The following is a 225,961-nucleotide window of genomic DNA, read 5'->3' as shown; positions in this document are numbered from 1 at the left end:
TCTCGTCGACGCCGGTGCAGGCGAGCGCGATCGGCACCGCGTCGACACCGCCGAACTGCTTGAACAGGATGGCCTTGCCCTCCATGACGGGGAGCGAGGCCTCCGGGCCGATGTCACCGAGCCCGAGCACTGCCGTGCCGTCGGTCACCACAGCGACCACGGACGACTTCCACGTGTAGTCGTGGACGAGTTCCGGCTGCTCGGCGATCGCGCTGCACACCTTCGCGACGCCGGGCGTGTAAGCCAGGGACAGGTCGTCCTTGTTGCGGACGGGCACAGTGGCTTGCACAGCCATTTTGCCGCCGCGGTGCAGCGCGAAAGCCGGGTCGAAGGAATCGAGGGGCTCGGCCCCGCCTTCGTGATCCGTACTGCTGTCGCTGCGAGGATTGACGATCTCCGCTGCCACTTTAATTTACCCCTTAAGTCTTCATTGTTTGAGGGTGACCACTCCTGGTTGAGGGGTGGGCGGGCACCGCGCAGGCCCTGCCGCCGTGGTTGCGTACGGGCCGCTGCGCGACGGGCGCGCCGCACACGCGCCCTGAGCCCCGGATGAGGGGTGTAAAGAACCTTCTTACCGGACGGACCGTGCCGAGGACGAGTCCATAGAGCCAAGATCACACGTCGGTGAGATGACTCATGCCCTGATCCATTGACACTTCCGGACATGTCCTCGTTCGGCAGCGAGTGCCGCGTAGCGGTCGTCCGCATCGCGCGAAGCACCGAAGATCTTCCCGCCGGAAGGAGAGATTCCCGCACAAGATCCGGCCGCGAGCTACCGGCCCGTAACGGTTCGGGGGTCACCCGTTATCCGATTTTGACATGGCGGCCACCCTGAATCGCGCAATCCGAATGGCAAGATGCCGTCATTACACGAGGTCGCGACACTCGAAGGTGTGTGTTCTCGTCGACCTATCGGCTACTCCCTGATCCGCCGGAGGAACCCTCATGACCGCACGCACCACCCGTCGTACCACGGCCGCGTCGTCCCGTATAGCAGCGGTCGGTGCGATCGCGGTCGCCGGCGCCCTGATCCTCACCGGCTGCGGTGACCAGACGGACAAGAGCAGCGACACCAGCAGCTCCGGCACGTCCACGTCCTCGGCGCCGCTCGCCGACAAGCTCCCTGCCGACATCAAGAGCGCGGGCGTCGTCAAGGTGGGCTCCGACATCGCCTACCCGCCGGTCGAGTACATGGAGAACGGCAAGGCCGTCGGTATCGACCCGGACATCGCCGACGCCCTCAGCAAGCAGCTCGGCGTCAAGTTCGAGTTCCAGAACGGCAAGTTCGACCAGCTCATCGTGGGTCTGCAGTCCAAGCGCTTCAACGCGATCATGTCGGCGATGAACGACACGAAGGACCGCCAGAACGGCATCGACTCGGACACCGGCAAGAAGGCCGGCAACGGCATCGACTTCGTCGACTACTTCACCGCCGGCACCTCGATCCTCGTCCAGAAGGGCAACCCCAAGGGCATCAAGTCCCTGGACGACCTCTGCGGCAAGGTGGTCGCGCTGCAGAAGGGCACCACGTCCGAGGGCATCGCCAAGGCCCAGAGCACGAAGTGCACGAAGGACGGCAAGAAGGCCATCACGCTCCAGACCTTCGACACCGACCCCGAGGCGCTGCTCCGCCTGAAGCAGGGCGCGTCCGTCGCCGACCTGAACGACTTCCCGGTCGCGGCCTACAACGCCAAGACCTCGGGCGGCGGCAAGGACTTCGAGGTCGTCGGAGACCAGATCGAGGCCGGCCCGTACGGCATCGGCCTCAGCAAGGAGAGCACCCAGCTGCGGGACGCGATCCAGGCCGCCATGAACGCGATCATCAAGAACGGCGAGTACGCCAAGATCCTGGAGAAGTGGAACGTCACGGACGGCGCGCTGACCGAGGCCAAGATCAACGGCGGCTCCTGACCCTGCCTGACGCAACACTGAAGGGCAGTCACTGTGACTGACACTGTCGACAAGACTCCGGCGCCGTCCGTGCCGCCGGAGCAGATCAAGGCCATCCCGGTGCGCCATTACGGCCGCTGGGTGGCCGGCGTCCTGGTCATCGCGGTGCTGGTGCTGATCGGGCTCGCGTTCTCCAACGCGAACATCAACTACAGCATCATCCCGGACTACGTCACGGACGCAACCATCCTGTCCGGCGTCTGGCACACGCTGTACATCTCCGTGCTCGCCATGGTGCTGGGACTTGTGCTGGGCGTGATCCTCGCGGTCATGCGGATGTCCTCGAACCCGGTGACCAGCACCGTGTCGTGGCTGTACATCTGGTTCTTCCGCGGCACTCCGGTGCTGGTGCAGCTGCTCCTCTGGTACAACCTCGCCCTGGTGTTCCCCGTGCTCAACCTGGGGTTCTACAAGGACGAGATGAACCAGGTGATGACGCCGTTCCTGGCGGCTCTCCTCGGGCTCGGCCTGAACGAGGCCGCATACATGTCCGAGATCGTCCGGGCCGGCATCCAGTCCGTCGACGAGGGACAGATGGAGGCGTCGCACGCGCTGGGCATGACCCAGGGCAAGACACTGCGACGGGTGATCCTCCCGCAGGCCATGCGGGTGATCGTGCCGCCGACCGGCAACGAGTTCATCAACATGCTGAAGACCTCGTCGCTCGCCTACGCGGTCCAGTTCAACGAACTCATCAAGCGGTCCCAGGACATCTCCAGCACCTCGCTCGCGGTCGTCGAGCTCTACTTCGTGGCGTCGATCTGGTACCTGATCCTGACCAGCATCTTCAGCGTCTTCCAGTACTACCTGGAGCGCCGCTACGCCCGCGGATCGTCGCGCAACCTGCCGCCGACCCCGTTGCAGCGCCTGAAGAAGAACCTCCGTCTGTTCGGTTCCTTCCGCCGCCCGGAGGTGGCCCGATGAGCAGTCTCAGCAAGGATGTCGCCGCGAGCACGAGCGGCCGTCCGATGGTCAAGGCCGAGGGGGTGCACAAGTCCTTCGGGCTCGCGCACATCCTCAAGGGCATCGACCTGGAGGTGAATCCGCGTGAGGTGTTCTGTCTGATCGGTCCCTCGGGTTCCGGCAAGTCGACCTTCCTGCGGTGCATCAACCACCTGGAGAAGATCAGCGCCGGGCGCCTGTACGTCGACGGCGACCTGGTCGGATATCGCCAGAAGGGCGACAAGCTCTACGAGCTGAAGGAGCGCGAAGTAGCCGCCCAGCGGCGGGACATCGGCATGGTGTTCCAGCGCTTCAACCTCTTCCCGCACATGACGGCGCTGGAGAACGTCATGGAGGCGCCGGTACAGGTCAAGGGCGACACCAAGGCCGTCGCGCGCGAGCGGGCGGAGCGTCTGCTGGACCGGGTGGGCCTCGGTGACCGCAAGGGTCACTACCCCGCCCAGCTGTCCGGCGGCCAGCAGCAGCGCGTCGCCATCGCCCGTGCGCTGGCGATGGAGCCCAAGCTGATGCTCTTCGACGAGCCGACCTCGGCTCTCGACCCCGAGCTCGTCGGCGAGGTCCTCGACGTCATGCGGGACCTCGCGGAGGACGGCATGACGATGATCGTCGTCACGCACGAGATGGGCTTCGCCCGCGAGGTCGGCGACTCGCTCGTCTTCATGGACGACGGTGTCGTGGTCGAGTCCGGTAACCCGCGCGACGTCCTGACGAACCCGCAGCACGAGCGGACGCAGGCGTTCCTGTCGAAGGTCCTCTGACCGGGACGTCGACACTCCTGAGCGCAGGGAACAAGGGGCGGTACGGGTCTCCCGTACCGCCCCTTCCTCATGCCCCCCGGCTCCCTCAGGCGCGGATGCCTCGCGCCCTTCCCGCTACTTCACCAGGCTCGGGATCTGGATCAGCTTGGTCAGCTGGGCCCGGGTCAGCGGCGGGGTCTTGAGCAGCCGGCCCAGTTGGCCCTTGCCCTGGTAACCGGTGCTGTCCACCACGTAGAGAGCCCTGCCGTCCTTGAGTTGCAGGACGGCGGAGAGCCCCCGGCCCCAGGTGGGGATCGGGTTCAGAGCGGGATCGGACGCGGGCGTCTCCCAGACACCCAGAAGCCTGCCGCCGGACAGCTTCTGGGTGGTGCAGCCGACGCGCCCGTCCTTGGGAGCATCCTTGCAGGGGTTCCGCAGGCCCTTGTTGCCCGTCTTCGCCGCGATCTCGGACCGGGTGGCCGTGTGCACCATGATGTAGCCGACGCCGTCGGGCCGGGCGACGGCGTAGTCACCGTCGTACGGGCCGAGGGGCTTGGGCAGCGGGGCCTTCGGCGCCTGCTTGACCAGGCGCACCAGCGCGACCTCGCTGATCTTCCCGGTCCCGGGGGGCAGCAGCTTGGCGAACCGGCCCGCCTTGGTGGTGTACTCGCCGGCGGTGGGCGCGCTCGCCACACTCGCACCGTGTCCGTTGTCGTTCAGTACACCGGGTCCGAAGGCCAGGCCGGCCGCGACGGCGGCCGCGACGACACCGGTCGCCGCCGTGCGCCGCCGCCACCGCACCCGCGAGGCCTTCGCGAAGACCGCCTCGCTGCCCCGGCTCCCGGGCACCTGGACCTCGTCCACGGCCCGCCCGAGCAGTTCCCTCACGTACTCCGTCTCTGCTTCCTGATTCATGCGTATTCCTCCCGCACCGCGGCCTTCAACGCCGCGAGTCCCCTGGCCGTGTGGCTCTTGACCGTGCTCTCGCGCATCCCGAGCACCTGAGCCGTGGCAGCCACGCTCAGGTCCTCCCAGTAGCGCAGGACGAGCACGGCCCGTTGTTTCGGCGCGAGTTCCGCGAGCGCGGCCCGCACCATGAGTCCGGTGTCGCTGTCGACCGACCGCCCCACCACGTCCGGCACCTCGCCGTACGCGTGCTCGCGCCGCCAGAAACGGCGGCGGGCGGAGATGAAGGTGTTGACCAGCGTCTTGCGCGCGTAGGCCTCGAGGTTTTCGAGGCGTCCGTGCCGACGCGCGCCGAGGACGACCTTCACCAGGGTCGTCTGAACGAGGTCTTCCGCCTCGTCGCGATTGCCGCACAGCAGATAGGCGCTCCGGAACAGCGCCGATCGTCTGCCCTCCACGAAAGCGTGCAGAGCGGCTTCCTCGCCGCGCGTCATCCCGCCCCCTTCCCCGGCCCGCGCTCGCGGACCGTCTCACCCTTCCAGTGCGGCGGGAGGTGCCGCAGGACGCAGCGGAGGCGGTACGGATTTTCCGTACCGCCTCGACAGAGCCTGCCGGTGGCCTACTTGACGGCGAGCACCAGCGCGTCGGAGGGGGAGCGCCACACCGGCCGGGCCTCCCCGAAACCCTTCTCGCGCAGCACGCGCGCGTGCCAGTCGGCGGAGGGGGTGTCCCCGTCGGCGTGCTCGCCGTAGATCTCGAAGCGGCGGGCGGTGGGTCCGGCGAGGGCGGGGTCCTGGGCGGCCGCCTCCCACCATTCGGCCCAGTCGAGGGCGCCGCCCTTCTTGGCCCGGTCCATACGGGCGTGCCGCTGGGCGCGCTCGGCCGCGTTGATCCGGGGTGTCGTCTCGTCGGTCATGTGGTCGGCGTTCATGAACACCCCGCCGCCGCGCACGAGTTCGGCGATCTGGCCGTAGAGGGCGGCGAGGGGTTCGCTGTGCAGCCAGTGCAGGGCCGTGGCGGTCAGCACGGCGTCGTACGTGTCGTACGGCAGCCGTGCGCGCCACCGCGGGTCCTTCAGGTCGGCCGTGACGAAGGAGACCCGGTCGTCACCGGCGAAGGTGCCCTCGGCGATGGCGAGGAGGGCGAGCAGCCGGGCGGTGATGGTGCCGGTGCCGCAGGCGAGGTCGAGGACGCGGGGCGCGGGGCCGACGAGGGCCTCGACCATGTCGAGCATCACCCGGAAGCGGTCCTCGCGGTCCGGCAGGTACCACTCCTGCTGGCGGTCCCAGCTCCGCTGCCAGGCGTTCCAGTCGGTTCCGGTGCCGATGGCCATGAAAGCCCCTCCTCCCGTCGACCACGTAATACCCTGTAAGCGCGATCGTCTGTTACCTGACCGCCGTCCCGACGATAGAGCGCCTCCGTAAGGACTACAAGTGGAACTGGCCTATTACTCGGACTATGCCGTCCGCCTCGTCAACACCGAGGAACCGGCCCGGGGCAAGGACTCGTTGACCTCGGTCGAGGCCGTCCGTGACCTGTTCGGGGGCAACTCCTCGGCGGCCCGCCGCGCCGCGGAGGCGGACGTCACCCGCTTCCGTTCGGTACGGGGGCGACTGCGCGCGGTCTTCGAGGCGGCGGACGGCGGCGAGGAGACCCTCGCGGTGGACCTGCTGAACTCGCTGCTCCTCGAATTCCCGGTGAGCCCGCAGATCTCGGGGCACGACCACCGCGACGACGACGGCCGCCCGCTGTGGCACATGCATCTGGCGGACCACCCATCGAACGCGACCGCGGGCTACGCGGCGATCGCGGCGATGGGCCTCGCCTTCCATCTGACCGAGTACGGCGTGGACCGCCTCGGCCTGTGCGAGGCCGCCCCCTGCCGCAACGCCTACCTGGACACCTCGACCAACCGCTCCCGGCGCTACTGCTCGGACCGCTGCGCGACCCGCGCCAACGTCGCGGCCTACCGCGCCCGCAAGCGCCTGGAGGCGGACCGGACGGGAAGCACCGGCCTGGCGGCGACCAGCACCCAGCGGACGACGGCGAACGGCGAACGCTGACCCGCCTTCGGCGGCCGGAACCGGAACCGCACCTTCCCGAGGACGAGTTCCTCGGGAACGGTTCCGTAGTCGGTGCTGTCCCCGCCGGCGAACGCGTTGTCCCCGAGCACCCACCAGCCGCCCTCACGCCGCTCCGCGATGCGCTTCACGACGAGCAGGTCCTGCTGGAACGGATGCCGCAGGACGACGACGTCGCCCGGCCCCACCCGCGCCCCCCACTGAACGACGAGCCGATCCCCGTGCTGGAGGGTGGGCACCATGGAAGGGCCCGTCACCTCCGCCGCCCCGAACGGCAGCAGGGCCTTCCCCCGCTCGGTCTCCTGCGACAGCTCCGGCATCACCGGCACCTCCCCGGTCCTATCCTCCACCAGTCCCAGTTTCACCCTGGACTTTTGTCCTAAGCCCATGGGGGCACTCGCGAAATCGCCTCTCCCACGGAGTAATGTCCCACCTGAGAAGACGATCACGAGGAAGGACAGCTCAATGCTCTCCCGCCTGTTTGCCCCCAAGGTCAAGGTCAGCGCGCACTGCGACCTGCCCTGCGGCGTGTACGACCCGGCCCAGGCCCGCATCGAGGCGGAGTCGGTGAAGGCCGTCCAGGACAAGATGGCCGGCAACGACGACCCGCACTTCCAGGCTCGCGCCACCGTCATCAAGGAGCAGCGCGCCGAGCTCGCCAAGCACCACGTTTCGGTGCTCTGGAGCGACTACTTCAAGCCCCCGCACTTCGAGAAGTACCCGGAGCTGCACCAGCTGGTCAACGACGCGCTCAAGGCCCTCTCGGCCGCGAAGGCGTCCACCGACCCGGCGACGGGCCAGAAGGCGCTGGACTACATCGCCCAGATCGACAAGATCTTCTGGGAGACCAAGAAGGCCTGACCTTCGTCCGGGCCGTCCGACCCGCGTTGTCGCGGGTCGCATCGCCTGCTTGTCCGCACCCGGTCCGCGGGCCGCCGCTCTCGGCGTCCCGACGGTCCGGGTGCGTACTGCTTTCCTGGGGCAGTCGGTGTATCTCGGTCACACGGGCAGTTGGCGCATCTCGATCACACGCAGGCCCAGTGCCTGGAACCGGGTGAGCAGTCCGTACAGATGGGCGTCGTCGATCACGGTGCCGAAGAACAGGGTCTGTTCCTTCGTACGTACCCTGTCGAGTTCGGCGAAGGCCGAGGCGAGCGTGTCCGAAACAAGGCCGGCGATGCGGAATTCGTAGCGCATACGAGCACTTCCCTCGGGGCCGGGGCGCGGGGTCCGCTGCGATCCCCTGCCATCGTCGGTCCCGCGCACCGATGTGGCATCCCCCGGTGCGGGCGACATCCGCCCAGCTCGGAACTCTCCCGCTCACACCCTCGCCCCTCCACCTTCCACCCATGCCCCGGCGCTCCGCCCTCCGGGCGCGGAAAAAGGCCGAAAAAAGGGTGAGCGGGCGGTGCCCCCAGCGAGGGGCCCTCACCTTCGGCGGGTGATGCGGGTGATCGCGTGGGCGGCGAATCTTGAGGGGCGGGTCCGCGTTCCGCCGGCCCCGGGACCGCCTCGGAGGATGCCCGATGAATGCTCTCGCGGCGTCCGGCCGGGGCATCTCCTTCCGCGCCGAGTTCCGCCGTCGGCGGCGGTTGCGCGCGGGCCTCCTCCAACTGGTGTTCATCGCCGTCGGCCTGGGCCTCGGCCTCCTCGTCCCGGAGGTCACCCGGGGACCCGTGCTGCCCTCCCGCCCGGTGTCCGAGATGCTGCTCGCGACCGGGTTCGGGGTACTCGGCGCGGCCACCGTCATCTTCTCCGTGCTGTTCCTGGTGGTGCAGTGGGCGGCCACCACCTTCACACCACGGCTCACCCTGTTCCGGGACGCGCCGATCGTGTGGCGGACGTTCGCCTTCGCCGTCGGGATGACCGTCTTCTGTGCCACCGCGGCCCTGACCATCGCCAACCGGGACGAGGTCTCGGTGGTCGTGCCGATCAGCGCGGGCGTCCTGCTGCTCCTGCTGCTGACGCTGCTGCGCAACCTGCTGCTGCAGGCCGTCGCCGCGATCCAGCTGGCCCCGGTACTCGGCTCCATCTCCGAACGGGGCCGGCACAACCTCGACGTCCTCTATCCGAACGACCCGGGAGATCCGAGAGATTCGAGAGGTCTGGGAGGTCTGGGAGGTCTGGGAGGTCTGGGAGGTCTGGGAGGACCGGGAGGACCGGGAGGACCGGGAGGACCGGGAGGACCGGGAGATCCGTTCGGTCCGGACGGGCCGCGGTCGACGGTCAGCTGGCCCGGGGCCGGCGCCGTGCTGCAGCGCGTGGACGTGGGCCTGCTGGCGGGCGCGGCACGGGCGGCGAACGCGGTCGTCGTACTGCGGGTGGCCCCCGGCACCACCTTGCAGTACGGCACCACCGTCGCCGAGGTGTACGACGGCGAACTGCCCGCCTCCGCCGTCCTGCGCGGCCTGGAGACCGGCACCGAGCGGGTCTTCGACCAGGACCCCGGCCTCGCCTTCCGGCTGCTCGCCGACATCGCGCTCAGGGCGCTGTCCCCGGCGGTCAACGACCCCGCCACGGCGGTGCAGGCGCTGGACGCCATGGAGGATCTGCTGCGCCGGCCGGTCCCGGCGCGGGCCCGGCCGCGTGAGGTCGCCGACCGTGCGGGCACGTTGCGTGTCGTCGTCCCGCTTCCCGGGTGGGAGGACTTCCTGCGGACCGCGCTCGACGACGTGATCCCGGCAGCCCGGAACTCCCCGATGGCCCTCATCCGCCTCCGGACGCTCCTGGAGGACCTGCGCGGGACGGGCCACGGCCGCGCCGACGCGCCGCTCACCAGGCGCCTGGCCTGGGTGGACGAAGAGCTCGGCGCCCGTTTCTCCCGGCTGCGGGACGCCCTCGCGGAGGAACGCGGGGAGCACGAAGAGCACCCGGACGGCCGATGAGCGGGTCACCGAGGAGCCCGGGGACCCGACCGGCCCTCGCCCACAAGCCCGTGGCGGCGGATCCGCGAGCTCACCCGCGGAGGGTGATCCGGCGGGGCGGGGGTGACCGCACTCTGGAGCCGAAGCATGACGTCACGCGTCAGAGAGGGCACCGCTCATGGCCTGCATCCTGCGGCAGATCCGGCCCGTGCCGGGCGTGCCGCGCCCCGGGCCCGTCCGCCACGGTCCGAAGGACCCCGAACGGTCCTTCGCGTCGCCGTGGCCCTCGGGACCCCCGCGGCCCGCGCCGTCGATGCAGCCACTGCCGCCCCCGGACGACGCCGCGAACGTCGCACCGATCACACCGGACGACGTCGTCACGACGCGCCCCGTGTGCCCGGGGGGCCCTGCTCGCCCCCCGCCTTCGAGCGTCTGTCCGCCGGCGGACCCCGAACCCCCGTCCGGCACACCACCGCGCTCTGCGCACCGACCCGCCAGGCCCTGCTGACCGGCCGCGACCCCCCGCCGGCCGGGCCCGGGCGGAATCCCCGAGATCGCGACCCGGCGCCCGGCGACAGTTCGATCCGCCCGACACCAAGGCAACGCTCGCGGAGATGTCGCACAACCGACAGGAGTTCGACATGAACGGCTCGACGCTCAATCTGGCAGCGGACTACCCCCTGCTGCAGGTCTTCTGGACCATGCTGTGGTTCTTCATCTGGATCCTCTGGTTCATGCTGCTCTTCCGCGTCATCGGGGACCTCTTCCGCGACGACGAGCTGAGCGGCTGGAGCAAGGCGGGCTGGTGCGTCTTCGTCGTCATCGTGCCCTTCCTGGGCGTCTTCGTGTACCTGATCGCACGGGGCCGCGGAATGGGTGAGCGCGAGATGAAGCGCATCCAGCAGAACCAGGAAGACATGAATTCGTACATCCGTGAGACCGCCGGGACCACCGGCAAGGCCGACGAACTGGCGAAGCTCGCGGACCTCAAGAACCACGGCCACATCACGGCCGAGGAGTTCGAACAGGCCAAGGCCAAGGTCCTCGCCGCCTGACGGCACGGACAGACCCGCGCACGCAAGACCGGCGCCGTCCTCCGGGCAGTGATTCCCCGGAGGACGGCGAGCCGCGCGGCCGGTGAGTTCGGGGCCCTGTTGTCGGCGGCATTGTCGGTGGCGCGTGCCATTCTGGGGAGGTGGGAAATCCCAGACCGCTCGAAGACCTGGTCCGGCTGCGGCAGGCACGCGACCGAATGAACCGCGAGTACGCGGAGCCGTGGGACATGGCCACCCTCGCGCGCACCGCGCTGATGTCGCCCGGTCACTTCCAGCGGAGCTTCAGGGAGGCGTTCGGCGAGACGCCGTACGCCTATCTGATGACCCGCCGGATCGAGCGTGCGAAGGCTCTGCTGCGGCGTGGCGACCTGACGGTGACCGAGGTGTGCTTCGCGGTGGGCTGTACGTCGCTCGGTTCGTTCAGCTCGCGGTTCACCGAGCTGGTGGGCGAGACCCCGAGCGCGTACCGGGCCCGTCCGCACGACCACGGGGCCGCCATTCCGTCCTGCGTGGCCCGCCGCCTGACCCGGCCGGCCCGCCACCGCAACCCGGAGGCGGAACCGGGCACGCGTCTTTAGGGGCTGCCGTTCCCCAGGGGCTGCCGTCCGGTGCACGCGGCGGACGCCTGAGCCGGCGGACAAGCCCTAGGTTGGACGCATGGATCTGAAACTCTTCCAGTGCTTCATCTCCGTCGACGACCACGACAAGGCGCTCGCCTTCTACTGTGGCGTGCTGGGCCTGGAGGTCCGGGGTGACGTCGGGTTCGAGGGCATGCGGTGGGTCACCGTCGGCTCGCCGCTCCAGCCGGACGTGGAGATCGTCCTGGAACCCCCGGCGGCGGACCCGGACGCGTCTCCCGCGGACAAGCAGGCCATGGCCGAGCTGCTGGCCAAGGGGATGCTGCGCGGTGTGATCTTCTCGACGACCGACTGCGACGAGCTCTTCGAGCGCGTACGTGCCTCGGGCGCCGAGGTCCTCCAGGAGCCCTCGGACCAGCCCTACGGCCTGCGGGACTGCGCCTTCCGCGACCCGGCAGGCAACCTCCTGCGCTTCGCGGAGAAACGCGCCGCCGCCTGACCGGACCGACGCCCGCCGGCTCGGCGCGGTACGGGCCGACCGGGCCGATGCCCACCGGCTGGGCGCCGCGTCGGCCGATCCGGGCGACGCCCGGCCGGCTCGGCGTTCTGCCGGACGTGCGGGGTCGGCCGTCGTTCTCGGGTGACCGGGGGCGACGGGAGGCCGGAATCTCGTGGGAGAGACACTACGTCCGTGTGCTCCGCGGGCATGGTCCGCCCGCGGAGTGAACCGTCCGAACGCCTTCGAGGGAGTCACCCGTGCCGTCCGCGCGCCCCCGCGTCCTGTTCGTCAGCGACCTGGCCTATCCGGCCAAGGGGCGGCGGTACTGCGACGAGGACATCGCCCTGACCTCGCGGCTGCGCGAGGAGTTCGACATCGCCGTGTGCCACCCGCTGGACGCGGTCGCGCTGATGACCGGCTTCGACGCCGTGGTCGTACGCAACAGCGGTCCGGTCCTGCACTACCAGGCCGCCTACGACGCGTTCCGGGAGCGGGCGCTGGCGGAGGGAGTCCGGGTCTACAACCAGCTGTCGGGCAAGGGGGACATGGCCGGCAAGGGGTATCTGCTGGAGCTGACCACCGCCGGGTTCCCGGTCATCCCGACCGTCGACCGTGCGGCTGACCTGGACCTGCTGCCCGAGGTCGACATGTACGCGGTGAAGCCGAAGCAGGGCGCGGACTCCATCGGCCTGGAGTTCGTGCCGCGTGAGGACCTCGCCGGGCTGCCGTTCGGCGACATCCTCGTCCAGCCGCGCATCGACTTCCGCTACGAGGTGTCGTTCTACTTCGTCGACGACACCCTCCAGTACGCCCTGTACGCGCCCGACCCGGAGCGGCGGTGGGCCCTGGAGCCGTACGAACCGACCGACGAGGACCGGGAGTTCGCGCAGCGGTTCGTCGAGTGGAACGACATCGCGTACGGCATCCAGCGCGTCGACGCCTGCCGGGCCCCGGGCGGTGAGCTGCTCCTCGTCGAGCTGGAGGACCTTAACCCGTATCTCTCCCTGGACGTCCTCTCCCCCGAGGTCCGGGACGGCTTCGTCGCGCGGATGAAGACGTCGTTGCGCGCCCTGATCGGACAGGAGACGGTACGAGCCGTACCGACCGTGCGGCCGGGAGCGTCCCGGTGACCGCGCGACCGGTCGTCCGGTGGACCCACGTCTTCGTCGACCGGCCCGCGGCGGATCTCGGAGCTGCTCTCGACTTCTGGGCTGCGGTCACCGGGACCACGGTGTCCGAACCGCGCGGCGACCAGGGCGAGTTCGTGACGCTGCTGCCCGGTGCGGGGGACGCGTGCGTGAAGGCGCAGGGCGTCGGGGACGACGCCGGCGGCGCGCATCTCGATCTGTCCGTGGAGGACGTACCGGCGCTGGTGGAGTGGGCGCTGCGGCTGGGTGCCGAGGTCGTCGCGGAGCACGAGGGGTGGGCCGTACTACGGTCCCCCGGCGGGCAGTTGTTCTGCGCGGTGCCCTGGCAAGGGGAGTCCGCGCGGCCTCCGGTGGTCGCGGGACCGGACGGTACGACGAGCCGGCTCGACCAGGTGAGCATCGACCTGGCACCGGGCGCGTACGACGCCGAGATCGCCTTCTGGAGCGAGCTCACCGGGTGGGAGTCCCGCCCCGGCGCGCTCGCGGAGTTCCATCTGGTCAGGCCGCCCGCCGGGCTGCCGCTGCGCATCCTGCTGCAACACCTCGGCACCGACCGCCCCACCTCCGCCCATCTGGACCTCGCCTGCTCGGACGTCGAGGGGGTCCGGGCCCACCACGAAGCCCTCGGAGCGACGCCGGTCGGCCGGGGCGCGCGCTGGACGGTGATGCGGGACCCCGTCGGCGGCACCTATTGCCTGACCGGCCGCGATCCCGCGACGGGCAGCCTGCCCTAGGGCCTGTCCGACACTTGGCGGTCGGATCAGGCCGCGGCGTCCGGTGCCGTGCGTCGCGAGGCGGAGTCTCGCCCTCGTACCGGGCGTACTCGGGCGTGCCCCCGACAACGCGGCGTGGGGGTCCCCCCTGCTCGAAGAGCTTGGGGGAGTGCGGTGCCAGGCGTCGCGGGCCGGGCGGGAATGGTCAGACGGGCCCTAGGGGCCGGTCCCGACCACGCAGAGAACCGGCACCCCGCCCTTCGCCTCGGGGCAGGGCAACGCCGAGGCGCGGGCGGATATCAGCGGTGCCGGCGCCTCGCGGCCGTCACGGCCGTCCTGGTCGGAGGTGTACCAGCCGGTGGGTGGCGGCTCCGCCGAGGCCTGGAGCCACAGGGTGAGGACGCCGCCGCCGACCACGGCGACCGCCCACACCACCAGAACCCGGCGCCACACCCGGCGCCGTCCCCCCGCCGCCCTCACGCCGAAGCCGGCCCGCCCTGGTCCCAGACCTCCACGTCCACGACGGCCTCCACCGGGATCGGCCCGTAGATGTGCGGGAACTCCTCGCCGCCGGGTGCCATCGCCTCGAACCGGACCGGCACGGCGAGCCGTTCGGCGTCGACGACGAGGACCACGAGTTCGTCGGGGCCGGCGTAGGAGCCGTACACCATGGCCGCCACGGCGGGGAGTTGGTGGCGCAGCGAGCAGTGGATGAAGCCCTCCTCCTGGAGGGTCCGGCCGCGGGTGGACGTCTCGAAGACGCCGGACGTGCGGGCGGCGTCCCACACGGAGCGCTCGGTCAGATGCAACAGGGGTTCGGACATGCGGACAACGCTACGACCTCAGCCGGGCCGCCCGCGCCTCCAAATAGCGCCGTTCGGGGAGGCTGAGTGTCTTGGCCGCCGCCGACTCGTAGGCGCCGCGGGCTCCGGCCGGGTCACCCGCGCGCTCCAGCAGATGACCGCGGACCGCGTCCAGCCGGTGTCCGGCGGCCGACGCGCCCTCCAGCCGGTCGAGTTCGGCGAGGGCGGCGCGCGGCCCGTGCACCATGGCCACGGCGACCGCGCGGTTGAGGCGTTCGACGGGGCCCGGGACCCGGCGGACGAGGACGTCGTACAGGCCGAGGATCTCGGTCCAGTCAGTCCCCTGGGGCGAGGGCGCCTCGTCGTGGACGGCGGCGATCGCGGCCCGGAGCCCGTAGGGGCCCGCCGGCCCCCGCGCCAGCGCCCTGGTCACCAGGGCCACGCCCTCCTCGATCGCCGCCTTGTCCCAGCGCGTGCGGTCCTGCTCGTCGAGGGGAACGAGCTCCCCGTGCGGCCCGGTCCGCGCGGCGCGCCGGGCGTCGGTCAGCAGCATCAGCGCGAGCAGGCCGGTCACTTCGCCGTCCTCGGGCAGCAGTTGCTGGACCGTGCGCGTCAACCGGATTGCCTCATGGGCGAGTTCGGCCCGCTGGAGTGCCGTGCCGGAGGTCGCCGTATAGCCCTCGTTGAAGATCAGGTAGAGGGTGTGCAGGACGGCCGGTAGCCGCTCCTCCCAGTGGTCGGGGCGGCCGAAACCGACGCCCCGCACCCGCTGCTTGGCCCGGCTGATGCGCTGCGCCATGGTCGCCTCGGGCACCAGATACGCCCGCGCGATCTCCGCCGTGGTCAGACCGCCCACCGCGCGCAGGGTGAGCGCGATCTGCGCGGCCGGGCTCAGATCGGGATGGCAGCACAGGAAGAGGAGGGAGAGCGTGTCGTCCTCCGACGGGCCACGGTCCGTGCCCGGCGGCGGCGCCGTGAACGCGTCCCGCGGCGTCAGCGCCGCCGCCTTCTCCTCCCGCAGCCGCCGCGACTCCTCCGCGCGCAGGGCGTCGACGAGCCGCCGCGAGGCGACCTTGATCAGCCATCCGCGCGGGTTGTCCGGCACACCCTTCGCGGGCCACTGCGCGGCGGCCGCGAGCAGCGCCTCCTGCGTGGCGTCCTCGGCCGCGTCGAAATGCCCGTAGCGGCGCACGAGCGCGCCGAGGACTTGCGGCGCGTGGCGGCGCAGCAGGTCCTCGACCTCGGTCGTGCCTCTCATCCCGTTCAGAGGTCCCCGGCACCGTCCTGGATGCGCCGGATGACCACCGGGTGCTCGGTGAGACCCTCGGGACCCGGGCAGCGGGTGACCCGCTCGGCGATCTCGGTGACCCTCTCCAGGCTCGCGCAGTCGACCACCCAGTAACCGGCCATCAGTTCCTTGGTCTCGCTGTACGGGCCGTCGGTGATCACGGCCTTGCCGTCCGGGTCCCGGGTCACCAGGCGGGTCTGCGCGGGATCGGTCAGCCCTTGTGCGTCGACCAGCTCACCGGATTCGGAGAGGTCGTCGCTGATCGCGCCCATGTAGGCGTACATGGCCTGCAGTTCCTGCTCGTTCCAGGCCGGCGCCTGTGCGGACGCCTTGCCCCGCATGCCCTCGTAGTCGGCCTGCGTGCCCTGCACCATCACCAGATACTTCATGAGTCCGCTCCTTCGGCTTCCTCGGCTCGGACCACCCGTGGTGGGCGGCTCTCACAGGGGACGTCGGAGCCGGCCCGCGTTTCTCTACACGTCTCCACCCGGCGGCGTCCGGTGCGTCAGGATTTCTCCGCGGCGGGCTCCTCCGGCAGACCGTGTCCCTGCCCCTGACCCTGCCCCTCTACGTGCCCGTGTACGTGTCCGCGTCCGGGCTCTTGGGCGAACGCCGCGCACTTCGGGTTCCGGCAGGGTCCGGGACCCCATTTGGGTACCCAGGCGCCCAGGGTCTTGTACCGGTGCACCATTGTGGCGACCGGTTGCTCGCATTCGGGACATACATGCTCATCGGTGCCCATGCCTTCAGGGTAGGGCGGCGGACCCACCGCTTCCTGTTGTACGTCCCGGACCAGACCTGGGTCGGCGCCCGAGTCGGGCCCGGGTCCCGGTCTAGTCCTCGGCCCGGACCTGGGCCTGTCGCCCCGGTCGCGGCTCGCGCCACATCGGCCACATCCGCGGGCCGTCCGGCAGGTCGAGGGGACGGCCCGTGAGCACGAAGCCGAGCCGTTCATACAGTGCGCGGCTGCGGGCGTTGCTCGCCTCCAGATAGGCGGCCAGGCCCTCGCGGTCGCAGCGGTCGAGGACCGACTCGATCAGCGCGCCGCCGAGCCCTTCGCCCTGGCGTTCGGGCGCCACCCCGATCATCCACAGATACGCGTGGGCGCGTCCCTCGGGGTGGATGTCCGCCGTCAGCCGGCCGATCAGCTCGACCCGCTCGTTGTCCGGATCGACAGCGGCGCGCAGTTGTGCGGGAGCGTCCTCGTCCTCACCACCGCTCTCGCCGTCGTGGTTCCCGGCGGGAACGGACAGCCACAGAGCACACGCCGAACCGTCCTCGGCGAGGTCGATACGTCCCTCGGCGAGCACCGCATCGGCGAACGCCTCCATCAGTTTGGGGTGCGTCGCGCGGCGGTGCGCCGGGTCCGGGAAGACCCAGTTGCTCACCGGATCGTCCTGGAACGCCTCGTCCAGCAGCCGGACGACCAGTTCCCGGTCCGCCTCGCCCGCCACTCGGATCGCCACACCCATGACCAGCCCCGCCCTTCGCCCCAACCAGCCTCGACCGTACGGCGGTTGAGCCTATTACGCCGGGGAGCCGACACACCGCCCCCAGGGCGTCCAAGGGACGTGCGCAAAGGCGCGGGCCCCCGCACACCGTGGGGATGCGCGGGGCCCGCCCGCCGGAGCCGGGCACCGTACGGATGTCAGGTGCCGTACGGTGCCCGGGGTTCCGGGGTTCCGGGGTCGTCGACCGGCCGACGGGGCCGGTCAGTTGCTGCGCCGGGTGACGAACTCGGCCAGTGCGAGAAGGCCGCCCGCCGCCTCGGGATCGGGTACCGCGCGGGACAGTTCGTGCATCGCCCGGGACATCCGGTCGGCCGCCTGGGCCTGAGCCCAGTCGCGCCCGCCCGCCCGCTCGACGGCCAGCACCGTACGCTCCAACTCCCCTTCCCGGTACGGCGCCGCGTACAACTCGGCCAGCTCCACGGCCGCCGGGGTGTCCGAGGTGAGGGCGGCCACCACGGGCAGCGACTTCTTGCGGGCGGCGAGGTCCGCCCCGGCCGGTTTGCCGGTGCGGCCCGGGTCCCCCCAGATCCCGATCACATCGTCGATCAGCTGGAAGGCGAGCCCCGCCTCCCGGCCGAAGGCGTCGAGCGCCTCGACGTCCTCGGCGGCCGCCCCCGCGTACAGCCCCCCGATGGCGCAGGCGCTGCCGAGCAGGGCGCCCGTCTTCGCCTCGGCCATGGCGAGGCACTCGTCGAGGGTGACCTCGTCCGGGCCGAGCTTCTCCATGGCCGTGTCCGTGTGCTGTCCGGCGCACAGTTCGACGACGCAGCCCGAGAGCCGCGCGGCGGCCGCCGAGGACGCGCGGTGCGGGTCCTCGGCCAGCAGCCGCATGGCCAGCGCCTGCAGGGCGTCCCCGGCGAGGATCGCGTCGGCGTCGCCGAACACGGTCCACGCGGTGGGTCGGTGTCTGCGGGTGGTGTCCCGGTCCATCACGTCGTCGTGCAGCAGGGTGAAGTTGTGGATCAGCTCCACCGCGGCGGCCGCCCGTACGGCCGTCGCGTGCTGCCCGCCGAGCGCCCGGACCGCGGTCAGCACCAGCGCGGGCCGGATGGCCTTCCCGGCGTTCCCCGCCGCCGGGGTGCCGTCCGCCTGCTCCCAGCCGAAGTGGTACAGCGCGATCCGGCGCATAGAGCCCGGCAGCGAGTCGACGGCCCGGCGCAGCTCGGGGTCGACGGACGCCCTGGCCCGCTCCAGGATGACCGCGGCCTCCTGCGCGTCGAGCGGATTCGGCGCGCCCCGTCGTTCCATGGGCCTTTCGCCGGGACTTCGCCGGTCCGGAGTCCCGGCCGGGCGCCGACTGCCGGGAATTCCGGCCGAACCCTGCTGCGTCTCCGTCGTCATGCGGTCACCTGCGCGATCCCAGCGGAGAGCCGGCTGACATGGGCGCGTGAACGGCCGCCGGGCGCGCGCCCCCGTCGTGGTCCCGCCCCGAGGGGCGGGACCACGACGGGCTCCGCTTCGCGGATCGTCACCGCCAGCGGCCGATCTCGACGTTCTCCAGGATGCCGAGGGCGTCCGGCACGAGCACCGCGGCCGAGTAGTACGCCGTCACCAGGTAGGAGATGATCGCCTGTTCGTTGATGCCCATGAAGCGCACCGACAGGCTCGGCTCGATCTCGTCCGGGATGCCCGCCTGCTGGAGCCCGACCACTCCCTGCTCGGCCTCGCCGGTGCGCATCGCGATGATCGAGGTCGTACGGGCGTCGCTGACCGGGATCTTGTTGCACGGGAAGATCGGCACCCCGCGCCAGGTCGGGATGCGGTTGCCGGCCATCTCGATGCTCTCGGGGACGAGTCCGCGTTTGTTCAGCTCGCGGCCGAACGCGGAGATCGCGCGCGGGTGGGCGAGGAACAGCTTGGTTCCGCGCCGGCGGCTGAGCAGCTCGTCCATGTCGTCCGGGCTCGGTACGCCGTCGTGCGGCTGGAGCCGCTGGTCGTACTCGCAGTTGTTGAGCATGCCGAACTCGCGGTTGTTGATGAGCTCGTGCTCCTGGCGCTCCTTCAACGCCTCCACGGTGAGCCGCAACTGCTGCTCGGTCTGGTTCATCGGCTGGTTGTAGAGGTCGGCCACGCGCGTGTGCAGGCGCAGGACCGTCTGGGCGATGCTCAGTTCGTACTCGCGCGGGGTGGCCTCGTAGTCCACGAAGGTGCCCGGGATGTCCTGCTCCCCGGTGTGACCGGCCGCGAGGTCGATCTCCTTCTCGCCGTACTTGTTGGTGCGCTGCGACGGAATCGCGCGCAGCTCCTGGAGATGGGCACTCAGGGACTCGGCGCGCTCCGCGACCTGTTCGAGGTCCTGGCGGGGCAGGGCGAGCACGGTCACCGCCGTCACCGCTCGGGCCGTGTACTCCCAGATGGCCTCCGGGTCGATGAGCGCCTGCTCCCCGAAGTACGCGCCGTCGGCGAGGACACCGAGCACCGCGTCGCCGCCGTAGGGACCGGTGCCGATCTTCTCGACCTTGCCGTGCGCCAGCAGGAAGACCTCTTCGGCCCGGCTGCCGAACGAGGCCAGCACCTCCCCCGGGGCGAACTCCCGCTGCTGGCACCGCTGGGCGAGCTCGCCCAGCACCTCATGATCCTCGTACGACCGCAGTACGGACAGTTCGCCGAGCTCCGCGGGGATGACCTCGACACGGTCCCCTGTCTTGACGAACGTCACGCGGCCGTCGCCCACGGAGTAGCTGAGCCGCCGGTTCACGCGGTACGTGCCACCCTGCACGTTCACCCACGGAAGCATGCGCAGCAGCCACCGTGAGCTGATCTCCTGCATCTGTGGCGCGGACTTGGTGGTGGTGGCCAGGTTCCGCGCGGCGGATGTGCCGAGACTCTGCTGCGGACGGTTCTGCTCCGCGCGGACCTCTTCGCCTACCGACATGAAAATTGCCCTCCCGGTCGTGCACTGATCTTCGGGAGCAAGCCTTCCATCACGGAACGTGCTGGTGCTATTACACGAATGAGGGGGAATGGATCACTCCGGACCTGGGCAGAGGGGGTGATTCCGCAGGGCCGACGCGCCCGCCGGCCAGGGAACTCCAAGATCCGGCCGTCCGTTCGCCCCTCGACGGACAACGACGGGAGACAGCAGTGGCAGGCTTCCTGGACCGCGCGAAAGAGCAGGCGCAGCGCGGACTCACGCAGGGCAAGCAGAAGCTGGACGACGTGCAGGCGCAGCGCGCGGGCGGCGACCTCCTGAAGAGACTCGGCTCCGCCTACTACGCGGAGCGGCGGGGCAGCGGTTCCCCCGAGGCGACCCGGCAGGCCCTTCAGTCGCTGGAGACCCACATCGCCGCCCACGGGGACGCATTCCTCCGGTCCTCCTGACCGATCCCTCTTCCTCCGGTCCTGACCGGTTCCTCCTGAGCTGACCGGATCGGCTCGCACGCTGTGCGAACGGGTGGGTCCGGCAGCCCGGCCGGCTATAGAAGCTGCGGTACCAGACGGCCACGACAGGTGACCGACGTACAGCGCGAAGGAGTCGGCCATGGCATCGCCCATGTCCGCGGGCAGTTTCCTGGACCGGATCAGGGAGGAAGGCGTCCATGTCGTCGAGGTCGGCGACTGGAAGCATCACAACCGCAACCACAAGGGCCCCTGGGGCCCGGTGCACGGGGTGATGATCCACCACACGGTGACCTCGGGCACCGAGCTCACCGTCGGACTCTGCCGGGAGGGCCGCGAAGACCTGCCCGGACCGCTGTGCCACGGTGTCATCACCAAGGACGGCGTCCTCCACATGGTCGGCTGCGGCCGGGCCAACCACGCGGGCCTCGGCGACGACGACGTGCTGCGCGCGGTGATCGCCGAGAAGGCGCTGCCGCACGACAACGAGGCGAACACCGACGGCAACCGCCACTTCTACGGCTTCGAGTGCGAGAACCTCGGCGACGGCAAGGACCCGTGGCCCGAGGCGCAGCTGGACGCCATCGCCAAGGTCTCCGCCGCGATCTGCCGGTTCCACGGCTGGACGGAGCGTTCGGTCATCGGCCACCTGGAGTGGCAGCCGGGAAAGGTGGACCCGCGAGGATTCACGATGAGCTTCCTGCGGGGGCGCGTCCGCGAGCTGCTGAAGTGAGCTGATCATCGAGGGCCGACGGGGACGGCCGGCATCGCGGGCCCCCGCGTCCGGCCGTCCCCGGACAGGTGTCCGACAATGAAGGGGTGACCAGCCCCGCCGCCCCGGACAGCGCCGCTCCCGACGCCCGGGACAGCGCCGCCGCAACCACCCCCGCCCCACCCGAAGCCCTCGCCCCGGCCGGCCCACTCACCGCGGCCGACCAGGCCGGTCCCGTCGCCCCGCTCGGCCTCCGGCCGCGCATCCCGTCGCCGCTCCGGGAGGTCGTGGACGGGCGGTTCGCGCGTCACGGCGTACGGCTGCTGCTGAAGCGGGACGATCTGATCCACCCGGAGCTGATCGGCAACAAGTGGCGCAAGCTGACGCCGAACCTCGAAGCGGCGGCGGGCCGCACCCTGGTCACCTTCGGCGGGGCGTACTCGAACCATCTGCGCGCCACCGCCGCCGCCGGCCGCCTCCTGGACCTGCCCACCCTCGGTGTGGTCCGCGGCCAGGAGCTGGCCGACCGTCCCCTCAACCCCTCACTCGCCCGCTGCGCGGCCGACGGCATGCGCCTTCACTTCGTCGACAGATCGACGTACCGCCACAAGACGGAGGCGCAGACGCTGGCCGGGATCCTGCGCGAGACGGGCACCGAGGACGCGTACGTGGTGCCCGAGGGCGGCAGCAACGCCCTCGCCGTACGCGGCTGCCGGGCGCTCGGCGAGGAACTGCGCGACCACGGCGGCATCGACGTGGCCGCCCTCGCCTGCGGCACCGGCGGCACCCTCGCCGGGATGGCCGCGGGCCTCGCCCCCGGTCAGCGCGCCCTGGGCATCCCGGTCCTGCGGGGCGGCTTCCTCGACGCCGGGACGGCGGCCCTCCAGACGGCCGCGTTCGGCGCCCGGCGCGGCACCTGGTCCCTCGACGACCGCTTCCACTTCGGCGGCTACGCCCGCACCACCCCCGAACTCGACGCCTTCGCCGAGGACTTCGAGCAGCGCCACGGGCTGCCCGTCGAACGTCTCTATGTCGCCAAGATGCTCTACGGACTTGTCGCCCTCGCCGAGGAAGGCGCGTTCCCGCGCGGCACGACGGTGGCGGCGGTGATCACCGGAGCGCCGTTCCCCGCCGCGGGGACCGGGCCTCAGGCCGCCTCCCGGTAGGCCGCCGCCTCCTCCAGGTCCAGCCGGCGCAGCAGCGTGCGCAGCATCTCGTCGTCGATGTAGCGGTGGTCGCGCAGCTTGACGAACACATCGCGCTCGGTGCCGATCATCTCGCGGGAGAGACGGCGGTAGGTGTCGTCCGCGGTCTCGCCGGTGACCGGGTTGACGGCGCCGAGCCGCTCCCAGACGGCGTTGCGGCGCCGCTCCATGACCGTGCGCAGACGCTCGGCGAGCGGCGGGGGCAGGGCGTTGCGCTCGTCGGCGAGGAGTTCGCCGAGGCGCTCCTCCGCGGCACGGGAGGCCTGTGCCTGGGCGTTGGCCTCGGCGAGCGTCTCGGCCTGTGTGTCGCGTCCCGGCAGTTTCAGCAGCCGGATCAGCGGGGGCAGTGTCAGGCCTTGCACGACCAGGGTGCCGATGACGGTGGTGAAGGTCAGGAAGAGGATCAGGTTGCGGTCGGGGAAGGCGCCGCCGCCGTGCACGGTGAGCGGGATGGAGAAGGCGACGGCGAGCGAGACGACTCCGCGCATGCCGGCCCAGCCGATGACGAACGGCCCCTTCCAGGTGGGGTTGTCCTCGCGTTCGCGGATCCGCGCCGACAGGATGCGGGGCAGGAAGGTGGCGGGGTACACCCACACGAAGCGGGTCGCGACGACGACGAGGAAGAGGACGAGGGCATACCAGGCGGCGCTCGCGCCCTCGTTGGCACCGAGGCCCTTCAGGACGACGGGCAGTTGGAGTCCGATCAGCGCGAACACCGCAGACTCCAGGATGAACGCGACCATCTTCCACACCGCCTCCTCCTGGAGCCGGGTCGCGAAGTCCACCTCCCAGGAGCGGTGTCCGAGGTAGAGCGCGACGACGACCACCGCGAGCACCCCGGAGGCGTTCAGCTGCTCGGCGATGCCGTAGGCGACGAAGGGGATCAGCAGGGAGAGGGTGTTCTGCAGGAGCGCTTCGTTCATGTGGGTGCGCAGCCAGTGGATGGGGATCATCAGAACGAGCCCGACGACCACCCCGCCGACCGCCGCGAGCAGGAACTCGCCGATGCCGCCCGCCCACGTCGCGCCCTCGCCGACCGCCGCGGCGAGCGCCACCTTGTAGGCGGTGATCGCGGTCGCGTCGTTCACCAGGGATTCGCCCTGCAGGATCGTGGTGATCCGTGAGGGCAGTCCCACCCGGCGCGCCACGGCCGTCGCGGCCACCGCGTCCGGCGGCGCGACCACGGCGCCGAGCACCAGCGCCGCGGGCAGCGGCAGGCCCGGTACGAGCAGATAGGCGGCCCAGCCGACCACAAGGGTCGCGAAGAGGACGTACCCGACCGACAACATTGCGACGGGCCTCAAATGGGCCCTCAGGTCGAGGTAGGAGCTGTCGGTGGCCGCCGTGTACAGCAGCGGGGGCAGCACCAGCGGGAGCACGATGTCGGGGTCCAGTTCGTACGCCGGCACCCCGGGGACGTACGAGATCAGCAGGGCCACGGCGACGATCAGCAGGGGCGCCGGGACCGGGGTGCGGCGGGCGGCCCCGGCGACCGTCGCACTCCCCGCGACCAGCAACAGCAGTGGCAGCACATCCATCGTCTTTGCCCGCCCTCTTTTTTCGCGCGGCATCCCGCACGCCCGACGTAACCTGGCAATCATGAAACAGTGCACGCACGCCGAAGCGCTGCCGCAGCCCGAACCCGAACCCGGGAGCGAGACCTGCCTGGAGTGCGTGGCGGCCGGCACCCACCCGGTGCAGCTTCGGCTGTGTCTGGAGTGCGGGCATCTCGCCTGTTGTGACTCCTCGCCGCTGCGGCACGCGACGGAGCACCACAAGGACACCGGACATCCGATCATGCGCACGTTCGAGCAGGGGGAGAACTGGCGTTGGTGTTTCGTGGACCACGTACTCGTCTGAACCGTCGATCACGTACACGCGTGACTCACGATCCGGACGGTTCGACCGTCTGACGCCTGGGTACGTCAACCCGGCGCGCGCTCTTCCTATTTGGGGCCGCAGACCCCTAGCCACTGTCCGTACTCATGGGCTTACTATGAGTGACAGCAAGGGACGGGGTCCCCAGGACAGGAAAGTCGGGAGCGCGGTAGCGTCACCGCTGAACGACGTAGCGCGTTACCCCGGGGGGCGACCCTCGGCCCCGAAAGAGCTCGAATGAGCTTGTACCACCATGGAGGTGAGGGTGTCCCAGATCGCAGGCGAGCCCGCGACGAAGGACTTCGTGGAAGTCCGGCTGCCGGCCGCGGGTGCCTACCTGTCGGTACTGCGCACGGCCACGGCCGGGCTGGCAGCCCGTTTGGACTTCACCCTCGACGAGATCGAGGATCTGCGCATCGCGGTGGACGAGGCCTGCGCGATCCTGCTGCAGCAGGCCGTCCCCGGCTCGGTGCTCAGCTGTGTCTTCCGGCTGATCGACGACTCACTGGAGGTCACGGTCTCGGCTCCGACCACCGACGGTCACGCTCCGTCACGTGACACCTTCGCGTGGACCGTCCTGTCGGCGCTCGCGGGCAAGGTCGACTCCACCGTCGCCGAGGACAAGACCGTTTCGATCAGCCTCTACAAACAGCGCGGCGCGGGACCCGGGCCGGCGTGAGGAACGGGGACGGGCCGGTGCGGGACGAAGAGCGCGGCACACGGGAGCCTCCCGCGGAGCGCGCCGACGGCCCGGGCGGGCCGCGGCACACGGCGGACGGCGTCGACGGCATCCCCGAACAGGCCCGGCCGCATCCGGAGATCGGCGTCTCCTCGGCAGCAGCGGCGCAGCCGGGGGTCTTCCCCCGACGGGGAGGTCCCCCCGGTTCGAGCGCGGCCGAGGACACGGGGGAAGAGCCGCGAGCTCGGAGAATGGTGACGGGCGGGACTATGAGCGAGCACGAGCGAAACGCGGAGCAGAGCGTGCAGGGCGCGCAGCACGGGCCGAGCGCCCAGCACATCCAGCACGGGCCGAGCGCCCAGCACATCCGGCACGACCCGCAGGACCGCAGCGGGGCGCGGGCGATGTTCATCGAGCTGCGCAAGCTGCAGGACGGCAGCACCGAGTACGCGGAGCTGCGCAACCAGCTGGTCCGCATGCATCTGCCGCTCGTCGAGCACCTCGCGCGCCGCTTCCGCAACCGCGGTGAGCCGCTGGACGACCTCACCCAGGTCGCGACGATCGGGCTGATCAAGTCGGTCGACCGCTTCGACCCGGAGCGCGGCGTCGAGTTCTCGACGTACGCGACCCCGACGGTGGTCGGCGAGATCAAGCGGCACTTCCGCGACAAGGGCTGGGCGGTTCGCGTCCCGCGCCGCCTCCAGGAGCTGCGGCTGGCGCTGACCACGGCGACCGCCGAGCTCTCCCAGCTGCACGGCCGCTCCCCGACGGTCCACGAGCTGGCCGAGAAGCTGGCCATCTCGGAGGAGGAGGTCCTGGAGGGCCTGGAGTCCGCCAACGCGTACTCCACGCTGTCCCTGGACGTCCCCGACACGGACGACGAGTCCCCGGCGGTCGCGGACACCCTGGGCGCCGAGGACGAGGCGCTGGAGGGCGTCGAGTACCGGGAGTCGCTCAAGCCGCTGCTCGAGGACCTGCCGCCGCGGGAGAAGCGGATCCTCCTCCTTCGCTTCTTCGGCAACATGACGCAGTCGCAGATCGCGCAGGAGGTCGGCATCTCACAGATGCACGTCTCGCGGCTGCTGGCCCGCACGCTCGCCCAGCTGCGAGAGAAGCTCCTCGTCGAGGAGTGAGGTCGAGTCTGAGGTCGGGGTGCGAGGTCGGGGTGTGAGCTCAAAGGGTGAGCTCGAGGAGTGAGCCCCGCCTACTTCTCGTCCTGTATGTCGCCGCCGGGCCCTCGGATTCCGAGGGCCCGTGTCGTTGCCGGGTTCACCAGCAGGACCAGGGCCGCCACCGCGACGACCGCGAGGGCGATGCCGGCGGGGATCGCGACGCTGTCGGCCTGGAGCAGGGTGTAGGCGAGGGGCAGCGCCAGGATCTGGGTGATGAGGGCCGGGCCCCGGCTCCAGCTGCGGCGCAGCAGCAGTCCGCGCGCGGCCAGCAGCGGCAGCAGGGCGAGCACGATCAGCGTGACACCGCCGGTGACGGCCTGCTGCCGGCTGTCGGGGTCGCCCGTGAGGCCGAGCACGAGGATGCACACGCCGCCCGCCACCAGGGCGGCCCCCTCCAGCGCGGCCAGCGCCGCCGCGGCGGTCAGCCGCCCGGGACGGGGTTCGGAGAGGGGGGCGTCGGGGGTGGGATTCTGCTCACGGCTCACCCCCGAAGAGTAGCCGTCGGCCCCGGACCGCCGAGCGCCCCGGGGCCGGACACCGCTCCGTTTCAGGGCTCGCCCCGGTCCGTCGCCGCACCCCCGGCGCACCCCGGGACTCTTACTGGATCCCTACCTCGGTCTGGGACGAGTACCACCCAGTAGGTACGCTGCATCGCATGCGTGCACTTCTCGTGGTCAATCCGGCAGCAACCACCACAAGTGCGCGTACGCGTGATGTCTTGATCCACGCATTGGCCAGTGAGATGAAGCTCGAAGTGGTCACCACCGAGTACCGCGGGCACGCCCGGGACCTCGGCAGGCAGGCCGCGGACAGCGACGACATAGACATGGTCGTGGCCCTCGGCGGGGACGGCACGGTCAACGAGGTCGTGAACGGTCTTCTGCACCGGGGCCCCGACCCGCAACGTCTTCCCCGCCTCGCTGTGGTCCCCGGCGGCTCCACCAATGTCTTCGCCCGCGCCCTCGGCCTGCCGAACGACGCCGTGGAGGCGACCGGCGCCCTGCTGGACGCGTTGCGCGAGGAGCGCGAGCGCACGGTCGGCCTCGGCCTCGCCGCGGGGACCCCCGGCACCGAGGACGAGTCCGTACCGTCCCGCTGGTTCACCTTCTGCGCCGGTCTCGGCTTCGACGCGGGGGTGGTGGGCCGGGTCGAGCAGCAGCGCGAGCTCGGCCGGCGCTCCACTCACGCGCTGTATCTCCGCCAAGTGGCACGACAGTTTTTGGACGAACCTCACCGCCGGCACGGAATGATCACCCTGGAGCGCCCCGGCGCGGACCCGGTCACCGATCTGGTCCTGTCCATCATCTGCAACACCTCGCCGTGGACGTTTCTCGGCAATCGTCCGGTGTACGCGACGCCTAAGGCCTCGTTCGATACCGGACTCGACGTACTCGCCCTCAGCCGCATGTCGACGGCCTCGGTTGCCCGGTATGCCACTCAGTTGCTCACTTCGTCCCCCGAGCGTGGACCCCAGGGCAAGCACGCCGTCACTCTGCATGACCTGACGGACTTCACCTTGCATTCGAAGGTTCCACTCCCCCTTCAGATGGACGGCGACCATCTGGGACTGCGTACAAGCGTGACGTTCACAGGCGTACGCCGTGCACTGCGTGTGATTGTGTGAGCGGAAGGGGCCAAACTCCTTTCACTCGAACGTTTAGACCAGGGTCCACCCCATGGAAGTACGGCTGTGACTCAGCCGACACCGAGGAATCAAAAAAAACTTTTCAGAAGGGGTTGTATCCGCCGCTGAGGTTTGCGAGTCTCTACGTGGCGCTCGGGACGGCCCGCAACATCGGCCCCACAGAGCACCGGAACCCCTCCTCAAATCACAGGACCACACCAGTCCGTCTGGTTGTCGGCCCTTCACTTGTTGAGGGATTCGTGAAAGCGTTCACATTCACAAGCAACGTGCATGTAATACCAAGGAGAGGTAGCAGCCATGGACTGGCGTCACAACGCCGTTTGCCGCGAGGAAGACCCCGAGCTCTTCTTCCCCATCGGCAACACCGGTCCTGCGCTGCTGCAGATCGAGGAAGCCAAGGCCGTCTGCCGTCGCTGCCCCGTCATGGAGCAGTGTCTGCAGTGGGCGCTCGAGTCCGGCCAGGACTCCGGCGTCTGGGGTGGCCTCAGCGAGGACGAGCGCCGCGCAATGAAGCGCCGTGCCGCCCGCAACCGAGCTCGTCAGGCCACCGCCTGACGTTCCACCCCGCACGAGCCTGAGCTTGGCGGCGCGTACAGCGAGTACGCAACTCCCGCCCCCGAGCCGCAGCGCGCAGTACCCCGATGCGCTTGATGCAACGAGCTTTCAGCCCCGGACCACCTGGTGGTCCGGGGCTCATTGCTGTTCACGCCCGGGACCGGTCACAGTGAGTGACGAGCCCCCGTGCGCCTCAAACGCATCAACCACCCCTGCCCGTCGGCCACTTGCACGCGGTCGCCCGCACGCACGCGAAGGCCGCCGACACGCGGCGCGAGCAGACGGGAATCCCCGGTTCTTGAGCCGGGAAGGAAGTCACTTGGGCACGATCACCGGAATGTCCAGAAGCACCTGGGTGCCACGCTCCGGAGCGGCCACCATGTCGAAGGTGCCGCCCAATTCGCCCTCCACCAGCGTCCGTACGATCTGCAGGCCGAGGTTGCCCGAGCGGTGCGGGTCGAAGCCCTCGGGCAGTCCGACCCCGTCGTCCGTCACGGTGACCAGCAGTCGGGCGTCCTTGGATGTGCCGCCGCGCACCGCGGAGACCTCGACGGTGCCCCGGTCGCCCTCGCGGAAGCCGTGCTCCAGCGCGTTCTGCAGGATCTCGGTGAGAACCATCGAGAGCGGGGTCGCGACCTCGGCGTCCAGGATGCCGAAACGCCCGGTGCGCCGGCCGGTGACCTTGCCCGGTGAGATCTCCGCGACCATGGCGAGGACCCGGTCGGCGATTTCGTCGAACTCGACCCGCTCGTCCAGGTTCTGGGAGAGCGTCTCGTGCACGATCGCGATGGAACCGACCCGGCGCACGGCCTCCTCCAGGGCTTCCCGCCCGCGGTCGGACTCGATACGGCGGGCCTGCAGCCGCAGGAGGGCCGCCACGGTCTGGAGGTTGTTCTTCACCCGGTGGTGAATCTCCCGGATCGTGGCGTCCTTGGTGATCAATTCACGCTCGCGGCGGCGCAGTTCGGTGACATCGCGGAGCAGGACCAGGGAACCCACCCGGGTGCCCTTGGGCTTGAGCGGGATCGCCCGCAGCTGGATCACGCCCTCGGCGCTCTCGATCTCGAACTCGCGGGGCGCCCAACCGCTGGCGACCTTGGACAGTGCCTCGTCCACCGGGCCCCGGGACGGGGCGAGCTCGGCGGTCGTGGAGCCGAGGTTGCAGCCCACCAGGTCGGCCGCCAGGCCCAGGCGGTGGTACGCGGAGAGCGCGTTCGGTGAGGCGTACTGGACGATGCCGTCCGCGTCGAGGCGGATCAGTCCGTCGCCGACCCTCGGCGAGGCATCCATGTCGACCTGCTGGTCGGGGAACGGGAAGGTGCCCGCCGCGATCATCTGGGCGAGGTCGGAGGCGCTCTGCAGATACGTCAGTTCGAGGCGGCTCGGGGTGCGCACGGTGAGCAGATTGGTGTTGCGGGCGATGACGCCGAGGACCCGGCCCTCACGTCGTACGGGAATGGACTCGACCCTGACCGGCACCTCCTCGCGCCATTCGGGATCGCCCTCGCGCACGATCCGGCCCTCGTCGAGCGCCGCGTCCAGCAGGGGCCGGCGGCCGCGCGGGACCAGATGGCCGACCATGTCGTCCTGGTACGAGGTGGGCCCCGTGTTGGGGCGCATCTGGGCGACCGAGACATAGCGGGTGCCGTCGCGCGTGGGAACCCACAGGACGAGGTCGGCGAAGGAGAGGTCGGAGAGCAACTGCCACTCCGAGACCAGCAGATGCAGCCACTCGAGATCGGAGTCACCGAGAGCGGTGTGCTGGCGTACGAGGTCGTTCATGGAGGGCACGAGTGCGAGCGTACCCGGCGGATCCGACAGGTCCCGAAATCGGCCACCCGCGCGGGGCCCCACGGGCGTCGTACGGCCCCGGAAACACCCGCGGGCCGCGGCGCCTGGGAGGGACCCTCGACCCTCCCGGCACCGCAGCCCGGAGCAACAACGGCCGTGGGGTGTGCGGTCCCGGTCGGCCGAAGAGAGGAGCCGGAGCAGTCAGGGCAGAGAGCGCCGGTTCCTCGGTCCGTCTTCCTGTGCGGGGAAGACGGAGGCTCGTTCAGTTTCTCAAAGCAATTGTGGACTAGACCATGGCGCTGCGTCCATGTGTCCGCAGCCCATACGTCCTGCCGATGTTCTTTGTTGTCCGCTTATCCAACACCAGGAGCGCCCATCAGACTATCCCGCTTCGGTTCGTGAACGGGCGGAGTTGCCGGATGAGCGGAGCCCGGTGGGTTCGTCCGCTCGGGCCCGAGCGGGTCGGAGCGGGTCCGAGCGGGTCCGACGATTCGCCCCGGGACGCGCCTCGTTCCGGGGCGACGGAAGGGTGACGCTCTGCTAGATTGGTCTATACCACATGTGTCCCCCTTCGGATTCGGTTGAGTTCCTGAGTCCCCTCTCCAGATCGGCAGGCCCAGCGTGGAAGTTGTCATCGTCCCGGACGCCAAGGCGGGCGGCGAGCTGATCGCCGAGGCCATGGCGGAACTGCTCCGGCGCAAGCCCGACGCGCTGCTCGGCGTGGCCACCGGCTCGACGCCGCTGCCCATCTACGAGGCGCTGGCGGCCCGAGTGGGTTCGGGTGCCGTGGACGCCTCGGGTGCGCGCATCGCGCAGCTCGACGAGTACGTGGGGCTGCCGGCCGAGCACCCCGAGTCCTACCGTTCCGTGCTGCGGCGCGAGGTGCTGGAACCGCTGGGCCTCGGCATGGACGCGTTCATGGGTCCCGACGGCACCGCGGCGGACGTCCAGGCCGCGTGCGAGGCGTACGACAAGGCGCTGGCGGCGGCCGGCGGGGTCGACCTCCAACTGCTGGGGATCGGGACGGACGGCCATATCGGGTTCAACGAGCCGTGCTCCTCGCTCGCCTCGCGGACCCGGATCAAGACACTGACCGAGCAGACCCGGGTGGACAACGCGCGGTTCTTCGACGGCGACATCGAGCAGGTGCCGCACCACGTCATCACGCAGGGCATCGGCACGATCCTGGAGGCGCGGCACCTGGTGCTGCTCGCGACCGGCGAGGGCAAGGCGGACGCCGTGGCGGCGACGGTCGAGGGGCCGGTCGCGGCGGTCTGCCCGGCGTCGGCGCTGCAGCTGCACCCGCACGCCACCGTGGTCGTCGACGAAGCCGCCGCGTCCAAGCTGAAGCTGGCGGACTACTTCCGGCAGACGTTCGCAGCCAAGCCGGACTGGCAGGGCATCTAGCAGCGGCCGGGGCCGGGTCCGCGAGGCGAACGCGCGGACCCGGCCCAGCGGCAGACACGCAGGTGCCGGGCCTCCCGAGGGAGCGCCCGGCACCGGTGCGTCGTGGCCCGGGGGCCGGTCCGCTACTGCCCCGCGATGACCTCCGCCGCCGCCTGACCGCACACCCGCGCCGCCCCGTGGGTGGCGATGTGCAGGGCACCCCGGGGCGCCGCCTGGGGGACACCCATCTCGACCACGACGGTGTCGGGGCGGGAGGCGAGCAGGGTGTCGAGGGCGGCCGCCATCCAGGGGTGACGGTGTTCGTCGCGGACGACCGCCACGAGGGGTCGCGCGCCCGCGGCCGCGAGGGCCGCGGAGCCCGCGTCCTCGCCGGTGAAGCTGCCGGTCTCGGTGCCGGGAAGCAGCCGGGCCAGTTCCGCGGCCACGCCCCAGGGGGTCTCGTCACCGACGGCGATGTTCGCGACCGGGGTGAGCGCGGCGACGTAGGGGGCCCCGGTGAGCGGGGTGTGCGACGCGGAGCGGGTCACGGTCAGCGCGCGCCGGGCGGCGATGAGGCCTACGTCGGAGGCCTCGCCCGTACCGCCCGATCCGCCCGAGCTGTTCGAATCGTTCGAGCTGTTCGAGCCACTTGAACCGTCCGAGCTGTCCGTACCGTCCGTACCGCCCGCACCGCTCACACCGCCCGTACCAGCGGTACCGCCCGTACCGTTCGCCGCACCCGTACCGCTCGTACCGTCTGTACCGCCCGAGCTGTTCGAAGCGTTCGAGCTGTTCAAGCCATTCGTGCGGAGGGTGACCGCCGAGGCGGAGGCGGCTGGGGAAGCCTTCGGGGTCGCGGAGGCCGCGGCCGTCCACTCGGCCAGCGCCCGCACCCGGTTCGCCGCGTCCGCGAGGCGTTCCTCGGGGAGTTCTCCGGCGCGGACGGCGGAGACCAGGGCGTCGCGGAGGCGGCGCACGGTGTCGTCGTCCGCCAGTCCGCCGCCGACGCAGATGGCGTCCGCGCCCGCCGCGATGGCCAGCACGCTGCCCCGCTCGATGCCGTACGTCGCCGCGATGGCCTGCATCTCCATGCCGTCGGTGACGATCAGGCCGTCGTAGCCGAGTTCCTCGCGCAGCAGACCGGTGAGGATGCGGCGGGAGAGGGTGGCCGGGCGGTCCGGGTCCAGGGCCGGGACGAGGATGTGCGCGCTCATCACGGCACGGCTGCCCGCGGCGATCGCGGCCCGGAAGGGGACGAGTTCGCGGGACTGGAGGACCGACAGGTCCGCGTCGATACGGGGCAGGGCGTGGTGGGAGTCCACCGCGGTGTCCCCGTGGCCCGGGAAGTGCTTGGTGCAGGCGGCGACGCCGGCGGCCTGGAGGCCGGTGACATAGGCGGCCGTGTGCCGGGCCACCAGGTCGGTGTCGGCGCCGAAGGACCGTACGCCGATGACCGGGTTGTCCGGGTTGGAGTTCACGTCGGCGGACGGCGCCCAGTTGAGGTTCACTCCGCACGCGGCCAGCCGGCGGCCGAGCTCGAAGGCGACGTCCTCGGTGAGCGTCACGTCGTCGACGGCGCCCAGCGCGTGGTTGCCCGGGAAGGACGACCCGGTGCGCACTTCCAGACGGGTGACGTCGCCGCCCTCTTCGTCGATGGCGACCAGGACGTCGTCACGTTCGACGCGCAACTGGGCGGTCAGGGCCGCGAGTTGATCGGGCGAGGCGATGTTGCGGCCGAACAGGCCGACGGAGGCGAGGCCTTCACCGAGGCGGCGCAGCAGCCAGTCCGGAGCCGTGGTCCCGGTGAAACCGGGCTGGAGCACGGTGAGGGCGTCGCGCGTCAGGCCATCCTTTGAATTGGACGCAGTGGTACCACTGGCGAATGTCGTCATCGGGAGGCGTTATCCCTTCACGGCGCCCGCGGTCAGACCCGCGGCCATCTTGCGCTGGACGAGGAGGAACAGGACGACGATCGGCACGGCCATCATGGTGGATCCGGCCATCATCGGGGCGTACTCGGTGCCGTGCTTGGTGGTGAAGTTGCCGAGCCAGACGGTGGCGGTCTGATTCTGCTGGCTCAGCAGCATGAGGGCGTAGAGGTATTCGTTCCAGGCCTGGATGAAGGCGTAGACGGACGTCGCGACCATGCCCGGGGCCAGCAGCGGGAAGACCACGCGGATGAAGGCGCCCGTGCGGCTGCACCCGTCGACCATCGCCGCCTCCTCCAGCTCCTTCGGAATGTTGACGATGAATCCGCGCAGCGTCCACACCGTGAAGGGAAGGATGAAGGTCAGATACGTGATGATCAGACCGGAGAGCTTGTCGTACTGTCCGAGGTCGTTCAGCAGCAGGAAGATCGGGATGATCATGGCGACCAGCGGGACCATCTGGACCGCGAGGATGCCGACGATCACGACCTTGCGGCCACGGAAGGCGAAGCGGGAGATGGCCAGTGCGGCCAGCATCCCCACCACGATGCCGATCACGACCACCGAGAGCGACACGATCAAGCTGCGGCCGACCGGGCCCCAGAAGTCGGCGATGTCCAGCGCGCGGCGGAAGTTGTCGAGCGTGAACCCCGTGGGGAACAGGCTCGGATCGGGGTCGATGGCGTCCTTGGCCGGCTTGATGGCCGTGTTGAGCATCCAGTAGACGGGGAAGCCCGCGACGACGAAGACGAGCAGGCCGAGGACGTTCCAGCCGAGCTTGGACTTGCGGGGCCCGGAGGACTTCCGCCCCGCGGCGGACGTACGCCCGGACCTGGCGACGGCACTCATTCGACCTCTCCGATCTGCAGCATCTGACGCATGTAAACGGCCACCACGCCCAGGAGCAGCAGCACGGTCAGCACGGCGATCGCCGACCCTTGCGCGTAGTCGTTCACGACGAAGGCGCGGTCGTACGAGTACGTGGTGAGCAGCTGGAACTCCGCCTCGGGGTGGCCGCCCCGCATGACGAAGACCTGCGGGAAGACGCCCATGTCCCAGATGACGGAGAGGGTCGTGAGCATCACGATGATCGGCTTGAGGATCGGCAAGGTGACATGGCGGAAGACGCCCCAGGCGCCCGCGCCGTCGAGCCGTGCGGCCTCCTCCAGCTCGGCGGGTACCTGGGTGAGTCCCGCGCTGAGCGTGATGACGACGAACGGCACCGCGCCCCAGACGACCAGGAGCATGATCACGCTCAGGCCCTGCGTTCCGCTCGCGAACCAGTTGTGGCCGATCATGTCGACGCCGGGGAGCTTGCTGAGCAGCGCGTTGAAGACGCCGTAGTCGGAGTCGAAGAGCCACTTGAAGACCGTGGTGGCCACGATGATGGGCATGCCCCAACTGGCCACCAGCACGATGTTGATGAGTGTCTTCACCCAGCCGGAGACCCGCTGGAGGAGCAGCGCGATCAGCATGCCGACGACCATCGTGAAGACGACGGCCCCGCCGGCGAACAGGACGGTCCGGACGACCACCGCCCAGAACTCGCTGTCCGAGAGCACGTTGGCGAAGTTGTCGAAGCCGACCGACTCGGCCGGCTGGAAGCCCCAGAGCTGGGACTGCCCGAACTTCTGGAAGGAGAGCGTGACCAGGCGCACCAGCGGATAGCCGAGGACCAGCGCGAGGATCAGCAGGCACGGGGCGAGCAGGGCCCAGGGGGTCGCCGCCGCGCCCGAGGTCCGCTTGGTGCGTGGCGCCTCGGCGACGGCCGGTGGCGGTGCCTGCCGCGGTGGCGGCACCTTGGCGGGGGTGGTCGTGTCTGCGGCACTCATCGCGCGCTCCTCAGCGGTCCCTCAGGTCGTACGAAAGCGAAGGCCCGCACGGCCGGGCGCTGCGGGGCGAGCCCCTGGCCGGGCCGTACGGGAGGCAGGGCCCCGCCCCTCCGTGAAGGAGGACCGACGGGGCCCTGCGCTCAGGTCACTTGGTGTTGATGACCTTGTCGATCGCGGCGTCCGCTTCCTTCGCGGCGTCCGCGACGGACTTCTTGCCGGTGCCGATGTTCTGCAGCATGGTCTGCAGGACCTGGGCCTTCTCGACCTGGCCCCAGCCCGGCGCCATCGGGACGAACCAGCTGGACTCGGCCGCGGTGGCCGGGACGACCGTCGCCGGGTCGTTCTTCAGGGTGGCGAGGTCGGTCTTGTTGTTGGGCAGGTTGCCCTTGGCCATCAGGCCCTTCTGGCCCTTGGCGCCGGTGAACGCGTTGATCCACTCGGCGGCGACGGCCTGCGCCTTCGACTTCACCGGGACGGCGAGGTCGGAGCCGCCCAGGAAGACCGGGAGGTTCTTGCCGGACGGGCCGGGCATCACGAAGTTCTCGAGGTTGCCCTTGAGCTTGCCGGTCTTGTCGCTCTTCGGGTCCTCGGCGGTCGCACCCTCCCAGGCGGCACCGAAGATCATGCCGGACTTGCCCTGGCCGTAGACGATGTAACGGTCGGACTCGTCCTTCGTCTTGTCGCCGTGCATGTACTTGTCGACGACGTTCTTGAACTCGGTGAGGCCCTTGACCGACTCGGGCGAGGAGAGGTTGGCCTTCCACTGGCCGCCCTCCTCCTTCGCGATGGAGCCGCCCGCGTCGTAGACGAAGGACATGGCCGCGTACCAGTCGCGAGTGGGCTGGTACCAGGCGCTGAACTTGCTGCCCTCCTTCTTCTGGATCTTGTCCAGATCGGAGGTGAGCTCCTGGTACGTCTTCGGCGGGGTCTTCACGCCGGCCGAGGCGGCGACGTCCTTGCGCCAGTTGCCGACGCGGCCACCGGCGTAGTACGGCACGCCGTAGGTCTTGCCGTCGTAGGTGACGGAGGTCTTGAGGCCGTCCAGCCAGCCGTCCGAGTTCTCGAACTTCGAGGCGTCGAGGGGAGCGAAGGCACCCTTGACCATGTAGCCGAGCATCTCGCTGTTGCCCATCTCGACCACGTCCGGCACCTTGTCGGTGGCGAGGACCGCGTCGAGCTTGGTGTTCTTGTCCGGCCAGCCGTAGTACTCGTGCTTGATCTTGATGCCGGGGTGCTTCGCCTTGATCGCCGTGTCGGCCGCCGTGACCAGCTCGGGCCAGTTGTTCTGCGCGTCGACCGTGAGCCAGACCGTCAGCTCCTTGGCGTCCGCACCCTTGTCCGACCCCCCGGACTTGCTGTCGTTCCCGCACGCCGCGACGGAGAAGATCATGCCCGCGATACCGATCGCGGCTACCAGCTTGCGCTTCACGCCACCCTCCTCAGGGATGCCACAAACCCCCCTGCTCCCCGCGGTGACATAACTCCGTGTACCGCCCGTGGGGCCGGGACTGGACCAATGGTGTAGACCAGTACGGGGAGCTTGGCCTAGACCTAGAGGGGTGTCAAGGGTGTGTAAGCCCGTCCAGTCGTCCGTTATGGGACCTACATATGCAAGGACCTTTAAGTAGGTAAGCGGCATAAATAGCGGGCCTGTTCAGGACCTGCGAGAGAACCGCCCCCGGGCCGTCCGCACGGCCGTCCCCGCCGCCGCCCGTACCACCGTCTGCGCGTGATGGACTAGACCAACGGGTACGCCGACGGTATATAGAGGGGATCACGGAGCGTGCGGGGAACACTCGCGCAGCAAGCCGTGCCACGATGTGAGCCGTGGCCGTCGATATGTCGGTCGCTTCGGCATCCGGAGCCGGGAAGGCAGAGCATGAGCACCGACGTCAGCAGTGCGGAGAACGAGGGTGGGGCGCCCATCCGTACCGCGCGCGTGCCCAAGTACTACCGCCTCAAGAAGCACCTGCTCGACATGACGGAGACACTGCCGCCCGGTACACCGGTACCGCCCGAGCGGACCCTCGCCGCCGAGTTCGACACCTCGCGCACCACGGTGCGGCAGGCCCTTCAGGAGCTGGTCGTCGAGGGCCGTCTCGAACGCATCCAGGGCAAGGGCACCTTCGTCGCCAAGCCGAAGGTCTCCCAGGCGCTCCAACTGACCTCGTACACCGAGGACATGCGCGCCCAGGGCCTCGAACCCACCTCACAGCTGCTGGACATCGGCTACATCACGGCGGACGAGACCCTCGCCGGCCTGCTCGACATCTCGGCCGGCGGCCGGGTGCTGCGCATCGAGCGGCTTCGCCTCGCGAGCGGCGAGCCGATGGCCATCGAGACGACCCATCTCTCCGCCAAGCGCTTCCCCGCCCTGCGCAGGTCGCTCGTCAAGTACACCTCTCTCTACACCGCGCTCGCCGAGGTGTACGACGTCCACCTCGCCGAGGCCGAGGAGACCATCGAGACCTCGCTGGCGACCCCGCGCGAGGCCGGGCTGCTCGGCACCGACGTGGGCCTGCCCATGCTGATGCTCTCCCGCCACTCGCTCGACCGGCAGGGCGAGCCGGTGGAATGGGTGCGGTCGGTCTACCGGGGCGACCGGTACAAGTTCGTCGCCCGCCTCAAGCGCCCGCAGGACTGAGTCGTACGGCGTAACGCGCGGGTACGGGGCACACGCTCCCGTACCCGCGCGTCGCGCCGCACGGGCGGGGCGGTCCCGGACGGACCGTCAGGCGCCGTACCGGCCCGAGGGGTTCCCCGCCTGCTGAGGGCGCCCTGCGCACCGACACGAACCCTCCACACCCGCCGTCCGAGCAGGGGTTCCCTAGAGCGGAACCATCCCCTAGATTGCCTGCGCGTTACCCAGGTGATCGATGAGGGGACGGAGTCGCCCTATGTCAGACCTGCCCGAAGTGAAACCACCGGTGGTGACACCGGTACGTGTGGTGATCGCCCTCTGCCTGCTCGCGCCCTTCGTGGCGATGCTGTGGGTCGGCTCCTACACGAAGACCGACCCGGCGTTCATCGGCATCCCGTTCTTCTACTGGTACCAGATCCTGTGGGTGCCCCTCTCCACGGCGCTGACAGTGATCGCGTACCAGCTGTGGCGGCGTGACGTGCGGGCCCGCGCGTCCGCCTCCGCGAAGGGAGGTGCCGGAGCATGAAGAACGGTGTGAACGGCGTCGCCCTCGGCGTCTTCGTCTTCTTCTTCCTGGCCGTCACGGTCATGGGCTTCCTCGCCGCGCGCTGGCGCAGAGCCGCCGACGAGCACAGCCTCGACGAATGGGGCCTGGGCGGACGGTCCTTCGGTACCTGGGTGACCTGGTTCCTGCTCGGCGGCGACCTCTACACGGCGTACACCTTCGTCGCCGTACCCGCGGCGGTCTACGCGGCGGGCGCGGCCGGCTTCTTCGCCGTCCCGTACACGATCCTGGTCTACCCGCTGATCTTCACGTTCCTGCCCCGTCTGTGGTCGGTCTCCCACCGGCACGGCTATGTGACGACCTCGGACTTCGTGCGCGGCCGCTTCGGCTCCAAGAGCCTGTCCCTCGCCGTGGCCGTCACCGGCATCCTGGCCACCATGCCGTACATCGCGCTCCAACTGGTCGGCATCCAGGCCGTCCTCGACGTGATGGGCGTGGGCGGCGGCGACAGCACCAACTGGTTCGTCAAGGACCTGCCGCTCCTCATCGCCTTCGGCGTGCTGGCCGCGTACACCTACTCCTCGGGTCTGCGAGCCCCCGCCCTGATCGCGTTCGTGAAGGACACCCTGATCTACATCGTGATCGCGGTGGCCATCATCTACATCCCGATCAAGCTGGGCGGCTTCGACGAGATCTTCAAGGCGGCGAGCGCCAAGTACACGGCCGCGGGCGCCGGCGGGCTCGTCCCCGCCGAGGCGGGCCAGTGGACGTACGCCACCCTCGCGCTCGGCTCGGCGCTGGCGCTGTTCATGTATCCGCACTCGGTCACCGCGACGCTGTCCGGCCGCAGCCGGGAGGTGATCCGCCGCAACACCACGATCCTGCCGCTGTACTCGCTGATGCTGGGCCTGCTCGCCCTGCTCGGGTTCATGGCGATCGCGGCCGGCGTGAAGGTCGCCAACGGCCAGCTCGCCATTCCCCAGCTCTTCGAGAACATGTTCCCCGACTGGTTCGCGGGCGTGGCCTTCGCCGCCATCGGCATCGGCGCGCTCGTCCCGGCGGCCATCATGTCCATCGCGGCCGCGAACCTCTTCACCCGCAACATCTACAAGGACTTCATCAACCCGGCCGCGACCCCTCGGCAGGAGACCAGGGTCTCCAAGCTGGTCTCGCTCCTGGTGAAGGTGGGCGCGCTGGTCTTCGTCCTGACCATGGACAAGACCGTGGCGATCAACTTCCAGTTGCTGGGCGGCATCTGGATCCTGCAGACCTTCCCGTCGCTGGTCGGCGGACTCTTCACGCGCTGGTTCCACCGCTGGGCGCTGCTGGGCGGCTGGGCGGTCGGCATGCTCTACGGCACGATCGCCGCCTACGGAGTGGCCTCGCCGACCCAGAAGCACTTCGGCGGCAGCTCGAAGGAGATTCCCGGCATCGGGGAGATCGGCTACATCGGGCTGACGGCGTTCGTCCTGAACGTGGCCGTGGCCGTCGTCCTCACCTTCGCCCTCAGGGCGTTCAAGGCCCCGGACGGCATCGACGAGACCTCGCCCGAGGACTACACGGCCGACGCGGGAGACCCGGGGGTCGAGACGGAGCTTCCGCCGGCCACGGCGGACGCGAGCCACTAGCGACAGCTCACGACACAGCTCTCCACGACGGGCCGCCGGACGAAAACCGGCGGCCTGTCGCCGTGCCGGTCGGGCACACTCGCCGGCATGGACATCGTCATCAGACGGGCGCGGCCCGAGGAGTACCCCACCATCGGTGAGATCGCGGCGCGCGCCTATCTCGGAGACGGGCTGCTCGACTTCGGGGAGAGCGACGCGTACCTGGAGAGACTGCGGGACGTCGCGGGGCGGGCGGACGTCGCCGATGTGCTGGTCGCCGTCGAGGGGGACCGGGTGCTCGGCAGTGTGACCTTCGTGGCGGACGGGAGCCCCATGGCGGACTTCGCCCGCGCCGGGGAGGCCGAGCTCCGGATGCTCGCGGTCGCGCGCGAGGCACGGCGCCGGGGCGCCGGGGAGGCTCTCGTGCGCGCCTGCGTCGAGCGGGCACGGGCCGCGGAGGGCTGCGCGCGCGTCGTGCTGTCCACCCAGGGCACCATGCACAGCGCCCACCGCCTGTACGAGCGCGTGGGCTTCACCCGCACCCCCGACCGCGACTGGAACCCGCTTCCGGAGCTCGACGACATCCGGCTGCTCACCTACGAGTTGACGATCCAGCACACTCCGTAGCGCTCCCCGACACCGTCCGGACACAAGATGTGGGGGCACTCCAGAAGCCCGGCACAAGATGTATGCTCATGGTCGCTGTCGCCGCAGGGGAATCCGGTGCGAATCCGGAACTGTCCCGCAACGGTGTACCTGTGCGTGTTCGCTTTCCGCGTGCCCGCACTCGCGTCAGTCCGAGGACCTGCCGACAGCGCGCCCCGGCCGTCCGGCCCGGGTGCCGACGACGTCCGGGCCTCGCGGAATGGGCCGGTGGACGCGGTGCGTGCTGCCCAGAAGCACTCCCGTGTGCCCCTTCCTCCCCGCCGGGCCCCGTGCCGAGCGAGGGAGATTCCCACGTGACCATCGCGCCAGCCGATCCGGCTTCAGTGACCGTGCAGCAGGCCCGGGTGGAGACCGACGGTCCCGGAGCCGCGCTGCTGCGGACCCTGACCGATCTCACCGCCGACCTCACCGCCGCCGACCCCGGCCGGGTCGCCGCGGCGGCGCTGCGCGGCAGGTCCGCCCGCGCCGACGAGGCCGAGCTGCGCGAACTGGCCACCGAGGCGGCCGCAGGTCTCATCTCCGAGGATCCCGCCTACTCCCGGCTGGCCGCCCGCCTGCTCACGATCAGCATCGCCGCGGAGGCCGCCTCCCAGGGCGTCACGACCTTCTCCGAGTCGGTCGCCGTCGGCCACCGCGAGGGTCTGATCGCCGACCGCACGGCCGCGTTCGTCCGGCTGCACACGGCCCGCCTCGACGCGCTCATCGACTCCGAAGGCGACGACCGCTTCGGCTACTTCGGGCTGCGCACGCTGCACAGCCGCTATCTGCTCCGGCACCCGATCACCCGCAGGGTCGTCGAGACGCCGCAGCACTTCATGCTCCGGGTGGCGTCCGGCCTCGCCGAGGACGACACCGTCCGCTCCGTGGACGAAGTCGCCGCGCTCTACCGGCTCATGAGCCGCCTCGACTACCTCCCCTCCTCCCCCACGCTCTTCAACTCCGGTACGCGGCACCCGCAGATGTCGTCCTGCTACCTCCTCGACTCCCCGCTGGACGAGCTGGACTCCATCTACGACCGCTACCACCAGGTGGCACGCCTGTCGAAGCACGCGGGCGGCATCGGCCTGTCCTACTCCCGCATCCGGTCGCGCGGTTCACTGATCCGCGGCACCAACGGGCACTCCAACGGCATCGTCCCGTTCCTCAAGACCCTCGACGCCTCGGTCGCCGCGGTGAACCAGGGCGGCCGGCGCAAGGGCGCGGCCGCGGTCTACCTGGAGACCTGGCATTCGGACATCGAGGAGTTCCTGGAGCTGCGCGACAACACCGGTGAGGACGCCCGGCGTACGCACAACCTGAACCTCGCGCACTGGATCCCGGACGAGTTCATGCGCCGGGTGAACGAGGACGGCGTCTGGTCGCTCTTCTCGCCCTCCGACGTGCCGGAGCTGGTCGACCTGTGGGGCGACGCGTTCGACGCCGCGTACCGCAAGGCCGAGGAGGCGGGTCTCGCCAAGAAGACGATCCCGGCCCGCGACCTGTACGGCCGCATGATGCGCACCCTCGCGCAGACCGGCAACGGCTGGATGACCTTCAAGGACGCCGCCAACCGCACCGCCAACCAGACGGCGGAGCCCGGCCACACCGTCCACTCCTCGAACCTGTGCACCGAGATCCTGGAGGTCACGGACGACGGGGAGACGGCGGTCTGCAACCTGGGCTCGGTCAACCTGGGCGCGTTCGTGGTCGGTCAGGACATCGACTGGGAGCGGCTCGACGAGACCGTGCGCACCGCGGTGACCTTCCTCGACCGCGTCGTGGACATCAACTTCTACCCGACCGAGCAGGCGGGCCGCTCCAACGCCAAGTGGCGTCCGGTGGGCCTCGGCGCGATGGGCCTCCAGGACGTCTTCTTCAAGCTGCGGCTGCCGTTCGACTCGCCCGAGGCCCGCGCCCTGTCCACCCGGATCGCCGAGCGCATCATGCTCGCCTCCTACGAGGCCTCCGCGGACCTCGCCGAGCGCAACGGCCCGCTCCCGGCCTGGGAGAAGACCCGTACCGCCCGTGGCGTGCTGCACCCGGACCACTTCGACGTCGAGCTGAACTGGCCGGAGCGCTGGGCCGCCCTGCGGCAGCGGATCGCCGAGGTCGGCATGCGCAACTCGCTGCTCCTCGCCATCGCCCCGACCGCCACCATCGCGTCCATCGCGGGCGTCTACGAGTGCATCGAGCCGCAGGTGTCGAACCTGTTCAAGCGCGAGACGCTCTCAGGCGAGTTCCTCCAGGTCAACTCCTACCTGGTGGCCGAGCTGAAGAAGCTCGGCGTGTGGGACGCGCAGACCCGTGAGGCGCTGCGCGAGTCCAGCGGCTCGGTGCAGGGCTTCACCTGGGTCCCGCAGGACGTCCGCGACCTGTACCGCACGGCGTGGGAGATCCCACAGCGCGGTCTGATCGACATGGCCGCCGCCCGGACCCCGTTCCTGGACCAGGCCCAGTCCCTGAATCTGTTCCTGGAGACGCCGACCATCGGCAAGCTCTCCTCGATGTACTCCTACGCCTGGACGTCGGGCCTGAAGACGACGTACTACCTGCGCTCCCGCCCGGCGACGCGCATCGCCCGCGCGGCGCAGGCCCAGGCGCAGCCCGAGAAGCCCATCCCCGTGCAGCAGGTGGCCGACCCCGACGCCGTCGCCTGCTCCCTGGAGAACCCCGAGTCCTGCGAGGCCTGCCAGTAATGAGCGACACCACCACCGAGAAGGCCGCGTCCGAGAAGAACCTCCTCGCCCCGGGCTTCGAACTGACCCTGCGTCCCATGCGCTACCCGGACTTCTACGAGCGCTACCGGGACGCCATCAAGAACACCTGGACCGTCGAGGAGGTCGACCTCCACTCGGACGTCGCCGACCTCGCGAAGCTGACGCCGGGTGAGCAGCACATGATCGGCCGGCTGGTCGCGTTCTTCGCGACGGGCGACTCGATCGTGGCGAACAACCTGGTGCTGACGCTGTACAAGCACATCAACTCCCCCGAGGCGCGGCTCTACCTGAGCCGTCAGCTCTTCGAGGAGGCCGTGCACGTCCAGTTCTATCTGACGCTGCTCGACACCTATCTGCCCGACCCTGACGACCGCACGGCGGCCTTCGCGGCCGTCGAGAGCATCCCCTCCATCCGCGAGAAGGCGCAGTTCTGCTTCAAGTGGATGGACTCGGTGGAGAAGCTGGACCGGCTGGAGACCCAGGCCGACCGGCGCCGCTTCCTGCTGAACCTCATCTGCTTCGCGGCGTGCATCGAGGGGCTCTTCTTCTACGGGGCCTTCGCGTACGTCTACTGGTTCCGCAGCCGGGGTCTGCTGCACGGCCTGGCGACCGGCACCAACTGGGTGTTCCGCGACGAGACGATGCACATGAGCTTCGCCTTCGAGGTCGTCGACACCGTCCGCAAGGAGGAGCCGGAACTCTTCGACGACCGGCTCCAGGAGCAGGTGACCGACATGCTGCGCGAGGCGGTCGAGGCCGAGCTGCAGTTCGGCCGCGATCTGTGCGGTGAGGGTCTGCCGGGCATGAACACCGACTCGATGCGGCAGTACCTGGAGTGCGTCGCCGATCAGCGCCTTCAGCGGCTGGGCTTCGCGCCGGTGTACGGCTCCGAGAACCCCTTCTCCTTCATGGAGCTCCAGGGTGTCCAGGAGCTGACCAACTTCTTCGAGCGCCGGCCGTCCGCGTACCAGGTCGCGGTGGAGGGCACCGTCGACCTCGACGAGGACTTCTGACCGGTCCGAGCGTTCCGCCGAGTGTTCTGAGTATTCGTCAGCGATGAGAGCCGGGCCGCCCTGTGCGGCCCGGCTTTCGTCACGTACTGCCCCCGCGCCTCCAATCGCCGTGCCAATCCCCGTCCATGGAGCGGCAAAGTTCTTCCGGCACGGCTGTTCGCACGTCGTTCGCCCCGGCTAGGTTCTGGCCGTCCCGTCATGTCGCGCACCACGGCACGCCAGGACGACTGAATTGGCATGCCCATGACGCGTCTCTCCACGGTTCACGCTACGCGCGTCACGGGCCCGTCCCTTCAGAGCGCCGAGAACCCCCACTTCCGGCCATGGCGTCGCGCACGGCCCTACCCCGGCCCGAGCGGCACCGGCCTCGAACCGATGGAGGCGACACCCCCATGCGTTCCCAGCCCCCGATACCCTCCGGCAGACCCGCCCGGAGCCTGCGAAGACTTCTCACCGCCGCCCTCCCCGCCCTGGCCCTCGGCTTCGCCGGGTTCGCCGCGGCCCCTCCCGCGGACGCACAGCCCGCGCCGACCCCGCACGTCTCCCGGGCCACCCAGAACGCCGGGGCCCTCACCGATCCCGCCCGGCAGGCGGTCCACTCGACGGGCAGGGCCGGCCAGAAGGTCGCGACCAAGCACCTGTGCGCCGAGGCGACGAAGCCCGGCCGGATGTCCTGCTTCGCGCAGCGCCGCACCGACATCGCGCAGAAGCTCGCGGCCCAGGTCTCCCCCGACGCGGCCGCCGCGGTGTCCGGTCTCAGCCCGGCCAACCTGCACAGCGCCTACAACCTGCCCTCGACCGGCGGCTCCGGTCTGACGGTCGCCGTGGTCGACGCCTACAACGACCCCAACGCCGCCGCCGACCTGGCCACGTACCGCACGCAGTTCGGCCTGTCCGCCTGCACCAAGGCCAACGGCTGCTTCAAGCAGGTCAGCCAGACCGGTTCGACCACCTCACTGCCGACCAACGACACCGGCTGGGCGGGTGAGGAGGCGCTCGACATCGACATGGTCAGCGCCGTCTGCCCCAACTGCAACATCATCCTCGTCGAGGCGAACTCCGCGAACGACTCCGACCTCGGCATCGCCGAGAACGAAGCGGTCACGCTGGGCGCGAAGTTCGTCTCCAACAGCTGGGGCGGCTCCGAGTCCTCCTCGCAGACCGGCGAGGACACCTCGTACTTCAAGCACCCGGGTGTCGCCATCACCGTCTCCTCCGGCGACTCCGCCTACGGCGCCGAGTACCCGGCGACCTCCCAGTACGTGACCGCCGTCGGCGGCACCGCGCTGAGCACGTCCTCCAGCACCCGCGGCTGGACCGAGTCGGTCTGGAAGACCAGCAGCACCGAGGGCACCGGCTCCGGCTGCTCCGCCTACGACGCCAAGCCCACCTGGCAGACCGACACCGGCTGCACCAAGCGCATGGAGGCCGACGTCTCCGCGGTCGCCGACCCCGCGACCGGCGTGGCGGTCTACGACACCTACGGCGGCTCCGGCTGGGCGGTCTACGGCGGCACCAGCGCCTCGTCGCCCATCATCGCGGGCGTGTACGCGCTGGCCGGCACCCCGGGTTCCGCCGACTACCCGGCGAAGTACCCCTACTCCCACACCTCGAACCTGTACGACGTCACGAGCGGCAACAACGGCTCCTGCTCCCCGTCGTACTTCTGCACGGCGGCCACCGGCTACGACGGCCCGACCGGCTGGGGCACCCCCAACGGCACGGCCGCCTTCACCTCGGGCACCAGCACCGGCAACACCGTGACCGTCACCAACCCGGGCAGCCAGTCCACGGCCACCGGCGGCTCGGCGAGCCTCCAGATCTCGGCGAGCGACAGCGCGGGCGCGACCCTCACGTACAGCGCGACCGGGCTGCCGACCGGTCTGTCGATCAGCAGCTCGACCGGGCTGATCTCCGGCACCGCGAGCACCGCGGGCACCTACTCGGTCACCGTCACGGCGAAGGACAGCACGGGCGCCTCCGGTTCGGCCTCGTTCACCTGGACCGTCAGCTCCGGCGGCGGCACCTGCACCCCGGCGCAGCTGCTCGGCAACCAGGGCTTCGAGTCGGGCGCCACGGTGTGGAGCGAGACGAGCGGTGTCATCACCAATGGCACCGGCGAGGCCACGCACGGCGGCTCGTACGACGCCTGGCTCGACGGCTACGGCTCGACCCACACCGACACACTGTCCCAGTCGGTGACCGTCCCGTCCGGCTGCAAGGCCACCCTCACCTTCTACCTCCACATCGACACGGCCGAGACCACCACCACCTCGGCCTACGACAAGCTCACCGTCACCGCGGGCTCCACCACGCTCGCGACCTACTCCAACCTCAACAAGGCTTCCGGGTACGCCCAGAAGACCTTCGACCTGTCCTCCTTCGCCGGTTCGACCGTCACGCTGAAGTTCAGCGGCGTCGAGGACTCCTCCCTCCAGACCAGCTTCGTCGTGGACGACACCGCCCTCACGACCAGCTGACCCGCGGCAGGGGCCCGGCCGCCACGGCGGCCCGACCCGGAGCAGGGCCCCGGCCGCTTCGGCGGCCGGGGCCCTGTCACGCGCGGGAATGGATCCTGATCCACGGGTGGCACGTCCAACCCGCAAGGAGGCCACCCCATGCGTCGAACGACCCACACCCGGACCATCGCCCTCGCCGCTCTGACCCTGCTCCTCGCGGGCTGCGGTACGCAGAGCGGAGGCGACGCGGGCGGCAGCGGCACCGTGTCGCCGTCCCCCACCCCGTCCCACCCGAGCTGCGCCACGGCGAAGGGGGAGCTGGGCGCCGCAGACACCGGCCACACGTACTGTCTGGCGCCCGGCGAGACGATCCGTGTCTCCCTGGACGGCACCACCCGCCGGCCCTGGGCGCCCGTGAAGACCGCCGGAACCGGGCTGGAGGCCACCAACAGCGGGATCGTCCTCCAGCCGGGCGACGCGTCCGCCGCCTACCGGGCGGTCTCGGCGGGAACGGTCCGGCTGACATCGTCCCGGCCGCTGTGTCCGAGCGATCCGGCCCGGGTCTCCTGCGACGGCCTTCAGGAGTGGACGGTCACCGTGGTCGTGCCGAAGGCGTGAGACCGCGGCGCACGTTCAGGGGCCCGAGGGCGACCTGAACGTGCGCCTGTGGACGTGCGGGCCGGACACCGGCCGAGCGGATGCCCGGCCGCCCTACCGGGGACGGGCCTTCAGCCGCAGGTCGTGGGGCCGCAGCGTGATGCCGACGCGGGTCGCGTCGTTGGATCCGGACACCTGATCGAAGCGCCACCGGGACGCCACGGTCGCGGTGATCAGGGAGAGCAGCGCCATCGAGAAGTGGTCACTCGGGCATTTGCGGTTGCCCACGCTGAAGGGGCGCATCGCGTACTTCGGGATGTCCTTGGAGCGTTCCGGAAGCCAGCGGTCGGGATCGAAATCCAGGTGCTCCTGGTACGACCGGGGGTCGCGCTGGATCGCGTACGGGCTGTAGACGATGTCGGCTCCGGCCGGAATGCGATAGCCGCCCAGCTCGGTTTCGGCCACCACACGCCGCGTCAATATCCATACGGCGGGGCGTAAACGCATCGCCTCGACGACGACATTGTTCGTGTGCGACAGCTTCCGGACATCGTCGAATCCGACGGGTCGGTCTCCCGCGACGGATCGGACCTCTGCGGCCACTTTGTCCGCCTGTTCCGGATGTTCCGTCAGCACTTGGAGCAACCACATGATCGTGGATGCAATGGTTTCGCTGCCGGGGGTCAGTATCGCGACGACTTGGTCGTGGATCTCCTGTTCGTCTATGGGGTCGCCGTCGTCGTTCTTCGCTTCCAGCAATGCCGTCAGCAAATCGTCCGGCTTTTGACCAGATGCCCGTCGCTCGTCGATGATCTCGTCGACCAGCGCGTGCAAATCGGCCAATGCGCGGTCGAATGCGCGCGTCGAGGGAAGCGGCAGTCTGTAGAGGGCCCCCGCGGGTATGACCATGCGCCGGTACATGCCGCGGAACACGGTGGTGAGAGCGAGGCTCAGCCGCTCGGCGCGCTCGTCCATGAACCGGCCGCGCAGCAGACAGCGGGCGGCGACGCGGACGGCGACGCGGAACGACTCGGAGGTGCAGTCGACGACCGCGCCCCGCTCCCAGCGCGCCGTGAACGCCCGCGACTCCTCCTCCATGATCGGGCCGTACTCGGGGATGATGTCGGCCCGGAACGCGGGCTGGATCGTCCGCCGCTGGCGCCGGTGCTGCGGACCGTTGGCGGTGGCGACACCCTGCTTGCCCAGCAGCCCTTCGAGCGACTCCCACAGGGGGCCGCCGATCTCGTAGTCGGGGCTGAGCGCCAGCGCCCCGGTGAGCGCGGGGCTGGTGACGGCGTACACCGTCTTGGGGCCCATCCTGAGCCGGACGACATCGCCGTGGTCGCGCAGCCGGGCGAGGAAGCCCAGCGGGTCGCGGACCAGTTTCCAGCCGTGCCCGAGAACGGGCACGCCTCCTCCGGCGAGGGGCGGGACGGACAGCTCCCGCGCCTCGGACACCTCGGGTCGTACCGACTCGACGGTCATTTCTCACCTGCCGCTTCATTGTTGACGTACGGGGGTGTGGAGCGGTCGTCCCAGCTGTCGACCATGTACCGGCCCGACTCGTGGTGGAACCAGTACACGGAGCTGAACCAGTTCCGCATGTTGCCGAGGCACGCCCTTACGGCGGCGCTCGTCTCTTTTCCCCGGACCGTGCCGCCGTCGGCGAGTAATTCGGCGAGCCGCAATACGTCCTTCTCGGCGATGAGGAATTGCTCGATGCATTCCTCGACCCGCCGCCTCACTTCGGTGACGGCTTCTTCGAGTGTCAGCCCATCATGATGAATGAGACTGATTCCGAGATTGTGGACCTCGTCGCCCGCTATTTCCTTGGGCAGCGAACAGAGGTCGTTGTACCAGGCGGCGAATTCCTGACTGAGCAGTGCCGCCCGGTGAAATACGGGATGCAGTCGCACCGCGGCGGGCAGTTCGCGGCCCGCACTCGATTCCAGAAGGTCGGTCCAGATCCAGTGAGCGAAAGTGAGCCGACGGAGTTCGAGGTATTCCGCGACCGTGGGGACGGTGCCGGAGGTGCGGTTCCTGAACTCCCGGTCGTACGCCTCGATCACCGCGTGGAAGTGGAGTGCGAACCGCTTGTTCCAGTTCTCGCCGAGGAACGAGTACAACCGCACCATGCTGTCCGCGAACCCCGCGACCAGGGGATCCTGGTGGTGCAGATGATCCCTGGGGGCATCGAGGGCCGCATGCAGCCGGAACCTGAGCCTCCGCCAGGCGTCCGCCCGGCCGTGGATGACATCGCGGTCGTGACGGTCGTCCCAGACGAAGAACCACGCGCTGAAGTCCGCTATCGCCTGCATGACCTCGTCCGGGGCACCTATGTAGTAGCCCGCCATGAGGTCCGTGTAGCACAAGCCGTCGGCATATTCCTCGACCTTGTCCGCGGGCATCAGCCGTTTTTCGAGGAGCCAGGTCCTGGTGTTCTCCTGGAGCTTGGGCCAATACGGGTGCAGTTGACGGGGAAACTCGGATTCGATCACCGGGAGAGAGAGCGCCGGTGGCACCGCGAACGCTGTCGATGAAGAGCCGTGTGAGAAAGCATGCACGAACAAACCCCTCTCAGCCGCCTGTTGACGTCACACCCCTCCATCTGTGCCGGGCGCGCGCCGTTGCGTATCCCCGCACTTCCCATTCAGCACCACAACTGACCGTTCTGGGAACGGATTTGGCCCACTCACTACCTGACCATGCCGAGAATATCCCCTTGTGTGACTGAATCTGGATCACTGAAGGAGTACAAGGGATCGAACATACGACGTACATGCGAACGGTGCCTGGTCAGGAGGATCACCTGCCCAGGCACCGTTCGAGTGGACCCACGAGGGACCGCGCGTCACGCCGGTCAATTTATGTCACAGGCGTGCGGGGCGCCCGGCGAAGCGGTGACTCAGTCGTTCGCCACGATCGCGTAGCGGGGCTCGTTCTCGGCCATCTGCCGCAGCGCGTCCTTGCGGTCGCGCTTGGAGAGCCGGTCGATGTACAGGTAGCCGTACAGATGGTCCGTCTCGTGCTGGAGGCAGCGCGCGAAGTAGCCCGTGCCGCGCACCCTGACCGGGTTGCCCTTCTCGTCCTGCCCGGTGACCTCGGCGTAGTCGGGGCGGGCGAGCGGCGCGTAGGCGGTCGGCACGGAGAGGCAGCCCTCGTTGCTCTCGTCCAGCTGGCGCCGGTCGGCGGGCAGGTCGACCAGCTTCGGGTTGCAGACGACACCGACGTGCCGGTCACCCTGGTCGTCCTGGCAGTCGTAGACGAAGACCTTCAGGTCGACGCCGATCTGGTTGGCGGCCAGGCCCACGCCCTCGGCGGTGCGCTGGCTCGCGAACATGTCGGCGATCAGCTGGTCCAGCTCGTCCCCGAAGTCGGTGACGTCCTTGCACTCCTTGTGCAGCACCGGGTTCCCGACCACCGTGATCGGCCGCGAGGTGCCGCGCTCGCGGTAGGCCGCCTCGCGCTCCTCGGTTTCCTCGGTGTCGATGACGAAGCCGTCGTCGTCCACGGGGAGCACGCCCACGTGCTGCTGATCGGTGTCCTGCTGCGCCATGACGACGTACGCCTTCCTCAGACCTTGGAAATTTCTGCGAGTACAGCCTAAAGGGGCGCTCAGCAGACCTCTTCCAGATCCCGCCAGTCACGGGAGTCCGGACTGTCCGCGACCCAGCCGTCGAGCAGTCCGCGCACCAGGGAGGCGGGCGCCGCGAGCCCGCATTCCCGCTCGGGCACCCACAGCTGTCCGTCGGTGCGATGGCCGAGCGGACCCGGGTGCCCCGGCTCGCTGTGGTCATGCGGGTCGAGGTGTTCCTCGTCGCCCTCGTCGGACGGCATCCGTGACTCGGAGCACATCCGGCACAGCAGGCGGACGGACGACGACCAGTCCTCCGCGGCGAAGCCGGCGTCGGCGGCGAGCTGCTCCAGTGCGTTCCGGTCGTCCTCGGTGGCCGCTTCCAGGAGGACGACCCAGGTGGGCACCGGCGAGGGGGCCCACAGCTCGATCTCGTCGAAGACCGGGTAGGCGTGCCCGGCGGCGGTGGTCCGCTCACCGTGCGGAACACCGTCGTGCAGGACGACCTCGCCCCAGCGGCGTCCGGAGGAGGGCAGCGGGATCGACAGCACCTCGACGCGGGCGGGGTCCAGCCTGCGCCCCCACACCACCTCGGCCTCGCCCTCCGGCGACAGCCGGACGGCCGCGCTGCCGAGGTCCATGCCCACCGGCTCGCCGGAGACGGCGGCGCCGCCGGGCACCCGCAGCCCGTACGCCTGCCAGGAACGGCGGGCCAGCGGCCAGTCCTGCAGGGCGGTGGCGGCGATCCCCACGTTCCACCAGTCGGGTGCGCCGGCCTCCCGGTCGAGCAGGGCGACGGCCCGCAGTCCCGCCGCGCGCGCCTGCTCCCAGTCGTGCCGGAACTTGTGCAGCAGGGCCAGGTTGAACCAGGACTCGGACAGCCAGGGCTCCAGGTCCGCGGCACGCGTCAGCAGCGCTCCCGCGTCCTCGTACCGGCCGTCGCCGATCAGCGTGAACGCACGGTCGGTGGCCTGCCGCCATGAGGCGGAGGGCCGGTGTCGTCCCTTGCCGAAGATCCTCACGATTCCCGCCTGCCAGTTCCTTGCGTTTCCCGCCTGCCGGTCCTTTGAAGAGTCCCTTGAAGGCAGTGCAGCCCCGGGCAGGCCCGTGCCCCCTGACACCCTCTTCCTCGCATCCAACCACGTACCTTCGGACGGCCGCTCATTACCCATGGGTTACCCAGCCCAGGGCAAGGTCAGACCGGGTCGTGACAGGACCCGGGCCAGTGACTCCACGACCTCCGGCTGATAGTCGCGGGCGGTGGCCAGCCGCAGTTTCTCCAGGGCGGTCAGCGGCCCTGTGGGCCCTGCTTCCCTAGCCATCTCGTCGTATGCGTTCACGGTCCGGACGATGCGCGCGGTCACCGGCTGGTCCCGGTAGGGGTCCGCCTGCCGCTCCACCACCACGGCGACCTCGGCGTCCACCCCGGTCTGCCGGACGACGGCGCCGCCGAGCAGCGCGATCCGCCGCTGCTCGTCCGCCGGGAGCGCGGCGGTGGCGCCGGCCGGTACGGGGTCGACCAGGCTGAGCTGTCCGATGTCGTGCATCAGCGCCGCGTACTCCAGGACGGTGAGGTCGGGCTCGGAGAGGCCCAGCTCACGGCCGACGGCCCGGCTGAGGGCGGCCACCCGCCGGGCGTGGCCGGCCGGTGTGTACCCGGCGATCTCGGTCGCGCGCGCGAGTGAGGCGATCGTCTGCCGGTAGGTGACCCGCACGGCCGCGTACCGCCCGAAGGACAGCTGGGTGAGCAGCAGCGGCAGCGAGAAGACGGGCAGCGCCCACAGTCCGACCACCGCGACCGCGAGCGACATGACGGCCCCGGTCGCGCACACGGCCGAACCGATCCCGAGAGTGGCCCGCAGTTCGTCGCGCAGCAGCGGCCCGAACGGCCATCGGGTCCGCGCGTGGGCCGTCGCCGCCGCGAGCACGGCGTCGCACAGGGTGGTGAGGACCAGCAGCGCGACAAGCAGCAGGGCCTGGGCGGGGCCGCCCCACTTCAGCAACCTGCCCTGGTTGTACAGGGGTTGGAAGCAGACGGCGGCGAAGGCGACGGTGAGGACCCGGCGGGCGAGGTGGTCGAGCGTCGGCCCGTGTCCCTGTGCCACATGCGGAATGCAGCCGATCAACGCCGCCGCCACGACAACGGCGACGACCTGGAGGACGCCGTGGTCCGTGCGATGCCCGGCGTTCTCGCCGAGCAGCGCGTACGCGAGGGCTCCGGCGGCCCCGAGGGGAGCGGACTCCCGCTCCTCGGCCCCGCTCCATCGGGCGAGCTCCCCGACGGCGATGAGAACGCCGAAGGCCAGCGCGGTACCGCGTTCGTCGATTCCGTCCCAGAGAGTGACGCCGAGGGCGAGGACCGCGAGGAGAAGAGCGACGGCGCGCACCGCGGTGAGCGTGGTCGGGGCTCTCCCGGCCGACGGGGGGCGGGCGGAACGGGCGGAGAGTCCGCGCCGTGGGGCGGCGGTGCTCACGGCGCGCTCCGCCCGACGGTGTCGGACGGGTACGCCGGCGGCATGCCGGGTACGGCGGCCGGGGCCATGTCCGCGGTCACCGCCGGATGCCAGCCGTGCCGGTCGAGCGCCCGCATCAGCGCCCCGACCATCCGGGGGTCGAACTGCGCCCCTGCGCATCGCGCCAACTCCTCCAGGGCCGCCGGCACCGGGCGGGCCCTGCGGTAGGACCGGGTCGACGTCATCGCGTCGAACGCGTCGGCGACGGCCACCACCCGGGCGAACTCCGGGATCTGCGCCCCGCTCAGGCCATACGGGTATCCGCTCCCGTCCAGCCGCTCGTGGTGGTGCAGGATCGCCGAGCGGGCCTCGCCGAGGAACCCGATTCCGCGGACCATCTCGTGCCCGTACTCGGGATGCAGTTCGATGATCCGCCGCTCCTCGGGGGTCAGCGGTCCGTCCTTGCGCAGCAGCCGGGTGGGAACACCGAGTTTGCCGACGTCGTGCAGGATTCCGGCGAACCGGAGCACCTCGACGCGTTCGTCGTGCATGCCCAGCTCACGGGCGATCATCACGGACGCCTGGCCGACCCGCTCGCTGTGCCCGCGGGTGTAGCCGTCCTTGATGTCGACGGCCTGGACGAGGGCGCGGATGGTGGCCTGGTGGGCGGCCCGTTCGCGGTGGTACTGGGCGAAGACCCAGCAGGACACGTACATCGGCAGCAGGACGAGCAGCGCGGCGACGGGCCCGTACGGGCTGCGCCACAGCACCGCCATCATCAGCCCGGCGAGGCCGTGCACGGCGACGGGCGCCAGCGAGCGCGCGAAGAGGCCGCGCCAGGCACCGCGCAGCGGCGCGCGCTCGGCCAGCACCAGGATCCCGCCGTCGAGGACGGTGAGCACGGCGCAGAAGGTGAGCACCGCGGCTCCGGCGGGCACCAGCGCGTAGGGGAAGTCGGGGGTGACCAGCGCGTCCCGGCCGCCGAGTGCTCCGTACACCCGGGAGGCGGCCCAGACGGCGACGGCGAGCTGGGCCGCGCGCCAGACCCGGCGCGGGCCGCGCGGGCGCTGTTCGACCCGGGCGAGCAGTGCCCCGGGCAGCGCGACGAGGGCGGCGGCGGGCGGCGGCAGCAGAAAGGCCCCGGCCAGCAGTACGGGGAGGAAGGTACCCATCCCTTGGGTGGTCTCGCCGCCGGGCGCACCCGCGCCGCGCGGCCGGGGCGGCAGCGTGACGCGTTCGCAGCCCGCGTACAGCACGGCGAGCAGGGCGACGATTCCCCAGGAGACGCGGAGGTGCGGCAGGGGGGCGAGGCAGGCGACAGCCAGGAGAACGACACAGGCCACATACGCACGGGCCCACGCCGGAACCGAACCCATCCTCGTACCTCCCCCGTACCTCCCCTGATCTCAGGCTCGGAGCCTAGGACGGGAGGATGGGGGCAGGGACGGGTATGAACGAATCCGCGGGCTCAGGGCCCGCGGATTAGCACGTTCGGGTGATAAACGGAGGGTCTTCGCCGGGCGTCGGCGGTCGCGCCGGAGATGCCGGGGTCGCGCCGGAGGTGCCGGGGTCAGGACTCCTGGGCCGTCGCGGTCACGTCGTGCTCGGGCACGGCCTGACCGGAGCGGATCAGGTCGATGCGGCCCATGACCTTGGCCCGGAGATCGGTGGGCACGTCGTCATGGCCGCAGCACCGCTTGACCAGCTTCTTGACGGCCTGTTCGAGGCCGTACTTCTCCAGACACGGGGAGCACTCTTCGAAGTGGACCTCGAACTTGGTGCAGTCCGCGTCCGGCATCTCATGATCGAGGAACTCGTAGAGATGATCGAGTACCTCACTGCAATCCGTCTCGTGCGGCTCTCCGCAGCTCATGAGCCCGAGCCTTTCGCTTCGTTCGACTCTCCGGCGCCGGCGGGAACCAGCCCGCGGTCACGGGCGTAGTCCTCCAGCATGCCGCGCAGTTGGCGACGGCCCCGGTGCAGCCGGGACATCACCGTACCGATGGGTGTCCCCATGATGTCCGCGATCTCCTTGTACGCAAAGCCCTCTACGTCCGCGAGATAGACGGCGATGCGGAATTCCTCGGGGATCGCCTGCAGCGCTTCCTTGACGTCCGAGTCGGGCAGGTGGTCGAGCGCCTGCGACTCGGCGGAACGCAGCCCTGTCGACATGTGCGACTCGGCACGCGCCAGCTGCCAGTCCTCGATCTCCTCGGCCGCGCTGCGCTGGGGTTCGCGCTGCTTCTTGCGGTACGAGTTGATGAAGGTGTTGGTGAGAATGCGGTACAGCCACGCCTTGAGGTTGGTGCCCTCGCGGAACTGGTGGAAGGACGCGTACGCCTTGGCGTACGTCTCCTGCACCAGGTCCTCGGCGTCGGCCGGGTTACGCGTCATGCGCAGGGCGGCCGAGTACATCTGGTCGAGGAATTCGAGCGCGTCCCGCTCGAAGCGCGCGGTGCGCTCGGCGGACGACTCCGTGCTCGTGCCCTGGCCCTCGGGCTGCTCCGCCTGGCCGTTTTCGGTCCCTGCGTCGGTCCCAGTGACCGGACCCACCTCCTCCAGCGACGTAGCGAGACCGAGACCGGTCCCACTGGAATCGGAGGATAGACGACCTTCGGCCGGGGAGGGATGTACTTCTTGTCCGCCCGCCGCCCGAATCGGGGCGTTCTTGCCCGCGTGCAGCACCGTCCAGTCCAGGTCAGCGCGGCTGCTGCGGCTCGGGCAGAAGATCGAACCCATGCGGCGGACTTCCTCTCGTACGAACGGTGCAGCACTCTCCGTGCTGTCTGCTCGGCACAACAGAAGTCCGTCACTCTGCATTCCCGCGTGTCACCCGAGTGACGCGGCCCACCGTACGACGCCGTCCGTGACGACCTTCAGCGCCTCCTCCTGGCCGATCGGGGCCCGCTTCGGGACGGCGAAGCCGTGATCTCCGTAGGGCACCTCGATCAGCTCGTACGAGCCCGGCGGGAACTCCTCCGGCTTCCCGAAGGAGTCGTTGCCGCCCTGGACGACGAGCGTGGGCACCCCCGCGCCGAGCAGCTCGGCGGCGCGGGACTTCTCCGGCTTGCCCGGCGGGTGCAGCGGGAAGCTCAGCGCGAGGACGGCGGCGGCCCCGAGTTCGGTCGCGGTCCGGCACGCGACACGGGCGCCGGCGCTGCGGCCCCCGGAGACGACGGGCAGTCCGGGCTTCACCAGCGCCGGCCACACCCCCCGCCAGCCGACGTCCAGTGTCTTCGGTGCCGGGGCCACCTTCTTCCCGGCGACCCGCCAGGGCTGTTCGACGAGCGCGACGCTCACCCCGTGGGCGGGCAGCACCTCGGCGAGCGCCCGGAGGTCACGGGCCCCGATACCGCCGCCCGCGCCATGGCTCACGGCGAGGACGAGCCGCGCCTTCGCCGCCCGGTGCCAGGTGACGCGGGCCGTACCGGCGTCCGTCTCGATGGTCTCGCTCGCGTTGCTGATCTCGGTCACGTCAGAAGAGTGTGCCCTCCTCCGGCCCCTCCAGCTCCTTCAGCAGCTCCGCGCCGTTGTTGCGGACATTGCTGACCGCGGTGGAGACGGGGTACGCGCGCATCAGCCCGGTGGGCGGCGGCGCGAGCAGGTCGCGGAGTTCGCCCGGGTCCGTGCGGGACGGGTCGAGCCAGCTGTCCCAGCGGTCGGGGGTGAGCATCAGGGGCATCCGGGGGTGGATGTCGGCCAGCGCTTGCGGGCCCTCGGCGGGGGCCACCGCGAGCGGCGCCGTCTCCGCCTCGGTCGTGATGACCGAGCAGGTCGCCCACCAGGCCAGCGGATGCTCGTCCGGCAGCGTCCGGTCCCGCCAGAACTCGTACAGCCCCGCCATCGCGAAGACCGAGCCGTCCGCGGGCGTCACGAAATACGGCTGCTTGCGCGGCCGCTTCTTCTTGCCCTCGACCTCCAGATCGCGTTCGGCGCCGCCGGTGACCCACTCGTAGTAGCCGTCGGCGGGGACGATGCAGCGCCGGGCGGCGAAGGCGCGGCGGTACGAGGGCTTCTCGTGCACCGTCTCCGCGCGCGCGTTGATCATCCGGGCGGCGCCCTCGGGTGTCTTGGCCCAGGACGGGACGAGTCCCCATTTGAGTCTGCGGAGCTGGCGAACCGGCCTCGGGCTGTCCGCGTCCTTCACAGGGCGGTCGAGGACGACGTAGACCTCCTTGGTCGGGGCCACGTTGTAGTCCGGGGCCAGGGTCTCCTCGGGATCCCGGTCCCACTTCTCGACCTCAAAGACTCCTGCGAGATCCTCGGGTCCACGACTGGCTGCATACCGTCCGCACATACGTGCAACACTGCCAGATTCCGCGTCACAAAAGGGAGCCACCGCCGACAATGGACAGCACCGCATCCTCCTCGCTGGCCTCGCTCACCTCCCTCTGGGACCAGGTCTTCGGCAGTCAGCCGGACCCCGACCTGTGGGTGGTGATCGCCACCATGGTCGCGGCGCTCGCGGCGATCGTCCCGCACGGCGTCTGGCGCCTCTCCCGCAACGCCATCACCATCGCGCACGAGGGCGGCCACGGCCTGGTCGCCCTGCTCACCGGGCGCAGCCTCAGCGGCATCCGGCTGCACTCCGACACCAGCGGTCTCACGGTCAGCCGCGGCAAGCCGACCGGCCTCGGCATGATCCTGACGGCGGCGGCGGGCTACACCGCTCCCCCGCTGCTCGGCCTCGGCGGCGCCGCGCTGCTCGGCGCGGGCCACATCACCCTGCTGCTGTGGGTGGCCACGGCCCTGCTGATAGCCATGCTGGTGATGATCCGCAACGCGTACGGCGCGCTCACCGTGATCCTCACCGGCGGCACGTTCCTCCTGGTGTCCTGGCTCGCCGGACCCCAGGTACAGGCCGCGTTCGCGTACGCGGTCGTGTGGTTCCTGCTCCTCGGCGGCGTCCGCCCGGCGTTCGAACTCCAGGCAAAGCGAATGCGGGGCGGCGCGGGCGACTCGGACGCGGACCAGTTGTCGCGGCTGACGCACGTACCGGCCGGGCTGTGGCTGTTCCTCTTCCATGCCGTGTCGCTGTGCTCGCTGATGGGCGGCGGGCGTTGGCTGCTCGGGCTGTGAGCCGCGGGCGCTGCCCGAGAGGCCCTGAGCTGCGCCGCGACCGTCCGGCGGGCCCCCGGGGCAGGCGGTGCCCGGCTCCCCCGCGCGGGTGCCACCGGCGGTGACGGACCCGCGGCTGTCCGGCGCCCTGCCACTAAAGTGGGGCGCATGACCGTGAACCCCGCCCACACCGCCCTCTGGCCAGCCCCGCACGCAAGCGGAGCCGTCGACGCGACGGTTCACGTGCCGGGGTCCAAGTCGGTCACCAACCGCGCTCTCGTGCTGGCCGCGCTGGCCTCCGAGCCGGGCTGGCTGCGCCGCCCGCTGCGTTCCCGCGACACCCTGCTGATGGCCGGCGCGCTCCGCGCGATGGGCGTCGGCATCGAGGAGACGGTCGCCTCCAGTTCCACGGTCGCGGGGGGCCCGGAAGCCTCCGGCGAGGCGTGGCGGGTCATCCCCTCGGGACTGCGCGGCCCGGCCACGGTGGACGTCGGCAACGCGGGCACCGTGATGCGCTTCCTGCCCCCGGTCGCCGCGCTCGCGGACGGCCCCATCCGATTCGACGGCGACCCTCGGTCGTACGAGCGCCCGCTGAACGGCGTGATCGACGCGCTGCGCCTGCTCGGCGCCCGGATCGACGACGACGCCCGCGGCGCGCTGCCGCTGACCGTGCACGGCGGCGGCGCCCTGGACGGCGGCCCGGTGGAGATCGACGCGTCGTCGTCCTCCCAGTTCGTGTCCGCCCTGCTCCTCTCCGCCCCGCGCTTCAACCAGGGCGTCGAGGTCCGGCACACCGGCTCGACGCTCCCGTCCATGCCACACATCCGGATGACCGTGGACATGCTTCGCGCGGTCGGTGCCCAGGTGGACACCCCGGAGTCGGGCGGCGAGCCGAACGTCTGGCGAGTGACACCGGGCGCGCTGCTCGGCCGCGATCTGATCATCGAGCCGGACCTGTCGAACGCCCAGCCGTTCCTGGCGGCGGCGCTGGTGACCGGCGGCACGGTCGTCGTCCCCGACTGGCCGTCGCACACCACCCAGCCCGGCGACCGGCTGCGGGAGATCTTCACCGAGATGGGTGGCTCCTGCGAACTGACCGAGAGCGGACTGGAGTTCACCGGTTCGGGTGCCATTCACGGTATCGATGTGGACCTCGGCGAGGTCGGTGAGCTGACCCCCGGCATCGCGGCGGTCGCGGCGCTCGCCGACTCCCCCTCCACACTCCGGGGCGTGGCCCATCTGCGGCTGCACGAGACGGACCGGCTGGCCGCGCTCACCAAGGAGATCAACGAACTCGGCGGCGATGTCACCGAGACCGCCGACGGCCTCCACATCCGGCCGCGCCGACTGCACGGCGGCATCTTCCACACGTACGACGACCACCGCATGGCGACGGCCGGCGCGATCCTCGGGCTGGCGGTGGAAGGCGTCCAGATCGAGAACGTGGCGACGACCGCGAAGACCCTGCCGGACTTCCCCGACCTGTGGACCGGAATGCTCGGGAACTGACGGGCGGACCTGGATCATGCGCCGTTACAACAAGAACACCGACGAGGACGACATCCGCCAGCGCCCGAACCGCAAGGGCAACCGTCCCCGTACGAACATCCGCCCCAAGCACGAGGAGGCCGTCGAGGGCATGGTCCTCACGGTCGACCGCGGCCGGCTGACCTGCCTGGTCGAGGGCCGCGTCGTGATGGCGATGAAGGCCCGCGAACTGGGCCGCAAGGCCGCCGTCGTCGGCGACCGGGTCGCCATCGTCGGCGACCTGTCCGGAGAGAAGGACACCCTCGCCCGCATCGTCCGCATCGAGCCGCGCGGTTCGGTGCTGCGCCGCACGGCCGACGACGACGATCCGTACGAGCGCGTGGTCGTCGCCAACGCCGACCAGCTCGCCATCGTCACCGCCCTCGCCGACCCCGAGCCGCGCCCCCGCCTGATCGACCGCTGTCTCGTGGCGGCCTTCGACGGCGGTCTGACCCCGCTCCTCGTGCTCACGAAGTCGGACCTTGCCCCGCCGGACAAGTTCCTGGAGCTGTACGGCGCGTTGGACATCCCGTACGTGGTGACCAGCCGCGAGGAGTTGAAGAGCGAGGCCGCCGCCGACCTGGTGCGCGAACAACTGGACGGCAGGATCACGGCGTTCGTCGGTCACTCGGGCGTCGGCAAGACGACCCTGGTGAACGCGCTGGTGCCGCCCGAGCAGCGCCGGACGACCGGCCACGTCAACGCGGTCACGGGCCGCGGCCGGCACACGACCACCTCGGCGCTGGCCCTGCCGCTGGCGGGCGTCAACGGAGGCTGGGTCGTCGACACCCCGGGCGTCCGTTCCTTCGGCCTGAACCACGTCGATCCGTCCCGGGTCATCAACGCCTTCCCCGATCTCCAGCCCGGCACCGAGGGCTGCCCCCGCGCGTGCAGCCACGACGAACCGGACTGCGCGCTCGACCAGTGGGTGGCCGACGGCCACGCGGACCCGCAGCGGCTGTACTCGCTGCGCCGGCTGCTGGCCACGCGCGAGCGCCGCGAGGGCGACTGACGTCCCCGTGTTTGCGTGCGCCCGCCGTCGGTAAGGGCTTCTCCGGGTCGGTGAATGCATAATCGCACCGAGTCGGATCCGGGCCGGCCGAAGCAGTCGACGTGCGGATGTGGGAGGACAAGACATGGCGTGGCTGCTGGTCGTTGTGGCGGGACTGCTCGAAACCGGCTTCGCCGTCTGTCTGAAGCTCTCGCACGGCTTCACCAGACTCTGGCCCACCGTGGCCTTCTGCGTCTTCGCCCTCGGCAGCTTCGGTCTGCTGACGCTTTCCCTGAGGAAGCTCGACGTCGGTCCGGCCTACGCGGTGTGGACCGGCATCGGCGCGGCGGGCACCGCCATCTACGGCATGATCTTCCTCGACGACCTGGTCTCCGTCCTGAAGATCGTCTCGATCAGCCTGGTCATCATCGGCGTCATCGGACTCCAGCTCTCGGGGTCGGCGCAGTAGGGAGCTCTCGGGGTCGGCGCAATAGGGACGCGCCCGGAGCCGTCCTGCGTGCTCGGCCCGCAGGCCTGCTGAGTACGCACCCCGAAACCGGTCTGCATGCGCGCCCCCAGGCCTGCTGGGTACGCGCCGCGGAGCCGTTCTGCATCCTCGGCCCCCAGGCCTACTGAACACGCGCCCCGGGCCTTTCAGACCGGGAGCCGGTGGGACGGTGCCAGCGCGGTTCTGACCAACTCCGTGACTCCGCCCCGGGGGGGCGGCGCCACGACCCACGACAGCGCGAGCCGGACCACCAGTTCGCACGCCCGCGTGACCTCGGGGGTGTCCGCCCTGGACAGGGCGAGCGCGGCGACAGCGCGGTCGCGGACCAGCGCCACGAAGTCGGCGGGCGAGGGCAACGGCCCGTCGGCCCGCCGCTGCGCGGGCACCGCGGACGACGAGGGCACTGCGGACAGCGCGGGCGAGGGCAGCCGCTCGCTCCAGCATCCGGTCAGCATCGCCCGCACCAGCGCGTTGCTGCGCGCCGCAGAGGCGGTCCACTCGGCGGCCGCGACCAACCGCTCCCGCGCGTCCGTGTGAGCGGCCAGGGCCCGGTCGACCCCGGCGAGATAGGCATCGGCCTCCCGCCGTACGAGGGCACGCGCGAGCCCTTCCTTGCTCCCGAACTCGTTGTAGAGGGTCTGGCGTGACACCCCGGCCACGGCCGCCACATCGACCATCCGCACCGCGGACCACGCCCGGCGTGCGAGCGCCGTATAGGCAGCGTCCAAGAGGGATTCTCGCGCTGCGGGCATCATCGCCTCCCTGGGGCGAGCGGCTCTGCAGCCAGATTTGACGCGTGCGGAAGCACTGTCAAGGGGTCGCGGCGGCCCCGAAGGGCGCACGTCCGAAGCCGCACGCATCCACGACCGGACACGAGCCCCCTCGACCGTCCCCGCCGAACGCACCCGGCGCTGCGCGGGTCCTCCCCGCCGGACGGGTCCGGCGGGGAGGGGAGGGGACAGTGGGACACCTACCGGGCACCGAGGGGGCCGGGAACGACACCGACCGGGCGCCGCACGTCGGCCAGGACGGTCGGACACACCCCACCGCGCGGCCGGTACGCCACCTGCTTACCGGGGCCGGTGCGGCGCCGGGGAGCCGGGCCGATGGGCCGCCGGGCCGCCGGGCCGCCGGGGCCGGTACGGGTCCGGCTGGACCGGGGCCGGTACCCCACCTGCCCGCCGGGACGGATGCGCCGCCTGCCCACAGGGACCGGCGCGGTGCCGACCGGACGGGGCCCGTGCGAACCCGGGGCGCTGCCTGCCTGTCGAGGCCGATGCGGGGCCAGCCGGATGGGGCCGGTACGCCACCTGCCTGCCGGGGCCGGTACATGGCCGGCCCACCGTGGCCGATGCGCCGCCTGCCCGCCAGGGCCGATGCCGGGCGGCTGGACGGGGGCCGACGCCGTGCCGGCCGGGCGGCGCGATGATCCCCTGTCCTGTGTAGCCCCGTCCCGACACGGGCAGATACGGTTCACCCATGCCCGACTATCGCGATGACCTGCGCCTCGCCCATGTCCTGGCGGACGCCGCCGACGCCGCGACGATGGACCGGTTCAAGGCGCTCGACCTGAAGGTCGAGACCAAGCCGGACATGACGCCGGTGAGCGAGGCGGACAAGGCCGCCGAAGAACTCATCCGCGGCCACCTCCAGCGGGCCAGGCCGCGCGACGCGATCCTCGGCGAGGAGTACGGCATCGAGGGCACGGGCCCGCGCCGCTGGGTCGTCGACCCGATCGACGGCACCAAGAACTACGTCCGCGGTGTGCCCGTCTGGGCAACGCTGATCTCCCTGATGGAGGTGGGCGAGGGCGGCTACCAGCCGGTCGTCGGCGTCGTCTCCGCCCCCGCGCTCGGCCGTCGTTGGTGGGCGGCGAAGGGCCACGGCGCCTTCAGCGGCCGCAGCCTGTCCTCCGCGACCCGCCTGCGGGTCTCCAACGTCTCGCGGATGGCCGACGCGTCCTTCGCCTACTCGTCGCTGTCCGGCTGGGAGGACCAGGGCCGCCTCGACGGGTTCCTCGACCTCACGAAGGCGGTCTGGCGCACCCGCGGTTACGGCGACTTCTGGCCGTACATGATGGTCGCCGAGGGCTCGGTGGACATCTGCGCCGAACCGGAGCTGTCGCTCTGGGACATGGCGGCGAACGCGATCGTGGTGACCGAGGCGGGCGGCTCCTTCACCGGCCTGGACGGGCGCCCCGGCCCGCACAGCGGCAACGCGGCCGCGTCGAACGGCCTCCTCCACGACGAGATGCTGGGCTACCTCAACCAGCGTTACTGAGCACGCTTCCTGAGCAGCCCCGGTCCACCCGGGGCTGCTGAGCAACCCTCGGGCGCCCCCAACTCACGGCACGCGCCCTCTTGTTGACCCTCCCTTTAACTGCGACTCTGAGAGCTCCCCCACTTGTGAACTTGTGAACCGTTTCTCTTTGCGCTCCGTCGAGGAGCCGAGGAGCCCGCGGCTCACCAAGGAGGTGGCTCCAGCCCATGCTCGTCCGCGACGCCATGAGCACGGTGGTCCTGACCATCGGCCCGGCACACACCCTCCGGCAGGCGGCCCGCCTGATGTCCGCGCGCCACGTCGGCGCGGCGGTGGTCCTCGACGAGGACTCCTCCGGTCTCGGGATCCTCACCGAGCGCGACATCCTCAACTCCCTCGCCCTCGGCCAGAATCCGGACTCAGAGACCGCCGGAACCCACACCACCACCGACGTCGTCTTCGCGGCGCCCACCTGGACCTTGGAGGAGGCCGCGTCCGCGATGTCGCACGGCGGCTTCCGGCATCTGATCGTGCTCGACGGCAGCGGCCCGGTCGGCATCGTCTCGGTCCGCGACATCATCCGCCGCTGGGCACCCGCCCGGCAGCACGTACCCGCCTGAGCACACGAGCGGGCCGGATGCCCCGGGGGCGACCCCGGGGCATCCGGCCCGGCCCGCCGGCCCGCCGGCCACCCTGCGCCGTGTGCGCCCCCTGCGTCGTCCGGGCCGATTTCCGTGGCGTCCGGGCCGATCCAGCCACTAGCCAATATCGGACTCGATCCATGATGGATATTGTCTAAGTCAAGCCAGCTTCTAAAGTCACACCCATTCGGGATCTGGTTCACCTGCTGTTACGCTGACCTGTATGAGTGACCTGTTGGAACGACTGCGCGGACGTGGATGGCGCATGACCGCGCAGCGACGTGTCGTGGCCGAGGTCCTCGACGGCGACCACGTCCATCTGACGGCCGACGAGGTGCACGCCCGGGCCGTGGCCAAGCTGCCCGAGATCTCCCGGGCGACCGTCTACAACACGCTGGGTGAGCTGGTCTCGCTCGGCGAGGTGCTGGAAGTCGCCACGGACAAGCGTGCCAAGCGCTACGACCCGAACGCGCACCGTCCGCACCACCATCTGGTCTGCGCCCGGTGCGGTGCGATCCGCGACGTCCACCCGCTCGGCAACCCGCTCACCGACCTGCCCGACTCGGAGCGCTTCGGCTTCACGGTCTCGGACGTCGAGGTGACGTACCGAGGCGTCTGCCCGAACTGCGCGGCCGTACAGGCGTAGAAGCACGCACAGGAAAGCCCCGGCACGCGACGCGCGCCGGGGCTTTCCGCAATCCATGGGCGACCGGTCCGCAGCCAACCACTCCCTGCCAGCCGCTCACCGCTGTTCGCTGTTCGCAGCAGCGTTTCCGCGCCAGGTTCGGAAACGAACCGAGGGCCGGAACCCTTTCGGATTCCGGCCCTCGGCCTTCAGTAGCGGGGACAGGATTTGAACCTGCGACCTCTGGGTTATGAGCCCAGCGAGCTACCGAGCTGCTCCACCCCGCGTCGATGAACTGAACAGTACGTCAACTCCGTGGCCAGCGCAAATCCCTTGTTCGAGCGCTCCGACGGCAGCCCTCCGACCCCGTCGACCAGCGCTGCACCGGGCCGAGCGGGACCCGGCGCCCCTGCCGGAGACAGGTAGGGGCCAGGCCGCGTCCCCTGCCCGGGGCCGCCCCTCACGCGGACAGCTCCTCCCGCAAAGCGTCCCGCAGTCGCGCCGCCCGTTCGGAAACCTCCGCCGGCCCCAGCGACACGGCCCGGTCGGCCCACCGCTGCCCCTCCGCCAGTTCCCCGCGTCGCGCGTAGACGAGCGCCAGCCGAAGCGCCGCCCGCCCGTGCCCCGCGTCCGCCGCGCGGGTCCACCACAGCGCCGCCTCCGGCTCGCTCCCCTCGCGGGCCAGCAGCAGCCCGAGATTGAACGCGCCGTTGCGCGACCCGGCCTCGGCGGCCTCGCGGTACCAGCGGGCCGCCTCCACGACATCGCCCCGCGCAGCCGCCAGCATTCCGACCCGCACCTGCGCACGCCGGTGCCCCTGGGACGCCGCCCGCTCGTACCACTCCTCGCACTCGCTCTTCTCCTGCGCGGGCTCCCCGAGTTCGTGCGCGGGCGCCGGTGGCCGCCGGGCGTCGAGCACAGCGGCGAGCCGGTAGGAGGCCTCGGCGCTGCCCCCTCCCGCGGCGCACCGCAGATGCCGCTCGGCGGCGGGCTCGTCACCCTCCCGCAGCCGCGCGATGCCCACCTGGAGCGCCGCCTCCGTGTGTCCGGCGGCGGCCGCACGCTCGTACCACCGCAGCGCGGCGGCGTCATCGCTGTCGGTGGCGCGTCCGGCGTGCAGGATGCCGAGGTTGAACGCGGCGTCCACACTCCCGGCCTCCGCGGCCTTGGAGAACCACGGCTCGGCTCCGGCCGCGTCGCCGACCTGGAGCAGCAGGATCGCCAGGGCGTTGGCGGCCTCGCGATGACCGGCGTACGCGGCCCTGCGGTACCACTGCTCGGCCTGCGCGGTCCGCCCCTGCTCGGCACAGAGCAGTCCGAGGTTGTAGGCGCCGTTCACATCGCCCGCGTCCATCGCGGCCCGGTACCAGCGCTCGGCGGTCTGCGTCTCACCGCGCTCGGCGTGCAGTGCGCCCAGCGCGTTGGCGGCGTTCCCGTCCCCGTCCTGGGCGGCCCGCAGCCACCAGACGGCGGCGCTCTCGGGGTCGCCGGCGTCGCGCAGCAGGAACCCGAGGGCGCACGCGGCACGTGCCTCCCCGTCCTTGGCGGACGTCAGATACCAGCGCCCGGCCTCCTTGAGATCGCCCCGCTTCTCCAGGATCGCCCCGAGGTGCAGCGCGGCCCGGCGGTGCCCGCGCGCGGCGGCCTGCCGGTACCACTGCTCGGCGGCCTGTCCGGCGGCACCGATGACACCGTTGTCACCCACGGCCTCGCCCGAGTCCAGGGCCTTGCGGTCAAGCGTTCGAGCCAGTCGGTACGCGGCCTCGCGGTGCCCTCGCTCCGCGGCGGCCCGCATCCACTGTTCGGCACCCACGTCGCTGCGATGCTCCAGCAGATCGGCGAGGGCGTACGCACCCAGGGCGTGGCCCTGCTCGGCGGACTGGCGCAGCCAGTACTCGGCGGCGGGCTCGTCGCCGCGCTCGCGGTGGTGCCGGCCGAGCGCGTGCGCGGCGGCCGCGCTGCCGGCGACGGCGGCGATCCGCCACCATCCGGCGGCCTCGTCGGCGTATCCGCGCTGGTACATGAGGACACCCAGATTGTTGGCGGCCGCACGGTCACCGGCGGCGGTGGCCGCGCGCAACTGGGGCTCGGCCGCGTCGAGATCACCGCGGCGCAGCAGCATGGCTCCGAGGACGCTCATCGCCTCGACGTCGCCGGCTTCGGCGGCCGACCACTGGCGCGCCTCCTCGGCAGCCTCGCCGGTTTCGTCCCGGTCGGAAGGCTGCGTGAGATCCGCAGGCTGCTCAAAATCGGCATACTGCGCAAACCGCCCTGTATCCAACAGAGTTGCCTTGTCCCCCATAACGTCCATCGTCGCACCACCTGCAAACTGGGTACACCTGGTATACCGCAGCCAGTTAGGTCACTTCAGCGTTTTGTCGACATGCCCACAGAGAGACAAGTCAAACACAGATCGCCCAACTGCCCTCGCATGTCGCGGCACTTCACACGAGTCGCCAGGTCACCGGGGCGCTCCGGCGTGGCGCCACACACGTCGAAGGCCCGGATCCATGAACTGGATCCGGGCCTTCGACTTCAGTAGCGGGGACAGGATTTGAACCTGCGACCTCTGGGTTATGAGCCCAGCGAGCTACCGAGCTGCTCCACCCCGCGCCGTTGTGTTGCAACCGTACCACGGCGCGGGGTGGGCTCCTGATCAGCCGCTTCCGCTGCTCTTTTCGCTGCTCGGAGTACTACTCGGACTACTGCTGGGACTGCTGCTCGGACCACCGCTCTTGTCGGCGCCGGAGCTGCCGCCGGCCTTGTCCGCCTTGGCCTGTGCGTCCTCGGCCCGCTTCAGCGCGTCCTCAAGATTCTTCTGGGCCTCGCCGTACGCCTTCCAGTCGCCCTTCTTGAGTGCTTCCTGCCCCTGGTCGAAGGCCTTCTGGGCGTCGTCGAGCGCGGCCTGGACCGTCGGGTTGCTCGACGTGGGCGGCTTCGTGGTGCTCTGGTCCGGCGGCGCGGTCGAACTCTCCGCCCCGAAGACCTTGTTGAGCGCCTGGCCCAACGTGTCCTCGAAGGCGGCGCTGCCTCCGTACGTCACCAACACCTTGCGCAGCAGCGGGTACTTGAGGTCACCGCCGCGGACGTAGACCGGTTCCACATAGAGCAGTCCGCCGTCGAGCGGGACGGTCAGCAGGTTGCCGTACTCGACCTCCGAGTCGCCGCCTCTGAGGAGCCTGATGGACTCGGCGATGGACGGCTCGGAGTTGAACTGGCTCTGCACCCGCTTGGGTCCGTCGACCGTTCTTCCGGTCGGCAGTTTCAGAATGCTGATCTTGCCGTAACCGGGCGTCCCCGCCTCGGCGTTGACCGACACGAACGCGCTCAGGTTGTCACGGCCGTTCGGTGTCATCGTCGTCGTCAGCGAGAACGCCTGTGACGAATCCCCCGGCAGCTTCATGCTCAGGTAGTACGGCGGCACGGCGCTGTGCGAGTTGTTGCTCGGGTCGTCCGGGACCTGCCACACCTCGCTGCCGCTCAGGAACGTCTGGGCGTCCTTCACGTGGTAGCGGGTGAGCAGTTCGCGCTGGACCTTGAACAGGTCCTGCGGATACCGCAGATGAGCCATCAGCTCCGGCGAGATCGACTTCTTCGACTGCACCGTGTTCGGGAACGCCTTCATCCAGGTCTTCAGGACCGGGTCCTGGGTGTCCCACTGGTAGAGCTTGACGGCGCCGGTGTACGCGTCGACGGTCGCCTTCACCGAGTTGCGGATGTAGTTGACCTGGTTCTGCTGGGCCACCACCGCGCGCTGGTTGTTGGCCGCCGTCAGCGAGTCCGCCGTGGTGTCGCCGAGCGTCGTGCGGGAGGCGTACGGATAGCCGTTGGTGGTGGTGTACGCGTCGACGATCCACTGGATCTTCCCGTCGACGACCGCCGGGTAGGCGTCACCGTCGATGGTCAGCCAGGGGGCCACCGCCTCGACCCGCTCCTTGGGCGTGCGGTTGTAGAGAATCCGCGAACCCTCGCCGATCGCGCCCGAGTACAGGATCTGCGGCTCGCCGAACGCCACCGCGTACGCGGCCCGGTTGACCGGACTGGCGAGGCTGACCCCGCTCTTGCCCTTGTAACTGGTGGTCTTCTCACCACTGTCGTCGGAGTAGTCGATCTCCTTCTGGGGACCGCCGACGATCGAGTACTGGGTGGTCTTCTCGCCGTAGTAGATCTGCTGCTGGTACGAGCCCAGGTCGCCCGTGGACGGCAGGTTGTACTCGGTGAAGACCGGGCGGCCCTCGCTGTCGGCCGTGGTGCCCTTGGCCGCGACGACGCCGTATCCGTGCGTGTACCGGAAGTGGTCGTTGATCCAGTTGTTCTTCGGAATGCCCGCGAGGTTCAGCTCGCGCAGACCGAGAACCGTGTCCTGTTCCTTGCCGTTCTTGCTGTACCGGTCGACGTCCAGGTTCGACGGGAAGCCGTAGTAGTTCCGCACCTGTTGGAGCTGCTGGAAGGTCGGCGACACGACGTTCGGGTCCATCAGACGGATGCTCGCGACGGTGTCGGCGTCGTCACGGAGCTTGGCCTTGTCCTTGGTGTCGCTCGTCCCCGGGTAGTCCTGCACGTCGGTGCCGGCGATCCCGTACGCCTCGCGGGTCGCCTTGAGGTTCTTCTCGACGTACGGCGCTTCCTTGGCCTGCTCGTTCGGTTCGACCTGGAACTTCTGGACGATCGCCGGGTACAGACCGCCGATGAGGATCGCCGAGAGCACCATCAGGCCGAAGCCGATGACGGGCATCTGCCAGGTGCGCCGCCACAGCGTGGCGAAGAAGAGCAGCGCGCAGATGACGGCGATGCAGAACAGGATCGTCTTGGCGGGCAGATAGGCGTTCGCGTCGACGTACCTGAGGCCCGTCCAGTTGCCGGTCGCCTTGAAGTCACTGGACTTCACCGCGAGCCCGTACCGGTCGAGCCAGTAGGCGACCGCCTTCAGGGCGACGAAGAGGCCGAGGAGCACCGAGAGGTGCCCGGTGGCCGCGGCCGTCGCACGCGCTCCCGGGCTGGTGATCCGCAGGCCGCCGTACAGGTAGTGCGTGAGCGCGGCGGCGATCAGCGAGAGCACGGCGGCGGCGAAACCGAAGCCGAGCAGGAAGCGGTACCAGGGCAGGTCGAAGGCGTAGAACGAGATGTCGAGATGGAACTGAGGGTCCTTCTGGTGGAAGGGCACCCCGTTCACCCACATCAGCCACGTGCGCCACTGGCCCGAGGCGGAGGCGCCGGCGATCAGCCCCACCAGGGAGGTGATCGCGACCAGCAGCCATCGCTTGTAGGGCGCGATACCCATGCGGTACCGGTCGAGGCTCTGCTGCTCCATCGACATGGCGCTCAGCGGCGGGCGCAACCGGTGCGCCAGCCAGATGTTGAAGCCCACCGCGGCCGCCATCAGCAGACCGAAGACGAAGAAGAGCCCGATCTTGGTCCACAGGGTGGTGGTGAAGACCGACGAGTAGTGGACCGAGCGGTACCAGAGCCAGTCCGTCCAGAACCCCGCGAACATGACGAAGGCCATGGCCAGCACGGCCAGCACGCCCAGTGTCATGAGCAGGGTCCGGACACGCCGGGACGGCCGGCCCACTCTGATCCGTGACCCCGTCGGGCCTCCGCCGCGGTCCGGCATCTGGAAAGCCAAGGTGCGCACCTCGAAGTCGCTGTTGATCCGTCAGGCCCCCGTGTTGGTGGACCGTCCGTAAGGCTCCGTGATCGAGGAGCCTCATCTATGCAACTTACTCACGCTTTACTCGGTTCCCGATTCCGGTCACGAACGAGGCAGGATTGTGACCATGTCCAACACTCCCATGGCAGCGAGCCCACTCACCCGGGCCGTACTCGAGATCGACGAGTACGCCTCCGGCCTCGGCTGGGACCAGCCCGCCCGCCTCTTCGCCCTCGTAGACACCGCACGGCTGCGGGCTCAGGAACCCGGCCTCGCCGCTCAGCTCGGCCTGGAGAACGAGCAGGAGACCATCGGTCTCACCCCCATCGAGCAGGACGAGATCCCTGCCGGCAAGCCGCTGGACGAGTTCCTCGGCACCATCGCCTGGCCCGACGCCGTCGTCGGCTGCGCGCTCACCGTGGAGCGGCTGATGCTGCCGCCGTCCGCGGAGGCGTCGGTTCCGGAGGGTCTCAGCGGCAAGAAGCTCACGACGTGGGTCGCCGCACACCCGGACCGTCAGGAAGTGCGCATGACGGTCGGCGTCCTGCGCGACGGCACCCGCGACTCGGCGCTGCGGCTGCGCGAGAAGGACGCGGCGACGGAGGTGCTCACGGGGGCGGGCCTGGTGCCGGGCCTCGCGGAGGCGCTGTCGGCGACGTTCGCGGACTGATCCGCGCACGGACGTGGCCGGGGCGCCCCGCGAACTGCGCGGGGCGCCCCGGCCACGGACGGGCGGTGTCCGTCAGCCCTTGGTGGTGCACTTCGGCAGGTCGGAGGTGCGGCCCGCGCTGATGTCCTTGAGGGCCTTCATCGCGTCGTCGATGGTGTTGACCTTGACGAGCGTGAGCCCGTCGGGGGTGTCCTTGGCGGCGTCGGCGCAGTTGTCCTTGGGCGTCAGGAAGTACTGGGCGCCCTTGTTGCGCGCGCCGACGGTCTTCATGTCGATGCCGCCGATCGGGCCGACATTGCCGTCGTCGTCGATGGTGCCGGTACCGGCGACGAACTTGCCTCCGGTGAGGTTCCCCGGAGTGAGCTTGTCCACGATGCCGAGCGAGAACATCAGACCCGCGCTCGGGCCACCGACGTCGGCGAGCTTGATGTCGATGGTGAACGGGAACGTATGGTCGGTCCCGGCCGAGATCCCGACGATGGCACGATCGCTGCCGCTGTCGTCGGACTTGACCGTGGTGATCGTCACATCCTTGGTCGCGGTCGCCGTCGTGTGCTCCTTCGTGGCGGCGGCCTGCTCCTTGGCGGGCACGATCCTGAACACGACCTTGTCGCCGGGCTTGTGCTTGGTGACCAGCTTCGCGACGTCGTCGGGCGCCTTCACGGCCGTACCGTCGACGGCCTTGATCACGTCACCGGCGTGCAGCCGACCCTCGGCCGGGGATCCCTTGACGACGGTGGAGACGATCACCCAGGACTTCACCGGGATGCCCAGCTCCTTCAGAGCGGACACCTTGGCGCTCTCCTGGGACTGGCTGAACTCCTCGGCGTTCTCCTGCGTCGACTGCTGCTCGGTCTTGCCGTCCGGGTAGAGCGTGTCGTGCGGCACGATCTTGCTGTCGTGCGCCAGCCACCCGTACACGGCCTCGACGAGGTTCATGTTGTAGTCCGCGCTGGTGACCCGGACCGTGGTCATGTTCAGGTTCCCGGTCGTCGGATACGTCTTGCGACCGGAGATCTGCAGCACCGGCTCACCGTCGTGGTCACCCAGCGTGTTCACCGTGGGACCCGGTGACATCTCCGAGTACGGCACTTTGATGAACACTCCCGCGCACAGGAGCGCGATCAGGATCAGAGTGGAGGCGAGCATCGTCGCGGTGCGGCGTGGCATGGAACGACAGTACGGGACGGTGCTGTAAGCGCACCGTCGGGGCCGTCCGTACGTGGTGGGGCCGGAGCCCGCCCGAACGGCGTGAACGCCCGCTTCCCGGCGGTCGTCCAGAGCGTTCCGCACGGCGTCGGAGCCGACCTGGGCACCGGACGCCGTCCGCCGCGCACCCGGGCGCATCGCGCGGGCGCGTGGGACGGAGCGGGAATCTCACGCCGCGTCGGAGTGGGACTTCTCCCGGACGTCGGTCCGCTCCATGGCCTCACGGAAGCGCGTGTATCCAGCGAGCTCGACACCGTCTCCCGCGGCCTTGCGATTCCGGCCGGCCCAACTTCCCCACAGACCGGCACCGATCGCGGCCATCAACGGAATCAGCAACCAGGCAAGCGCCGCCATGTCGACCTCCCAACCCCATGAGCGACCGCAACTGACTGATCAGCAGATTAACCATCCGCACGGTTAACGCTCACGGCAGGGCCCCGGTTACGCAACCGGACGGCGGGTGAGAGTTCGGTCAGTCCTCGGCACCGGAGAATTCGCCGGTCTCAGCAGGCCCCGACCCATTCCTGCGAACCGTCGGAGAACCTCTGGTGCTTCCAGATCGGCACCTCGTGCTTGAGATCGTCGATGAGTCTGCGGCAGGCCTCGAAGGCCTCGCTCCGGTGGGGGCACGACACGGCGACGATGACGGCCAGGTCCCCGACGCGCAGGTCGCCCACCCGGTGAACGGCGGCCAGCGCCCGCACCGGATAGGCGGCGGCCACCTTCTCCGCGACCCGGCGCATCTCCTCCTCGGCACTGGGGTGACACGAGTACCCGAGCTCGTCGACGTCGGCGCCCCCGTCGTGATTCCGCACGGTCCCCACGAACAACGCGGTCCCCCCGGCGGCGTCGTCCCCCACGGCCTTGAAGACCTCGTCCAGGGAGAGCGGTTCGTCGCGGATCGCGAGCAGCCGGATCGGATCCTGCGCGGCCTGCTCACCGGGGTGGTCATAGGTAGGTGCCATGGCTCCATCGTGCCGCACCCCGCCGACACCGCGGAATATGTCTTTCACCCGGTACGCGCGCGTACCGCTCGGAGCCTCCTCCAGAACCGGCCTCGGCCCCACGAACCCGATCCCAGACAGGCGCCGAGGCCACACCTTCACGGCTCGGCCGCCGACACCAGCCGACGGGAACGGTCTCCCACCCCGACCGCACTTCTCGGCACGGGCACGGCGCGGGCCCGGGGTCAGATCCTGCGCCGGGCCTTCCGCGCCCGCCGTACCACCGCTGCCGCACCCAGCAGGGCCACCGTCGCGCCCGCCGCGCCCGCCGCGGTCGCGTCCTTGCGGCCCAGCCGACGGCCGGCCACCGTGTGCCGCCCGGCGACCTCCTCGAGCAGCTCAGCCAGGACCTCTTCGTTGGTCCAGCGCGGCCGCCATCCGGCGTCGTGCAGGCGGCTCCCGCTCACCACCCAGGGGTACATCGTGTAGGCGAGGTCCCCCGCGGGCGAAGGAGTGAGCCCGATCCGGTGAAGTCGGGCGGCGGCGCCCAGCGCGACCGCGGACGGCAGTTCCATCCGCCGGATCCCGCTCAGCTCCTCCACCTCCTCCTGCTCCAGCCACCCGTCGCACCCGACGGCCAGCTCGCCCTCGACCTTCTCGACGACCGCGTACTCCAGCGCGCTGCACAGATCCTCGACGTGGCAGAACTGCCAGGCGGGCCTCGACCCCGCCACGACCAGCAGCCGGGGAGACTCGAAGTACCTGGTCAGCGCGGTGTCCGTACCACCGCCGACGAGCACCCCGGGCCGCACGACCGTCACGTTCAGCCCTGGGTGCGCCCGCGGGGCGCGGCGCGCGAGCCGCTCGATCTCCAGGAGGTCACCGACGCCCGTCGCCTCAGCGGTCGCCCGCAGTTCCGCGTCTTCGGAGAGGGGCAGTTCGTTGTCGGGCAGCGCCCCGTAGACCATCGCCGACGTGCACAGCACGACCCGGTGGACGCCGGCCGCCGCGGCGGCTGTGAGGACGGTCTGCGTCCCCCGGACGTTGTAAGCGGTCCGGGCCGCCGCGTCCGTCTCCAGATCGAGGTCGAGCGCCAGATGGACCACGACGTCCGCTCCGCGCAGCTTTTCGGCGATCGCCGGGTCCCGGACGTCCAGGATGTGCCACTGGGCGGCGGCGCACTCGCCGCGCCGCTCGTCGATGGCGACGACCTGCTTGATCTCCTCGCTGGCGGCCAGCCGCTCGGTGAGCAGCGCGCCCACACCGGCCGCGGCGCCGGTGACCGCGACGACGGGGCCGCGCGAGGCTGGGCTGGTTGAGTGGTTTCGCGCTGCGCGAACCTGCGGATCTGGGGAACTCACCGGGCGTCTCCAGCGGTTGTCTTCAGTAATGGACGCGCGTGACGCGCCCCTACCAGGTGGCATCCATCCTGCCGCAGGCGACGAGTCGGCGAAGCACCGAGGCCCGATCGGGTTCAGGTGTCTACGCTGGGTGGTGTTGTGGGCAGCCGCCGTCGGAACGAACCGGCGGCCTTACCAGCCGAGGAATCCCGTGAGTGACACCCCATTCGGATTCGGCCTTCCGCCGGAGGAGCCGGACAACGGCGACGAGGGCGAGAAGAAGGACCAGCAGGGCGGTGGTGGTCAGGGACCGTTCGGTTTCGGGCTGCCCGGAGCCGGTGGCCCCGGAGCCGACAATCCGCTCGCAGCCATGTTCGGGTCGATGAACCCCAACGATCTGGGCGCCGCGTTCCAGCAACTGGGCCAGATGCTCTCGTACGAGGGTGGTCCGGTGAATTGGGACATGGCCAAGCAGATCGCCCGGCAGACGGTCGCACAGGGCACCTCTGACGGCACCAAGGACGCGAGCGTCGGCCCCGCCGAGCGGCTCGCGGTCGAGGAGGCCGTCCGTCTGGCCGAACACTGGCTGGACGACGCGACGTCCCTGCCGTCCGGCGCCGCCTCCGCGCTGGCGTGGAGCCGCGCGGAGTGGGTCGAGGCGACCCTGCCCGTATGGAAGGAACTCGTCGACCCGGTCGCCGAGCGGGTCGGCGCGGCCATGGGCGACGTGCTGCCCGAAGAGATGCAGGCCATGGCGGGCCCGCTGATCGGCATGATGCGTTCCATGGGCGGTGCCATGTTCGGCACGCAGATCGGGCAGGCGGTCGGAGTGCTGGCGGGCGAGGTCGTCGGCTCGACCGACATCGGCCTGCCGCTCGGCCCGGTCGGCAAGGCCGCGCTGCTGCCGCTGAACATCGAGTCCTTCGGCAAGGACCTGAGCGTCCCCCAGGAAGAGGTGCGGCTCTACCTCGCCCTGCGCGAGGCCGCCCACCAGCGTCTCTTCGCGCACGTGCCGTGGCTGCGCTCGCACCTGTTCGGCGCTGTCGAGGGGTACGCGCGCGGGATCAAGGTCGACACCGCGAAGCTGGAGGACGTGGTCGGTCAGTTCGACCCGCAGAATCCGGAGGAGCTGCAGCAGGCACTCCAGCAGGGCATGTTCCAGCCGGAGGACACGCCGGAGCAGAAGGCGGCACTGGCCCGCCTGGAGACGGCGCTCGCGCTGGTCGAGGGCTGGGTGGACGCGGTCGTCCACTCGGCGGCCAAGCCGCGCCTCTCGTCGGCCGACGCGCTGCGCGAGACGCTGCGCCGCCGCCGTGCCACGGGCGGTCCCGCCGAGCAGACGTTCGCCACGCTGATCGGTCTGGAGCTGCGCCCGCGCCGGCTGCGGGACGCCTCGCGCCTGTGGGCCTCGCTCACCGACGCGCGCGGTGTGGACGGCCGGGACGGCCTGTGGGCCCATCCGGACATGCTGCCGACGGCGTCCGACCTGGACGACCCGGACGGCTTCGTGCACCGCGAGCACATGGACTTCTCCGAGCTCGACAAGATGCTCGGCGAGGCCGCCAGCGGCAAGGCCGAGAAGCCGAACCTGAAGAAGGACGACGACTCCGACGAGGGCGACGCCAAGGACGACGACAAGGGCGACGGCACCGAGTGAGCCTGTACGACGACGCGGTCCTCGTACTGAAGAGCCACGAGGGCCAGGAAGAGCTGCGCCAGGTCTATCTGGACCACCTGTCCAGGCACCCGGACGGGATGTGGAAGTCGTGCCACGCCGGGCACCTCACGGCGAGCGCTCTGGTGATCGACCCGTCGCGGGGCCGCGTTCTGCTGACGCTGCACCGCAAGCTCCAGATGTGGCTGCAGATGGGCGGGCACTGCGAGCGGGACGACTCGACCCTGGCCGACGCGGCCCTGCGCGAGGCGACCGAGGAGTCGGGCATCGAGGGGCTGACCCTCCTGCCCGGCGGCCCCGTGACGCTGGACCGGCACGCCATCCCGGCGCCGTGCCACTGGCACCTGGACGTCCAGTACGCCGCCCTCGCCGCGGCCGACGCCGTCGAGGCCATCAGCGACGAGTCCCTCGACCTGCGCTGGTTCGCGTACGGCGAGGTCGCCGAGGTGGCCGACGATTCGGTCGTACGACTCCTGGAGGCAGCCCGCGCGCGGCTGTGACCGGCCCGGAGGCGAGCAGTAGGTCCAGCAGGTAAGGGGCGACCGCCAATGGCGGTCGCCCCTTACCTCTGCTCGCTGGACCGTCGCTCCCCGGACGGTCGGGCGTCAGCTCCAGGCGTTGCCCTGGTTCTGCGCGTGCACGCCCTGTTGACCCATGCCGTACTGGGCGCGCAGCCCCTGGCCGATCGCCGCGTTCTGCGGCGGCAGCAGTTCGCTGGGCTGCACGAGCGCGTAACCGCTGCCCATGAAGCTGAGCTCCCAGCCCTCACCGGTGTTGCCGCGACGCCGCCACACTCCGGAGGAGTGGGTCTGGGCCTGCATCTGCACGCGCAGGCCGGTGGACCACGCGACGATCGCGTCGGCATCGCAGTTGACGTACCGGTCCGGGGTGACCTGCATCATCAACGGCATCCCGGAGGTCACCAGCGCGACCTTGCCGCGCCCCGTGATGTTGAGCTGGTACTTGCCGGAACCGGAGATGCCGTACTGGCTGTCCACGGCGATGACCTCGTGGTGCAGACCGGAGTCCATCGCCAGCACATAGCTGCTGTCGACGGTGAGGCCGTCCTGGTCCACGTCGAGGACGTGCACGTGCTGGCCGAGGTTGGCGAGGTAGACCGTGCCCTGCCCGTGGCAGCGCATCAGGTCGAGGCCCTCACCGGTGTACGCACGCGCGCGGTGCTGGCTGTTGTTCTGGTACTCGGCGTCGAACTCGACGAGACCCTGGTAGGCGACCATGGTGCCCTTGCGGGCGAGGATGTCGTCGTGACCCTCCAGGACGACGCGCAGCATCTGCGAGTTCTGCAGGCTGTAGCGATCCTGGGTCTGCTGCTCGTTGTAGCCGAAAAGCGGGCTCTGCATGATGTCCTGCTCCCCCTCAGCCCCGGACTCGGAGGCGGTCGGTGCTGTCCTCGCTGGGCTGGACGACGACGATGCCCTGCCCGGAGAACGCCATCTGGAACGCCTCGCCGCTGCCGCGTCCGATCAGCGACTGCGCCTTGAAGCTGCGCTTGCCCTTCACCTTGAGGTTCGGGGACCAGGCGACGAGCGCGTCCGGGTCGACGTACGTCTCGTCCTCACCGCCGCCGCAGTCGACGACGATCGGTGTACCCCGGGAGGTCAGCGCGACCCAGCCCTGACCGGAGATCTTGGTGTTCCACAGACCCTGTCCGGCGAACTTGGCGAGCCCCTTCACCCGCTCGACACCCCAGGTGAGATGGGCGTCGAAGGCGAGCAGATTCGTCGCGTTGACGGAGATCGCGTCCCCGTTGAGGTTGATGACGACGACGTTCGCCCCGTAGTCGGCGAGGTAGAGGAGACCGTCGCCGGAGCATTTCATGAGGGACGCGCCCTCGCCGGTCATCCAGTCGCGTGCGATCTGGCGTACGGCGGGCGGGTTGGGCTCGTACTGGACGAACCCTTCGTAGGCGACCATCGACCCCACGCGCGCGAGGAGGTCGTTTCCGGTCTGCATGGCGACCTTCAGCATGTGACTGCCGTGGTTCTCCATGCGCGCGGTGACGGGTGCCGGGGCAAAGCCCGCGAGTTGCTGATTCATGACGGGCTCCCTCAGACCTCGTACGGCTGGACGACGACGAAATTGCCTGGCGCGGCACGGAACTGGAGGTTCACGCTCTCGCCGGTGTCGCCGGGGTAGGCGTTCCGGCGCATCCTCACCTGGCTGGAGACGATCACCTGAGCGGCTGCGGACCAGGCGACGACGGCGTTGCAGTCGGCGAACGTCGTGGGGGTCACCGGCAGGACGACAGGAGCGCCGTGCGTCTTGACGACGATCGTGCCCGTCCCCTGGAACTGCATGGTGAACAGCGCGCCCCCGGGGATGCCGTGCCCCTCGATGCGGCGGACCTCGTACTGGAGGGACTCGTCGAAGGCGAGGACGTTCTCCGCGGAGACACAGATCGCGTCCCCCTGGAGCTCGATCGGGTGCACATGGGTGGCGTTTTCGGCGAAGAACACCTGGCCCTGACCGGTGCAGCGCATCAGCTGCATCTCCTGGCCGGTCGCACTGCCCACGAGCCGGCCGGCGAATCCGGCGCCCTTGTAGCTGAAATCGACCTTGCCCTGGTACAGCACCATGCTGCCCTGGCGGGCCAGCACGGGCTGCCCGCCGATGCCGAGATCGACACGGATGAGCTTCTTGTTCTGCGGAGTCCACCGCTGACCGGTGGGCGTCTCCTTGAAGAGCCCCAGCGCTGCGGACACACCGGCCCCGCCCTGCGGAGCACCCTGGGGTACGCCGTACGGGGAGGGGGCGCCGGGCTGACCCGGGTACTGCGCGGGTACCTGGCCCGGGATCTGGCCGTACTGCGGCTGCTGGCCGTAGCCGGGGGGTGCCGTCGGGGGCTGCTGACCGTATCCAGGAGGAGCGGCCGGCGCCTGCTGACCGTAACCGGGCGGCATCTGAGCCGTCTGGCCGGGCGGTTGCTGGCCGTAGCCGGGCGGCGGACCGGGCGGACCCGGGGGCTGCCCGTACGGCGCGGGGCCCGGCGGCGGGACGGTGCCACCCGGAGGGGTGTGCAGCGGACCCACGATGGTGGGGGCAGCGTGCACGGAGGGCGCGGGCGCCGGAGCGTGCGGCGGGGCACCGGGAGGCGGCGCGAAGCCCTGCGCGGCGGGTGCCGGGGCGGGTGCCGCCGGCGTGCCGAACGTGGGCGCCGCGGTGGCCTGGGCGGGCGGGGCGAAGGACGGTGCGGCGCCTGACTGCGGCTGCGGGGCGGCGGGCGCCTCCTCGGCGACCTCACCGCCGAAGTTCTTCAGCAGCGCATCGAGGCCGCCGTCGAAGCCCTGTCCCACGGCGGCGAACCGCCAGACGTCCTTGAGGTAGAAGTCGCCCAGCATCACGGCACGTTCGGTGGAGAACTCGGCACCGCTGAACGCGTACCGGGCCACCTCTTCACCGCCTGCGACGACGCGCAGGTATCCGGGAGCTATCTGCGACATCTGTCCGGCGCCGTCGATCGTCGCCGTGAAGGCCAGCTTCTGGATCTGCGCCGGGATCCGGTCGAGGGTGACCCGGAAGGACTCCGTGTCGCCCGACTGCGCGCCGAGCAGCTGGATGGACTCCTCGGGGGACTTCGGCTGGTTGAAGAAGACGAAGTACCGGTCGTCCGACAGCCGTTCGTCGGCGTCCAGGCCGAAGCAGCTGATGTCGAAGGTGAGTCCGGGGCCGGTGATCTGCACGCCTACGTACAGATCGGTGCCCGCGGTGAGGTCACTGATCTTGGCCTTGTGGCCGCGTTGGAATTCCCTGGCCATGCGTAACGACCGTCCCCCATCCCGAATGCGAGTGCGTCGCGTCAGGCTAACGGCAAAGTCCGGAAGTGGACGAAGCCGGTACAGACCCGGTACAGAATCACCTTCGTGGAGGGGGCCGGCCCGCCTCTACTCGTCGCGCGTTGCCGGGAGGTGGGGAAGCCGGTCGGCGGCGACGACGCCTTCGAGATAGCCACGAGCGCGCTCGGTACGCGGATAGGCCTCCAGGAGCCGCCAGAAGCGCGGCCCGTGGCCCGGTACGAGCAGATGGGCGAGCTCATGGAGGAGGACATAGTCGACGACGTACTCGGGCATGCCCTGCAACCGGTGCGACAGACGGATGCTGCCCTCGGCGGGGGTGCAGGAGCCCCAGCGGGTGTTCTGGTTGGTGACCCAGCGCACCGACGAGGGCCGGGCGCGACCGTCGAAGTACTGGGCGGACAGCCGCTCGGCCCGTTCGGCCAGCTCGGTGTCGCCGAGCACCCGTTTGCTTTCCTGGGCGGCCAGTTTGTCCAGCATGACGGTCACCCAGCGCTGCTCCTCCGCCTCGGACATCCGGGCGGGGATGAGCACGACAGTGCGATCGCCCTCGCGGTACGCGGAGACGGTTCTGCGCCGTCGGGCACTCCTGCGGACCTCGATCGCGCTCGCCCCCGAACCGCTCGGCGGCGGGCTCGTCGTGCTGCGCTGTGGTTTTGCGGCGCTGTGCAGTGGGTCGGCGGGCACGCCCCGACGTTACCTGCTGCACACGGGGGAAGTCCCGCCCCCGGGACGGTTCGATGCCGATCCGCACTCTGCGCGTTTGATTCGTACGACGAACGGTGCCACCTGTGGACAACTTTCGGCGGGGCCCGGCGGGGACGGGCATGCTGGCATTCGGTCCGCGCTGCGGAGTGCATCGCGGACATACGGGGACGTACTACGGGTCTACGGGGGTAGGTCATGCATCCGATCGTGAAGCCCGCTCTGCGGCGCGGCTGGCGGGATCTCAACACCGTGCAGTTCGGAATGGCACCGGCGCACGCGATGGTGCTGGGCCCGATGGACACGGCGACAGGCAGCTTCCTCGAACTGCTCGACGGGACGCGCGGAATGCCGCTGTTGCGGGAGCAGGGACGTGAGATGGGGCTGCCCGACGGCCATGTCGACGGACTGGTGGACCGGCTGGCCCGCTCGGGTCTGCTGGACGACACGACCGGGGGCGGCCCGGCCGCGGACGCGTTGCGCGGGAGGAAGGAGGTCATGGACCGGCTGCGACCCGACCTCGCCTCCCTCTCCCTCGTCGCCCCCGAGCCCGGCGGGGCCGTCAAGCGCCTGGCCGCCCGCCGCTTCCTGCGCGTACAGGTGCGGGGTGCCGGCCGCGTGGGGGTCGTCCTGGCCGCACTGCTCGCGGGCGCCGGCGTGGGCGAGGTCGAGGTGCGTGACCTCGGCCGCGTCGAGCCGTGGGACGTGGCGCCGGGAGGGCTTCCCGTCGAATCCATCGGCGAGCGCCGGGAGGACGCCGCCCGACGGGCGGTGCGCCGAGCGGCTCCGGACCGTCCGCCCCGCGCCTCCTCCAAGGAAAGGGAGAGGGAGGGGGAAGAGACGCGCGGACTGTCCCTCGTGATCCTCACTCCACGGGACGGTCTCGCCGTCCACGCTCCTGACCCCGCGTCGGCCGAGAGCCTGATCGCCTCAGGGACACCCCACCTCTACGCGGGGGTCGTCGAGGCGACCGGAGTCGTGGGCCCCTTGGTCCTACCCGGCGACACCGGCTGCGCGGGCTGTCTGGACCAGCGCCGCACCGACCGGGATCCGACCTGGCCGCGCCTGGTCGCGCAGTGGCGCTCCGGGCAGCAGCGCCGGGTGGCCGCATGCGACCTCGCCCTGGCCGCGGCGGTCGCGGGACTCGCCGCGAGCCACGCGCTCGCCTTCCTGGACGGTGATCCACCCGCCGGCGCGGGCGTCCGCTGGGAGGCGTCCCTCCCTGGATGCGACTGGCATGCGACGCCGGTCTGGGCGCATCCCGCCTGCTCCTGCGGCACCGCCGAGAAAACAAAAGGTGAGCGGACCCCCGAGGACGGCGAAACGCACGAGACAATGGCAGGGCAACAGCCGCACGCGGCACGGCTTGCTGGGACCTGGAGGGCGCATGTCTGATCTTCCCCGGAAGGCAGTCACCCGTACTGCCAAACTGGCCGCGCTACCGCTCGGCTTCGCCGGGCGTGCGACCTGGGGACTCGGGAAGCGGATCGGCGGTAAGTCGGCGGAGATCGTGGGCCGCGAGCTTCAGCAGCGCACGGCCGAGCAGCTCTTCAAGGTGCTCGGGGAGCTGAAGGGCGGTGCGATGAAGTTCGGGCAGGCACTGTCCGTATTCGAGTCGGCACTCCCGGAGGAGGTCGCGGGTCCGTACCGGGCTGCGCTGACGAAGCTCCAGGACGCGGCGCCCCCGATGCCGACACGCACGGTCCACTCAGTGCTGGAGGAGCAGCTCGGCGCGGACTGGACCGAGCTGTTCGTGGAGTTCGAGGACAAGCCGTCGGCGGCGGCCTCGATCGGTCAGGTGCACCGGGCGGTGTGGCACGACGGCCGTGAAGTCGCCGTCAAGGTGCAGTATCCGGGGGCGGGCGAGGCCCTCCTGTCCGACCTGACCCAACTCGGCCGATTCGCGCGGCTCCTGGGGCCTCTCATCCCCGGTATGGACATCAAGCCGCTCATCGCGGAGTTGCGCGACCGGGTCTCCGAGGAACTCGACTACGGCTTGGAGGCGCAGGCACAGGCAGCGCACGCCGAGGAGTTCGCGGACGACCCGGACGTTCTGGTGCCCGCCGTGGTCCATCAGTGCGAGCAGGTCCTGGTGACCGAGTGGATCGACGGAGTACCTCTGTCGGAGGTCATCACCGGCGGCACGCAGGAGCAGCGTGACCGCGCCGGCCAGTTGCTGGCCCGCTTCCTCTTCTCCGGCCCCGCCCGCACCGGCCTGCTGCACGCCGATCCGCACCCGGGCAATTTCCGTCTCCTGCCGGACGAGAAGAGCGGCTGGCGCCTGGGTGTCCTGGACTTCGGCACGGTGGACCGGCTTCCCGGCGGCCTGCCCCAGCCGATCGGCGATTCCCTCCGCATGACGCTGGACGGTGACGCCGAGTCGGTCTATGAACTGCTCTGCGAGGAAGGCTTCGTCAAGGAGTCGATAGACCTCGAACCCGACGCGGTCCTGGACTACCTGCTGCCGATCATCGAACCGGCCGAAGCGGACGAGTTCACCTTCACCCGAGGCTGGATGCGCAGCCAGGCCGCCCGTATCGCCGACCCCCGCTCACCCGCTCACCAGTTGGGCAGGCAGTTGAACCTGCCGCCCGCGTACCTCCTCATACACCGGGTGACGCTCAGCACCATAGGTGTCCTGTGTCAGCTCGGCGCGACGGTCCGCCTGCGCGACGAACTGGAGGAGTGGCTGCCGGGATTCGTGCCGGAGGAGGAGCTGGAGGACGAGGAGCTGGGCGACGAGGTGTCGGCCGCCGAGGCGTGAGCCGGCACCGCGGACACGGCCCGCGGCCCGCAGGTCAGGCACTCGTCAAACCGGGCCGTGGGCCGGCCGCTCGCGAACCAGGTGCTACCACCAGGCCGAGTCGAGACGGCCCTCGATCGCTCTGAGGTTGCCGCGGGCGCAGTTGTCGCAGAAGTAGTGGCGGGTGCCGTTCTCGACGGAACAGGTCCACATCGGCTGCGGGCCGTCGGCGGGGGTGCCACAGCGGGCGCACACGATCTTCTGGGCTTCACCCGCGTCGGACCTCGATGCGGAGCCGGCGCTGTCACTGTCTTCGGGAAGACTCGTCACTCGGGCGACGATATCGCCGTGATCGGCGGTTCGCCCGGTACAACGCACCGCGGGGGCCGGTCCGTTCGGACCGGCCCCCGCCGGATTCAATGCCTGAGACTGCTGCGACTGCAACGGCTGCTACGACGACGTGCGTCGATTACTGCATGACCGCCATGGCCAGCGCGCGCCGGGCTCGCATCGAAGCGCGCTCGGCCCTGCGCTGCATGCGGCGAGCGGTGGCCAGGCGCACGGCCTGGCGTTCCCGCTCGGCCTGGTGCAGTCGCTCGTGCATATGCGCACGAGCCAAGGCTTCTGGGATGAGTTGCATCTCTCGGGTCCTGTTCTGACGCGAGTCGTTCGCGCCGGTGGTGATGAAGTCTGGGGTCGCGGAGCCGGCGGGCTCGCTCGTGGACGGCGTCATCGGGGCCTGTTTCTTGGGGTCGTGCGTCAGGGGGCGGTCGATCGTTCCTCGGATGCTCATGCCGCAACCGGGTTCTTGCGCGGGCGGCCACGCGGCCGCTTGCGGGCCACGACAACACCCTGGACGAAGAGCTCGCCACCCCAGACGCCCCACGGCTCACGCCGCTCCTTGGCGCCGGCGAGGCAGGCCTCCATCAGCGGGCAGGTGCGGCAGAGAGACTTGGCGTACTCGACATCGGCTGGCGACTCGGCGAAGAAGACCTCCGGGTCGTAGGAACGGCAGGGGACGGGTACGCCGAGGTTCTCGATGGCGTCGTCGAGCGCGGTGAGCGCAGTGAGCGGGATCAAGGTGGAGTCCTCCGTGAGGCCGGGCGGGGGGATCGTTTCGGAAGGCGGTACGGACGGGGCGTGCGCTTCGAGTTGCACGGTTCGTCTTCCTCGTCTGGTCGTGCCGGCCGGGTTGGCCGGTTGGCGGCTGGTACCGGGTTCTTTTCTTGTCCCGAGGCCCCTTCGCTCCGCCGTCCCCGGTCGGGGACAAACAGAAGGGCCGCGGATCCCGGGTGGGGTTCCGCGGCCCTGAAGGCGCCGGCCTGATGGTGGATCAGGCTGGATCACTCCAGGGTTCAGGCCCACGGAAGGCCCACATCGTGTGGTGCTGCTGCGTCTGCTTCAGAGATCCGGCACCGGCTGCCGCGAGGGCATAGGCATGTGCCTCTGCCGCTACTGCCGCTTCCAGTGCCTGTGTCGGTCGCTCATTGCGCTCACTGACGGGAAGACCCGCGAGAGACACGGAGGACGCCGGCCGGACGGCACGAATGCCGGACAGACCGGTGCCCAGGTTCGAGGCGCCGAGCATGCACGTGGAGACGACGACCGAGCGATCGGTCATTTTCACGGTCTTGATGAAGCTGGTGTTGATGCTGATCACTGGAATCGCCTCCTCTCGGCGTCCTGGGGGACCGGTGCGAGCCGGTCCGACGGTTATTAAGTACAGCACGGAACCAGGGCCTTGGAGAAGGCCGCTGCTGCCGTGGTTAAGAACCTATGGGGATTGCTGGGGCATGCGCAAACTATTTTCTCGACGAGTTTGAATCAGTCGCCCTCGCCCTGTCCTCCGACCTCTCGACCTGCGCAGATGGCCAGAACCTCGGCTCCGAAGCGGTTGAGTTTGCGCACGCCGACGCCAGGGATCCGGGCGAGCTCGCCCTCGTCGTCCGGCGCGGTCTCCGCGATCGCCATCAGCGTCTTGTCGGTGAAGACGCAGAACGCGGGCTGCCCACTGCGCTGCGCCTGCACCGCGCGCCACTCGCGCAACCGCTCGTAGAGACCCTCGTCCATGTCGGAGGGGCAGCCCTCGCAGCGCATCAGCTTCATCTCACCGGCGTCGGTGAGGGTGCGGCCGCAGACCCGGCAGCGCGCGGGGCTCCGGCTCGTGCGCCGTACGGCGGTGACGCCGCTCCTTCCGGCGCCGCGCTCGATGCCTCCCGAGGCTCCGCCACCGCCGCGGCCCGCCGTGGCGACGGAGCCGGGACGCAGCCCGTCGAGGAACCGGCTGGGGCGTCGGCCCGCTCGGCCGCCGGGTGAGCGGGCGAGCGCCCAGGAGACGAAGAGGTGCTCTCTGGCGCGGGTGACACCGACGTAGAGGAGGCGGCGCTCCTCCTCGATCTGCTCGTCGGTCTTTGCGTAGGTGATCGGCATCATGCCCTCGGCCACACCGACCAGGAAGACGACGTCCCACTCCAGGCCCTTGGCGGAGTGCAGGGAGGCGAGGGTGACGCCCTGCACCGTCGGGGCGTGCTGGGCGCCGGCACGTTCGTCGAGCTCGGCCACCAGGTCGCCGAGCGTCGCGCCGGGCTTGGCGGTCGCGAAGTCCTGCGCGAGGTACACCAGGGCGGCCAGCGACTCCCAGCGCTCCCTGACGGCGCCGGAGCCGGCCGGTGGGTTGCTGGTCCAGCCCTCGCCCGAGAGCACCGCTCGGACCTGCGAGGGCAGGTCGACGACGTCGTCGAGCAGTGAGTCGTTGCCGCCGAAGCGGGCTGCGGCGCGCAGGGCCGCGCCCGCCTTGCGCACCTCGGGGCGGTCGAAGAACCGCTCGGCGCCGCGCAGCTGGTAGGGCACACCGGCGTCGGCGAGGGCCTGTTCGTAGGTCTCGGACTGGGAGTTCGTGCGGAACAGGATCGCGATCTCACCGGCGGGGACGCCCGAGGCAATGAGGTCGCGGATGCGGCGGGCGGCGCCCTCGGCCTCGGCGGGCTCGTCCGTGTACTCGGCGTAGACGGGCTCGGCGCCCGGGGGCCGCTGGGAGATCAGTTCGAGGCGGTGCTCGGCGGCCCGGCCGCGGGCCTGGGAGAGCAGGCCGTTGGCGAGGTGGACGACCTGGGGCGAGGAGCGGTAGTCGCGGACGAGCTTGACGACGGTGGCTCCGGGATGGCGGGTGCGGAAGTCGAGAAGGTGGTCGGGGGTTGCACCCGTGAACGAGTAGATCGTCTGGCTGGCGTCACCGACCACGCAGAGGCTGTCCCGCTCGCCGAGCCACAGCTCCAGAAGGCGCTGCTGGAGCGGGCTGACGTCCTGGTACTCGTCGACCACGAAGTGCTGGTACTGGGAGCGGACCTGCTCGGCGATGTCGTGCCGGTCCTGCAGGATGGCGACCGTCAGCAGCAGGACGTCCTCGAAGTCGATGACCGCGCGGTCCCGCTTGAGGTCCTCGTACGCCGAGTAGATCTTGGCGGTCTCGGCCGGGTCCCGGGGGGCTTCGCGGCCGGCCCGGGCGGCGGCCGCCGCGTAGTCGGCGGGGATGGTCTGGGTGACCTTGCACCACTCGATCTCGCCGGTGACGTCCCGCAGCTCTCCGCGGTCGAGGCGGATGCGGCAGGCGGCCGCCGCGTCCGCGACAAGCTGGATCTTGCGGTCCACGAGCCGGGGCAGACTGCCACCGACAGCTTTCGGCCAGAAGTACTGGAGCTGGCGCAGCGCGGCGGAGTGGAAGGTGCGGGCCTGCACTCCTCCGGCGCCGAGCTGGCGCAGCCGGCCGCGCATCTCGCCCGCGGCCCGGTTGGTGAAAGTGACCGCGAGCACGCTGGAGGGCTGGAGGATCCCCGCGCGCACCCCGTAGGCGATGCGGTGGGTGATCGCCCGCGTCTTGCCCGTGCCGGCGCCCGCCAGCACGCACACCGGACCGTGCAGGGCGGTGGCGACCTCGCGCTGCTCGGGGTCGAGCCCGTCGAGCACCGCGTCGGCCGTGTCCGGAACCTGTGGGAAGAGGGTGGAGTGCGTTGCTGCTGTCACACCGCCATGCTGCCAGGTCGGCGGAGACGGGTGAGCCGGTTGTCCACAGGGAGGCGCCTGCAGTCGTACGAATGCGGCAAGCGTCACGTCCGCCCCGTGCGCCGGGGTCGCTTCTCGGCCATGCCCCGGGCGTCACGCCCCTCCCCCGCCGCGGCCGTCCGCGCCTAGGGTTCGGTCCGGTGCGGCGAGCATCACGTCTCGGCGGGTGCCCCGGATACCCCCTACGGGAATGGTGACCGGGTGACCTGCGTTCCACTTCCAGCGACCACGCACCCGAAGCCGTGAAGGAGCGCATAAGACATGCAGGGCACTGTGACGATGTACAGCACCACGTGGTGCGGCTACTGCCGTCGGCTCAAGAGCCAGATGGACCGTGAGGGCATCGCGTACAACGAGATCAACATCGAGCAGGACCCGCAGTCCGCGGCATTCGTCGAGAAGGCGAACGGCGGAAACCAGACCGTTCCGACGGTCCTGGTGGTCTCCGCCACGGGTGGCAATGAGATCGTCATGACGAACCCCAGCCTCGCCCAGGTGAAGCAGGCCCTCAGCGCCTGACCTCCCGCGCGCATGGCACTGCCCCTCTGGTGAGTCACCAGAGGGGCAGTGCCATGTCAGGGCGCCGTCAGGCGGTGTTCCCCCGCGTCGGCAGGGGCTTGCCGTACCAGAGTTCGATCAGGCGGGCCGCGATCGAGATTCCGTAGGGCGGCACCACCTCCCCGGACTCGAAGGCGGCTCGCAGGTCTTCCCGGGAGAACCAGCGGGCTTCCTGGATCTCCTCGCCGTCGACGTTGATCTCCGACGAGGTGGCGCGGGCCATGAAGCCCAGCATGAGGCTGGAGGGGAACGGCCAGGGCTGGCTGGCGACGTATTCGACCGCGCCGACCGTGACGCCCGCCTCCTCGAAGACCTCACGGCGTACGGACTGCTCGATCGACTCGCCGGGCTCGACGAAGCCCGCGAGCGTGGAGAAGCGTCCTTCGGGCCAGTGCACCTGGCGGCCGAGCAGGATGCGGTCCTCGTCGTCCGTGACAGCCATGATCACGGCCGGGTCGGTGCGCGGGTAGTGCTCGGCGCCGCACGCGGGGCAGCGGCGGATGTGGCCGGCGGCCGCGATGACCGTGCGCTCACCGCAGCGGGAGCAGAAGCGGTGCAGTCGCTGCCAGTTCTCCAGCGCGACCGCGTGCACCATCAGGCCGGCGTCGCGCGGGGACAGCAGGAGCCCGGCCTCGCGCAGGCCAGCCGGACGGGCGGACTGGTCGATGCGGCCCGGAAGGGAGTCCTTCTGGAGCGCGAAGTAGCTCACGCCGTCGTCGTCCGTGCCCAGGAAGTAGCGGTGCGCCTCGGTGAGCGGGGCCTCGAAGGAGGGCGTCATCAGCAGTTCGGTGCTGCCGTCGGCCATCTCGTCGATGAGCACCTGACCGCCGGAGACCACGAAGGCGCGGGTCGTGGGGTGGCTCCAGGCCGCCGCGAGCCAGGCCTCGTCGAGCCTGTGGTGGGCGGCACGGTCGATGCCGCTCGGAGCGGTGAGCGAGATGGGACGGTCGGCGCTGTGGTCGGTCCAGGTGGTCACGGGTGCTTCCAACTCCCCCGGTGGAACGGTTATTTCGGCGGGCGGTTCAGCAGGACGGGCGTGCGGTGCGCTCTTGAGGGTGTGGATCGGCTTGTTCAGTGTGTGTCGCGCCAGTTCTCGGCCAGGTCGCCCCACAGGTAGGCGGTCGTTTCGACGCCCTTCATGAGGAGGTCGAGTTCGACCTTCTCGTCGGGGGCGTGCCAGCCGTCGGAGGGAACGGAGATGCCCAGGAAGAGCACTGGGGCGCCGAGGACTTCCTGGAGGTCGGCCGCCGGTCCCGAGCCGCCCTCGCGGGTGTAGCGGATCGGCTGCTCGAAGGCTCGGCGCATGGCGCGTACGACGGACTGCAGGGCGGGGTGGTCCAGTGGCGTCAGGCACGGGCGGGTGGCCGCGCCGAACGTGATCTCGTGCCGGATGCCGTCGGGTACCTGCTCGGCCGCCCAGGCGCGTACGGCCTTCTCGATGTGGTCCGGGTCCTGCCCGGCGACCAGCCGGAAGGAGAGCTTCACCAGGGCCGAGGACGGAATGATCGTCTTGCTGCCGGCGCCCTGGTAGCCGCCGCCGATGCCGTTGACCTCGGCGGTCGGGCGGGCCCAGACGCGCTCCAGGGTGGTGTGACCGGCTTCTCCGTGGGTGGCCGTCGACCTGGCCGTGCGCAGCCACCGCTCCTCGTCGAAGGGCAGCTCGGCGAAGAGTTCGCGCTCGCGGTCGGTGAGTTCGGTGATGCCTTCGTAGAAGCCGGGTACGGCCACGCGCGCGTGCTCGTCGTGCAGGGCCGCGACCAGGCGGGCGACGGCGGTGGCCGGGTTGGGCACGGCGCCGCCGAAGGACCCGGAGTGGATGTCCTGCTCGGGCCCGTGCAGGACGATCTCGCACTCGGCGAGGCCCCGCATGCCCGTGCAGACCGTGGGGCTGTCCTCGGACCACATGCCGGTGTCGGAGACGATCACGGCGTCGGCGGCGAGGCGTTCCGCGTGCTCTTCGACGAGGTCGCGGAAGTGCGGGGAGCCGGACTCCTCCTCGCCCTCGATCAGCAGTTTGAGGTGCACGGCCGGGGCGGTGCGCCCGGTGGCGGCGAGGTGGGCCCGGACGCCGAGTGTGTGAAAGAACACCTGGCCCTTGTCGTCGGCTGCCCCGCGCGCGTGGAGGCGGTTTCCGCGGATCACCGGCTCGAAGGGCTCGGTGTCCCAGCCGTCCTCGCGGGCGGCGGGCTGCACGTCGTGGTGCCCGTAGACGAGGACCGTGGGCGCTTCGGGGTCCTCGGAGGGCCACTCGGCGAAGACGGCCGGGGCGCCCGCGGTCGGCCAGATCTCGCTGGTCGGGAAGCCGGTCTCCCGGAGCTTGGCGGCGAGCCAGTCGGCGCTGCGTGCCACGTCCGCGGCGTGGTCCGGCTGAGCCGAGACCGAGGGGATGCGCAGCCACTCCGCGAGGTCGTCGAGGAAGGCGTCGCGGTGGGTCTCGATGTACGTACGGACGGTGCTGACGGCGTTGTCAACGGGCTTGCTCATGTTCCTGAGCCTATCCGCCCACAGAGGCGTGTTCGTCCGGCGGTTCGCCGGGAGCCTCGTCCTGCGGGCCCGCCGGGTCCTCGGTGAGCAGCCGCTCCAGTGCGGCACGGTCCGGGAGGCCGTCCGGTCGTACGACCTCGCCGTCGCGGACGTACAGGAACGCGGCCGTGACGGATTCCAGGGGTACACCCTGCCGCTCGGCCCAGCCGAGGCGGTACAGCGCGAGCTGGAGCGGGTCGGCGGTGCGGCCGTGGCCGGTCTTCCAGTCGACGATCTCGTACGTCGTCCCGTCGGCGTGGTCCGTCCTGTAGACGGCGTCGATCCGGCCGCGGACGACCCGGCCGGCGATCGCGAACTGGAAGGGCACCTCGACGCGGTACGGGGTGCGGTTTGCGTAGGGAGTGCGTTCGAAGGCGTCCTTCAGGGCTTCCAGGTCACGCTCGTCGGCGATCTCCGCCTCGCTGCCGGGCAGGTCCTCGGGATCCAGCATCGGCAGCCGCAGCTCTTCGAAGCGGGACTCCACCCAGGCATGGAAGCGCGTTCCCCGGCGCGCGGCGGGCTGCGGGGGGCGCGGCATGGGGCGTGCGAGTTCCTGTGCGAAGCCGTCCGGGTCGGCGGCCAGACGCAGCAGTTGGGAGGCGGTGAGCGAGGCGGGCAGGGGTACGTGGGTGACGGTCGCGCGGGCGCGCAGGAGTTCCCCGGTCAGCGCGTCCAGGTCGCGGTCCCAGGACGCGAGGGTTCGGGCTTCTTCGGGCGTGAGGCGCTCGCCCACGGTCTCCTGGGGGTGCGGGCGGGCGGCGGGGGCCGGGCCCTGGGCCTGGTGCGGCACCGTCGGGCGGCCGCTCCTGCGGTCGGCCGGGCGGTCTCCCGGTCGTTCCGTCGTCCAGGAGTCCCAGTCGGAGTCGTCGCCCTCGGGCAGGGCGGTCTCCACAAGGTCGCCCTCCGGGAAGTGGTCCTCGGGGAGGTGATCCTCAGGAAAGTCACCTTCGGGGAACTCGTCTTCGGGGAGGCCGTCCTCATCGTAGGGCGGGATGTCGTCCTCCGACGGAGGCCACTCCGGATCGTCGTACGAGGCGGGGTCGTGGGCGGCCGCCCGCCGGTGTCCGTCGGCCCCCGGCTGGACCTCGTCATGGGACGCGACTCGCTCCAGGTGGGCGAGTACGGTCTCCGCCGCCGCGCGACGCCTGGCGAGGGCGGCGTCGTCGAGCGGGAGCGGCCAGGCGTGGTCGGCGGCCGCCTCGTGCAGGGCCGGATTCTCCTCGCCCTCCGCCGGTTCGTCCGCCCAGACCTCGATCTCGCCGTGTCCGGCCGCGCAGTGGTCGTGGAGGGCGTGCAGGAAGTCCGAGGGGCCGCGCGGCCGCTTCTGGGAGGGGCCCCACCAGTGGCCGGAGCCGAGCAGGAGCGAACGGGGGCGGGTGAAGGTGACATAGCCGAGGCGCAGTTCCTCGGTGTGCTGGTGGTCCTTCATCGCCTCGTGGAAGGCCTTGATGCCCTTGGCGTCCCAGGCCCCGATGTCGGGCAGCGTGTCGGCGTCGCCGCGCAGACTGTGCGGCAGGACCTTGCCCTGGGCGGTCCATTTCTCGCGGCCCTGGCTGCTGGGAAAGGTGCCGTTGACGAGACCGGGGACGACGACGACGTCCCACTCCAGGCCCTTGGACTTGTGCGCGGTGAGCACCTTGACGGTGTTCTCGCCGCCGGGCAGGGCGTTGTCCAGGCCCTTCTCGTACTGCGCGGCGGTGCGCAGGAAGCCGAGGAAGGCCAGCAGGCTCGCCTCGCCGTCGCCGGAGGCGAAGGACGCGGCGATGTCCAGGAAGTTCGACAAGGTCTCGCGGCGGCGGGCGGCCAGGGCGTGCGGGGACGCGGAGAGTTCGACCTCGAGACCGGTGACGGCGAGGACCCGGTGCAGGACGTCCATCAGCGGGTCGGCGAGCGAGCGGCGCAGGTCGCGCAGCTCGGCGGCGAGCCGCGCGAAGCGCACGCGCGCGTCCGGCGAGAAGGGCAGCCCGTCGTCGTCCCCCGCCGCCTCGATGGGCGTCTCCAGGAACGTGTCGAGGGCGTCGGCGAGTGATATCACCTCGGCCGGGTCGACCCCCTCGACGGCCGCGGCGAGCCTGCGGTCCGGATCGTCGTCGGCCCCCACGCGCGCGTGGGACACGAGCAGGCGGGCGCGGCGCCCGAGGAGGGCGAGATCGCGCGGGCCGATCCGCCAGCGGGGGCCGGTGAGCAGCCGGACGAGGGAGGCGTTGGCTCCCGGGTCCTGGAGGACCTCGCAGACGGCCACGAGGTCGGCCACCTCCGGCAGGTGCAGCAGACCGGAGAGGCCCACCACCTCGACGGGGATGTCACGAGCGACCAGGGCGCCCTGGATCTCGGCGAAGTCGGTCGCGGTGCGGCACAGGACCGCGATCTCGGCGGGTGCCTTTCCGGTGCGTACGAGATGGGCGATCGAGTCGGCGAGCCAGCCGATCTCCTCGGCGTGGGTGCGCAGCAGGGCACAGCGCACCAGGCCGTCCCGCTCGGCTCCGGGGGCGGGCCGCAGGGCCTCCACGCCCGCGTGCATGGCTCGCAGCGGCTCCGCGAGGTCGTTGGCGAGGTCGAGGAGGCGGCCGCCGCTGCGGCGGTTCTCGCTGAGCGACTGGCGGGTCGCGGGGCGGCCGTCGGGGCGCGCGAAGTGCTCGGGGAAGTCGTCGAGGTTGGCCACGGAGGCGCCGCGCCAGCCGTAGATCGCCTGGCAGGGGTCGCCGACCGCGGTCACGGGGTGTCCTGTGCCGCCGCCGAACAGTCCGGCGAGCAGGACGCGCTGGGCCACCGACGTGTCCTGGTACTCGTCCAGCAGGACCACCCGGAACTCGTCGCGCAGGATCTCTCCGACCTCGGGACGGGTACTGGCCAGGGTGGCCGAGAGGGCGATCTGGTCACCGAAGTCGAGGAGGTCGCGCTCGCGTTTCGCCGCCCGGTAGCGGCCCACCAGCTCGGCGAGTTCGCGCCGGGCGGCGGCGGCCTCGGGGACCTTGCGCAGATCCGCGTTGGTGAGTCCGGCGCTCTCCAGGGTGCGCAGCAGTTCGGCGTCGTAGGCGCGCAGGTCCTCCGCCCGTACGAGGTGTTCGGCGAGCTCGGAGTCGAGGGTCAGGAGGTCGCCGACCAGGTCCGGGAAGGAGCGGGTCAGCGCCGGATACGGGCCCGGCGCCTCGCGGAGCACGCGCGCGGCGAGCAGGTAGCGGGTGGCGTCGGCGAGCAGGCGGGACGTCGGTTCGAGCCCGATGCGCAGGCCGTGGTCGGTGAGCAGGCGGCCCGCGAAGGCGTGGTACGTGGAGATGACCGGCTCGCCGGGCGGGTTGTCGGGGTCGATGACGTCCGGGTCGGTGACGCCCGCCTTGACGAGTGCCTTGCGCACCCGTTCGGCGAGTTCGCCCGCCGCTTTGTTGGTGAACGTCAGACCGAGGACCTGCTCGGGGGCCACCTGCCCGGTGCCGACCAGCCACACCACGCGTGCCGCCATCACCGTGGTCTTGCCCGAACCCGCTCCGGCCACGATCACCTGCGGGGCCGGCTCCGCGGTGATGCAGTCCGTCTGTTCCGGGGTGAACGGGATGCCGAGGAGCTCCTTGAGCTGTTCGGGGTCGGTGATACGGGCGGGCATGTCGCAGAGGCTAGCGGCGTCCACTGACAGCGGTGGCCACATCGACGCCCGGGGCGGAAGAACCGCAGGTCAGCATATGTGGTGCCGTACGTCACTCGCTGACGTCACGTCCCCTGGCCCGCCCGAACCGGCGGCCCGGTGTGCGCCACAGCGGCACGCACCACCTGGCACGCGTCACGGGGTCCACGTCCGACCCCTGCCCGGCGCCGACGCGGGACCCGTCACTCGACCACCTGCCGGCCCTCGGGCCGGGCGCTGCAGGATGCCCGGAAAGAGCAATGTGTGCAGTGTTGTCCAGTTGTCGGCGAGAACCGTTCGTCGAGGACCTTGCCCGCGGCGTTCGCCAGGAGGTCGCCGACCCACTCGCCCTCCAGCGGCTCCTGCGCCTGCACCTTGGGGAGGGTCTCGCCGCCGTTCTTCTTGGCGGCACCCTGGCGGAGCTGGACGAGCTCGGCACCGCCCGCTTCGGGGCGTTCCCCGTCGAAGGCGTCGTCGACCGCGCCTTCGCCGACAGCGAGCTGGTAGACGGCGAGCTGCGGGTGGTGGGTCACCTCGGCCGCGCTCGGCGCCTGCTTGCCGGTCTTGAAGTCGACCACGTAGGCGCGGCCCTCGGTGTCCGCCTCGACGCGGTCCATGGAGCCGCGGATGCGCACTTCGTAGGAGCCCGCTTCGAGGGTCACGTCGAAGTCGTGCTCGCTGGCCACAGGCGTACGGCCGGTGCGGTCCATGACGTGCCACTTCAGGAAGCGTTCGAGCGCCACACGCGCCTGCTCCTTCTCCTGCGCGGACTTCCAGGGCGCGTCGAAGGCGAGCGCGTTCCACACCGAGTCGAGGCGCTCCATGAGGACGTCGAGGTCGGCCGGGGTGCGCCCCGACGCGACCTCGTCGGCGAGGACGTGCACCACGTTGCCGAAGCCCTGCGCGGCCGTCGCGGGCGCGTCGGCCTTCACCTCCCGCCCCAGGAACCACTGCAGGGCGCAGGTGTTGGCGAGTTGGTCGAGGGCGCTGCCGGAGAGCACGACGGGCTGGTCTCGGTCGCGCAGCGGGACCTTGCTCTCGGTCGGCTCGTACATGCCCCACCAGCGGTAGGGGTGCGCGGAGGGGACCAGCGGGCGGCCGTCCTCGTCGGCGAGCGCGGCGAGCCGGGCCAGCCGGCGGGCCGCGGCCTGCCTGAGGTTGTCCGAGACGCGCGGATCGACCGTGGTGGCGCGCAGCTCCGCGACCAGCGGGGCGACGGCCAGGGGGCGGCGCGGGCGGCCGGTCACGTCCCTGGGTTCGACGCCGAGTTCGGTGAGGAAGCGCGAGGGCTGGTCGCCGTCGTCGGCCGGCGCCTTCACAGCGGTCACGACGAGCCGTTCACGCGCGCGGGTGGCGGCCACGTAGAACAGCCGGCGTTCCTCGGAGAGGAGTGCCCCGGGTGTGAGGGGTTCGGCGAGTCCGTCCCGCCCGATGCGGTCGGCCTCCAGCAGGGAACCGCGGCGGCGCAGATCCGGCCACAGGCCCTCCTGGACGCCCGCGACGACGACGAGGCGCCACTCCAGGCCCTTGGAGCGGTGTGCCGTCATCAGACGTACGGCATCGGGACGGACGGCCCTGCGGGTGAGCGTGTCGGCCGCGATGTCCTCGGCGTCGATCTCCTCCAGGAAGTTCAGGGCGCCACGGCCTCCCGTGCGCTCCTCCGCGCGCCCGGCGGTCGCGAACAGCGCGCACACGGCGTCGAGGTCCCGGTCGGCGTTGCGTCCGGCCGCGCCACCGCGCCGGGCGGCCCGCTCCAGGCGCTGCGGCCACGGTGTGCCGTCCCACAGGTCCCAGAGGGCCTCCTCGGCCGTTCCGCCGCCCGCGAGACGCTCACGCGCCCTGCGCAGCAGCGCGCCGAGGCGCTGGGCCCCTCGGGCGTACGCGGGATCGTGCGCGACGAGCCGCTCCGGCTCGGCCAGCGCCCGGGCGAGCAGGACGTCCGACGGCGGGGGTACGAGGTTTCCGCCGGCGCGCTCCTCCTCCCGCAGTGCCCGCCCGAGGCGCCGCAGATCGGCGGCGTCCATGCTCGCGAGAGGCGAGGCGAGGAGGGTGAGCGCGGTCTCGGTGCCGAGCCAGGACACGACGTGGACGTCGGCGGTGTCCTCGTGCGGGTCGGAGCCGGGACGTGGGTCGCTGTCGGCACTCCGGTCGATGCCGGTACGCGTATCGGCGTCGGCACTGGACACCCCGTCCGCACCCGACTCCGCCCGGGCCACCGCCCGTAGCGCGGTCAGCAGCGGCGCGACCGCCGGTTCGTGCCGCAGGGGCAGATCGTCGCCGTCGATGTCGAGGGGCACGCCCGCCGAGGTGAGCGCCCGGCGGATCGTGGGGATCGTCCGGGAACCGGCGCGCACCAGGACGGCCATCTCTCCCCAGGGAACGCCGTCCTCCAGGTGGGCGCGGCGCAGGATGTCCGCGATGTTGTCGAGCTCCGTGCCGGACGTCGGGTACGTGTAGACCTCGACCTCTCCCCCCTCCCGCACTGGGGACAGCGCGCGGTGGGCGCGCACCTTCTGGGCCGGCAGGCGGGTCAGCGGCATGCGCTGGGTGAGCCGGCGGGTGGCGGCCAGCAGTTCGGCGCCCGAGCGACGGGACGTCCCGAGGACCTCGACCGGAGCCGGGCGGCCGTCCGCGCGCGGGAAGGCGTCGGGGAAGTCCAGGATGCCGTTCACGTCGGCGCCGCGGAAGGCGTAGATCGACTGGTCGGGGTCGCCGAAGGCGACGAGGGTGCGCCCGCCGCCGGCGAGGCCGCGCAGCAGCCGCACCTGCGCGGGGTCGGTGTCCTGGTACTCGTCCACATAGACGGCGTCGTACTGCGCCGCGAGCCGCTCGGCGACCTCGGGACGCCGGGCGAGGAGCACCGCGCGGTGGACCAGTTCCGCGTAGTCGAGGACTCCTTGCATGTCGAGGACGTCGAGGTACTCGGCGAGGAAGGCGGCTGCCGCGCCCCAGTCCGGGCGGCCGATGCGGCGCGCGAAGGCCTCCAGGGCGTCGGGGCCGAGCCCGAGTTCCCGGCTGCGGGCGAGGACCGCGCGGACCTCGTCGGCGAAACCGCGCGTGGTCAGGCAGGCACGCAGTTCGTCCGGCCAGCGCACATGGGCGAGGCCCAGCCGCTCCAGGTCGGGCTGGCCCGCGAGCAGCTCGCGCACGGCCACGTCCTGCTCGGGGCCGGACAGCAGCCGCAGGGGCTCCGCGAACAGGTCGCTGTCCTGGTGGGCGCGGATCAGGGCGTAACAGAAGGAGTGGAACGTGGTGGCCCGGGGGGCACGGGCGGCCCCTATGCGCAGCGCCATACGGTCGCGCAGCTCGACGGCCGCCTTGCGACTGAACGTGAGCACCAGGATCCGTTCCGGATCGCCGCCCCGTTCGATCCGGGCGGCCACGGATTCGACGAGCGTGGTCGTCTTGCCCGTACCGGGGCCGGCGAGCACGAGCAGCGGACCGCGCCCGTGGTCAACCACCGCGCGTTGTCCTGCGTCAAGACGAGGGGGATCCACCCGGGCCGGCAAGGTGCGCACCAGCCGGTACGCACCACGGGCCCCCTGGCGCACCGATGGGTGCGCCAGGCGCCTGGTGGAAGAAGTGGAGCTCACGTGGTTCGCCGGTCCTGGTGGTCGTACTGGTTGGCGGACTGCCGCGTGTGGAGGGCGGTGACCGCGGGGTGAGGGGGATGCGTGCCGACGACGCTACGCCGGTGCGGTTCGCGGAAGGAGGGCTTCCGATTCTTCCCTCACGCCACGTGCGTCCCGTCCCTCACGAACGTACGGCATGTCACGGATGTGCCTCGTTTCCCTCATACGGGCCTCAGCATCCCCTTCGGCCCCGTGAATGCCGGAAGCTGTCAGGTGTGACCTTCCGAGCGTTCGCCGCCGTCCCATCGGGCCCGTCTCATGTCGACGCGCGGCAGATGCCCCTCGGAGGCCCGGCTCGCCTCCTTCAGAGGCGTTCCTTCGGCGCGGTAGTGGGCCAGCGCGTCCAGTTCGTGGCCGGGGAGCAGCACACCATCGGCGCGTATGACACGCCACCACGGAACCGCTCCTCCGTAGAGAGCCAGCACCCGGCCGACCTGGCGCGGCCCGCCCTCTTCCAGCCATTCGGCGATGTCGCCGTAGGTCATGACGCGGCCGGGCGGGATCAGCTCGGCGACGTCGAGGACCCGCTCCGCGTACTCCGGCAGGGCGCCTGCCGGAAGGCTCTCCTCGCTCATCCGCCCCATCCTGCCCCACCCCACCGACAACGTGACGCGACGGCGGCTGTGCATATTCCCCGCCATGGAGTGACGCTTGTAGCAGATTGCGCGCCCCGCATTTGCACCCTGATGCCCCCGTGTGTCGGTCGGGCATGCCACCATCGTGCGGGCGGTGACTGGTGATACGAGATCAAGAAGAGACCATGAGGCAGCAGGGCGTGCACCCCGAAGACGCGGAGGGCACCTCCGCTGCCTCGTCACGCCCGGACACCGGCGGCGTCGACGAGAAGGACACGGACGACAGGGCGAGCGAGTCCTCCTCCGTGACGAGCGAGACAGGCTCCGGCGAGGCCGAGGGTTCCTCTCCTAGGACCCACGAAAACCCGTCTCGGATCTACGAAGACGAGGAGCGGCTGGCCAAGCAGGACGCCGACTGCTCCGACGAGGTGCATGCCGACGAGGTCGAAGGCGACGAACCGCTGCTCCCCGCGCGCGTGCACCGTCCGTCCGACCTGATGCGGCTCCTGGTCGGCGTTCTCGCGATCGTGGTGCTGCTCGCCATCGCCGCGTTCGCGCACGGCACCACCTCGGGCCTCGAACAGGACATCAACAAGGGCACCGGGCAGGCACCCGATCTGCTGATCAAGATCGCGGGGCTGGCGTCGAGCATCGCGATCCTCCTGGTGCCGGTCGCTTTCGCCATCGAGCGGCTGATCAAACGGGACGGGCTGCGCATCGCCGACGGTGTCCTCGCCGCGGTCCTCGCCCACGGAGTGACGCTCGCCACGGACCTCTGGGTCGCGCAGGGCGCCCCGGGCTCCATCCAGGAGGCGCTCACCCAGCCCTCGCCGGGTGACATCCACGCCCTCACCGACCCGGTTCACGGCTATCTTGCACCGGTCATCGCCTATATGACGGCCGTCGGCATGTCCCGCAGACCGCGCTGGCGCGGGGTGCTCTGGGTCGTGCTGCTCCTCGACGCCTTCTCCATGCTGGTGACCGGCTACACGACCCCCTTCTCGATCATCCTGACAGTGCTGATCGGCTGGACCGTCGCCTACGGGACGCTGTACGCGGTCGGTTCGCCGAACGTGCGGCCGACCGGACGGACGCTGATGGCCGGCCTGCGGCACGTCGGCTTCCACCCGGTCAGCGCGGCCCGCGAGGAGCTGCCGGAGACCGCCGAGAGCGGCGACCGCGGCCGGCGCTACTTCGTCACCCTGGAGGACGGCCCGCCGCTGGACGTCACGGTCGTCGACCGCGAGCAGCAGGCACAGGGCTTCTTCTACCGCGTCTGGCGCCGTCTGACGCTGCGCGGCATCACCACGCGCCGCAGCCTCCAGTCCCTGCGCCAGGCCCTGGAGCAGGAAGCCCTCCTCGCGTACGCGGCCATCGCGGCCGGGGCCAACGCGCCCAAGCTGATCGCGACCTCCGAGCTGGGCCCGGACGCCGTGATGCTCGTCTACGAGCACACCGGCGGTCACACCCTCGACTCGCTGCCCGACGAGCTGATCACCGACGAACTGCTGCGCGACACCTGGCACCAGGTGCAGGCGCTGCAGTCCCGGCGCATCGCGCACCGCAGGCTCGCGGGCGACGCGATTCTGGTGGATCGTTCCGGCACGGTGATCCTCACCGATCTGCGCGGCGGCGAGATCGCGGCGGGCGATCTGCTGCTGCGCATGGACATCGCCCAGCTGGTGACCACCCTCGGGCTGCGCGTGGGCGCCGAGCGCGCGGTGGCGTCGGCGGTCGGCGTACTCGGCCCGGACGCCGTCGCGGACTGCCTGCCCATGCTCCAGCCGATCGCGTTGACGCGCTCCACGCGCGCGACGCTGCGCAAACTTGCCCGGGAGCGCTCGCAGCGTGAACGCGAGGCGGTGCTGGAGGCCTCACGGCAGGCCAGGCTCGCCCGCGCCGAGGAAGCGAGCGAAGCGGCCGCTCCCGTACCGGAGAAGTCCGGAAAGAAGGCCGTACGCGCCGAGCAGCGCGCTGAGAAGCGGGCGATCGACGAGGCCCTGGACGAGGCGCGCGAGGAGGATCTGCTCACCCAGATCCGCCACCAGGTGCTACTGATCAGGCCGCAGGCGCCCGTCGAGCCGGCCCGCCTGGAGCGGGTCAAGCCCCGCACGCTGATCAGTTTCATCGCCGGAGCGATCGGCGCGTACTTCCTGCTGACGCAGCTCACCCACATCGAGTTCGGAACCCTCTTCGACAACGCCGAGTGGGGCTGGGTCGCGGCGGCCGCGCTGTTCTCCGCCCTGAGCTACTTCGCGGCGGCGATGAGCCTGCTCGGCTTCGTGCCCGAGCGGGTGCCGTTCCTGCGGACCGCGGCGGCACAGGTCGCCGGTTCGTTCGTGAAGATCGTGGCTCCCGCCGCGGTCGGCGGCGTCGCCCTCAACACACGCTTCCTGCAGCGTGCCGGGGTGCGGCCGGGACTCGCGGTGGCGAGCGTCGGCGCGTCGCAGCTGTTCGGGCTCGGCTGCCACATCCTGATGCTGCTGTCCTTCGGCTATCTGACCGGTACGGAGAAAACGCCGTCCCTGTCACCGTCCCGTACGGTCATCGCGGGTCTGCTGACGGTCGCGGTGTTCATCCTCGTGGTGACGTCGGTGCCGCTGCTGCGCAAGTTCGTCTCCACGCGCGTGAGGTCGCTGTTCGCGGGCGTCGTACCGCGCATGCTCGACGTGCTGCAACGGCCGCAGAAGCTCGTCACCGGCATCGGCGGCATGCTGCTGCTGACGGCCTGCTTCGTGATGTGCCTGGACGCCTCGATCCGCGCGTTCGGCCACGAGGAGACGACCACGCTCAGCCTCGCCAGTGTCGCCGTCGTCTTCCTCGCCGGTAACGCTCTGGGTTCGGCGGCGCCGACCCCCGGTGGTGTCGGCGCGGTCGAGGCGACCCTCACCGTCGGCCTGATCGCCGTCGGTCTCCCCAAGGAGGTCGCGGCGCCCGCGGTACTGCTGTACCGGCTGCTGACCCTCTGGATTCCGGTACTGCCGGGATGGCTGTTCTTCAACCATCTGACACGCAAGGGCGCTCTTTAGGGTCCGCGCGAGGACCGTCCCGTACGCGCCTGTGTCCGCGGGCATACGGACGCTCTCGTCCAGGCCCCGCGCCCACCGGGTACGGCCCCGCGGTGCGCCCTCACCCACACGGCTCGTGCCCCGAGCGCCCCACCTCGCACGCCCGCAGGATGGGGAACATGCCGAACCCGCCCCAGCTGCGCGCCGCCGCCCTGGCCGCTACCGCCGTCCTGCTGACCTCGTGGGTGTCCGGCTGCAGCAGTGATTCCAAGAACGAGGATCTGACGGCGCAGAAGCTGGACTGGAAGGCGTGCCCGGCGCCGTCCGAGGCCGAGGGCGGCGGCAGCGCCCCCTCACCTCTGCCGGGCGGTGCGGAGTGGCAGTGCGCCACCTTGAAGGTGCCCCTCGACTGGTCCGACCCCAAGGGCGACACGATCGGGCTCGCGCTGATCCGGGCGAAGGCGAGCGGCGACCCGGGCAAACGCATCGGCTCGCTCGTCTTCAACTTCGGCGGCCCCGGCGGCTCGGGCGTCACCACCCTGCCCGCCTTCGGTCAGGACTACGCCGCCCTGCGCACCCGGTACGACCTGGTGAGTTTCGACCCGCGCGGCGTCGGCCGCAGCGCGGGTGTGAAGTGCGAGAACGACCAGCAGCTCGACAAGTTCTTCCAGCAGGACGCCACTCCGGACGACGCCGCCGAACAGCAGGAACTCCTGCAGAACACCAGGACGTTCAACGCGGCGTGCGAGAAGAACTCCGGCAAGGTCCTCCCTCATGTGCGCACGACGGACGCCGCTCGCGACATGGACCTGATGCGGCAGGTGCTCGGCGACGACAAGCTGCACTACTTCGGCATCTCGTACGGCACCGAACTGGGCGGCGTCTACGCCCACTTGTTCCCCAAGAACGTGGGCCGCGCCGTCTTCGACGGAGTCGTCGACCCGACGCAGAACGTGGAACAGAGCTCCCTCGGGCAGGCCAAGGGCTTCCAGCTCGCGCTGGACAACTTCGCCGCGGACTGCACCTCGAAGGCCGAGGACTGCCCCATCGGTGACACCCCGCAGGACGTCAAGGACCGCATCGCCAAGCTGCTCAAGGACCTCGAGGCCAAGCCGATCCCCGGGGTCTTCCCGCGCCGGCTCACCCAGACCGCCGCGACCAGCGGCATCGCCCAGTCGCTGTACTCCAAGGACTTCTGGGAGTACCTGACAGAGGGACTTCAGCAGGCGTACGACGGCGACGGCAAGGTGTTGATGCTGCTGTCGGACTCCATGAACGGGCGCAGCGAGAACGGCCAGTACAGCAACATCACCGCGGCGAACATCTCGATCAACTGCGCCGACGACAAGCCGCGTTACACCGCGGACCAGGTGCAGTCGAAGGTTCCGGAGTTCCGGGCCGCCTCCCCGTTGTTCGGCGACTACCTGGCCTGGGGCATGGTCAGTTGCACCGACTGGGCCGTGCCGGGAGCCGCCGAGCACCCGGACGTCAGCGCCCCCGGCGCGGCACCGATCCTCGTGGTCGGCAACACCGGCGACCCCGCCACGCCGTACGAGGGGGCTCGGGCGATGGTGGACGCGCTCGGCAAGGGTGTCGGAGTCGAGCTGACGTACAAGGGTCAGGGGCACGGGTCCTACGACAGCAAGAACAAGTGCGTGCAGGGCGCGGTGAACGGCTATCTGCTGGAGGGCACCGTGCCGTCGGCAGGCACCGCCTGTTCCTAGGAAACTGCAGGTCAGAGAGTTATCCACAGGCCTCGACGGCGATCGGCGGGCGCCGCCTACTATGGCCTGCAGGTGATCCGCGACTTCGGGCGGACCACGGGCGAGGGGGACTCTCATGACACGTTTCGCACGGTGGACGGCCGCGGCCGCCGCCGCGTTGCTGCTGGCCGGCTGTGGCGGGGGCTCGTCAGCCGGCAGCAAGGACGAGGGGAAGAACGGTGACGGGCCGTCGGCCACCGCGCCGTCTTCCGGCGGGTCGCCGGGGCTGCCCGTCTCGCTCACCTCGCAGAAGCTCGACTGGGGCCGCTGCAAGGGCACTTCGGACTCCCCCGCGCCCGGGGGCGGCTGGCAGTGCGCGACGCTCAAGGTGCCGCTGGACTACGCGAAGCCGGGCGGCGGGACGATCGGGCTGGCGCTCATCCGCTCGAAGGCGACCGGTGGTCGGGGCAAGCGCATCGGCTCGCTCCTGTTCAACTTCGGCGGCCCCGGCGGCTCGGGCGTCTCCACGATGCCGTCGTACGAGAGCGTCGTCGGCCCGCTCCACGAACGCTACGACCTGGTGAGCTGGGACCCGCGCGGGGTGGCCGCCAGTGAAGGTGTGCGGTGCCGTGGGGACAAGGCGATCCAGGCCTCCGAGTCGGTGGACGCCACACCGGACGACGCGGCCGAGGAAGCGGCGTACTTCAAGGACGCCGCGGACTTCGGCAAGGGCTGCGCGAAGGCCGCCGGAAAGCTGATGTCCCATGTCTCGACGACCGACACGGCCCGCGACATGGACCTGATGCGCCAGGTCCTCGGTGACCGCCGGATGCACTACTTCGGCATCTCGTACGGCACCGAACTGGGAGGCGTGTACGCCCACTTGTTCCCGAAGAACGTGGGACGCCTGGTGCTGGACGCGGTCGTCGACCCGAGCGCCGACACCGTGGGCCACGCCAAGAACCAGACGCTGGGCTTCCAGCGGGCCCTGGACGACTACCTCAAGTCCACCGGCCAGGACCCGAAGCAGGGCTCCCGGAAGATCGCGGACCTGCTGAAGCGGATCGACGCGAAGCCCCTGCCCACCGCCGGCGGGCGCGAGCTCAGCCAGACCCTGGCCCTCACCGGCATCGTGCTGCCGCTCTACAGCAAGGAGGGCTGGCCGCGCCTCACCGAAGCTCTGAAGGACGCCGAGGGCGGGGACGGTTCGGCCCTTCTGACGCTCGCCGACGGCTACAACGAACGCGACACCTCGGGGCACTACGGCACGACGACGCATTCCCAACGGGTCATATCGTGCTTGGACGACAAGGAGCGGCCGACTCCCGAGGAGACGAGGAAGCGGCTGCCCGAGTTCGAGAAGATCTCGCCCGTCTTCGGGGACTTCATGGGCTGGGACACGGCGGGCTGGTGCCACGACTGGCCGGTGGCCGGCCAGTACGACAACCCCGAGGTCAGCGCGTCGGGAGCCGGACCCGTGCTGGTCGTCGGCAACACCGGGGACCCGGCGACACCCTACGAGGGCGCCCGCAGGATGGCGGACGAGCTCGGCAAGGGCGTGGGTGTGGAGCTCACATGGAAGGGCGAGGGCCATGGCGCCTACGGGAGTGGCAGCGACTGTGTCGACTCGACCGTGAACAGCTACCTGCTGGACGCGACGGTGCCGAAGGACGGCAAGGTCTGTTCATGACGACGGCGGGGGTCTCACGGACACCGCGTCCGCGAAACCCCCGCCGTCGAAAGAGCGGGCCGAGCCGCCGGTCAGTACACCGGCTTCTCGGGCTCGATCTGGTTGACCCAGCCGATCACACCGCCGCCGACGTGCACCGCGTCGGAGAAACCGGCGGACTTCAGGACGGCGAGGACCTCCGCGCTGCGGACACCAGTCTTGCAGTGCAGGACGATCTTCTTGTCCTGCGGCAGGCTCTCCAGGGCGGTGCCCATGAGGAACTCGTTCTTCGGGATCAGCTTGGCGCCGGGGATCGAGACGATCTCGTACTCGTTGATCTCACGGACGTCGATGATCTCGATGTTCTCGCCGTCGTCGATCCACGCCTTGAGCTGCTTGGGAGTGATCGTCGAGCCGGCGGCCGCCTCCTGCGCCTCCTCGGACACGACGCCGCAGAAGGCCTCGTAGTCGATGAGCTCGGTGACGGTGGGGTTCTCACCGCAGACCGCGCAGTTCGGGTCCTTGCGGACCTTGACCTGGCGGTACTGCATCTCCAGGGCGTCGTAGATCATCAGGCGGCCGAGGAGCGGCTCACCGATGCCCGCGAGAAGCTTGATCGCCTCGTTGACCTGGATGGAGCCGATCGACGCGCACAGCACACCGAGGACGCCGCCCTCGGCGCAGGAGGGGACCATCCCCGGCGGCGGGGGCTCGGGGTAGAGGCAGCGGTAGCAGGGACCGTGCTCGGACCAGAAGACCGAGGCCTGTCCGTCGAAGCGGTAGATCGAGCCCCACACGTACGGCTTGTTGAGCAGCACGCACGCGTCGTTGACCAGGTAGCGGGTCGCGAAGTTGTCCGTGCCGTCGACGATCAGGTCGTACTGGCTGAAGATGTCCAGCACGTTCTCGGCCTCGAGCCGCACTTCGTGAAGGACCACGTTCACGTACGGGTTGATACCGAGCACGGAATCGCGCGCGGACTCGGCCTTGGAGCGGCCGATGTCCGCCTGGCTGTGGATGATCTGGCGCTGCAGGTTCGACTCGTCGACCTCGTCGAACTCCACGATGCCGAGCGTGCCGACGCCCGCCGCGGCCAGGTACATCAATGCCGGCGATCCAAGGCCGCCGGCGCCCACACAGAGCACCTTGGCGTTCTTCAGCCGCTTCTGCCCGTCCATGCCCACATCGGGGATGATCAGGTGGCGGGAGTACCTGCGGACCTCGTCTACGGTGAGCTCAGAGGCTGGCTCGACCAGGGGTGGCAGCGACACGGGGACTCCGTTGGTCGGTCAATCACTACGTTTGTTCTCCCCGTAACACTGCCACGCCCTTCTTCATTCCGAGACACCCGTTCCGATCCGCGAGACGATTTCGTCCCAGTAGTCGGGCATGGTCTCCCAGGGGTCGGCCTGTCCGCCGTGATCCGAGCGGTCGGTGAAATAGATCGTCGAGGCGCCCTGCCAGCGGGCGATGCGCAGTGCCTCGACCAGATGGCCGCGCGGCACACCGTGCACGAGATGGCAGAAGCGCTCGGGGGGATAGTCGGCGGTCCACTCGGCGACCTGCGACCAGCGGTATTCGGTCCAGGGGCCCGAGAAGGTCACCAGTTGGTCGGCGCTCTCGGCATATCCCGGGTGCGGGTGGGTGCCGTGGCCCAGCACGATGTGGCCGCCGTCGCACAGTGCGCGGAGCGCGCCGACCGTGCGGCGGATCTCGGGGAGGGCCGCGCGTTCGGTGGGACAGCGGTCGATGATGAATCCGTCGGACTGGTACCAGTCGAGATAGCGACGCGCGTCGGAGAGTATTTCGCCGAAGGTGCGTGCCCCACGGGCGGCGTCCAGGTGTCCCAGCACCCGGACCCCCGCGTTGCGCAGCCGGCCCGAGGCCTCCAGGCAGCGCGGGTCGGGTCTCGCGCCGGGACCGTTGTCCACGTTCAGGACGACCCAGTGCAAGGGAGTGCCGGGGCGGGTGAGTTCGTCCCATTCCACGGGAGCGACGAGGGGGTGCGCATAGCCGGGGATACCGAAGCCGAGTCCTAAGTCGGTGCTCGCGCTGCCGGTTGCGGTGCTGGTCAGATACGACATGCTGCCTCCATCCAGATGTCGGCGAGGGATTCCTCGAGGTTGATCCGGGGCCGCCAGCCGAGCCGGTCGCGTGCGGTGCGCACATCGGCCTGCTGCCAGCTGCCGCAGCCGTCCGGGTAGGGGTACGCGACCGGGGCCACGTGGTCCGGTTCGGGGCGGGGGTGGCCGATGGACGGCCGCATGGACGGGCCGGGCGGGCCGTCAAGTTCGTGCAGGGTGCCGCTGTAGCCGGCCACGCGCGCGAGGACGGCGGCGGCGTCACGGAGGCGTACGGCACGGCCCGAGCCGATGTTGATCACGCCCTGTGCGGCGGACAGGGAGGCGGCGTGGACGGCACGCGCGACATCACGGACGTCGATGAAGTCGCGCTGGACGCCGAGGCCGCCCAGTTTGAGTTCGCCGTCGCTGGCCTGCATGGCGCGGCGCAGGGCTTCGGCGAGCCGGCCGAGCGGGGATCCGGCGGGAGTGCCGGGCCCCGCGGGTGAGAAGACGCGGAGCACGACGGCGTCCAGGCCGGAGCCGAGGACGAGTTCGGTCGCGGCGAGTTTGCTCACTCCGTACGGGCCACCCGGGCGCGGGACGGCGTCCTCCGCGGTGGAGGAGCCGGGCTGGCTGGGCCCGTACTCGGCGCCGCAGCCGATCTGGACGAGCCGGGCCCCGCAGCCGCTGCGGCGCAGGGCCTCGCAGACGGTGGCGACCGCGACCGTGTTGTGCCGGGTCAGTTCGCGGGCGCCGCCGCGGGTGGCGCCCGCGCAGTTGATGACGACTCCGGGGTGCACCGCGTCCAGGAAGCGGGTGAGCGCGCCGGGGCTGCCCGAGGCGAGGTCGAACCGTACGTCGGCGTCGTCGCCGCGGCCGAGCGCGGTGAGCTGCACGGCCGGGTCGGCGAGCAGCCTGTCGGCGACGAAACGGCCGAGGTAGCCGTTGGCTCCGATCAGCAGGACCCTCATCGGGCGGCTCCCGGGGCGGATTCTCCGGTTCGGGAGGTGATCATCTGACTGTCTCCTTCGAGATGGTGCCGTCGGTCGTGAAGAGGGCCCGCGGTGTCGGCCCCGCGGGAGAAGGGGGCCCGGATCCGGGACGCTGCCCGGACGCCGGGGGGGGACTCACGGCGGTGGGGGCGTCGTGGGCCGGTTCAGGGCGGCCTCGGGCCACCGGGTCTGCAGGCTCGGTGCGTCGGGGCGCGGATCGCGGCTCATGGGGCCTCGCAGGGCAGGGCATGGGCCGAGGCGCGGGTGAGGGTGCGGGTCGCCTGGACGAGGAGGACGAGGGCGCCCGCCCCACAGGCCAGGGCCGGTACGGCGCCGGGTCCCGCCGCCCCGACCAGGTTGTCGACGGGGGTGGCCAGGAACGAGCAGCTGGGCAGGCGTGCGGCGAAGACCGTGGCGAGGGCGGTGGCCTCCGTCGCGCCCGCGCCGGCGAGCGCGCGGCCCGGGGCCTGGGTGAAGCCGCGTGCGGTCAGCAGTCGCGCGAGCAGGAGTAGTGCGCCGAGGGCACCGGCTCCGGCGTAGGCGGGTGACTCGTTCAGTGCCGTCCCGCACAGCGCGAGCAGTCCGCCCAGTGCGCACAGGAACAGGACGAACGTCCCGAGGAGCAGGGGGCGTACGGAGGCGGCGAACTCCTCCAGGCCGCGGCTCGCGCTCAGTCGGCGACGGGCGCGGGCGGCGAAGAGGTGGGCGCACCAAGCGGCCGGGGCGCAGGCCAGGGAGAGGGCAAGCACGGGTGCGGCGGCCAGGGGCCAGGGGCCGTGCGGGCCGCCTTCCCGGCCGGCGGTCAGGAGTCCGTCGCCGACCAGGGCGTACGCGACGAGCCAGCAGGTCCACGCGCGTGCGGCGTTCGTGCGGTGCCGGGTGCTCAGGGGGCCGCGGCGGAGGGCGACATGCAGGCCCGACGTCATGGCCAGGGCGCCGAACGCGGCGACGGCGAGACGCTGCTGCCCGTCGGTGAGCCGCAGCCCGACGACGACGGCCGAACCGAGGGCACCCGGCATCAGGGCGAGCGCCGCCCAGTAGGCACGCTTGCCGGGGCGCCCCGGAGTCTCGGTGCGGGGCGCGGACTCCCCGTCGCGTGCGGCGCGGGCGTACATCTCCTCGGCGAGCGAGAAGACGTCCCGGTGCCGGAAGCGCGCGGCGGTCCGGTCGGTCACCCCGTGTGCCTCCAGACCCGCCGCGATCTCCAGCGGGTCCACGGCCCGCTCGCAGAGCTCGCGGTGCCGGTGCATCAGCGCTTTCACGGGGTCCACCGCACCGCGGCGCCCGGTGGGCCTGCGCGCGCCGTGGGAGCCGTCACCTGTCGAGTCGCCGCCACGGAGTGAACCGGTGTCGCGTACTGACCGCTCGGCCCGGGTGCCGGGGCTCGCCGATGGCGTAGACCCGTCCGGTTCGCCCGGGTCGCCGAGCCCGCTCGGGGCGTCGGGTCCGGCACTGTCGATGGTCACGCGCCCTCCCCCACGGAAACGGACACCGGCACGGGCAGGGGCACGGGCGTGGGCACGGGCGCGGACGTCGGCGTGGGCGTGGGCACGGTGGCTCGTACCGGTGCCGCCTGCGCCCAGCGCGGTCGGCACGCGGTCCCCGCGGTCATGAAGCGGTTCTCGGTCCAGCGACCGGGCACATGGACCTCGGCGGGGACTCCGAAGGGCAACGGCTCCCCCTCGTCGTCCACGATGACCCGACGCACCGGGGAGTGCGAGACGATCTCCAGGTAAATGCCGTGAAATGCCGTGACGTTCTGCTCGACGGTGAAGAGTTCGAGGGCGCGTGCGCGGGCGGCCGCGCCCAGACGCTCACGGCGCTCGGGATCGCGCAGCAGCGCCACGCACGCCTCCGCGAGCGCCCGCGGATTGCGCGGCGGAACCACCAGCCCCGTACCGCCGATGACCTCGACGACGGCGCCCACATCCGTGGAGACGGTTGCCCGGCCGCACAGCATGGCCTCGACGAGACTGACCGGGAAGCCTTCGACGACGCTGGACAGGACGACCAGGGCTCCGCAGGCGTAGGCCTCCGCGAGGCTCGGGACCTCCGGACCGCCGATCTCCTCGAAGGAGACCGGGTTGTCGCCGACCGCGTGCACCCCCTCGGCCTCGTCCGGGAAGAGCTGCGCGGCCAGCGCCTTGCAGTGGGCCAGGTAGGTCGCGCCGTCCGGGCCTTCGGCGGGGGCGCCGACGATCCGCAGCCGGGTCGTCGGCTCGGCCTTGCGGATCTCGGCGAAGGCGTGCAGCAGGGAGATCAGGTCCTTCGACGGTTCGATGCGGCCGACCCACACCAGCGTGTCGGGGTCCGCGCACCGGCTGCCCCGCACGGCCTCCCCGACGTCCGCGAAGCGCGCGGCCTCCATGCCGGGGTGGACGGTGCGCAGCTTGGCGCGGTCGGCGCCGCAGCGCTCCTGCCAACGGCGGGCGTGCGCGTTGCCGGGCGTGATGAGTGCGGCGGCGCGGTAGACCTCGGTGGCGAGCCGGCCGTGGAAGGCGGCGAGCAGCGCCCGGACGGCGGGGGCCGCTTCGAGGGTCGCGGCGGACAGGTAGTGCGCCCGCAGCTGCACGCCGTACTCGGTGACCAGCAGCGGGACGCCCAGGAAGTGCCGGGCGAGGAGACCGGGCAGCGCCGCCGCTCCGCCGGCCGCGGCGTGGCAGAGGTCGGCCGAACCGAGCGCGTCGTCCTCGTACCAGTCCAGCGAGAGGGGGCGCAGGGTGCGCTCGATGTGCGCGGCGACGGTGAGCAGATCGGGTACGCGCGCGGTGCGGGCCGTGCGGAGTGCGCCGGGCGCTCGACAGGCGCCTTCCAGGGCACGCACCGCGCTCTCGGAGCGCAGGGCGCCGACCAGTCCGCCCTCGTCCCGGGCGAGTTCGGCCAGCCCGTACAGAGCACTGGCGAAACGGTCCGCCTCGGCGCCGACGGAATCCGCCGGGTCCGCGGAGACTTCCGCGCCCGCGGCTTCCGGCCCTCCGCACACCGCCGCCGCGAGTTCCCCGTATGCCTCGGCGAACCGGCGCCGGGCCCGGCGTCCGTACACCACCCCGTCGCTGGGCGCCGTCCACAGGGGTGCCGTGCGTACGTGGCCGACCTGGGGCGGCAGCTGGACCCAGCCCCGGTCCTCCTGGCGCTCCGTGCGACTGAGCGCGTAGATGTCGAACTGGTGTCGCCCGAGCCCGCGCACGAGCCGGTCGCACCAGAGTCCGGCGTCACCGCTCACATACGGATAGCCACCCTCCGTCAGCAGTCCGATGCGCACGAGCACACCCCCGATCTCCCGTATGGGGAGCCGCCGTTGACCCGGCGGCTCGCAGCGGGACGAACGTATGCGGACAAGGCGGTGGTGCGACGGACGGTTGTCCATCGCACCACCAAAAGGGGTGAACGGTCGTAACTTTCCCGCGCAGGCCGCGTTTCGTCGCGCTACGAGATCAAGCAGGCACGTTTTCGCCGGCCCGGGGACCTCGTATCAGGCCGGGGACAGCTCCTTGCGCTCCGCGCGGCGCCGCGCCGCGATCTCCGGGTCGAGTGCCGGTACGGCGGCCAGCAGCTGCCGGGTGTACGGGTCCCGCGGGCTCTCGTAGACCTCGTCGGCGGGACCGTACTCGACGAGCCGGCCGCGCCGCATCACCGCCACCCGGTCGCTGACCTGGCGTACGACCGCGAGGTCGTGGGCCACGAACACCAGCGCGAGCCCGAGTTCCCGCTGCAACTCACCGAGCAGGGCCACCACCTGGGCCTGTGTGGTGACGTCGAGCGCGGAGACCGGCTCGTCGCACACGATGGCGTGCGGCTCGGCGGCGAGTGCCCGCGCGATGCCGATGCGCTGGCGCTGTCCGCCGCTGAACTCGTGCGGGTAGCGGTCGTAGTGCGCGCCTTCGAGCCCCACGCGCTCCAGCAGTTCCCGTACGCGCCCTCGAATGCGTGCCTCGTCCCTCCCCCACTCCCGGCTTCGCCCGAGCGGGGGGACCCCCGTCCCGCGCGCCCGCAGCGGATCGGCGATGGACTCGCCCACGCTCCGCCGGGGGTTGAGGGACGACACCGGGTCCTGGAAGACCATCTGCACCGAGGGGCGGACGCCGGACTGTTCGCGCCCCTCGTGGCGGACCACGCCGGCCGTGGGCTCCAGCAGCCCCACCAGCATCCTTCCCAGGGTCGTCTTCCCGCTGCCGCTCTCGCCGACGATGCCGAGGGTCTCGCCCCGGCGGACGCTCAGCGACACGTCGTCGACGGCCGCGAACCGCTGCTTGCCGCGCCCGAACTCCCGCCGGAGCCCGACCGCTTCGAGGACGACGTCGCTGTCGACGGGCCGTGCGCCCGCGTCCGGTCCGGCGCCGTCCTCCTGCCCGGCCCGCTCGACCACGCGAGGTGTGTCCACGCGGGGGACGGCGCCGAGGAGTTCACGGGTGTACGGCTCCCGGGGTGCGCCGAGGACGGCGGCGACCGGCTCGTGCTCGACCGCGCGTCCGTGACGCATCACCAGGATCTCGTCGACGCTCTCGGCCGCGACCCCGACGTCATGGGTGACCAGCAGCAGCCCCGTCCCGGTCTCCTGCCGCAGGTCGTGCAGAAGGTCGAGGATCTGGGCCTGGACGGTCACGTCGAGGGCCGTGGTCGGTTCGTCGGCGATCAGGAGCTCGGGTTCGCAGGCCAGGGCCATGGCGATGAGCGCTCGCTGGCGCATGCCACCGCTGAACTCGTGCGGGCGCGAGCGGGACCGGCGTGCCGCGTCGGGGATGCCTACGCGGTCCAGTACCCGCACGGCACGCGCGCGTGCCGCTCGCCGGGACGCGCTGGTGTGCACCCGGTACACCTCGGCGATCTGGTCGCCGACGGCGTAGTACGGGTCGAGGGAGGACAACGGGTCCTGGAAGACCATGGCGGCCTTTCCGCCGCGCAGCCGACGCAGTTCGTCGTCGGACGCCCGCTGTACGTCGACACCGGCCACCCGGACCGTGCCGCCGACGCGCGCTCCGGTCCCCCGGTGCAGCGCCAGCAACGCCGACGCCACCGTGGACTTGCCCGAGCCGGACTCGCCGACCAGGCCCAGCGCGGCGCCCTTCTCCAGCCGGAAGGAGAGCCCGTCCACGGCGCGCAGGTCCCCGAAGTCGACGACGAGGTCGCTCACTTCGACCAGAGGGGCGGCGGCCGGGACGGAGTCAGCGGAAGAAGCCGGGGAAGCGACCTGGACGGAAGCCAGGGAAGCGGCCTCGGCGGAAGCCGGGGAAGAGGCCGCCGAAGAAATCGTGGAAGGAGTCGTGGAGAAGTCGCTCATGCCAGCACCACCCGTCGGTCGGCCACCGCGTAGAGCACGTCCGCGACGGCGTTGGCGATGACCACGAAGAAGCCGATGACCAGGACCATGCCGACGACCACGGGAAGGTCGACGACGTTCACCGCGTGCACCAGTTCCTGGCCGATGCCGGGCAGTCCGAAGAGTGTTTCGGTGAGCACGGCGCCGCCGACCGCCGAGCCGAAGGTGTTGGCGTTCAGCGCGATGATCGAGGCGAGCGCTCCCCGGACGGCGTGCCGCCCGATGATCGACCGCTCGCCCACGCCGTACGCGCGGAAGGTCCGGATGTGGTCCTCGGCGAGCGTCTCCAGCATCGAGGCCCTGGTCAGCCGGGCGAACGCGGCGGCTTCGACGAGGGCGAGCGAGAGCCAGGGGAGCACCAGGTTCCACGCCCACTGTTCGGGGTCGTCGGAGAAGTTCACGTACTGCGGGAAGGGCAGCAGTTCCAGCTGGCCGCAGACGACGATCATCAGGATAAGGCCGATGACGAAGACGGGCGTCGCCGTGCCGGCCAGGGTGAGGCCGGTCAGCACCCGCTCGCTGATCCGGCCGCGCCGCCACGCCGAGAGCACGCCGGTGCCGACGCCGAGAACCAGCCATACGGCCATCGCGCCGAACACCAGCGACAGGCTGACCGGCAGCTTCGTCAGGATCAGCCGCGTGACCTGCTGGTCGGTCTGGTACGACAGCCCGAGGCAGGGCGCCGGGCAGTGCTGGACGGAGGTGCCCGTCGAGTAGTCCTGCCCGACGAGGATCCCCTCCAGGAAGTGCCAGTAACGCACGTACAGCGGGTCCCCGAGATGCAGTTGCTCGGCGACCTGGTGCACCTGGAGGGGTGAGCAGCGCGGGCCGCAGGTGATCTGGGCGACGTTGCCGGGGGTGGCGTAGAAGACGACGTAGATGATCACCGAGATGGCGAAGAGGGTGACCGCGGTGCCGAGGGCACGGCGCAGGACGAACCCGCCGAAGCCGCTCATGCCGTGGCCTCCTTCGTCTCGTCGGAGGGCGAGCCCGGCCGGGGCGCACCCGCGCCCCGCGGGGGCGTTCCGGCGTCCTGCCCGGGCAGCCCCGTGCCGCCGCCGGTGGGTACGCCCGCGCTCGCGTCGGCCTTGGCCTCGCGCCTGCGGCCCGTGCCGACGCGCAGGCGGGAAGCCGCGCGCGGGTCGAGGGCGACGCGCACGCCGTCGCCGAGGACGGTCAGGGCGAGGACGGTGACGAACAGCGCGCCGGCGGGCAGCAGCAGGTACTGCGGCGCGGCCTGGTACCAGACGTCGGCGGCGGTCAGCATCTGTCCCCAGGACGGCGTCGGTGGCTTCACGCCGACGCCGAGGAACGACAGGGCGGCCTCGACGCCGATGTTCGCGGGCACGAGAAGCGCGGAGTACGTGATGAGCGGGGCGGCGAGGCCCGGCAGCAGATCACGGCGGGCGATCCGCCAGGTGCCCCAGCCGCTGAGCCGCGCGGCGGCGACGTAGTCCAGCTGCTTGAGCGTGAGCGTCTGCGCGCGCACGATCTTCGCGAGCGTGCCCCAGGCGATCAGGCCGATGACGAGGGCGACGAGTACGGGACGCGGGAAGCTGCCGGGCACGATGGCCAGCAGCGCCAGCGACATGATCATCAACGGCAGCGCGACGATGATCTCGGTGACGCGGCTCAACAGTTGATCAACCCATCGGTTCCCGAGCGCCGCCGCGACGCCCACGACGACGGCGATGACGACCTGCACGATGGTCGCCGCGAGCGCGACGCCGAGGGAGACCCGGGCGCCGTACACGAGGCGGGCGAACAGGTCTCGGCCGGTCTGGGGTTCGACGCCGAGCCAGTGACCGGCGCCGATGCCGCCGAGCGGGCCGACGGGGACACCGCCGCGCGCGGAGTCCACCAGCGAGGGGTGGTAGGTGGTGGGGTCCTGGCCCTCGATCGCCGTGAGCAGCGGTGCGGCGAGCGCGACCAGGACGAGCAGCGCGACGACGGCCGCCGCGACGAGGGCGGCGCGCTGCGCACGCAGCCGCCGCCAGAACTGACGGGCCCCCGAAGCCCCCGTGACGGACACGTCCGTCACGGGGGCCGAGGAGGCGACAAGTGCCTCGCTCACGGTGCTACTTCACCGCGACCTGGGAGATGTCCAGAACGCCGGTCCAGTCACTGATCACGATGTTCTTGACGCCCTCGCCGTACAGGCGCTTGTAGACCGGGTGGAACAGCGGGACGGTCAGGGCCTGCTCGCCGATCTTCTTGTCCAGTGCGCCCCAACGCTTGGCGGCCTCGTCAAGATCGGTCAACTTGTTGATCGCGTCGATCTCGTCATTGACCGACTTGTCATTGAGGAAGCCGGAGTTGAAGTTGGCTCCGTCCTTGACGATCTGCCGACCGTCGAAGATCGGGGCCAGGAAGGGGCCGCCGGAGGGCCAGTCGGCACCCCAGTGGGCGAGGAAGAAGCCCGGCTCGGACGTGGTGCTGTGGATCTTGTCGCTGTAGTCGTTCTCCTCGAGACCCTGGAGCTTGACGGTGATGCCGGCCTTCTTGAGCGCGTCCTGGACGGCGGTCGCGATCTCCGGGCTGGTCTCGAAGTCCTTGCTGTTGGAGTGGGTGAGCGTGATGGTCAGGCCGTTCTTGTGGCCCGCCTGCGCCAGCAGCTCCTTGGCCTTGGCCGCGTTGCCGGACGCGCCCGCCGGGAACAGGTCGTACGGCGTGTAGCCGAAGGACTTCTGGTTCGGCAGGTACGTCGTGGCGGGCTCGGCGAGCGACGAGCCACCCGCGGCGTTGATCACCGAGCTGCGGTCGATGGCGTACGAGATCGCCTGGCGCACCTTCGGGTCGTCGAACGGCTTCACCTTCGGGTTGAAGGCGAGGTAGTTCGTGTAGCCGAAGTGCCCGGTGCCGACGCGCGAGGCCAGCGCCTTGTCCCCCGTCACCTTGGCGAGCTCCGCCGGGCCGAGGTTGGTGTCCGTGGTGACGGCGGTGGCGTCCGCGCCCTGGGAGGAGGACAGCCGCTGGTTGATCACGGAGGAGTCCAGGCCGGACCGTACGTCGATCCGGTCCGGGTAGGCCTTGCGCTCGGCGTCGGTCGACGCGGACCAGTAGGTGTTGCGCTCCAGGGTGAGGCGCTCGCCGTCGTTCTCGTTCTTGACAACCTTGTACGGACCCGAGGAGACCGGGTGCTCCTCGTACTTCGTCCCGGTGTCCTTGGCCTTCGGGACGGGCGTGAACTGCGTCTGCGTGGCCAGGTAGGGGAACTCGCCCTCGGGCTTGTTCAGGTGGAAGACGAGGGTCAGCTCGTCCGGCGTCTCGATCGAGTCGAGGCCCTTCTTGTCCTTGTAGGGCCCCTGGTAGCCGGCCCCGCCGATCAGCCAGTCCCGCAGATAGGGCGCGCCCCCGGAGAGTTCGGCGGCGAAGGAGCGCTCGATGCCGTACTTGATGTCGGCGGACGTGATCGGCGTGCCGTCCTCGTACTTGAGGCCCTTCTTCAGGGTGTACGTCCACACGGTCGCGTTCTTGCTCGGGCGGCCGGTGTCGGTGGCGAGGTCGGGGACGACCTGGGCGCCGGCGGCCCCGTTCTCGCGGTTGCGGGTGGTGAGCGTACGGAAGACGAGCGAGGGCACGTTGCCGCCGCCGGAGGTGTAGAGCCGCGCGGGGTCGAAGTCCTGCTGCGGGTTGGCGTTCAGGACGGTGAGCGTGCCGCCCTTGTGGGGCTGGGAGTCGCCACCGGAGCTCTTGGCATCGCTGTCCTTCGGCCCGCAGGCGGCGGCGCCCGCTGCCACGACCAGGCTGACGGATGCCGCGGCCACGCGGCGCGCTATGACGGACGGTTGACGCATCGGAAGACGACCTCTCGGATGACTCGAATACTGAGACGGAATGACGCGGAGTGAGACAGAGGAGCGCAGAGCTCGCCCAGGGCGTCAGGCGTCGGAGTCCGACCGGACCGAAAGAGGCACGGGCGCGCCGAACCGCGGAGGTTCGGGAACGCACGGAAACAAGACGTGAAGGAAAGCGACGCACTCGCCGGGGGCGGGCGTCAGCAACAGTGAATGTCGGCCACGCAGAGCGCGGTCACGCCGAAGAGCGCCAGCTCAAGAGCTGCGCGAACGGAGGCGTGACGGGGCGACATGCGGAAAAATATGAACGATCTTTCGGCGCATGTCAACGCGGCCCGAGCGCTCCCTGTCAACTCCTGGGATAGGGCCAGGCGTTGGGCAGACAGTGGATTCCGTCATGGTCGAGGAACTTGGTCTGCTGCTGCATGACCGGGGCGAGATCGCCGTCCTTGCTGCAGCTGACGTGCCCGTATCCGAGGCGGTGGCCGACCTCGTGGTTGATCAGCATCTGCCGGTAGGAGTGAATCTTGTCGCCGAAGCCGTAGGTCTTGGAGCCCTGGGCCCAGCGGTACGCGTTGATCATGACGCGCTCGGTGGACGCCGAGTCGCACGACACGTTGTCCTCCGTGGTGTCGAGCCCCGACTTGGCGCACCACTCGGCGGTGGTGCCCGGGCTCGCCAGCGTGATGACGAAGTCCGGTTTGCCGGAGTCGACCCGCTCGAAGGTGCGGGCGCCGCCGTGGGCCCAGCTCCGTCCGTCGTTCAGGGTCTTCTGCACTGCCTCGGCGAAGAGCGCGCCGTCGAGACCGAGGCCCTCTTCGATGTCGACGCGGTAGGTGTACTTGCGCCCCTTGCCGGGCGCCTTGGCGACTCCGGGCACCGCCTCGAACTTCCCCGACGCCTTGAGCTTCGCGCCGAGCGGGTACGTCCTGGCCATCTTCTGGTCGTACGTCAGGGCCGCCGCGGCCACGTTCGGTTGCCCCGACTGGGTCGGCCGGTCGTCTCCGCGCGAGGCGGAATCCTGGGTCGCCCGCCCGGCGCCGCTGTCGGCGGACTCCGTCCGCGCACCGGTGTCGTGATGTCCCGAGGTCATCTGTCCGGCCACGACGACGGCCAGCACGGTGGTGACGGCGGCCGCCGCGATCCCGGTGAAGGCCCATCCCTTGCGGGCCTTGCCCTCGTCCTGCTCGTCGGTCTCCGGCAGCGGCCGCTCACCGGTCTCGGTGGACCGGGCGTTCCAGTCGGCGGCGGAGCCCTGAGGACCGGCGGCACGGGGGCCGCTCGTCCGTCCCGCCGCGCCGCCGCGAGGCTCGGGAAGGTCGCCGCTCTCCGACGTGTCGAGGTCGAACGCGTCGACGTACGCCTGCCGGGGGGCCGTCACGGCCTGCTGACGCTGCCGGGGGACCCGGGGCCCGGGAGGCGCGCCCTGCGGAGCCCCACCAGCCCTGGACTCTCCCCAGCCGCCGCCCTGTTCACGTTGCTCGGGATGACCGCCCCGCACCTGCGGCATTCCGTGGGCGGGGGTCCCGTCGGGAAGACGCGGCATTCCGTGCGCCGGAGTCCCGTCCGGAAGACGCGGCACTCCGTGCGCCGGAGTCCCGTCCGGAAGACGCGGCACTCCGTGCGCCGGAGTCCCGTCGAAAAAACGCGGCACCCCACGCGCCGGGGTGCCGCCGTCCGAACGCGGGACGCCCTGTGCCGGAGTCCCGTCCGCGAATCGCGGCACCCCGCGCGCCGGAGTGCCGTCGGTCATCCGCGGGAAGCCGTGTGCCGGAGTCCCGTCGGGAAAACGCGGCACGCCGTGCGCCGGGGTGCCCTCCTGGAAGCGTGGCACCCCACGCGCGGGAGTGCCGTCGGCCGTCCGCGGGAAACCGTGTGCCGGAGTCCCGTCGTCGAAATGTGGTGCGCCTCGCTCCGGTGCGCCTCGCTGCGGGCTCCCGCCCGCCGACGGGTAGGGACCCAGGGGGCCGGGCGGGCGTGTCGCCGCGCGGCGGGCGTCGTCCGGGCCCTGCGCCGGAGCGGACGCCGCTTCCTCTGCCGGAACCGCTCGCGTCTGCGAGGTGTCCGTCCTGCCGGCCCGCCCCCGACGACTGTGTCGTCCCACTTCCCGCCTCAGCTCTCCGCGCCGATTGCCACCGAAGAGGTCAACTCTCCCAGGTCCGCCAGGAGTTCACGGAAGGCGGTGGCCACCGTCTCCGGATACTCCATCATGGCGACGTGCCCCGCCTCCGGCAGGGACAACAGCCGGGAGTCGCGGAAGGCACGGGCCGCGCGCTGCGCCATACGGTAGCCGACAAGTTGGTCGCGTCCGCCGTAGACCAGGAGCGTCGGGGCGAGCACCCGTTCGGCCTGACGCCACAGTCCGTGCTGGCCGCCCATCGTGTAGGCGTTCACCACCCCGCGCGCGGAGCGTGCCATGGCGTCCCAGAAGTAGGGCAGGGCGAGCCGCCGCTCCATCTCCTCGACCGCGTCACGGAACCCCTCGGGCGTCACGATGCCCGGATCGCCGTAACAGAGGGCCAGTACCCCGCGTACGCGCTGCTCAGCGCTCCATTCCTTGGTGAGCTTGGTGAACAGCCCCGCCACCCCGGGCACCGCGAGCAGCGCGGTCGGCCACGCGGTGCGCTGCGCGCGGATCTCGGGCAGCGCCGGGGAGACCAGCGTGACCGTCCGGACGAGATCCGGCCGGACGGCCGCGACGCGCGTCGTGACGGCTCCGCCGAGCGAATTGCCGAAAAGGTGTACGGGGCCTCGTCCGGACGCGTCGAGATAACGGATGACCGCCCGCGCGTGGCCGGTGACCGAGTAGTCGCCGTCGTCCGGTGGCGGCGAGTCGCCGAAGCCCGGCAGATCGAGGGCCTCGCTGTCCACGAGCCCGTCGAGCAGGGACATCAGCGCCGACCAGTTCTGCGAGGAACCGCCCAGACCGTGCACGTACAGCGCGGACGGCAGGTTCTCCCGGGCCGGAGGTCTCGACCGGATCGTCAGCGTGATGCCGGGCAGCCCGACCGATCGCAGTCGCTCCCCCTCCGCGACCCTGACGGCGCCGACCCTCGGCATGACGGTGGCGGCCGGTGCGGAAGGGAGTTCGGTCGAAGACATGCCGCAATGTTACGAGACGATCACGCGGGGGCTCATGTGTTCGCGGTCACAGATCGCGAGCGGATCGCATAGCGTCCGGATCGCGTGTCTCCTAGGCTTCGAACGAGGGCACTCGTACGTACATCAGGAGCGCACTCGTACCGTTCGGGAAGAGGAACCATGACAGTCGACCCGACAGACCCCGGAACATTCGACGACCAGTTCCGGGAAATCCTCGACACGGAGACCCCTGAGGCCGACGCCGTCGAGCAGTCCACCGAGCTGGATCCCGCGGAAGAGGTCGACCCGGAACCCCCGGGCGACCGCCTGAACGCCGATGATGCGGATCTCGCCGAGCAGTCCCGGGTCGTCCGACTGAACGAGGACGACTACAGGTGACGTGACACCGCTGATCAGGGCCGTCGGGACGGCCAGGTGCCCAGCTCGTCCCCTTCGGCACACTGTGCGCCGTCCCGTCGGCGTCCGGTCCGTGAAATTCTGCGCTCGCACCGCACACAGCACGGTTACCGAAAAGTACGATGGCGGCGCGGCGCACACCGCACGTGGACAATTTTGGGAGGCGGCGTGACAGCCATCGAGCAGACAGAGGCAGCACGCCCGCGGGGCACTCGCCTGCCGCGCCGTGCCCGACGCAACCAGCTCCTCGGCGCCGCCCAGGAAGTTTTCGTTGCGCAGGGATATCACTCGGCCGCCATGGACGACATCGCCGAGCGCGCGGGCGTCAGCAAGCCGGTTCTCTACCAGCACTTCCCGGGCAAGCTCGATCTGTACCTCGCCCTGCTCGACCAGCACTGCGAGTCGCTGCTCCTGTCGGTGCGGACGGCTCTCGCGTCGACCTCGGACAACAAGCTGCGCGTCCGCGCCACCATGGATGCCTACTTCGCCTACGTGGAGGACGAAGGCGGCGCCTTCCGGCTGGTCTTCGAGTCGGACCTGACCAATGAGCCGGCGGTGCGCGAGCGCGTCGACAAGGTGACGCACGAGTGCGCCGAGGCGATCTGCGACGTCATCGCGGAGGACACCGGTCTCTCGCGCGCCGAGTCGATGCTCCTCGCCTCGGGCCTCGGCGGTCTGGCCCAGGTGGTGGCCCGTTCCTGGCTGCACAGTGACCGCAGTGTCCCGCGCGACCAGGCGGTCCAGCTGCTGACCTCGCTCGCCTGGAGGGGGATCGCGGGGTTCCCGCTGCACGGCACCGATCACCAGTGACCCACCGAATCACCGACACGCAGGAAGCGGCCGGGGGCGCACCCCTCGGCCGCTTCTTTGTTCCCGTCGGCTGTTCGCTCCTGGCGTTCCCGGGCGGAGCGTGCACCTCCCCTCGCCGGGCTAATGTGTGCTGCGTACGGCGCGTACGAACGCGCACATGACTGACCGTCGGAGGGACAAAGCCGTGGAGGTCAAGATCGGCGTGCAGCACGCGCCCCGCGAGATCGTTCTGGAGAGCGGTCAGACACCGGAAGAGGTCGAGCGCGCGGTGTCCGAGGCGCTGTCCGGCCAGTCGCAGCTGCTGAGCCTCGTGGACGACCACGGCCGCAAGGTCCTGGTTCCGGCCGACCGGCTGGCGTACGTGGAGCTCGGCGAGCCCACGCAGCGCAAGGTCGGATTCAGCGCTCTGTAGGGCGACAGCGCGACAGAGCAACGAAGTGGTGGGTGAAGGGCCCGGTGACGTGTCACCGGGCCCTTCACGCATCGCGTCCCGCTTGGCGCACTTCGCTCCGGTCCGGCTCTCGCATCCCGCCGCCGTCCGCTTCGCGCGGCCCGCTCCTGGCCTTTTCGCGCGGCCCGCCGTCGTCCGCGTCGCGCAGCCCGCTCCCGGCCTCTTCGCTCGGCCCGCCGCCGTCCGGCTCTCGTAGCCCGCTCCCGTCCGGCAGACCCTGGCCCGACCGGCGCCGCCCGCGCCTGCTCCGGCGCGCGCCCGGCCCCGTACCACCGGCGAAACCCCGTACCACCGCCGAAACCGCGTACCGCCCCCCGCTGCCGCCGACCGCCGACCGCCGGGGCGCGCTGTCCCGTGCACCCGGCGCGTCCACAGATGGAGCACATGCCGGGCACAGGGGAGGGTTGCGTTCCGCACGTCAGGGGTAGGACCGGCTACGACCGATTTGCACCGGCCGTGCGGGAGGGACCTTCACCATGTTCTTGGAAGCGCTCGGCTCCGCGCTGCTCGGTTTCGCGCTGGCGTGGGCGGCCTCGTACCGCCTGCCCCACCGGTTGCCGGCACGCAGTCTGGTCCTGTCGACCGGCGTGGCAGGAGCCCTGTTCGGCGCCTTCCTGACGCACACGACGCTGGGCTCCGGCTACTTCCTGGTCATCCTTCTCGGCGCGGCGGCCGTCTCCGCGGCGCTGCTGTCGCTGCTGCTCCGCCCCGAGGAGCGGTTTCGCCGCCGCTCGGCGACGGCGTAAGCCGTTCCGCAGACCCCGCTCCCGCGACCGTGAACCGCGCCCCTAGTCGGCCGAGCTGAGCCCTAGGCGGCGAGGCCGAGTGCGGCCATCCGCTTGGTGTGCGCCTCGGTGATCCGGGAGAACATCCGGCCGACCTCCGCGAGATCGAAACCGTCCGCGACGCCGCCCACGAGCATCGTCGACAGGGCGTCGCGGTCGGCGACCACGCGCTGCGACTGGGACAGGGCCTCGCCCATCAGCCGTCGCGCCCACAGCGCGAGCCGGCCGCCCACCCGCGGGTCGGCGTCGATCGCGGCGCGCACCTTCTCGATGGCGAAGCCGGCGTGACCGGTGTCGTCGAGGACGCCGAGGACGAGCTGCCGGGTGTCCGAGTCGAGGCGGGCCGCGACCTCGCGGTAGAAGTCACTGGCGATCGAGTCGCCGACGTACGCCTTGACGAGCCCCTCCAGCCAGTCCGAGGGAGCCGTCTGCCGGTGGAAGCCGTCGAGCGCGGCGACGAAGGGTTCCATCGCCTGCGTCGGCTCCGCGCCGACCGCGGAGAGCCGGTCCCGCAGCTGCTCGAAGTGGTGGAACTCGGCGGACGCCATCTTCGCCAGCTCCGCCTTGTCGCTGAGCGTGGGCGCCAGCTTGGCGTCCTCCGCGAGCCGCTCGAACGCCGCGAGCTCGCCGTACGCGAGCGCTCCCAGCAGGTCCACGACCGCGGCGCGGTACTGCGGCTCGGCCGAGGCCGTGTCCCAGTTCTGCGCGGCGACTCCGGTGGCCGCGGGGGCGGTGTCGGCGGGGGCCTCGGCGGGCTTCTCAGCGGCGTTGTCAGGCGTCGTCATGAAGCGCACAATAGCCCGCTCACAGCACGAGGGAAGTCCCTGGTCAACCAGTGTGACGACGACTACGTGACCAAATCGGCCATCGCATGTGCGCGATTCCGGGGTATGGTGGTAATGCGCCCGGCGAGTAAATTCGACGGGCCGCACGAATGAGGATGCCCGGTCGGTGGCCCGATCGGCTCCGACCCGACAGCCCTCCTCGTCGGTACGGCACATTGCGTACGGCATCCGGAGGGAACCCTCAGCGGCACGAGAGCTCGAGCGTCGGCAGTGGTCCCAAGCCACTCGGCCCGCCCGTCAAGAGCGGCCGACGTCCCCGGCACGGTCCCGACACGACCCCCGCGCTCGCCTCGCACCGCGTACACAGAAGAGGCAGCACCCTGACTACGACTTTCCGAGACCTCGGAATCCTTCCTGAGACCGCCGAAGCCCTTGAGGCCGTCGGCATCATCAACCCCTTCCCCATCCAGGAGATGACGCTCCCCGTCGCCCTTTCCGGCAGCGACGTCATCGGCCAGGCCAAGACCGGCACCGGCAAGACGCTGGGCTTCGGCCTTCCGCTCCTGGAGCGCGTCACCGTCCCCGCGGACGTCGAGGCGGGCCGGGCCAAGCCCGAGCAGCTCACCGACGCCCCGCAGGCCCTCGTCGTCGTCCCGACGCGCGAGCTGTGCACCCAGGTGACCAACGACCTGCTGACCGCGGGCAAGGTCCGCAACGTGCGCGTTCTCGCCATCTACGGCGGCCGGGCGTACGAGCCCCAGGTGGAGGCCCTGAAGAAGGGCGTCGACGTCATCGTCGGCACCCCGGGCCGACTGCTGGACCTCGCGGGCCAGAAGAAGCTCAACCTCAAGCACATCAAGGCGCTCGTCCTCGACGAGGCCGACGAGATGCTCGACCTGGGCTTCCTGCCCGACGTCGAGAAGATCATGAACATGCTGCCGGCCCGCCGTCAGACGATGCTGTTCTCGGCGACCATGCCGGGCGCGGTCATCGGTCTCGCGCGCCGCTACATGTCGCAGCCCACGCACATCCGCGCCTCCGAGCCGGACGACTCGGGTGCGACAGTGCGCAACACCGCGCAGTTCGTCTACCGCGCGCACAACATGGACAAGCCCGAGCTGGTCGCCCGCATACTGCAGGCCGACGGCCGCGGCCTGGCCATGGTCTTCTGCCGCACCAAGCGCACGGCGGCCGACCTCGCCGACCAGCTCCAGCAGCGCGGTTTCGCCTCCGGCGCGGTCCACGGCGACCTCGGCCAGGGCGCCCGCGAGCAGGCGCTGCGCGCGTTCCGCAACGGCAAGGTCGACGTCCTCGTCTGCACCGACGTCGCGGCCCGCGGTATCGACGTCGAGGGTGTCACCCACGTCATCAACTACCAGTCCCCCGAGGACGAGAAGACGTACCTGCACCGCATCGGCCGCACCGGCCGCGCGGGTGCCAAGGGCATCGCGATCACCCTCGTCGACTGGGACGACATCCCGCGCTGGCAGCTGATCAACAAGGCGCTGGACCTCGGCTTCGGCAACCCGCCGGAGACGTACTCCACGTCCCCGCACCTCTTCGAGGAGCTGAGCATCCCGGCCGGCACCAAGGGTGTCCTGCCGCGTTCCGAGCGCACCCGCGCCGGGCTCGCCGCCGAAGTGGTCGAGGACCTGGGCGAGACCGGCGGCCGTGGCGGCCCGCGTGGCCGCGGTGGCCGTTCGGCGGCGCCGTCGACCAACGAGCGCGAGCGTGAGCGCACGCCGCGCACGCCGCGCCAGCGCCGTCGTACGCGCAACGGTGCCCCGATGGACGAGACGTCCGCGTCCACGTCCCCCGAGACGACCACGGAGTCTCCCGCGTCCGTCGAGGCCACCGAGCCCCGCACGCCGCGCCGCCGTCGGCGTACGCGCGGTGGAGCGGGCTCCGAGCCGATGGCCGCCGCTGCCGTGGCCGCCCCGGTGGCCGAGGCCGCGGAAGCCGCCGTCGCGACGGCGGAGGGTGTCACCGACGAGCCGGCCGCGCCGCGCCGTCGCCGTGCCCGGAAGAGCGCCGAACCCACCGCGACCGCTGTCGAGACGGCGGAGGCGGCGGTGACCGCTGCCGAGGCCGTGGTCGAGAGCGTGGCCGCCGAGGCCGTCGCCGAGGCTCCGGCCAGGCAGGCCCGCCGTCGGACCCGCAAGCCCGTCGAGACGGCGCCTGCAGCCGAGACGGTCGCCGAGGCCGTCGAGGTCACCGAGGCTCCGGCCAAGCCCGTGCGGCGCCGGACCCGTAAGGCCGCGGAGGCCGTTCTCGACACCGTCGAGGCCGCCGCGACCGAGGTCGCCGACACGGTCGCCGAGACCAAGCCCCGGCGCACCCGCGCCAAGGCCGCGAGCACGGTCACGGACGCGGCCGAGGCCGCCGAGGTGACGGAGGCCAAGCCCGTACGCCGCCGGACCCGCAAGGCCGTCGCCGAAGCCGACATCCCGGCCCAGGCCGCCGCCGAGGCCGAGGCGAAGCCCGCCACGCGTCGACGCACCCGCAAGGCCGCGGAGGCCGTTCTCGACACCGTCGAGGCCGCCGCCACCGAGGTCGCCGACACGGTCACCGAGACCAAGCCCCGGCGCACCCGCGCCAAGGCCGCCGCCACGGACGCCCCCGAGACCGCCGACACGACGGACGCCAAGCCCGTACGCCGCCGGACCCGCAAGGCCGTCGCCGAAGCCGACATTCCGGCCCAGGCCGCCGACGAGGCCGAGGCGAAGCCCGCCACCCGTCGACGCACCCGCAAGGCTGTCGCCACGGAGCCCGCGGACAGCTGATCTCCCGTCCCATGGCCCGGTCCCCCTTCCGGTGGGGCCGGGCCATCGGCGTTTTCCGACCTCCTCGCACCGCGACCGGTCCCGCTACCGATCCCCTCACCAACCCCCGCCAGGCACCCGCGGCCGGACCCGCAGGTCCCGCCGCGCCCCCACCCGCCGCCGGACCCGCCACACGCCCCTACCTGCCGCGGACCCGCCACCTCCACCTGCCGCCGGACCTGCCGCGCACCCGGCCGGTCCGCCTCAGACTCCCTGCATACCGGTCCGCCTCACACGCACTCCCTGCGTACCGGTCCGCCTCACACTCCCTGCACGCCGGTCCGCCTCGCACTCCTGCATGTTCTCGTCGCCCACCCCGCCGGTCGGTCCCGTCACGCGCCCCCGCAGGCCCCCCACGCCCCCTTCCGGCCCCGTCGCCCGACCTCGCCGATCCGGCCTCCCAACCCTGCTGGTCCGGCCCGGCGCGCTGGCTTTCCCGGGCTTCCGACCGTCGCTGTCCCTCCGTCGGCCCTTTCCGCTCCGCCACCCGGGGTTCGGCCTCGACCCCTGGGCGCCCGGTCACCGGTCGCCGAATTCCGCGGCCGATCAGGATGTCGGCTGCCCGCGGACCCCACCCGGCACCGGCCCCGGACCGCCCCACCCGCCGAGCGTCCGTCGCCGACGCCCGATAGCCTCCTCCGCATGAGCAGGCCCTACACGTTCGTTCCGCCCGCCGGTGTCCGCGCCTACCGACTGTCGACCGCGCGCGGCGAGTTCGCCGTGCTCGACGGCGTGCCGGACGGACAGCCCAAGGGGACCGCCTTGCTGCTGCCGGGCTTCACCGGGAGCAAGGAGGACTTCATCGCGCTGCACGCGCCGTTGGCCGCGGCGGGGTACCGGACGGTGGCCGTCGACGGGCGTGGGCAGTTCGAGACCGAGGGGCCGCGGGACGACGAATCGGCCTACGCGCAGAGCGAGTTGGCGCAGGACGTGCTCGCGCAGGCGGCCGCCCTCGGCACCCCCGTCCACCTCGTGGGGCACTCGCTCGGCGGCCTGATCGCCCGCGCCGCGGTACTGATCGACCCGTCGCCGTTCGTCTCACTGACGCTCATGGCCTCCGGCCCCGCCCAGATCTCCACGCCTCAGCAGCAGCGCGTCAAGCTGTTGCGGGACGCGCTGGCCGTGATGAGCATGGCCGAGGTGTGGGAGGCGATCCAGGCGATGGAGCCGCCCGAGGAGACCGACACGGGCGGGCTGGACGCCGGGCTCGACGACCTCGCCGACCTGCGCCGCCGCTGGCTCGGCAACAGTCCCGCCCAGCTCGTCGCGACGGGCCGCCAGCTCTGCGACGAACCCGACCGCGTCGCCGAACTGGCCGCCGTTCCCCTGCCCAAGCACGTGATATCCGGCGCGCGCGACGACACCTGGCCTGTCTCCCTGCTGGACATGATGGCCGTACGACTGGACGCGCACCGCACGGTCGTCGAGGGGGCGGAGCACTCCCCGAACGCCGACCAGCCCCTGCAGACCGCCCGCGCGCTGGCCGGTTTCTGGGACGGCACGCACCCGCACCCCGCGACCTGATCGGCTCGACAGCCCCTGGCCCCGGCTAGTACTGCGCCTGCAAGTGCTCCCAGAAGCCGTCCCGCAGTGCGCGGCGCAGGTCCGACTGTCCGCGCAGGGAGTACTGGAGCAGACCCTCGGCCTCGACCAGCAGGTCCTGGTCGACCGAGCCGGGAAGGTAGGGGTGCCCGGGAAGCAGCTCCACCAGGGATTCGCGGCCCCGTGCGGCCAGCCACTTCGCTGCGATCTGGGCGCCCACGAAGCGCACGTCCTCCCGGCTGGGCCGGACCGCCGCCGTCGGGTCGTACGACTGCGCGGTCCGTCTGGCCACATACGGCTTGAAGAAGTCGAGGTCGAGCGTGCGCTGGCTGTCGACCTCCCAGAGAAGGGGCTCGGCCTGGTTGCGGCCCTCGGGCGCCTCGATGCCCCAGAGGTGGACCCGGGCGCCGTAGCCCTGCGCCGCCTCGACCGCGGAGACGAGGTCCTCGTCGCCGCCGAGCAGCGCCGCGTCACTGATCGCGCGGTGCCGGGCGAGGGACTCCAGGTCCGACCTGATGAGTGAATCGACGCCCTTTTGCTGGTTGTTGGCGTTCAGGTTGCCCAACCGGACCTTCACGTCCGGGAGTTCGGCGATCGACTGCTGCTCCGCGGTGTGGATACGGCGCCGGGCGCCGTCGTACCAGTAGACGCGCAGCAGCCGGCTGTCCGCGAAGATCGTGCGGGCCCGGTCGATGAGCGCCTCGATGAGGCCCTCGGTGTCCAGGTCGAACGAACGGCGGTCCTCCGTGCCGGCGACGAGCCGTCCCGCGGCCGCGTACAGATATCCGGCGTCGACGAAGATCGCATGGGTGGAGGGGGTCTTCGCGACCTCGGCGAGCATCCGCTGGAGCAGCTCGTTCGTACGGTCTATGCGGGCGGCGAGCGCCGCGTGGTCGTCGTTCATCAATGCCATTGTCCCGGCGGTCACGCTGCGAACACAACTGGCGCCGTTCAGTCTCCGCCACCCGGCCTACCCGCCGGTAATTAGGTTCTCGAAAAATTTCCTTAGCGTAGGGAATGTTTGTAACACGCATCCCGTTGAATCCGTATAAGAGCGAGGCAGAGGTGCCTCGCTCCTCACACACAAGTAGTTCTCCTCAGGAGGATGACCAGACGAAGGGAGAAGCCCATGCGCTTCGAAATCATGCGACTCGACGATGTCGACGGCACGCCCGTGGACAGCACTGTCGTAGACGCCGCCTCCGTCAACCGGATCGTTCAGCAGGCCGCCGCCATCGGGCAGCGACTGTGGATCCGCCCGGCCGATACAACCGCTTCGTAACACGACGATCATCCGCTTCGCCGTACGAGGACGCACCGAACGCACCTCGTAGGACCGAAACGCGTCGCGGACCGCAGACGCTGCTCAGACTTCAGAGCCCCGCACGGCGAGGATGCCGTGCGGGGCTCTGCGTGTCCTGACGGCGTCGTCAGCTCCCCTGTATCACCTGCGTGACGCCGTTGATGATCTGCTGCACCGCGATGGCGGAGAGCATCATGCCCGCGAGCCGGGTCACCAGCACCACGCCACCGTCCTTGATGACGCGGATGATCAGCAGCGAGTAGCGCATGACGACCCACAGCACGACGTGGATCGCGAGGATGGCGCTCCACAGCGAGACCTGAGTGGCGACGGTGTCGGCCTTCTGCACCGCGAGGATCACGGACACGATCGCGCCGGGCCCGGCGAGCAGCGGCATGCCCAGGGGTACGAGAGCGACGTTGACGTCCTTGGTCTGCTTCGGCTCGTCGGTCTTGCCGGTCAGCAGGTCGAGGGCGATGAGCAGGAGCAGCAGTCCGCCCGCGATCATCAACGCGGGTACCGAGACGTGCAGGTAGTCGAGGATCTGGTGCCCGAGGAGCCCGAAGACGGTGATGACGCCACCGGCGACGCAGACCGCCTGGAAGGCCATCCGCCGCTGCACCCTGGCGGGGCGACCGGCGGTGAGCGCCAGGAAGATCGGGGTGATCCCGGGGGGATCCATGATGACGAAGAGTGTGACGAACAGGGAGCCGAAGACGGCGACGTCGAACATGGTGAAGGAAAGCCTTGCGAGGTGGTGGGAGAGGGTGGGCGGGTCTTCCGGCCACCGCTTCGGGCAGTCGTTCCGCGAGGCGGAACAGGGCGGCACGACCGGCGGTGCCGGGTGCCTGGGAACGGGCCGGTGAACACGGTTCCGGCCGAGCGTGGGGGCGGGACGTACGCCCTGGATGTACGCCCCGTGCGGGCGCGGGTCCGTCCGACGGCGGCCGAGCAGGGCCCGGAAGGCGTGACCCCGGCCCGGCGACGTGCGGGACGACCGACCGGACCGGGCCGGGGGCCTCAGTGCGCGCGCCGCCCGGCGGGTGGCAGGCGCCTTACGACACCGACCGGGTACGTACGGGCCTTACACACGACCTCATGACACCGCCCCGTCGGCCCCGCGCAGGCGCAGGCACAGCCGCAGCCGCAGTGGCAGTGGCAGTGGCAGGGCAGGGCAGGGCAGGGCAGTCACACGAAGACACAGAGGCACAGGTACAGGCACAGGTCTGACGGAACCGGCCCGGGTTGGAGCGTCCGGGGTTCAGGCTCCACCCGCGCCCGGTACCGGGAACGCCCCGGTGGCGCGGCGGGTGATCTCCCCGTAGACCTCGGGGTCGGTCGTGAACTCCCCGAGCACACAGGTCTTGCGGCTGCCGTGGTAGTCGGACGAGCCCGTGGTCAGCAGCCCCAGTTCGGAGGCCAGACCACGCAGCCGTGCCCGGGTGGCCGGCTCGTGGTCCATGTGGTCGACCTCGATGCCGTCGAGGCCCGCGGTGGCGAGTTCCGCGATCACCGACTCGGGCACGGTGCGGCCCCGCTTGGCGGCGGCCGGGTGCGCGAAGACGGTGACGCCCCCGGCCCCCTTGACCAGCCGGATCGCCTCGAACGGGTCCGTCTCGTGCTTGGGGACGTAGGCGCGGCCTCCGTCGGCGAGCCACTGCTCGGTGAAGGCGTCGTTGACACTGTCGACGACGCCCAGCTCGACCAGCGCGGAGGCGACGTGCGGGCGCCCGACAGATCCGTCGCCCGCGATGCGCGCCACCTGCTCCCAGGTGATCGGCACGCCGAGTTCCCGGAGCCTGGCGATCATGCCCTGGGCGCGCGGCACCCGGTCGTCCCGCACCAGTTCGCGCTCGGCGAGCAGTGTGGGCTCCTCGGGGTCGAAGAGGTAGGCCAGCATGTGCATGCTGATGCCGTCGATCCGGCAGGAGAGTTCGGCGCCGGTGACGAGAGTGAGCCCCTCGGGCAGTGCGGCGATCGCCTCGGCGTACCCGCGGGTGGAGTCGTGGTCGGTCAGCGCGACGACGTCCAGACCGGCGGCGGCAGCGTTGCGCACCAGCTCCGCCGGGGTGTCCGTACCGTCGGAGGCGGTGGAGTGGGCGTGCAGATCGATGCGCACTACGCGGACTCCTGGCTGTGACGGAACGGACGGGGACGCTCAAGGATAACGGGAATCCGGGACCCTCTTGTCACACCCGCACTGGCCGAGCACCCCCTACCGACCCCGCCGAAACCGGCAGCCGATCCACCGGGGAAGGCTCCGCGGAGCGCCACCGCGAGCGAGCGGTTCCGCGGGCGAGCGGTTCCGCAGGCGAGCGCTACCGCAGGCGATCGGTTCCGCGGGCGATCGGTTCCGCGGGACGATCAGAAGGCGAGCGCCGCCGCAAGCAAGTGGTTCCGCGGGGCGTTCCGCGAGCAAGCGCCGACGCAGACGAGCCGATCCGCGAGCAAGCGCCGACGCAGACGAGCCGTTCCGCAGAACGATCCGCGAGCCAGGGCTGCCGCAGACGAGCCGTGCCGTGCCGCCGAGCGCTAAGGCTCCAGGATGCGCGGCGACAACGCGCCGCACGGCAGCAGGTCCACCTCCGCGCCCGCGTCGCGCAGATCCGTCAGGACCAGTTCGTCGTACATCAGCAGTCCGGTCTGCTCGGGCCACACGACGGCCCACAGCCACAGCCCGCGCGCCTCGCCCGCGAAGACGGCACGGTCGTCGGGCGAACTGGAGACATGCCAGAGCGGGGTGGGCCGGCCCGCCGCGAGGACCTTCGCCTGAGGCGGTTTCTCGACACTCATGTACGGGCCGGGATCGGGTCCGTCCATGCCCGCGTACCGTGCGCCGAGGCCGACGCCCAGTTCCTCGGCGACCAGGATCAGCTCACCCATGCCGCCCAGCGGTCCGGGCCCCGAGCAGGCGATGGCGGTGGCCCTGCCTCCGCTGCGGTCGTCCCCCGCGAACGCCGCTCCGGTGAACAGCCAGCCGACGGGGAGCGGCCACGGCATCCACACCGGCACCCGGGCGCGGTGCACGACCACACCGAGGGCCTCGACGCTGGGCGGGATCACGGGCTGCAGCGGATGCACGGTGCCGTGCACATCGCACTGCCAGGAATCGGCAAAAAGGCCGGGAGCCCTGACCCGGCCACCACACTTCGGGCAACTGGGTTCGCCCCTCATAGGGCCCAACGGTCCTCTCCGTCGTTCGCCGCGTCAAGGACGATCACCCGTCCGGCGTGTGCCTGTCATGACAAAAATTACGTGCATCTTGCATTAATTAGCTCACCTAACTTATTGTGTGCATAAGACAACGATCCAGCTGGTGCACAGTGAAGGAGCGGGCATGATCAACAGCACGGGAGGCCCCGCCGAGGGCGACACGTTCGATGCCGGCGCGGGCGGCATCCTGCGCCAGCCGGGGGCCGTATGGGCGACCGCCGGGGCGTCCGTCGTCGCGTTCATGGGCATCGGGCTCGTCGACCCGATCCTGCCGTCCATCGCCCAGGGCCTCGACGCCACGGCCGGCCAGGTGTCCCTGCTCTTCACCTCGTACTTCCTGATCACCGCCGTCGCGATGCTGGTGACCGGCTTCGTCTCCAGCCGGATCGGCGGCCGCAAGACCCTGCTGCTCGGCCTCGCGCTCGTCGTGGTCTTCGCCGGACTCGCCGGCACCTCGGGATCGGTCGGCGAACTCGTCGGGTTCCGGGCCGGCTGGGGCCTCGGCAACGCGCTGTTCGTCTCCACCGCCCTCGCCGTCATCGTCGGCGCGGCGGCCGGCGGCAGCGCCGCGGCGATCCTGCTGTACGAGTCCGCGCTGGGCCTCGGCATGGCCTGCGGGCCCCTGCTGGGAGCCCTGCTCGGCAACGCCAGCTGGCGCTACCCGTTCTTCGGCACCGCGTTCCTGATGGCGATCGGCTTCCTGTGCATCACGGCGTTCCTGAAGGAGCAGCCGAAGCCCGCGCGCAAGACCTCACTGCTCGACCCGCTGCGCGCCCTCGGCCACGGCGGCCTCGCCTCCGCCGCGACGTCCGCGTTCTTCTACAACTACACGTTCTTCACCGTGCTGGCCTTCACCCCGTTCGTGCTGAACATGACGCCGTACAAGTCCGGCGCGGTTTTCTTCTGCTGGGGTGTACTGCTCGCGGTCTTCTCCGTGATCGTGGCGCCGCGCATGCAGGCGCGGTTCGGCTCACTGAAGGTGCTGGGCGGCTCCCTGGTGCTGCTCGCCGCCGACGTGCTCGTCCTCGGTTACGGCGACCACACCACCGCCGTCGTCTGCACGATCCTGTCCGGCGCCTTCATCGGCGTGAACAACACCGTCTACACGGAACTGGCCCTCGGGGTCTCCGACGCGCCGCGCCCGGTGGCGAGCGCGGGCTACAACTTCGTGCGCTGGTTCGCGGCCGCGGCGGCGCCGTACTTCGCCCCGAAGATCGAGGAGTGGAGCAACATCCGTGTCCCGTTCATGGTCGCCGCGGTCACCGCTCTGCTGGGCGCGGCGGTGGTCTACGTACGGCGCGACGCGCTCACGAAGGAGGCCGGGGAACTGGAGCCGGCCCACGCCGCCGAGGACAGCGTCAGCGTCTTCGCCAACTGATCGGCCAAGAGCTCGAATTGACGTGCTGTCAGATCCAGGCTCCGGAGTCGGTCAGTCCAGGGGAACGGACTTGCGCAGCGGATCGCGCAGGTCCGTTCCGCCGTTCAGCCAGCGCTCCTGGAGGGCGCCGGCGCCGTGAACCCGTTTCCAGGCGGCCTCGTTGGGTGTCATCGGGAGCAGCGGCAGGAAACGTACGGGATCGGCGGGCTCGTCCAGTTCCAGGTCCTCCACCAGGCCGCCGGACTCCGCGACCAGGACGGAGGTGAACGGCGCGCCGGGCCACAGGGGTTCACCCACGTCGAGCGAGGCGCCGGAGGCCACGACCAGACCCTCGACCTGGGGAGAGGCGGCGAGCACGGCGAGCGGGCGGAGCACCTTGTCGGTGTCGGTGCCGGCCGGGCGGACCGAGAGGATCAACTCGGCGCGCGGGCCCTTCACCGGATCGGCGAGCACGGCGGTGGGGTCCGCCATCGGCTGGGCGGACATGCCGAGGGTGGCGTAGCGGACGATGTCGCCCTCGGTGAAGCGCAGCACCTCGATGCGGTCGGTGCCCAGGAAGGTGACCGCGGCCCGCGCGTCGGGTTCGCCCAGCGCGGAGCGCAAACGGGCCTCGACCAGAGGAAGAACATCAGCCATGAACCGAGCATAGGCCGCGCCAATTGCGCCGGCGCGCACCGGACCCCGGTCAACAACGCGCAAAGCGGGGCCTTGACGTATCGGTGCGCTGATAGTCTTGGCCGCTGGTCGGAGCAGTGCGTGAGTGAAGGCCTCACCAGGCCCTCATGGCACTGCGGGAGTTGCTCCCGGGCTCCGACGCACTGAGACTGATCTGACTCCCCTTCGGAGGGAGACAGACTCCCCTTCGGGGGATGGATCGTCCCTCACGGGGGACCGACCGGAGGAGGTGGGGCTGCAATGGACCGAAGTCGACCGTGCAGTACCACCCGCTCTTCCGGTCGCTGAGTCCGTAGCTGGTTCCGCTGGGTTTTCAGCCCTGCCGGCTGCCGCCTCCCGCAATCGTGTGCATACGTGTCAGCGTTGCCCGGTGCACCACGGAAGAGCGCTTCGTTTCCGCCTGATCTGTCCGATCTGAACCCCTGATCTGTCTGATCTGAATCAGTAGCGAAGCTGCCACCGCGACGGTGCGGTGCTCCCCGCTTTGTGGACGTGCCAAACATCCGCAGTCAGGACGTCCCCATTCCGGGTAGTTCCAACCGTCGCCGGCCGCCTCCGTTGCGAAAAGGAGCCTGCCATGTCGATGATCCGTGACCTGCGCGCCGCGGTCCGCCCCCGCCCCTCGCTGCGCAAGGACAGTGGCACGTACGACACCACCCGTGACCCCGCCACCCCGTCGGCCGTGGTCGACTGCGCCGTCTACCGCGACGGTGCCCGTGTCGCGACGCGCTCGCCGCTCTCCCCGCAGGAGGCGATGCGCCAGGTGCGACGCGACGGCGGCTTCGTGTGGATCGGCCTGCATGAGCCCACCGAGGACGAATTCGCCGGTATCGCGCGGGAGTTCGGTCTGCACCCGCTGGCCGTGGAGGACGCCGTCCAGGCCCACCAGCGGCCCAAGCTGGAGCGCTACGACGACTCCCTCTTCACCGTCTTCAAGACCATCCACTACGTCGAGCACGACCGGCTGACGGCGACCAGCGAGATCGTCGAGACCGGCGAGGTCATGTGCTTCACCGGACGGGACTTCTTCATCACCGTCCGGCACGGCGGGCAGGGTTCGCTGCGCGCGTTGCGGCACCGGCTGCAGGACGACCCCGAGCTGCTCGCCAAGGGCCCCTCCGCGGTGCTGCACGCGATCGCCGACCATGTCGTCGACGGCTACATCGCGGTCGTGGACGCCGTGCAGGACGACATCGACGAGGTCGAGACCGAGGTGTTCTCGCCGGGCCGCAAGGGCACCCCGCGCGGCACGGACGCCGGCCAGATCTACCAGCTCAAGCGCGAGGTACTGGAGTTCAAGCGGGCGGTGTCGCCGCTGCTGCGCCCCATGCAGCTGCTGAGCGAGCGCCCGATGCGGCTCATCGACCCCGACATCCAGAAGTACTTCCGCGACGTCGCCGACCACCTCGCCCGTGTGCAGGAGCAGGTCCTCGGCTTCGACGAACTGCTCAACTCGATCCTCCAGGCCAACCTCGCGCAGGCCTCCGTCGCGCAGAACGAGGACATGCGCAAGATCACTTCGTGGGCCGCGATCGTCGCCGTACCGACGATGGTCTGTGGTGTGTACGGCATGAACTTCAAGTACATGCCCGAGCTGCACTGGCGCTACGGCTACCCCGTGGTCATGGGTGTCACGGTCGGGCTCTGCCTCTCGATCCACCGCATCCTGAAGCGCAACGGCTGGCTGTAGTACGGGCTGGATACCCTTGGCCCCATGAAGCAAGAGCTGCTCGACCAGGCCCTCGTCGAGGAGGCCACCAAGAAGTCCGGGCTGATCTGGGTGCGCGGCACCGGCGTGCCGACGCCCGCCGGTCCGAACCACGAGGTGCCCGCCCAGGCGCTGTGGCACGTGTGGCACGACGGCGCGGCCTGCGTGGTCGGCGACGGGCCCGGCGAGCAGCCGCTGCCGGGGCTGATCGACGGGGGCGACGCGGTCGTCACCGTACGCAGCAAGGACAAGGGCGGACGGCTTGTGTCCTGGTCCGCCACCGTCGTGGAGCTCGCCGAGAACACCCCGAAGTGGGAGGCGGCCGTCGGGGAGCTCAAGGGCAAACGGCTGAACGCCCCCGACGGCGAGGCCATGCCGGAGCGCTGGGCGCGCGAGTGCCGGGTGCTGCGCCTGGAACCGACGGGCGCGACCGCCGAACTGCCCGAGGGGTCGCTCGCCGAACGGCCGCTGCCGACCTCGGCGACGACCCGTCGGCCGATTCCGGCGGCGCTGCCCCGCCTGCTCTTGAAGCGGCGCAAGCGCGGCTAGAAGGCTGTCCAGCCGGTCGGAGGCCGCGCGGGGTTACGACGAGGGCAGCTGCCGCCCGTAGTCGACCGTGTCCTTCTTGGACGGCTCCGCCAGCGGGAAGTCCTTGCCCCACTCGGTCAGACGGAGGGTGCCCGCGTTGCCCGCGCGCCCCAGCAGGAGCGGATAAGGGGTGCCCTCCAGGGACACGTCCAGGGTGCCGCCCGAGCCCTTGTCGCCGGTGATGCGGATGGTGCGGACGCCGGACTGGTCGTGGTGACCGCCCTTGGCGAGGGCGCCGTGCAGACTGAGCAGCCCGTCGAGCAGGACGTCCTTGTCGGTGAAGCCACTGAACCGCTTGTACGCGGGGTCGCCGGTCGGCACCTTCACGTACATGCCCTCCAGCTTGTCCGCCGCGGCGGTGTCCGCCGACTTGCCGCCGCTCTTGGCGTCCTGATGGGCCCAGAAGTCGCCGTCGGCCTTGAGGAAGAGGTGCTCACCGACCCGCAGCAGCCGGAAACTGGCCCCCTTCGAGGTGACCGAGCCGCTGCCGCCGTCGGACTTGAGGCGCATATCGAGGGTGAACGTGGTCCCGTTGGAGACGACCGTCCCGGAGAGCCGCACGGTCGGCGCGGTCTCGGCGGCCTTCTTCGTCTTCGCCTGGATGGCGGCGGCGGACAGCTTGCCGACCCCGTTCGTGCCCGCGTCCGGATCCCCGCTGCCACACCCCGTCAGTCCCGTCCCTGTCACGGCCAGTGCGCACATCGCGGCCATCGTGACGGCTCTGCGGGTACGGCCCTGGGGAATTGCAGTCACAGGTGGGGCTGCCTTTCGTGCGCGGTCCTCAAACGGCGTACGGCAGCGTACCGGTGCGGGAGGCCCCCCACGGAGGCAGTCCGTCCGGACCGCCCACCAGGGCGTACCCGACCGGGACGGGCTAGCCTGAAGCCCACCCGAGCGGACAGAACGGCATATAACGCTTCGAAGCGAAGGAGGCGCTGGCATGGCCGCAGCCGCCCCCCGGATCTTCGTCTCGCACCTGGCCGGCGTCGCCGTCTTCGACCCGAACGGCGATCAGGTGGGCCGCGTGCGGGATCTCGTCGCCATGCTGCGCGTCGGACGGCGCTCGCCCCGCATGCTCGGCCTCGTCGTCGAACTGTCCACGCGCCGCCGGATCTTCCTGCCCATGACCCGGGTGACCGGCATCGAGTCCGGCCAGGTCATCACGACCGGCGTCCTGAACGTGCGCCGCTTCGAGCAGCGGCCCACCGAACGGCTCGTCTTCGGCGAACTGCTCGACCGCCTCGTGACCCTCGTCGAGACGGGCGAGGAGGTGACGGTCCTGGACGTGTCGATCCAGCAGCTGCCGGCCCGCAGGGAGTGGGAGATCGGCCGGGTCTTCGTACGCAAGGGGCGCAGCGGGGCCTTCCGGCGCACCAAGGGCGAGACGATGACGGTCGACTGGTCCTCCGTCACCGGGTTCTCCCTGGAGGAGCACGGACAGGGCGCTGAGAGCCTGCTCGCCACCTTCGAGCAGCTGCGCCCGGCCGACCTGGCGAACGTGCTGCACCACTTGTCGCCGAAGCGGCGCGGCGAGGTGGCCGCCGCGCTCGACGACGACCGTCTCGCCGACGTCCTCGAAGAGCTGCCCGAGGACGACCAGATCGAGATCCTCGGCAAGCTCAAGGAGGAGCGCGCGGCCGACGTCCTGGAGGCGATGGACCCCGACGACGCGGCCGACCTGCTCGCCGAACTGCCCACCGAGGACGTGGAGCGGCTGCTGACGCTGATGCGGCCCGGCGAGGCGGCGGACGTCCGGCGGCTGATGGCGTACGCGGAACGGACGGCGGGCGGGCTCATGACCACCGAGCCCATCGTGCTGCGGCCCGACGCGACCGTAGCCGACGCGCTCGCCCGGGTGCGCAACCCCGACCTCTCCCCCGCGCTCGCCGCCCAGGTGTACGTCTGCCGCCCGCCGGACGAGACGCCGACGGGCAAGTACCTGGGGGCGGTGCACTTCCAGCGGCTGCTGCGCGATCCGCCGTTCACCCTGGTCGGCTCGCTCGTCGACGACGACCTCCAGCCGCTGGCCCCCGAGGACGAGCTGCCCGTGGTCGCCGGGTTCTTCGCGACGTACGACATGGTGGCGGCCCCCGTCGTCGACGAGAGCGGCTCGCTGCTCGGGGCGGTGACCGTGGACGACGTACTGGACCACATGCTGCCCGAGGACTGGCGGGAGACGGAGTTCCACCTCGACGAGGGCGTGCACGAGAGCATGCACGAGGAGAGCCACGCCGGCCGCGACAGCCACGAGGACGGCCGTGGGGGCGTCCCTGAGGACGGCCACGGCCACGAGGACGTCCGCCCGGAGCCGGACGGCCCGCTCGGCGGGGAGGGACGCCATGGCGCCTGAGCGTGAGGCCCGTGAGCGGACCGCCACGGGGGCGACGGCGGCCCCCCGGCCGCGTATCCGGCTCGACCAGCCGAAGCCGCCGCGGCGCAGACTGCTGCCCGAGTGGGACCCGGAGGCCTTCGGCCGGTTCTCGGAACGCATCGCCCGCTTCCTCGGCACCGGACGGTTCCTCGTCTGGATGACGGTCGTCATCATCATGTGGGTGGTCTGGAACGTCTTCGCGCCGGGCGGCCTGCGTTTCGACAACTACCCGTTCATCTTCCTGACCCTGATGCTGTCGCTCCAGGCCTCCTACGCGGCCCCCCTGATCCTGCTCGCGCAGAACCGGCAGGACGACCGCGACCGGGTCAACCTCGAACAGGACCGCAAGCAGAACGAGCGCTCCATCGCCGACACCGAATATCTCACCCGCGAGATCGCCACCCTGCGCATGGGCCTCGGCGAGGTCGCCACCCGCGACTGGATCCGCAACGAGCTCCAGGACCTGGTCAAGGAGCTGGAGGACCGGTATCCCGACGGTCACGGGGACGACCGGGTCGTATTCCCGGCGGAACGGTCGCACGGACGTGACGTAGACGACCGGTGACGGGGCTTTCCGGGGCCCATGGGGAGCGCCGTACCATCGTCCCTATGGCTACGGAAGACGCGGTGCGTGAAGCACTGGCGACGGTGAACGACCCCGAGATCAACCGACCCATCACCGAACTGGGGATGGTCAAATCGGTGGGGATCGGTGCGGATGGCGTGGTCGCGGTCGCCGTGTACCTGACGGTCTCCGGCTGCCCGATGCGCGACACGATCACCCAGCGGGTGACGGAGGCGGTCTCGCGGGTCGAGGGCGTCACCGGTGTCGACGTCGAGCTCGACGTGATGAGCGACGAACAGCGCCGCGAGCTGGCGACGGCGCTGAAGGGCGGCACGGCCGAGCGCGAGGTGCCGTTCGCCAAGCCCGGCTCGCTCACCCGCGTGTACGCGGTCGCCTCCGGCAAGGGCGGCGTCGGCAAGTCCTCGGTCACCGTGAACCTGGCGGCGGCGATGGCCGCCGACGGACTCAAGGTCGGTGTCGTCGACGCCGACATCTACGGCCACTCGGTACCGCGCATGCTCGGCGTGGACGGTCGGCCGACCCAGGTCGAGAACATGATCATGCCGCCGTCCGCGCACGGCGTGAAGGTCATCTCCATCGGCATGTTCACCCCGGGCAACGCACCGGTGGTCTGGCGCGGCCCGATGCTGCACCGCGCCCTCCAGCAGTTCCTGGCGGACGTGTACTGGGGCGACCTGGACGTCCTGCTCCTCGACCTGCCGCCGGGCACGGGCGACATCGCGATCTCCGTCGCCCAGCTCGTCCCGAACGCCGAGATCCTGGTCGTCACGACCCCGCAGCAGGCCGCGGCCGAGGTGGCCGAGCGGGCCGGCTCCATCGCCGTGCAGACCCACCAGAAGATCGTGGGCGTCGTCGAGAACATGTCGGGGCTGCCCTGCCCGCACTGCGACGAGATGGTCGACGTGTTCGGCACCGGTGGCGGCCAGTCGGTCGCCGACGGCCTGACCCGCACCACCGGCGCCACCGTCCCGGTCCTCGGCTCCATCCCGATCGACGTCCGCCTCCGCGAGGGCGGCGACGAGGGCAAGCCGGTGGTCCTGACCGACCCCGACTCCCCCGCCGGCTCGGCCCTGCGTGCCATCGCGGGCAAGCTGGGCGGCCGTCAGCGCGGCCTGTCGGGCATGTCGCTGGGAATCACCCCGCGCAACAAGTTCTAGGACTTCCCGCACGAAGCTCCAGCACCGTCGTCACGAAGGAGGGGGCGCCGTCCACACGGACGGCGCCCCCTTCCTCGTAGCGACTGTGAGGGCCTCGCAACGGAGCCGGGCCCCCTGTCCGCTACCAGGGCCTGTAGCGGCTGCCAGGGGCTTTCCTAGGCGTATGCCGCGATGTCCTTGATCATCGCGAAGCCCAGCCCGTACGCGCTCATTCCCCGCCCGTACGCGCCCACGTGGACGCCTTCCTGGGTGGAACCCGCGAGGACCCAGCCGAACTCGGACTCGCGGTAGTGGAAGGTCGTGGGGACGCCGTCCACGGGGAGGGACAGGGTGGACCAGTCCGGACCGTCCAGGTCGTCGGCCAGCACCCACGCGGTCTCGGTCTGCTGGTCCAGCCAGTCGTCGCGCAGGGTGTGGTCCATCTGGCCGGGCCAGGTGAAGGACAGCAGTCCCACACCGGCCAGCCACGCCGCCGAGGACACCGAGGTGGCCTCCAGCAGTCCTGTGCCGTCGGCGCTGCGCCGTACCGGACTGGCGGCGACGGTGACCACCACCGCGAACCGCTCCTTGTCCTCGCCCGGCTCGGGGCGCACCGAGGGTTCGTCCCCGTGCCCGATCGAACCGTGCTCGACGGCGCCGTCCGCCGAGGTACCCACCTGCATCAGCCAGTGCGGCCCCGTGAAGGCCTCGTCGAGGCCGTACCAAGGGAAGGGCGCCAGCAGGTAGCCGTCGACCGTACGCCGGGCGGAGGGGACCTGTTGTCCGCCCTCCGCAGCCGGCGCCTGCGCGCCTACCCGACTTGTCGTCTCCATCTGCCGGACGCCTCCTCGCTCTCGTCGGACCGGGTGGCCCGCCCCCCTCGGGCGTCCTTGTCGGTCCGCACAACAACTGGGCAGCATAGCCACACCGCTTCGAGCAGCGGCGAAAGCGCCCGGCGCGTAAGGCGTGTGAACGGCGTATTCGGACCGCGCGGGGCATGTTCGCGGCCTGCGGACGAACACGTTCTCGGGCCGGACCCGCCCGGCCGGGGCCAGGGCTGTCCGGCCCGCGAGGGTCGTGGACGCCCGGTCGCGCACGGCTCCTGCCGCGGCCGGCCGTCGCGGTACTCCGTACGGCTCAGGTGGCGTCGGCGTCGTAGGGCGGGTGCTCGTCGGCGTCGAGCTTCTCGCGCTTCTTCGTCATGTCGACGGAACCGCCGGCCGTGCCGTTGGAGGACCCGGTGGACCCGGAGGAGTCCGCGGACTCGGACTCGCGGCCGTGCACCACGTCCGTGACCTCGGCCATCTCCTTCTTCAGGTCGAATCCGTTACGGATCTCCTTGAGCCCCAGCTCGTCATTGTCCAGCTGCTTGCGTATGAACGTCTTGGGGTTGAGGTCCTCGAACTCGAAGTCCTTGAACTCCGGGCCGAGTTCATCGCGGATGTCCGCCTTGGCGCTCTCCGAGAACTCACGGATCTTGCGAATTGTGCGCGTGACGTCCTGAATCATCTTCGGGAGCTTGTCGGGACCGAAGACGAGCACGGCCAGGACGACCAGCGTCACCAGCTCAAGCGGTCCTACGTCATTGAACACCTGATAGCTCCTTGCGATGTCCTCGGTCCACGGCCCTCGGGAGTCTTCCGTGGTCCGGGCCGGGTCCAACGGTACCCGGCGTTCCTGTCCGTCCGGAACTGTCCCGGGGCTTCCGACTTCATCTACACCACTGGTTTTCCATGATGTTTGCCGTCCGGAGCTGCGACATCACGCTCGACTGTGAGTTTCGTGTCACTCGCGGGCCGAGGCCCGCGGGCTCTCAGTCGCCGTCCGCCGAACCGAGGACCAGGGTGACCGTCCTCTGCGTGCCGCCCCGCCGGACGGTCAGCCGGAGCCGGTCGCCGGGCCGGTGGGCACGGGTCTTCACGATGAGTTCCTCGCCGGAGTGGATCCGCCCGCCGTCGACCTCGGTGATGACGTCGCCCGCTCTGATGCCCGCCTTCGCGCCGGGACCGCCGGAGGTGACGGGCGGACCGCCCCCGGCGGCCTTGGTGCCGACCCGTGCGCCGTCACCCGCGTAGTTCATGTCGAGCGTGACACCGATCACGGGGTGGGTGGCCCTGCCGGTGTTGATGAGCTCCTCGGCGACGCGCTTGGCCTGGTTGACGGGGATGGCGAAGCCGAGCCCGATGGAACCGGCCTGACCGGTTTCCGGGTCGGAGCCGCTGTCGGCGGAGCGGATGGCGCTGTTGATCCCGATGACGCGGGCCCGGGAGTCGAGCAGGGGCCCGCCCGAGTTGCCGGGGTTGATCGGCGCGTCCGTCTGGAGCGCGTCCACGTACGAGACGTCGGTGCCGTCGCCCTTCTCGCCGCCCGCCGTGATGGGCCGTTCCTTGGCGCTGATGATCCCGGAGGTGACGGTGTTGGCGAGGTCGAAGGGCGCGCCGATGGCGACGACGGGGTCGCCGACCTGGACGCTGTCCGAGTTGCCCAGCGGCATCGGAGCGAGACCGTGGACTCCCGAGACCTTGACCACGGCGAGGTCGTAGCCGCTGTCGTGGCCGACGACCTCGGCCTTCGCGGTCTCGCCGCCGCTGAAGGTCACGGATATCGTGCCGCCGGCGCCGGCCGGTTCGATCACGTGGTTGTTCGTGAGGATGTGGCCCTCGCCGTCGAGCACGAATCCGGTGCCGGTGCCCTCCTCCTCGCTCCCGCGCACATGCAGGGTGACGACGCTGGGCAGCGCGTGCGCCGCGATCCCGGCCACGCTGTCCGGGGCGCGCCCCGGGGCCTCCTTGGCGGCCTGCGGCAGCTCGATGTCCGTCAGCCCCCCGTTCCGCTCCAGATACGCCCCTACGGCACCGCCCACGCCCCCGGACACGAGCGCGAGCGCGACGGCCCCGAGCACCAGGGCCTTCCGCGCCCTCTTGCGCCGCTCCGCCACGGTGGGCACGGCGACCCCGTTCTGCTGAAGGGGGCCGTTCTGCGGGAGGGACCCGGGCCTGGCCCAGGGGTCGTAGTTCTGCCAGGGGTCGGGCTCAGCGGGCTCGGCCGGGGCGGGTGAGGCGGCGAGGCCGACAGGAGGCTGGGACACCGGGGAAATCGGGGCCATCGGGTTCGGAGATCCGGAGAGTTCCGGTCCATGGGGCAGGGCGTCGAAGGGCGCGCCGCCCTGGGCCGGGATTCCGCCTGCGAGGGGCGTTCCGTGGGCGGGGACTCCCCCTTCCGCGAAGCGCGTCCCGTGGACCGGGGTGGCCGCCTCGGCCTGAGAACGCGGCGCGTGCGAGCCATGCGTCTGCGAGCCCGGCGCGTGCGGGCCCTGCGTGTGCGGGCCCTCCGTGTGCGAGCCCTGCGCGTGCGAGCCCTGCGCCTGTGCGGCTGTCGGGTGCTGGACCGGCGGGGCGGGCGCCCACGGGCCCGGGCCGCCGTAGGGCGGGGTGCCGTAGGGGTCGGGGTCGTGCAGGGCCTTGGGGCGCCGGGGAGCGGGCCGCTCCAGCTCGAAGTCCCCGTCCCCGTCACCGGGGCCCTCGGCATCCGCGTGAACGGCGGCGGGGAAGACGGTCCTGGGGTCGGTGGAGGTCCCTGCTTTTGTCGGGCCGGGGAGGCCCGCGGGCCGGTCCAGCTCGTAGTCGCCCCCGGTGTCGCCCTCGCGGGCCCTTGCCGGGTGCGCCTGGGCCTCGGGCCCGCTCGGCTCCGCACCGGCCCCCGCGCTCTCCGCGAGGGCGGCGGGGTGCGGGGATTCCGGTTCCGTGAGGTGAGTTTGCGCGGTGTCCGCCGCCGTGCCCTGGGGCCGGGGTCGGCTCCACCACTTCGCCTTCGTGGGCCTGCCCTCGTTCATGCTCTCCCCACACCTGGCCCGCGGCACGACTCGCCGACGGTCACCACAGACTTGTCGACTCCGCGCCCGTGATCCCTCCCGCGGACGCGGCCCACCCCGGATTCAACCAGGTTCACGGGCCGACGAGCAGAGGGCGGGGTCAGTGAACGCTACGAGGGGTGGGGGACGAGGAGGAAGAGGGAGACGGTGTGACGGCGGGGGCGGCGAGCAGCCCCGGAGCCGGAGACAGCGCGAGCGGCTGGGCGTTGGTGAGCGGACGTATGAGCGGGGACATCGCGGCGGCACCGGCGACCACCGGTGTCGTCAGCGTGCGCACGGCGTCCTGACGACGGTCCGCCGGAGCGGGAACTCCGGGCAGCAGTGGTGCGGACACCGCGGTCGGCACCACCGGACCATTGCCGAGCGCCCGCTCGCCCTGGGCGAGCGCCGGTCCGGCGGACCGGCGGCGCTGCGACTCGGGAGTCGTGGCGGCCTCCGTGCCCTGGGAACGGGACGGCGTCACATTGCTTCCGGCGCCGGCCCCTCCGCGCGCGTCCGGGGTGTCTCCGGGCACTCCGGTGGACACTCCGCCGAGCGCGACCGCGGCCAGCGACACCGCGCCCGCCGCGGCGAAGGCGAACCGCAGCCCGCGCGAGGACGACCGCTCGGCCTCGTGACGGGTGACGTCATGGATACGGAAGCCGCGCCCCGGAGCGGGGGGCAGCACATCGGCATGCGGTCCGGCAGGCATGTACCCGAAGGGTTCGCCCCGCATCCCGAGGACGCCGGGCAGGCCGGAGCCGGTGGAGCCGCCGGGAAGTCTTCCGCCGCCGAAGCCTCCTCCGCCCAGCCGCGAACTGTCGGAGTCGCCTCCTGCGGGAAGTCCCTGGAGTCGGGCCAGGAAACTTTCGGAGGGGGGTGGCGGAGCCATTTCCGCGAAGACGTTCTTCAGTCGGCGCTGGGCGTCGGCCTCGGCCTTGCACTTCGCGCAGGTGGCGAGGTGGGCCAGGACGCGGTCGCGCGACTCATGACCGAGCTCTCCGTCCACCAGGGCGGAAAGTCGGTCCCCGAGGTGCTGCTCGGCAGGGGTGGGACGGGTTCCACTCACGCGGTCGCGCCCCCTCCCCCCAGCACGGGCACACGGGCCGCGAACGAGCGTCGCTCGGCGCGGGCCTCGGGAGACCGGTGTGCCAGGGCCTTGCGCAGCTGGGAGCGGCCGCGGTGGATCCGGGAGCGGACCGTGCCGAGCTTGACGCCCAGGGTCGCGGCGATCTCCTCGTAGGACAGTCCCTCGATGTCGCAGAGGACGACGGCGGCGCGGAACTCGGGCGCGAGGGTGTCCAGCGCCTGCTGGACGTCGGCGTCGAAGTGCGCGTCGTTGAAGACCTGCTGCGGGGAGGGCTCACGGCTGGGCAGCCGCTCGGCCGCGTCGTCGCCGAGGGCGTCGAAGCGGATGCGCTGCTTGCGCCGCACCATGTCGAGGAAGAGGTTCGTGGTGATGCGGTGGAGCCAGCCCTCGAAGGTGCCGGGCGTGTAGGTCGACAGCGAGCGGAAGACACGGACGAAGACTTCTTGAGTGAGGTCCTCGGCGTCGTGCTGGTTGCCCGTGAGGCGATAGGCCAGACGGTAGACGCGACCGCTGTGGGTGCTGACGATCTCCTCCCAAGTGGGCGGAGTCCACGCCTGCGACTCCGCGTCGGTGGTGAACGTCGCGGTCTGCGCCGGGGCAGCAACGTGGAGCTGGTCAGCGTTGTCGGTCACGGATTTCGGCTCACCCGCTGATCTGAGTAGGCGCCGGAGCACCCCTCCCCGATCCACAGGCGCAGCCGCACCTCCCCTGTCGGCTCTGGTGGTGTCCAGTGGAGCCCCTACCATAGCCACCTCGCCCGTTAGCTCCGGATAAGCGGTTTTACGAGAATTTGATACGGGCTCATATGGGCGCGTCGGCGCCTGCCCGCGGCCCCGCTCCGTGTACCGATCCATCGACTTCCCCCCGCCAGGTTTCCCCACCCCTCTAAACGCCCGGTCCCATCCGCAGGTTCCCGGCACCAACGGATACAGTCACGCCCAGGCAATCACGGGGACAGGAGAGGGTCATTACCGGCAACCGGCAGACGAGCTGGGCGGCGTTCGCCGACGCCTTTGTCGCCGAGGACGAGGCGCTTCGCTGGGCCCGGGACCGGGCTCACGAGGCCGGCCTGCGCTCGGTGTCGCCCGGCACGGGCGCCGCGCTGCGCCTGCTCGCCGGCACCCTCGACGCGAAGGCGGTCGCCGAGATCGGTACCGGGACCGGCGTCTCCGGAATTCATCTTCTGCACGGCATGCGGCCGGACGGGGTACTGACCACGGTGGATCCGGAGCCGGAGCGCCAGCAGTTCGCCCGCCAGGCCTTCCGCGCCGCCGGTTTCGCCAGCAATCGCGCGCGCTTCATCCCGGGCCGCGCACTGGACGTCCTGCCCCGTCTCGCGGACGCCGGCTACGACCTCGTGTTCTGCGACGGCGACCGCCTGGAGAGCCTGGACTACCTCGCTGAATCGTTGCGCCTGCTGCGTCCGGGCGGGCTCGTCGCGTTCGAGGGCGTCTTCGCGGACGGCCGCACCGTGGACTCGGGACCGCAGCCGGTGGAAGTGAGCCGGCTGCGCGAACTGCTGCGCGCGGTGCGCGAGAGCCAGGAGCTCGTGCCGTCGCTGCTGCCGGTGGGCGACGGCCTGCTGTGCGCGGTCAAGCGCTGACCCGGCTGCCCGATCCGCTGCCCGGCCCGTTTCCCGCCAGACCCCTCTGACCAGCCCATATGCCCCCGCCAGTCGCTGTCGACCGAGCGGCGCGGCAGTCCCGTACGCCGGAAAAAAACGGCTTCCCCGGCACCAGGTTCAGTGCCGGGGAAGCCGAAGAGGTATGGGTCGCGTTCCGCGTCAGCCGACGACCTTCTTGAGGGCGTCGCCGAGCGCGTCGGCCTCGTCAGGGGTCAGCTCGACGACGAGCCGACCGCCGCCTTCGAGCGGAACGCGCATGACGATGCCCCGCCCCTCCTTGGTCACCTCGAGCGGGCCATCGCCCGTCCGCGGCTTCATGGCCGCCATGCTCGTTCCCCTTCCTGAAACCAGCTCATCGTCGCCGACGGCCCCCTCGGAGGGCACGCACGTCCCCTCATAGGACACACGTCACCGGCATCGAACACATTGCTTCCAGGCCATTATCCCGCATCTCAGGACCCGATGACCAACATCAGTCGGCATCGCTTGCGCAACGCGCTTGAGCAAAACCACTCAATTCGGCGATGTGGCTGCGATACTGCGCCGCCGCATGGACTTCCACGGCCCGGAATTCTTTGATGCAGGTCACATGTACGCCCCGCGCCGCCGCCGCTGATCTCCGCCATGCTGTCATCGGACACAGGACGTACCGGCCGGTACGACGAGCCGCGACCCCGGAAGGGACCCACCATGGCCGACACCGTGCTCTACGAGGTGAGCGACGGACTCGCGACGATCACGCTGAACCGCCCCGAGGCGATGAACGCGATGAACACCGAGACCAAGGTCGCCTTCCGGGACGCGGCGCAGGCGGCCGCCGCGGACGACGCCGTACGGGCGATCCTGCTGACCGCCGCCGGTGACCGGGCGTTCTGCGTCGGGCAGGACCTCAAGGAGCACATCGGGCTGCTGGCCGCCGACAAGCAGTCGGGGTCGGGCCGGACCATGAGCACCGTGCGCGAGCACTACAACCCCATCGTGCGGGCCCTGACCGGCGCCGCGAAGCCCGTGGTGGCCGGGGTCAACGGCGTCGCGGCCGGGGCCGGGTTCGGTTTCGCGCTCGCCGCGGACTATCGCGTCGTCGCCGACACGGCCGCCTTCAACACGTCCTTCGCCGGTGTCGCGCTGACCGCCGACTCCGGGGTCTCCTGGACGCTGCCCCGGGTCATCGGCCCGAGCCGCGCCGCCGATCTGCTGCTCTTCCCGCGCAGCATCGGCGCGCAGGAGGCGTACGAGCTGGGCATCGCGAACCGGCTGGTTCCGGCCGGTGAGCTGCACGCCGAGGCGGAGAAGGTGGCGCGGGCACTGGCCTCGGGACCGACGCTGGCGTACGCCGCGCTGAAGGAGTCCCTCGCGTTCGGGCTCACCCACTCGCTGGACGAGACCCTGGAGAAGGAGGACGAGCTCCAGGCACGGGCCGGCGCGTCCGAGGACCACACCATCGCGGTCCAGGCGTTCGTCAACAAGGAGAAGCCGAAGTACCTGGGGCGCTGACGGACCGGGAGGGGCGCCGCGGGCCGCCCGCGGCCTCGCGGCGCCCCTCCCGGGATCTCGCCCGTCCTCGTACGTCTCGTGGCCCGTGGCGCCGCTCTCCGCGTCCCCGAAGGGGCGTCACGCGGCGTCGCGCACCGCGCAGTCCGCCAGGTGGTCGTTCACCAGGCCGCACGCCTGCATCAGGGCGTACGCCGTCGTCGGGCCCACGAAGCGGATACCGCGCTTTTTGAGGGCCTTGGACAGGGCTGTCGACTCGTCGGTGACGGCCGGTACGTCGGAGAGCTTCTCCGGGGCCGGACGGGAGGCGGGGTCCGGGGCGAAGGACCAGATCAGCTCGTCCAGCTCGCCCGGGGCCCAGTCGGCCAGCACGCGCGCGTTGGCGACGGTCGACCGGATCTTGGCGCCGTTGCGGATGATCCCCGGATCGGCGAGCAGTCGCTCCTCGTCGGCCTCCGTGAACGTCGCGACCCGGGCGATCTCGAAGTCCGCGAAAGCGGCCCGGAAGCCGGACCTGCGGCGCAGGATGGTGATCCAGGACAGCCCCGACTGGAACGCCTCCAGGCACAGCCGCTCGTAGAGGGCGTCGTCGCCGTGGACCGCCCGGCCCCACTCCTCGTCGTGATACGCCACGTAGTCCTCGGTGGACAGCGCCCAGGGGCAGCGCAGCGCCCCGTCGGGGCCGGCGAGCGCGTCGCTCACTGCTCGTCCTCCGGGTGCTTGCGCAGCGAGGTGGTGTGGCTCGCCGCGCGGGCGCCCGCGAGCGCGGCCTCCAGGTCGGCGATCCGGGCGTCCCGCTCGCCGATCTCGGCGCCCAGACGGCCGAGTGCGTCGTCGACGTCCGCCATGCGGTAACCGCGCACGGTGACGGCGAAGCGCAGCGCGTCCACGTCACCCTTGTGCACCGGACGGTCGTGCGGCAGCGGATCGCGCAGCCGCTCGGGCTCGGCGTCGGGAAGGGGGGTGCTCTCGCCGCCGCCCACCACGGACAGGGTGACCGCGGCGACCACGACGGCGAGAGCGACGACCAGGAAGAAGAACATGAACATCGCTGAGGTCCCCACGCTCTGGTGCCGGCGCGGGTCGCGTCGGCGCGAAAGTACTGGTGCTGACGAAAGCAGTCTGACGATGGAAGTGTCAGGCTCCGATCGTGCCATGCGAGTCTGACAGTTAAGGTCGCAGGCGGCTTATCAGTGCGACTTACCGGGAGAGGTCACAGGGGATGCTCAGGCTGGGCAGGCGCGAATTCGACGCGCACGAGCCGGTGATCATGGCGATCGTGAACCGGACCCCGGACTCCTTCTACGACCAAGGAGCCACCTTCCGCGACGAGCCCGCCCTCGCGCGCGTGGAGCAGGCGGTGTCCGAGGGCGCCGCCATCATCGACATCGGCGGGGTCAAGGCCGGCCCCGGCGAGGAGGTCACCGCCGAGGAGGAGGCGCGCCGTACGGTCGGCTTCGTCGCCGAGGTGCGCCGCCGCTTCCCGGACGTGATCATCAGCGTCGACACCTGGCGGCACGAGGTCGGCGAGGCGGTCTGCGAGGCCGGCGCCGATCTCCTCAACGACGCCTGGGGCGGGGTCGATCCGCGGCTGGCCGAGGTGGCCGCCCGGTACCGGGTCGGGCTCGTGTGCACGCACGCCGGGGAGTCCGAGCCGCGGACGCGTCCGCACCGGGTCACGTACGACGACGTGATGGCCGACATCCTGCGGGTCACGCTCGGCCTGGCGGAGCGCGCGGTCGCCCTCGGGGTGCCCCGCGAGTCGGTGCTCATCGACCCCGGACACGACTTCGGGAAGAACACCCGGCACAGTCTGGAGGCGACACGGCGGCTCGGAGAGATGGTGTCCACCGGGTGGCCGGTTCTCGTCTCCCTCTCCAACAAGGACTTCGTGGGCGAGACGCTCGACAAGCCGGTCAAGGAACGGGTCGTCGGAACGCTGGCGACGACCGCCGTCTCGGCCTGGCTGGGGGCACAGGTGTACCGCGTCCACGAGGTCGCGGAGACGCGTCAGGTGCTGGACATGGTGACGTCCATCGCCGGGCACCGGCCGCCGTCGGTGGCCCGGCGCGGGCTGGCGTAGGACGGCCGAGGGGCACGGGAGGGGCCGACTCCGCAGCCCGCTCCGTGCCCCTCGGCCCGTAGAACCGTCGAAGCCCCTAGCGGGGGCCCGCCTCCTTCGACACCAGCGCCACCGCTTCGTCCACCTCGTCGGTCAGGTGGAACAGCATCAGGTCCTTCTCCGACGCCTTGCCCTGGGCGATGAGGGTGTTCTTGAGCCAGTCGACCAGGCCGCCCCAGTACTGCGTGCCGAACAGCACGATGGGGAAGCGGGTGACCTTCTGGGTCTGGACCAGGGTGAGCGCCTCGAAGAATTCGTCGAGGGTGCCGAGACCGCCGGGCAGGACCACGAATCCCTGCGCGTATTTGACGAACATCATCTTCCGGACGAAGAAGTACCGGAAGTTCAGGCCGATGTCGACGTACTGGTTCAGACCCTGTTCGAAGGGGAGCTCGATACCGAGGCCGACGGAGATGCCCTTCGCCTCGCAGGCACCCTTGTTGGCGGCCTCCATGGCACCCGGTCCACCGCCGGTGATCACCGCGAACCCGGCTTCGACCAGGCCCCGGCCGAGGGCGACGCCCGCCTCGTACTCGGGCGAGTCCACCGGTGTGCGGGCCGAACCGAACACACTGATCGCGGGCGGGAGTTCGGCCAGCGTGCCGAAGCCTTCGATGAACTCGGACTGGATGCGCAGAACACGCCAGGGATCGGTGTGCACCCAGTCGGAGGGGCCGCCCGCGTCCAGCAGCCGCTGGTCCGTGGTGCTCGCCTGGACCTGATCCCGCCTGCGCAGCACCGGGCCGAGCCGCTGCTCCTCAGGTGGCCGCTTCTTTCCCCTCGGGTCGCCAGTAGCCATGTCCACTCCCTCCGCGTACGGATCTCCCCCGCGCCGGCCGGGACCGGGGCGGGGGAAGGTCGTTCCGCCCCAGCGTAGATCTCCGCTGGTTACGGCGGGGGGACGTCGGCATGTCCGCCATGAACCGCCGGCCGGTACGCCGGTACGCCTCAGGCGGTGAGCCAGTCGCGCAGCCGCTGCTCGCCCGCGAGGATCCTGGCCGTCTCCACCCGTTCGTCCCGCTTGTGCGCCAGGTGGGGATTGCCGGGGCCGTAGTTGACCGCCGGGATGCCGAGACCGCTGAAGCGGGAGACGTCCGTCCAGCCGTACTTGGGCTGCGGGGTGCCCCCCACCGCCTCGATGAACGCGGCGGCGGCCGGGTGGGAGAGGCCGGGGAGGGCGGCACCGCTGTGGTCGTCGATCACGAACTCGGCCACACCGCAGTCGGCGAAGACCTCGCGGACGTGCTCGATCGCCTCCTCCTCGGTGCGGTCGGGCGCGTAGCGGAAGTTGACGGTGACGACGCACTCGTCGGGGATCACATTGCCGGCGACACCGCCCGAGATGCCCACCGCGTTCAGACCCTCGCGGTACTCCAGGCCGTCGATCACCGGGTAGCGCGGCTCGTACGCTGCCAGCACGGCCAGGATCGGCGAGGCCGCGTGGATCGCGTTCGAGCCCATCCAGCTGCGGGCGGAGTGAGCGCGTTCGCCCTTGGTCTTCAGCAGCACCCGCAGCGTGCCCTGGCAGCCGCCCTCGACCTGCCCGTCGGAGGGCTCCAGGAGGACCGCGAAGTCGCCCTGCAGCCAATCGGGGTGGGCCTCGGCCACGTGCTTCAGCCCGTTCAGATGGGCCGCGACCTCTTCGTTGTCGTAGAAGACGAAGGTGAGGTCCCGGTTGGGTTCGGGGACGGTGGCCGCGATACGGAGCTGGACCGCGACGCCCGACTTCATGTCGCAGGTGCCGCAGCCCCACAGCACGCCGTTCTCGTCGAGGCGGGAGGGCACGTTGCCGGCGATCGGCACGGTGTCGATGTGACCGGCCAGGACGACCCGCTCGGCGCGGCCCAGGTTCGTGCGGGCCACGACGTTGTTGCCGTGCCGGTCGACCGTCAGATGCGGCATGGCGCGCAGGGCGGCCTCGACGGCGTCCGCGAGCGGCTTCTCGTTGCCGCTCTCCGAGGGGAAGTCGACGAGCTGCGCGGTGAGCTCGGCTGCGTCCAGGGTGAGGTCAAGCGGGATGTCGGCCATGGCGTCGACCCTAGCGCGCCCGGCCGAGGGGCCCGAAAACAGCCGGATGCGGTCGTATCCACCGGCCGCGCTGCGGTTGTCCACAGCCCCACAGATCGCCGACAGCGGTCTCCGTTACCTTGTACGCGTGTCTGAGCCGTCCCCCACTCCTGTCCGGCGCCGTCGTCGCCTCCTTCGCTTCGGAGGGGCCCTCGTGGTCCTGTTCGCGATCGCGGGCTATCTCGGCGTGCAGTACCTCACGGGCGGCGTGGGCGCGCCGCGGTGCAAGGTCGTCTCCGGCAACGGCGACGGCGCGTCGTACGAGTTCGCACCCGAGCAGGCGGTGAACGCGGCGACGATCTCGGCGATCGGCACCTCCCGCGGAATGCCCGAGCGCGCGGTGGCCATCGCCCTCGCGACGGCGCTCCAGGAGTCGGGGCTGCGCAACATCCAGCACGGCGACCGGGACTCCCTCGGTCTGTTCCAGCAGCGGCCGTCGCAGGGCTGGGGCACACGGAAGCAGATCATGGACCCGACGTACGCGGCGGGCGTCTTCTACGAGCATCTGGCCAAGGTGCCCGGCTACTCGCGGCTGCCGCTCACCGTCGCCGCGCAGCGGGTGCAGCACAGCGGCTTTCCGCAGGCGTACGCGAAGCACGAGCCGGACGCCACGCTGCTCGCCGCCGCCCTGACCGGCCGCGCGGCAGCCACGCTGACCTGCCAGGGGCGCCCGGCCGCGACTCCGGCGGGCGGCCCGGCGCCGGTGCGGGCCGCGCTCGCGCGGGACTTCGGGCGCGATGTGCTCCAGGAGGCGGGTGCCACCGTGGGCGCCGAGGGTTCCTCGGCGTCGCCGACACCGTCCGCCCCGGCCACCCCTGCCTCTCCGGAGTCCGCCGACCGGACCGTGACGGTCCCCGTGCGCGAGGAGTCCACCGCCGGGACCGGCGTGCTCCGGCGCGGCTGGGAGCTGGCGCACTGGGCGGTGGCCAACTCCTCGGCCCTGCACATCGAGCGGGTGTCGTACGCGGGGCGCGAGTGGACCGCGGGAACCTCGGAGGGCTCGTGGCACACGGCCGACGACAAGGGCGGTCGGGCGGCGAAGACGGCCGAGGTCCGGATCGTGACCGGGCAGTAGTACGGGCCCTCACCCGTTGGGAGGACGCGGCCGCGGCGGGCCGCCGATGTGCGCGCGCTTTCGGGTACTCACTCCGTCGTCCGGGGAAATCCCTTGAGAACAAAGGGCCGCGGGGATTTCGCGGGCTTTCCGGCCGGGTATCGTTTGCCCGTTTTTATCCACAACCGATAATGCGACGCATTGCCAACTCTTTGCGGCGGGCCACCGCAACCTTCGCGGACTTCGAGCGGTAGTCACTGCGTCCGAGCCCGGAACGATCACCTCAGACCATCAGCATCCGGTGACGCGGTCGGTCGGCAGCCAGCCGGTCGAGTGCCGGGCGGCAGGACACTTCCCCGTTCTCTTCCGTCTAAGGAGCACCATGTCCCTCCCCCTGACCCGCCGGATCGCCCGTGTCGTGCTGCTCGTCGCGGCCGGAGCGGCGCCCGTGGTCGGCGCGGCCGGCTCCGCCTGCGCGGCGGCCGACCTGCCGGCCGCCCCCAACCTCGGCGGGCTGACCGCCCTGGACGGGGCGAACGTCGGCAACACCGTCGACGGAGCGGCGCAGAACGTCACCGGGATCGCCGGCAAGTCCGGCGGCGAGGCGGTCAAGAAGTCCGTGCCGGCCGCGGGCAGGACCGGCGGAAAGGTCGCCAAGAAGGCCACTCCCGCCGCGCAGAAGGTGGCCGGGGACGCGGCCGGACAGGCCGGCGGCCTCCTCGGCGACACCGCGAAGACCGCGGCGGGCGGTGGCCTGCCGACGGACGCCGTGACCCGGGGCGGCCTGCCGACGGGACAGCTGCCGCTGAAGGGCCTGCCGCTGGGCTAGCCCGGCAGGGGTGTACGGCGACGGGGGTCCGGGGAACTCGCTTCCCCGGACCCCCGTCTCGCTGTGCCCGGCCGCCTGCCGGGCTACCGCAGGCGTTCCACCGCCGCCGCCACGCGCTCGTCCGAGGCGGTGAGGGCCACGCGGACGAAGTTCTCGCCCGCCTCGCCGTAGAAGTCGCCGGGGGCCACCAGGATGCCCAGATCGGCCAGGTGGGCCACCGTGGCCCAGCAGGACTCGTCCCGGGTGGCCCAGAGGTAGAGGCTCGCCTCGCTGTGCTCGATACGGAAGCCGTGGTTCAGGAGGGCGTCGCGCAGGGCGGTGCGGCGGGCGGCATAGCGGTCGCGCTGTTCGCGGACGTGGGTGTCGTCCGAGAGGGCGGCGACCACGGCGGCCTGGGTGGGCGCGGAGGTCATCATGCCGCCGTGCTTGCGGATCGCGAGCAGTTCGCCGAGGACGGCGGGGTCGCCCGCGAGGAACGCGGCGCGGTACCCGGCCAGGTTCGAGCGCTTGGAGAGCGAGTGGACCGAGACGATCCCCTCGTAGGAGCCGCCGCACACGTCGGGGTGCAGCACCGAGACCGGGTCGGCCTCCCAGCCCAGCTCGATGTAGCACTCGTCGGAGAAGACGAGGATGCCGTGCTCGCGGGCCCAGGCGACGATCCGGGTGAGTTCCGCGGCGGACAGGACCTCGCCGGTCGGGTTCGACGGGGAGTTCAGCCACAGCAGCTTCAGGTCCGTCGGGTCCAGGTCCGTCGGGTCGTCGTAGACCACGTAGTCCGCCCGCGCGAGCCGCGCGCCGACCTCGTACGTCGGGTAGGCGAGGCGCGGGTGGGCGACCTTGTCGCCGGGGCCGAGGCCGAGCTGGGTCGGCAGCCAGGCGACGAGTTCCTTGGAGCCGACGATCGGCAGGACATGGCGGTGGGTGATGTCCCGCGCGCCGAGCCGTCGCTCCACCCAGCCCGTGAGCGCGTCCCGCAGCTCGGGCGTGCCCCACACCGTGGGATAGCCGGGCGAGTCCGCGGCCGCGACCAGAGCTTTCTGGATCAGCTCGGGCACCGGGTCGACCGGGGTGCCGACGGACAGGTCGACGATGCCACCCGGGTGGGCGGCGGCGGTCGCCTTGTAGGGCTCCAGCTTGTCCCAGGGGAAGGTGGGAAGCCGGTCGGAGACTGCGGACACGGGATCGGGCTCACTTTCTCGTACGTACGACCCGTACCGGCGGATACGGGCTGCTGCACGGACTGCTGCGGGGCTGATACGGCAAATGCCTCGGTCCCGTACGGCGATCGGAGCGATCAGCTGTACGGGACCGAGGCGGCGCGTATGCGGGCCGCTTACTGGTTCTGCGGCGGCAGCGCTGCGATGAAGGGGTGGTCGCGCTCGATCAGACCGAGCTTGCTGGCGCCGCCGGGCGAGCCGAGCTCATCGAAGAACTCGACGTTCGCCTTGTAGTAGTCCTTCCACTCTTCCGGAGTGTCGTCCTCGTAGAAGATCGCCTCGACCGGGCACACCGGCTCACAGGCTCCGCAGTCGACGCATTCGTCCGGGTGGATGTACAAGGACCGGGAGCCCTCGTAGATGCAGTCGACCGGGCACTCCTCGATGCACGCCTTGTCCTTGACGTCGACACAAGGCTGCGCGATGACGTAGGTCACGCTGTCGTTCCTCCTCGATAGGGCGCTGGCGGGCCTCCGTAGGCTCCGCCGCCTGGCGCGCGGGAGCGCGGCGTCGTCGATGCCCGCCCCTAGTATCTCCGTTCTTGGGCACGATCCGAACAGGAGGGGTGAACTGACCTGTGGAAATCTCTGCTTCCGGCCGCCTGGAGGTCCGCATCACCGCTGCTGACGTGGGAAAACGCGTCTCGGTGCGACGCATGATCGACGACGGAGACACGGTGGAGAAGTTCACCGATACGGTCGGCGTTCTCACATCATGGGACGACGGTGTGCTGCTGATCACACGACGGACCGGCGAGCGTGTCCGGATCGCGGAATCCTCGCTGGTCGCGGGCAAGGTCGTACCGCCCGCCCCGGCACGGCGGCGCGGACCCGCCGCGTCCTACGAGGAGCTGGCGCGCGTCGCCGCGCGGGCGTGGCCGCCGGTGGAGAGCGAGCGGCTCGGCGGCTGGGAGCTGCGGGCGGCGGGCGGGTTCACCCGGCGCGCCAACTCCGTGCTGCCGCTGGGCGACCCGGGCGTGCCGCTCGACCGGGCGCTGACGTACGTACGGGACTGGTACGCCGCCCGTGACCTGCCCGCCTACGTCCAGACCGCCACCGGCGCCGAGGGCACGCAGGAGCTGCTCTGCGCGGAGCTGGAGGCGCGTGGCTGGACACGTGAAGTGACCGCCGAGCTGTGGATCGGCTCGCTCGCGCCGGTCGCGGACCGGGACGCACCCGAGGCTCCCGAGACTCCCCAGGTGACGCTCTCCCGCACGGCCGACGAGGCGTGGCTCGGCCGCTACCAGCGCAAGGGCGTCAGCGACGTGGCCCTGAAGGTGCTGGGCGGCGGCCCCTCGGTGTGGTTCGCGACGGTGCCCGGGGCCGGGGGTGCGGCTCCGGCCGCGATCGGGCGGTGCGTGGTGGACGGCCGCTGGGCCGGTTTCGCCGCGGTCGAGGTCGATCCGGCCCACCGCCGCCGGGGCCTCGCCACCGCCGTCATGACCGCCCTGGCCGGCCGGGCCCTGGCGGAGGGCGCCTCGGCCGCCTGGCTGCAGGTGGAGGCGGACAACACCGGGGCACGGGAGCTGTACGCCGGGATGGGCTTCGGCCCGCACCACGCGTACCACCACTACCGGTGGACGCCGGACGCCGGTACGGACGCCCTGGCGGACACTGGTACGGCAGGCTCCGACACGAATGTCGGCACAGTGACCGGCGGCGCGCCGGACAGCGGTTCCGGTGGGGTCGAGCGGGATGCCGAGCCGGGTGTCGAGCCGTATCGATCGACGTGAAGGGGCACGAGCCAGCCATGCGTTCCCCCCAGCCCCCGCAGCCGGAACGAGCCGACGAGGTACGGCGGCGGTTCGCCGACGAGGCGCGGGCCGAGCGGCCCGATCTGGCGGCACTGTGCCTGCTGGTGGGCGCCGCGGCGGACGGGACGCTGGACGAGGCCGGGATGGACGCGGCGCAGATCGAGCTGGACGAGCTGGCGGGTCGCCTGCCCTTCCGTCCGGGCGGCCCCCGCTCCTGGGCGACCGCCCTCGCCGAACTCCTCGGCGGGCGCTTCGGCTACCGGGGCTCACCGGGTGACTACCAGCGGCTGGAGTCCTCCTTGCTGCACGCGGTGCTGCGCCGGCGGCGCGGGCTGCCGATCCTGCTGTCGGTGGTGTGGATGGAGGTCGCCCGACGGGCCGGCGCCCCGGTCTACGGGGTCGCGCTGCCCGGTCACTTCGTGGTGGGTTTCGGACCGCCCGAGCAGCAGGTGCTGGCCGATCCCTTCGACGGCGGGCGCGTTCTGACCGGCTCCGACGCGGAACTCCTCGTCGCGGGAGCGACCGGCGCGCCGCTCGACCCGTCGATGCTCGCCCCCGCCGACCCGCTCGACGTCGTCGTGCGCATCCTGAACAACATCCGGGCCTGGGCCGCCGCCCGCCCCGAACGCTCCGACGTGGCCCTGTGGTCCGTGGAACTCTCCCTGCTGCTGCCCTCGCACCCGGCGCGGCTTCGCTACGAGCGAGCCCAACTCCTCGTCCAGCGCGGAGAATTCCTGGCCGGAGCCGCCGAACTCGACGCGTACGCGGACATGGTGGCAGCGGTGGACGAACCGGCGGCAGCCCGAGTACACCAACAGGCCCACGCGGCACGGTCGATGCTCAACTGAGGGCACCGGACATCCGCCCCGCTCACAGCCACCCCTTCTCCCGGGCGATCCGTACCGCCTCCGCGCGGTTGCGGACCGCGAGTTTCTGGATCGCCGTCGAGAGGTAGTTGCGGACCGTGCCCTGGGACAGGTGGAGGGCGGTGGCCAGTTCGGCGTTGGTGGAGCCGTCGGCGGCGGCGCGGAGGATCTCGCGTTCGCGGTCGGTGAGGGGGTTGGCGCCCCCGGCCAGGGCGGCGGCCGCGAGGGTGGGGTCGATGACGCGCTCGCCGGCCAGCACCTTGCGTACGGCGGCGGCGAGTTGGGCGGCGGGGGCGTCCTTGACCAGGAAGGCGTCGGCGCCGGACTCCATGGCGCTGCGGAGGTATCCGGGGCGGCCGAAGGTCGTGAGGACGATCAGCTTGAGGGCGGGGAACTCCTTGTGGAGTCCGGCCGCGGCCTCTATGCCCGTCATGCCCGGCATCTCGATGTCGAGGAGCGCCACGTCCACGTCATGGGTGCGGACCACCGCCAGCACCTCGTCGCCGCGGGCCACTTGGGCCACGACCTCGATGTCCGGCTCAAGTCCCAGCAGGGCGGCCAGCGCCTCGCGGACCATCGACTGGTCCTCGGCGAGCAGGACCTTGATCGTGCGGCTCATGCACCGGATCCTACGGGGTCGTCCGCCCCGCCCGCAGAGGCCCGGTCGTCCGCCAGGGGCGCCCGTGCGACCAGTCGGAATCCGTGCCGGACGCGGCCCGCCTCCAGCGATCCGCCCGCCTTCTCCAGGCGTTCGGTCAGGCCCGTCAGACCGTTGCCGGGGACGGCGCCGGAGGAGCCGCCCGAGCCGTCGTCCTCCACCGAGAGTTCGAGCACGGGGCCGTCCAGGGTCTGGCGCCGGACGAGTTCCACCACGCAGCGCCGGGCGCCGCTGTGCCGTACGACATTGGTGACCGCCTCGCGCAGCGCCCAGGCCAGCGCGGACTCGCTCTCCTCGGGAACGCCGTCGAGGTCGGGTTCCCCGGGCAGGTCGGCGACGACGTCCGCCGCGGTCAACGCGACCTGGGCGCCCGCGAGTTCACCGGCCAGCCGGGGGCGCCGGTAGCCGGTGACCGCCTCGCGCACGTCGACCAGGGCCTGGCGGCTGACCTGTTCGATGTCGGCGACCTGCTGGGCCGCCTTGTCGGGGTGGTCGGGGAGCATCCGGCCGGCCAGTTCGCTCTTCAGCGTGATCAGCGAGAGCGAGTGGCCGAGCAGGTCGTGCAGGTCCCTGGCGAGCCTCAGGCGCTCCTCGTTCGCGGCGAGCTGGGCGACGGTCGCCCGTGCCTTGCGCAGCTCCACCGTCGTGCGGACGAGCTGCCGTACGCCGGTCATCGCGAAGCCGATGAGGACGACGAGCAGGACGAGGTTGCGCGCGTCCCGTTCGCCGCCGTGCAGGCCGACGAGCAGCATCACGACGGCGGTCAGCGGGATGGTCCAGTACGAGACGCGCAGCGGGAACGTCGTCCCGCAGGCGACCGAGACGTACACGAACAGGCCGAGCCAGGGCGCACCGAGCGTCAGGCACAGGACGACGGCCAGCGCGCCGAGGGCGAGGACCATGAGGGTGACGGCCAGGGTGCCCGTGAAGGCCCTGCCCATGTGCCGGAAGACCAGCGTCAGATAGACCGCGACGAAGGCCGCGAGGCCCACCCAGCCGGCCGCGGTGGCCGCGGGTGTGTGGTGGCCGGCGGCGAGGTCGTGGACCGGTGAGCTGAGGAACACCAGCCAGATGACGATCCACACCGACTTGCGCAGGGCCTCGCGGATGTTGCGCGGGGACTCTCCCATCCGCATCAGCGGGTCCGTACGGGCCCCGGCGGGCATCGGGTCTTCCGTCATGGCACTCACGCCTTCAGCGTGTCCTTCCGGTACAGCCAGGCCGCGCCGCCCGCGAAGAGGGCGAAGGAGACGACGAGGATGGCGATGTCCTTCGCGTGCGGGGCGTTCCCCAGTTCGATGGCCTGCCCCAGGGCAGCGTACGCGTGCGTGGGCAGCCACTTCGCTATGTTCTGCAGCCAGTCGGGGAAGGTCGTCGTCGGCATCCACAGACCGCCGAGCATCGACAGACCGAAGTAGACGATCATCGTGATCGGACGGACCGCGTCCCCGCTGGCGAGATACCCGATCGCGACGCCGAGCGCGGCGAAGACCAGACTGCCGGCCCAGATCACGCCGGTGAGCGCGAGCCACTGCCAGGCGTCCAGGCGTACGTCCTTCACCACCGCGGCGACCACGAAGACGATCACGATCGACGGCAGGCTGATCACGGCGGCGCTGGCCGTCTTGGCGAACACGTAACCGCGGCCCGGCAGCGTGGTGAGCCTCAACTGCCGTACCCAGCCGCTCTCCCGCTCCTTGGCGATGCGCTCGCTGTTGCCCATGAGGACGGCGGTCAGGGCGCCGAAGGAGGCCATGGAGACCATGAAGAAGGTCGGCAGGGTGAGGCCGGTGCCGTGCACCTCGGTGGTGCTGTCGGCGCTGCCCGCGATCAGCAGGAACAGGGCCGAGGGGTAGACCACCGAGAAGAACAGGAACTTCCGGTTGCGCAGGGCGCGGGTGATCTCCAGCTTGATGAGACTGTTCACTTGGACGTGGCCTCCTCGGCGGCGGTGCGGTCGGCGTCCTCGGCGGAGGTGCGGTCGGCCTGTTCGGCCGCGGTACGGGTGGCCTCTTCGGCGGCGGTGATGGCGACAAAGGCCTGTTCGAGGCCGAGTCCGGCGACTTCGAGGTTGCGGGGGTAGACGCCGAGCCCGTACAGCGCGTGGACGGTGGCGTCCGCGTCGGAGGACTGGATGCGGACGGTCTGTCCGGACACGTCGATCGAGGTGAGGAAGGGCAGCGCGCGCAGCGGGGCCTCGTCGATCGTGCCCTCCAGGTCGAAGGCGACGCGGCGGGCACCGGCCTTGGCCTTGATCTCGGCGGCGGTGCCGTCGGCCAGCAGTCGTCCCCGGTGCAGGACGAGCACGCGGTCCGCTATGGCGTCGGCCTCCTCCAGGTAGTGCGTGGCGAACAGGACCGTACGGCCCTGGTCGGCCTGTTCGCGCATGGTGGCCCAGAAGGCCTGCCGGGCGGAGACGTCCATGCCGGTGGTGGGCTCGTCGAGGACGATCAGGTCGCTGTCGCCCGCCGTGGCGAGGGCGAAGCGGACGCGCTGTGCCTGGCCGCCGGAGAGCTTGTTGACCTTGCGGTCGGCGATCTGGGTGATGCCGGCGCGGGCGAGGACGTCGGTCGCGCGGTACGGCCTCGGGTGCAGATCGCAGGCGAGCCTGACCAGTTCGCCGACGGTGACCTCGTCCATCAGGCCGCCGCTCTGGAGCATGGCGCCCACCCGGCCGGCGACGATCGCCTCGCGCGGGCCGGTGCCGAACACCCGGACGCTCCCGCTGTCGGCGTTCTTGAGGCCGAGCAGCAGGTCCAGTGTGGTCGACTTGCCCGCGCCGTTGGGGCCGAGCAGGGCGACGGTCTCGCCCGGGTGCAGTTCGAGCGTCAGCCCGTCCACGGCCCGGACGTTCCCGTAGCTCTTGGTCACCGATTCGAACCGGACCACCGATGTGGTGGTGGTCGCCGCAGTCGTTGTCATGTCGTCCATCGTGGAGGAGAAGGGGGAGGCCGCGGCAGTGCGGTGTGTCCTCGGTCGCGGATGACAGATGTCATGTCGGCCGTCCGCGCCGGTGCCCCGCGGCGGATCGTGTCCGTGCCCCAGGGGGAGCGTGCGATACGGCAAGAGGGCACCCGGCCGGTGAGAAACCTCGGCCGGGTGCCCTCTGTGCGCGTGGTGCGCCCGCTAGTTGGGGTTGGTGGGGATGGTCACGTCGCGTGCGGCCGCCGTCTTCCCGACGAGCGCCCTTCCTATGGCGGAGGCCACGTCCTGCGGGCTCACGGCCTTCTTGCTGCCGTCGCCCTTGGTGATCGTCACGCCGTCGAAGGCATGGCCGTACAGCCCCTGGAGCACGTTGAGGTCGTAGTGCTCGACGAGCTTGCCCTGGACCGGCTGGACGCTCAGGAACTTCCAGATCGACTTTTGCGGGCTGAAGGGGATGAAGTGGGTGGCGTCCGTACGGATGGTGATGTTCGCCGACATGGCGACCGTCGCGAACGTCGACATCTTCCGGTCCACCTCGGCCTTGCTGACCGTCGGCTCGCGGGTCGTGGTGGCGACCTTCACCGGAGTGGTCGCGTTGGTCTCCACCTGGGCGCGGTACGCGTCCTCGACGGCCTGCAGCGAGGGGCCGACGTCGATGCCCTTGCCCGCCTTGCCGTAGACGGCGACGGCCTTGCCCGGCTGGAACTTGATCGTGCCTTCGCTCGCCGAACCGGCGCCGCTCGCGGCGCGCTCCAGGGCGGCCTGCAGCTTCTCCCTGTCGACCGGCATCACGGGCTCGACCACACGCTCCTGGCCGAACAGCGAGCCGATCACCGAGATCGGGTTGTAGTCGCTGCCGGCGGCGGCGCGGACGGTGGCCTGGCTGTCCAGCTGGAGTCCGGCCTGGTCGGGCCTGAGCTGGACGGTGTCGCCGTCGACGGACAGCACGAGAGGCTTGTTCGTCCGCGTGTCGAAGGCGTCGTCGAGCTTCTTGACGGCGTCGTCGCGGGTGCCGCCGCCGATGTCGACGCCGAGCACGGTGGTGCCCTTGGGCACGTCCGAGTGGTTCATGAGCAGGCCCGCGCCGTAGGCGCCGCCGACGAGGACCACGACGAGGACACCGAGGAGCGCCGGCTTGTTGCGGCCCTTTTTCTTCTTCCCCGGCTTCGACGAGGCGGACGGTTGCTGGACCGGCTCGGGAAGCCTGGGCGGAGTGTGCGACCGAGGCCCGTCGTTGCGCGCCCCCGCCTCGTACGCGAAGTTCTGGCTGGGCGACACGACGGGGATGCCGCTGGTCAGGGTGTGCCCGGAGACGTTGTCCGCGGGGGCGCCGTAGGCGCCGGGTCCCGGGTCGGGCGCCGGCTTCTGCGGGGTGAGGATCGCGGTGTCGTCGCTGAGACCGCCGCTCAGGCCGGCGCGCGAGCCGTTGCCGGTGCCGGGGTATCCCGTGCCGGTGTTCCGGTTGCCGGGGGCGGAGCCGGGCGACGCGGCCAGGCTGCCGGGGGCCGCGCCCGCACCGGCCGGAGGCAGCAGCGGGCCGTCACCGGTGGTGGGACCGCCGGTCGGACCGGCAGGTCCGCCGCGGCCGCCCCGACCGCCCTCGGAGAAGTACGGGAGGTCGTCGCGGCGCGGTTCGCCGGACCCGCCGGCCGAACCGATGGCCGGGAAGGAGCCCGTGTCGCGCAGCGCCCCGGAGACGTCGAAGGAACCCGTGCCGCCGCCGTGGCCGGGGGCCACGGGTCCGGCGCCGGTGGCGCCGGGGAGCCCGGCACCGTTCGTGCCTCCGGGCCGGACGCCGCCGGTGATGCCCAGCGGACCGGCACCGGTGGACGGCATCGGCCGTCCCGCGCCCGGGGTACCCGTGGAACCCGCCGCGCCGGCGGGAGCCGAACCGCCCGGCAGGCCCGCCCCATTGGTCGAGCCGCCGCCCGGCGCGCCCTTGGGGGGTGCGCCGGCCTTGCGGGGCGCGAACCAGTCGCTCGTCTTCCCCTCGGCCGGCCCGGGCTGGTCCCCTGGCGCGGGCGCGGGCGCCGGTGCGGACGGGGCCGGGGAGGCGGCCGTCGTGACGGAGGCGCCGGCGGGCGAACTCATGCCCTGCGGCGCCTGGTGTGTCCCGGTGCGCGCGCCGTCGCCGCCCTCGGGGGGCAGGTCGGCGTCGGCCACGGGTGTGCGGACGACCACGGGCGGGATGGGCCGCGACCCGGGGATGTTGATCCGGATCCGTGTCGTCAGAGTGGTCTCGGTCTTGCGCTCCTCCGGCGGCTTTCCGGCGGCCGAACGGCCCGCGTCGGCACCGCTTTCGGAAGCCATGGGGGTGCCGTACGGCGGCGTCCCCGACGGGTACGCGGCTCCACCGCGCCCGTTGGGCCCGGAGGACGAACTGTCAGTTTCACGACTCAAGGCAGGTTCTCCCGGTTGGCTCCGCCGCCCGTTTACTCGACCTCATCTCGGGCAGCTCGGCGGCGCGCACCACCATACTGGCCATGCACGGCCCACAAACCTCGCCCATGCAGGAATCTCGCACGGGACCCGCACGGGACCGATACGGCGAAGTAGTACGTCACTTGCCAAGTCGGGCATCGGAAGGGCCTGGTTGCCGCCCCTGACCGAGGGTGGCGCACATCACAGCCACGGCCATGCCTCCGAGGAGGAAGAGATACGAGACGACTCCCGCGCCGAAGAGGAAGTCCCCTTCCGGCCGGCTGGCGGTGAGCAGGACGACGGCGACCATCCAGCCTGCCGCGGGGGCGACGGCCCCGGCGCGTGACTCGGTCGCCCGGGCGCCGCCCAGGAAGAGTCCGGCGGCGCCCGCCAGCGCGAGCAGCAGCCCCAGCGGGAACCAGCCCGGCTGCACCAGCGCCCCGGCGACGCCGACCACGGCACCGAGCAGGAAGAGTCCCAGATAGGCGGCGATCCGCCCGCCCGAGGGCCGTGTCAGCGGCTGGGCGAGCATGCTTCGGCCGCCGCGCTGTCCGTTCGTACCCATCACAGATCCGCCCCTCGCCAAGTCGTGCTCGTCCTCGCCATCCCCGCGCCCCTCACCGGTCGGTGCCTTCGATCGTCCCGGTGCCCTCGATGCCCTCGAAGAGGTCCGTCTCGCGCGTCGCGGGTCGCCCGGCGTCCACCAGCTCGTAGTACTCGGTGGTGAAGAGCGGCTGCGCCAGCTCGTTCGAGAGGACGAACCAGGGCCCGTCCACGGTGATCTGGGTGGCGTGCGCCCGCATCGCGGCGGCCTTGGCGGCGGCGTACGCGGTTCCTTCGATCTCGGTGGTGATCGCCACCTCGTCGACCACGCCGGGTACGTCGTCGACGGCGGCCATTCGGTCGAACGGCAGCTCCGGGAGGACCTCGCGCAGGCGGGCGAACGCCTCCTCGGCGACCGGGCGCGGCACCCGGTTCCAATAGGTCTTGTCGATCCGCCACGCGTCGCCGAGGTCGGGGCGGTGGGCGGGTTCCGCGGCCAGTTCAGCGGCACGGGTGGCCACGCGGTGGGCCTGGATGTGGTCGGGGTGCCCATAACCCCCGTCAGGGTCATAGGTGACGAGCACCTGAGGGCGTACCTCGCGGATCACCTCTACGAGGCAGTCGGCGGCGTCGTCGACGTCCGCGGACCAGAAGGCACCCGCGCGGTGGTTCTGCTCGGCGCCCATCATCCCGGAGTCGCGGAACCGCCCTGGGCCGCCCAGGAAGCGGTGGTCGGCGACGCCCAGTTCCTTCATGGCGGCGCTCAGCTCACCGGTCCGGTACGGGCCGAGTCCGCCCTCGCGATCGGGGGCGAGATGGGCGAGTTCGGGCGGGATGACCTCGCCCTCCTCGCCGAGGGTGCAGGTCACCAGCGTCACATGGGCGCCCTCGGCCGCGTAGCGGGCCATGGTCGCGCCGTTGTTGATCGACTCGTCGTCCGGATGCGCATGCACCAGGAGCAGACGCCGGTCGGGCAGTTCCGTCATGGAACCCACCCTACGAGGCACCGGTCCCCTGTCTGTCGCCCGCGGGTCGCCTGTCAGGCCGCCGGAGACCCGCTCGCCCGGCAGCGCCAGCCGCCGGGTTCCGGAGCCCGGCAGGCGCGGTCTCAGCCGTCGCAGGTCTGGAGCGGGGGTCGGGGTGCGGCCCCGGGCACTCTCCCCGCCGCGGGGCCCGGCGCGGATCAGAAGCGGATCAGAACTTGATGCTGCCGATCATCCCCGCGATGTTCGTGGTCAGGTCGCTGATCGTGGGCGCGACGGTCGAGGAGGCGAGATAGAAGCCGAGCAGCATGCAGACGACCGCGTGCCCGCCTTTCAGTCCTGACTTCTTGATCAGAAGAAAGACGATGATCGCCAGCAGCACCACCGCCGAAATCGAGAGTGCCACGGCGGCTCACCTCCAAAGTTCCCAGGGACTTGGGGTCCGGTACGGGGTCGGACATGGGGGGTCGGTAAATCCATACAGCAGCCAGCAGGTTCCTACCCACACAGCGCTAGTGATCATAACTATCCGTACGCGCGCATCGATCGGCGCACGGCCGCACAAGGGGGCGCATGGCCAATATGGTCGAGGCATGACGAACGAGCCTCTCTCCTTCCCGCGCCGGTACGCCCGCACCCAGCGGTTCACCTCCGGCGCGCCGCGCGCGTTCACCGTGTCCCCCGACGGTTCCCGCGTGGTGTTCCTGCGGTCCTCGTCCGGTACGGACCGGGCGAATCAACTGTGGGTTCTCGATGTGCCGGAGGGCCGGGAGCGGGTCGCGGCCGACCCGGCGGCCCTGCTCGGCGGCGCCACCGAGCGTCTCTCCCCGGAGGAGCGGGCGCGCCGCGAGCGCAGCCGCGAGGGCGGCGCGGGGATCGTCGGATATGCCACTGACACAGCCGCCGAGTTGGCCTGTTTCACCTTGTCAGGGCGGCTGTTCACGTCGGAGCTGCGGGCCGGCACGGCGCGTGAACTCCCGGTGCCCGGACCGGTGATCGACCCGCGCCCCTCCCCCGACGGCACGCTCGTGGCGTACGTCTCCGGAGGCGCGCTGCGGGTCGTCGGGGCCGAGGGCGAGGGCGACCGGGCGCTCGTGGAGCCCGAGCAGGTCGCCGCTCCCGGTTCGGTTTCCTATGGACTGGCCGAGTTCATCGCGGCCGAGGAGATGGGGCGTTCGCGCGGCTTCTGGTGGTCGCCCGAAGGGGACCGGCTGCTCGTCGCGCGGGTCGACGACACGCCCGTACAGCGCTGGTGGATCTCCGATCCGGCACATCCGGAAGCCGATCCGCAGCGGGTCGCCTACCCGGTGGCGGGCAGCGCCAACGCGGACGTCCGGCTCTTCGTGTTCGGGCTCGACGGGGTGCGTACGGAGGTCTCCTGGGACCGGGCGCGATACCCGTATCTGGCGCATGCGCACTGGTCAGCGGCGGGTGCGCCGCTGCTTCTGGTGCAGGCGCGGGACCAGCGCAGCCAACTGTTCCTGGCTGTGGACCCGGACACCGGGAGGACCCGGATGGTGCACGCCGATGAAGATCCAACTTGGCTTGATCTTTTCCCCGGAGTGCCGTGCTGGAGCCCCGGCGGACAGCTCGTGCGGATCGCCGACGAGGGCGGCGCGCGGGTCCTGGCGTTCGGTGAACGCCCTTTGACCGGTGCCCAGTTGCACGTCCGGGCGGTGCTCGACGTCTCGTCTGACGACGTGCTGATCGCGGCCTCCGCGGGTGAGGCCGCGAACTCACCGGAAACGGGCGAAGTGCACGTGTACCGGGTGAACGAACTCGGCCTGGAGCGCGTCTCGCAGGAGCCGGGCGTGCACTCGGCGGTGCGCGCTGGGGGCGTGACCGTGCTCGTGTCGTCGGTGCTCGACCAGCCGGGAGCCCAGGTGCAGGTGCTGCGCGAGGGGAAGCGGACGGCGACCGTCTCCTCGTACGCCGAACATCCCGGTCTGTCCCCGCGCGTGACGCTCACCCAGGGGGGCGCACAGAAAATCCCATGCGCCGTGCTTATGCCCACTGACTACGACGGCGACAATCCCCTACCTGTCCTGCTGGACCCCTACGCCGGTCCGCACGGCCCCCGGGTACTGGCCGCGCACAACGCCCACCTCACCTCGCAGTGGTTCGCCGACCAGGGCTTCGCCGTCGTCGTCGCCGACGGCCGCGGCACCCCGGGGCGCTCCCCCGCCTGGGAGAAGGCGATCCGCGACGACCTCACGCTCTCCCTCGACGACCAGGTGGAGGCGCTGCACGGTCTCGCCGAGCGGTTCCCGCTCGATCTGTCCAGGGTCGCGATCCGGGGCTGGTCCTACGGCGGCTGGCTCGCGGGACTCGCCGTGCTGCGCCGCCCCGACGTCTTCCACGCGGGCATCGCGGGCGCGCCCGTCACGGACTGGCGGCTGTACGACACCCACTACACGGAGCGGTACCTCGGCGACCCGGCGGCGAGCCCGGCGACGTACGCGAAGAGCTCACTGGTCACCGACGAGGGGCTCTCCGCGCCCGCCGAACCGCACCGGCCGCTGATGATCGTGCACGGCCTCGCGGACGACAACGTGGTGGTGGCGCACGCCCTGCGGCTGTCCTCGGCACTGCTGGCCGCCGGCCGCCCGCACGAGGTGCTGCCGCTGTCGGGGGTCACCCACATGACCCCCCAGGAACAGGTCGCCGAGAACCTCCTGCTCCTCCAGGTCGACTTCCTGAAGCGCTCCCTCGGAATGAGCTGACCCACCGGGGGCAGCAACGAGCCGGGGTGACATGGCGCACCCCGGCTCGTTTACGGCACCCGCACGGCCGTACGGTGTTCACCTTGTCGCGTCCGTATATCGGTACCGCTTCCACCAAGTTGCCTGCGTGTTAACGAAGTTCGCTCACATTTGTGATGTTATGCCGCCCCGCCCGAGGGCTCTTCCGGCGGTACGACCTGTTTCTCCTCCGCGAAGTGACAGGCCGAGTCATGGGCGGCCGGACCGGCGGCGAGCCGGAACTCGGCCGGCACCGCGAGCAGCGGCACCTCCAGGGTGCAGCGCTCCTGCGCCTTCCAGCAGCGGGTGCGGAACCGGCAGCCGGACGGGATGTGCGCGGGCGAGGGCACGTCCCCGGTGAGGATGATCCGCTCCCGGTGCTCCCGGGCCTCCGGGTCCGGCACGGGCACGGCGGACAGCAGCGCCTGGGTGTAGGGGTGCGTCGGATGGTCGTAGATCTCGATGTCCCTGCCGATCTCCACGATCCGCCCGAGGTACATCACCCCGACCCGGTCGGAGATGTGCCGCACGATCGACAGGTCGTGCGCGATGAAGACGTAACTGAGGTTGAACTCGGCCTGGAGCTTTTCCAGCAGGTTGATCACCTGCGCCTGCACGGAGACGTCGAGCGCGGAGACCGGCTCGTCGGCGACGATGATCTCGGGCCGCAGCGCGAGACCCCGCGCGATGCCGATGCGCTGCCGCTGGCCGCCGGAGAACTGGTGCGGATAGCGGTTGATGTACTCCGGGTTGAGCCCGACCACGTCCAGCAGGTCCTGGACCCTGCGCCGCCGGTCACCCTTGGGCGCGACCTCGGGATGGATGTCGTACGGCTCCCCGATGATGTCGCCGACCGTCATGCGCGGGTTGAGTGAGGTGTACGGGTCCTGGAAGACCATCTGGATGTTGCGGCGTACGGCCTTCAGCGCCTTGCCGGACAGCCGGGTGATGTCCTCGCCCTTGTACTTGATCGTCCCGTCGGTCGGCTTCTCCAGGTTGACCAGCATCCTGGCGACCGTCGACTTGCCGCAGCCGGACTCGCCGACGATGCCGAGGGTCTCGCCGTGGCCGAGCCGGAAGTCGACGCCGTCGACGGCCTTGACCGCGCCGACCTGCTTCTTGAAGAGGATTCCCTGGGTGAGCGGGTAGTGCTTGACCAGTCCGCTGACCTCCAGCAGCGGCTCACTTGCTGCTTGTGTCATCGAGGCACTCCCTCCAGAAGAAGCAGGCGCTCCCGCGGTCCGCGTCGACCTCCGCGAGCGGCGGCACCTCGGTGCGGCAGATGTCCTGGGCCATCGGGCAGCGCGGGTTGAAGGCGCAGCCCGGCGGGATGTGCATCAGGTTGGGCGGCAGGCCCTTGATGGCGTACAGCTCCAGGCCCTTCTGGTCGAGCCGGGGGATCGAGTCCAGCAGCCCCCTCGTGTAAGGGTGGGCGGGCGCCTTGTAGATGTCGTGGACCGGCGCCGTCTCGACGATCCGGCCCGCGTACATCACCGCGATCTTGTCGGCGACGTCCGCGACCACGCCGAGGTCGTGGGTGATGAGGATGAGCCCCATGTTGAGCTCGCGCTGGAGCTCGGCGAGCAGGTCCATGACCTGGGCCTGCACGGTGACGTCGAGGGCGGTGGTCGGTTCGTCGGCGATGATCAGGGCGGGCTCCAGGGCCAGCGCCATGGCGATCATGATGCGCTGGCGCATGCCGCCGGAGAACTGGTGCGGATAGTCGCGCACGCGCTCGGCGGCCCCCGGGATGCGCACCCGCTCCATCAGCTCGATCGCCTTGGCCCGGGCTTCCTTGCGTTTCATGCCGCGGTGCACGGTGAACATCTCGCCGAGCTGGTCGCCGACGCTGATCACGGGGTTCAGGGAGGACAGCGCGTCCTGGAAGATCATCGCCATCTCGGCGCCCCGCACCTTGCGCCGTTCCTCCTCCTTGAACTTCAGCAGGTCCTTGCCCTGGAAGAGGATCTCGCCACCGGTGATCTTCCCGGGCGGCATGTCGAGAATGCCCATGATCGCCTGGGCGGTCACCGACTTGCCGGAGCCGGACTCGCCGAGGACGGCGAGCGTCTCGCCCTCGTCGACGCTGTAGTTGACCCCGTTGACGGCCTTGGCGACCCCGTCCCTGGTCCTGAACTCCACCTGCAGATCGCGCACTTCGAGCAGCACGGCGGTCACCTCAGCTTCGGGTCGAGGGCGTCGCGCACCGCGTCGCCGAGCATGATGAACGCGAGCACGGTGATCGCGAGCGCGCCGGCCGGCCACAGCAGCATGTGCGGGGCCTGGCGGATGTACGCGGACGCCGAGGAGATGTCGATGCCCCAGCTGACCCTCGGGGGCTTCAGGCCGACGCCCAGGTACGACAGCGTCGCCTCCAGCGAGATGTACGTACCGAGCGCGATGGTCGCGACGACGATCACCGGCGCGACCGCGTTCGGCGTGATGTGCCGCAGCATCAGCCGCGAGTTGGAGGCGCCGAGGGCGCGGGCCGCCTGGACGTAGTCGTTCTCTTTGGTGGTGATGACCGAGCCGCGCGCGATGCGGGAGATCTGCGGCCAGCCGAGCAGCACCATGAACCCGACGACCGGCCAGATCGTGTTGCTGGTCACCACCGAGAGGAGGACCAGACCGCCGAGCACGACGGGGATCGCGAAGAAGATGTCCGTGGCCCGGGACAGGATCGAGTCGCCCAGCCCGCCGTAGAAACCGGCCAGACCGCCGAGGAACGAGCCGAGGAGCGCGACCCCGACCGTGGCGAGCACACCGACGCTGATCGAGATCCGGGTCCCGTACACGGTCCGCGTGTAGACGTCGCAGCCCTGTCCGTCGTAGCCGAAGGGGTGTCCGGGCTGCGAACCCTGCTGGGCCTTGGAGAGGTCGCACTGGAGCGGGCTCTGGGAGGTGATCAGTCCGGGCCAGATCGAGATGACGACCAGGAAGAGGATGACGAGTCCGGAGATGATGAAGACGGGGTTGCGGCGCAGGTCCCGCCAGGCGTCGGACCACAGGGAGCGCGGCTTCTCCCGCGGGCCCGTGCCCTCCGGTCCTCCCGGTGTCTTCTCCAGGGTCTCCGCTTCGCTCGATCCGAGGTCCATGGGGCCGCCGAAGCCTGTCGGTGCCATGGCGAGATCCTCCGGCGGGGGACCCTGCGGCCCGTGATGTGGGTCTTCCTCGTACGGCGGCTGCTCAGGCATAGCGGATCCTCGGGTCGAGTACGGCGTACAGAAGGTCGACGAGCAGGTTGGCGACCAGGAAGACGAGGACGAGGATGGTCACGAAGCCGACGACGGTCTGGGTGTTCTGGCGCACGATCCCCTGGTAGAGCTGATAGCCGACACCGTGGATGTTGAAGATCCGCTCGGTGACGATCGCGCCGCCCATCAGCGCGCCGATGTCGGTGCCGATGAAGGTGATCACGGGGATCAGCGAGTTGCGCAGCAGGTGCCGAATGGTCACCCGGCGCCGCGGCAGACCCTTGGCGATGGCCGTACGGACGTAGTCGGAGCGCTTGTTCTCCGCGATGGAGGTGCGGGTCAGGCGGGTCACGTACGCGAGGGACACCGAGGCCAGCACCAGGCCCGGCACGATCAGCTCGCCGAAGGTGGCGTCCGCGGAGACCGACGGTTTGATCCAGCCCCATTTGACGCCGAGCAGCAGCTGGGCCAGCAGACCGGTGACGAAGGTCGGCACGGAGATGACCACGAGGGTGAGCAGCAGGACGCCGGTGTCGACGGGCCGGCCGCGGCGCAGACCGGTGATGACGCCGAGCGTGATGCCGATGACGATCTCGAAGAAGATCGCGACGATCGTCAGCCGGATGGTGACCGGGAAGGCGGAGGCCATCAGCTCGGTGACCGGCTGTCCGTTGAACGCGGTGCCGAAGTCACCGGTGAAGATGTGGCCGATGTAGGTCAGGTACTGCTGCCACAGGGGTTTGTCGAGGCCGAAATCCGCGCGCAGCTGGGCGGCCGTGGCGGGGTCGCACTGCCGCTCACCGCACAGGCCCGCGATGGGGTCACCCATCACGTTCACCATCAGGAAGATGAGAATGGTGGCGCCGAAGAAGACCGGGATCATCTGCAGCAGACGCCGGACGACGTACCGTCCCATGAGTGCTCCGGAGATAGAGGGGCGGGCCGTGCTGACGGACCCGCCCCGGGCGGCTCAGTTGACGGTGATCTCGTTGTAGACGGGGACGCTGAACTGGTTGAGCGCCACGTTCGAGACCTTGTCCGAGTAGCCGGCGCTGCCGTTCTGGTACCAGAGCGGGATGGCCGCCATGTTGTCCCGTACGACCCCTTCGGCCTGCTGGAAGGTCTTGATGGCCGTGCTGGTGTCGGTCTCGGCGTTCGCCTGGTTGACGAGGCTGTCGAACTGCTTGTTCGTCCACTGGCCGTCGTTGGAGGAGGCGTTCGTGTAGTACAGCGGCTGGAGGAAGTTCTGGATCAGCGGGTAGTCCATCTGCCAGCCGGCCCGGAACGGACCGGGCATCTTGTGCTGTCCGATCTGGTTACGGAAGTCGGCGAAGGTGCCGATCGGGTTGCCGACGCAGGCCGTGTTGTTGCCGAGCGCGTTGTTGATGGAGTTGCAGACGGCGTCGACCCACTCCTTGTGGGAGCCGGTGTCCGCGTTGTACGAGATCTTGACCTGGCCGCCGGGCAGGCCGCCGCCCTCCTGGACCAGCTTCTTGGCCTCGGACGGGTTGTAGTCGCAGTACTTGCCGCACAGGCCTTCCTGGAAGCCGCCCTTCTCACCGAGCACCGGTGAGGTCCAGTCGCTCGCGGGCGTCCGCGTCTTCTGGAAGATGGTGTCGGTGATCTGCTGGCGGTTGATCGCCATGGACAGGCCCTGGCGGACCTTCAGCGCGCCGCTGGTGTTCCACTTCGGGTCGTAGAACGGGAAGGCGAGGGTCTGGATGATGCCGGCCGGGGTGTTGATGTACCGGCCGTTCAGGTCCGTCTTCGCGTTCTTGAGCTGGGCCGCGGGCACGTCGTCGACCAGGTCGAGGTTTCCGGCCAGGAGGTCGTTGTAGGCGGTGTTGTTGTCCGTGTAGACCTTGAGGTTCACGCCGGCGTTCTGCGCCTTGTCGTCACCGGGGTAGCCGTCCCACTTCACCAGGGACATCTGCGAGCCCTTGGCGTAGGAGCTGATGGTGTACGGGCCGTTGCCGACGGGCTTCTGCACCCAGGCCGCGTGGTCGCTGAAGAACGACTGGGGCAGCGGCGAGAAGGCCGCGTAGCCGAGGGTGTCCGGGAACGTCGAGAACTTCTGGCTGAGCTTGACGGTGAACGTGTTCGTTCCGGTCACCTTGAGCCCGGAGAGGGTGTCGGCGCTCTGGCTGCCCGTGTCGGGATGCACCTTGTTGTAGCCCTCGATGTACCCGAAGAAGTACGCGTTCTTCTGGTTGTTCTTCAGGCTGGCGCCGTAGTTCCAGGCGTCGACGAACGACTTCGCGGTGACCGCCTCGCCGTTGCTGAACTTCCAGCCACTCTTGATCGTGATCGTGAAGTTCTGCGAATCCGAGGTGTCGATCGTCTGGGCGAGCATGTCCTCGGCGGCGCCGGTCTTGGAGTTGTACCGCTTCAGCCCGCGGAAGATCATGTCGAGGACCTTGCCGCCCTGCACCTCATTGGTGTTGGACGGTTCCAGCGGGTTCTGCGGGTCACCCCAGGAGGCACTCACCGTGCCGGAGCCGCTGCTGCTTCCGCCCCCTCCGCCTCCGCAGGCGGACGCCGCGAGGGCTACCGCCACCGCACATGCGGCCCATTTGGCGTGCGTGGCTCCACGCATGGAGTGCCTCCTCAAGAGTGCGCTGTGCCGCCGGCGCCGGGGTCGGGGTCGGACGTCCGGCTCCGGTGCGCTGTGCCTTTAGGGCCCAATATCCGTCCATACGGGGTGCATCGCACATTTACCCCACCCTTCCGGGTGGCGGTCCATCCGGAAGGAGGAAATTCGGATGCGCCGTCAGAGGATCTTGACCTCCGGCGAAGACGATCTTGACCTTCGGCGCAACGGATCTCCGCACATCGATGCGGAACTGTTGATTCCAGTGCACTAGATGTACGCATTCCGAGACTCCGGCGTCCGGATAACGAACTCATTGCCCGTTTCGCGACGTTGGTCCGAATCCGGACACAGAACGGCCACAGTGCGCTACACGCGTAGTTACGCTTGGGTCAAGTCAAGGTAAAGAAAGTAAAGAGGCGACCAAGGCGACCGAGATTTTATTGACCTTGCATGAATTGCGTTGAAAAAGTCCGGCGTAGCCCGTAGGGAGCGCCCTGCGGACGCCGTTGACCCCACGGGCCTGGAGCACCATGACCCTCCCCACTCCTTCCGCGGCCGCATCGCTTGAGGTGACCGACGAGATCGGATCGATCCCGGATTCGTCTTCCAACCCCAAGGGCTCGGAGAGTCGCTCCCCGGGACGACTCGCCTGGAAGCGGTTCAGACGTGACCGCACGGGCGTTATATCCGCGTACATCGTGATCTTCTTCTTCGCGATTTCGATCTGCGCGCCGCTGATAGCGAAGCTGTATGGGAAGAACCCGTACGAGCAGTACGGCCAGGAGAAGGACGGCCTGCTCAACGACTTCGCCTTCCCGGTGAAGCCCAACGGCGGCATCGACAGCAACTTCTGGTTCGGCATCGAGCCCCAGCTGGGCCGGGACGTCTTCACGTTCCTGCTGTACGGCATCCGCACGTCGCTGATGATCGCCACTGCGGCCACCCTGCTGACCACGGTGGTCGGTGTGGTGATCGGCATCACCGCGGGATACCTCGGCGGCCGGACGGACTACTTCGTCGGCCGGGTCATCGACATCCTGCTGTCGTTCCCGTCCACGCTGTTCTTCATCGCCTTCATGCCGGTCGTCTACGGCTTGTTCATCCCCTTCAGTGACGAAGTTCCGACCTGGCTCAGGGCCACCAGTCTGATCCTCGTCCTGAGCGCCTTCGGCTGGGCCTCCATCGCGCGACTGCTGCGCGGTCAGGTACTCGGTCTGCGTGAGCGGGAGTTCGTCGAGGCCGCGAAGGTGACCGGCGCGTCCTCGCGCCGCATCGTCTTCAAGGAACTGCTGCCCAACCTGTGGACACCGATCCTGATCCAGTCCACTCTCATGCTGCCGGCCTACGTGACCGCCGAAGCAGGACTCGCCTTCCTGGGCGTCGGTATCAAGGACCCCACCCCCGACTGGGGCGTGATGATCCAGCGCGGCGCCGGCTTCTACGCGGACGACATCACGTTCATGATCTTCCCTGGCGTATCGATGGTCATCTTCGTCCTCGCCTTCAACCTGCTCGGTGACTCGGTCCGCGACGCCCTCGACCCGAAGTCGAAGCGCTGAGTCCCATCCCATGCCCCGGTCGCGGTCGTCCGGCCGGCAGCCCTTCTCACCCTCTGAATGACTAGGTAGGCACGCATGTCCTTCTCCCGCAGAAACTTCCTCATAGCCACCGGTGTGGCGGCCGGCGCGAGCACGGTCCTCAGCGCGTGCAGCAGCGGCAACGCCGGCGGCAGCAGCGGGAGCAACAAGGCTCCGTCGGTGGACAAGGCCGCGGCCGCCACCATCGCCGTCGGCACCAAGGCTGACTCCACCGGCCCGGCCCCCGAGGTCGAGGGCGCGGTCAAGGGCGGCACGATCTACACCCTGGACCAGATCGACTGCGACCACCTGGACCCGGCCCAGCTGTACTCCTCGTACGAGGGCGCCGTCTCCGTGCCGTTCCTTCGCGGTCTGACCGGCTACAAGGTCGACGCCAAGGGCAAGGTCACCCTGGTCGGCGACCTCGCCACCGACGCCGGCACGATGACGGACGGCGGCAAGACCTGGGCCTTCACGCTGAAGGACAACGTGAAGTGGCAGGACGGCGCCGACGTCACGATCGAGGACGTCCGCTGGACCTTCGAGCGTCTCTTCGCCAAGTTCGTCACCCAGGGCCCGCGCTACCCGCAGAGCTGGCTCATCGGCGGCGACAAGTACAAGGGCCCCTACGAGGGCAAGCACCTCGACTCGATCGAGATCTCCGGCAACACCGTGACCTTCCGTCTGAAGGAGGGCCACAGCGACTTCAACTTCATGCTGGCCATGCGCGGCTTCTCCCTCGTGCCCAAGAAGCACGACACCAAGGAGAAGTACGACAAGCAGCCCTTCTCCTGCGGCCCGTACAAGATCGAGAGCCGCAGCATCGGCAAGTCGATGACGCTGGTCCGCAACACCCACTGGGTGGCCGAGACGGACCCGATCCGCAACGCCTACCCGGACAAGTTCGAGATGCAGTTCGGCTTCGAGCTGCAGGCCTCCACGGACCGCTACATCGCGGACGCCGGCAACGACCAGTACACGGTCTCGATGTTCAACGAGGTCGCCCCCACCCGCATGCAGCAGGTGCTCGGCAACGCGGCCCTCAAGAAGCGCGTGCTGACCCAGGTCGACACGACCTGCTACTACTACGCGATCAACACGAAGCGCGTCCCGGACGTCAAGGTGCGCCAGGCGCTCAACTTCGCGTGGCCGTCCAAGCAGGCCCAGCAGATCCGTGGCGGCTCGTCCTCCTCGGCGATCGCCACCACGATCATCAGCCCCCTCACCCCGGGCCACCAGGACTTCGACCTGTACGGCAAGAAGACGAAGCCGACCGGTGACCCGGAGAAGGCCAAGGCTCTCCTGAAGGAGGCCGGCAAGGTCGGCCAGAAGATCGTCATCGCCTTCCAGCAGTCCGACACGGCCGTCAAGACCGCCGTCGCCATCAAGACCGCCCTCACCAAGGCCGGCTTCGACGTGGTGACCAAGCAGGTCGACAAGACCTCCTTCTACAGCCAGATCGGCCAGCTCGACAACGAGTACGACATGTTCGCCGCCGGCTGGGGCCCGGACTGGCCGGCCGGTTACGCGGTCATCCAGCCCTGCTTCGACAGCAGCCAGATCGCCGACGGCGGCGTCAACTGGCCGCAGCTGCGGAACACGGGCGTGGACAAGGCGATCGCCGCCGCCACCGTCGAGGCCGACCCGAAGAAGGCCGCCAAGATGTGGGGCGACATCGACCGCCAGATCATGGAGCTCGCCGCTGTGGTTCCGGACTACAACCCGATCCGCAACTGGATGTACGGCTCCAAGATCGGTGGCATCCAGTACGACGCGGGCAACACCTGCATCGCGATGACCAAGCTGTACCGCAAGGCCTGACCCGTCCCGGGGCGGCGGCCCTCACCGGCCGCCGCCCGGCTCCTGCCCCTCCCTCCACGCCCCCGGCGACGGCGCCCCGTCCGGAAAGTCACGCGCAATGTTCCGTTTTCTAGTCCGCCGCATCATCGGCGCACTTGTGATTCTGCTGATCATCAGCGCCGTCACCTTCATGCTCTACTACGCGATCCCGCGCGACCCTGCCCGTATGGCGTGCGGCAAGGTCTGCACCAAGGACCTGCTCGAACAAGTCCGGCAGAACCTCGGGATCTCCGACCCGCTCCCGGTCCAGTACTGGCACTGGCTGGAGGGCATCTTCGCCGGCCGTGACTACGGCGGCCTGGGCAACTGCAACGCGCCCTGCCTGGGCTTCTCGTTCACCAACCGCGAGCCCGTCCTCGGCACGATCATGGACCGGCTGCCCACGACCATCTCGCTCGCGCTGGGCGCCGCGTTCTTCTTCCTGATCATCGGTGTCGGTACCGGCATGATCGCCGCGGTCAAGCAGGGCAAGGCGGCCGACAAGATCGCCAGCTCGTTCTCGCTGATCGGCTCGTCGCTGCAGATCTACTTCGTCGGCTACATCGCGATGTTCTTCATGGTGCAGCAGCTCGGCATCATGGATCAGCCCTCGTACACGCCGTTCACCGACAACCCGGCCTCCTGGGCTTCCGGACTGCTGCTGCCCTGGCTGACGCTCTCCATCATCTTCACCGCCAACTACACGCGTATGACGCGCTCCCAGCTCGTGGAGCAGCTCAGCGAGGACTACGTGCGGACGGCGCGGGCCAAGGGCCTGTCCCGGCGCTCGGTGTTCTTCCGCTTCGCGTGGCGCGGCGCCATGGGCCCGATCGTGACGATCTTCGGCATCGACATGGGCACCCTGATCGGCGGCGCCATCATCACCGAGTCGGTCTTCAGCATCCAGGGCATCGGCCGGCTCGCGCTGACGGCGGTCGACGCCAACGACCTGCCGATGCTGCTGGGCGTGACCCTCGTCGCGGCGGCCGCCATCGTCTTCTTCAACATCATCGTGGACGCCGTCTACGCCCTCATCGACCCGCGGATCCGGCTCGCCTGACCCCGCTGCCTGTGCGGCTTCCCTCCCACCGGCCCCACCCAGCTACCCCCCGCATCACCCCCTCAGGAGCGTCCCCGTGACGAGCACCGATCAGCAGCCCTTCCTGTCCGTCAGGGATCTGAAGGTCCACTTCTCCACCGAAGACGGCGTCGTCAAGGCCGTCGACGGTCTCACCTTCGACCTGGCCAAGGGCAAGACACTCGGCATCGTGGGCGAGTCGGGCTCGGGCAAGTCCGTCACGAACCTGACGATCCTCGGCCTGCACGACCGCGAGCGCACCGCCATCGACGGGGAGATCCTGCTCGACGGCAAGGAGCTGCTGACCGCCTCCGAGCGGGAGCTGGAAAAGCTGCGCGGCAACAAGATGTCGATGATCTTCCAGGACGCGCTGGCCTCGCTGTCGCCGTACCACACCATCGGCAAGCAGATCGGCGAGACGTACCGCAAGCACACCGGCGCCTCCAAGGCGGAGGCCCGGGCGCGGGCGATCGAGATGCTCAAGCGCGTCGGCATCCCGCAGCCGGACGTCCGGGTGGACGACTACCCGCACCAGTTCTCCGGCGGTATGCGCCAGCGCGCGATGATCGCGATGGCGCTGGTCTGCGACCCCGAGCTGCTGATCGCGGACGAGCCGACCACCGCGCTCGACGTGACCGTGCAGGCCCAGATCATGGACCTGCTCAAGGACCTCCAGCAGGAGTTCGGCACGGCGATCATCTTCATCACGCACGACCTCGGCGTCATCGCCGACATCGCCGACGACGTCCTGGTGATGTACGGCGGCCGGTGCGTGGAGCGGGGCACCAAGAAGGAGGTGCTGCGCGCGCCGCAGCACCCCTACACCTGGGGCCTGCTGGGCTCGATGCCGAGCCTGGACGGACCGGTCGACGTACCGCTGTCGCCGATCCCCGGCTCGCCGCCCTCCCTCCTCAACCCGCCGACCGGCTGCCGCTTCCACCCGCGGTGCACCTTCACGGAGAAGGTCACCGGCGGCCTCTGCTCCACGGAGCAGCCGCTGCTGGAGATCACGGACGGGCGCGGTGCCGCCTGCCACCTCACGGCGGACCAGCGCCGCGACTTCTTCGCCGACTCCGCCGCCACGCGGTCGCACTGACGTAACTGAGACGGGACTTCACGATCATGAGCAACACGAACCCCCTCCTGGACGTCACCGGACTGACCAAGCACTTCCCGGTGATGGGCGGCTTCCCCTTCAAGCGGAGGATCGGCGCGGTCCAGGCCGTTGACGGTCTCGACTTCCAGGTCGGCGAGGGCGAGAGCCTCGGCCTGGTCGGCGAGTCCGGCTGTGGCAAGTCGACGACGGGCCGGCTGATCACGCGCCTGCTCGAGCCCACCGGCGGCAAGATCAGCTACCGCGGCCAGGACATCACGCACGCGGGCCGCAAGCAGCTGGCCCCGATCCGGTCCGAGATCCAGATGATCTTCCAGGACCCGTACGCCTCGCTGAACCCGCGGCAGACGGTCGGCAAGATCATCTCGGGCCCGATGGAGATCAACGGGATCAACCCGCCCGGCGGCCACGAGAAGCGCGTCCGCGAACTCCTGGAGACGGTCGGCCTCAACCCGGAGCACTACAACCGCTTCCCGCACGAGTTCTCCGGCGGTCAGCGCCAGCGCATCGGTGTGGCACGGGCGTTGGCGCTCTCGCCGAAGCTGATCGTGGCGGACGAGCCGGTCTCGGCGCTCGACGTCTCCATCCAGGCGCAGGTCGTGAACCTGCTCCAGGACCTCCAGCGGGACCTGGGCATCGCGTTCCTGTTCATCGCCCACGACCTCGCGATCGTGCGGCACTTCTCGCAGCGCGTCGCGGTGATGTACCTCGGCAAGATCGTCGAGATCGCCAACCGCGAGGACCTGTACGAGAACCCGCGCCACCCGTACACGCGGGCGCTGATGTCCGCCGTTCCCGAGGCGACCGCGGACGACGTCCCGGCCCGCGAGCGCATCCTGCTCACCGGTGACGTGCCCTCGCCGCTCAACCCGCCGTCGGGCTGCCGCTTCCGCACCCGCTGCTGGAAGGCGACGGAGAAGTGCGCGACGGAGGCTCCGCCGCTGGTGCAGATCTCGGGCAGCAGCGACGGTCACCTGACGGCGTGCCACTACCCGGAGACGAAGGAGACGATTCCGGCCCAGCGTCTCTCCAAGGACCCCGAGGCGGCGGTCTGACACACCCCTTTCCGTCAGCCGCCCCCTTAAGGAACCGACTTTCTCGGCCCATTGACCCGAGCCCATGAACGCCGGTTTCAGGGGAACGAAGGCCCGCACCCTCTTGGGTGCGGGTCTTCTCTCGTGCCACCCACTGCCTGGTTCCCCGCTCGTCGGCTCCGCGGGCGCCGGGCCCGGCGTCGACCCGGCTAGCCCAACTCCCCGCGTTCCACGCAGAATTCGTTGCCCTCGGGGTCCGCGAGGACGATCCAGCCGCCGCCGTCCGGGCGCGTGTGGTCGGCGAGTTGGCGGGCGCCGAGGGCCAGGGCGCGTTCGACCTCCGCCGACCGGGTGCGGCCGTGCGGCTGGAGGTCGAGGTGGACACGGTTCTTCGCCGTCTTGCCCTCCTCGACGCGCACGAACAGGAGGGCCGGTCCGCCGGACGGGTCCACGATCACCGCCTCCGGGTCACCGGGCTTGTCGTCGTCGGCGAGCGGCCGTCCCAGCAACCGGCTCCAGAACAGCCCGAGATCGTACGGGTCTCCGGTGCAGTCGAAGGTGAGGGTGCGGATGCTGGGGTACGACAACTCTGTTTCTCCCATTGGCTAGTCGCCCGTCCGGCCGTCGGCCAGTTCGCGCAGGATGTCGAGGTGGCCGTTGTGGCGGGCCGTCTCCTCCACGAGGTGGAGCACGATCCAGCGGAGGTCGACACGGCTGCCGTCGCGGCCCGGCCTCTCGGCCCTGGTGTCGAGGTCGTGCGCGGCCACCAACGTGCGGTAGCGGGCGCTCTGTTCGTCGTACTCGTCGAGGAGCTGGGGCAGCGGGAAGTCGACGGCGATACGCATCTCGCGGTCGGGGTCCTCGTCCGTCCAGGGCCCCTTGTCCTCCTCGCCCAGGAAGACCACCTGGAACCAGTAGTACTCGACCCAGCGGAGATGGTTGACGAGCCCGCTGAGGGTCATCAGCGGGGACCCGGGCAGCGGAGCCTTGCGGGCGTCCTCCGCGGACACGCCCTCGCACTTGGCTCGGACGGTGGCGCGGGCGTAGTCGAGGAAGGTGGCCAGCTGGGTGCGCTCGTCCCAGGCCGGCGGTGTGTCCGTTCGTGTCTGTGAAGTCATCGGGGTGAAGCATCCCGGTCGGCCCGGTCGATGTCGAGTGATTAAGCGGCGACCACGGGCCGTCAAAGGCCGTCCGCGCGGCGGGCGTTGCACTCACCCGGCCGGCACCGGCAGACTGTCGCGTCATGTCCCTCCACCTGCGCGGAACCGTCCTGCCCGACGGCGTCGTACGCGACCTCTGGACACTCGGCGACCGGATCACGTTCCGCCGCCCCTCCGTCCCGGCGGAGACCGTCGTCGACGGCGGATTCCTGCTGCCGGGCCTCGTGGACGTCCACACGCACCCGGGTACCGCCGCGGGGGACGACACGGGCTTCGATCCGGCGGTCTTCGCCGAGCAGATCGCCGAGCACCGGGACGCGGGCGTCACGGCCCTGCGCTTTCCGGGTCTGCTGGGTGAGATCCCCGACGAACTACGTGACGCCCCCGGCTCGCCCCGCATGATCACGGCGGGTCGCTGGCTGGCCTGGGCGGGGCTCTCCCGCACCGCCGGGTTCCACACGGTGACCGACGACCTGGTCGCCGCGGCGGTGGCCGAGGCGAAGGCCCACGACGGCTGGTGCAAGCTCATGGGCGACTGGGACCTCGAGGCGCCACCGGTGCCGTACGAGCTGTTGCGCGCGGTGGTCGAGGGCGTGCACGCGGCGGGTGGCCGGGTCGCGGCCCACTGCCAGTCCCCGGCGGGTGTGCTGGGCGCGGCCCGCGCCGGGGTCGACTCGATCGAGCACGGCATGGGGATGCCCGAGGAGTGCGTCGGGCTGATGGCCGGGCACGGCACGTCGTACGTCCCCACCCTCACCGCGTTCGCGTACAGCGCGCCCCGCGTCAAGGACAACGCCCGGGGCCTGCTCTGGCGCGAGGGACACCGCACGATGATCCGCCGGGTCCGGGAGGCGTACGACGCCGGTGTCACCCTGCTCGCCGGCACGGACTCGGCCCCCCACGGCAACGTCGCCGTCGAGGTCGAGCACCTCATCGGGGCCGGGCTGCCGCCCGAGGCCGCCGTCGGCGCGGCCAGTTGGACCGCGCGTGCCTTCCTGGGGCTGCCCCTGCTGACCGAGGGCGCCCTGGCCGACATCACCGTCTACGACACGGACCCCCGCGGGGAACCGGGCGTCCTGCGTCATCCGCGCCGCATCGTGCTGCGCGGCCGGATCATCCGCTGACGCCCTCGGCCTCCCTGACCACGAGTTCGGCCTCGAAGCCGTCGGTGTCCTCCAGGTAGGCGGCACGGTGCCCGGAGCCGCCCGCGTAGGGATGGCGGTCCGGGAACAGGAGCGTCCAGCCGTACGCCGGTGCCTCCTCGACGAGCGTGTCGAGCTCGGCCCGGCTCGTGACGTGGAAGGCGAGATGGTTGAGCCCCGGGCGCAGCCGGTCGTGGTGGTCCGCGGTCAGGGCGGGCGACTGTTCGAACACGAGGTAGGTCTCCCCCAGTCGCCAGCTGCGGCCCTCCGGCCAGTCCTGGTACGGCGCGTACCCGAGCCGCTCCAGCAGCCAGCCCCAGGACCGCACGGCCCGCCCCAGGTCCGGTACCCATAGCTCGATGTGGTGCAGCATCTCGTCCCGATTCTCGCGAGCGGTGTCGGAGTCTGTTTCCCCGGCTCCCGGTCGGCCCGTTCAACCTGCCACTGTTTTCGCCCACTTGCTCACGCGATTCCTTCCCCATCAGTGGTTTCGGGTGGCCCCGCGGGCTGAGAGACTGCTGCGATGACTGATCGTTCGTTCAGTGACGTCTCGCTCGCCGCCCTGTACGACGTGCTGAATCCATGGAGTCCGAGCGACGATTTCTACCTGGACCTGGTGATGTCCGCGCGGTCCGTGCTCGATGTCGGATGCGGGACGGGACGGCTGTTGGCACGCGCCCGGGAGGGCGGTCACGAGGGGCGGTTGTGCGGGCTCGATCCCGCCGCGGCCATGCTGGTGCAGGCGCGCCGGCAGGCCGACGTCGAGTGGGTGCTCGGGGATCTCGGTTCGGTGCGCTGGGAGCGGGAGTTCGACCTGGTCGTGATGACCGGGCACGCGTTTCAGGTGCTCGTCGGCGACGAGGAGGTGCGCTCCGCGCTGGCCGCCGTACGGCAGGCTCTCGGCGACGGCGGCCGGTTCGTCTTCGAGACGCGCAATCCCGCCGTCCGGGCGTGGGAGACCTGGCGGCCCGAGCGGGCGCGCGAGGTGAGCGACGAGAACGGGGACGCCGTACGGGTCCGGCACGAGGTCGAGACGCCGGTGCTCGGGGACCGCGTGACGTTCAGCGAGACGTTCGAGCATGCGCGCTGGGGGCGGCCGCGGGTCAGTCGCAGCACCCTGCGGTTCCTGGGAGCGGACGCGCTGCGGGAGTTCCTCGGCGAGGCCGGACTCGTCGTGCACGAGCAGTACGGCGACTGGGGCCGGGAGCCGCTCTCCCCCACCGCCCCCGAGATCATCACCGTCGCCGGCCCGGCCTGACCCGAGCGAGCGGCGCCGCGCGGTGACGGGCCGACCGGGCACCCCGGAGGCATGAGCCCACAGGGCGGCAGGCCGCCTCACCAATGGAAGCGGGGCCCGCGCGACAGCAGCGGGCCCTGCTTCCGGCGGGTCGTCCTACAGGCCCTCTGAAGAGTCCTCCAGGGCCACCAGTGCCGGGTCCAGCACGATGTCCTCGGCGCGGCCCTCGGTGGTCGGGTCCTCCGGGAAGTGGCAGGCCGTCAGGTGACCGTCGTTGTTGCCGGAGATCCGGACCAGCGGCGGTTCCTCCTGGGCGCACTTGTCCTGCGCCTTCCAGCAGCGGGTGCGGAACCGGCAGCCGGAGGGCGGGGAGATGGGTGACGGCACGTCGCCCGCGAGCCGGATCCGCTCCCGTCGGACCTTGCCCGACTCGTTCAGTTCGACCTCGGGCACCGCGGAGAGCAGGGCGTGGGTGTAGGGGTGCCGGGGCCGGGTGTAGATCGACTCCCGGTCTCCGACCTCGATCACCTTGCCGAGATACATGACCGCGACACGCTGCGAGAAGTGCCGTACGACCGCCAGGTCGTGGGCGATGAACAGGAACGCGATGCCCAGTTCCTTCTGCACCTCCTGGAGGAGGTTGACGACCTGCGCCTGGATGGAGACGTCCAGGGCGGAGACCGGCTCGTCCGCCACGATCAGCTTCGGCTCCGAGGCCAGTGCGCGGGCCACGCCGATGCGCTGGCGCTGACCGCCGGAGAACTCGTGCGGGAAGCGGTTGTAGTGCTCGGGGCTCAGTCCGACGATCTCCAGCAGTTCGCGGACCCGCTTCTCCCGGCCCCCTTCCGGGCTGATCCCGTTGATCTCCATCGGAGCCGAGATGATCTTGCCGACCGTCTGGCGCGGATTCAGCGACGAATAGGGGTCCTGGAAGATCATCTGGATCTCGGAGCGGACCGGCGTCAGCTGCTTGCGACTGGCGTGGCTGATGTCCTGGCCGCGGTACGTGATCGTGCCGGCGGTCGGTTCCAGAAGGCGGGTGATCAGGCGTCCGGTCGTCGACTTGCCGCAGCCCGACTCCCCCACCAGGCCGAAGCTCTCGCCCACGTGGACCGTCAGGTCGATGCCGTCCACGGCCTGCACCGCGCCGATGGTGCGCCGGATCGGGAAGCCGCCCTTGACCGGGAAGTGCTTGATCAGGTTCTCGACCACCAGCAACGGCTCGGCGGGGCTGTCGCCGGCTCCCGCGCGCGGTGCGGGCAGCGTGGCGGCACCCGTCGTGACGTCCTTCGCGACGTCTTCCTTCATGACGCTGTCTCCCTACCGCAGCCGGGGCTTGATCTGCTCGATGAAAATGGTCTGCTTCTGCTCGGCCGTGAGGTGGCACGCGCCTCCCCGGCCCGCCGGCAGCAGCGGGAGTTCGTCGACGCACCGCGCGCCCCCGACCTCGCCCCGGAAGGTGCAGCGGGGGTGGAACCGGCAGCCCGACGGCGGCTTCAGCAGGGAGGGCGGCGCGCCGGGGATGGGGGCCAGCGGCGTACTGAGGTCCGAGTCCAGCCGCGGCATGGAGTTCAGCAGGCCCCAGGTGTAGGGATGCTGGGGCGAGCGGAGCACTTCGTTCACCGATCCGCGTTCCACCGCGCCGCCCGCGTACATCACCATGATGTCGTCGGCCATGTCCGCGATCACGCCCAGGTCGTGCGTGATGAAGATGATCGCCGAGCCGAACTCCTGCTGGAGGTCCTTCAGGAGGTCGAGGATCTGGGCCTGCACGGTGACGTCGAGTGCGGTGGTCGGCTCGTCCGCGATCAGCAGGTCGGGGTCGCAGACCAGCGCCATCGCGATCATCGCGCGCTGGCGCATACCGCCGGAGAACTGGTGCGGATAGTCCTTCGCCCGCTCCTTGGGGTTGGGGATGCCGACCTTGCCGAGCATCTCCACCGCCCGGTCCCAGGCGGCCTTCTTCGAGGCCCCGGTGTGCTTCCTGAACGGCTCGGCGATCTGCCGGCCCACCGTGTAGTACGGGGAGAGCGCGGTCAGCGGGTCCTGGAAGATCATCGCGGCCTTGTTGCCGCGCACTTTCTCCAACTCCGACTCACGGGCCGTGATCAGCTCCTGGCCGTCGAGCACGATCTCGCCCTCGATGGTCGTGAACATCGGGTTGTGCAGGCCGAGGATGGTCAGGTTGGTCACCGACTTGCCGGAGCCCGACTCCCCCACGATGCCCAGGGTCTTGCCCCGTTCGAGCTCGAAGGAGAGCCCGTCGACGGCCTTGACGACGCCGTCCTCGGTCTTGAACCGGACGTACAGGTCACGCACCGAGAGGAAGGCACCCGAGTCCGCCGGGGCACCGGCGCCCGATTCCTTGGTCAGAGTGGTCACGGAATGCTCCTAGGACAGCCGCACGCGCGGGTCGATGAAGGCGTAGCAGGCATCCACGATGATGTTGAACAGCAGGATCATGGCGGCGGAGAAGAGCATCACGCCCAGCAGCAGCGGAAGGTCGCTGAAGAACACCGACTCGACGGCGAGCTTGCCGAGGCCGGGCAGTCCGAACGTGTACTCGGTGATGATCGCGCCGCCCAGCAGCGAGCCGAGGTCGATGCCGAAGATGGTGACGATGGGGATCAGGGAACCGCGCCAGGCGTAGCGGAAGAAGACGTACTTGCGCGACATGCCCTTCGCCCGCGCGGTGCGTACGTGTTCCTCCTGGAGCTGCTCGATCATCGACGAGCGCGCCATACGCGTGTACTGCGAGGCGAAGATCGTGGAGAGGATCACCCAGGGGATGATCAGCCCGCTGAACCAGCTGACCGGGTTCGCGGTGAAGTCGTTGTAGGCGGGCTTGTCGAAGAGGTGGCTCTGGTAGACGAGAGCCGCCAGCGCCAGTGGTCCGAGGAAGTAGATCTGCATCGAGCTGAGCACCATCGCCCCGGCGGTCACCGTCTTGTCCACGAACGTGCCGCGCTTCCATGCGGCGAGCATGCCCGTGCCCAGACCCACGATCAGGAAGCAGACCGCGGCGCCCAGCGTCAGCGACACCGTCGTGGGCAGGCGGTCCATCAGCGTGCCCCAGACCTGCTCATTGGTGTGGTACGAGTACCCGAAACAGGGTGCGGGGCACGGACCTTGGGTGAAGCCGCTGCTGCCCAGCACGAGGTTGTGCAGGAAGATCCCGTACTGCTCCGGGATCGACTTGTCGAGGCCGAGCACGTGGTGGATGTTCGCGAGGTTGGCGGGCGTGCATGTCTTGCCGCACATCAGCAACCCCGGGTCCCTCGGCATCCCGAAGAACAGCAGGAACGCGACGATACTCAGCAGGAAGAGAATGACGACGGCGCCGAGTGTCCGGCGAATGAGGAAGCGCAGCATGGCAGGGGCAGCTCTCAGACGTCAGCGGGGCCCAGCGGGGCCCGGCGCGTCCGCCTCGCGTGGCGGCGAGCGCACCGGGCCCCGTCAGAGCGACGGTTACTTGACGAACAGGCGACGCGGGTCGACGCCACCGATCACGTCGTCGTAGACCAGGCCGCCGACCTTGCTGCCGGCGATCTGGGTCTGCTTGTAGTAGCCGGTCGGGACCTCGTTGACGACGTCCTTGACCAGGTACTGGTCGACCTTCTCCCACTCGGCCGCGGCCTTGACCGGGTCGGTGATCTTGTTGATGCGGTCGATGTCCGCGTTCACCTTGGGGTCGTTGACCTGCGAGTAGTTCTGCGCGCCGTCGGCGATCGCGCGGCCGTCGTACAGCGGCGGGATCACGGTCGAGGCGGACGGCCAGTCGGCACCCCACGCGGTGTGGAAGATGTCGTAGTTGTTGTCCAGCTTGCTGACCTGGTCGTAGTAGGTCTCGGCCGGGATCTCCTGGCGCTGGACGTCGAAGCCGGCCTTCTTCAGCCCCTCAGCCATGGCGGTGGAGTACTGCTGGCCTTCGGGGGTGTTGGTGTAGCCGAAGGTCAGCTTCATGCCCACCTTGCCCGCTTCCTTCAGCAGGGCCTTGGCCTTGACGGGGTCACCGGCCGGCTTCTTGCGCTTGCCGAACGGGTCGAAGGACGCGTCGTAGCCACTGACGGTCGGGCTGATGAGGCCGCCGGCGACCTCCATCGCCTCGGTGCCGCCGAAGGCTCGCACGAACGGCGTGATCGGCAGGGCGTAGGCGATGGCCTCGCGGACCTTCTTGTCCTTGAGAGCCGGGTGGCTCATGTTGATGTTCATCTGGCCGACGTAGGGCTGGAAGCCCGAGACCGTACGGGCCTTCATCTTCGGGTCGGCGAGGACCTTGGAGAGGTTGCCCGCGTCGACCTGGTTGTTGAAGCTGATGCCGGCCTGGTCGGCGCCGGTGTCGGCCAGCAGCGTCTTGGTGGACGCCTCGAACTGCTGGTTGAACGTGATGTTGAACTGGTCCACGTACTGGTGACGGATCGGGTCCGTCTTCGGGTCCCAGTTGGTGTTCTTCACGAGGACCATCGACTTGCCGGACTTGAACGACTGGATCTTGTACGGTCCGGTCGTCACGGGCGCCCGGTCGTACTTCTCCTTGGTGTCACCCTTCGCGGACACCACCGCGTAGCCCGCCATGGCGAGGGCGTACGGCAGGTCGGGGTGCGACGTCTTGAACTTGAAGACGATGGTTTTGTCGTCCGGCGTCTGAAGGATGCTGTCCGGCAGGTGCTTGCCCTTGTAGGGGCCGTCCTTCAGCAGCTTGCGGTAGTCCGCGCCCGGCGTGTCGGCGAGCCACTGCTGGATGTAGGGCGGGCCCTGGTTGATGAAGGGGGCGAAGAGGCGCTCCATGGTCTGGCGGACGTCCTTGGACGTGATCGCCGTACCGTCCTCGAACTTGATGCCGTTCTTGAGCGTGTACTTCCAGGTCTTGCCGCCGTCCGTCGTGGTGCCGGAGTCGGTGGCGAGGTCGCCGACGATCTCGTGCTTGGAGCCGTCGTCGCTCGTGGCCTTGTACCCGGTGAGACCACGGTGGAGCAGCGTGGCGAGGGAGCCCTCGTCGGAGACGTAGATCTGGCCCGGGTCCAGGTGCGCGTAGCTGTCGCGCTGGAGGACCTCCATCGTGCCGCCGCTCTTCGCGCCGGGCACCTCGGCCGCGGGTCCGGTCGAGTCCGCGGCGTTGCCGAACTTGATCGACGCCTGCTGCCGCTTCGCGTTCTCCTTGTCCTTGTTGCCGCCGTTCCCGTTGTCGCTGCCGCCCTTGCTGCAACCGGTGAGCACGAGAGCTCCCGCCGCAAGCACTGAGATTGCGGCGTATGCGTGGCGTCCGCCCCTACTCATCACTCAGATTCCTACCCATCTGTGTATCACCGGCGCGAACAAGTGCACCTGTGGTGCCGTGGAGTTGCGGTGTCGAACCAGTGAAGTGCCATTGATGTGCTGTGGAATTGCCATTCGAAATCGGGGCGAAGGCGCCCACAACTCTGTTGGTCAGCGAGCCGTCTTGGGATCGAAGGCGTCCCTGACCGAATCCCCGAGCAGGTTGAACGCGACGACGAAAATGATCATCGAGACACCCGGGAAGAACATGTAGGTGATGTCGTTCTGCAGGACGAGTTCCGTCGAGGCCTTGGAGAACATCTGTCCCCAGTCGGGCGTCGGTTCGACGATTCCGACACCGAGGAACGACAGGCCCGCCTCGATCGTCACGAAGTTGGGGAGCAGGTAGGTGGACTGCACCAGGAGCGGTGTGACCACGTTGGGCAGCACCTCCTTGCTGATGATCCGCCAGGGAGATGCCCCACTCACCTTGGCCGCTTCGATGAACTCCCGTTCTCGCAGGGCCAGTGCCGTTCCCCGCAGGATGCGGGCGAGACTCATCCAGCCGAGGGCCCATTGGACGGCGATCAACGCGACCACACGTACATAGGTCGGTGTCTCGTCGCGCGGACTCACGAAGAGCGAGACCACGACGGGCATGCTCGCGATGAAGAAGAGCTGCGACGGGAAGGCCAGCAGGAAGTCGATGACGCGGCTGATGCCGTAGTCGACCTTCCCGCCGATGTAGCCGGCGGTGACTCCGAGCAGGATGCCGGTGATCACGACCGTGACCGTCACCGCCACGGAGATCATCAGCGAGGTCCGGATGCCGAAGATCAGCTTGGTGAAGACGTCGTAGCCGTTGCCGGGCTCGAGGCCGAACCAGAACTCGCTGCTGATACCGCCGTTGGGCTGGAGCGGCACGCCGGCGCTGTCGAAGAGCTCCGGACGTTCGTCCGCGTACACCGTGTACGGATTCTTGCCGTACACCTTGGCGATCAGCGGGGCGATCAGCCCGATCAGGAAGAAGAACCCCACGACGTAGGCGGAGATGACCCCCGAGCGGTCCCGCTTGAAGCGGATCCACATCAACTGGCCGGGAGAGCGACCGACGAGCTGCTCGCCCTCGGGTTTCGCGGTCGCCACCTGCCCGCCGTGCACGACGACCGGTTCCGCGCCGTCCTCAGTCTCGATAGGACTCGTCACAATTCGCCCATTCCGCAAGTGTGGGTGTGCCGTACTCGGCAGCGCCGGTCCGCCGGAGCGGAGGAGGCTGTGCCGAGTCGGCGGCCGTCACCTGGCGTGCCCGGCCACCGTTCGGTTCAGAAGAGACGTCAATTACCCGGCAGTCGCCTGGAATCCCCAGTGGGACGCGCGTAGTTGAGACCACGTCGCGGTCCGTCGGGCCGGGCTTCTGCGCCGGCCTCCGCGTCAGTACGCGCGGGCACGGATCCGGGCTCGGAACTCCGCGCCGTCGTCGCGGACCGCAGGGGACGATGTGACCCACATGGTGCTGATGACACCGCACATGGGTACCTCCTCATGACTCAACCGGTGCACGGACAGGAGGGGTACTGATTGACCTCCGACACCCCTGACGGAGGAACAAACACCCCACTGTGCTCGTGAGTCGGCGCTGTCCCCACAGCGCATGACCCATTGACCCGAGCGTTACGCGGCTAACTATCTGACATGAGCCAGATAACCGACCACAGCCTTTAGGTCTCGGTTCCATCACAGCTGGCGCGTACATCTTCCAAAATCTGGACAAAATGATCTGCGGGAGAAGCCCCCGAAACGGACGTGTTACATGCGTATCGGTCGGGGTGTACCGCATTTCGGACACGAGGGGGCGGAAAACGGGTGGCAAAAAGCCCGGGCACCCCCACGCTGGGGGTACCCGGGCTCTTTTTGCCGGTGGATCAGCCGGTGAGGCCGGTGGATCAGCCGTGCTTGGCGCGGCTCGCGGTGCGACCGCGCTCCTTCTGGTCGAGAACGACCTTGCGGATGCGAACGGACTCCGGGGTCACCTCGACGCACTCGTCGTCGCGGCAGAACTCCAGCGACTGCTCCAGGGAGAGCTTGCGCGGCGGGACGATCGCCTCGAACGAGTCGGCGGCGGCGGACCGCATGTTGGTGAGCTTCTTCTCCTTGGTGATGTTCACGTCCATGTCGTCGGCGCGGGAGTTCTCGCCGACGATCATGCCCTCGTACACCTCGGTGCCGGGGTCGGTGAACAGCACACCGCGCTCCTGGAGGTTCGTCATCGCGAACGCGGTGACGGCGCCGGCGCGGTCGGCGACCAGCGAACCGTTGTTACGGGTCGTCAGGGTGCCGAACCACGGCTCGTGGCCCTCGTGGATGGAGTGGGCGATGCCCGTACCGCGCGTGCCGGTCAGGAACTCGGTCCGGAAGCCGATGAGGCCACGCGAGGGAACGACGAACTCCAGGCGGACCCAGCCGGAGCCGTGGTTCGACATGTTGTCCATGCGGCCCTTGCGGACGCCCATGAGCTGCGTGACCGCGCCCATGTGCTCCTCGGGCACGTCGATCGTCATGCGCTCGACCGGCTCGTGCACCTTGCCGTCGATCACCTGGGTGACCACCTGCGGCTTGCCGATGGTCAGCTCGAAGCCCTCGCGGCGCATCTGCTCGACCAGGATGGCGAGCGCGAGCTCACCGCGGCCCTGGACCTCCCAGGCGTCCGGGCGCTCGGTGTCGAGCACACGGAGGGAGACGTTACCGACCAGCTCGCGGTCGAGACGGTCCTTGACCTGGCGGGCGGTGACCTTGCGGTCCTTGTCCTTGACCGCGGCCTTGGCGTCCGCGCCCTTGCCCGTGCCACCGCGGCCGACCAGCGGCGAGGTGTTCGTGCCGATGGTCATGGAGATCGCCGGCTCGTCGACCGTGATCAGCGGCAGCGCGATCGGGTTCTCCGGGTCGGCCAGGGTCTCGCCGATCATGATGTCCGGGATACCGGCGACGGCGCAGATGTCACCGGGGCCGGCCACCTCGGCGGGCTTGCGGGTGAGCGCCTCGGTCATCAGCAGCTCGGTGATGCGCACGTTGGACATCGTGCCGTCGCGCTTGATCCACGTGACGGTCTGGCCCTTGCGCAGCTCACCCTGCTCGACACGGAGCAGCGCGATACGGCCGAGGAAGTTGTCGGCGTCCAGGTTGGTCACGTGGGCCTGGAGCGGCGCGGACTCGTCGTAGGACGGGGCCGGGACGGACTCCAGGATCGTGGTGAAGAACGGCTCCAGGCTGTCGCTGTCGGCCGGGACGGTGCCGTCCTCGGGCTTGGTCAGCGAGGCCACGCCGTCACGCGCACACGCGTAGACGATCGGGAACTCGATCTGCTCCTCGTCGGCGTCCAGGTCGAGGAAGAGGTCGTACGCCTCGTTCACGACCTCTTCGATGCGCGAGTCCGGGCGGTCCGTCTTGTTGATGCACAGGATGACGGGCAGGCGGGCCTGCAGCGCCTTGCGCAGCACGAAACGGGTCTGCGGCAGCGGGCCCTCGGAGGCGTCGACCAGCAGGACGACCGCGTCCACCATCGACAGACCGCGCTCGACCTCACCACCGAAGTCGGCGTGGCCGGGGGTGTCGATGATGTTGATCGTGATGACGTCGCCGCCATCCTTCGGGTGGTACTTGACCGCCGTGTTCTTCGCCAGGATCGTGATGCCCTTCTCACGTTCCAGGTCGTTCGAATCCATCATGCGGTCGTCGAGCGACTCGGCGGCGTGCGCGGCGAAGGCACCGGCCTGCTTGAGCATGGCGTCGACCAGAGTGGTCTTGCCGTGGTCGACGTGGGCGACGATGGCGACGTTGCGGATGTCGTGGCGCGTGGCCATATTGAGGCGCTTCTCCCGGAGTGAGTGGACGGCCTCCGCAGCGCGGGGCCTGCCGGGCTGAACACGCCACGGCCTTACCCCATGGTACGTGGCCCGGACGGAGGCGGCCTCCGCAGGGCCACGGGGGGCCGGACCCGGCGGGCCCGCCACAAGGCGGGCCCCGGTCGTTCACCCGCAGGTCACCGGCTCTTCGACGGGCTCGCCGAAGGGTGCGCGCCCTTCTTCAGGAAACCCATGTCCTCGTACACCGGGGTCTGGAATCCGAAGGCTCCGGTGTTCGCCAGACCGATGCGGGCGGCGGCCAGCTGAGGGCGCTGATAGAGGGGGATGGAGCCGGCGGCCGCCCAGATGCGCGCGTCCGCCTTGCGGACCAGGGAGCGCTCCTCGTCCTCGTTCAGGGTGGAAAGCGCCTGGTCGAACAATTGATCGACCTGGTCCGTGCCGACGCGGGTGTAGTTCTGCTCGACGCTCAGCGAGCCGTCGGCCGCCGGAACGGGCTTGGCGTAGATCGGGCGGGCGTCGGTGGCCGGGAACGCGGAAGCGGGCCACGAGTAGAGCGCCAGGTCGTACTGGCCCGAGGCGATGTGGTCCTTGAAGTAGCTCTCGTCGGAGACCTTCGAGATGTCCGTACGGACACCGATGTGCTGGAGCATCCGCGCGATCCGGTCGGCGACGAGCCGCAGGGACTCCGAGCCCGCACCGGAGGGCACGACGAAGCGGAGCGTCAGGGGCTTGCCGTCCTTGGCGAGGACATTGGACGCGGCGCCCGCCGGAGCGGCCGTCCCCTTGGGAACGGCCGTCCCCTTGGGCGCGTACGCCCCCGGAAGCCCGCCCTGCCCGGCGTACTGCCGGCCGTCCAGGTGCCGGGCGGCCTGCTCGTCCTTGTGTGCGCCCGACCTCGCGTCGGCCTGCTGCTCCTGCTTCCTGGTGTGGTCCTTGGGGTCCTGTGCCGGCTGCCGGTCCAGCCCGGACGGCTTGTCGTCCTCGCCGTCGAGGTACGTCCCGCCCTTGCCCGGCCTGTCGTCCTCGCCCGCGTCCTTCTTCTTGCCCTTGGACCCGGCCGCCTTCTCCGTCTTCTTCTGCTCGGTGATCGGCCCGCCCGGCACCCACCCGGCGTCCGCGAGCAGCGCCCGCGCCTCGGCGGCGTCCTGGTCGCCGAGGGCGCCGCTGTTGTCGGCGTACGCCGCCTGGCCCGCCAGCGCGAGATGACTGCCGACCGGCTCGGCCGGCAGACCGAGCGGCTGGAGGACGACCCGGGCGAGTTCCTTGCGGTCCAGGGCGCGGGCCACCGCGCGGCGGACGCGCTCGTCGGCGAGGGGGCCCTCGGAGCCGTTGAGGGCGAGCTGGGTGTAGGCGGGTTCGAGGGACTTGCGCACCACGAAGTAGCTCAGCGCCGACCGCGAGGGGGCCGCCTTGGCCTCGTTCCCCTTCGCGCCTGCCTCGCCCTTCTCGCTGTCGTCGCCCTTCTCGCCTGCGTCGCTGTCCTCGTCCTTGTCGCTGTTCTCGCGCTTGGTGCTCTTCTCGCCCTTGGCGCTCTTCTCGCCGTTGGCGCTCTTCTCGCCGTCGGTGCCCTTGTCCCTGTCGCCGCTGTCGCTCTTCTCGTCCGCCGCGTGCTTCCCGTCCTCCTCCGCGGACGAGTCCTTCTCGCCCTTCTTTTTGGAGGTGTCCTTCTCGCTCTTCTCTCCGGACGTGTCCTTCTCGCTCTTCGCGCCCGCCGTGCGCCGCTCGCCCGTCGGGGTGGCCCCCTGCAGCGGGGCGCCCTCCTTGTTCCGGGCGGCGAGGGTGACGCGTTCCGCCTCGGCGGGGTCGATCTCGGCCAGGTCGAGCTTGTCCTCGGCGAGCGCCTCGGCCCGCTTGTCACGGGCCACCGCCACCAGGTCGATCTCGTCGAGCTTGCTGGGGTGGCCCCACCAGCGCGCGTTGCGCGTGAGGCGGACCTCGCCGCCCTTGCGGTCGACCTCCTTCAGCGCGAAGGGCCCCGCGGTGACCTTGAGTTTGCGCCGCGCGCCATCGTTGAAGGAGTCCGCGGTACCCATGACGTCCTTCGGGTACAGCGGCGAGAACAGCGCCTTCCAGTCGGCGTAGGGCCGGCTGAACGTGACGCGGACCTCCAGGTTGTTCTTGCCCCGCTCGATCTTCTCGATACGGTCGTAACCGGCGTTGCGTGCCGTCCAGTACGCGGAGTCCTTGCCGGACAGGGCGCGCCACTGGGCGGCGAAGTCGGCGGCGCCGATCTCCCGTCCGTCGCTCCACACGGCCTGCTGGTTGAGTTTGTACAGAACGACCTGCTTGGGCGACGTGCCCACGACCTTCGCCGACTCCAGGTAGTCGGAGTTGATCTGCGGCCGCCCGTTCGCGTCCAGCCGGTACATCGACGGCAGGACGGCACCGGCGACACGGGAGGTCGCGGCATCGGCGTCTGCCTGGAACGTGTTCAGCGTCTCCGGTACGGCGTCCACGGCCCAGCGCAGGGTGCCGCCGTCCGCGATCAGGTCACGGGACGCGGGCGCGATGTCCTGCACGGCCGCGGGTTTGTCCGCCTCGTCGTCCGCACTGCAGGCGGCGAGAGCGGGTACCGCGAGCACGCCCGCGGTGAGGAATGCGGCCGAGCGCATCACCGCGCGCAGTCCGACGCCTTCGTGGGACATCACTGCAACCTCCGGGGGACGCTCCGCTGTAGGGGGCAGGTCTGCTTCTGATCCCGTTTGGCGGTATATGGAGCTGATCTGATCTACGGGCCAACTGAAGAGCAGTGCGGTGGGGCAGGGGCGGCGACACGGCGACGGGCGTACGGAACCCCACTCGTCCGGCGCAATCCGGAACCCCGCCACGGTCCCGTACGACGGGACGCGCCACGGTCCGTACGAGGGGAAGTGCCACGGTCAGTACGCCGGGACGCGCCACGCGCCCCACCAGGGGCCGCTCCACGGGCCCGGACCCTGTCGCGGCGTGTGTGGGGCGTGAGGCCTCCGCGCGGTCCCCTGCGCCGCCCCTGGGCGGGCGGGGAGATCGACCGGCGCACAGGGAAATGAACCGGCGCGCGGGACTCGTTCTGGAGCGCGTCAGCCTTCAATCCGTGCACACGCCTTCACACGGGTGCGGGTGACGCGCAACACTCGCAGGCGCATGAACGTTGCCGCCTGGGGCCGCGGGGCCCGCGGAAGTGAGGGCAAGTCATGTCCGTGCACGACGACCTGACGTCAGTCCAGCGCAGCCTCGACGATCTGCAGCGGTCGGTGCGGCGCCTGGAACAACAGATGGGCGCCGGTCTGGAGATGCGCCGCGTGCGCGCCGACGCCGACCACCTGCGGGAAAGCGTCGCGCTGCTGCGCGAGGCCACCGGCCCCTCCCCCAGGCTCTCCACCGGGCCCGGACCGGCGGTTTCCGCGTCCGGCCGACTGCCCGATCTGGTGCCCGTCCCCGACACCCCGTACGACAGCTCCTTGTGGACCGATTCCGACGACGAGGGTCTCGGCGCGCACCACGGTCCCTCCCACTAGCGCCCGCGACACCGGCGCACCCCCGAACCCGACCGGAGTGCGAAGTTGGCCACTGGTACGGAACCTCATCTGAACAGCGGCGGTGTACGAACGGGTACGCGCGCCGCGATCGCCGCCCCGCATCTGCGGACCGACCGCTGGTGGCTGGCGCCCGCCGCCACCGCGGCCGGGTTGCTGGCCTTCGTCGTGTACTCGACCTGGCGGGCCTTCTCGGACGCGCACTACTACGCGGCGCCGTACGTCTCGCCGTTCTACTCGCCCTGTCTGGCCGAGCGGTGCGGGACCATGCACGCCGGACCGAACGCGGACCTGTTCGGGAGCTGGTGGGCCATCTCCCCCGCGATCATCATCCTGATCTTCCCGCTCGGCTTCCGGCTGACCTGCTACTACTACCGCAAGGCCTACTACCGGGGCTTCTGGGCGAGCCCACCGGCCTGCGCGGTCGCCGAGCCGCACAAGAAGTACACCGGCGAGACCCGCTTCCCGCTGATCCTGCAGAACATCCACCGGTACTTCTTCTACGCGGCCCTCGTCGTCGCGGGCATCCTCACGTACGACACCGTGCTCTCCTTCCGCGACGAGCACTACAACTGGGGCCACATGGGCCTCGGCACGCTGGTGTTCCTGGTCAACATCACGCTGATCTGGGCGTACACCCTCTCCTGCCACTCCTGCCGGCACATCGTCGGCGGGAAGCTCAAGCACTTCTCCCAACACCCCGTGCGTTACCGGATGTGGCAGTGGGTCGGGAAGCTGAACGCCCGTCACATGCTGCTGGCCTGGGCGTCGTTGGTGAGCGTGGCGCTCGCCGACTTCTACGTGTACCTGGTCGCGTCCGGCGCCTTCGACGATCCGCGCTTCTTCTGACATGAGTGGGGCCTTCTGATGTCCGTGGTCGACCGACAGGAGTGGGACGTCGTCGTGGTCGGTGCCGGTGGCGCCGGACTGCGTGCCGCGATCGAGGCACGCGAGCGCGGCGCCCGTACGGCGGTGATCTGCAAGTCGCTGTTCGGCAAGGCGCACACGGTGATGGCCGAGGGCGGCATCGCGGCCGCCATGGGCAATGTGAACTCCGGCGACAACTGGCAGGTCCACTTCCGCGACACCATGCGTGGCGGCAAGTTCCTCAACCAGTGGCGGATGGCCGAGCTGCACGCCCGCGAAGCCCCGGACCGTGTATGGGAGTTGGAGACCTGGGGTGCGCTCTTCGACCGGACGAAGGACGGGCGGATCTCGCAGCGCAACTTCGGCGGCCACGAGTATCCGCGCCTCGCCCACGTCGGCGACCGCACCGGACTCGAACTGATCCGCACGCTCCAGCAGAAGATCGTGTCCCTCCAGCAGGAGGACATGAAGGAGACCGGTGACTACGAGTCGCGCCTGAAGGTCTATCAGGAGTGCACCGTCACAAGGATCCTGAAGGACGGCGAGCGCGTCTCCGGGACCTTCTGCTACGAGCGTGAGTCGGGCCGTTTCTTCGTCCTCGAAGCGCCCTCCGTGGTGATCGCCACCGGCGGCATCGGCAAGTCCTTCAAGGTGACGTCCAATTCGTGGGAGTACACGGGCGACGGGCACGCGCTGGCGCTGCTCGCCGGGGCGCCGCTGCTGAACATGGAGTTCGTGCAGTTCCATCCGACGGGCATGGTCTGGCCGCCGTCGGTCAAGGGCATCCTCGTCACCGAGTCGGTGCGCGGCGACGGCGGAGTGCTCCGCAACTCCGACGGCAAGCGGTTCATGTTCGACTACATCCCCGATGTCTTCAAGGAGAAGTACGCGCAGTCGGAGGAGGAGGGCGACCGCTGGTACGAGGACCCGGACCACAACCGGCGCCCACCGGAGCTGCTGCCGCGCGACGAGGTCGCGCGGGCGATCAACTCCGAGGTGAAGGCGGGCCGCGGATCGCCGCACGGCGGCGTCTTCCTCGACGTGTCGACCCGGATGCCCGCCGAGGTGATCAAGCGCCGACTCCCGTCCATGTACCACCAGTTCAAGGAGCTGGCCGACGTCGACATCACGGCGGAGGCCATGGAGGTCGGGCCCACCTGCCACTACGTGATGGGCGGCATCGCGGTCGACTCGGACACGGCGGCGGCCCGCGGGGTACCCGGGCTGTTCGCGGCCGGCGAGGTCGCGGGCGGTATGCACGGCTCCAACCGGCTGGGCGGCAACTCCCTCTCCGACCTGCTGGTGTTCGGCCGGCGTGCCGGGTGGCACGCGGCCGAGTACGCGGCCGGACTCACCGGGGACGGCGCCCGCCCGCCGCTGGACGACACCCAGATCGACGCGGCCGCGGCGGAGGCGCTGCGGCCCTTCTCGGCCGAGGGACCCGAATCCGCCGCGTCCGCCGACGGCGTCCCGGCCTCCGGCGCGCACCCGCCCGAGAACCCGTACACCCTGCACCAGGAGCTCCAGCAGACGATGAACGACCTGGTCGGCATCATCCGCCGGGAGGGCGAGATGGAGCGGGCCCTGGAGAAACTCGCCGAGCTGCGGGTACGGGCACGCCGGGCCGGGGTGGAGGGCCACCGTCAGTTCAACCCGGGCTGGCACCTCTCCCTCGACCTGCGCAACATGCTCCTGGTCAGCGAGTGCGTGGCACGGGCGGCGCTGGAACGCACCGAGTCGCGCGGCGGGCACACCCGCGAGGACCACCCGGCGATGGAGCGCTCCTGGCGCCGGATCAACCTCCTGTGCCGGCTCACCGACCCCACCGGCGGGCTGGCCGCCACCGACCCGGTGGCCGGACAGATCGACCTGGTGAACGAGACCACCCAGCCCATCCGCCCCGACCTGCTCGCCCTCTTCGAGAAGGAGGAGCTGGTCAAGTACCTCGCCGAAGAGGAGCTGTACGAGTGAGCAGGGAGCAGGAGCGGTACGAGGAGGCGCGGTACGCGTGAGCAGCTACGAGGCCCGCTTCAAGGTGTGGCGCGGAGATGTGAAGGGCGGTGGCCTGAAGGACTTCGAGGTCGAGGTCAACGACGGCGAGGTGGTGCTGGACATCATCCACCGGCTCCAGGCCACCCAGGCCCCCGACCTCGCCGTGCGCTGGAACTGCAAGGCGGGCAAGTGCGGTTCGTGCTCGGCGGAGATCAACGGGCGGCCGCGGCTGATGTGTATGACGCGGATGTCGGTGTTCACCCAGGAGGAGACGATCACCGTCACCCCGCTGCGCGCGTTCCCGGTCGTACGGGATCTGGTGACCGACGTCGGCTTCAACTACGACAAGGCGCGCGAGGTCCCCGCCTTCGTGCCGCCCGCCGGTGTCGGACCCGGTGAGTACCGGATGATGCAGGAGGACGTCGACCGTTCGCAGGAGTTCCGCAAGTGCATCGAGTGCTTCCTGTGCCAGGACACCTGCCATGTCGTCCGTGACCACGAGGAGAACAAGCCGGCGTTCGCCGGACCGCGCTTCCTGATGCGGGTGGCGGAGCTGGACATGCACCCGCTGGACGCGGCGGCGGACTCCGGCCTGGACCGCAAGCGCACGGCCCAGGACGAGCACGGCCTCGGCTACTGCAACATCACCAAGTGCTGCACGGAGGTCTGCCCCGAGGGCATCAAGATCACGGACAACGCGCTGATCCCCTTGAAGGAACGGGCCGTCGACCGCAAGTACGACCCGCTCGTCTGGCTGGGCTCGAAGATCGGTCGGCGGCGGACGTAGGCGGGGGCCCGGGCGGGGGCGGCGCGCCGTCCCCGGTCCGCTCGCGTCCTGCCGTCACCGCCCTTCGGTGTCCGGCGGGGCCACCGGGCGCCGGCCCGGGTGCTGCCCCATCATCTGGACCACCTGGCTCGCGACGAACAGGCCCATCCCGCCCAGGGCGTACGGCGTGAACTCGGCGTCGGGTCCGCGGAGCGGTCCGAGGAACATGAACAGGGACCATCCCACGGCCCCCGTCAACGAGCCCCAGCCCCACAGCTTCGGGCGCACGACCCTGCGACGCGCCCACGGCGGGATCCAGTAGCTCGCGATGGCAGCGATCCCGAATCCGGCCTGCGCGATGACGATCAGTGCGGCGAACCCGACGAAATACCAGTGCATCGAAGTCCCACTCCCCCGCGTGCCGTGCAGAGGCACGCGTCGTGATGATCGCACGCGGGACCCGGACCGTCATCACACGGTGCGGCGTCCCGCGGCGAACGCATCGCGCGGGGCCCGTACGGCCCCGGGCGGCGAGGGCGCCCGCGAGAACGACCCCCCACGCCCCTCCCGTACACCCCGACACCTCCCGTACCCCAACTGCCCCCAACTCCTCGTATACCGGTCGCGGAGGCGCTCGAACGGCCATACGCTCCCAAATGTGACGTCGCCCCTGAGTCGAAGCCGGTCGCGCCGGGCCCCGTCGCACAGAGCCGTGCGGGTGGCGCATGCCGTGCTCGGGGGGCTGGTCGCGGTGGGATGGCTGGTGCTGCCGTTGGCGCGGGCGGGCGCCGACGACCCGGCGACCGTGGCACGGAGTGCGGGGGTCACCGCTCCGCCGGTCGCGGCCCCGCAGGACGGGACGACGACCGGCGATCTCGTGCCGCCCCTGGTCGCGGTCGGCGCCGCCGGCGCGCTCGCGGCGTACGGGTACGCGCGGCGCAGACGGCGGGCGACGACCCGGACGACACCCGGCGGTGATCCCGAGGTCGTGCCACTCCATGAACTCGACCGGCAGGCCCGGCAGTTGCTCGTCGAGATCGACGACTGTGTGCGCGTCGGGGCGGAGGAGCTCGGCCTCGCCGCGGACCGGTCGGCGGGCGACGCGGTGGAACCGTTCGTATACGACCTGCGGCACGCGGAGGCCGAACTCGCCGCCGCCTTCCGGCTGCGGCAGCGCCTCGACGAGGCGGCGGCGGGTGGCGCGATCCTCGCCGAGGACGACATCAGGGAGGTCCTGGACGAGATCATCACCCGGTGCCAGGACGCCGGGCGGCGGCTGGACGAGGCGGCCCCGGGGTTCGATCAGATCCGGGCGCTGGAGCGGAACGCGGTGGCCGCGCTGGAGTCCGCCGAGACCCGCTTCCGGGAGGTCGCCGCGCGCACCCCGGCCGCCGAGGCCACGATCGCCGATCTCCACAAGCGGTACGCCCCCGCCACGTCGCTCCCGGTCGTCGGCGACGCCGGACAGGCCAAGGACCGGCTCGTGTTCACCACGTTCCATCTCAACCAGGCACGGCAGTACGCGGACCGGGGCGACGGAGCGAAGGCGGCCGCCCATCTCCGGGCCGCGGAGGGGGCGTTGGGGCAGGCTGCCGACCTGGTGAACGGCGTGGGCCGGCTGGCGGGCGAACTCGCCTCGGCGGCAGCGGAGTTGCCCGTGGCGCTCGCGGCGGTGGAGGCCGTTCGGGATACCGCCGGCAGACACGCGCCGAACGGTTCCGCCGGACTCGTAGGGCAGTTGGGGCACACCGAGACGCTTCTCTCCGGAGTGCGTCATGAGACGGCGGCCGGGCCGTACGACCCGCTGGACGCGCTGCGCCGCGTGGCGGAGGCGGCCGCGGGCCTCGCCCGGGCAGGGGGCGGTGACGTTCCCGACGGGCGCGCCCACGCGCTTCTCCCCGCCCGCAGCACGCTCGCCGGGGCGTCGTGCTTCATCGGCACGCACCGCGGAGCGGTCGGCAGCGAGGCCCGGACCCGGTTGGCCGAGGCGGAACGGCTGCTCGGGTCGGGGTCCGCCACCTTCTCCGAGGTACGGAGGGCCGACGACCTCGCCCGGGAGGCGCGCCGCCTCGCCGAGCGGGACGTACGGGCGTACGGCAACCCCGCGGGCGGCCGCGGGGGCCCCGGAGCGGGCGGCGCGGTGCTCGGCGGGATCCTTCTGAGCGACGGTGAGGGCGGCCCGATGAGCTACGGCGGCCCGCACACCCGGGGCCGCCGGGCAGTCTCCTTCACCTGAGCCCTCAGAACAGGCTCAGCAACGCCTCCGCCGGGTCGGTGAGCCCCGTCCCCCCGTCCGGCAGCGGGAGTTCGAACCACACGGTCTTCCCGCGCGGGGTCCGGCGGGAGCCCCACCCGGCGGAAAGGAGGCCGACGAGCTGCAGGCCCCGCCCGCCCTCGTCGGTGTCGCGGGCACGGCGGCGGCGCGGCTGGACGAGGCCGGCGTCCCAGACTTCGCAGACGAGGGTGCGGTCGAGCAGCAGCCGCAGCCTGATCTCGCCCTCGCCGTACCGCAGGGCGTTCGTCACCAGTTCGCTGACCAGCAGTTCCGTCGTGTCGACGAGCGGCTCCAGGTCCCAGGCGACGAGCTGGTTGCGCGCGTACTCGCGGGCCCGGCCCACACTGCGCGGCTCGCGCGGCAGGGTCCAGTCGCCGACGGAGTCGGCGGGCAGCCCCTGCACGCGTGCCATGAGCAGGGCGATGTCGTCCTCGCCGTGGTGGGTGTCGAGGGTGTTGAGGACGTGGTCGCACACGTCCTCCAGCGGGCTGGAGGGGTCGGTGAGGGCGCCTACGAAGGCTTGCAGGCCCTCGTCGAGGGGGTGGTCGCGCGATTCGACCAGTCCGTCCGTGTAGAGCGCCAGGAGCGCGCCTTCGGGCAGTTCGACCTCCACCTCCTCGAAGGGCTCGCCGCCCACCCCGAGCGGCATCCCGGGCGGCACGTCGAGCATCAGCGCGGTCTCGCCGGGCTCGACCAGCACGGGCGGCAGATGGCCCGCGTTGGCGAAGGTGCACCGGCGGGTCACGGAGTCGTAGACGGCGTACACGCAGGTCGCGAGGTACACCTCGGAGAGGTCGGCGTCGCGGGGCTGGCGTGCCGTACGGGTGGCCTGCTGGACCCCCCCAGGGGTGCCGAGTCCGCGCGCGATCTCGTCCAGCGCCGAGAGGACTTCGGCGGGTTCGAGATCGAGCAGGGCCAAGGTGCGTACCGCGGTGCGGAGTTCACCCATCGCCACGGCGGCGCGCAGCCCACGGCCCATCACGTCGCCCACCACGAGGGCCGTGCGGTGACCGGGGAGTTCGATGACGTCGAACCAGTCGCCGCCGACCTCCGTCGCCGCGTTGCCCGGCAGATAACGGCACGCGATGTCGAGACCGGAGGCCTCGGGGTCGCCCGGGGGCAGCAGGGACCGCTGCAGGATGAGCGCGCGTTCGTGCTCACGGCGGTACAGGCGGGCGTTGTCGATGCAGACGGCCGCGCGGGCGGCCAGCTCCACGGCCAGGGCGCGGTCGCGTTCCCCGAAGGGCTCGCTGCCCTTCGTGCGGGAGAACTGGGCGAGTCCGACCACCGTGTCGTGGGCGACCATCGGGACCGCGAGCGTGGACTGGATGAGGCCGCCCTCTTCGGCGGGGATGTGCTGCGGCCGTGCGGTGCGCAGGGCGTCCGCGCAGGGCGAGTTGAACGGGTAGTGGTGGACCGCGCCGACGGCGACGGGCGCGGGACCGCCGACGAACGGTGCATCGGAGACGGCGCTGGCGAAGGCGACCCGGCGGAGTTCGGCACTGCCGTCGGCGAGGCCCGGCGGGGTCTCGTCGCCGGCCAGCAGACCCTGGTACAGGTCGACCGTCGCGAGGTCGCAGAAACCGGGGACCACGACGTCGAGGAGTTCGCGTGCGGTGGTCTCCAGGTCGAGGGAGTTGCCTATGCGGGCGCCGGCCTCGTTCAGAAGGGCGAGATTCCGCCGTGCCGCGGCTGCTTCACGGGCGGCGGCGCGGCGGGCGGTGATGTCGGTTCCGAGCCAGGCGATGCCGATGGGGCGGCCGCTGCCGCTGTGCACCCGGTAGAGGTTGATGGACCAGTGGCGGCGCTCGTCGGAGCCGGGCACCTGCCCGGTGACATGCATGTCCGTGATCGAGTCGCCGGTCTCCAGGACCCGGCGCAGGATCGCCGTCACCCGTTCGGCCTCCGCGCGCGGCAGATAGTCGTGGACACCCTTGCCGTGGTGGTCGTCGACGCTGCCGCCGAAAATCGAGGCGAACCGCTGGTTGGCGCGCCGGACCCGGAGGTCCGTGTCGATGAGCAGGAATCCGAACGGAGATTGACCGAAAATCGCCTGCGAGGCGGCGAGGTCCGTCTCGATGGTGCGCAGGGTGCGGACGTCCACGACGATGCAGACGGCGGCCCGCTCACCGTGCTCGGTCGTCGTCGGCATCACATAGACCTCGGCGAGGCCCTCGGTGCCCCCGGAGTTCCCGGCGCCCTCACCGGCGTCCTCGGAGGCGGGCGTCCGGAAGGGCACCAGGCCGGTCCACTCGCGGCCGTCCAGGATCTCCGCCATCTTCCGCTGACCGAACTCACGCCGGTCGGCGGTGACGAACGCCTCGATGGGGTCCATGCCGACGGCCCGCTCCGCGGAGATCCCGAAGAGCTGCTCGGCCCGCAGACTCCACTGGTCGACCAGCCCGTCGGCGCCGATGGAGAAGGAGGCGGCCTTGATGTAGTCGTAGATCGAACCGGGTGGACTGCTCTGCCACATCGCGTCACCCGGCAATTCGCCGACCGCGTCACCGGCCAGGCCGGCCTCCGTGCCGTCGGCCTCTTCGCCCGTGGTGGTGCCCGCGGCCTCACGGGGAACCGCGCGCGCGAAGTCGTCCGCCGCATCAGCCCTCGCGCCGTCCGACGGGTCCTCGGACTCCGTGGCCTTCGCTGGTATCTCGCTCACGCGAACCGTCCCCTCCAGCTCACCGCGTCCGGCACCGGTCACCGGGGGCGGCTGCCCGCAGTATCCAGCACTACGGCGCCGCGCAACACGGTGTTCACGATCACAGCACGGTCCCGATGGTTTTTGGACCGGCCGCGACATACTCCCTGTCTTCTAACCAGGTGGCGCCCCGTCGAATCACACCATGCGACACCTGACAGGGGCCTGATCCGGCCGGACGCCGGTCGGGCATCCCGGGCCGCCGTGTCTCAGCCCGGCACGGCCAGTTCGAACCAGACGGTCTTGCCCGTGTCCGCGGGCCGGGTGCCCCAGCGCCGGCACGAGCCGGCCACGAGCTGGAGTCCGCGGCCGCTCTCGTCGGAGGTGTCGGCGGCCCGTTCACGGGGCGGGTCCGGCAGCGGGTCGGAGACCTCGACGCGCAGGGCGCCCTGCTCATCCTCGGGACGCACCAGCCGGACGCCGATCGGACCCGTCGCGTGCCGGAGCGAGTTCGTCACCAGTTCACTGACCAGCAGCGCGGCGATGTCGCCGAGGGAGTCGAGACCCCAATCGCGCAGCTGCCCCCGGACGACGGCACGGGCGGTGCGGACGGCACCGGGCTCCGCAGGAAAGGTCCACTCTGCGCAGTCGCCTTCGGTGTCGATCAAGCCGATCACTTCCCAGACCAGGAACCCACCCATGTCCGGTTTCGTGGGATTAATGGGCACATACCCGGTATCCGTGACGCTTTACCGCGCCGGGGGGCACACTATGGCGCGAACGGCGTACGAATCCGCACCTGGCTCATCACACGCCCTGAACGAGCCACGGCAGCGCGCCCTTGACCGCCGGTACGTCCTGATCCAGCCAGTCCACGTCCCAGATCTCTTCGGGGGTCAGCCAGCGCAGCTCGTCGTGATCCTGCAGGGCCCCGGGTTCGGCCGAGCCGGGCAGCAGCCGCGCGGCCCACACCACCAGGACGTATCCCGGCTTCAGGGGCCACTCGCCGGGGACACGCTCCAGCGCTTCCGCGTCGACGCCGAGCTCTTCGCGCAGTTCGCGCACGAGGGCGCGCTCGGGAGTCTCGCCGGGCTCGACCTTGCCGCCCGGCAGTTCCCAGCGCCCGGCGAGGTCGGGGGGTGCGCTGCGGCGGGCGGCGAGCAGGCGCCCGTCGCGCACCAGGGCGCCTCCGACCACCACGATCCGTTCCGTCATGCGCCGGAGCCTACGGGAGCGGGGCGGGGTCCCGGTCGGGATGGATCACCGGGTTCCGTTCTGCCCGATCCGCTCGACCCAGTAGAGCTGCTTGTGCCCGCGATCGTCGAGGCTGTCCGCGATCTTCTGGGCCTCGGCGCGGGTCGCGTACCTGCCGACGCGGTAGCGATTGCCGTTGTCGTCCTGCCGTATGACGAGCCAGGGAAGAGTGATCGTGCCGTCGTTCATCAAGCCCCTCCACTTCCCGCCCCGGGCCCCCGCCGAACCCCGCAATCCAAGGAAACCGCAATCCGCATATGCCCGAGCCTACGCCTAACCTTCACGCAGCGAATACGGCTTTACACAAAGAGGTACGCAACCGGCCAGTAGGGAACGGCGACCCGGGGGCGCACACCGCCGAACACGCCGCCCGCGACTCCTCGCGCGCCCTCGAACAGGGCGAAGTCCTTCCCCGGCCCGCCACTTGAGAAAGGCCAGATTCCAACCGAGGCCGCGGGCGCTCCCGTTGAGGCATCGGCAATCCCGGACCGGGACCACCGGTCATGGCGTCCGCCCGAAGGCCGGACGCCGCCGGACACCACGGACGCCATGCCGGACGTGCCGGACGCTATGGCGTATGAAATGCCGTACGAAATGCCGTACGAAGGTGACGCGCGGTCACTTCACCGGCAGGTGGTAGGCGATCCGGTACCGGTCCGCCGGGACCACCACGTCCGCCGTCTCCACCGGACGGCCCGAGGCGTAGAAGGTGCGCTGGATGACGACGACCACATGTCCCGGTACGCCGCCCAGCGCGAGGAGTTCCTCGGCGAGGCCGGGGCGCGCGCCCACCTCCTCGGTGACGTTGTCCACGATCACGTCGATGGCCGCCATCCGCTCGACGACGCCCATGCCGCCGAGCGGGCCCTCCTCGGGGAGCATGACCGGCGAACGCCCGGTGACGGCGAGCGGCTCCCACGATGTGGAGAGCATCATCGCCTCGCCGCCGTCGCGGTAGACGTAGTTCGTGCACATCACGCGGTCGCCGGGCTGGATGGCGAGCCGCTCGGCGATCGCGCCGCTCGCCTCGACCTGCCGGCTGTGGGACTCCCAGGTGCCGCGCACGGCGAGGTCGGCCTGCTCCTGACGGAAGGGGGTGGCGCCGCTGTCCGGCCGGTATCCGGAGCGGGCGACGCGACGCGGCACCGGCCGCTCCCGCACATAGGTGCCCGAACCCGAGCGGCCCTCGACCAGGCCCTCGGCCATGAGCACCTTGCGCGCTTCCAGAGCGACCGTGTCCGAGACGCCGTACTCCTCGCGGATTCTGGCCTGCGAGGGGAGTCGGGTGTGCGGTGGCAGCGAGCCGTCGACGATCTTCTTGCGGAGATCACCCGCGACACGCAAGTACGCCGGCTGCTCACCGAAAGTCACTTAGCCGCTCCCATCAGATTGTACAGACAGCAACAGCGTGGCAACCGTGGGTTGTGCCATGCAAGCAGAGGCCAGAGAATCACTCGATGTGATGACGCAAGCTCCTTGAGGGCATTACGCAGGCACTTTCTCCCCACTGTGGCCGCCGTCACACCTCGATTCGGCCGCCGCCTTCGCCACCGCTACCGCCGCCCCCGCCCTCGTCGTACTTCGGCGGGGTCGTCCCGAGCCCCAGAGCCTTGCGGGTGGTGACCGCCTTCTTGGGGTCGATGAGCTTCAGGGCCTTGTCGTAGTGCGCGTAGAAGGTGTCCACGTCGGGCGCGTCCGCGGCCTTCGCCCACTCCTTCGCCGAGAGGGCCATGTCCTTGGCCAGGGCGGCGACCCGTCCACGCGCGGCCGGCCCGAACCTGTGGGCGGGCAGCCCGTCCGCCTCCCACGCCACCGCCTCCGAGACACTGGCCGCCCATTTCTTGTAGCCGGGCAGATCGTCCTCGATGTACTCCGCGGCGGGCGCCGAGTCCAGAGCGTTGTCGATGGCCCGCGCCGAGCTCAGATAGGAGTACTGGTCGGGGTCCAACGTCAGCTGGTCATTGCGCAGGGAGCCCGTCAGGCTGCCGTTCTCGTCGGTGTTCCCGAACAGGCAGCTGACGGCGCGGTCGCCGCGGCGCCAGCTCTGCGACGTCGGCGTGAAGGAGTACACGTCGACGTCGTCCGGGACGGCCCAGGAGTCCATCGCGTACGTGTTCCGGAGCAGGTAGCACCGTTGGTCGGCGGCATCGGCGACCTTCTTGTCTCCCGGATAGCCGCCGTCGCCCATCTCGAAGTCCGCGAACACCTCGGCGTCGTGCTCGCCCGCGCACGGCACCTTGTCGACGTCGAACACCACGGCTCCCAGCGAGCCGCCGGGCGTGTCGAAGCACTCGCCCACCTCCAGCGAGAACGCGGTGCCTCCCGAGTCGTTCGCCGCGTCCCGGAAGCCGTCCCAGAAATCGCGCGCGCCCCCCGTGGCGACGACGAGCGCGAGCAGCACGACACCGATCGACGACATGACGATGCCGCCCACCGCCATTCCCTTGCCGCGCTCGCCACGCTTCTTGATCTGGACGAGCGCCACGATCCCGAGCACCAGCCCGACGGCGGGCAGGAAGCAGAGGATGCCGAGCACCAGCGCGGCGATCGCGAACCCGTTGAAGGGCACGGGCCGGTTGTACGGGGAGTAGCCCTGGCCCCAGGGCTGGTAGGGGCCCGCGTACGGGGACTGCTGATACGGCCCTTGCTGGTAGGGGCCTTGCGGAAAAGGCCCTTGGGGGTACGGAGCGTGCGGATACGGGGGCGGGTGGGCGCCGGGCGCCTCCGGAGCGCCGGGCGGTGTCTCCGGACCGCCCGGCGGTGTCCCTGGCGGCGGGTACTGCCCCTCGGGCTGCTGCGGGCCGGGCGGCGGGGGTATGGCCACGAGTTCCCTTGCTCCTCATCCACCTGCGGTGGAACGTGCGTACGACTGCCGAATGGCTGCGCGCATCGTAAGCGCGGCACAGCGGGGTCATGACAGCGGGCGTCCGGTCGTGACGCTCCGTCACTCACCGGCGCGTCTAACCTGCGCCTATGACTCCACTGCCGGACTGCTTCTGCCCGACGGACGGCACCCGTGTCCCCGCCGGCTCGCTCGCCTGGTGCTGCCCGGTCTGCCGCGGACCGCTCGATCTGGACTTCGCGCCGACGCCGGCTCCCCTCACTTCGCTCGCCGGGCGGGTGAACTCGCTGTGGCGGTACGCGGAGTGCCTGCCGCTGGCCGCCCCCACGGTCAGTCTCGGCGAGGGCCGCACCCCTCTGGTCCCGCTCCGCGACGGCGTCTCGGCCAAGCTCGACTTCCTTATGCCGACCCTGTCGTTCAAGGACCGCGGGGCGGTGCTGCTGGCCGAGCTGGCGCTGCGGCTCCAGCCCCGGCAGGTGCTCGCGGACAGCAGCGGCAACGCGGGCACGGCGGTCGCCGCGTACTGCGCGCGGGCCCAACTGCCCTGCACCGTGTACGTCCCCGAGGGCACCTCCGCGAAGAAGCTGGAGCAGATCGAGGCGCACGGGGCGCGGCTGCGGGTGGTCGAGGGCGACCGCGAGGCGACGGCACGCGCGGCACGTGAGGCGGCCGACGAGGACGGCGTGTTCTACGCCTCGCACGTCTTCAACCCGTACTTCCTGCACGGCACGAAGACCTACGTCCACGAACTCTGGGAGGACCTCGGCGGACGCCTGCCGGAGGTCGTCGTGGTGCCGGTCGGCAACGGCACGCTGCTCCTCGGCGCCGCCCTCGCCGTGGCCGAACTGCACGCGGCCGGGCTGATCGACCGCAGGCCCGCCCTGTACGCCGTCCAGTCCGCGGCGGTCGCCCCGCTGGCCCGTGCCTGGTCCGAGGGGGCCGACGACCTCGTCGGCGTCACCCCCATGGCGCCCACGTTCGCCGAGGGCATCGCGATCCCGCACCCGCTCCGGGCCCGCCAGATCCTGCGCGCGGTACGCGCCTCCGGGGGCACCTTCCTGACCGTGACGGAGGACCAGATCCGTCACGCGCAGACGGATCTCGCGGGACGCGGGCTGTACGTGGAGTCAACCGGGGTGGCCTGCTGGGCCGCGGTCCGGGAGGGCGTCCTGGGCCGGCGGGAGGCCGTGGTGCCGCTGTGCGGCGCCGGGGTGAAGACGGGAATGGCACAGGCCTGATCACACAGGCCTGATCACGCGGTGACCTTCGGCCACGCGGCCCGAGTGGGCATCAACAAGGTCGCGGCCGCGGTCGCCGCGAAGCCCGCTCGCGACCGTCGCCGGGATCCTCCTCGACCGGGCGACGCCGCCCGACCACCTGGGCACGGCGCGTCCGGCGATCCACTCAGCCGCCCGGCACACTCCCTGACCCCGGTCGATCAGAGCGCCACCACAGCGCCATGGCTCACACGGTCATACCCAGACGCGCCTGTTCCTCCTCGACGATCCGGCGGGCCAGCTCGGTGTCCGACACGTCGACCGCGTCCGGGGTGGCTTCGGCCACGGCGCTGCGGCGGGCATAGGCGTCGAAGAGGCGGGTCTTGTTCTCCAGCATCTTCACCATGCGTTCGTCCACTCCCCCGGTGGCGAGGAGCCGGTGCACACGAACCGGCCTGACCTGGCCCATCCGGTGGGCCCGGGCCACCGCCTGGTGTTCGATGGTCGGCTTGATCTGGGGTTCGCAGATGACGACGACCGAGGCGGCCTGGATATTGAGGCCGATGCCCGCCGCCTGGATCTGCGCCAGGAGCACCGCGGGGCCCGAGACGCCGGCGAAGTCGTCGACGATCTGCTGCCGCCGCCCGGCCGGGACACCCCCCGTGAGCGGACCGAACAGGGGAGTGCCGTCGGAGGTTCCAGCCGTGAGTTCTTCCTTCACCACGCCCAGTACGTCCTTGAAATTGGAGAAGACCACCGTCTTCTGCCCGTTCTCGCCGGCCTCCTGGACGATCTCCCGGAGCCGGTCCAGCTTGGCCGACTTCTCGGGGCGCATGTAGGCGGCCCTGCGCATCGCCATGAAGTTGCCCGCGCGCACGGCATCGCGGTATGCCTCCTCGTCCGACGCGCTCAACTCCTCCCACTCGTCGGTCCGCTGGAGACTGGGGAGTTCCGTCAGCACGTCCTCCTGGTTGCGTCGCAGGTAGACCGGGGCCACGGCCTTGCGGAAGGCGACCGATCCGGCCAGCGCGCCCCGTTCGCCCAGGGAGTCCGCGACGTCGCCGTCGAGCATCCGGACCAGGTCGCGGAACTCCATGACCCTGTTCTCCATCGGGGTTCCGGTCATGAAGAGGGCGCGCCCGCAGCGCTCCGCCCACAGGGCGACCGCCTGGGACCGCTTGGCCTTGGGGTTCTTCACGAAGTGCGCTTCGTCGACCACGAGCAGCCCGACCTCCCCGGCGCCCGGCGCGGGAAAACCGCGCAGCGCGTCGAACGTGGTCACCGCGACCCCGCCCCGCCCTTTCCAGTCGGCCAGGGCACGGTGGCGATCGGGGCCGTGGAGCACCATGACCCGAAGGGCGCTGCGGGCCTCGATCTCCCGTGTCCAGTTCACGAGGACGCTCACCGGGCAGACGACCATGAAGTGGCTCTGCCCCTCGCCGGCCAGGTGGGCCAGCACGGCGATCGCCTGGATGGTCTTCCCGAGGCCCATCTCGTCGCCGAGTATCACCTTGCGCTGGGCGAGCGCGAACTGCGCGCCGAACGCCTGGTAGCCGCGCAGGGAGACCCGCCGGTGCGCGTCGTCGAGGTGTTGCTTCCGCACCCGCTCGGCAATCTCGTCCGGCAGGAAGCCCTCGGCGGCGGCCGGGTCCGGCAGGTGTTCGGAGATCTCGGCGAGCAGGCTGTAGTACTCGGCGGAACGGAATTCGAAGTCCACCCAGGCCGCGATGTCGGACGAAGGCCCTCGGAGCAGGTCCACCGATGTCTGGGCAAGCAGCCCGGGCAGGCCCGCCCGCTCCGCCTCGTCCACCAGCGACCGGATCTCGGTGACCGCGGCCAGCGCGCGAGTCTTCTTCTCCTGGCGCGCCAGAAGCATCCGGAACCGTCCAGCGGCGGGCCTGGCGTCGGCGAGCAACGGGCCGAGCCGTTCCGACAGGACGGCGGCCCGGCCGACCGCACGGCGAGCGTCCGGGCCGGCCTCCACCAGTACGTGCAGGGCCCGGACGAGCGCGGTGGTGCCCGGCTCCGGCCGGTCCACGTCGATGTGGACGGCGACGGTCTCGTGCACGGCCTCGGCGAGCCGACGGGCGGCGGCGAGCATCTGGTCGACGGTGCGCTGCCCGACACCGGGGATCTGCCTCAACCGGTAGGGGCCCGCTTCGAGAACACCGCCCACGGTGCGCAGCCTGCTCTTCTCCAAGCTCCCCAGCCGCAGCCGCCCTTCGGTGACGTCCTGCAGTCGGGCGACAGGGATGGCGTCGAGCTCCCGCTTGACCGCCGCGTCGTGAATCGGCTTCAGTGCCGCCCGTACCGCCTCCACCGCCGCTCCGTGGTCACCGACCACGGTCCGCGCCGCCTCGTACAGTCGCGCTCCCCGCGCGACCCTGTCCCGCTCGCCACGCCCCACACTTCCCGCCCCTCCTCGCCCTCCCCGCATCCTCCCACCGCGAGGACAGGGCCCCGACGGACGTTCTCGGGGCCCTGCGGAGTTCCGCTAACGGGACTGCCAGGCCCGAACGAGGTCCTCCGGTCCCCAGTGCGCGGTCAGCGGCAGATCATCGGCCACCCCGCAGCGGGAGACCGCGATCAGCGGAGTGTGCGGGGCGGTCCCGGGGACGGCGAGCATGTCGCGTACCAAGGCGTCGTACTCATGACGGCCGAACGGCTGGGTCTCCAGCCACTTGACCGATCCGACGAAGTGCACTTGCTGGGCCGCCGGTTCGCGGTCCGCACCGACGAGATCGATCTCGGGGTTGTTCCGACGGTTCCACCAACCGCCGATGGCCTCGGTCTCGGGCCACTCGTCATCGGGCATCAGCCGCAGCAAGGACGCGCGGATCAGTGGCTCGACCGCCCGCCCGCGCCAGGTGGTCCATGACCGCTCGATGCGTTCCATCGCCAAGTCACCGCGGCCACGCTCGATCAGCGGGATCGCGCGCGCCAGAAAGGCCAACCAGAACCGCAGATACGGGTCGGCGATCCGGTAGCGCTTGTTCTTGCTGTCCGGCTTGACGGACAGGGGGAGATCGGCGGCCAGGACTCCCTTGGCCTGCAGCATGGTCAGCAGCGGGGACAGCGTGCCGGACGGCAGGGCGCCGGCGCCACCGACCCGGGCCGCGATCGCGCTGAACGTGCGCTCACCGCTGCCGACCGCTTCCAGTACGGCCCGTGCATGCGAAGTCTCGGGGAACTCGCCCAGCAGGGACAGCTCGCCGGCCACCAGCAGGGGCGAGAGAGGATTGGCGACCGAGGCCCGCAAGAACGCCGTACGCCCCATTCCCGGTCGCCAGGACTGCACGATCTCGGGGAATCCGCCCGTGATCAACTGGGCGTCGACGGCTGCTGCGGCGTCGAGCTCGGTCATGGCCTGCACGTCGGCCAGGTTCAGGGGACGGACGGTCATTTTCGCCGCCCGGCCGAAGAAAGGGCGCCCGTACGACTGCAGTGCCTCCATCACCGATGTATCGCTGCCGACCAGCAGCAGGAGTACGGGCTTGGAAGAGAGGTGGCGGTCCCAGACGGTTTGGAGCGCGCCCTCGAATTCCTGATCCTGCTCGACCAGCCAGGGCACCTCGTCGATCACCGCGATGCTGGGTGAGTCATCGGGTACCGCGAGCGCCAGCGAGCGCAGGGCCTGGTTCCAGTCCTGCGCCTGGAGGCCGGCGATCAGCTCCGCCCCCGGCAGTGGAGACTGCGCGAGGGTCGCGACGAAGTCGGCGCGCTCCGTCACGGGGTTACGCCCCCGGGTGGCCTGGAACACCACGTACGGCGCTCCCGAGCGGTCGCAGAACTCCTGGACCAGCCGCGACTTCCCCACGCGGCGCCGACCGGTCATGATCACAGCCCGCCCTCGAGTGGCTCCACCACCCTCTGCCACCGTCCGGTACTGCTCGGCCAGCAGCTCAAGATCTCCAGCCCGGCCCTGGAACTCCACGACACACCCCCAGGGTGAAACGTAGATAGATTCTTACGTAGATTGAATCTTACTTCACCTCGGACGGCCAGGCGGAGGAGCGGCGCGTACGGAGGTGACTGCGGGATTTCCCGACACCATCCCGGCACGGGGAAGAACAAAGGGCCCGACCCCGAAGGACCGGACCCCACCTGACCGCATGTTTGCCAGACCGCCAACGTGGCGTTGTTCCATCCGCTCACACGTTGAAGCGGAACTCCACCACGTCGCCGTCCTGCATGACGTACTCCTTGCCCTCCATGCGGGCCTTGCCCTTGGCGCGGGCCTCGGCGACCGAGCCCGTCTCGACCAGGTCGGCGAAGGAGATGACCTCGGCCTTGATGAAGCCCTTCTGGAAGTCGGTGTGGATGACACCGGCGGCCTCGGGGGCGGTGGCGCCCTTCTTGATCGTCCAGGCGCGGGATTCCTTGGGGCCTGCCGTCAGGTAGGTCTGCAGGCCGAGGGTGTTGAAGCCGACGCGGGCCAGCGTGGCGAGCCCGGGCTCCTCGGCGCCCACCGACTCCAGGAGCTCCATGGCGTCCTCCTCGTCGAGCTCGGCGAGGTCCTGCTCCAGCTTGGCGTTGAGGAAGATCGCCTCGGCGGGGGCGACCAGGGCGCGCTGCTCGGCCTTGAAGTCGTCGTCGACCAGCTCGTCCTCGTCCACGTTGAAGACGTACAGGAACGGCTTGGTGGTGAGCAGGTGCAGGTCGTGCAGCAGCTCCTCGTTGCCGGAGCCCTGCACGATGCCCACGGAGAAGAGCGTGTCGCCCTTCTCCAGGATCTCCTTGGCCGCCTCGACCGCCGCGACCTTGGGCACGACGTCCTTCTTGATGCGCGACTCCTTCTGGAGGCGCGGCAGGACCTTCTCGATCGTCTGGAGGTCGGCGAGGATCAGCTCGGTGTTGATCGTCTCGATGTCGTCCTTGGGCGAGACCTTGCCGTCGACGTGCACGACGTTCTCGTCCTTGAAGGCACGGATGACCTGGCAGATCGCGTCCGACTCACGGATGTTCGCGAGGAACTTGTTGCCCAGGCCCTCGCCCTCGGAGGCGCCCTTCACGATGCCGGCGATGTCGACGAAGTCGACGGTCGCCGGGAGGAGGCGCTGCGAGGAGAAGATCTCGGCCAGCTTGGTGAGACGGGCGTCGGGGACGCCGACCACACCGACGTTGGGCTCGATCGTGGCGAACGGGTAGTTGGCCGCGAGCACGTCGTTCTTGGTCAGGGCGTTGAACAGGGTCGACTTGCCGACATTGGGCAGACCGACGATTCCGATCGTGAGCGACACGTTGCGACTTCCCGTACGAGAGGATGGGCGAAGGGCCCTCCAGGAGAGCGGGCCGATCCACCAGTCTACGGCGTGAGCCGGCCCCGGCCCGCGAGGTATCGAACGCATGGCCAAGCTCTTTCCACGGCCTCGCCTTCGGCTGGTCTCCGGCGTGTCCGATGAGCCATTCCACACATAAAACGACCTAAGTTGGTCCAGTGGAGCAACACAGGACGCGTCCCCCTCAGTACAGACCGCGACGCGGCGCACCCGTTCCGGCGCAGGCCGGGCGGGCGGCGGGCGGCGGTGTCCGACGGGATGCCCCGGTGGCGCGGCGACCCCCACCCGCGGGCGTCGGGGAGACGCGCCGGACGTCGCGTCCGAGGCTGACCGGGCTCGGCGGCGGGCTGTTCTGCGGCGCGTTCATGTTCGCGCTCGCCTGCCTCGACCACCTGCTGTTCGGCGGATCGCCGACGGTGTACGGGGTGCTGTTTCTGCCGGTGTGCGTGCTGACCGCGCTGTGGGTGCGGCCCGGTGACCTGGTGACCGCCCCCGTGGTCGTACCGATCGCCTTCACCTTCGGGATGCTGCCGATCGCCGACAGCGGAGGCGGCATCGGCGGCCGCTTCATGGGCCTGGTCACCGGCCTCGCCCTGCAGGCCGGCTGGCTGTACGGCGGGACACTGGTCGCGGTCCTCGTCGTGACCGTCCGCAGGGTCCGCCTGATGAGCCGCCGGGCCGCCCGGCGACGGGCGCAGGCGCGGGGCCTGCCGCCCGACAGACAGGCCCGCTGACCCTCTCGTACCGTCGCCCGCCCGTACCCTCGCGGGCGGCCGCGCCGCTAGTGAGCGAGCTGCGCCGCTCGCATCGCCGCGCCCACGATCCCCGCGTTGTTCTGGAGCTGCGCCGGGACGATCTCCGCCTTGATGTCCTCGATCAGCGGCAGGAACTTGTCGGCCTTGCGGCTGACGCCGCCGCCGATGATGAAGAGTTCAGGGGAGAAGAGCATCTCGACATGCGCGAGGTACTTGGTGACGCGGCGCGCCCAGTGCTCCCACGTCAGTTCATTGTCGTCCTTGGCCTTGGTGGAGGCCCGCTTCTCGGCTTCGTGGCCGTGCAGTTCCAGGTGCCCCAGCTCGGTGTTCGGGACCAGTTCGCCGTCGATGAAGAGGGCGCTGCCGATGCCGGTGCCGAAGGTGAGCAGGATGACCGTGCCTCTACGGCCCTTCCCGGCGCCGAACTCCATCTCGGCGACACCCGCCGCGTCCGCGTCGTTCAGCACGGTCACCGGCAGACCGCCCAGCCGCTCACCGAGCAACGCGCGCGCGTCGGTGTCGATCCAGGCCTTGTCGACATTGGCCGCCGTACGGATGGTGGAACCACCGGTCACCACACCGGGGAACGTGATGCCCACCGGGCCCGTCCAGCCGAAGTGACCGATGACTTCCTTCACGCCGTCGGCCACCGCGTCGGGCGTCGCGGGTTGCGGAGTGAGCACCTTGAAGCGCTCCTCCGCCAGGTCCCCGCGATCAAGGTCCACAGGGGCACCCTTGATCCCGGATCCGCCAATGTCCACACCGAAGATCTTCATGGACCCACGTTACGTCGTCCGACTGACCGTCACTTCCCGGGCGTACCGCCGGTGCGCTCCGCCACCAGCGCGGCAGCCTCGGCACGCAGATCGCGGCGCAGCTCCTTGGGGAGCGAGAAGGTGATGGACTCCTCGGCGGCCTTGACGATCTCCACGTCCTCGAAGCCGCGCTCGGACAGGAACTCCAGGACCTGCTCGACGAGGATCTCGGGGACGGAGGCGCCGGAGGTGACACCGACCGTGCTCACGCCCTCCAGCCACGCCTCGTCGATCTCGCCGGCGAAGTCCACGAGGTAGGCCGCGCGGGAGCCGGCCAGCTTGGCGACCTCGACCAGGCGCACCGAGTTGGAGGAGTTGCGGGATCCGACCACGATGACCAGCTCGGCCTCCGCACCCATCTGCTTCACGGCGAGCTGGCGGTTCTGCGTGGCGTAGCAGATGTCGTCGCTCGGCGGGGAGATGAGGAGCGGGAACTTCTCCTTCAGGGCGTCGACCGTCTCCATGGTCTCGTCGACCGAGAGGGTGGTCTGGGAGAGCCAGACGACCTTGGAAGGGTCGCGGACCTCGACCTTGGCGACATCCTCGGGGCCGTCGACCAGGGTGATGTGGTCGGGCGCCTCTCCAGAGGTGCCGATGACCTCTTCGTGGCCCTCGTGCCCGATGAGGAGGATGTCGAAGTCCTCGCCCGCGAAGCGGACGGCTTCCTTGTGGACCTTGGTCACCAGGGGGCACGTCGCGTCGATGGTGGCGAGCCTGCCGGCGGCGGCCTCGTCGTGGACGACGGGGGACACGCCGTGCGCCGAGAACATGACGATGGACCCCTCGGGGACCTCCGCCGTCTGCTCGACGAAGATCGCGCCCTTCTTCTCCAGGGTCTGCACGACGTACTTGTTGTGCACGATCTCGTGACGGACATAGATCGGGGCCCCGTACTGCTCAAGGGCCTTCTCGACGGCGATCACGGCGCGGTCCACGCCCGCGCAGTAGCCACGGGGGGCGGCGAGCAGGACACGGCGGCCAGGCGAAGCAGTCATGCCCCCCATCGTAAGGCCGCGCCCGTCAGGCCAAGGATCGCCTCCTTGGAGAGGTCGGGGATCTCCTGTTGGAGAGGTGGGTGATCGCCTGCTCGGAGAGACTGTGGGGAGCCGAAGGGGTGGGGCCGGGCGCGATCCTCGGGAGATGCCATGTCCGACAGGCAGGCCACCGCCGGTACGGCCTCGGCCGGACACGGACTGCGGCGCAGCCTCGGCTTCCGGGACCTGGTCGTCTACGGGCTGCTGTTCATCGCCCCGATGGCGCCGGTCGGGGTCTTCGGGACCCTGGACGCGAAATCGCACGGGGCGGTCGCGCTGGTCTACCTCGTCGCCACGGTCGCCATGGCGTTCACCGCCTTCAGCTACGCCCAGATGGTCCGGGTGGTCCCCCGGGCGGGTTCGGTGTTCGCCTACGCGCGCGCGGGGCTCGGCAAGGAGGCCGGGTTCATCGCGGGGTGGATGGTGATGCTGGACTATCTGCTCATTCCGGCGGTGGCCTATCTGTTCTCCGGGATCGCGATGAACTCGCTGGTCCCGGAGGTTTCCCGGTGGGTGTGGACCACGCTCGCCGTCGTCGTCACGACGTTCCTCAACCTCTGGGGGGTCCGCACGGCGGCGCGGGTCGGCTTTCTGGTGCTCGCGATGGAAATCGCGGTCCTTCTTGTCTTCGTCGTGTCGGCGGCCGTGGTGCTCGCGCGCGACGGGACGCACCGCGACTGGCTGTCCCCGCTGTCGGGTGACGGGACACAGGGCGCGTTCGCGCTGTCGGCGGTCATCGGCGCCGTCTCGGTCGCCGTCCTCTCCTTCCTGGGCTTCGACGCGATCGCCTCCTTCGCCGAGGAGGTCACGGGCGGTTCGGAGAAGGTGGCCCGCGCGGTGCTGTTCTGTCTGGCGCTGGCGGGTGTGCTGTTCGTGGCGCAGACCTACCTGGTGGCGCTGCTGGAGCCGCTGTCGTCCGCGCGGCTCGCGACCGACCCCGTCCTGCAGGGTTCGGCCTTCTACGACGCCGTGGACGCCTCCGTCGGTTCGTGGCTGCACAACCTGGTGGCCGTCAGCAAGGCGATCGGCGCGGCCTTCGCGGCGCTGGCCGGGCAGGCCGCGGCCGGACGTCTCGTCTTCGCGATGGCCCGCGACCGGCGGCTGCCGCGGGCGCTGGCGCGGACCGACTCCGGGGTGCCGCGGGCTGCCCTGCTGTGCGCGGCGGTGATCACGCTGGTCGCCGCGGTCTGGGCGGCGCGCCGCGACGACGGCCTCGACAAGCTGGTCTCGGTGGTCGACATCGGCGCGCTGACCGCGTTCACGCTGCTGCACGCGTCGGTGGTGGGCTGGTTCGCCGTACGGCACCGGGGCGGTCCTGTGGTGTGGTGGCGGCACGTCCTCATTCCCGTACTGGGCGCCGCGATCACCGTCGCGGTGATCGTCGAGGCGTCGGGAACGGCCCAGGTGGTGGGTCTCGTCTGGCTGGCGGTGGGGCTGGTGGTGCTGCTCGCCCAGCGCGGGCGGGCCGGGTCCGAGGCCGGGTAGCGGCTGTCCCGGGGCCGGCGTCACGGGCGCACACCCGCTCCGGACGGCCGAGGTCACGTCGCCGGGGGCCGGACCGCGCTGACCCGTGCCGCGCGTGCCGGCGTTGTCGGTGGTGGCCACTACGCTCGGGCGCATGGCTCTCAACACGTCCGCGGACGCTCCGCTGCCCGTCGGAGAGGTGTCACGGCTCATCGGGGGATGGATCGACCGGCTCGGCGCGGTGTGGGTCGAGGGGCAGATCACCCAGTTGTCGCGGCGCCCCGGCGCGGGCGTCGTCTTCCTGACGCTGCGCGACCCGTCGTACGACATCTCGGTGGGCGTGACCTGCTACCGGCAGGTCTTCGACGCGGTCGCCGACGTGGTGAGCGAGGGCGCCCGGGTGGTGGTCCACGCCAAGCCGGAGTGGTACGCGCCGCGCGGGCAGCTGTCCCTGCGGGCCGCCGAGATCAAGCCGGTGGGGGTGGGCGAGCTCCTCGCCCGGCTCGAGCAGCTGAAGAAGTCGCTGGCGGCCGAGGGACTGTTCGCGGCCGAGCGCAAGAAGGCGCTGCCGTTCCTGCCGCAGCTCATCGGGCTGGTGTGCGGGCGGGCGTCGGCGGCCGAGCGGGACGTGCTGGAGAACGCGCGGCACCGCTGGCCCGCCGTCCGCTTCGAGGTGCGCAATGTCGCCGTGCAGGGCGTCCACGCCGTACCGCAGGTCTTGCAGGCCGTGAAGGAGCTGGACGCGCTAGACGAGGTCGACGTGATCATCGTGGCGCGCGGCGGCGGCAGCGTCGAGGATCTGCTGCCGTTCTCCGACGAGCAGCTCATCCGCGCGGTCGCGGCCTGCCGTACGCCCGTCGTGTCGGCCATCGGGCACGAGCCCGACAACCCGCTGCTCGACCATGTGGCCGACCTGCGGGCGTCCACACCGACCGACGCGGCCAAGAAGGCCGTGCCGGACGTCGGCGAGGAGTACGAGCGGGTGCGGTTCCTGCGGGACCGTGCGCGGCGCTGCGTCCAGTCGTTCCTCGACCGCGAGGAGCGCGGCCTCGCGCACACGCTGGCCCGGCCCTCGATAGAGGATCCGCACCGGATGATCGACGAGCGGGCGGACCAGGTCGCCGCCCTGCTCGACCGGGGCCGGCGCACCGTCGGGCATCTCCTGGACCGCGCGGACTCGGAGCTGACGCACACCCACGCGCGCGTGGTGGCCCTCTCCCCCGCCGCGACGCTCCAGCGGGGGTACGCGGTGCTGCAGAAAGCCGACGGTCATGTGGTCCGGGACCCGGCCGAGGTGGCGGCGGACGAGACGCTGCGGGCGCGGGTCGCCGAGGGTGAATTCACGGTTCGAGTCGATGCATAGGGTGGGCGAATGACCAGCAAGGTGGACGAGGCGCTCGGGTACGAGCAGGCACGGGACGAGCTGATCGAGGTCGTACGCCGCCTGGAGGCGGGTGGTACGACCCTGGAGGAGTCCCTGGCGCTCTGGGAGCGGGGCGAGGAGCTGGCCAAGGTGTGCCGGCGCTGGCTGGAGGGCGCGCGGGCCCGCCTGGACGCGGCCCTGGCCGAGGAGGAGTCCCAGGGAGAGGACACCGGCTCCGGTTCCGGTTCCGAGTGACGGGCCGCTCCGAGTAACGGGGCACTCCGGGTAACGGACCGCTCCGAGTAACGGCCTACAGCGGCCGACAGCCGCCGCGGCCGGCTCTGGTGGGGACCGGCCGCCGTCGTGAAGTGGGGCGGCTCCAAAGCGAGGCGACTGTGCGGTGGGGGCTGTGCGACAGCCGGCTGCGCGGTGAGGCGACTTTTTCGAACCCCTGTATCTGTGAAGCGGATCACGACGCCCCGGTTTTCGTTGAACTTTAAACCTCTTCGTCGTACTGTCGTACTCGCCAGCAGATCCCCCGGGATCCACCGCACATACCGAGAAGGTTCTTCATGTCTCTCGTCCTTGACCCCACCGCTCAGGACCTGCTGTTCCGCGAGGCCCGCACCGCGAACACGTTCACCGACGAGCCGGTGACCGACGAGCAGGTGCAGGCGATCTACGACCTGGTCAAGTACGGTCCGACCGCCTTCAACCAGTCGCCGCTGCGCATCACCCTGGTCCGCTCCCCCGAAGCCCGTGAGCGCCTCGTGCAGCACCTCGCCGAGGGCAACCGGGCGAAGACCGCCGCCGCCCCGCTGGTCGCGATCCTCGCCGCGGACAACGAGTTCCACGAGGAGCTGCCGACGCTGCTCCCCCACTTCCCCGCCGCCAAGGACCTCTTCTTCTCCGAGCGCCCGGTCCGCGAGGGTGCCGCCGCGATGAACGCCGCCCTCCAGGCCGCGTACTTCATCATCGGCGTCCGTGCCGCAGGCCTCGCCGCGGGCCCGATGACCGGCGCCGACCTCGCCGGTATCCAGAAGGAGTTCCTGGACGACGACCACACCCCGCTGATGATCGTCAACATCGGCAAGCCGGGCGAGGACGCCTGGTTCCCGCGCTCCCCGCGCCTGGACGCCGACCAGGTCATCACGACCGTCTGACCAGCGGCTCCACCGGCACCACCAGCAGCACCGTTCGACCCTGCACCTGCATGAGAAGGCCCCCCGGCGCTACGGCCGGGGGGCCTTCTCATATGTATGCGGGATCTGGCGTATGCGGGACCTACGACTGTACGGCCGCGGGGTCTACGACCGCGGGATCTACGGCCGCGGGGTCTACGACGTCTTCAGGGCCTGCGCCATCTTCACCAGCGTGCCGAACGACCCGGTGCCGGTCACCACGGTCGTGGAGCCCTTGCCCTCCAGGACGAGGGCGTCGTAGTGGTCGCCCTCGTAGCGCTGCCAGGTCCGGTCGCCGATGCGCTGGGTGGCCTTCGTCTGCCGCGCACCCTGGCTCGCCGCGTCGATGAACACGGCCGGCCGCTGAGTGGACTGCTCGACCGCCACGTACTGACCGTCGGGGGCCTGGAAGCCCAGATGCCAGGCGTCGAACTCGCTGCCGTCGTACCGCACCGACGTCGCCTTCCACGCCGAGGGCAGACCCTCGGGCGCCGCCACCGGATAGCTCGCCGCGCGCCGAGCCGTCAGCAGCTCGACGCGGTAGTCGACACGCTGGAGATCGGGCTTGGAGTCGTCATGCGGGATGAAGATGTAGATAACGCCCGCCATGAGCCCGATGAGGCCCAGGGAAAGAATCATGTCCCGGACCGACTGCTTGCCTTTCATACCTGCCACGGACCTATCGTCGCAGGTGCCCTGGCCTGCTCATCCGTGGGCCCCCCTGCTCATTTTGTAAGCCTGGCGATAGAGTCGGGACATCACCCTCATCCGGCCGTCGTCGTATCAGAAAGGTGCGTGTCGATGACCGAGCATCATCTGCCCTCCGAACTCGAAGTCCCGTCGGAAGCCCCCGACCGGAACCTCGCCCTCGAACTCGTCCGCGTCACCGAGGCCGCCGCGATGGCCGCGGGCCGCTGGGTCGGCCGCGGCGACAAGAACGGCGCCGACGGCGCCGCCGTCCGGGCCATGCGCACCCTCGTCTCCACCGTCTCGATGAACGGCGTCGTCGTCATCGGCGAGGGGGAGAAGGACGAGGCCCCGATGCTCTTCAACGGGGAGCGCGTGGGCGACGGGACCGGCCCCGAGTGCGACATCGCCGTCGACCCGATCGACGGAACCACGCTCACCGCCAAGGGCATGACGAACGCGATCGCCGTGCTGGCCGCCGCCGACCGCGGCACCATGTTCGACCCGTCCGCGGTCTTCTACATGGACAAGCTGGTCACCGGCCCGGAGGCCGCCGACTTCGTCGACATCAACGCCCCCGTGTCGGTGAACATCCGCCGGGTCGCCAAGGCCAAGCGGGTCACGCCCGAGGACGTCACCGTCGTCATCCTCGACCGGCCGCGCCACGACGGGATCATCAAGGAGATCCGGGACACCGGCGCGCGCATCAAGCTGATCTCCGACGGCGATGTCGCGGGCTCCATCCTCGCGCTGCGCGAGGGCACTGGCATCGATCTGCTGCTCGGCATCGGCGGCACGCCCGAGGGCATCATCTCGGCCTGCGCCGTCAAGTGCCTCGGCGGCACCATCCAGGGCAAGCTGTGGCCCAAGGACGACGAGGAGCGGCAGCGGGCGGTCGACGCCGGGCACGACCTCGACCGCGTCCTGACCACCAGCGACCTGGTCTCCGGCGAGAACGTCTTCTTCGTCGCGACCGGAATCACCGACGGCGAGCTGCTGCGCGGAGTGCGCTACCGCTCCGAGACCGCGACGACCGAGTCGATCGTGATGCGGTCCAAGTCCGGAACGGTCCGCCAGATCACGTCGGAGCACCGGCTGAGCAAGCTGCGTGCGTACAGCGCGATCGACTTCGATCGCGCCAAGTAGGACCGCCGGCCGCACGCGGCCGGGCGCCGCGAGGCGCGAAAGGGGCGCCCCTTGTGCGGAGGGGCGCCCCTTTTTCCTGCGCTCGCGCCGACCGGCGTCGAGACCCGCCTGTCAGCCCGGCTGCCGCGCGCGGGCAAGCCCGGCAGCGGGAGCCAGTCGACTCCCGCGTGCGCGCGACCAAGACCGGCAGCCATACGGCCGGTGCCGAGGCCCGCTCGGCGGCCCGGCGTCGAGACCCGCCTGTCAGCCCGGCTCCCCACACGCGGCCAAGCCCGGCAGCCATACGGCGCGCGAGTCGACCCACGCCGAGACCCGCTCGGCGGCCGGCTTCCCTGCGCGGGAGCCAGTCGGGTTCCACGCGCGCAGGCAAGCCCGGCAGCCGATCGCGTGCGAGTCAACCCGCGTCAAAGCCCGCTCGGCGGCCTGGCGTCGAGGCCCGCCTGTCAGCCCGGCTTCCACGCGCGCGGGCAAGCCCGGCAGCCGTGCGTGCGAGTCGGCCGGCGCCGAGACCCGCTCGGCGGCCGGCTTCCCTGCGCGGGAGCCAGTCGGGTTCCACGCGCGCAGGCAAGCCCGGCAGCCGATCGCGTGCGAGTCAACC

The 225,961-nt window shown here is 70.5% G+C and carries 203 protein-coding genes, 2 tRNA genes and 1 riboswitch (1 of these 206 cut by a window edge); of the genes, 84 read left to right on the top strand and 121 right to left on the bottom strand.

The window, feature by feature from the left end; genetic code table 11:
* On the bottom strand, window positions 1-406 hold the 5' portion of the coding sequence (locus ACZ4N5_RS05075) for an NAD(P)-dependent malic enzyme (RefSeq protein ID WP_467755729.1). It extends 818 nt beyond the left edge of the window; the window shows 406 of its 1,224 coding nt (coding positions 1-406); the start codon lies at window positions 404-406; its stop codon lies off the left edge, out of view.
* 539 nt (window positions 407-945) lie between these two features.
* On the opposite strand from ACZ4N5_RS05075, the gene ACZ4N5_RS05070 reads away from it, so the two are divergent.
* Genes ACZ4N5_RS05070 through ACZ4N5_RS05060 form a run of 3 tightly spaced genes read left to right on the top strand, consistent with a single transcriptional unit; the run spans window position 946 to window position 3,671 of the window.
* Entirely contained in the window at window positions 946-1,911 is a 966-nt protein-coding gene (locus ACZ4N5_RS05070) for an ABC transporter substrate-binding protein (protein ID WP_467755728.1), read from the top strand.
* A gap of 33 nt (window positions 1,912-1,944) precedes the next feature.
* Window positions 1,945-2,874 carry an amino acid ABC transporter permease gene (locus ACZ4N5_RS05065; RefSeq protein ID WP_355844556.1) on the top strand — a complete coding sequence of 310 codons (930 nt, stop codon included), beginning with the start codon at window positions 1,945-1,947 and terminating at the stop codon, window positions 2,872-2,874.
* Window positions 2,871-3,671 carry an amino acid ABC transporter ATP-binding protein gene (locus ACZ4N5_RS05060; protein ID WP_467755727.1) on the top strand — a complete coding sequence of 267 codons (801 nt, stop codon included), beginning with the start codon at window positions 2,871-2,873 and terminating at the stop codon, window positions 3,669-3,671. The genes ACZ4N5_RS05065 and ACZ4N5_RS05060 overlap by 4 nt, the downstream gene beginning before the upstream one ends.
* Before the next feature lie 114 nt (window positions 3,672-3,785).
* Here ACZ4N5_RS05060 and ACZ4N5_RS05055 read toward each other — a convergent pair whose 3' ends face one another.
* The 3 genes from ACZ4N5_RS05055 to ACZ4N5_RS05045 form a co-directional block, all read right to left on the bottom strand.
* Complete coding sequence (locus tag ACZ4N5_RS05055) at window positions 3,786-4,565, bottom strand: hypothetical protein (RefSeq protein WP_467755726.1); 780 nt, start codon at window positions 4,563-4,565, stop codon at window positions 3,786-3,788.
* The gene (locus tag ACZ4N5_RS05050; protein WP_467755725.1) at window positions 4,562-5,050 is read right to left on the bottom strand and encodes a SigE family RNA polymerase sigma factor; all 489 of its coding nucleotides are present in this window, start codon (window positions 5,048-5,050) and stop codon (window positions 4,562-4,564) included. Before ACZ4N5_RS05050 ends, ACZ4N5_RS05055 begins: the two co-directional genes overlap by 4 nt.
* 125 nt (window positions 5,051-5,175) lie before the next feature.
* Window positions 5,176-5,889 carry an SAM-dependent methyltransferase gene (locus ACZ4N5_RS05045; RefSeq protein WP_467755724.1) on the bottom strand — a complete coding sequence of 238 codons (714 nt, stop codon included), beginning with the start codon at window positions 5,887-5,889 and terminating at the stop codon, window positions 5,176-5,178.
* Between the two features lie 100 nt (window positions 5,890-5,989).
* Here ACZ4N5_RS05045 and ACZ4N5_RS05040 point away from each other — a divergent pair, with 100 nt between their 5' ends.
* The gene (locus ACZ4N5_RS05040; protein ID WP_467755723.1) at window positions 5,990-6,619 is read left to right on the top strand and encodes a CGNR zinc finger domain-containing protein; all 630 of its coding nucleotides are present in this window, start codon (window positions 5,990-5,992) and stop codon (window positions 6,617-6,619) included.
* Here the strand turns inward: ACZ4N5_RS05040 and sodX are convergent.
* Window positions 6,523-6,957 carry a nickel-type superoxide dismutase maturation protease gene (sodX, locus tag ACZ4N5_RS05035; protein ID WP_355844571.1) on the bottom strand — a complete coding sequence of 145 codons (435 nt, stop codon included), beginning with the start codon at window positions 6,955-6,957 and terminating at the stop codon, window positions 6,523-6,525. The genes ACZ4N5_RS05040 and sodX overlap by 97 nt on opposite strands.
* Before the next feature lie 145 nt (window positions 6,958-7,102).
* Here sodX and sodN point away from each other — a divergent pair, with 145 nt between their 5' ends.
* On the top strand, window positions 7,103-7,498 hold the full coding sequence (sodN, locus tag ACZ4N5_RS05030; protein WP_261707948.1) for a superoxide dismutase, Ni: 396 nt from the start codon (window positions 7,103-7,105) through the stop codon (window positions 7,496-7,498).
* A gap of 138 nt (window positions 7,499-7,636) precedes the next feature.
* Here sodN and ACZ4N5_RS05025 read toward each other — a convergent pair whose 3' ends face one another.
* On the bottom strand, window positions 7,637-7,834 hold the full coding sequence (locus ACZ4N5_RS05025) for a hypothetical protein (RefSeq protein WP_261707949.1): 198 nt from the start codon (window positions 7,832-7,834) through the stop codon (window positions 7,637-7,639).
* A 329-nt stretch (window positions 7,835-8,163) separates the two neighbouring features.
* Here ACZ4N5_RS05025 and ACZ4N5_RS05020 point away from each other — a divergent pair, with 329 nt between their 5' ends.
* On the top strand, window positions 8,164-9,522 hold the full coding sequence (locus ACZ4N5_RS05020; protein WP_467755722.1) for a DUF2254 family protein: 1,359 nt from the start codon (window positions 8,164-8,166) through the stop codon (window positions 9,520-9,522).
* A 132-nt stretch (window positions 9,523-9,654) separates the two neighbouring features.
* Here the strand turns inward: ACZ4N5_RS05020 and ACZ4N5_RS05015 are convergent, their stop codons facing one another.
* A complete protein-coding gene (locus ACZ4N5_RS05015) occupies window positions 9,655-9,882 on the bottom strand; it encodes a hypothetical protein (protein WP_467755721.1) in 228 nt (75 codons plus the stop codon).
* A 233-nt stretch (window positions 9,883-10,115) separates the two neighbouring features.
* Between ACZ4N5_RS05015 and ACZ4N5_RS05010 the strand changes: the two genes are divergently transcribed.
* From ACZ4N5_RS05010 to ACZ4N5_RS04990, 5 genes are all read left to right on the top strand, one after another.
* Window positions 10,116-10,556: an SHOCT domain-containing protein gene (locus tag ACZ4N5_RS05010; protein WP_467755720.1), complete on the top strand. Its 441-nt coding sequence runs from the start codon at window positions 10,116-10,118 to the stop codon at window positions 10,554-10,556.
* A gap of 197 nt (window positions 10,557-10,753) precedes the next feature.
* Window positions 10,754-11,134, top strand: a complete 381-nt coding sequence (locus ACZ4N5_RS05005) for a helix-turn-helix transcriptional regulator (RefSeq protein WP_467755881.1) — start codon at window positions 10,754-10,756, stop codon at window positions 11,132-11,134.
* Window positions 11,135-11,213: 79 nt separating this feature from the next.
* Complete coding sequence (locus ACZ4N5_RS05000; RefSeq protein ID WP_467755719.1) at window positions 11,214-11,633, top strand: VOC family protein; 420 nt, start codon at window positions 11,214-11,216, stop codon at window positions 11,631-11,633.
* Window positions 11,634-11,890: 257 nt separating this feature from the next.
* Window positions 11,891-12,763 (top strand): ATP-grasp domain-containing protein, encoded by an 873-nt coding sequence (locus tag ACZ4N5_RS04995; RefSeq protein WP_467755718.1) that lies wholly within the window; start codon window positions 11,891-11,893, stop codon window positions 12,761-12,763.
* On the top strand, window positions 12,760-13,515 hold the full coding sequence (locus ACZ4N5_RS04990; RefSeq protein WP_467755717.1) for a VOC family protein: 756 nt from the start codon (window positions 12,760-12,762) through the stop codon (window positions 13,513-13,515). The genes ACZ4N5_RS04995 and ACZ4N5_RS04990 overlap by 4 nt, the downstream gene beginning before the upstream one ends.
* A 195-nt stretch (window positions 13,516-13,710) precedes the next feature.
* Here ACZ4N5_RS04990 and ACZ4N5_RS04985 read toward each other — a convergent pair whose 3' ends face one another.
* The 7 genes from ACZ4N5_RS04985 to ACZ4N5_RS04955 all read right to left on the bottom strand — a co-directional run bounded on the left by ACZ4N5_RS04985 (window position 13,711) and on the right by ACZ4N5_RS04955 (window position 19,971).
* Window positions 13,711-13,947 carry a hypothetical protein gene (locus tag ACZ4N5_RS04985; protein WP_467755716.1) on the bottom strand — a complete coding sequence of 79 codons (237 nt, stop codon included), beginning with the start codon at window positions 13,945-13,947 and terminating at the stop codon, window positions 13,711-13,713.
* 23 nt (window positions 13,948-13,970) lie between these two features.
* On the bottom strand, window positions 13,971-14,318 hold the full coding sequence (locus ACZ4N5_RS04980) for a DUF952 domain-containing protein (protein ID WP_467755715.1): 348 nt from the start codon (window positions 14,316-14,318) through the stop codon (window positions 13,971-13,973).
* Window positions 14,319-14,328: 10 nt separating this feature from the next.
* A complete protein-coding gene (locus tag ACZ4N5_RS04975) occupies window positions 14,329-15,555 on the bottom strand; it encodes an RNA polymerase sigma factor (protein ID WP_467755714.1) in 1,227 nt (408 codons plus the stop codon).
* Window positions 15,556-15,560: 5 nt separating this feature from the next.
* Window positions 15,561-15,974 (bottom strand): YciI family protein, encoded by a 414-nt coding sequence (locus ACZ4N5_RS04970; protein ID WP_467755713.1) that lies wholly within the window; start codon window positions 15,972-15,974, stop codon window positions 15,561-15,563.
* Between the two features lie 444 nt (window positions 15,975-16,418).
* Complete coding sequence (locus ACZ4N5_RS04965) at window positions 16,419-17,057, bottom strand: GNAT family N-acetyltransferase (RefSeq protein ID WP_467755712.1); 639 nt, start codon at window positions 17,055-17,057, stop codon at window positions 16,419-16,421.
* Between the two features lie 240 nt (window positions 17,058-17,297).
* Complete coding sequence (locus ACZ4N5_RS04960; RefSeq protein ID WP_467755711.1) at window positions 17,298-18,437, bottom strand: family 2 encapsulin nanocompartment cargo protein polyprenyl transferase; 1,140 nt, start codon at window positions 18,435-18,437, stop codon at window positions 17,298-17,300.
* A gap of 127 nt (window positions 18,438-18,564) precedes the next feature.
* Window positions 18,565-19,971: a family 2B encapsulin nanocompartment shell protein gene (locus ACZ4N5_RS04955; protein WP_467755710.1), complete on the bottom strand. Its 1,407-nt coding sequence runs from the start codon at window positions 19,969-19,971 to the stop codon at window positions 18,565-18,567.
* 209 nt (window positions 19,972-20,180) lie between these two features.
* Here ACZ4N5_RS04955 and ACZ4N5_RS04950 point away from each other — a divergent pair, with 209 nt between their 5' ends.
* The 3 genes from ACZ4N5_RS04950 to ACZ4N5_RS04940 all read left to right on the top strand — a co-directional run bounded on the left by ACZ4N5_RS04950 (window position 20,181) and on the right by ACZ4N5_RS04940 (window position 22,313).
* Window positions 20,181-20,417 (top strand): hypothetical protein, encoded by a 237-nt coding sequence (locus ACZ4N5_RS04950; protein ID WP_467755709.1) that lies wholly within the window; start codon window positions 20,181-20,183, stop codon window positions 20,415-20,417.
* Between the two features lie 160 nt (window positions 20,418-20,577).
* The gene (locus ACZ4N5_RS04945) at window positions 20,578-21,168 is read left to right on the top strand and encodes an N-acetylmuramoyl-L-alanine amidase (RefSeq protein WP_467755708.1); all 591 of its coding nucleotides are present in this window, start codon (window positions 20,578-20,580) and stop codon (window positions 21,166-21,168) included.
* A 242-nt stretch (window positions 21,169-21,410) separates the two neighbouring features.
* Entirely contained in the window at window positions 21,411-22,313 is a 903-nt protein-coding gene (locus tag ACZ4N5_RS04940) for a 1-aminocyclopropane-1-carboxylate deaminase/D-cysteine desulfhydrase (RefSeq protein WP_467755880.1), read from the top strand.
* On the opposite strand, the gene ACZ4N5_RS04935 is transcribed toward ACZ4N5_RS04940, so the two are convergent.
* A complete protein-coding gene (locus ACZ4N5_RS04935) occupies window positions 22,295-23,890 on the bottom strand; it encodes a Na+/H+ antiporter (RefSeq protein ID WP_467755707.1) in 1,596 nt (531 codons plus the stop codon). The two genes, ACZ4N5_RS04940 and ACZ4N5_RS04935, sit on opposite strands and share 19 nt — an antisense overlap.
* A 61-nt stretch (window positions 23,891-23,951) precedes the next feature.
* Here ACZ4N5_RS04935 and ACZ4N5_RS04930 point away from each other — a divergent pair, with 61 nt between their 5' ends.
* The 3 genes from ACZ4N5_RS04930 to ACZ4N5_RS04920 all read left to right on the top strand — a co-directional run bounded on the left by ACZ4N5_RS04930 (window position 23,952) and on the right by ACZ4N5_RS04920 (window position 26,042).
* Entirely contained in the window at window positions 23,952-24,212 is a 261-nt protein-coding gene (locus ACZ4N5_RS04930; RefSeq protein WP_261707967.1) for a UBP-type zinc finger domain-containing protein, read from the top strand.
* 283 nt (window positions 24,213-24,495) lie between these two features.
* Entirely contained in the window at window positions 24,496-24,909 is a 414-nt protein-coding gene (locus ACZ4N5_RS04925) for an ATP-binding protein (protein WP_054228129.1), read from the top strand.
* Complete coding sequence (locus tag ACZ4N5_RS04920) at window positions 24,906-26,042, top strand: RNA polymerase sigma factor SigF (RefSeq protein WP_467755706.1); 1,137 nt, start codon at window positions 24,906-24,908, stop codon at window positions 26,040-26,042. The genes ACZ4N5_RS04925 and ACZ4N5_RS04920 overlap by 4 nt, the downstream gene beginning before the upstream one ends.
* Window positions 26,043-26,113: 71 nt before the next feature.
* Here the strand turns inward: ACZ4N5_RS04920 and ACZ4N5_RS04915 are convergent, their stop codons facing one another.
* Window positions 26,114-26,566 (bottom strand): hypothetical protein, encoded by a 453-nt coding sequence (locus ACZ4N5_RS04915; RefSeq protein WP_467755705.1) that lies wholly within the window; start codon window positions 26,564-26,566, stop codon window positions 26,114-26,116.
* 170 nt (window positions 26,567-26,736) lie between these two features.
* On the opposite strand from ACZ4N5_RS04915, the gene ACZ4N5_RS04910 reads away from it, so the two are divergent.
* Together ACZ4N5_RS04910 and ACZ4N5_RS04905 are read left to right on the top strand one after the other, a co-directional pair.
* On the top strand, window positions 26,737-27,705 hold the full coding sequence (locus ACZ4N5_RS04910) for a diacylglycerol/lipid kinase family protein (RefSeq protein WP_467755704.1): 969 nt from the start codon (window positions 26,737-26,739) through the stop codon (window positions 27,703-27,705).
* A gap of 318 nt (window positions 27,706-28,023) precedes the next feature.
* Window positions 28,024-28,281 (top strand): WhiB family transcriptional regulator, encoded by a 258-nt coding sequence (locus ACZ4N5_RS04905; RefSeq protein ID WP_006380970.1) that lies wholly within the window; start codon window positions 28,024-28,026, stop codon window positions 28,279-28,281.
* A gap of 315 nt (window positions 28,282-28,596) precedes the next feature.
* Here the strand turns inward: ACZ4N5_RS04905 and ACZ4N5_RS04900 are convergent, their stop codons facing one another.
* On the bottom strand, window positions 28,597-30,063 hold the full coding sequence (locus ACZ4N5_RS04900; RefSeq protein WP_467755879.1) for a histidine kinase N-terminal domain-containing protein: 1,467 nt from the start codon (window positions 30,061-30,063) through the stop codon (window positions 28,597-28,599).
* A 630-nt stretch (window positions 30,064-30,693) separates the two neighbouring features.
* On the opposite strand from ACZ4N5_RS04900, the gene nagB reads away from it, so the two are divergent.
* Complete coding sequence (gene nagB, locus ACZ4N5_RS04895) at window positions 30,694-31,479, top strand: glucosamine-6-phosphate deaminase (protein ID WP_467755703.1); 786 nt, start codon at window positions 30,694-30,696, stop codon at window positions 31,477-31,479.
* A 122-nt stretch (window positions 31,480-31,601) separates the two neighbouring features.
* Here nagB and ACZ4N5_RS04890 read toward each other — a convergent pair whose 3' ends face one another.
* From ACZ4N5_RS04890 to ACZ4N5_RS04875, 4 genes are all read right to left on the bottom strand, one after another.
* Complete coding sequence (locus tag ACZ4N5_RS04890) at window positions 31,602-33,350, bottom strand: glycoside hydrolase family 3 protein (protein ID WP_467755702.1); 1,749 nt, start codon at window positions 33,348-33,350, stop codon at window positions 31,602-31,604.
* Window positions 33,351-33,359: 9 nt separating this feature from the next.
* Window positions 33,360-34,235 (bottom strand): carbohydrate ABC transporter permease, encoded by an 876-nt coding sequence (locus ACZ4N5_RS04885; protein ID WP_467755701.1) that lies wholly within the window; start codon window positions 34,233-34,235, stop codon window positions 33,360-33,362.
* Window positions 34,232-35,218, bottom strand: coding sequence for a carbohydrate ABC transporter permease (locus ACZ4N5_RS04880; RefSeq protein WP_467755700.1), 987 nt, complete (start codon window positions 35,216-35,218; stop codon window positions 34,232-34,234). The genes ACZ4N5_RS04885 and ACZ4N5_RS04880 overlap by 4 nt, the downstream gene beginning before the upstream one ends.
* A gap of 145 nt (window positions 35,219-35,363) precedes the next feature.
* Complete coding sequence (locus ACZ4N5_RS04875) at window positions 35,364-36,647, bottom strand: extracellular solute-binding protein (protein WP_467755699.1); 1,284 nt, start codon at window positions 36,645-36,647, stop codon at window positions 35,364-35,366.
* A gap of 450 nt (window positions 36,648-37,097) precedes the next feature.
* Here ACZ4N5_RS04875 and ACZ4N5_RS04870 point away from each other — a divergent pair, with 450 nt between their 5' ends.
* The 8 genes from ACZ4N5_RS04870 (at window position 37,098) to ACZ4N5_RS04835 (ending at window position 47,423) form a co-directional block, all read left to right on the top strand.
* Entirely contained in the window at window positions 37,098-37,862 is a 765-nt protein-coding gene (locus ACZ4N5_RS04870; protein WP_327431614.1) for a GntR family transcriptional regulator, read from the top strand.
* Window positions 37,863-38,115: 253 nt separating this feature from the next.
* Complete coding sequence (locus tag ACZ4N5_RS04865) at window positions 38,116-38,385, top strand: DUF3311 domain-containing protein (protein WP_467755698.1); 270 nt, start codon at window positions 38,116-38,118, stop codon at window positions 38,383-38,385.
* The gene (gene mctP, locus ACZ4N5_RS04860) at window positions 38,382-39,992 is read left to right on the top strand and encodes a monocarboxylate uptake permease MctP (RefSeq protein WP_467755697.1); all 1,611 of its coding nucleotides are present in this window, start codon (window positions 38,382-38,384) and stop codon (window positions 39,990-39,992) included. The genes ACZ4N5_RS04865 and mctP overlap by 4 nt, the downstream gene beginning before the upstream one ends.
* An 87-nt stretch (window positions 39,993-40,079) precedes the next feature.
* Complete coding sequence (locus ACZ4N5_RS04855; RefSeq protein WP_467755696.1) at window positions 40,080-40,598, top strand: GNAT family N-acetyltransferase; 519 nt, start codon at window positions 40,080-40,082, stop codon at window positions 40,596-40,598.
* 52 nt (window positions 40,599-40,650) lie between these two features.
* A riboswitch (cobalamin riboswitch) is annotated at window positions 40,651-40,798 on the top strand.
* 132 nt (window positions 40,799-40,930) lie between these two features.
* The gene (locus ACZ4N5_RS04850) at window positions 40,931-43,312 is read left to right on the top strand and encodes a ribonucleoside-diphosphate reductase subunit alpha (protein ID WP_467755695.1); all 2,382 of its coding nucleotides are present in this window, start codon (window positions 40,931-40,933) and stop codon (window positions 43,310-43,312) included.
* Window positions 43,312-44,346, top strand: coding sequence for a ribonucleotide-diphosphate reductase subunit beta (locus ACZ4N5_RS04845; RefSeq protein WP_467755694.1), 1,035 nt, complete (start codon window positions 43,312-43,314; stop codon window positions 44,344-44,346). Before ACZ4N5_RS04850 ends, ACZ4N5_RS04845 begins: the two co-directional genes overlap by 1 nt.
* 392 nt (window positions 44,347-44,738) lie before the next feature.
* Window positions 44,739-46,826, top strand: a complete 2,088-nt coding sequence (locus tag ACZ4N5_RS04840) for a putative Ig domain-containing protein (protein WP_467755693.1) — start codon at window positions 44,739-44,741, stop codon at window positions 46,824-46,826.
* 138 nt (window positions 46,827-46,964) lie between these two features.
* Window positions 46,965-47,423, top strand: a complete 459-nt coding sequence (locus ACZ4N5_RS04835; RefSeq protein WP_355844672.1) for a hypothetical protein — start codon at window positions 46,965-46,967, stop codon at window positions 47,421-47,423.
* A gap of 93 nt (window positions 47,424-47,516) precedes the next feature.
* On the opposite strand, the gene ACZ4N5_RS04830 is transcribed toward ACZ4N5_RS04835, so the two are convergent.
* The 10 genes from ACZ4N5_RS04830 to ACZ4N5_RS04785 form a co-directional block, all read right to left on the bottom strand.
* Window positions 47,517-48,887 (bottom strand): bifunctional albaflavenone monooxygenase/terpene synthase, encoded by a 1,371-nt coding sequence (locus tag ACZ4N5_RS04830; RefSeq protein ID WP_467755692.1) that lies wholly within the window; start codon window positions 48,885-48,887, stop codon window positions 47,517-47,519.
* Window positions 48,884-49,966 (bottom strand): epi-isozizaene synthase, encoded by a 1,083-nt coding sequence (cyc1, locus tag ACZ4N5_RS04825; RefSeq protein WP_467755691.1) that lies wholly within the window; start codon window positions 49,964-49,966, stop codon window positions 48,884-48,886. The genes ACZ4N5_RS04830 and cyc1 overlap by 4 nt, the downstream gene beginning before the upstream one ends.
* Before the next feature lie 341 nt (window positions 49,967-50,307).
* Entirely contained in the window at window positions 50,308-50,958 is a 651-nt protein-coding gene (def, locus tag ACZ4N5_RS04820; RefSeq protein ID WP_467755690.1) for a peptide deformylase, read from the bottom strand.
* A 59-nt stretch (window positions 50,959-51,017) separates the two neighbouring features.
* A complete protein-coding gene (locus ACZ4N5_RS04815) occupies window positions 51,018-51,998 on the bottom strand; it encodes a tetratricopeptide repeat protein (protein WP_365875802.1) in 981 nt (326 codons plus the stop codon).
* 153 nt (window positions 51,999-52,151) lie between these two features.
* Window positions 52,152-53,363, bottom strand: a complete 1,212-nt coding sequence (locus ACZ4N5_RS04810) for an HD-GYP domain-containing protein (protein WP_467755878.1) — start codon at window positions 53,361-53,363, stop codon at window positions 52,152-52,154.
* Window positions 53,364-53,446: 83 nt separating this feature from the next.
* Window positions 53,447-54,805, bottom strand: a complete 1,359-nt coding sequence (locus ACZ4N5_RS04805) for an HD-GYP domain-containing protein (protein ID WP_467755689.1) — start codon at window positions 54,803-54,805, stop codon at window positions 53,447-53,449.
* Between the two features lie 194 nt (window positions 54,806-54,999).
* The gene (gene rsrA / locus ACZ4N5_RS04800) at window positions 55,000-55,302 is read right to left on the bottom strand and encodes a mycothiol system anti-sigma-R factor (RefSeq protein ID WP_328448430.1); all 303 of its coding nucleotides are present in this window, start codon (window positions 55,300-55,302) and stop codon (window positions 55,000-55,002) included.
* The gene (gene sigR, locus ACZ4N5_RS04795; RefSeq protein WP_355844693.1) at window positions 55,299-55,982 is read right to left on the bottom strand and encodes an RNA polymerase sigma factor SigR; all 684 of its coding nucleotides are present in this window, start codon (window positions 55,980-55,982) and stop codon (window positions 55,299-55,301) included. The genes rsrA and sigR overlap by 4 nt, the downstream gene beginning before the upstream one ends.
* A 276-nt stretch (window positions 55,983-56,258) precedes the next feature.
* The gene (locus tag ACZ4N5_RS04790; RefSeq protein WP_467755688.1) at window positions 56,259-56,903 is read right to left on the bottom strand and encodes an alpha/beta hydrolase family protein; all 645 of its coding nucleotides are present in this window, start codon (window positions 56,901-56,903) and stop codon (window positions 56,259-56,261) included.
* A 1-nt stretch (window position 56,904) separates the two neighbouring features.
* Window positions 56,905-57,726: an SOS response-associated peptidase gene (locus ACZ4N5_RS04785; RefSeq protein ID WP_467755687.1), complete on the bottom strand. Its 822-nt coding sequence runs from the start codon at window positions 57,724-57,726 to the stop codon at window positions 56,905-56,907.
* Between the two features lie 50 nt (window positions 57,727-57,776).
* Here ACZ4N5_RS04785 and ACZ4N5_RS04780 point away from each other — a divergent pair, with 50 nt between their 5' ends.
* From ACZ4N5_RS04780 to ACZ4N5_RS04765, 4 genes are all read left to right on the top strand, one after another.
* Window positions 57,777-58,508: a M50 family metallopeptidase gene (locus tag ACZ4N5_RS04780; RefSeq protein ID WP_355844702.1), complete on the top strand. Its 732-nt coding sequence runs from the start codon at window positions 57,777-57,779 to the stop codon at window positions 58,506-58,508.
* A gap of 147 nt (window positions 58,509-58,655) precedes the next feature.
* The gene (aroA, locus tag ACZ4N5_RS04775) at window positions 58,656-59,996 is read left to right on the top strand and encodes a 3-phosphoshikimate 1-carboxyvinyltransferase (RefSeq protein WP_467755686.1); all 1,341 of its coding nucleotides are present in this window, start codon (window positions 58,656-58,658) and stop codon (window positions 59,994-59,996) included.
* A gap of 16 nt (window positions 59,997-60,012) precedes the next feature.
* A complete protein-coding gene (gene rsgA, locus ACZ4N5_RS04770; RefSeq protein WP_467755685.1) occupies window positions 60,013-61,026 on the top strand; it encodes a ribosome small subunit-dependent GTPase A in 1,014 nt (337 codons plus the stop codon).
* Between the two features lie 124 nt (window positions 61,027-61,150).
* Window positions 61,151-61,474, top strand: a complete 324-nt coding sequence (locus tag ACZ4N5_RS04765) for a DMT family transporter (protein WP_355844711.1) — start codon at window positions 61,151-61,153, stop codon at window positions 61,472-61,474.
* 185 nt (window positions 61,475-61,659) lie between these two features.
* Here ACZ4N5_RS04765 and ACZ4N5_RS04760 read toward each other — a convergent pair whose 3' ends face one another.
* A complete protein-coding gene (locus ACZ4N5_RS04760; RefSeq protein WP_467755684.1) occupies window positions 61,660-62,268 on the bottom strand; it encodes a TetR/AcrR family transcriptional regulator in 609 nt (202 codons plus the stop codon).
* A 724-nt stretch (window positions 62,269-62,992) separates the two neighbouring features.
* On the opposite strand from ACZ4N5_RS04760, the gene hisN reads away from it, so the two are divergent.
* From hisN to ACZ4N5_RS04745, 3 genes are all read left to right on the top strand, one after another.
* Window positions 62,993-63,793 carry a histidinol-phosphatase gene (gene hisN / locus ACZ4N5_RS04755; protein WP_467755683.1) on the top strand — a complete coding sequence of 267 codons (801 nt, stop codon included), beginning with the start codon at window positions 62,993-62,995 and terminating at the stop codon, window positions 63,791-63,793.
* A 206-nt stretch (window positions 63,794-63,999) separates the two neighbouring features.
* On the top strand, window positions 64,000-64,392 hold the full coding sequence (locus ACZ4N5_RS04750) for a CBS domain-containing protein (protein WP_467755682.1): 393 nt from the start codon (window positions 64,000-64,002) through the stop codon (window positions 64,390-64,392).
* Window positions 64,393-64,636: 244 nt separating this feature from the next.
* The gene (locus tag ACZ4N5_RS04745; protein ID WP_261708001.1) at window positions 64,637-65,059 is read left to right on the top strand and encodes a Fur family transcriptional regulator; all 423 of its coding nucleotides are present in this window, start codon (window positions 64,637-64,639) and stop codon (window positions 65,057-65,059) included.
* A 192-nt stretch (window positions 65,060-65,251) separates the two neighbouring features.
* Here the strand turns inward: ACZ4N5_RS04745 and ACZ4N5_RS04740 are convergent.
* From ACZ4N5_RS04740 to ACZ4N5_RS04725, 4 genes are all read right to left on the bottom strand, one after another.
* A tRNA-Met gene (locus tag ACZ4N5_RS04740) sits at window positions 65,252-65,325 on the bottom strand.
* 173 nt (window positions 65,326-65,498) lie between these two features.
* On the bottom strand, window positions 65,499-67,349 hold the full coding sequence (locus ACZ4N5_RS04735; RefSeq protein ID WP_467755681.1) for a tetratricopeptide repeat protein: 1,851 nt from the start codon (window positions 67,347-67,349) through the stop codon (window positions 65,499-65,501).
* A gap of 228 nt (window positions 67,350-67,577) precedes the next feature.
* A tRNA-Met gene (locus tag ACZ4N5_RS04730) sits at window positions 67,578-67,651 on the bottom strand.
* Window positions 67,652-67,694: 43 nt separating this feature from the next.
* A complete protein-coding gene (locus ACZ4N5_RS04725) occupies window positions 67,695-70,652 on the bottom strand; it encodes a UPF0182 family membrane protein (protein ID WP_467755877.1) in 2,958 nt (985 codons plus the stop codon).
* A 163-nt stretch (window positions 70,653-70,815) separates the two neighbouring features.
* Here ACZ4N5_RS04725 and ACZ4N5_RS04720 point away from each other — a divergent pair, with 163 nt between their 5' ends.
* Complete coding sequence (locus ACZ4N5_RS04720) at window positions 70,816-71,358, top strand: PPA1309 family protein (RefSeq protein ID WP_355844752.1); 543 nt, start codon at window positions 70,816-70,818, stop codon at window positions 71,356-71,358.
* A gap of 72 nt (window positions 71,359-71,430) precedes the next feature.
* Here ACZ4N5_RS04720 and ACZ4N5_RS04715 read toward each other — a convergent pair whose 3' ends face one another.
* The 4 genes from ACZ4N5_RS04715 to ACZ4N5_RS04700 all read right to left on the bottom strand — a co-directional run bounded on the left by ACZ4N5_RS04715 (window position 71,431) and on the right by ACZ4N5_RS04700 (window position 74,872).
* A complete protein-coding gene (locus ACZ4N5_RS04715; RefSeq protein WP_467755680.1) occupies window positions 71,431-72,528 on the bottom strand; it encodes a YlbL family protein in 1,098 nt (365 codons plus the stop codon).
* Window positions 72,529-72,735: 207 nt separating this feature from the next.
* Complete coding sequence (locus tag ACZ4N5_RS04710) at window positions 72,736-72,921, bottom strand: hypothetical protein (RefSeq protein WP_467755679.1); 186 nt, start codon at window positions 72,919-72,921, stop codon at window positions 72,736-72,738.
* Window positions 72,922-73,070: 149 nt separating this feature from the next.
* Complete coding sequence (locus ACZ4N5_RS04705; protein ID WP_467755678.1) at window positions 73,071-73,532, bottom strand: molybdenum cofactor biosynthesis protein MoaE; 462 nt, start codon at window positions 73,530-73,532, stop codon at window positions 73,071-73,073.
* A 224-nt stretch (window positions 73,533-73,756) separates the two neighbouring features.
* Window positions 73,757-74,872: an SDR family oxidoreductase gene (locus ACZ4N5_RS04700; protein ID WP_467755677.1), complete on the bottom strand. Its 1,116-nt coding sequence runs from the start codon at window positions 74,870-74,872 to the stop codon at window positions 73,757-73,759.
* A gap of 190 nt (window positions 74,873-75,062) precedes the next feature.
* Here ACZ4N5_RS04700 and ACZ4N5_RS04695 point away from each other — a divergent pair, with 190 nt between their 5' ends.
* Complete coding sequence (locus ACZ4N5_RS04695) at window positions 75,063-76,508, top strand: zinc-dependent metalloprotease (protein ID WP_467755676.1); 1,446 nt, start codon at window positions 75,063-75,065, stop codon at window positions 76,506-76,508.
* On the top strand, window positions 76,505-77,026 hold the full coding sequence (locus ACZ4N5_RS04690) for an NUDIX hydrolase (RefSeq protein WP_467755675.1): 522 nt from the start codon (window positions 76,505-76,507) through the stop codon (window positions 77,024-77,026). Before ACZ4N5_RS04695 ends, ACZ4N5_RS04690 begins: the two co-directional genes overlap by 4 nt.
* Window positions 77,027-77,131: 105 nt before the next feature.
* Here ACZ4N5_RS04690 and ACZ4N5_RS04685 read toward each other — a convergent pair whose 3' ends face one another.
* The 4 genes from ACZ4N5_RS04685 to ACZ4N5_RS04670 form a co-directional block, all read right to left on the bottom strand.
* Window positions 77,132-77,887 (bottom strand): AIM24 family protein, encoded by a 756-nt coding sequence (locus ACZ4N5_RS04685; RefSeq protein ID WP_355844773.1) that lies wholly within the window; start codon window positions 77,885-77,887, stop codon window positions 77,132-77,134.
* Window positions 77,888-77,903: 16 nt separating this feature from the next.
* Window positions 77,904-78,584, bottom strand: coding sequence for an AIM24 family protein (locus ACZ4N5_RS04680; RefSeq protein ID WP_355844776.1), 681 nt, complete (start codon window positions 78,582-78,584; stop codon window positions 77,904-77,906).
* A gap of 11 nt (window positions 78,585-78,595) precedes the next feature.
* Complete coding sequence (locus ACZ4N5_RS04675) at window positions 78,596-80,302, bottom strand: TerD family protein (protein ID WP_467755674.1); 1,707 nt, start codon at window positions 80,300-80,302, stop codon at window positions 78,596-78,598.
* Window positions 80,303-80,428: 126 nt separating this feature from the next.
* A complete protein-coding gene (locus ACZ4N5_RS04670) occupies window positions 80,429-81,025 on the bottom strand; it encodes a M48 metallopeptidase family protein (protein ID WP_467755673.1) in 597 nt (198 codons plus the stop codon).
* 216 nt (window positions 81,026-81,241) lie between these two features.
* Here ACZ4N5_RS04670 and ACZ4N5_RS04665 point away from each other — a divergent pair, with 216 nt between their 5' ends.
* Window positions 81,242-82,438 (top strand): TOMM precursor leader peptide-binding protein, encoded by a 1,197-nt coding sequence (locus ACZ4N5_RS04665; RefSeq protein ID WP_467755672.1) that lies wholly within the window; start codon window positions 81,242-81,244, stop codon window positions 82,436-82,438.
* Window positions 82,431-83,807, top strand: coding sequence for an ABC1 kinase family protein (locus tag ACZ4N5_RS04660; protein ID WP_467755671.1), 1,377 nt, complete (start codon window positions 82,431-82,433; stop codon window positions 83,805-83,807). The genes ACZ4N5_RS04665 and ACZ4N5_RS04660 overlap by 8 nt, the downstream gene beginning before the upstream one ends.
* 84 nt (window positions 83,808-83,891) lie before the next feature.
* Here the strand turns inward: ACZ4N5_RS04660 and ACZ4N5_RS04655 are convergent, their stop codons facing one another.
* From ACZ4N5_RS04655 to ACZ4N5_RS04635, 5 genes are all read right to left on the bottom strand, one after another.
* Window positions 83,892-84,116 carry a hypothetical protein gene (locus ACZ4N5_RS04655; RefSeq protein WP_467755670.1) on the bottom strand — a complete coding sequence of 75 codons (225 nt, stop codon included), beginning with the start codon at window positions 84,114-84,116 and terminating at the stop codon, window positions 83,892-83,894.
* A 139-nt stretch (window positions 84,117-84,255) separates the two neighbouring features.
* Window positions 84,256-84,579, bottom strand: a complete 324-nt coding sequence (locus ACZ4N5_RS04650) for a hypothetical protein (RefSeq protein WP_467755669.1) — start codon at window positions 84,577-84,579, stop codon at window positions 84,256-84,258.
* Window positions 84,576-84,944, bottom strand: a complete 369-nt coding sequence (locus ACZ4N5_RS04645) for a WhiB family transcriptional regulator (protein ID WP_028802016.1) — start codon at window positions 84,942-84,944, stop codon at window positions 84,576-84,578. The genes ACZ4N5_RS04650 and ACZ4N5_RS04645 overlap by 4 nt, the downstream gene beginning before the upstream one ends.
* Before the next feature lie 175 nt (window positions 84,945-85,119).
* Window positions 85,120-85,446, bottom strand: a complete 327-nt coding sequence (locus tag ACZ4N5_RS04640) for a hypothetical protein (protein WP_467755668.1) — start codon at window positions 85,444-85,446, stop codon at window positions 85,120-85,122.
* 164 nt (window positions 85,447-85,610) lie between these two features.
* Window positions 85,611-87,806 (bottom strand): ATP-dependent DNA helicase UvrD2, encoded by a 2,196-nt coding sequence (locus ACZ4N5_RS04635; protein WP_467755667.1) that lies wholly within the window; start codon window positions 87,804-87,806, stop codon window positions 85,611-85,613.
* 300 nt (window positions 87,807-88,106) lie between these two features.
* Between ACZ4N5_RS04635 and ACZ4N5_RS04630 the strand changes: the two genes are divergently transcribed.
* Window positions 88,107-88,364 (top strand): mycoredoxin, encoded by a 258-nt coding sequence (locus ACZ4N5_RS04630; RefSeq protein WP_467755666.1) that lies wholly within the window; start codon window positions 88,107-88,109, stop codon window positions 88,362-88,364.
* A 67-nt stretch (window positions 88,365-88,431) separates the two neighbouring features.
* On the opposite strand, the gene nudC is transcribed toward ACZ4N5_RS04630, so the two are convergent.
* The 5 genes from nudC to ACZ4N5_RS04605 all read right to left on the bottom strand — a co-directional run bounded on the left by nudC (window position 88,432) and on the right by ACZ4N5_RS04605 (window position 98,752).
* Complete coding sequence (nudC, locus tag ACZ4N5_RS04625; RefSeq protein ID WP_467755665.1) at window positions 88,432-89,379, bottom strand: NAD(+) diphosphatase; 948 nt, start codon at window positions 89,377-89,379, stop codon at window positions 88,432-88,434.
* Between the two features lie 95 nt (window positions 89,380-89,474).
* Entirely contained in the window at window positions 89,475-90,887 is a 1,413-nt protein-coding gene (locus tag ACZ4N5_RS04620; RefSeq protein WP_467755664.1) for a dipeptidase, read from the bottom strand.
* 10 nt (window positions 90,888-90,897) lie between these two features.
* On the bottom strand, window positions 90,898-94,527 hold the full coding sequence (locus ACZ4N5_RS04615) for a UvrD-helicase domain-containing protein (RefSeq protein WP_467755663.1): 3,630 nt from the start codon (window positions 94,525-94,527) through the stop codon (window positions 90,898-90,900).
* 221 nt (window positions 94,528-94,748) lie between these two features.
* Complete coding sequence (locus tag ACZ4N5_RS04610) at window positions 94,749-98,138, bottom strand: ATP-dependent helicase (protein WP_467755662.1); 3,390 nt, start codon at window positions 98,136-98,138, stop codon at window positions 94,749-94,751.
* Between the two features lie 248 nt (window positions 98,139-98,386).
* Complete coding sequence (locus ACZ4N5_RS04605) at window positions 98,387-98,752, bottom strand: MGMT family protein (protein ID WP_467755661.1); 366 nt, start codon at window positions 98,750-98,752, stop codon at window positions 98,387-98,389.
* A gap of 185 nt (window positions 98,753-98,937) precedes the next feature.
* Here ACZ4N5_RS04605 and ACZ4N5_RS04600 point away from each other — a divergent pair, with 185 nt between their 5' ends.
* The 3 genes from ACZ4N5_RS04600 (at window position 98,938) to ACZ4N5_RS04590 (ending at window position 105,153) form a co-directional block, all read left to right on the top strand.
* On the top strand, window positions 98,938-101,781 hold the full coding sequence (locus ACZ4N5_RS04600; protein ID WP_467755660.1) for a lysylphosphatidylglycerol synthase transmembrane domain-containing protein: 2,844 nt from the start codon (window positions 98,938-98,940) through the stop codon (window positions 101,779-101,781).
* Between the two features lie 158 nt (window positions 101,782-101,939).
* Window positions 101,940-103,484, top strand: a complete 1,545-nt coding sequence (locus ACZ4N5_RS04595; RefSeq protein ID WP_467755659.1) for an alpha/beta hydrolase — start codon at window positions 101,940-101,942, stop codon at window positions 103,482-103,484.
* A gap of 115 nt (window positions 103,485-103,599) precedes the next feature.
* On the top strand, window positions 103,600-105,153 hold the full coding sequence (locus ACZ4N5_RS04590; protein WP_467755658.1) for an alpha/beta hydrolase: 1,554 nt from the start codon (window positions 103,600-103,602) through the stop codon (window positions 105,151-105,153).
* Window positions 105,154-105,224: 71 nt separating this feature from the next.
* Here ACZ4N5_RS04590 and moeZ read toward each other — a convergent pair whose 3' ends face one another.
* The 12 genes from moeZ to ACZ4N5_RS04530 form a co-directional block, all read right to left on the bottom strand.
* Window positions 105,225-106,403 (bottom strand): adenylyltransferase/sulfurtransferase MoeZ, encoded by a 1,179-nt coding sequence (gene moeZ, locus ACZ4N5_RS04585; protein ID WP_467755657.1) that lies wholly within the window; start codon window positions 106,401-106,403, stop codon window positions 105,225-105,227.
* Window positions 106,404-106,466: 63 nt separating this feature from the next.
* Window positions 106,467-107,216 (bottom strand): spherulation-specific family 4 protein, encoded by a 750-nt coding sequence (locus tag ACZ4N5_RS04580; RefSeq protein ID WP_467755656.1) that lies wholly within the window; start codon window positions 107,214-107,216, stop codon window positions 106,467-106,469.
* On the bottom strand, window positions 107,204-108,166 hold the full coding sequence (locus tag ACZ4N5_RS04575; protein WP_467755655.1) for an NAD-dependent epimerase/dehydratase family protein: 963 nt from the start codon (window positions 108,164-108,166) through the stop codon (window positions 107,204-107,206). The genes ACZ4N5_RS04580 and ACZ4N5_RS04575 overlap by 13 nt, the downstream gene beginning before the upstream one ends.
* 245 nt (window positions 108,167-108,411) lie before the next feature.
* Window positions 108,412-109,437, bottom strand: a complete 1,026-nt coding sequence (locus ACZ4N5_RS04570) for a hypothetical protein (RefSeq protein WP_467755876.1) — start codon at window positions 109,435-109,437, stop codon at window positions 108,412-108,414.
* A gap of 212 nt (window positions 109,438-109,649) precedes the next feature.
* Window positions 109,650-111,449: a DUF3492 domain-containing protein gene (locus ACZ4N5_RS04565; RefSeq protein WP_467755875.1), complete on the bottom strand. Its 1,800-nt coding sequence runs from the start codon at window positions 111,447-111,449 to the stop codon at window positions 109,650-109,652.
* A gap of 210 nt (window positions 111,450-111,659) precedes the next feature.
* Entirely contained in the window at window positions 111,660-113,465 is a 1,806-nt protein-coding gene (locus ACZ4N5_RS04560; protein ID WP_467755654.1) for a dipeptide ABC transporter ATP-binding protein, read from the bottom strand.
* Window positions 113,462-114,460, bottom strand: a complete 999-nt coding sequence (locus tag ACZ4N5_RS04555; protein WP_467755653.1) for an ABC transporter permease — start codon at window positions 114,458-114,460, stop codon at window positions 113,462-113,464. Before ACZ4N5_RS04555 ends, ACZ4N5_RS04560 begins: the two co-directional genes overlap by 4 nt.
* Window positions 114,457-115,578 (bottom strand): ABC transporter permease, encoded by a 1,122-nt coding sequence (locus ACZ4N5_RS04550; protein ID WP_467755652.1) that lies wholly within the window; start codon window positions 115,576-115,578, stop codon window positions 114,457-114,459. The genes ACZ4N5_RS04555 and ACZ4N5_RS04550 overlap by 4 nt, the downstream gene beginning before the upstream one ends.
* A gap of 4 nt (window positions 115,579-115,582) precedes the next feature.
* Entirely contained in the window at window positions 115,583-117,301 is a 1,719-nt protein-coding gene (locus ACZ4N5_RS04545; RefSeq protein ID WP_467755651.1) for an ABC transporter substrate-binding protein, read from the bottom strand.
* A gap of 200 nt (window positions 117,302-117,501) precedes the next feature.
* Window positions 117,502-117,594, bottom strand: coding sequence for an Ms4533A family Cys-rich leader peptide (locus ACZ4N5_RS04540; protein WP_328553587.1), 93 nt, complete (start codon window positions 117,592-117,594; stop codon window positions 117,502-117,504).
* Window positions 117,595-117,650: 56 nt separating this feature from the next.
* The gene (locus tag ACZ4N5_RS04535; RefSeq protein WP_467755650.1) at window positions 117,651-118,682 is read right to left on the bottom strand and encodes a DUF3152 domain-containing protein; all 1,032 of its coding nucleotides are present in this window, start codon (window positions 118,680-118,682) and stop codon (window positions 117,651-117,653) included.
* A gap of 731 nt (window positions 118,683-119,413) precedes the next feature.
* Window positions 119,414-120,403, bottom strand: a complete 990-nt coding sequence (locus ACZ4N5_RS04530; protein WP_467755649.1) for an alpha/beta fold hydrolase — start codon at window positions 120,401-120,403, stop codon at window positions 119,414-119,416.
* A gap of 159 nt (window positions 120,404-120,562) precedes the next feature.
* Here ACZ4N5_RS04530 and ACZ4N5_RS04525 point away from each other — a divergent pair, with 159 nt between their 5' ends.
* From ACZ4N5_RS04525 to ACZ4N5_RS04510, 4 genes are all read left to right on the top strand, one after another.
* The gene (locus ACZ4N5_RS04525; protein WP_467755648.1) at window positions 120,563-120,781 is read left to right on the top strand and encodes a hypothetical protein; all 219 of its coding nucleotides are present in this window, start codon (window positions 120,563-120,565) and stop codon (window positions 120,779-120,781) included.
* 186 nt (window positions 120,782-120,967) lie between these two features.
* Window positions 120,968-121,609, top strand: a complete 642-nt coding sequence (locus ACZ4N5_RS04520) for a TetR/AcrR family transcriptional regulator (RefSeq protein ID WP_467755647.1) — start codon at window positions 120,968-120,970, stop codon at window positions 121,607-121,609.
* A 184-nt stretch (window positions 121,610-121,793) separates the two neighbouring features.
* Entirely contained in the window at window positions 121,794-122,021 is a 228-nt protein-coding gene (locus ACZ4N5_RS04515; protein ID WP_365874769.1) for a DUF3107 domain-containing protein, read from the top strand.
* A gap of 515 nt (window positions 122,022-122,536) precedes the next feature.
* Window positions 122,537-122,806, top strand: coding sequence for a hypothetical protein (locus tag ACZ4N5_RS04510; protein WP_467755646.1), 270 nt, complete (start codon window positions 122,537-122,539; stop codon window positions 122,804-122,806).
* 62 nt (window positions 122,807-122,868) lie between these two features.
* Here the strand turns inward: ACZ4N5_RS04510 and ACZ4N5_RS04505 are convergent, their stop codons facing one another.
* Complete coding sequence (locus ACZ4N5_RS04505; protein ID WP_467755645.1) at window positions 122,869-123,630, bottom strand: ferritin-like fold-containing protein; 762 nt, start codon at window positions 123,628-123,630, stop codon at window positions 122,869-122,871.
* A 473-nt stretch (window positions 123,631-124,103) separates the two neighbouring features.
* On the opposite strand from ACZ4N5_RS04505, the gene ACZ4N5_RS04500 reads away from it, so the two are divergent.
* Both ACZ4N5_RS04500 and ACZ4N5_RS04495 read left to right on the top strand, forming a co-directional pair.
* Window positions 124,104-126,413, top strand: a complete 2,310-nt coding sequence (locus ACZ4N5_RS04500) for a DEAD/DEAH box helicase (RefSeq protein ID WP_467755644.1) — start codon at window positions 124,104-124,106, stop codon at window positions 126,411-126,413.
* Window positions 126,414-127,094: 681 nt separating this feature from the next.
* Complete coding sequence (locus tag ACZ4N5_RS04495) at window positions 127,095-127,976, top strand: alpha/beta fold hydrolase (RefSeq protein ID WP_467755643.1); 882 nt, start codon at window positions 127,095-127,097, stop codon at window positions 127,974-127,976.
* 25 nt (window positions 127,977-128,001) lie between these two features.
* On the opposite strand, the gene ACZ4N5_RS04490 is transcribed toward ACZ4N5_RS04495, so the two are convergent.
* The gene (locus ACZ4N5_RS04490; RefSeq protein ID WP_467755642.1) at window positions 128,002-128,898 is read right to left on the bottom strand and encodes an NYN domain-containing protein; all 897 of its coding nucleotides are present in this window, start codon (window positions 128,896-128,898) and stop codon (window positions 128,002-128,004) included.
* A gap of 225 nt (window positions 128,899-129,123) precedes the next feature.
* Between ACZ4N5_RS04490 and ACZ4N5_RS04485 the strand changes: the two genes are divergently transcribed.
* Window positions 129,124-129,276 carry a hypothetical protein gene (locus ACZ4N5_RS04485; RefSeq protein ID WP_020136747.1) on the top strand — a complete coding sequence of 51 codons (153 nt, stop codon included), beginning with the start codon at window positions 129,124-129,126 and terminating at the stop codon, window positions 129,274-129,276.
* 148 nt (window positions 129,277-129,424) lie between these two features.
* Here ACZ4N5_RS04485 and ACZ4N5_RS04480 read toward each other — a convergent pair whose 3' ends face one another.
* The 3 genes from ACZ4N5_RS04480 to ACZ4N5_RS04470 form a co-directional block, all read right to left on the bottom strand.
* The gene (locus ACZ4N5_RS04480; protein WP_355844879.1) at window positions 129,425-130,030 is read right to left on the bottom strand and encodes a MarC family protein; all 606 of its coding nucleotides are present in this window, start codon (window positions 130,028-130,030) and stop codon (window positions 129,425-129,427) included.
* Window positions 130,031-130,558: 528 nt separating this feature from the next.
* Entirely contained in the window at window positions 130,559-131,416 is an 858-nt protein-coding gene (locus ACZ4N5_RS04475; RefSeq protein WP_467755641.1) for a PHP domain-containing protein, read from the bottom strand.
* A gap of 413 nt (window positions 131,417-131,829) precedes the next feature.
* Complete coding sequence (locus ACZ4N5_RS04470; protein ID WP_365874511.1) at window positions 131,830-132,471, bottom strand: DUF6758 family protein; 642 nt, start codon at window positions 132,469-132,471, stop codon at window positions 131,830-131,832.
* Between the two features lie 163 nt (window positions 132,472-132,634).
* On the opposite strand from ACZ4N5_RS04470, the gene ACZ4N5_RS04465 reads away from it, so the two are divergent.
* Complete coding sequence (locus tag ACZ4N5_RS04465; protein ID WP_467755640.1) at window positions 132,635-133,888, top strand: MFS transporter; 1,254 nt, start codon at window positions 132,635-132,637, stop codon at window positions 133,886-133,888.
* Between the two features lie 51 nt (window positions 133,889-133,939).
* Here ACZ4N5_RS04465 and ACZ4N5_RS04460 read toward each other — a convergent pair whose 3' ends face one another.
* Window positions 133,940-134,524, bottom strand: a complete 585-nt coding sequence (locus ACZ4N5_RS04460) for a suppressor of fused domain protein (RefSeq protein ID WP_467755639.1) — start codon at window positions 134,522-134,524, stop codon at window positions 133,940-133,942.
* A gap of 616 nt (window positions 134,525-135,140) precedes the next feature.
* Here ACZ4N5_RS04460 and ACZ4N5_RS04455 point away from each other — a divergent pair.
* Together ACZ4N5_RS04455 and ACZ4N5_RS04450 are read left to right on the top strand one after the other, a co-directional pair.
* Complete coding sequence (locus ACZ4N5_RS04455) at window positions 135,141-136,253, top strand: magnesium and cobalt transport protein CorA (protein ID WP_467755638.1); 1,113 nt, start codon at window positions 135,141-135,143, stop codon at window positions 136,251-136,253.
* Window positions 136,254-136,277: 24 nt separating this feature from the next.
* Complete coding sequence (locus tag ACZ4N5_RS04450; protein WP_467755637.1) at window positions 136,278-136,820, top strand: hypothetical protein; 543 nt, start codon at window positions 136,278-136,280, stop codon at window positions 136,818-136,820.
* A gap of 33 nt (window positions 136,821-136,853) precedes the next feature.
* On the opposite strand, the gene ACZ4N5_RS04445 is transcribed toward ACZ4N5_RS04450, so the two are convergent.
* A complete protein-coding gene (locus ACZ4N5_RS04445) occupies window positions 136,854-137,612 on the bottom strand; it encodes a hypothetical protein (RefSeq protein WP_467755636.1) in 759 nt (252 codons plus the stop codon).
* A gap of 187 nt (window positions 137,613-137,799) precedes the next feature.
* Here ACZ4N5_RS04445 and ACZ4N5_RS04440 point away from each other — a divergent pair, with 187 nt between their 5' ends.
* Genes ACZ4N5_RS04440 through ACZ4N5_RS04430 form a run of 3 tightly spaced genes read left to right on the top strand, consistent with a single transcriptional unit; the run spans window position 137,800 to window position 140,973 of the window.
* Window positions 137,800-139,209 carry a magnesium transporter MgtE N-terminal domain-containing protein gene (locus ACZ4N5_RS04440; RefSeq protein ID WP_467755635.1) on the top strand — a complete coding sequence of 470 codons (1,410 nt, stop codon included), beginning with the start codon at window positions 137,800-137,802 and terminating at the stop codon, window positions 139,207-139,209.
* The gene (locus ACZ4N5_RS04435; RefSeq protein WP_467755634.1) at window positions 139,199-139,795 is read left to right on the top strand and encodes a DUF1003 domain-containing protein; all 597 of its coding nucleotides are present in this window, start codon (window positions 139,199-139,201) and stop codon (window positions 139,793-139,795) included. Before ACZ4N5_RS04440 ends, ACZ4N5_RS04435 begins: the two co-directional genes overlap by 11 nt.
* A gap of 44 nt (window positions 139,796-139,839) precedes the next feature.
* Complete coding sequence (locus ACZ4N5_RS04430; protein WP_467755633.1) at window positions 139,840-140,973, top strand: Mrp/NBP35 family ATP-binding protein; 1,134 nt, start codon at window positions 139,840-139,842, stop codon at window positions 140,971-140,973.
* Window positions 140,974-141,128: 155 nt separating this feature from the next.
* Here the strand turns inward: ACZ4N5_RS04430 and ACZ4N5_RS04425 are convergent, their stop codons facing one another.
* From ACZ4N5_RS04425 to sigE, 5 genes are all read right to left on the bottom strand, one after another.
* On the bottom strand, window positions 141,129-141,785 hold the full coding sequence (locus tag ACZ4N5_RS04425) for a hypothetical protein (protein ID WP_355844911.1): 657 nt from the start codon (window positions 141,783-141,785) through the stop codon (window positions 141,129-141,131).
* A 304-nt stretch (window positions 141,786-142,089) separates the two neighbouring features.
* Window positions 142,090-142,545, bottom strand: a complete 456-nt coding sequence (locus ACZ4N5_RS04420; protein WP_467755632.1) for a sec-independent translocase — start codon at window positions 142,543-142,545, stop codon at window positions 142,090-142,092.
* Between the two features lie 220 nt (window positions 142,546-142,765).
* Window positions 142,766-144,784, bottom strand: a complete 2,019-nt coding sequence (locus ACZ4N5_RS04415; RefSeq protein ID WP_467755631.1) for a S1C family serine protease — start codon at window positions 144,782-144,784, stop codon at window positions 142,766-142,768.
* Window positions 144,785-144,923: 139 nt separating this feature from the next.
* Window positions 144,924-145,871, bottom strand: a complete 948-nt coding sequence (locus ACZ4N5_RS04410) for an anti-sigma factor family protein (protein WP_467755630.1) — start codon at window positions 145,869-145,871, stop codon at window positions 144,924-144,926.
* Window positions 145,868-146,566: an RNA polymerase sigma factor SigE gene (gene sigE, locus ACZ4N5_RS04405; protein WP_467755629.1), complete on the bottom strand. Its 699-nt coding sequence runs from the start codon at window positions 146,564-146,566 to the stop codon at window positions 145,868-145,870. Before sigE ends, ACZ4N5_RS04410 begins: the two co-directional genes overlap by 4 nt.
* A 227-nt stretch (window positions 146,567-146,793) precedes the next feature.
* Between sigE and ACZ4N5_RS04400 the strand changes: the two genes are divergently transcribed.
* Complete coding sequence (locus ACZ4N5_RS04400) at window positions 146,794-147,495, top strand: O-methyltransferase (protein WP_355845092.1); 702 nt, start codon at window positions 146,794-146,796, stop codon at window positions 147,493-147,495.
* 180 nt (window positions 147,496-147,675) lie between these two features.
* Here the strand turns inward: ACZ4N5_RS04400 and ACZ4N5_RS04395 are convergent, their stop codons facing one another.
* Window positions 147,676-147,843 carry a DUF3117 domain-containing protein gene (locus tag ACZ4N5_RS04395; RefSeq protein WP_003966491.1) on the bottom strand — a complete coding sequence of 56 codons (168 nt, stop codon included), beginning with the start codon at window positions 147,841-147,843 and terminating at the stop codon, window positions 147,676-147,678.
* Window positions 147,844-148,206: 363 nt separating this feature from the next.
* Here ACZ4N5_RS04395 and chcB point away from each other — a divergent pair, with 363 nt between their 5' ends.
* Window positions 148,207-149,010, top strand: a complete 804-nt coding sequence (gene chcB, locus ACZ4N5_RS04390) for a 2-cyclohexenylcarbonyl CoA isomerase (protein ID WP_467755628.1) — start codon at window positions 148,207-148,209, stop codon at window positions 149,008-149,010.
* Between the two features lie 117 nt (window positions 149,011-149,127).
* Here the strand turns inward: chcB and ACZ4N5_RS04385 are convergent, their stop codons facing one another.
* Both ACZ4N5_RS04385 and ACZ4N5_RS04380 read right to left on the bottom strand, forming a co-directional pair.
* Entirely contained in the window at window positions 149,128-149,709 is a 582-nt protein-coding gene (locus tag ACZ4N5_RS04385; protein ID WP_467755627.1) for a DNA-3-methyladenine glycosylase I, read from the bottom strand.
* Complete coding sequence (locus ACZ4N5_RS04380; RefSeq protein ID WP_467755626.1) at window positions 149,706-150,056, bottom strand: DivIVA domain-containing protein; 351 nt, start codon at window positions 150,054-150,056, stop codon at window positions 149,706-149,708. The genes ACZ4N5_RS04385 and ACZ4N5_RS04380 overlap by 4 nt, the downstream gene beginning before the upstream one ends.
* 173 nt (window positions 150,057-150,229) lie before the next feature.
* Between ACZ4N5_RS04380 and folP the strand changes: the two genes are divergently transcribed.
* Window positions 150,230-151,090, top strand: coding sequence for a dihydropteroate synthase (gene folP, locus ACZ4N5_RS04375; protein ID WP_467755625.1), 861 nt, complete (start codon window positions 150,230-150,232; stop codon window positions 151,088-151,090).
* Window positions 151,091-151,166: 76 nt separating this feature from the next.
* Here folP and ACZ4N5_RS04370 read toward each other — a convergent pair whose 3' ends face one another.
* The gene (locus tag ACZ4N5_RS04370) at window positions 151,167-151,928 is read right to left on the bottom strand and encodes an LOG family protein (RefSeq protein WP_467755624.1); all 762 of its coding nucleotides are present in this window, start codon (window positions 151,926-151,928) and stop codon (window positions 151,167-151,169) included.
* 149 nt (window positions 151,929-152,077) lie between these two features.
* On the bottom strand, window positions 152,078-153,157 hold the full coding sequence (dapE, locus tag ACZ4N5_RS04365; protein WP_467755623.1) for a succinyl-diaminopimelate desuccinylase: 1,080 nt from the start codon (window positions 153,155-153,157) through the stop codon (window positions 152,078-152,080).
* Between the two features lie 127 nt (window positions 153,158-153,284).
* Between dapE and ACZ4N5_RS04360 the strand changes: the two genes are divergently transcribed.
* Window positions 153,285-154,271 (top strand): VldE C-terminal domain-containing protein, encoded by a 987-nt coding sequence (locus ACZ4N5_RS04360; RefSeq protein ID WP_467755622.1) that lies wholly within the window; start codon window positions 153,285-153,287, stop codon window positions 154,269-154,271.
* A 361-nt stretch (window positions 154,272-154,632) separates the two neighbouring features.
* Window positions 154,633-155,079 (top strand): ATP-binding protein, encoded by a 447-nt coding sequence (locus ACZ4N5_RS04355; protein WP_467755621.1) that lies wholly within the window; start codon window positions 154,633-154,635, stop codon window positions 155,077-155,079.
* A gap of 83 nt (window positions 155,080-155,162) precedes the next feature.
* On the opposite strand, the gene ACZ4N5_RS04350 is transcribed toward ACZ4N5_RS04355, so the two are convergent.
* Both ACZ4N5_RS04350 and fdxA read right to left on the bottom strand, forming a co-directional pair.
* The gene (locus ACZ4N5_RS04350) at window positions 155,163-156,257 is read right to left on the bottom strand and encodes a bifunctional succinyldiaminopimelate transaminase/glutamate-prephenate aminotransferase (RefSeq protein WP_467755620.1); all 1,095 of its coding nucleotides are present in this window, start codon (window positions 156,255-156,257) and stop codon (window positions 155,163-155,165) included.
* Window positions 156,258-156,412: 155 nt separating this feature from the next.
* Window positions 156,413-156,733, bottom strand: coding sequence for a ferredoxin (gene fdxA, locus ACZ4N5_RS04345; protein ID WP_018089397.1), 321 nt, complete (start codon window positions 156,731-156,733; stop codon window positions 156,413-156,415).
* Between the two features lie 140 nt (window positions 156,734-156,873).
* Between fdxA and ACZ4N5_RS04340 the strand changes: the two genes are divergently transcribed.
* Together ACZ4N5_RS04340 and ACZ4N5_RS04335 are read left to right on the top strand one after the other, a co-directional pair.
* Window positions 156,874-158,028, top strand: a complete 1,155-nt coding sequence (locus tag ACZ4N5_RS04340) for a GNAT family N-acetyltransferase (RefSeq protein WP_467755619.1) — start codon at window positions 156,874-156,876, stop codon at window positions 158,026-158,028.
* Between the two features lie 17 nt (window positions 158,029-158,045).
* Entirely contained in the window at window positions 158,046-158,897 is an 852-nt protein-coding gene (locus tag ACZ4N5_RS04335) for a transglutaminase family protein (RefSeq protein ID WP_467755618.1), read from the top strand.
* Window positions 158,898-158,919: 22 nt separating this feature from the next.
* Here ACZ4N5_RS04335 and ACZ4N5_RS04330 read toward each other — a convergent pair whose 3' ends face one another.
* The 8 genes from ACZ4N5_RS04330 to ACZ4N5_RS04295 all read right to left on the bottom strand — a co-directional run bounded on the left by ACZ4N5_RS04330 (window position 158,920) and on the right by ACZ4N5_RS04295 (window position 166,851).
* Window positions 158,920-159,534: a response regulator gene (locus tag ACZ4N5_RS04330; RefSeq protein WP_467755617.1), complete on the bottom strand. Its 615-nt coding sequence runs from the start codon at window positions 159,532-159,534 to the stop codon at window positions 158,920-158,922.
* Window positions 159,531-160,754, bottom strand: a complete 1,224-nt coding sequence (locus ACZ4N5_RS04325; RefSeq protein WP_467755874.1) for a sensor histidine kinase — start codon at window positions 160,752-160,754, stop codon at window positions 159,531-159,533. The genes ACZ4N5_RS04330 and ACZ4N5_RS04325 overlap by 4 nt, the downstream gene beginning before the upstream one ends.
* A gap of 5 nt (window positions 160,755-160,759) precedes the next feature.
* On the bottom strand, window positions 160,760-161,500 hold the full coding sequence (locus ACZ4N5_RS04320) for an ABC transporter permease (protein ID WP_467755616.1): 741 nt from the start codon (window positions 161,498-161,500) through the stop codon (window positions 160,760-160,762).
* The gene (locus ACZ4N5_RS04315) at window positions 161,497-162,495 is read right to left on the bottom strand and encodes an ABC transporter ATP-binding protein (protein WP_467755615.1); all 999 of its coding nucleotides are present in this window, start codon (window positions 162,493-162,495) and stop codon (window positions 161,497-161,499) included. Before ACZ4N5_RS04315 ends, ACZ4N5_RS04320 begins: the two co-directional genes overlap by 4 nt.
* 204 nt (window positions 162,496-162,699) lie before the next feature.
* The gene (locus ACZ4N5_RS04310) at window positions 162,700-164,898 is read right to left on the bottom strand and encodes a hypothetical protein (RefSeq protein ID WP_467755614.1); all 2,199 of its coding nucleotides are present in this window, start codon (window positions 164,896-164,898) and stop codon (window positions 162,700-162,702) included.
* A 160-nt stretch (window positions 164,899-165,058) separates the two neighbouring features.
* On the bottom strand, window positions 165,059-165,484 hold the full coding sequence (locus tag ACZ4N5_RS04305; protein ID WP_467755613.1) for a DUF6113 family protein: 426 nt from the start codon (window positions 165,482-165,484) through the stop codon (window positions 165,059-165,061).
* 52 nt (window positions 165,485-165,536) lie between these two features.
* The gene (gene mshB, locus ACZ4N5_RS04300) at window positions 165,537-166,448 is read right to left on the bottom strand and encodes an N-acetyl-1-D-myo-inositol-2-amino-2-deoxy-alpha-D-glucopyranoside deacetylase (RefSeq protein ID WP_467755612.1); all 912 of its coding nucleotides are present in this window, start codon (window positions 166,446-166,448) and stop codon (window positions 165,537-165,539) included.
* 208 nt (window positions 166,449-166,656) lie between these two features.
* A complete protein-coding gene (locus ACZ4N5_RS04295) occupies window positions 166,657-166,851 on the bottom strand; it encodes a hypothetical protein (protein ID WP_467755611.1) in 195 nt (64 codons plus the stop codon).
* Window positions 166,852-167,038: 187 nt separating this feature from the next.
* Between ACZ4N5_RS04295 and ACZ4N5_RS04290 the strand changes: the two genes are divergently transcribed.
* Window positions 167,039-169,168, top strand: coding sequence for a S9 family peptidase (locus tag ACZ4N5_RS04290; RefSeq protein ID WP_467755610.1), 2,130 nt, complete (start codon window positions 167,039-167,041; stop codon window positions 169,166-169,168).
* Window positions 169,169-169,326: 158 nt separating this feature from the next.
* Here the strand turns inward: ACZ4N5_RS04290 and ACZ4N5_RS04285 are convergent, their stop codons facing one another.
* From ACZ4N5_RS04285 to ACZ4N5_RS04265, 5 genes are read right to left on the bottom strand one after another with little or no spacing between them, the layout of a single operon-like run.
* Window positions 169,327-170,388, bottom strand: a complete 1,062-nt coding sequence (locus tag ACZ4N5_RS04285; RefSeq protein ID WP_467755609.1) for an ABC transporter ATP-binding protein — start codon at window positions 170,386-170,388, stop codon at window positions 169,327-169,329.
* Window positions 170,369-171,355, bottom strand: a complete 987-nt coding sequence (locus tag ACZ4N5_RS04280) for an ABC transporter ATP-binding protein (protein WP_467755608.1) — start codon at window positions 171,353-171,355, stop codon at window positions 170,369-170,371. The genes ACZ4N5_RS04285 and ACZ4N5_RS04280 overlap by 20 nt, the downstream gene beginning before the upstream one ends.
* Window positions 171,356-171,360: 5 nt before the next feature.
* Window positions 171,361-172,380 (bottom strand): ABC transporter permease, encoded by a 1,020-nt coding sequence (locus ACZ4N5_RS04275; RefSeq protein WP_467755607.1) that lies wholly within the window; start codon window positions 172,378-172,380, stop codon window positions 171,361-171,363.
* Window positions 172,373-173,296 carry an ABC transporter permease gene (locus ACZ4N5_RS04270; RefSeq protein WP_467755606.1) on the bottom strand — a complete coding sequence of 308 codons (924 nt, stop codon included), beginning with the start codon at window positions 173,294-173,296 and terminating at the stop codon, window positions 172,373-172,375. Before ACZ4N5_RS04270 ends, ACZ4N5_RS04275 begins: the two co-directional genes overlap by 8 nt.
* A 54-nt stretch (window positions 173,297-173,350) precedes the next feature.
* Window positions 173,351-174,976 (bottom strand): peptide ABC transporter substrate-binding protein, encoded by a 1,626-nt coding sequence (locus ACZ4N5_RS04265; protein WP_467755605.1) that lies wholly within the window; start codon window positions 174,974-174,976, stop codon window positions 173,351-173,353.
* Window positions 174,977-175,503: 527 nt separating this feature from the next.
* Between ACZ4N5_RS04265 and ACZ4N5_RS04260 the strand changes: the two genes are divergently transcribed.
* The 5 genes from ACZ4N5_RS04260 (at window position 175,504) to ACZ4N5_RS04240 (ending at window position 181,636) form a co-directional block, all read left to right on the top strand.
* Window positions 175,504-176,532: an ABC transporter permease gene (locus ACZ4N5_RS04260; RefSeq protein ID WP_467755604.1), complete on the top strand. Its 1,029-nt coding sequence runs from the start codon at window positions 175,504-175,506 to the stop codon at window positions 176,530-176,532.
* Window positions 176,533-176,607: 75 nt separating this feature from the next.
* Window positions 176,608-178,371, top strand: coding sequence for an ABC transporter substrate-binding protein (locus tag ACZ4N5_RS04255; protein ID WP_467755603.1), 1,764 nt, complete (start codon window positions 176,608-176,610; stop codon window positions 178,369-178,371).
* 97 nt (window positions 178,372-178,468) lie between these two features.
* A complete protein-coding gene (locus tag ACZ4N5_RS04250; protein WP_467755602.1) occupies window positions 178,469-179,449 on the top strand; it encodes an ABC transporter permease in 981 nt (326 codons plus the stop codon).
* Between the two features lie 76 nt (window positions 179,450-179,525).
* The gene (locus tag ACZ4N5_RS04245; protein WP_467755601.1) at window positions 179,526-180,563 is read left to right on the top strand and encodes an ABC transporter ATP-binding protein; all 1,038 of its coding nucleotides are present in this window, start codon (window positions 179,526-179,528) and stop codon (window positions 180,561-180,563) included.
* 26 nt (window positions 180,564-180,589) lie between these two features.
* On the top strand, window positions 180,590-181,636 hold the full coding sequence (locus ACZ4N5_RS04240; RefSeq protein WP_467755600.1) for an ABC transporter ATP-binding protein: 1,047 nt from the start codon (window positions 180,590-180,592) through the stop codon (window positions 181,634-181,636).
* A gap of 188 nt (window positions 181,637-181,824) precedes the next feature.
* Here ACZ4N5_RS04240 and ACZ4N5_RS04235 read toward each other — a convergent pair whose 3' ends face one another.
* Entirely contained in the window at window positions 181,825-182,217 is a 393-nt protein-coding gene (locus tag ACZ4N5_RS04235; RefSeq protein WP_467755599.1) for a VOC family protein, read from the bottom strand.
* 3 nt (window positions 182,218-182,220) lie between these two features.
* Window positions 182,221-182,733 carry a DinB family protein gene (locus tag ACZ4N5_RS04230; protein ID WP_467755598.1) on the bottom strand — a complete coding sequence of 171 codons (513 nt, stop codon included), beginning with the start codon at window positions 182,731-182,733 and terminating at the stop codon, window positions 182,221-182,223.
* Between the two features lie 125 nt (window positions 182,734-182,858).
* Here ACZ4N5_RS04230 and ACZ4N5_RS04225 point away from each other — a divergent pair, with 125 nt between their 5' ends.
* Window positions 182,859-183,899 (top strand): amidohydrolase family protein, encoded by a 1,041-nt coding sequence (locus tag ACZ4N5_RS04225; protein ID WP_467755597.1) that lies wholly within the window; start codon window positions 182,859-182,861, stop codon window positions 183,897-183,899.
* On the opposite strand, the gene ACZ4N5_RS04220 is transcribed toward ACZ4N5_RS04225, so the two are convergent.
* Window positions 183,889-184,290 (bottom strand): VOC family protein, encoded by a 402-nt coding sequence (locus ACZ4N5_RS04220; RefSeq protein ID WP_467755596.1) that lies wholly within the window; start codon window positions 184,288-184,290, stop codon window positions 183,889-183,891. The genes ACZ4N5_RS04225 and ACZ4N5_RS04220 overlap by 11 nt on opposite strands.
* A 150-nt stretch (window positions 184,291-184,440) precedes the next feature.
* On the opposite strand from ACZ4N5_RS04220, the gene ACZ4N5_RS04215 reads away from it, so the two are divergent.
* Entirely contained in the window at window positions 184,441-185,175 is a 735-nt protein-coding gene (locus tag ACZ4N5_RS04215; RefSeq protein WP_467755595.1) for a class I SAM-dependent methyltransferase, read from the top strand.
* Between the two features lie 135 nt (window positions 185,176-185,310).
* On the opposite strand, the gene ACZ4N5_RS04210 is transcribed toward ACZ4N5_RS04215, so the two are convergent.
* The 7 genes from ACZ4N5_RS04210 to ACZ4N5_RS04180 form a co-directional block, all read right to left on the bottom strand.
* Complete coding sequence (locus ACZ4N5_RS04210) at window positions 185,311-186,462, bottom strand: ABC transporter ATP-binding protein (RefSeq protein ID WP_467755594.1); 1,152 nt, start codon at window positions 186,460-186,462, stop codon at window positions 185,311-185,313.
* A 12-nt stretch (window positions 186,463-186,474) separates the two neighbouring features.
* Window positions 186,475-187,536 (bottom strand): ABC transporter ATP-binding protein, encoded by a 1,062-nt coding sequence (locus ACZ4N5_RS04205; RefSeq protein WP_467755593.1) that lies wholly within the window; start codon window positions 187,534-187,536, stop codon window positions 186,475-186,477.
* A gap of 9 nt (window positions 187,537-187,545) precedes the next feature.
* Window positions 187,546-188,526 (bottom strand): ABC transporter permease, encoded by a 981-nt coding sequence (locus ACZ4N5_RS04200; protein WP_467755592.1) that lies wholly within the window; start codon window positions 188,524-188,526, stop codon window positions 187,546-187,548.
* Between the two features lie 96 nt (window positions 188,527-188,622).
* Window positions 188,623-190,431: an ABC transporter substrate-binding protein gene (locus ACZ4N5_RS04195; protein ID WP_467755591.1), complete on the bottom strand. Its 1,809-nt coding sequence runs from the start codon at window positions 190,429-190,431 to the stop codon at window positions 188,623-188,625.
* 150 nt (window positions 190,432-190,581) lie between these two features.
* A complete protein-coding gene (locus tag ACZ4N5_RS04190) occupies window positions 190,582-191,616 on the bottom strand; it encodes an ABC transporter permease (RefSeq protein ID WP_467755590.1) in 1,035 nt (344 codons plus the stop codon).
* A 737-nt stretch (window positions 191,617-192,353) separates the two neighbouring features.
* A complete protein-coding gene (gene typA / locus ACZ4N5_RS04185) occupies window positions 192,354-194,267 on the bottom strand; it encodes a translational GTPase TypA (protein ID WP_467755589.1) in 1,914 nt (637 codons plus the stop codon).
* 179 nt (window positions 194,268-194,446) lie between these two features.
* Window positions 194,447-196,915, bottom strand: a complete 2,469-nt coding sequence (locus tag ACZ4N5_RS04180; protein WP_467755588.1) for an ABC transporter family substrate-binding protein — start codon at window positions 196,913-196,915, stop codon at window positions 194,447-194,449.
* A 528-nt stretch (window positions 196,916-197,443) separates the two neighbouring features.
* Here ACZ4N5_RS04180 and ACZ4N5_RS04175 point away from each other — a divergent pair.
* Genes ACZ4N5_RS04175 through ACZ4N5_RS04160 form a run of 4 tightly spaced genes read left to right on the top strand, consistent with a single transcriptional unit; the run spans window position 197,444 to window position 201,431 of the window.
* Entirely contained in the window at window positions 197,444-197,767 is a 324-nt protein-coding gene (locus tag ACZ4N5_RS04175) for a hypothetical protein (RefSeq protein WP_355845032.1), read from the top strand.
* A gap of 45 nt (window positions 197,768-197,812) precedes the next feature.
* Entirely contained in the window at window positions 197,813-198,634 is an 822-nt protein-coding gene (locus ACZ4N5_RS04170) for a hypothetical protein (RefSeq protein ID WP_467755587.1), read from the top strand.
* Between the two features lie 18 nt (window positions 198,635-198,652).
* A complete protein-coding gene (locus tag ACZ4N5_RS04165) occupies window positions 198,653-200,623 on the top strand; it encodes a fumarate reductase/succinate dehydrogenase flavoprotein subunit (RefSeq protein WP_467755586.1) in 1,971 nt (656 codons plus the stop codon).
* Window positions 200,624-200,660: 37 nt separating this feature from the next.
* On the top strand, window positions 200,661-201,431 hold the full coding sequence (locus ACZ4N5_RS04160; protein WP_467755585.1) for a succinate dehydrogenase/fumarate reductase iron-sulfur subunit: 771 nt from the start codon (window positions 200,661-200,663) through the stop codon (window positions 201,429-201,431).
* Window positions 201,432-201,485: 54 nt separating this feature from the next.
* Here the strand turns inward: ACZ4N5_RS04160 and ACZ4N5_RS04155 are convergent, their stop codons facing one another.
* A complete protein-coding gene (locus ACZ4N5_RS04155) occupies window positions 201,486-201,809 on the bottom strand; it encodes a hypothetical protein (protein ID WP_467755584.1) in 324 nt (107 codons plus the stop codon).
* Window positions 201,810-202,128: 319 nt separating this feature from the next.
* Between ACZ4N5_RS04155 and ACZ4N5_RS04150 the strand changes: the two genes are divergently transcribed.
* Window positions 202,129-203,646: a hypothetical protein gene (locus ACZ4N5_RS04150; protein WP_467755583.1), complete on the top strand. Its 1,518-nt coding sequence runs from the start codon at window positions 202,129-202,131 to the stop codon at window positions 203,644-203,646.
* Between the two features lie 4 nt (window positions 203,647-203,650).
* Here ACZ4N5_RS04150 and ACZ4N5_RS04145 read toward each other — a convergent pair whose 3' ends face one another.
* From ACZ4N5_RS04145 to ACZ4N5_RS04120, 6 genes are all read right to left on the bottom strand, one after another.
* Window positions 203,651-206,347 carry a SpoIIE family protein phosphatase gene (locus ACZ4N5_RS04145; protein ID WP_467755582.1) on the bottom strand — a complete coding sequence of 899 codons (2,697 nt, stop codon included), beginning with the start codon at window positions 206,345-206,347 and terminating at the stop codon, window positions 203,651-203,653.
* A gap of 248 nt (window positions 206,348-206,595) precedes the next feature.
* Entirely contained in the window at window positions 206,596-207,027 is a 432-nt protein-coding gene (locus ACZ4N5_RS04140; protein ID WP_467755581.1) for an ATP-binding protein, read from the bottom strand.
* A 106-nt stretch (window positions 207,028-207,133) separates the two neighbouring features.
* Window positions 207,134-207,541 (bottom strand): (deoxy)nucleoside triphosphate pyrophosphohydrolase, encoded by a 408-nt coding sequence (locus ACZ4N5_RS04135; RefSeq protein WP_467755580.1) that lies wholly within the window; start codon window positions 207,539-207,541, stop codon window positions 207,134-207,136.
* Window positions 207,542-207,586: 45 nt separating this feature from the next.
* Window positions 207,587-207,769: an SPOR domain-containing protein gene (locus ACZ4N5_RS04130; RefSeq protein ID WP_266454873.1), complete on the bottom strand. Its 183-nt coding sequence runs from the start codon at window positions 207,767-207,769 to the stop codon at window positions 207,587-207,589.
* A 429-nt stretch (window positions 207,770-208,198) separates the two neighbouring features.
* The gene (locus ACZ4N5_RS04125; RefSeq protein WP_467755579.1) at window positions 208,199-208,951 is read right to left on the bottom strand and encodes a GntR family transcriptional regulator; all 753 of its coding nucleotides are present in this window, start codon (window positions 208,949-208,951) and stop codon (window positions 208,199-208,201) included.
* Window positions 208,952-209,099: 148 nt separating this feature from the next.
* The gene (locus tag ACZ4N5_RS04120) at window positions 209,100-210,404 is read right to left on the bottom strand and encodes a DUF4190 domain-containing protein (RefSeq protein ID WP_467755578.1); all 1,305 of its coding nucleotides are present in this window, start codon (window positions 210,402-210,404) and stop codon (window positions 209,100-209,102) included.
* 149 nt (window positions 210,405-210,553) lie between these two features.
* Here ACZ4N5_RS04120 and ACZ4N5_RS04115 point away from each other — a divergent pair, with 149 nt between their 5' ends.
* Complete coding sequence (locus ACZ4N5_RS04115) at window positions 210,554-211,660, top strand: threonine synthase (protein ID WP_467755577.1); 1,107 nt, start codon at window positions 210,554-210,556, stop codon at window positions 211,658-211,660.
* A gap of 226 nt (window positions 211,661-211,886) precedes the next feature.
* Here ACZ4N5_RS04115 and ACZ4N5_RS04110 read toward each other — a convergent pair whose 3' ends face one another.
* The 3 genes from ACZ4N5_RS04110 to ychF form a co-directional block, all read right to left on the bottom strand.
* A complete protein-coding gene (locus tag ACZ4N5_RS04110) occupies window positions 211,887-214,076 on the bottom strand; it encodes a DEAD/DEAH box helicase (protein WP_467755576.1) in 2,190 nt (729 codons plus the stop codon).
* Window positions 214,077-214,133: 57 nt separating this feature from the next.
* Window positions 214,134-215,573: an ATP-binding protein gene (locus ACZ4N5_RS04105; RefSeq protein ID WP_467755575.1), complete on the bottom strand. Its 1,440-nt coding sequence runs from the start codon at window positions 215,571-215,573 to the stop codon at window positions 214,134-214,136.
* 217 nt (window positions 215,574-215,790) lie between these two features.
* Entirely contained in the window at window positions 215,791-216,879 is a 1,089-nt protein-coding gene (gene ychF, locus ACZ4N5_RS04100; RefSeq protein WP_467755574.1) for a redox-regulated ATPase YchF, read from the bottom strand.
* Window positions 216,880-217,184: 305 nt separating this feature from the next.
* On the opposite strand from ychF, the gene ACZ4N5_RS04095 reads away from it, so the two are divergent.
* Window positions 217,185-217,652: a DUF6542 domain-containing protein gene (locus ACZ4N5_RS04095; protein ID WP_467755573.1), complete on the top strand. Its 468-nt coding sequence runs from the start codon at window positions 217,185-217,187 to the stop codon at window positions 217,650-217,652.
* A gap of 47 nt (window positions 217,653-217,699) precedes the next feature.
* Here the strand turns inward: ACZ4N5_RS04095 and ppgK are convergent, their stop codons facing one another.
* Complete coding sequence (ppgK, locus tag ACZ4N5_RS04090) at window positions 217,700-218,449, bottom strand: polyphosphate--glucose phosphotransferase (RefSeq protein ID WP_467755572.1); 750 nt, start codon at window positions 218,447-218,449, stop codon at window positions 217,700-217,702.
* Window positions 218,450-218,478: 29 nt separating this feature from the next.
* Window positions 218,479-219,492, bottom strand: a complete 1,014-nt coding sequence (locus ACZ4N5_RS04085; protein ID WP_467755571.1) for a 4-hydroxy-3-methylbut-2-enyl diphosphate reductase — start codon at window positions 219,490-219,492, stop codon at window positions 218,479-218,481.
* 141 nt (window positions 219,493-219,633) lie between these two features.
* On the opposite strand from ACZ4N5_RS04085, the gene ACZ4N5_RS04080 reads away from it, so the two are divergent.
* The 4 genes from ACZ4N5_RS04080 to ACZ4N5_RS04065 all read left to right on the top strand — a co-directional run bounded on the left by ACZ4N5_RS04080 (window position 219,634) and on the right by ACZ4N5_RS04065 (window position 223,512).
* Complete coding sequence (locus ACZ4N5_RS04080) at window positions 219,634-221,007, top strand: APC family permease (RefSeq protein WP_467755570.1); 1,374 nt, start codon at window positions 219,634-219,636, stop codon at window positions 221,005-221,007.
* A gap of 133 nt (window positions 221,008-221,140) precedes the next feature.
* Window positions 221,141-222,349, top strand: a complete 1,209-nt coding sequence (gene xseA / locus ACZ4N5_RS04075; RefSeq protein WP_467755569.1) for an exodeoxyribonuclease VII large subunit — start codon at window positions 221,141-221,143, stop codon at window positions 222,347-222,349.
* A gap of 9 nt (window positions 222,350-222,358) precedes the next feature.
* Window positions 222,359-222,604, top strand: coding sequence for an exodeoxyribonuclease VII small subunit (locus ACZ4N5_RS04070; RefSeq protein WP_467755568.1), 246 nt, complete (start codon window positions 222,359-222,361; stop codon window positions 222,602-222,604).
* A 317-nt stretch (window positions 222,605-222,921) separates the two neighbouring features.
* Window positions 222,922-223,512 (top strand): malonic semialdehyde reductase, encoded by a 591-nt coding sequence (locus ACZ4N5_RS04065; RefSeq protein WP_261702278.1) that lies wholly within the window; start codon window positions 222,922-222,924, stop codon window positions 223,510-223,512.
* A gap of 174 nt (window positions 223,513-223,686) precedes the next feature.
* On the opposite strand, the gene ACZ4N5_RS04060 is transcribed toward ACZ4N5_RS04065, so the two are convergent.
* The gene (locus tag ACZ4N5_RS04060) at window positions 223,687-224,205 is read right to left on the bottom strand and encodes a DUF4245 domain-containing protein (protein WP_467755567.1); all 519 of its coding nucleotides are present in this window, start codon (window positions 224,203-224,205) and stop codon (window positions 223,687-223,689) included.
* A gap of 126 nt (window positions 224,206-224,331) precedes the next feature.
* Here ACZ4N5_RS04060 and glpX point away from each other — a divergent pair, with 126 nt between their 5' ends.
* Window positions 224,332-225,363, top strand: a complete 1,032-nt coding sequence (gene glpX, locus ACZ4N5_RS04055) for a class II fructose-bisphosphatase (RefSeq protein ID WP_355847699.1) — start codon at window positions 224,332-224,334, stop codon at window positions 225,361-225,363.
* Window positions 225,364-225,961: the final 598 nt, after the last annotated feature.

This window comes from Streptomyces sp. NPDC026500, from assembly GCF_055567635.1.
This window is presented reverse-complemented; position numbering and strand designations above follow the sequence as displayed.

Excerpts from the sequence above, each read along its gene's own strand:
- ACZ4N5_RS04605 (WP_467755661.1), bottom strand. The coding sequence starts at position 98,752 with ATGAGCGAGGAGAGCCTTCCGGCAGGCGCCCTGCCGGAGTACGCGGAG.
- aroA (WP_467755686.1), top strand. The coding sequence starts at position 58,656 with ATGACCGTGAACCCCGCCCACACCGCCCTCTGGCCAGCCCCGCACGCA.
- ppgK (WP_467755572.1), bottom strand. The coding sequence starts at position 218,449 with ATGAAGATCTTCGGTGTGGACATTGGCGGATCCGGGATCAAGGGTGCC.
- ACZ4N5_RS04530 (WP_467755649.1), bottom strand. The coding sequence starts at position 120,403 with ATGTCTTCGACCGAACTCCCTTCCGCACCGGCCGCCACCGTCATGCCG.
- ACZ4N5_RS04490 (WP_467755642.1), bottom strand. The coding sequence starts at position 128,898 with ATGAACGACGACCACGCGGCGCTCGCCGCCCGCATAGACCGTACGAAC.
- ACZ4N5_RS04085 (WP_467755571.1), bottom strand. The coding sequence starts at position 219,492 with ATGGGGGGCATGACTGCTTCGCCTGGCCGCCGTGTCCTGCTCGCCGCC.
- ACZ4N5_RS04880 (WP_467755700.1), bottom strand. The coding sequence starts at position 35,218 with ATGAGTGCCGCAGACACGACCACCCCCGCCAAGGTGCCGCCACCGCGG.
- ACZ4N5_RS04780 (WP_355844702.1), top strand. The coding sequence starts at position 57,777 with ATGGACAGCACCGCATCCTCCTCGCTGGCCTCGCTCACCTCCCTCTGG.
- ACZ4N5_RS04660 (WP_467755671.1), top strand. The coding sequence starts at position 82,431 with ATGTCTGATCTTCCCCGGAAGGCAGTCACCCGTACTGCCAAACTGGCC.
- ACZ4N5_RS04630 (WP_467755666.1), top strand. The coding sequence starts at position 88,107 with ATGCAGGGCACTGTGACGATGTACAGCACCACGTGGTGCGGCTACTGC.
- ACZ4N5_RS04355 (WP_467755621.1), top strand. The coding sequence starts at position 154,633 with ATGTCCCTCCCCCTGACCCGCCGGATCGCCCGTGTCGTGCTGCTCGTC.
- ACZ4N5_RS04685 (WP_355844773.1), bottom strand. The coding sequence starts at position 77,887 with ATGCAGAGCCCGCTTTTCGGCTACAACGAGCAGCAGACCCAGGATCGC.
- ACZ4N5_RS04545 (WP_467755651.1), bottom strand. The coding sequence starts at position 117,301 with ATGCGTCAACCGTCCGTCATAGCGCGCCGCGTGGCCGCGGCATCCGTC.
- ACZ4N5_RS04560 (WP_467755654.1), bottom strand. The coding sequence starts at position 113,465 with ATGAGCGACTTCTCCACGACTCCTTCCACGATTTCTTCGGCGGCCTCT.
- ACZ4N5_RS04130 (WP_266454873.1), bottom strand. The coding sequence starts at position 207,769 with ATGAACGACGGCACGATCACTCTTCCCTGGCTCGTCATACGGCAGGAC.
- ACZ4N5_RS04135 (WP_467755580.1), bottom strand. The coding sequence starts at position 207,541 with ATGACGGAACGGATCGTGGTGGTCGGAGGCGCCCTGGTGCGCGACGGG.
- ACZ4N5_RS04845 (WP_467755694.1), top strand. The coding sequence starts at position 43,312 with ATGAGCGACACCACCACCGAGAAGGCCGCGTCCGAGAAGAACCTCCTC.
- ACZ4N5_RS04955 (WP_467755710.1), bottom strand. The coding sequence starts at position 19,971 with ATGTCGGTAGGCGAAGAGGTCCGCGCGGAGCAGAACCGTCCGCAGCAG.
- ACZ4N5_RS04930 (WP_261707967.1), top strand. The coding sequence starts at position 23,952 with ATGAAACAGTGCACGCACGCCGAAGCGCTGCCGCAGCCCGAACCCGAA.
- ACZ4N5_RS04745 (WP_261708001.1), top strand. The coding sequence starts at position 64,637 with ATGAGTGACCTGTTGGAACGACTGCGCGGACGTGGATGGCGCATGACC.
- ACZ4N5_RS05060 (WP_467755727.1), top strand. The coding sequence starts at position 2,871 with ATGAGCAGTCTCAGCAAGGATGTCGCCGCGAGCACGAGCGGCCGTCCG.
- ACZ4N5_RS04615 (WP_467755663.1), bottom strand. The coding sequence starts at position 94,527 with ATGCCCGCCCGTATCACCGACCCCGAACAGCTCAAGGAGCTCCTCGGC.
- ACZ4N5_RS04910 (WP_467755704.1), top strand. The coding sequence starts at position 26,737 with ATGCGTGCACTTCTCGTGGTCAATCCGGCAGCAACCACCACAAGTGCG.
- ACZ4N5_RS04720 (WP_355844752.1), top strand. The coding sequence starts at position 70,816 with ATGTCCAACACTCCCATGGCAGCGAGCCCACTCACCCGGGCCGTACTC.
- ACZ4N5_RS04200 (WP_467755592.1), bottom strand. The coding sequence starts at position 188,526 with ATGCTGCGCTTCCTCATTCGCCGGACACTCGGCGCCGTCGTCATTCTC.
- ACZ4N5_RS05045 (WP_467755724.1), bottom strand. The coding sequence starts at position 5,889 with ATGGCCATCGGCACCGGAACCGACTGGAACGCCTGGCAGCGGAGCTGG.
- ACZ4N5_RS05070 (WP_467755728.1), top strand. The coding sequence starts at position 946 with ATGACCGCACGCACCACCCGTCGTACCACGGCCGCGTCGTCCCGTATA.
- ACZ4N5_RS04370 (WP_467755624.1), bottom strand. The coding sequence starts at position 151,928 with ATGGCTACTGGCGACCCGAGGGGAAAGAAGCGGCCACCTGAGGAGCAG.
- ACZ4N5_RS04110 (WP_467755576.1), bottom strand. The coding sequence starts at position 214,076 with ATGCGGGGAGGGCGAGGAGGGGCGGGAAGTGTGGGGCGTGGCGAGCGG.
- ACZ4N5_RS04650 (WP_467755669.1), bottom strand. The coding sequence starts at position 84,579 with ATGAGCATCCGAGGAACGATCGACCGCCCCCTGACGCACGACCCCAAG.
- ACZ4N5_RS05010 (WP_467755720.1), top strand. The coding sequence starts at position 10,116 with ATGTCGCACAACCGACAGGAGTTCGACATGAACGGCTCGACGCTCAAT.
- ACZ4N5_RS04805 (WP_467755689.1), bottom strand. The coding sequence starts at position 54,805 with ATGGGTTCGGTTCCGGCGTGGGCCCGTGCGTATGTGGCCTGTGTCGTT.
- rsrA (WP_328448430.1), bottom strand. The coding sequence starts at position 55,302 with ATGAGCTGCGGAGAGCCGCACGAGACGGATTGCAGTGAGGTACTCGAT.
- ACZ4N5_RS04555 (WP_467755653.1), bottom strand. The coding sequence starts at position 114,460 with ATGAGCGGCTTCGGCGGGTTCGTCCTGCGCCGTGCCCTCGGCACCGCG.
- ACZ4N5_RS04485 (WP_020136747.1), top strand. The coding sequence starts at position 129,124 with ATGCGCTTCGAAATCATGCGACTCGACGATGTCGACGGCACGCCCGTG.
- ACZ4N5_RS04765 (WP_355844711.1), top strand. The coding sequence starts at position 61,151 with ATGGCGTGGCTGCTGGTCGTTGTGGCGGGACTGCTCGAAACCGGCTTC.
- ACZ4N5_RS04725 (WP_467755877.1), bottom strand. The coding sequence starts at position 70,652 with ATGCCGGACCGCGGCGGAGGCCCGACGGGGTCACGGATCAGAGTGGGC.
- folP (WP_467755625.1), top strand. The coding sequence starts at position 150,230 with ATGCTCAGGCTGGGCAGGCGCGAATTCGACGCGCACGAGCCGGTGATC.
- ACZ4N5_RS04230 (WP_467755598.1), bottom strand. The coding sequence starts at position 182,733 with ATGACTTCACAGACACGAACGGACACACCGCCGGCCTGGGACGAGCGC.
- ACZ4N5_RS04980 (WP_467755715.1), bottom strand. The coding sequence starts at position 14,318 with ATGTCCGAACCCCTGTTGCATCTGACCGAGCGCTCCGTGTGGGACGCC.
- ACZ4N5_RS04275 (WP_467755607.1), bottom strand. The coding sequence starts at position 172,380 with ATGCCTGAGCAGCCGCCGTACGAGGAAGACCCACATCACGGGCCGCAG.
- ACZ4N5_RS04305 (WP_467755613.1), bottom strand. The coding sequence starts at position 165,484 with ATGGGTACGAACGGACAGCGCGGCGGCCGAAGCATGCTCGCCCAGCCG.
- ACZ4N5_RS04455 (WP_467755638.1), top strand. The coding sequence starts at position 135,141 with ATGTCGATGATCCGTGACCTGCGCGCCGCGGTCCGCCCCCGCCCCTCG.
- ACZ4N5_RS04165 (WP_467755586.1), top strand. The coding sequence starts at position 198,653 with ATGTCCGTGGTCGACCGACAGGAGTGGGACGTCGTCGTGGTCGGTGCC.
- ACZ4N5_RS05050 (WP_467755725.1), bottom strand. The coding sequence starts at position 5,050 with ATGACGCGCGGCGAGGAAGCCGCTCTGCACGCTTTCGTGGAGGGCAGA.
- ACZ4N5_RS04965 (WP_467755712.1), bottom strand. The coding sequence starts at position 17,057 with ATGGGTGTGGCGATCCGAGTGGCGGGCGAGGCGGACCGGGAACTGGTC.
- ACZ4N5_RS04260 (WP_467755604.1), top strand. The coding sequence starts at position 175,504 with ATGACCCTCCCCACTCCTTCCGCGGCCGCATCGCTTGAGGTGACCGAC.
- ACZ4N5_RS04175 (WP_355845032.1), top strand. The coding sequence starts at position 197,444 with ATGTCCGTGCACGACGACCTGACGTCAGTCCAGCGCAGCCTCGACGAT.
- ACZ4N5_RS04680 (WP_355844776.1), bottom strand. The coding sequence starts at position 78,584 with ATGAATCAGCAACTCGCGGGCTTTGCCCCGGCACCCGTCACCGCGCGC.
- ACZ4N5_RS04250 (WP_467755602.1), top strand. The coding sequence starts at position 178,469 with ATGTTCCGTTTTCTAGTCCGCCGCATCATCGGCGCACTTGTGATTCTG.
- ACZ4N5_RS04495 (WP_467755643.1), top strand. The coding sequence starts at position 127,095 with ATGAGCAGGCCCTACACGTTCGTTCCGCCCGCCGGTGTCCGCGCCTAC.
- ACZ4N5_RS04235 (WP_467755599.1), bottom strand. The coding sequence starts at position 182,217 with ATGGGAGAAACAGAGTTGTCGTACCCCAGCATCCGCACCCTCACCTTC.
- ACZ4N5_RS04710 (WP_467755679.1), bottom strand. The coding sequence starts at position 72,921 with ATGGCGGCGCTTGCCTGGTTGCTGATTCCGTTGATGGCCGCGATCGGT.
- ACZ4N5_RS04865 (WP_467755698.1), top strand. The coding sequence starts at position 38,116 with ATGTCAGACCTGCCCGAAGTGAAACCACCGGTGGTGACACCGGTACGT.
- ACZ4N5_RS04285 (WP_467755609.1), bottom strand. The coding sequence starts at position 170,388 with ATGACACAAGCAGCAAGTGAGCCGCTGCTGGAGGTCAGCGGACTGGTC.
- ACZ4N5_RS05055 (WP_467755726.1), bottom strand. The coding sequence starts at position 4,565 with ATGAATCAGGAAGCAGAGACGGAGTACGTGAGGGAACTGCTCGGGCGG.
- ACZ4N5_RS04945 (WP_467755708.1), top strand. The coding sequence starts at position 20,578 with ATGGCATCGCCCATGTCCGCGGGCAGTTTCCTGGACCGGATCAGGGAG.
- ACZ4N5_RS04220 (WP_467755596.1), bottom strand. The coding sequence starts at position 184,290 with ATGCTGCACCACATCGAGCTATGGGTACCGGACCTGGGGCGGGCCGTG.
- ACZ4N5_RS04600 (WP_467755660.1), top strand. The coding sequence starts at position 98,938 with ATGAGGCAGCAGGGCGTGCACCCCGAAGACGCGGAGGGCACCTCCGCT.
- ACZ4N5_RS05025 (WP_261707949.1), bottom strand. The coding sequence starts at position 7,834 with ATGCGCTACGAATTCCGCATCGCCGGCCTTGTTTCGGACACGCTCGCC.
- typA (WP_467755589.1), bottom strand. The coding sequence starts at position 194,267 with ATGGCCACGCGCCACGACATCCGCAACGTCGCCATCGTCGCCCACGTC.
- ACZ4N5_RS04395 (WP_003966491.1), bottom strand. The coding sequence starts at position 147,843 with ATGGCGGCCATGAAGCCGCGGACGGGCGATGGCCCGCTCGAGGTGACC.
- ACZ4N5_RS04465 (WP_467755640.1), top strand. The coding sequence starts at position 132,635 with ATGATCAACAGCACGGGAGGCCCCGCCGAGGGCGACACGTTCGATGCC.
- ACZ4N5_RS04460 (WP_467755639.1), bottom strand. The coding sequence starts at position 134,524 with ATGGCTGATGTTCTTCCTCTGGTCGAGGCCCGTTTGCGCTCCGCGCTG.
- dapE (WP_467755623.1), bottom strand. The coding sequence starts at position 153,157 with ATGGCCGACATCCCGCTTGACCTCACCCTGGACGCAGCCGAGCTCACC.
- rsgA (WP_467755685.1), top strand. The coding sequence starts at position 60,013 with ATGCGCCGTTACAACAAGAACACCGACGAGGACGACATCCGCCAGCGC.
- chcB (WP_467755628.1), top strand. The coding sequence starts at position 148,207 with ATGGCCGACACCGTGCTCTACGAGGTGAGCGACGGACTCGCGACGATC.
- mctP (WP_467755697.1), top strand. The coding sequence starts at position 38,382 with ATGAAGAACGGTGTGAACGGCGTCGCCCTCGGCGTCTTCGTCTTCTTC.
- ACZ4N5_RS04890 (WP_467755702.1), bottom strand. The coding sequence starts at position 33,350 with ATGACGACATTCGCCAGTGGTACCACTGCGTCCAATTCAAAGGATGGC.
- ACZ4N5_RS04675 (WP_467755674.1), bottom strand. The coding sequence starts at position 80,302 with ATGGCCAGGGAATTCCAACGCGGCCACAAGGCCAAGATCAGTGACCTC.
- ACZ4N5_RS04960 (WP_467755711.1), bottom strand. The coding sequence starts at position 18,437 with ATGACGACGGAGACGCAGCAGGGTTCGGCCGGAATTCCCGGCAGTCGG.
- ACZ4N5_RS04330 (WP_467755617.1), bottom strand. The coding sequence starts at position 159,534 with ATGAGCCGCACGATCAAGGTCCTGCTCGCCGAGGACCAGTCGATGGTC.
- ACZ4N5_RS04620 (WP_467755664.1), bottom strand. The coding sequence starts at position 90,887 with ATGAGCAAGCCCGTTGACAACGCCGTCAGCACCGTCCGTACGTACATC.
- ACZ4N5_RS04115 (WP_467755577.1), top strand. The coding sequence starts at position 210,554 with ATGACTCCACTGCCGGACTGCTTCTGCCCGACGGACGGCACCCGTGTC.
- ACZ4N5_RS04715 (WP_467755680.1), bottom strand. The coding sequence starts at position 72,528 with ATGCCACGCCGCACCGCGACGATGCTCGCCTCCACTCTGATCCTGATC.
- ACZ4N5_RS04935 (WP_467755707.1), bottom strand. The coding sequence starts at position 23,890 with ATGGATGTGCTGCCACTGCTGTTGCTGGTCGCGGGGAGTGCGACGGTC.
- def (WP_467755690.1), bottom strand. The coding sequence starts at position 50,958 with ATGGCGCAGCAGGACACCGATCAGCAGCACGTGGGCGTGCTCCCCGTG.
- hisN (WP_467755683.1), top strand. The coding sequence starts at position 62,993 with ATGCCCGACTATCGCGATGACCTGCGCCTCGCCCATGTCCTGGCGGAC.
- ACZ4N5_RS04760 (WP_467755684.1), bottom strand. The coding sequence starts at position 62,268 with ATGATGCCCGCAGCGCGAGAATCCCTCTTGGACGCTGCCTATACGGCG.
- ACZ4N5_RS04835 (WP_355844672.1), top strand. The coding sequence starts at position 46,965 with ATGCGTCGAACGACCCACACCCGGACCATCGCCCTCGCCGCTCTGACC.
- ACZ4N5_RS04470 (WP_365874511.1), bottom strand. The coding sequence starts at position 132,471 with ATGAGGGGCGAACCCAGTTGCCCGAAGTGTGGTGGCCGGGTCAGGGCT.
- sodN (WP_261707948.1), top strand. The coding sequence starts at position 7,103 with ATGCTCTCCCGCCTGTTTGCCCCCAAGGTCAAGGTCAGCGCGCACTGC.
- ACZ4N5_RS04900 (WP_467755879.1), bottom strand. The coding sequence starts at position 30,063 with ATGAACGACCTCGTACGCCAGCACACCGCTCTCGGTGACTCCGATCTC.
- ACZ4N5_RS04270 (WP_467755606.1), bottom strand. The coding sequence starts at position 173,296 with ATGGGACGGTACGTCGTCCGGCGTCTGCTGCAGATGATCCCGGTCTTC.
- ACZ4N5_RS04735 (WP_467755681.1), bottom strand. The coding sequence starts at position 67,349 with ATGGACGTTATGGGGGACAAGGCAACTCTGTTGGATACAGGGCGGTTT.
- ACZ4N5_RS04290 (WP_467755610.1), top strand. The coding sequence starts at position 167,039 with ATGACGAACGAGCCTCTCTCCTTCCCGCGCCGGTACGCCCGCACCCAG.
- ACZ4N5_RS04480 (WP_355844879.1), bottom strand. The coding sequence starts at position 130,030 with ATGTTCGACGTCGCCGTCTTCGGCTCCCTGTTCGTCACACTCTTCGTC.
- ACZ4N5_RS04785 (WP_467755687.1), bottom strand. The coding sequence starts at position 57,726 with ATGTGCGGACGGTATGCAGCCAGTCGTGGACCCGAGGATCTCGCAGGA.
- ACZ4N5_RS04335 (WP_467755618.1), top strand. The coding sequence starts at position 158,046 with ATGCGTTCCCCCCAGCCCCCGCAGCCGGAACGAGCCGACGAGGTACGG.
- ACZ4N5_RS05020 (WP_467755722.1), top strand. The coding sequence starts at position 8,164 with ATGAATGCTCTCGCGGCGTCCGGCCGGGGCATCTCCTTCCGCGCCGAG.
- ACZ4N5_RS04210 (WP_467755594.1), bottom strand. The coding sequence starts at position 186,462 with ATGAAGGAAGACGTCGCGAAGGACGTCACGACGGGTGCCGCCACGCTG.
- ACZ4N5_RS04225 (WP_467755597.1), top strand. The coding sequence starts at position 182,859 with ATGTCCCTCCACCTGCGCGGAACCGTCCTGCCCGACGGCGTCGTACGC.
- ACZ4N5_RS04570 (WP_467755876.1), bottom strand. The coding sequence starts at position 109,437 with ATGCACCGGCACCGCGAGCTCTGCGAGCGGGCCGTGGACCCGCTGGAG.
- ACZ4N5_RS04380 (WP_467755626.1), bottom strand. The coding sequence starts at position 150,056 with ATGTTCATGTTCTTCTTCCTGGTCGTCGCTCTCGCCGTCGTGGTCGCC.
- sodX (WP_355844571.1), bottom strand. The coding sequence starts at position 6,957 with ATGCCGGAGCTGTCGCAGGAGACCGAGCGGGGGAAGGCCCTGCTGCCG.
- ACZ4N5_RS04315 (WP_467755615.1), bottom strand. The coding sequence starts at position 162,495 with ATGACAACGACTGCGGCGACCACCACCACATCGGTGGTCCGGTTCGAA.
- ACZ4N5_RS04885 (WP_467755701.1), bottom strand. The coding sequence starts at position 34,235 with ATGAGTGCCGTCGCCAGGTCCGGGCGTACGTCCGCCGCGGGGCGGAAG.
- ACZ4N5_RS04140 (WP_467755581.1), bottom strand. The coding sequence starts at position 207,027 with ATGGGTGGGTTCCTGGTCTGGGAAGTGATCGGCTTGATCGACACCGAA.
- ACZ4N5_RS04215 (WP_467755595.1), top strand. The coding sequence starts at position 184,441 with ATGACTGATCGTTCGTTCAGTGACGTCTCGCTCGCCGCCCTGTACGAC.
- mshB (WP_467755612.1), bottom strand. The coding sequence starts at position 166,448 with ATGACGGAACTGCCCGACCGGCGTCTGCTCCTGGTGCATGCGCATCCG.
- ACZ4N5_RS04195 (WP_467755591.1), bottom strand. The coding sequence starts at position 190,431 with ATGAGTAGGGGCGGACGCCACGCATACGCCGCAATCTCAGTGCTTGCG.
- ACZ4N5_RS04065 (WP_261702278.1), top strand. The coding sequence starts at position 222,922 with ATGTCTCTCGTCCTTGACCCCACCGCTCAGGACCTGCTGTTCCGCGAG.
- ACZ4N5_RS04830 (WP_467755692.1), bottom strand. The coding sequence starts at position 48,887 with ATGACCGTCGAGTCGGTACGACCCGAGGTGTCCGAGGCGCGGGAGCTG.
- ACZ4N5_RS04595 (WP_467755659.1), top strand. The coding sequence starts at position 101,940 with ATGCCGAACCCGCCCCAGCTGCGCGCCGCCGCCCTGGCCGCTACCGCC.
- ACZ4N5_RS04580 (WP_467755656.1), bottom strand. The coding sequence starts at position 107,216 with ATGTCGTATCTGACCAGCACCGCAACCGGCAGCGCGAGCACCGACTTA.
- ACZ4N5_RS04540 (WP_328553587.1), bottom strand. The coding sequence starts at position 117,594 with ATGTCGCCCCGTCACGCCTCCGTTCGCGCAGCTCTTGAGCTGGCGCTC.
- ACZ4N5_RS04080 (WP_467755570.1), top strand. The coding sequence starts at position 219,634 with ATGTCCGACAGGCAGGCCACCGCCGGTACGGCCTCGGCCGGACACGGA.
- ACZ4N5_RS04450 (WP_467755637.1), top strand. The coding sequence starts at position 136,278 with ATGAAGCAAGAGCTGCTCGACCAGGCCCTCGTCGAGGAGGCCACCAAG.
- ACZ4N5_RS04590 (WP_467755658.1), top strand. The coding sequence starts at position 103,600 with ATGACACGTTTCGCACGGTGGACGGCCGCGGCCGCCGCCGCGTTGCTG.
- ACZ4N5_RS04855 (WP_467755696.1), top strand. The coding sequence starts at position 40,080 with ATGGACATCGTCATCAGACGGGCGCGGCCCGAGGAGTACCCCACCATC.
- ACZ4N5_RS04905 (WP_006380970.1), top strand. The coding sequence starts at position 28,024 with ATGGACTGGCGTCACAACGCCGTTTGCCGCGAGGAAGACCCCGAGCTC.
- ACZ4N5_RS04265 (WP_467755605.1), bottom strand. The coding sequence starts at position 174,976 with ATGCGTGGAGCCACGCACGCCAAATGGGCCGCATGTGCGGTGGCGGTA.
- ACZ4N5_RS04705 (WP_467755678.1), bottom strand. The coding sequence starts at position 73,532 with ATGGCACCTACCTATGACCACCCCGGTGAGCAGGCCGCGCAGGATCCG.
- ACZ4N5_RS04155 (WP_467755584.1), bottom strand. The coding sequence starts at position 201,809 with ATGCACTGGTATTTCGTCGGGTTCGCCGCACTGATCGTCATCGCGCAG.
- ACZ4N5_RS05000 (WP_467755719.1), top strand. The coding sequence starts at position 11,214 with ATGGATCTGAAACTCTTCCAGTGCTTCATCTCCGTCGACGACCACGAC.
- ACZ4N5_RS04870 (WP_327431614.1), top strand. The coding sequence starts at position 37,098 with ATGAGCACCGACGTCAGCAGTGCGGAGAACGAGGGTGGGGCGCCCATC.
- ACZ4N5_RS04750 (WP_467755682.1), top strand. The coding sequence starts at position 64,000 with ATGCTCGTCCGCGACGCCATGAGCACGGTGGTCCTGACCATCGGCCCG.
- ACZ4N5_RS04180 (WP_467755588.1), bottom strand. The coding sequence starts at position 196,915 with ATGTCCCACGAAGGCGTCGGACTGCGCGCGGTGATGCGCTCGGCCGCA.
- glpX (WP_355847699.1), top strand. The coding sequence starts at position 224,332 with ATGACCGAGCATCATCTGCCCTCCGAACTCGAAGTCCCGTCGGAAGCC.
- ACZ4N5_RS05005 (WP_467755881.1), top strand. The coding sequence starts at position 10,754 with ATGAACCGCGAGTACGCGGAGCCGTGGGACATGGCCACCCTCGCGCGC.
- ACZ4N5_RS04975 (WP_467755714.1), bottom strand. The coding sequence starts at position 15,555 with ATGAGAGGCACGACCGAGGTCGAGGACCTGCTGCGCCGCCACGCGCCG.
- ACZ4N5_RS04575 (WP_467755655.1), bottom strand. The coding sequence starts at position 108,166 with ATGAGGGTCCTGCTGATCGGAGCCAACGGCTACCTCGGCCGTTTCGTC.
- ACZ4N5_RS04240 (WP_467755600.1), top strand. The coding sequence starts at position 180,590 with ATGAGCAACACGAACCCCCTCCTGGACGTCACCGGACTGACCAAGCAC.
- ACZ4N5_RS04415 (WP_467755631.1), bottom strand. The coding sequence starts at position 144,784 with ATGAACGAGGGCAGGCCCACGAAGGCGAAGTGGTGGAGCCGACCCCGG.
- ACZ4N5_RS04510 (WP_467755646.1), top strand. The coding sequence starts at position 122,537 with ATGTTCTTGGAAGCGCTCGGCTCCGCGCTGCTCGGTTTCGCGCTGGCG.
- ACZ4N5_RS04505 (WP_467755645.1), bottom strand. The coding sequence starts at position 123,630 with ATGACGACGCCTGACAACGCCGCTGAGAAGCCCGCCGAGGCCCCCGCC.
- ACZ4N5_RS04070 (WP_467755568.1), top strand. The coding sequence starts at position 222,359 with ATGACCAGCAAGGTGGACGAGGCGCTCGGGTACGAGCAGGCACGGGAC.
- ACZ4N5_RS04525 (WP_467755648.1), top strand. The coding sequence starts at position 120,563 with ATGACAGTCGACCCGACAGACCCCGGAACATTCGACGACCAGTTCCGG.
- xseA (WP_467755569.1), top strand. The coding sequence starts at position 221,141 with ATGGCTCTCAACACGTCCGCGGACGCTCCGCTGCCCGTCGGAGAGGTG.
- ACZ4N5_RS04665 (WP_467755672.1), top strand. The coding sequence starts at position 81,242 with ATGCATCCGATCGTGAAGCCCGCTCTGCGGCGCGGCTGGCGGGATCTC.
- ACZ4N5_RS04430 (WP_467755633.1), top strand. The coding sequence starts at position 139,840 with ATGGCTACGGAAGACGCGGTGCGTGAAGCACTGGCGACGGTGAACGAC.
- ACZ4N5_RS04435 (WP_467755634.1), top strand. The coding sequence starts at position 139,199 with ATGGCGCCTGAGCGTGAGGCCCGTGAGCGGACCGCCACGGGGGCGACG.
- ACZ4N5_RS04325 (WP_467755874.1), bottom strand. The coding sequence starts at position 160,754 with ATGACGGAAGACCCGATGCCCGCCGGGGCCCGTACGGACCCGCTGATG.
- ACZ4N5_RS04500 (WP_467755644.1), top strand. The coding sequence starts at position 124,104 with ATGACGCTCCCCGTCGCCCTTTCCGGCAGCGACGTCATCGGCCAGGCC.
- ACZ4N5_RS04425 (WP_355844911.1), bottom strand. The coding sequence starts at position 141,785 with ATGGAGACGACAAGTCGGGTAGGCGCGCAGGCGCCGGCTGCGGAGGGC.
- ACZ4N5_RS04255 (WP_467755603.1), top strand. The coding sequence starts at position 176,608 with ATGTCCTTCTCCCGCAGAAACTTCCTCATAGCCACCGGTGTGGCGGCC.
- ACZ4N5_RS04440 (WP_467755635.1), top strand. The coding sequence starts at position 137,800 with ATGGCCGCAGCCGCCCCCCGGATCTTCGTCTCGCACCTGGCCGGCGTC.
- ACZ4N5_RS04840 (WP_467755693.1), top strand. The coding sequence starts at position 44,739 with ATGCGTTCCCAGCCCCCGATACCCTCCGGCAGACCCGCCCGGAGCCTG.
- ACZ4N5_RS04970 (WP_467755713.1), bottom strand. The coding sequence starts at position 15,974 with ATGAAGTATCTGGTGATGGTGCAGGGCACGCAGGCCGACTACGAGGGC.